At 50.2% G+C, this 187,465-nt stretch carries 187 protein-coding genes, 2 tRNA genes, 1 other RNA gene, 4 pseudogenes and 1 other annotated feature (1 of these 195 cut by a window edge); of the genes and pseudogenes, 95 read left to right on the top strand and 99 right to left on the bottom strand.

Going from position 1 to position 187,465, the window contains the following annotated elements:
* Positions 1-27, bottom strand: the beginning of a protein-coding gene (locus WC5_RS06490) for a YobH family protein (protein WP_001211004.1). The gene continues 213 nt to the left of window position 1, outside the view; the window shows 27 of its 240 coding nt (coding positions 1-27); it begins with the start codon at positions 25-27; its stop codon lies beyond the left edge, outside the window.
* A 157-nt stretch (positions 28-184) separates the two neighbouring features.
* Between WC5_RS06490 and mgrB the strand changes: the two genes are divergently transcribed.
* From mgrB to rlmA, 5 genes are all read left to right on the top strand, one after another.
* Positions 185-328, top strand: coding sequence for a PhoP/PhoQ regulatory lipoprotein MgrB (gene mgrB / locus WC5_RS0122490; protein ID WP_000714530.1), 144 nt, complete (start codon positions 185-187; stop codon positions 326-328).
* A 74-nt stretch (positions 329-402) separates the two neighbouring features.
* Positions 403-690, top strand: coding sequence for a YebO family protein (locus WC5_RS06485; RefSeq protein ID WP_001006854.1), 288 nt, complete (start codon positions 403-405; stop codon positions 688-690).
* Between the two features lie 666 nt (positions 691-1,356).
* Entirely contained in the window at positions 1,357-1,473 is a 117-nt protein-coding gene (locus WC5_RS0122500) for a DUF2627 domain-containing protein (protein ID WP_032141266.1), read from the top strand.
* 39 nt (positions 1,474-1,512) lie between these two features.
* Complete coding sequence (gene cspE, locus WC5_RS06480) at positions 1,513-1,722, top strand: transcription antiterminator/RNA stability regulator CspE (protein ID WP_001062678.1); 210 nt, start codon at positions 1,513-1,515, stop codon at positions 1,720-1,722.
* Positions 1,723-1,887: 165 nt separating this feature from the next.
* Positions 1,888-2,697: a 23S rRNA (guanine(745)-N(1))-methyltransferase gene (gene rlmA, locus WC5_RS06475; protein WP_000010101.1), complete on the top strand. Its 810-nt coding sequence runs from the start codon at positions 1,888-1,890 to the stop codon at positions 2,695-2,697.
* Here rlmA and mntP read toward each other — a convergent pair.
* The 5 genes from mntP to manX form a co-directional block, all read right to left on the bottom strand.
* Positions 2,694-3,260: a manganese efflux pump MntP gene (mntP, locus tag WC5_RS06470; RefSeq protein ID WP_001353153.1), complete on the bottom strand. Its 567-nt coding sequence runs from the start codon at positions 3,258-3,260 to the stop codon at positions 2,694-2,696. The two genes, rlmA and mntP, sit on opposite strands and share 4 nt — an antisense overlap.
* Before the next feature lie 416 nt (positions 3,261-3,676).
* Positions 3,677-4,135: a DUF986 family protein gene (locus tag WC5_RS06465; RefSeq protein WP_000156264.1), complete on the bottom strand. Its 459-nt coding sequence runs from the start codon at positions 4,133-4,135 to the stop codon at positions 3,677-3,679.
* Between the two features lie 54 nt (positions 4,136-4,189).
* Positions 4,190-5,041, bottom strand: coding sequence for a PTS mannose transporter subunit IID (gene manZ, locus WC5_RS06460; RefSeq protein WP_001516270.1), 852 nt, complete (start codon positions 5,039-5,041; stop codon positions 4,190-4,192).
* Between the two features lie 12 nt (positions 5,042-5,053).
* Complete coding sequence (gene manY, locus WC5_RS06455) at positions 5,054-5,854, bottom strand: PTS mannose transporter subunit IIC (protein WP_000406930.1); 801 nt, start codon at positions 5,852-5,854, stop codon at positions 5,054-5,056.
* A gap of 62 nt (positions 5,855-5,916) precedes the next feature.
* Positions 5,917-6,882, bottom strand: coding sequence for a PTS mannose transporter subunit IIAB (manX, locus tag WC5_RS06450; protein ID WP_000150529.1), 966 nt, complete (start codon positions 6,880-6,882; stop codon positions 5,917-5,919).
* Positions 6,883-7,198: 316 nt separating this feature from the next.
* Here manX and WC5_RS25895 point away from each other — a divergent pair, with 316 nt between their 5' ends.
* Together WC5_RS25895 and yoaE are read left to right on the top strand one after the other, a co-directional pair.
* Complete coding sequence (locus WC5_RS25895; RefSeq protein WP_272941839.1) at positions 7,199-7,357, top strand: protein YoaL; 159 nt, start codon at positions 7,199-7,201, stop codon at positions 7,355-7,357.
* A complete protein-coding gene (gene yoaE / locus WC5_RS06445; protein ID WP_000394977.1) occupies positions 7,345-8,901 on the top strand; it encodes a CNNM family cation transport protein YoaE in 1,557 nt (518 codons plus the stop codon). The genes WC5_RS25895 and yoaE overlap by 13 nt, the downstream gene beginning before the upstream one ends.
* Positions 8,902-8,904: 3 nt before the next feature.
* On the opposite strand, the gene pdeD is transcribed toward yoaE, so the two are convergent.
* From pdeD to pabB, 4 genes are all read right to left on the bottom strand, one after another.
* Positions 8,905-10,503, bottom strand: a complete 1,599-nt coding sequence (gene pdeD / locus WC5_RS06440; RefSeq protein ID WP_016231673.1) for a cyclic di-3',5'-guanosine monophosphate phosphodiesterase PdeD — start codon at positions 10,501-10,503, stop codon at positions 8,905-8,907.
* 129 nt (positions 10,504-10,632) lie between these two features.
* Entirely contained in the window at positions 10,633-11,997 is a 1,365-nt protein-coding gene (gene sdaA, locus WC5_RS06435; protein ID WP_000624293.1) for an L-serine ammonia-lyase, read from the bottom strand.
* Positions 11,998-12,180: 183 nt separating this feature from the next.
* Positions 12,181-12,759, bottom strand: a complete 579-nt coding sequence (locus tag WC5_RS06430; protein ID WP_000386575.1) for a CoA pyrophosphatase — start codon at positions 12,757-12,759, stop codon at positions 12,181-12,183.
* A gap of 3 nt (positions 12,760-12,762) precedes the next feature.
* Positions 12,763-14,124 (bottom strand): aminodeoxychorismate synthase component 1, encoded by a 1,362-nt coding sequence (gene pabB / locus WC5_RS06425; protein ID WP_000854959.1) that lies wholly within the window; start codon positions 14,122-14,124, stop codon positions 12,763-12,765.
* A gap of 73 nt (positions 14,125-14,197) precedes the next feature.
* Between pabB and WC5_RS06420 the strand changes: the two genes are divergently transcribed.
* Positions 14,198-14,377 (top strand): YoaH family protein, encoded by a 180-nt coding sequence (locus WC5_RS06420; protein WP_000457334.1) that lies wholly within the window; start codon positions 14,198-14,200, stop codon positions 14,375-14,377.
* A gap of 185 nt (positions 14,378-14,562) precedes the next feature.
* Here WC5_RS06420 and WC5_RS06415 read toward each other — a convergent pair whose 3' ends face one another.
* Positions 14,563-14,862, bottom strand: coding sequence for a DUF1889 family protein (locus WC5_RS06415; RefSeq protein WP_001111982.1), 300 nt, complete (start codon positions 14,860-14,862; stop codon positions 14,563-14,565).
* A gap of 441 nt (positions 14,863-15,303) precedes the next feature.
* Positions 15,304-15,648, bottom strand: coding sequence for a RidA family protein (locus WC5_RS06410; protein ID WP_024191110.1), 345 nt, complete (start codon positions 15,646-15,648; stop codon positions 15,304-15,306).
* Positions 15,649-15,779: 131 nt separating this feature from the next.
* Between WC5_RS06410 and yoaA the strand changes: the two genes are divergently transcribed.
* From yoaA to rnd, 5 genes are all read left to right on the top strand, one after another.
* Positions 15,780-17,690 carry a DNA repair helicase YoaA gene (yoaA, locus tag WC5_RS06405; protein ID WP_000128823.1) on the top strand — a complete coding sequence of 637 codons (1,911 nt, stop codon included), beginning with the start codon at positions 15,780-15,782 and terminating at the stop codon, positions 17,688-17,690.
* Between the two features lie 57 nt (positions 17,691-17,747).
* On the top strand, positions 17,748-18,443 hold the full coding sequence (gene tsaB / locus WC5_RS06400) for a tRNA (adenosine(37)-N6)-threonylcarbamoyltransferase complex dimerization subunit type 1 TsaB (protein ID WP_001220970.1): 696 nt from the start codon (positions 17,748-17,750) through the stop codon (positions 18,441-18,443).
* A gap of 39 nt (positions 18,444-18,482) precedes the next feature.
* Entirely contained in the window at positions 18,483-19,064 is a 582-nt protein-coding gene (yeaY, locus tag WC5_RS06395) for a Slp family lipoprotein YeaY (protein ID WP_000290576.1), read from the top strand.
* Between the two features lie 204 nt (positions 19,065-19,268).
* Positions 19,269-20,954 carry a long-chain-fatty-acid--CoA ligase FadD gene (fadD, locus tag WC5_RS06390; RefSeq protein WP_010349478.1) on the top strand — a complete coding sequence of 562 codons (1,686 nt, stop codon included), beginning with the start codon at positions 19,269-19,271 and terminating at the stop codon, positions 20,952-20,954.
* Between the two features lie 81 nt (positions 20,955-21,035).
* The gene (gene rnd / locus WC5_RS06385; RefSeq protein ID WP_016231675.1) at positions 21,036-22,151 is read left to right on the top strand and encodes a ribonuclease D; all 1,116 of its coding nucleotides are present in this window, start codon (positions 21,036-21,038) and stop codon (positions 22,149-22,151) included.
* Positions 22,152-22,205: 54 nt separating this feature from the next.
* Here rnd and yeaX read toward each other — a convergent pair whose 3' ends face one another.
* The 4 genes from yeaX to dmlA all read right to left on the bottom strand — a co-directional run bounded on the left by yeaX (position 22,206) and on the right by dmlA (position 27,329).
* Complete coding sequence (yeaX, locus tag WC5_RS06380) at positions 22,206-23,171, bottom strand: carnitine monooxygenase reductase subunit YeaX (RefSeq protein ID WP_001286992.1); 966 nt, start codon at positions 23,169-23,171, stop codon at positions 22,206-22,208.
* Positions 23,172-23,226: 55 nt separating this feature from the next.
* A complete protein-coding gene (yeaW, locus tag WC5_RS06375) occupies positions 23,227-24,351 on the bottom strand; it encodes a carnitine monooxygenase, oxygenase subunit YeaW (protein WP_016231676.1) in 1,125 nt (374 codons plus the stop codon).
* A 31-nt stretch (positions 24,352-24,382) separates the two neighbouring features.
* Positions 24,383-25,993, bottom strand: coding sequence for a BCCT family transporter YeaV (gene yeaV, locus WC5_RS06370; RefSeq protein WP_000987501.1), 1,611 nt, complete (start codon positions 25,991-25,993; stop codon positions 24,383-24,385).
* Between the two features lie 250 nt (positions 25,994-26,243).
* Positions 26,244-27,329: a multifunctional D-malate/3-isopropylmalate/tartarate dehydrogenase gene (dmlA, locus tag WC5_RS06365; protein WP_000978479.1), complete on the bottom strand. Its 1,086-nt coding sequence runs from the start codon at positions 27,327-27,329 to the stop codon at positions 26,244-26,246.
* A gap of 102 nt (positions 27,330-27,431) precedes the next feature.
* On the opposite strand from dmlA, the gene dmlR reads away from it, so the two are divergent.
* The 5 genes from dmlR to WC5_RS06340 all read left to right on the top strand — a co-directional run bounded on the left by dmlR (position 27,432) and on the right by WC5_RS06340 (position 30,232).
* Positions 27,432-28,349 carry a DNA-binding transcriptional regulator DmlR gene (dmlR, locus tag WC5_RS06360; protein WP_016158134.1) on the top strand — a complete coding sequence of 306 codons (918 nt, stop codon included), beginning with the start codon at positions 27,432-27,434 and terminating at the stop codon, positions 28,347-28,349.
* A gap of 132 nt (positions 28,350-28,481) precedes the next feature.
* Positions 28,482-29,120: a leucine efflux protein LeuE gene (gene leuE / locus WC5_RS06355; RefSeq protein WP_000457214.1), complete on the top strand. Its 639-nt coding sequence runs from the start codon at positions 28,482-28,484 to the stop codon at positions 29,118-29,120.
* Between the two features lie 170 nt (positions 29,121-29,290).
* The gene (gene yeaR, locus WC5_RS06350) at positions 29,291-29,650 is read left to right on the top strand and encodes a DUF1971 domain-containing protein YeaR (RefSeq protein ID WP_000939314.1); all 360 of its coding nucleotides are present in this window, start codon (positions 29,291-29,293) and stop codon (positions 29,648-29,650) included.
* Between the two features lie 3 nt (positions 29,651-29,653).
* Complete coding sequence (locus WC5_RS06345) at positions 29,654-29,836, top strand: DUF1869 domain-containing protein (RefSeq protein ID WP_000513737.1); 183 nt, start codon at positions 29,654-29,656, stop codon at positions 29,834-29,836.
* A 147-nt stretch (positions 29,837-29,983) separates the two neighbouring features.
* Positions 29,984-30,232: a GlsB/YeaQ/YmgE family stress response membrane protein gene (locus tag WC5_RS06340; RefSeq protein ID WP_000512152.1), complete on the top strand. Its 249-nt coding sequence runs from the start codon at positions 29,984-29,986 to the stop codon at positions 30,230-30,232.
* Between the two features lie 57 nt (positions 30,233-30,289).
* Here the strand turns inward: WC5_RS06340 and yoaJ are convergent, their stop codons facing one another.
* The 3 genes from yoaJ to WC5_RS06335 are packed head-to-tail and all read right to left on the bottom strand — an operon-like array spanning position 30,290 to position 31,523.
* Entirely contained in the window at positions 30,290-30,364 is a 75-nt protein-coding gene (gene yoaJ / locus WC5_RS24930) for a protein YoaJ (protein ID WP_001386836.1), read from the bottom strand.
* A gap of 2 nt (positions 30,365-30,366) precedes the next feature.
* On the bottom strand, positions 30,367-30,465 hold the full coding sequence (locus WC5_RS0122515) for a YoaK family small membrane protein (RefSeq protein ID WP_032159895.1): 99 nt from the start codon (positions 30,463-30,465) through the stop codon (positions 30,367-30,369).
* A 32-nt stretch (positions 30,466-30,497) separates the two neighbouring features.
* A complete protein-coding gene (locus tag WC5_RS06335; protein ID WP_010349484.1) occupies positions 30,498-31,523 on the bottom strand; it encodes a sensor domain-containing diguanylate cyclase in 1,026 nt (341 codons plus the stop codon).
* Positions 31,524-31,707: 184 nt separating this feature from the next.
* On the opposite strand from WC5_RS06335, the gene WC5_RS06330 reads away from it, so the two are divergent.
* On the top strand, positions 31,708-31,962 hold the full coding sequence (locus WC5_RS06330) for a putative hemolysin (RefSeq protein ID WP_000691925.1): 255 nt from the start codon (positions 31,708-31,710) through the stop codon (positions 31,960-31,962).
* Positions 31,963-31,983: 21 nt separating this feature from the next.
* Here the strand turns inward: WC5_RS06330 and WC5_RS06325 are convergent, their stop codons facing one another.
* Together WC5_RS06325 and nimT are read right to left on the bottom strand one after the other, a co-directional pair.
* Positions 31,984-32,331, bottom strand: coding sequence for a DUF488 domain-containing protein (locus tag WC5_RS06325; RefSeq protein WP_010349485.1), 348 nt, complete (start codon positions 32,329-32,331; stop codon positions 31,984-31,986).
* A 54-nt stretch (positions 32,332-32,385) separates the two neighbouring features.
* Positions 32,386-33,567 (bottom strand): 2-nitroimidazole transporter, encoded by a 1,182-nt coding sequence (gene nimT / locus WC5_RS06320; RefSeq protein WP_000621406.1) that lies wholly within the window; start codon positions 33,565-33,567, stop codon positions 32,386-32,388.
* 96 nt (positions 33,568-33,663) lie between these two features.
* Here nimT and WC5_RS06315 point away from each other — a divergent pair, with 96 nt between their 5' ends.
* Positions 33,664-34,458 carry an AraC family transcriptional regulator gene (locus WC5_RS06315; RefSeq protein ID WP_000972230.1) on the top strand — a complete coding sequence of 265 codons (795 nt, stop codon included), beginning with the start codon at positions 33,664-33,666 and terminating at the stop codon, positions 34,456-34,458.
* On the opposite strand, the gene WC5_RS06310 is transcribed toward WC5_RS06315, so the two are convergent.
* On the bottom strand, positions 34,442-34,888 hold the full coding sequence (locus tag WC5_RS06310) for a DUF441 domain-containing protein (protein WP_000460713.1): 447 nt from the start codon (positions 34,886-34,888) through the stop codon (positions 34,442-34,444). The two genes, WC5_RS06315 and WC5_RS06310, sit on opposite strands and share 17 nt — an antisense overlap.
* Before the next feature lie 169 nt (positions 34,889-35,057).
* Here WC5_RS06310 and yoaI point away from each other — a divergent pair, with 169 nt between their 5' ends.
* On the top strand, positions 35,058-35,162 hold the full coding sequence (gene yoaI, locus WC5_RS0122520) for a small membrane protein YoaI (RefSeq protein WP_000999631.1): 105 nt from the start codon (positions 35,058-35,060) through the stop codon (positions 35,160-35,162).
* Here yoaI and yeaK read toward each other — a convergent pair whose 3' ends face one another.
* The 5 genes and pseudogenes from yeaK to yeaG all read right to left on the bottom strand — a co-directional run bounded on the left by yeaK (position 35,163) and on the right by yeaG (position 42,345).
* Positions 35,163-35,666 (bottom strand): mischarged aminoacyl-tRNA deacylase, encoded by a 504-nt coding sequence (gene yeaK / locus WC5_RS06305; protein ID WP_000138049.1) that lies wholly within the window; start codon positions 35,664-35,666, stop codon positions 35,163-35,165.
* 42 nt (positions 35,667-35,708) lie between these two features.
* A pseudogene (dgcJ, locus tag WC5_RS06300) lies at positions 35,709-37,199 on the bottom strand (diguanylate cyclase DgcJ).
* A gap of 180 nt (positions 37,200-37,379) precedes the next feature.
* Entirely contained in the window at positions 37,380-38,723 is a 1,344-nt protein-coding gene (locus tag WC5_RS06290) for a sensor domain-containing diguanylate cyclase (RefSeq protein ID WP_016231679.1), read from the bottom strand.
* 280 nt (positions 38,724-39,003) lie between these two features.
* Positions 39,004-40,287, bottom strand: a complete 1,284-nt coding sequence (locus WC5_RS06285; protein ID WP_000219690.1) for a YeaH/YhbH family protein — start codon at positions 40,285-40,287, stop codon at positions 39,004-39,006.
* A gap of 123 nt (positions 40,288-40,410) precedes the next feature.
* Positions 40,411-42,345 (bottom strand): protein kinase YeaG, encoded by a 1,935-nt coding sequence (gene yeaG, locus WC5_RS06280; protein WP_001019882.1) that lies wholly within the window; start codon positions 42,343-42,345, stop codon positions 40,411-40,413.
* A gap of 435 nt (positions 42,346-42,780) precedes the next feature.
* Between yeaG and mipA the strand changes: the two genes are divergently transcribed.
* Positions 42,781-43,524 carry a scaffolding protein MipA gene (mipA, locus tag WC5_RS06275; RefSeq protein ID WP_016231680.1) on the top strand — a complete coding sequence of 248 codons (744 nt, stop codon included), beginning with the start codon at positions 42,781-42,783 and terminating at the stop codon, positions 43,522-43,524.
* 89 nt (positions 43,525-43,613) lie between these two features.
* On the top strand, positions 43,614-44,468 hold the full coding sequence (gene yeaE, locus WC5_RS06270; RefSeq protein WP_001186328.1) for a methylglyoxal reductase YeaE: 855 nt from the start codon (positions 43,614-43,616) through the stop codon (positions 44,466-44,468).
* A 50-nt stretch (positions 44,469-44,518) separates the two neighbouring features.
* On the opposite strand, the gene WC5_RS06265 is transcribed toward yeaE, so the two are convergent.
* Both WC5_RS06265 and gapA read right to left on the bottom strand, forming a co-directional pair.
* Positions 44,519-45,403 carry a D-hexose-6-phosphate mutarotase gene (locus WC5_RS06265; protein WP_010349492.1) on the bottom strand — a complete coding sequence of 295 codons (885 nt, stop codon included), beginning with the start codon at positions 45,401-45,403 and terminating at the stop codon, positions 44,519-44,521.
* 83 nt (positions 45,404-45,486) lie between these two features.
* Positions 45,487-46,482: a glyceraldehyde-3-phosphate dehydrogenase gene (gapA, locus tag WC5_RS06260; RefSeq protein ID WP_000153502.1), complete on the bottom strand. Its 996-nt coding sequence runs from the start codon at positions 46,480-46,482 to the stop codon at positions 45,487-45,489.
* A 341-nt stretch (positions 46,483-46,823) separates the two neighbouring features.
* On the opposite strand from gapA, the gene msrB reads away from it, so the two are divergent.
* Both msrB and WC5_RS06250 read left to right on the top strand, forming a co-directional pair.
* Positions 46,824-47,237, top strand: coding sequence for a peptide-methionine (R)-S-oxide reductase MsrB (msrB, locus tag WC5_RS06255; RefSeq protein WP_001284609.1), 414 nt, complete (start codon positions 46,824-46,826; stop codon positions 47,235-47,237).
* Positions 47,238-47,278: 41 nt separating this feature from the next.
* A complete protein-coding gene (locus tag WC5_RS06250; protein ID WP_010349494.1) occupies positions 47,279-47,551 on the top strand; it encodes a YeaC family protein in 273 nt (90 codons plus the stop codon).
* Positions 47,552-47,707: 156 nt separating this feature from the next.
* On the opposite strand, the gene pncA is transcribed toward WC5_RS06250, so the two are convergent.
* The 4 genes from pncA to sppA form a co-directional block, all read right to left on the bottom strand.
* Complete coding sequence (pncA, locus tag WC5_RS06245; protein WP_001120530.1) at positions 47,708-48,349, bottom strand: bifunctional nicotinamidase/pyrazinamidase; 642 nt, start codon at positions 48,347-48,349, stop codon at positions 47,708-47,710.
* 10 nt (positions 48,350-48,359) lie between these two features.
* The gene (gene ansA / locus WC5_RS06240) at positions 48,360-49,376 is read right to left on the bottom strand and encodes an asparaginase (RefSeq protein ID WP_001170166.1); all 1,017 of its coding nucleotides are present in this window, start codon (positions 49,374-49,376) and stop codon (positions 48,360-48,362) included.
* 131 nt (positions 49,377-49,507) lie between these two features.
* A complete protein-coding gene (locus tag WC5_RS06235; RefSeq protein WP_016231681.1) occupies positions 49,508-50,218 on the bottom strand; it encodes an SIMPL domain-containing protein in 711 nt (236 codons plus the stop codon).
* A 115-nt stretch (positions 50,219-50,333) separates the two neighbouring features.
* Positions 50,334-52,190, bottom strand: a complete 1,857-nt coding sequence (gene sppA, locus WC5_RS06230; RefSeq protein WP_001259801.1) for a signal peptide peptidase SppA — start codon at positions 52,188-52,190, stop codon at positions 50,334-50,336.
* A 161-nt stretch (positions 52,191-52,351) separates the two neighbouring features.
* Between sppA and WC5_RS06225 the strand changes: the two genes are divergently transcribed.
* From WC5_RS06225 to topB, 3 genes are all read left to right on the top strand, one after another.
* Positions 52,352-52,903, top strand: coding sequence for an NAD(P)H nitroreductase (locus WC5_RS06225; RefSeq protein ID WP_000339290.1), 552 nt, complete (start codon positions 52,352-52,354; stop codon positions 52,901-52,903).
* Between the two features lie 116 nt (positions 52,904-53,019).
* The gene (gene selD, locus WC5_RS06220) at positions 53,020-54,063 is read left to right on the top strand and encodes a selenide, water dikinase SelD (protein WP_001298241.1); all 1,044 of its coding nucleotides are present in this window, start codon (positions 53,020-53,022) and stop codon (positions 54,061-54,063) included.
* A gap of 4 nt (positions 54,064-54,067) precedes the next feature.
* Positions 54,068-56,023, top strand: a complete 1,956-nt coding sequence (gene topB, locus WC5_RS06215) for a DNA topoisomerase III (protein ID WP_001235827.1) — start codon at positions 54,068-54,070, stop codon at positions 56,021-56,023.
* Positions 56,024-56,095: 72 nt separating this feature from the next.
* Here topB and gdhA read toward each other — a convergent pair whose 3' ends face one another.
* Positions 56,096-57,439 carry an NADP-specific glutamate dehydrogenase gene (gene gdhA, locus WC5_RS06210; protein WP_000373052.1) on the bottom strand — a complete coding sequence of 448 codons (1,344 nt, stop codon included), beginning with the start codon at positions 57,437-57,439 and terminating at the stop codon, positions 56,096-56,098.
* Between the two features lie 323 nt (positions 57,440-57,762).
* Here gdhA and WC5_RS06205 point away from each other — a divergent pair, with 323 nt between their 5' ends.
* Positions 57,763-58,035 (top strand): YnjH family protein, encoded by a 273-nt coding sequence (locus WC5_RS06205; RefSeq protein WP_000085251.1) that lies wholly within the window; start codon positions 57,763-57,765, stop codon positions 58,033-58,035.
* Here WC5_RS06205 and nudG read toward each other — a convergent pair.
* Positions 57,995-58,408 (bottom strand): CTP pyrophosphohydrolase, encoded by a 414-nt coding sequence (gene nudG / locus WC5_RS06200; RefSeq protein ID WP_000781860.1) that lies wholly within the window; start codon positions 58,406-58,408, stop codon positions 57,995-57,997. The two genes, WC5_RS06205 and nudG, sit on opposite strands and share 41 nt — an antisense overlap.
* Before the next feature lie 86 nt (positions 58,409-58,494).
* Here nudG and WC5_RS06195 point away from each other — a divergent pair, with 86 nt between their 5' ends.
* The gene (locus tag WC5_RS06195) at positions 58,495-59,115 is read left to right on the top strand and encodes a CDP-alcohol phosphatidyltransferase family protein (RefSeq protein ID WP_010348804.1); all 621 of its coding nucleotides are present in this window, start codon (positions 58,495-58,497) and stop codon (positions 59,113-59,115) included.
* 8 nt (positions 59,116-59,123) lie between these two features.
* Here WC5_RS06195 and ynjE read toward each other — a convergent pair.
* The 9 genes and pseudogenes from ynjE to xthA all read right to left on the bottom strand — a co-directional run bounded on the left by ynjE (position 59,124) and on the right by xthA (position 67,471).
* Positions 59,124-60,431, bottom strand: a pseudogene (gene ynjE, locus WC5_RS0122535) (thiosulfate sulfurtransferase YnjE).
* Between the two features lie 66 nt (positions 60,432-60,497).
* Positions 60,498-61,151: an ATP-binding cassette domain-containing protein gene (locus tag WC5_RS06190; RefSeq protein ID WP_000882817.1), complete on the bottom strand. Its 654-nt coding sequence runs from the start codon at positions 61,149-61,151 to the stop codon at positions 60,498-60,500.
* Positions 61,151-62,686 carry an ABC transporter permease family protein gene (locus WC5_RS06185; RefSeq protein WP_000224950.1) on the bottom strand — a complete coding sequence of 512 codons (1,536 nt, stop codon included), beginning with the start codon at positions 62,684-62,686 and terminating at the stop codon, positions 61,151-61,153. The genes WC5_RS06190 and WC5_RS06185 overlap by 1 nt, the downstream gene beginning before the upstream one ends.
* On the bottom strand, positions 62,659-63,825 hold the full coding sequence (locus WC5_RS06180) for an ABC transporter substrate-binding protein (protein ID WP_001215386.1): 1,167 nt from the start codon (positions 63,823-63,825) through the stop codon (positions 62,659-62,661). Before WC5_RS06180 ends, WC5_RS06185 begins: the two co-directional genes overlap by 28 nt.
* 9 nt (positions 63,826-63,834) lie before the next feature.
* The gene (locus tag WC5_RS06175; RefSeq protein WP_000524094.1) at positions 63,835-64,383 is read right to left on the bottom strand and encodes a carboxymuconolactone decarboxylase family protein; all 549 of its coding nucleotides are present in this window, start codon (positions 64,381-64,383) and stop codon (positions 63,835-63,837) included.
* A complete protein-coding gene (locus WC5_RS06170; RefSeq protein WP_021550676.1) occupies positions 64,383-65,090 on the bottom strand; it encodes a TVP38/TMEM64 family protein in 708 nt (235 codons plus the stop codon). Before WC5_RS06170 ends, WC5_RS06175 begins: the two co-directional genes overlap by 1 nt.
* Before the next feature lie 15 nt (positions 65,091-65,105).
* Positions 65,106-65,783: a lipoprotein YdjY gene (gene ydjY, locus WC5_RS06165; protein ID WP_000939194.1), complete on the bottom strand. Its 678-nt coding sequence runs from the start codon at positions 65,781-65,783 to the stop codon at positions 65,106-65,108.
* 4 nt (positions 65,784-65,787) lie between these two features.
* Positions 65,788-66,498: a TVP38/TMEM64 family protein gene (locus WC5_RS06160; protein WP_010348798.1), complete on the bottom strand. Its 711-nt coding sequence runs from the start codon at positions 66,496-66,498 to the stop codon at positions 65,788-65,790.
* Positions 66,499-66,664: 166 nt separating this feature from the next.
* Positions 66,665-67,471: an exodeoxyribonuclease III gene (gene xthA / locus WC5_RS06155; RefSeq protein WP_000673948.1), complete on the bottom strand. Its 807-nt coding sequence runs from the start codon at positions 67,469-67,471 to the stop codon at positions 66,665-66,667.
* 444 nt (positions 67,472-67,915) lie between these two features.
* Here xthA and astC point away from each other — a divergent pair, with 444 nt between their 5' ends.
* From astC to ves, 7 genes are all read left to right on the top strand, one after another.
* Positions 67,916-69,136, top strand: a complete 1,221-nt coding sequence (astC, locus tag WC5_RS06150; protein ID WP_000080457.1) for a succinylornithine/acetylornithine transaminase — start codon at positions 67,916-67,918, stop codon at positions 69,134-69,136.
* Positions 69,133-70,167, top strand: a complete 1,035-nt coding sequence (astA, locus tag WC5_RS06145; protein ID WP_000989448.1) for an arginine N-succinyltransferase — start codon at positions 69,133-69,135, stop codon at positions 70,165-70,167. The genes astC and astA overlap by 4 nt, the downstream gene beginning before the upstream one ends.
* Positions 70,164-71,642 carry a succinylglutamate-semialdehyde dehydrogenase gene (gene astD / locus WC5_RS06140; RefSeq protein WP_000177337.1) on the top strand — a complete coding sequence of 493 codons (1,479 nt, stop codon included), beginning with the start codon at positions 70,164-70,166 and terminating at the stop codon, positions 71,640-71,642. Before astA ends, astD begins: the two co-directional genes overlap by 4 nt.
* Positions 71,639-72,982 (top strand): N-succinylarginine dihydrolase, encoded by a 1,344-nt coding sequence (gene astB / locus WC5_RS06135; RefSeq protein ID WP_000993903.1) that lies wholly within the window; start codon positions 71,639-71,641, stop codon positions 72,980-72,982. Before astD ends, astB begins: the two co-directional genes overlap by 4 nt.
* A complete protein-coding gene (astE, locus tag WC5_RS06130; RefSeq protein WP_000368468.1) occupies positions 72,975-73,943 on the top strand; it encodes a succinylglutamate desuccinylase in 969 nt (322 codons plus the stop codon). The genes astB and astE overlap by 8 nt, the downstream gene beginning before the upstream one ends.
* A 329-nt stretch (positions 73,944-74,272) precedes the next feature.
* Positions 74,273-74,758 (top strand): ATP-independent periplasmic protein-refolding chaperone Spy, encoded by a 486-nt coding sequence (spy, locus tag WC5_RS06125; protein ID WP_001228965.1) that lies wholly within the window; start codon positions 74,273-74,275, stop codon positions 74,756-74,758.
* A 202-nt stretch (positions 74,759-74,960) separates the two neighbouring features.
* Positions 74,961-75,536 (top strand): environmental stress-induced protein Ves, encoded by a 576-nt coding sequence (gene ves, locus WC5_RS06120; RefSeq protein WP_010348797.1) that lies wholly within the window; start codon positions 74,961-74,963, stop codon positions 75,534-75,536.
* Here ves and cho read toward each other — a convergent pair.
* Both cho and nadE read right to left on the bottom strand, forming a co-directional pair.
* Positions 75,496-76,383 (bottom strand): excinuclease Cho, encoded by an 888-nt coding sequence (gene cho, locus WC5_RS06115; protein WP_000252349.1) that lies wholly within the window; start codon positions 76,381-76,383, stop codon positions 75,496-75,498. The two genes, ves and cho, sit on opposite strands and share 41 nt — an antisense overlap.
* Positions 76,384-76,612: 229 nt before the next feature.
* Positions 76,613-77,440: an NAD(+) synthase gene (gene nadE / locus WC5_RS06110; protein WP_000175013.1), complete on the bottom strand. Its 828-nt coding sequence runs from the start codon at positions 77,438-77,440 to the stop codon at positions 76,613-76,615.
* Between the two features lie 200 nt (positions 77,441-77,640).
* On the opposite strand from nadE, the gene osmE reads away from it, so the two are divergent.
* From osmE to chbG, 7 genes are all read left to right on the top strand, one after another.
* Entirely contained in the window at positions 77,641-77,979 is a 339-nt protein-coding gene (gene osmE / locus WC5_RS06105; RefSeq protein WP_001039038.1) for an osmotically-inducible lipoprotein OsmE, read from the top strand.
* A gap of 300 nt (positions 77,980-78,279) precedes the next feature.
* Positions 78,280-78,600: a PTS N,N'-diacetylchitobiose transporter subunit IIB gene (gene chbB, locus WC5_RS06100; protein WP_000412169.1), complete on the top strand. Its 321-nt coding sequence runs from the start codon at positions 78,280-78,282 to the stop codon at positions 78,598-78,600.
* 81 nt (positions 78,601-78,681) lie between these two features.
* Positions 78,682-80,040, top strand: coding sequence for a PTS N,N'-diacetylchitobiose transporter subunit IIC (chbC, locus tag WC5_RS06095; RefSeq protein WP_000073031.1), 1,359 nt, complete (start codon positions 78,682-78,684; stop codon positions 80,038-80,040).
* A gap of 51 nt (positions 80,041-80,091) precedes the next feature.
* Entirely contained in the window at positions 80,092-80,442 is a 351-nt protein-coding gene (gene chbA / locus WC5_RS06090; protein WP_000968919.1) for a PTS N,N'-diacetylchitobiose transporter subunit IIA, read from the top strand.
* A 7-nt stretch (positions 80,443-80,449) separates the two neighbouring features.
* Complete coding sequence (gene chbR / locus WC5_RS06085) at positions 80,450-81,292, top strand: transcriptional regulator ChbR (RefSeq protein WP_000983663.1); 843 nt, start codon at positions 80,450-80,452, stop codon at positions 81,290-81,292.
* Positions 81,293-81,411: 119 nt separating this feature from the next.
* Positions 81,412-82,764, top strand: a complete 1,353-nt coding sequence (celF, locus tag WC5_RS06080) for a 6-phospho-beta-glucosidase (RefSeq protein ID WP_000078791.1) — start codon at positions 81,412-81,414, stop codon at positions 82,762-82,764.
* A 12-nt stretch (positions 82,765-82,776) separates the two neighbouring features.
* The gene (chbG, locus tag WC5_RS06075) at positions 82,777-83,535 is read left to right on the top strand and encodes a chitin disaccharide deacetylase (protein ID WP_000440423.1); all 759 of its coding nucleotides are present in this window, start codon (positions 82,777-82,779) and stop codon (positions 83,533-83,535) included.
* A gap of 46 nt (positions 83,536-83,581) precedes the next feature.
* On the opposite strand, the gene katE is transcribed toward chbG, so the two are convergent.
* Entirely contained in the window at positions 83,582-85,843 is a 2,262-nt protein-coding gene (gene katE, locus WC5_RS06070) for a catalase HPII (protein WP_000077896.1), read from the bottom strand.
* 182 nt (positions 85,844-86,025) lie between these two features.
* Between katE and cedA the strand changes: the two genes are divergently transcribed.
* The gene (gene cedA / locus WC5_RS06065) at positions 86,026-86,289 is read left to right on the top strand and encodes a cell division activator CedA (RefSeq protein WP_001241546.1); all 264 of its coding nucleotides are present in this window, start codon (positions 86,026-86,028) and stop codon (positions 86,287-86,289) included.
* 45 nt (positions 86,290-86,334) lie between these two features.
* Here cedA and tcyP read toward each other — a convergent pair whose 3' ends face one another.
* The 3 genes from tcyP to hxpB form a co-directional block, all read right to left on the bottom strand.
* Positions 86,335-87,726, bottom strand: a complete 1,392-nt coding sequence (tcyP, locus tag WC5_RS06060) for a cystine/sulfocysteine:cation symporter (RefSeq protein WP_001010733.1) — start codon at positions 87,724-87,726, stop codon at positions 86,335-86,337.
* A gap of 132 nt (positions 87,727-87,858) precedes the next feature.
* On the bottom strand, positions 87,859-88,449 hold the full coding sequence (locus WC5_RS06055; RefSeq protein ID WP_010349983.1) for a metal-dependent hydrolase: 591 nt from the start codon (positions 88,447-88,449) through the stop codon (positions 87,859-87,861).
* A gap of 162 nt (positions 88,450-88,611) precedes the next feature.
* Positions 88,612-89,280, bottom strand: coding sequence for a hexitol phosphatase HxpB (hxpB, locus tag WC5_RS06050; protein ID WP_000106839.1), 669 nt, complete (start codon positions 89,278-89,280; stop codon positions 88,612-88,614).
* A 146-nt stretch (positions 89,281-89,426) separates the two neighbouring features.
* Between hxpB and WC5_RS06045 the strand changes: the two genes are divergently transcribed.
* On the top strand, positions 89,427-89,963 hold the full coding sequence (locus tag WC5_RS06045) for a YniB family protein (protein ID WP_000222184.1): 537 nt from the start codon (positions 89,427-89,429) through the stop codon (positions 89,961-89,963).
* Between the two features lie 40 nt (positions 89,964-90,003).
* Here WC5_RS06045 and WC5_RS06040 read toward each other — a convergent pair whose 3' ends face one another.
* From WC5_RS06040 to pfkB, 3 genes are all read right to left on the bottom strand, one after another.
* A complete protein-coding gene (locus WC5_RS06040) occupies positions 90,004-90,864 on the bottom strand; it encodes a fructosamine kinase family protein (protein ID WP_000267675.1) in 861 nt (286 codons plus the stop codon).
* Positions 90,865-90,969: 105 nt separating this feature from the next.
* Positions 90,970-91,260 (bottom strand): type V toxin-antitoxin system endoribonuclease antitoxin GhoS, encoded by a 291-nt coding sequence (gene ghoS, locus WC5_RS06035; RefSeq protein WP_000896962.1) that lies wholly within the window; start codon positions 91,258-91,260, stop codon positions 90,970-90,972.
* Positions 91,261-91,357: 97 nt separating this feature from the next.
* Positions 91,358-92,290, bottom strand: a complete 933-nt coding sequence (gene pfkB / locus WC5_RS06030; RefSeq protein ID WP_000251750.1) for a 6-phosphofructokinase II — start codon at positions 92,288-92,290, stop codon at positions 91,358-91,360.
* Between the two features lie 283 nt (positions 92,291-92,573).
* Between pfkB and WC5_RS06025 the strand changes: the two genes are divergently transcribed.
* Entirely contained in the window at positions 92,574-93,332 is a 759-nt protein-coding gene (locus tag WC5_RS06025) for a DUF481 domain-containing protein (RefSeq protein ID WP_000771389.1), read from the top strand.
* Positions 93,333-93,391: 59 nt separating this feature from the next.
* On the opposite strand, the gene yniD is transcribed toward WC5_RS06025, so the two are convergent.
* Positions 93,392-93,499, bottom strand: a complete 108-nt coding sequence (gene yniD, locus WC5_RS06020; RefSeq protein WP_001142445.1) for a small membrane protein YniD — start codon at positions 93,497-93,499, stop codon at positions 93,392-93,394.
* 300 nt (positions 93,500-93,799) lie between these two features.
* Here yniD and thrS point away from each other — a divergent pair, with 300 nt between their 5' ends.
* The 14 genes from thrS (at position 93,800) to selO (ending at position 106,551) form a co-directional block, all read left to right on the top strand.
* Positions 93,800-95,728: a threonine--tRNA ligase gene (thrS, locus tag WC5_RS06015; RefSeq protein WP_001144207.1), complete on the top strand. Its 1,929-nt coding sequence runs from the start codon at positions 93,800-93,802 to the stop codon at positions 95,726-95,728.
* Positions 95,729-95,731: 3 nt separating this feature from the next.
* The gene (gene infC, locus WC5_RS0122540) at positions 95,732-96,274 is read left to right on the top strand and encodes a translation initiation factor IF-3 (protein ID WP_001700733.1); all 543 of its coding nucleotides are present in this window, start codon (positions 95,732-95,734) and stop codon (positions 96,272-96,274) included.
* A 92-nt stretch (positions 96,275-96,366) separates the two neighbouring features.
* On the top strand, positions 96,367-96,564 hold the full coding sequence (gene rpmI / locus WC5_RS06010; protein ID WP_001124225.1) for a 50S ribosomal protein L35: 198 nt from the start codon (positions 96,367-96,369) through the stop codon (positions 96,562-96,564).
* Positions 96,565-96,616: 52 nt separating this feature from the next.
* Positions 96,617-96,973: a 50S ribosomal protein L20 gene (gene rplT / locus WC5_RS06005; protein WP_000124850.1), complete on the top strand. Its 357-nt coding sequence runs from the start codon at positions 96,617-96,619 to the stop codon at positions 96,971-96,973.
* Positions 96,974-97,089: 116 nt separating this feature from the next.
* Positions 97,090-97,214 (top strand) — a sequence feature (Phe leader region).
* The gene (gene pheM, locus WC5_RS25570; RefSeq protein WP_001386830.1) at positions 97,096-97,140 is read left to right on the top strand and encodes a pheST operon leader peptide PheM; all 45 of its coding nucleotides are present in this window, start codon (positions 97,096-97,098) and stop codon (positions 97,138-97,140) included. (Overlaps the previous feature by 45 nt.)
* Before the next feature lie 208 nt (positions 97,215-97,422).
* Positions 97,423-98,406 carry a phenylalanine--tRNA ligase subunit alpha gene (gene pheS / locus WC5_RS06000; RefSeq protein WP_000018588.1) on the top strand — a complete coding sequence of 328 codons (984 nt, stop codon included), beginning with the start codon at positions 97,423-97,425 and terminating at the stop codon, positions 98,404-98,406.
* 14 nt (positions 98,407-98,420) lie between these two features.
* Positions 98,421-100,808 (top strand): phenylalanine--tRNA ligase subunit beta, encoded by a 2,388-nt coding sequence (gene pheT, locus WC5_RS05995; protein ID WP_000672371.1) that lies wholly within the window; start codon positions 98,421-98,423, stop codon positions 100,806-100,808.
* A 4-nt stretch (positions 100,809-100,812) separates the two neighbouring features.
* Positions 100,813-101,112 carry an integration host factor subunit alpha gene (gene ihfA, locus WC5_RS05990; protein ID WP_001229265.1) on the top strand — a complete coding sequence of 100 codons (300 nt, stop codon included), beginning with the start codon at positions 100,813-100,815 and terminating at the stop codon, positions 101,110-101,112.
* Positions 101,113-101,212: 100 nt separating this feature from the next.
* A complete protein-coding gene (gene btuC / locus WC5_RS05985) occupies positions 101,213-102,193 on the top strand; it encodes a vitamin B12 ABC transporter permease BtuC (RefSeq protein WP_000956543.1) in 981 nt (326 codons plus the stop codon).
* Between the two features lie 62 nt (positions 102,194-102,255).
* Positions 102,256-102,807, top strand: a complete 552-nt coding sequence (btuE, locus tag WC5_RS05980) for a bifunctional thioredoxin/glutathione peroxidase (RefSeq protein ID WP_001154179.1) — start codon at positions 102,256-102,258, stop codon at positions 102,805-102,807.
* A complete protein-coding gene (gene btuD / locus WC5_RS05975; protein WP_000029455.1) occupies positions 102,807-103,556 on the top strand; it encodes a vitamin B12 ABC transporter ATP-binding protein BtuD in 750 nt (249 codons plus the stop codon). The genes btuE and btuD overlap by 1 nt, the downstream gene beginning before the upstream one ends.
* A 77-nt stretch (positions 103,557-103,633) precedes the next feature.
* Positions 103,634-104,098, top strand: a complete 465-nt coding sequence (locus tag WC5_RS05970) for a C40 family peptidase (RefSeq protein ID WP_001209771.1) — start codon at positions 103,634-103,636, stop codon at positions 104,096-104,098.
* Positions 104,099-104,338: 240 nt separating this feature from the next.
* Complete coding sequence (locus WC5_RS05965) at positions 104,339-105,052, top strand: EAL domain-containing protein (protein WP_016158169.1); 714 nt, start codon at positions 104,339-104,341, stop codon at positions 105,050-105,052.
* Positions 105,053-105,114: 62 nt separating this feature from the next.
* Positions 105,115-106,551: a protein adenylyltransferase SelO gene (gene selO / locus WC5_RS05960; protein WP_016231685.1), complete on the top strand. Its 1,437-nt coding sequence runs from the start codon at positions 105,115-105,117 to the stop codon at positions 106,549-106,551.
* 3 nt (positions 106,552-106,554) lie between these two features.
* Here selO and hemP read toward each other — a convergent pair whose 3' ends face one another.
* The 3 genes from hemP to ppsR all read right to left on the bottom strand — a co-directional run bounded on the left by hemP (position 106,555) and on the right by ppsR (position 108,914).
* The gene (gene hemP, locus WC5_RS05955; RefSeq protein WP_010349995.1) at positions 106,555-106,746 is read right to left on the bottom strand and encodes a hemin uptake protein HemP; all 192 of its coding nucleotides are present in this window, start codon (positions 106,744-106,746) and stop codon (positions 106,555-106,557) included.
* Between the two features lie 131 nt (positions 106,747-106,877).
* Positions 106,878-107,924 carry a 3-deoxy-7-phosphoheptulonate synthase AroH gene (aroH, locus tag WC5_RS05950; protein ID WP_001082211.1) on the bottom strand — a complete coding sequence of 349 codons (1,047 nt, stop codon included), beginning with the start codon at positions 107,922-107,924 and terminating at the stop codon, positions 106,878-106,880.
* 156 nt (positions 107,925-108,080) lie between these two features.
* A complete protein-coding gene (ppsR, locus tag WC5_RS05945) occupies positions 108,081-108,914 on the bottom strand; it encodes a posphoenolpyruvate synthetase regulatory kinase/phosphorylase PpsR (RefSeq protein ID WP_000368056.1) in 834 nt (277 codons plus the stop codon).
* 331 nt (positions 108,915-109,245) lie between these two features.
* Between ppsR and ppsA the strand changes: the two genes are divergently transcribed.
* On the top strand, positions 109,246-111,624 hold the full coding sequence (ppsA, locus tag WC5_RS05940; protein ID WP_000069365.1) for a phosphoenolpyruvate synthase: 2,379 nt from the start codon (positions 109,246-109,248) through the stop codon (positions 111,622-111,624).
* Positions 111,625-111,679: 55 nt separating this feature from the next.
* Here the strand turns inward: ppsA and fadK are convergent, their stop codons facing one another.
* Genes fadK through WC5_RS05915 form a run of 5 tightly spaced genes read right to left on the bottom strand, consistent with a single transcriptional unit; the run spans position 111,680 to position 116,739 of the window.
* Positions 111,680-113,326: a medium-chain fatty-acid--CoA ligase gene (fadK, locus tag WC5_RS05935; RefSeq protein ID WP_000869239.1), complete on the bottom strand. Its 1,647-nt coding sequence runs from the start codon at positions 113,324-113,326 to the stop codon at positions 111,680-111,682.
* Between the two features lie 56 nt (positions 113,327-113,382).
* Complete coding sequence (locus tag WC5_RS05930; protein ID WP_000081089.1) at positions 113,383-113,676, bottom strand: ferredoxin family protein; 294 nt, start codon at positions 113,674-113,676, stop codon at positions 113,383-113,385.
* Positions 113,673-114,962, bottom strand: coding sequence for an FAD-dependent oxidoreductase (locus WC5_RS05925; RefSeq protein WP_001278488.1), 1,290 nt, complete (start codon positions 114,960-114,962; stop codon positions 113,673-113,675). Before WC5_RS05925 ends, WC5_RS05930 begins: the two co-directional genes overlap by 4 nt.
* Before the next feature lie 54 nt (positions 114,963-115,016).
* Positions 115,017-115,955, bottom strand: coding sequence for an electron transfer flavoprotein subunit alpha (locus WC5_RS05920; protein ID WP_000080673.1), 939 nt, complete (start codon positions 115,953-115,955; stop codon positions 115,017-115,019).
* A gap of 19 nt (positions 115,956-115,974) precedes the next feature.
* On the bottom strand, positions 115,975-116,739 hold the full coding sequence (locus WC5_RS05915; RefSeq protein ID WP_000692165.1) for an electron transfer flavoprotein: 765 nt from the start codon (positions 116,737-116,739) through the stop codon (positions 115,975-115,977).
* A gap of 315 nt (positions 116,740-117,054) precedes the next feature.
* Here WC5_RS05915 and WC5_RS05910 point away from each other — a divergent pair, with 315 nt between their 5' ends.
* On the top strand, positions 117,055-117,966 hold the full coding sequence (locus tag WC5_RS05910; protein WP_000284823.1) for an AraC family transcriptional regulator: 912 nt from the start codon (positions 117,055-117,057) through the stop codon (positions 117,964-117,966).
* A gap of 42 nt (positions 117,967-118,008) precedes the next feature.
* On the opposite strand, the pseudogene WC5_RS0122560 reads toward WC5_RS05910, so the two are convergent.
* The 9 genes and pseudogenes from WC5_RS0122560 to ydiK form a co-directional block, all read right to left on the bottom strand.
* Positions 118,009-119,159: pseudogene (locus tag WC5_RS0122560) on the bottom strand (acyl-CoA dehydrogenase).
* A 13-nt stretch (positions 119,160-119,172) separates the two neighbouring features.
* A complete protein-coding gene (locus WC5_RS05905) occupies positions 119,173-120,768 on the bottom strand; it encodes an acyl CoA:acetate/3-ketoacid CoA transferase (RefSeq protein ID WP_000805643.1) in 1,596 nt (531 codons plus the stop codon).
* A 146-nt stretch (positions 120,769-120,914) separates the two neighbouring features.
* Positions 120,915-121,673: a type I 3-dehydroquinate dehydratase gene (gene aroD / locus WC5_RS05900; RefSeq protein WP_000860205.1), complete on the bottom strand. Its 759-nt coding sequence runs from the start codon at positions 121,671-121,673 to the stop codon at positions 120,915-120,917.
* Between the two features lie 30 nt (positions 121,674-121,703).
* Entirely contained in the window at positions 121,704-122,570 is an 867-nt protein-coding gene (gene ydiB / locus WC5_RS05895; protein WP_000383454.1) for a quinate/shikimate dehydrogenase, read from the bottom strand.
* 11 nt (positions 122,571-122,581) lie between these two features.
* Positions 122,582-123,836 (bottom strand): annotated as a pseudogene (locus WC5_RS05890) (MFS transporter).
* Between the two features lie 226 nt (positions 123,837-124,062).
* Positions 124,063-125,277 (bottom strand): MFS transporter, encoded by a 1,215-nt coding sequence (locus tag WC5_RS05885; RefSeq protein ID WP_000841936.1) that lies wholly within the window; start codon positions 125,275-125,277, stop codon positions 124,063-124,065.
* 99 nt (positions 125,278-125,376) lie between these two features.
* Positions 125,377-125,733 carry a YdiL family protein gene (locus tag WC5_RS05880; RefSeq protein WP_010350004.1) on the bottom strand — a complete coding sequence of 119 codons (357 nt, stop codon included), beginning with the start codon at positions 125,731-125,733 and terminating at the stop codon, positions 125,377-125,379.
* Between the two features lie 135 nt (positions 125,734-125,868).
* Positions 125,869-125,976, bottom strand: an RNA gene (gene rprA, locus WC5_RS24240) — antisense sRNA RprA.
* Positions 125,977-126,161: 185 nt separating this feature from the next.
* Complete coding sequence (gene ydiK / locus WC5_RS05875) at positions 126,162-127,274, bottom strand: AI-2E family transporter YdiK (RefSeq protein WP_000248636.1); 1,113 nt, start codon at positions 127,272-127,274, stop codon at positions 126,162-126,164.
* 388 nt (positions 127,275-127,662) lie between these two features.
* Here ydiK and ydiJ point away from each other — a divergent pair, with 388 nt between their 5' ends.
* From ydiJ to ldtE, 10 genes are all read left to right on the top strand, one after another.
* A complete protein-coding gene (ydiJ, locus tag WC5_RS05870; protein WP_000613018.1) occupies positions 127,663-130,719 on the top strand; it encodes a D-2-hydroxyglutarate dehydrogenase YdiJ in 3,057 nt (1,018 codons plus the stop codon).
* Positions 130,716-131,126, top strand: a complete 411-nt coding sequence (gene menI, locus WC5_RS05865) for a 1,4-dihydroxy-2-naphthoyl-CoA hydrolase (protein WP_000637978.1) — start codon at positions 130,716-130,718, stop codon at positions 131,124-131,126. Before ydiJ ends, menI begins: the two co-directional genes overlap by 4 nt.
* A gap of 99 nt (positions 131,127-131,225) precedes the next feature.
* Positions 131,226-131,414 carry a YdiH family protein gene (locus tag WC5_RS05860; RefSeq protein ID WP_001296104.1) on the top strand — a complete coding sequence of 63 codons (189 nt, stop codon included), beginning with the start codon at positions 131,226-131,228 and terminating at the stop codon, positions 131,412-131,414.
* A 552-nt stretch (positions 131,415-131,966) separates the two neighbouring features.
* Positions 131,967-132,335 carry a Fe-S cluster assembly scaffold SufA gene (gene sufA / locus WC5_RS05855; RefSeq protein WP_000367151.1) on the top strand — a complete coding sequence of 123 codons (369 nt, stop codon included), beginning with the start codon at positions 131,967-131,969 and terminating at the stop codon, positions 132,333-132,335.
* An 8-nt stretch (positions 132,336-132,343) separates the two neighbouring features.
* On the top strand, positions 132,344-133,831 hold the full coding sequence (gene sufB, locus WC5_RS05850) for a Fe-S cluster assembly protein SufB (protein ID WP_010350013.1): 1,488 nt from the start codon (positions 132,344-132,346) through the stop codon (positions 133,829-133,831).
* A 9-nt stretch (positions 133,832-133,840) separates the two neighbouring features.
* Positions 133,841-134,587 carry a Fe-S cluster assembly ATPase SufC gene (sufC, locus tag WC5_RS05845; protein ID WP_000948880.1) on the top strand — a complete coding sequence of 249 codons (747 nt, stop codon included), beginning with the start codon at positions 133,841-133,843 and terminating at the stop codon, positions 134,585-134,587.
* Complete coding sequence (gene sufD, locus WC5_RS05840; protein WP_000908089.1) at positions 134,562-135,833, top strand: Fe-S cluster assembly protein SufD; 1,272 nt, start codon at positions 134,562-134,564, stop codon at positions 135,831-135,833. Before sufC ends, sufD begins: the two co-directional genes overlap by 26 nt.
* Positions 135,830-137,050 carry a cysteine desulfurase SufS gene (gene sufS, locus WC5_RS05835; RefSeq protein ID WP_016158184.1) on the top strand — a complete coding sequence of 407 codons (1,221 nt, stop codon included), beginning with the start codon at positions 135,830-135,832 and terminating at the stop codon, positions 137,048-137,050. Before sufD ends, sufS begins: the two co-directional genes overlap by 4 nt.
* A 12-nt stretch (positions 137,051-137,062) precedes the next feature.
* Positions 137,063-137,479, top strand: coding sequence for a cysteine desulfuration protein SufE (sufE, locus tag WC5_RS05830; protein WP_000279732.1), 417 nt, complete (start codon positions 137,063-137,065; stop codon positions 137,477-137,479).
* 148 nt (positions 137,480-137,627) lie between these two features.
* Entirely contained in the window at positions 137,628-138,629 is a 1,002-nt protein-coding gene (ldtE, locus tag WC5_RS05825; RefSeq protein ID WP_000817072.1) for a L,D-transpeptidase LdtE, read from the top strand.
* Between the two features lie 63 nt (positions 138,630-138,692).
* Here ldtE and lpp read toward each other — a convergent pair whose 3' ends face one another.
* The 3 genes from lpp to ynhH all read right to left on the bottom strand — a co-directional run bounded on the left by lpp (position 138,693) and on the right by ynhH (position 140,854).
* Positions 138,693-138,929, bottom strand: a complete 237-nt coding sequence (lpp, locus tag WC5_RS05820) for a murein lipoprotein Lpp (protein ID WP_000648420.1) — start codon at positions 138,927-138,929, stop codon at positions 138,693-138,695.
* A 310-nt stretch (positions 138,930-139,239) separates the two neighbouring features.
* The gene (gene pykF / locus WC5_RS05815; RefSeq protein WP_010346010.1) at positions 139,240-140,652 is read right to left on the bottom strand and encodes a pyruvate kinase PykF; all 1,413 of its coding nucleotides are present in this window, start codon (positions 140,650-140,652) and stop codon (positions 139,240-139,242) included.
* 7 nt (positions 140,653-140,659) lie between these two features.
* Positions 140,660-140,854 carry a protein YnhH gene (gene ynhH, locus WC5_RS25900; protein WP_242664678.1) on the bottom strand — a complete coding sequence of 65 codons (195 nt, stop codon included), beginning with the start codon at positions 140,852-140,854 and terminating at the stop codon, positions 140,660-140,662.
* Positions 140,855-141,208: 354 nt separating this feature from the next.
* Between ynhH and fumD the strand changes: the two genes are divergently transcribed.
* From fumD to ydhT, 7 genes are all read left to right on the top strand, one after another.
* Positions 141,209-141,418, top strand: a complete 210-nt coding sequence (gene fumD, locus WC5_RS05810) for a fumarate hydratase FumD (RefSeq protein ID WP_000528337.1) — start codon at positions 141,209-141,211, stop codon at positions 141,416-141,418.
* 456 nt (positions 141,419-141,874) lie between these two features.
* Complete coding sequence (locus WC5_RS05805; RefSeq protein WP_001070270.1) at positions 141,875-142,501, top strand: ferredoxin-like protein; 627 nt, start codon at positions 141,875-141,877, stop codon at positions 142,499-142,501.
* 20 nt (positions 142,502-142,521) lie between these two features.
* Complete coding sequence (locus WC5_RS05800) at positions 142,522-144,624, top strand: aldehyde ferredoxin oxidoreductase (protein ID WP_001273565.1); 2,103 nt, start codon at positions 142,522-142,524, stop codon at positions 144,622-144,624.
* A 12-nt stretch (positions 144,625-144,636) separates the two neighbouring features.
* A complete protein-coding gene (locus WC5_RS05795) occupies positions 144,637-145,287 on the top strand; it encodes a YdhW family putative oxidoreductase system protein (RefSeq protein WP_001016357.1) in 651 nt (216 codons plus the stop codon).
* 63 nt (positions 145,288-145,350) lie between these two features.
* Complete coding sequence (locus tag WC5_RS05790) at positions 145,351-146,019, top strand: 4Fe-4S dicluster domain-containing protein (protein ID WP_016158190.1); 669 nt, start codon at positions 145,351-145,353, stop codon at positions 146,017-146,019.
* Complete coding sequence (gene phsC, locus WC5_RS05785) at positions 146,016-146,801, top strand: thiosulfate reductase cytochrome B subunit (protein ID WP_001070018.1); 786 nt, start codon at positions 146,016-146,018, stop codon at positions 146,799-146,801. Before WC5_RS05790 ends, phsC begins: the two co-directional genes overlap by 4 nt.
* 3 nt (positions 146,802-146,804) lie before the next feature.
* Positions 146,805-147,617 carry a protein YdhT gene (ydhT, locus tag WC5_RS05780; RefSeq protein WP_024192231.1) on the top strand — a complete coding sequence of 271 codons (813 nt, stop codon included), beginning with the start codon at positions 146,805-146,807 and terminating at the stop codon, positions 147,615-147,617.
* 11 nt (positions 147,618-147,628) lie between these two features.
* On the opposite strand, the gene WC5_RS05775 is transcribed toward ydhT, so the two are convergent.
* From WC5_RS05775 to WC5_RS05760, 4 genes are all read right to left on the bottom strand, one after another.
* Positions 147,629-149,233, bottom strand: a complete 1,605-nt coding sequence (locus tag WC5_RS05775) for an FAD-NAD(P)-binding protein (RefSeq protein ID WP_000716875.1) — start codon at positions 149,231-149,233, stop codon at positions 147,629-147,631.
* Positions 149,234-149,358: 125 nt separating this feature from the next.
* Positions 149,359-149,664 carry a monooxygenase gene (locus WC5_RS05770; RefSeq protein ID WP_000212641.1) on the bottom strand — a complete coding sequence of 102 codons (306 nt, stop codon included), beginning with the start codon at positions 149,662-149,664 and terminating at the stop codon, positions 149,359-149,361.
* A 110-nt stretch (positions 149,665-149,774) separates the two neighbouring features.
* Positions 149,775-149,851: transfer RNA gene (locus WC5_RS05765), tRNA-Val, on the bottom strand.
* A gap of 4 nt (positions 149,852-149,855) precedes the next feature.
* Positions 149,856-149,932, bottom strand: a tRNA-Val gene (locus tag WC5_RS05760).
* Between the two features lie 307 nt (positions 149,933-150,239).
* On the opposite strand from WC5_RS05760, the gene WC5_RS05755 reads away from it, so the two are divergent.
* Positions 150,240-151,496 (top strand): AIDA repeat-containing protein, encoded by a 1,257-nt coding sequence (locus tag WC5_RS05755; protein ID WP_000534314.1) that lies wholly within the window; start codon positions 150,240-150,242, stop codon positions 151,494-151,496.
* A gap of 38 nt (positions 151,497-151,534) precedes the next feature.
* Here the strand turns inward: WC5_RS05755 and mdtK are convergent, their stop codons facing one another.
* A complete protein-coding gene (gene mdtK / locus WC5_RS05750; protein ID WP_001174972.1) occupies positions 151,535-152,908 on the bottom strand; it encodes a multidrug efflux MATE transporter MdtK in 1,374 nt (457 codons plus the stop codon).
* A 215-nt stretch (positions 152,909-153,123) separates the two neighbouring features.
* Here mdtK and WC5_RS05745 point away from each other — a divergent pair, with 215 nt between their 5' ends.
* Positions 153,124-153,750, top strand: coding sequence for a riboflavin synthase (locus tag WC5_RS05745; RefSeq protein ID WP_000493959.1), 627 nt, complete (start codon positions 153,124-153,126; stop codon positions 153,748-153,750).
* A gap of 48 nt (positions 153,751-153,798) precedes the next feature.
* Here WC5_RS05745 and cfa read toward each other — a convergent pair whose 3' ends face one another.
* Both cfa and punC read right to left on the bottom strand, forming a co-directional pair.
* Entirely contained in the window at positions 153,799-154,947 is a 1,149-nt protein-coding gene (gene cfa, locus WC5_RS05740) for a cyclopropane fatty acyl phospholipid synthase (RefSeq protein ID WP_000098915.1), read from the bottom strand.
* A 289-nt stretch (positions 154,948-155,236) separates the two neighbouring features.
* Positions 155,237-156,448, bottom strand: coding sequence for a purine nucleoside transporter PunC (gene punC / locus WC5_RS05735; protein ID WP_001182342.1), 1,212 nt, complete (start codon positions 156,446-156,448; stop codon positions 155,237-155,239).
* 112 nt (positions 156,449-156,560) lie between these two features.
* Between punC and punR the strand changes: the two genes are divergently transcribed.
* Positions 156,561-157,493, top strand: a complete 933-nt coding sequence (gene punR / locus WC5_RS05730) for a DNA-binding transcriptional activator PunR (RefSeq protein WP_000269488.1) — start codon at positions 156,561-156,563, stop codon at positions 157,491-157,493.
* Here punR and purR read toward each other — a convergent pair.
* Positions 157,490-158,515: an HTH-type transcriptional repressor PurR gene (purR, locus tag WC5_RS05725; protein WP_000190978.1), complete on the bottom strand. Its 1,026-nt coding sequence runs from the start codon at positions 158,513-158,515 to the stop codon at positions 157,490-157,492. The genes punR and purR overlap by 4 nt on opposite strands.
* 297 nt (positions 158,516-158,812) lie before the next feature.
* Between purR and cydH the strand changes: the two genes are divergently transcribed.
* Both cydH and WC5_RS05715 read left to right on the top strand, forming a co-directional pair.
* Complete coding sequence (cydH, locus tag WC5_RS05720; protein ID WP_000102278.1) at positions 158,813-158,902, top strand: cytochrome bd-I accessory subunit CydH; 90 nt, start codon at positions 158,813-158,815, stop codon at positions 158,900-158,902.
* Positions 158,903-159,067: 165 nt separating this feature from the next.
* On the top strand, positions 159,068-160,237 hold the full coding sequence (locus WC5_RS05715; protein ID WP_000701068.1) for an MFS transporter: 1,170 nt from the start codon (positions 159,068-159,070) through the stop codon (positions 160,235-160,237).
* 237 nt (positions 160,238-160,474) lie between these two features.
* Here WC5_RS05715 and sodB read toward each other — a convergent pair whose 3' ends face one another.
* Together sodB and mepH are read right to left on the bottom strand one after the other, a co-directional pair.
* Positions 160,475-161,056, bottom strand: coding sequence for a superoxide dismutase [Fe] (sodB, locus tag WC5_RS05710; protein WP_000007278.1), 582 nt, complete (start codon positions 161,054-161,056; stop codon positions 160,475-160,477).
* Positions 161,057-161,183: 127 nt separating this feature from the next.
* Positions 161,184-162,011: a peptidoglycan DD-endopeptidase MepH gene (gene mepH, locus WC5_RS05705; RefSeq protein ID WP_000101159.1), complete on the bottom strand. Its 828-nt coding sequence runs from the start codon at positions 162,009-162,011 to the stop codon at positions 161,184-161,186.
* A gap of 334 nt (positions 162,012-162,345) precedes the next feature.
* Between mepH and grxD the strand changes: the two genes are divergently transcribed.
* The gene (gene grxD / locus WC5_RS05700; protein WP_000108172.1) at positions 162,346-162,693 is read left to right on the top strand and encodes a monothiol glutaredoxin 4; all 348 of its coding nucleotides are present in this window, start codon (positions 162,346-162,348) and stop codon (positions 162,691-162,693) included.
* Positions 162,694-162,742: 49 nt separating this feature from the next.
* Here the strand turns inward: grxD and WC5_RS05695 are convergent, their stop codons facing one another.
* The 5 genes from WC5_RS05695 to WC5_RS05675 all read right to left on the bottom strand — a co-directional run bounded on the left by WC5_RS05695 (position 162,743) and on the right by WC5_RS05675 (position 170,421).
* A complete protein-coding gene (locus tag WC5_RS05695) occupies positions 162,743-167,356 on the bottom strand; it encodes an ATP-dependent helicase (RefSeq protein ID WP_016231689.1) in 4,614 nt (1,537 codons plus the stop codon).
* 92 nt (positions 167,357-167,448) lie between these two features.
* Positions 167,449-168,096, bottom strand: coding sequence for a ribonuclease T (gene rnt, locus WC5_RS05690; RefSeq protein ID WP_001282290.1), 648 nt, complete (start codon positions 168,094-168,096; stop codon positions 167,449-167,451).
* 102 nt (positions 168,097-168,198) lie between these two features.
* Positions 168,199-168,606, bottom strand: a complete 408-nt coding sequence (gene gloA / locus WC5_RS05685) for a lactoylglutathione lyase (protein WP_001237802.1) — start codon at positions 168,604-168,606, stop codon at positions 168,199-168,201.
* Between the two features lie 80 nt (positions 168,607-168,686).
* Positions 168,687-169,784 carry an N-ethylmaleimide reductase gene (gene nemA, locus WC5_RS05680; RefSeq protein WP_000093628.1) on the bottom strand — a complete coding sequence of 366 codons (1,098 nt, stop codon included), beginning with the start codon at positions 169,782-169,784 and terminating at the stop codon, positions 168,687-168,689.
* A 37-nt stretch (positions 169,785-169,821) separates the two neighbouring features.
* Entirely contained in the window at positions 169,822-170,421 is a 600-nt protein-coding gene (locus WC5_RS05675) for a TetR/AcrR family transcriptional regulator (protein ID WP_001032927.1), read from the bottom strand.
* Between the two features lie 102 nt (positions 170,422-170,523).
* Here WC5_RS05675 and WC5_RS05670 point away from each other — a divergent pair, with 102 nt between their 5' ends.
* The 3 genes from WC5_RS05670 to sodC all read left to right on the top strand — a co-directional run bounded on the left by WC5_RS05670 (position 170,524) and on the right by sodC (position 172,309).
* On the top strand, positions 170,524-170,763 hold the full coding sequence (locus WC5_RS05670; RefSeq protein ID WP_000840481.1) for a DUF1289 domain-containing protein: 240 nt from the start codon (positions 170,524-170,526) through the stop codon (positions 170,761-170,763).
* A 48-nt stretch (positions 170,764-170,811) separates the two neighbouring features.
* Complete coding sequence (locus tag WC5_RS05665) at positions 170,812-171,708, top strand: aldo/keto reductase (RefSeq protein ID WP_000250648.1); 897 nt, start codon at positions 170,812-170,814, stop codon at positions 171,706-171,708.
* A gap of 79 nt (positions 171,709-171,787) precedes the next feature.
* The gene (gene sodC, locus WC5_RS05660) at positions 171,788-172,309 is read left to right on the top strand and encodes a superoxide dismutase [Cu-Zn] SodC (protein WP_000819797.1); all 522 of its coding nucleotides are present in this window, start codon (positions 171,788-171,790) and stop codon (positions 172,307-172,309) included.
* Here the strand turns inward: sodC and WC5_RS05655 are convergent, their stop codons facing one another.
* The 3 genes from WC5_RS05655 to WC5_RS05645 are packed head-to-tail and all read right to left on the bottom strand — an operon-like array spanning position 172,310 to position 175,418.
* Positions 172,310-174,322, bottom strand: a complete 2,013-nt coding sequence (locus WC5_RS05655) for an FUSC family protein (RefSeq protein ID WP_016231690.1) — start codon at positions 174,320-174,322, stop codon at positions 172,310-172,312.
* Positions 174,322-175,179 (bottom strand): efflux RND transporter periplasmic adaptor subunit, encoded by an 858-nt coding sequence (locus WC5_RS05650; RefSeq protein ID WP_010350818.1) that lies wholly within the window; start codon positions 175,177-175,179, stop codon positions 174,322-174,324. The genes WC5_RS05655 and WC5_RS05650 overlap by 1 nt, the downstream gene beginning before the upstream one ends.
* Before the next feature lie 2 nt (positions 175,180-175,181).
* A complete protein-coding gene (locus WC5_RS05645) occupies positions 175,182-175,418 on the bottom strand; it encodes a DUF1656 domain-containing protein (protein WP_000671001.1) in 237 nt (78 codons plus the stop codon).
* A gap of 200 nt (positions 175,419-175,618) precedes the next feature.
* Here WC5_RS05645 and slyA point away from each other — a divergent pair, with 200 nt between their 5' ends.
* A complete protein-coding gene (slyA, locus tag WC5_RS05640) occupies positions 175,619-176,053 on the top strand; it encodes a transcriptional regulator SlyA (protein ID WP_016158207.1) in 435 nt (144 codons plus the stop codon).
* Between the two features lie 46 nt (positions 176,054-176,099).
* Here slyA and slyB read toward each other — a convergent pair whose 3' ends face one another.
* On the bottom strand, positions 176,100-176,567 hold the full coding sequence (gene slyB / locus WC5_RS05635) for an outer membrane lipoprotein SlyB (RefSeq protein WP_000597203.1): 468 nt from the start codon (positions 176,565-176,567) through the stop codon (positions 176,100-176,102).
* Positions 176,568-176,841: 274 nt separating this feature from the next.
* Here slyB and anmK point away from each other — a divergent pair, with 274 nt between their 5' ends.
* From anmK to pdxY, 5 genes are all read left to right on the top strand, one after another.
* The gene (anmK, locus tag WC5_RS05630) at positions 176,842-177,963 is read left to right on the top strand and encodes an anhydro-N-acetylmuramic acid kinase (RefSeq protein ID WP_000835036.1); all 1,122 of its coding nucleotides are present in this window, start codon (positions 176,842-176,844) and stop codon (positions 177,961-177,963) included.
* A gap of 90 nt (positions 177,964-178,053) precedes the next feature.
* Positions 178,054-178,377, top strand: a complete 324-nt coding sequence (mliC, locus tag WC5_RS05625) for a C-type lysozyme inhibitor (protein ID WP_000734947.1) — start codon at positions 178,054-178,056, stop codon at positions 178,375-178,377.
* Between the two features lie 58 nt (positions 178,378-178,435).
* On the top strand, positions 178,436-179,092 hold the full coding sequence (gene pdxH, locus WC5_RS05620; RefSeq protein ID WP_001282324.1) for a pyridoxamine 5'-phosphate oxidase: 657 nt from the start codon (positions 178,436-178,438) through the stop codon (positions 179,090-179,092).
* A 128-nt stretch (positions 179,093-179,220) separates the two neighbouring features.
* Positions 179,221-180,495 carry a tyrosine--tRNA ligase gene (tyrS, locus tag WC5_RS05615; RefSeq protein ID WP_001516333.1) on the top strand — a complete coding sequence of 425 codons (1,275 nt, stop codon included), beginning with the start codon at positions 179,221-179,223 and terminating at the stop codon, positions 180,493-180,495.
* A gap of 60 nt (positions 180,496-180,555) precedes the next feature.
* A complete protein-coding gene (gene pdxY, locus WC5_RS05610; RefSeq protein WP_000789757.1) occupies positions 180,556-181,416 on the top strand; it encodes a pyridoxal kinase PdxY in 861 nt (286 codons plus the stop codon).
* 38 nt (positions 181,417-181,454) lie between these two features.
* Here pdxY and gstA read toward each other — a convergent pair whose 3' ends face one another.
* The 6 genes from gstA to rsxD form a co-directional block, all read right to left on the bottom strand.
* Positions 181,455-182,060, bottom strand: a complete 606-nt coding sequence (gstA, locus tag WC5_RS05605) for a glutathione transferase GstA (RefSeq protein WP_000765735.1) — start codon at positions 182,058-182,060, stop codon at positions 181,455-181,457.
* Positions 182,061-182,165: 105 nt separating this feature from the next.
* On the bottom strand, positions 182,166-183,668 hold the full coding sequence (gene dtpA / locus WC5_RS05600; RefSeq protein WP_000100947.1) for a dipeptide/tripeptide permease DtpA: 1,503 nt from the start codon (positions 183,666-183,668) through the stop codon (positions 182,166-182,168).
* Between the two features lie 609 nt (positions 183,669-184,277).
* On the bottom strand, positions 184,278-184,913 hold the full coding sequence (nth, locus tag WC5_RS05595; RefSeq protein WP_001030339.1) for an endonuclease III: 636 nt from the start codon (positions 184,911-184,913) through the stop codon (positions 184,278-184,280).
* Positions 184,913-185,608: an electron transport complex subunit RsxE gene (gene rsxE, locus WC5_RS05590; protein WP_001289641.1), complete on the bottom strand. Its 696-nt coding sequence runs from the start codon at positions 185,606-185,608 to the stop codon at positions 184,913-184,915. Before rsxE ends, nth begins: the two co-directional genes overlap by 1 nt.
* Positions 185,609-185,611: 3 nt before the next feature.
* Positions 185,612-186,232: an electron transport complex subunit RsxG gene (gene rsxG / locus WC5_RS05585; protein ID WP_000920784.1), complete on the bottom strand. Its 621-nt coding sequence runs from the start codon at positions 186,230-186,232 to the stop codon at positions 185,612-185,614.
* Between the two features lie 3 nt (positions 186,233-186,235).
* Complete coding sequence (gene rsxD / locus WC5_RS05580; protein WP_000231897.1) at positions 186,236-187,294, bottom strand: electron transport complex subunit RsxD; 1,059 nt, start codon at positions 187,292-187,294, stop codon at positions 186,236-186,238.
* Positions 187,295-187,465: the final 171 nt, after the last annotated feature.

Consider the following 187,465-nt stretch of genomic DNA (forward strand, 5'->3'; position numbering starts at 1 on the left):
CATAATTGTGCGAATAATGAATCGCATTATGACCTCTTCTCTTTTTTGTTCGCCTAATCGTAGCGGTAATATGGGCTGAAGCAAGCGTATAGTTCCGAAAAAGCACGAATATCGACATGGTTAGGCGCTGTTTAACTAACGCATGATAGTTTAATGACATAAGGTAGTTTAAACGGAGACTGGAGTGAAAAAGTTTCGATGGGGCGTTCTGGTTGTCGCTGTGCTGGCTTGCTTGCTGCTATGGGCACAGGTATTCAATATGATGTGCGATCAGGATGTACAATTTTTCAACGGAATTTGTACCATCAATCAATTTATCCCATGGTGATATCATTTTTTCAACAGTAGATTTCCTTCCTGTGTAGCAGTGGTAGAATGGCGCCTCTACTTAGAGGTGGTGAAATGAACGAAGTTGTAAATTCAGGCGTGATGAACATTGCGTCTTTGGTTGTATCGGTGGTTGTTCTCGCTATTGGGCTCATCTTGTGGTTTTTCATCAACCGTGCCAGTTCACGGACTAACGAACAGATTGAACTTCTTGAGGCATTGCTGGATCAGCAAAAACGGCAAAATGCGCTGTTACGTCGTTTGTGCGAAGCAAGCGAACCTGAAAAAACGAATGCCAGTGCTGCTGAGAACCAAAAAGCGGCTGAAGATGACGATATCATCCGTCTGGTAGCTGAACGGTAATTCTTCCTCAAATTTGAGTAACCCAGGTGCAGACGGGTTACTCATCTTATCATTCATATATGCACTATAGTGGTGCAATTGATTCAAATTAATACTCTGGTCTGACTTCAATTATTTATCGTGTTATTTATTTCATAATATCGATATCAGAAAAAGATATTTACCTCACTAAGTCATTGGGATGTTTACATCGGAATAGTGATCAATCACGGTATTGTTTATTAGCGAAACGTTTCTCTTCTCACTTTTTAGTAATTCATCAATTTTTCTTATTTTAAAATAATAATATGCCTTAAGTATAGTTTCTTCATTGTGTTCGTGTTTGTTGTTAACTGACTGTTTTGTGAGGTGAATTTATATAATATTTTATTCGTTATATATCATAAAAAGTGATATCGCTCGCATTGCGTAATAAGTTGTAGTGCTGCTCTGGAAGAACTGAAGTTATTGAACTATGTTAGAAACTGCATCAGGTCAAGTATCTGTTTGTAATGGTATGGTTAAGTGCATCGATATATCGGCACGTATTCCGTTGCATAAATGTGCAAAAAAGTGGAAGGCGTATCGAGATTTGTGCGGCTGATCGAGACATGTTTAAAAATGGCTTGCCATAATTAACGTTGTATGTGATAACAGTTTCGGGTTAAACGAGGTACAGTTCTGTTTATGTGTGGCATTTTCAGTAAAGAAGTCCTGAGTAAACACGTTGTCGTTGAATACCGCTTCTCTGCCGAGCCTTATATTAGTGCCTCATGCAGTAATGTGTCAGTTTTATCTCTGTAATGCCTGCGGGCGAAGAAAACAATCTAAGGAATTTTTCAAATGGCAAAGATTAAAGGTCAGGTTAAGTGGTTCAACGAGTCTAAAGGTTTTGGCTTCATTACTCCGGCTGATGGCAGCAAAGATGTATTCGTACACTTTTCCGCTATTCAGGGTAATGGCTTCAAAACTCTGGCCGAAGGCCAGAACGTTGAGTTCGAAATTCAGGACGGCCAGAAAGGTCCGGCAGCTGTTAACGTAACAGCAATCTGATCGAAACCACTGATCTGAAGTGTAAACGCGCTTCAATCTCGCTATAAAGCCTCGTCCAAATGCGAGGCTTTTTACTTTGTTTTATTCACGCTCTTGCCTGCGGATATTTGCCTGACGCGCAATTCGCGTTACACTTGCGGCCTTTAGTATCCTGCCGGAGTTGTCATGTCGTTTTCCTGTCCACTTTGTCATCAGCCGCTATCGCTTGAAAAAAACAGCTATATCTGTCCCCAACGGCATCAATTCGATATGGCGAAAGAGGGATATGTTAATTTGCTGCCCGTTCAGCATAAACGATCCCGCGATCCGGGCGACAGTGCGGAAATGATGCAAGCGCGGCGCACATTTTTAGATGCCGGCCATTATCAGCCGCTTCGTGATGCGATAGTCGCTCAATTGTGTGTTTGTCTTGATGAGCACGCAACGGCAATACTGGATATTGGCTGTGGGGAAGGGTATTACACTCATGCTTTTGCCGAGGCATTGCCGGGTGTGACTACTTTTGGTCTGGATGTCTCTAAGGTTGCGATTAAAGCTGCGGCGAAACGTTATCAGCAGGTTACCTTTTGTGTCGCTTCCAGCCACCGTCTGCCGTTTTCTGATACCAGTATGGATGCCATTGTCCGTATCTACGCGCCGTGCAAAGCAGAAGAATTAGCGCGCGTGGTCAAACCGGGAGGATGGGTCATTACCGCTACCCCGGGACCACGGCATTTAATGGAGCTGAAGGGGCTGATTTACGACGAAGTACATCTACATGCGCCCCATACGGAACAACTGGAAGGTTTTACATTACAGCAGAGCGATGAATTGTGTTATCCGATGCGCCTGCGTGGAGATGAGGCCATTGCGTTGTTACAGATGACTCCGTTTGCCTGGCGCGCCAAGCCAGAAGTCTGGCAAACGCTGGCGGCAAAAGAAGAATTTGATTGCCAGACGGACTTTAATATTCACGTCTGGCAACGAACAAATTAGCCGTGGTAGTGCGTCCAGAGGATCTGGACGCCAATGCCAATAAGCACCAGCCCGCCAAGAATTTCCGCTTTTTTCCCAATAATTGAACCGATAAAGCGACCCACCATCATACCTAATGTTGACATGATCAAGGTGGCGCAGCCAATCGCCAGAGCAGTAGCAATAATATTAACTTGCAGGAAGGCCAGACCAACACCAACCGCCATGGCATCCAGACTGGTGGCAATTGCGGTAGTTACCAGCAACCAGAAACCGTGTCGACGGCGCGGCTCTTCATCTTCATCATCTGCGCCACGAAAACCCTCAATAATCATTCGCCCGCCGAGGAATATCAGCAGAACAAACGCAATCCAGTGGTTCCATTCAAGGACAAACCTGCTGGCTAACATGCCCATTCCCCAGCCGATCAGCGGCGTCAGGGTTTCGACAGCACCAAAAATAAGGCCGGTTCGCAGGGCTTCAGAAAATTTCGGTTTATGGAGGGTGGCACCTTTACCGATTGATGCAGCAAATGCATCCATCGACATACCAAACGCAAGAAGAACAGTAGCAGTGATATTCATGACAACGTCCTGACCGGGGTATCCATAAAACACATCACCGCCCCCAGCAAACATGCACACATGAACGACAAGAAGCGCCCATGCAGGCATAGCGATTGATGTGCATATGGTCTCGCCTGACTGAAGGTGTTCAGTCCGTACGTGCCACGTTTTGCAACGAGTATGTTGACACGTACATTTCCGGAGTCTGGAAATCGGCTACTCCCCAAATGAGGGCGCAACCTTAACATATTTTGAGAATATAAAACAACTGTTGGAATATATTATTTCATTGCATTATTGATAACGATTTTCATTTAGATTTATATATCAATAAAACGTTAAAATAAATAACAAATAAGGGAATGGATAATATAGCCGAAGCTATGTCTGGTTATTAAAAACACACTAAACATAGCTTCGGCTAAATCTATAACCTATTGAGTAGAAACGAGAAGTTTATAAATCTTTTCCAGATCGTCGATATTTCGAACGCGGATTAACAAACGGCGCTGTTCTAATTGCATAACCAGTACGCCATCTTCCGATAAGTTCATCGCTTTAATTCGGCGATATTCAATCCAGACATTGGCGAAGAAAAAACCTTGCTGTTTAAAAATGATTTTCGGAACCCGGATCCAGAAAATATAAAAGCCCATTAGCGCCAGTGTACTTAATAACCAAGTGGTTATTTGTGCGCCATGGTTGGTCACATTGTTATAGATAAGAATGACAATCAGCCCGACGAAGATAACGCTATCTATGCGACCGCGCCGGAGCAAAGGAATTGCCAGCAGGGTGGGGCCGTTGCGTCGGGGCATGATGAACTGATCGTATATCGCAAAGGCAAGTAGTGCGGCGATGAACAGAATCAGTACCAGATCCGTGATTGTCATTAATCCTCCAGATAAAAAAACGGGGCCAATAGGCCCCGGTAGTGTACAACAGTATTACAGTCCCAGCAGGCCGCAAGCGTAACCAGCGATACCGATGACGAAGAAGCCAACGATGATCCACAGAGGGTTAACTTTTTTGCGCAGCAGCCACATACAGGCGAAGGTCAGCAACAGCGGCACCAGGCCTGGCATTAACTGGTCAAGAATGGTCTGAACAGTGGTAACGTGCTCTTTACCCGTCTGGTCGGTGATGCGAGAGACAACCAGCGGGATGTTGACATGTGTCCACTTGTTAACCAATGCCCCCATGACAAACAGGCCGAGAATAGACGCCCCTTCCGTCAGTTTTTGCAGGAAGCCGCCACCCATATCTTTAACGATATCGATACCTTTGGAGTAACCATACGCTACGCCGTAGTAACGGGTTGCCAGACGTACCAGGTTAAACAGGATAAAGAACAGCAGCGGACCTAACAGGCTGCCGCTCATCGCGATCCCGGCACCCAGCGCCGCGAATACCGGACGTACCGTACCCCAGAATATTGGGTCGCCCACGCCTGCCAGCGGCCCCATCAGACCTACTTTGATACCGTTGATAGCACCGTCGTCGATCTCTGCGCCGTTAGCACGCTGTTCTTCCAGCGCCAGGGTTACGCCGAGGATTGGCGCCGCCACAAACGGTTGGGTGTTAAAGAATTCGAGGTGACGTTTAATCGCCTGTTTACGGGCATCGTTGTTCTCAGGGTAGAGGCGACGAATCGCCGGAACCATAGAGAAGCAGAAACCCAGTGCCTGCATACGTTCGAAGTTCCATGAACCCTGGAAAAGGTTAGAACGCAGGAAGACGCCACGAATATCACTCGGAGTGAGTTTTTTCTCGGTGGTAGTTTTAGTTGTATCAACCATTTCGCTCACCTGTTAGTCCAGTTCGTTATCGAGATCGTTGTTACCAGCAGCCTGAACAGGCGCACCGGCTACGCGGTTATATTTCGGGCTAAGTTGGATGTAGAGCACTGCCATAACAGTACCAATCACACCCAGAGCAACCAGGTTAAAGTTGGTGAATGCGGCGGTTACGAAGCCGAGGTAGAAGAACGGCATCAGGTAGCCTGCACGCATCATGTTGATAACCATTGCATAACCAACAACCACGATCATGCCACCGGCGATATTCAGACCATTAGTCACCACTTCCGGAATGGCGTTCAGCATGTTCTGAACTTCACTGGTGCCTACAGACAGCGCAACAATCACGGCTGGAATAGCCACACGCATCGCTTGCAGGAACAGAGAAGAAACGTGGATCCAGGAAATTGCCGTCAGGTTGCCATTATCAGCCGCCTTATCCGCAGCGTGCTGGAAAGCAACGGTGATGGTACGAACGATGATGGTCAGCACCTGGCCCGCAGCGGCCAGCGGGATTGCCAGCGCGATACCAGCACCGATGCTCTGATGACCGGCGATAACCAGAATGGTAGAAATGATGGAAGCCAGAGCGGCATCAGGCGCAACTGCGGCACCGATGTTCATCCAGCCAAGCGCGATCATTTCCAGAGTACCACCGATAATAATACCGGTTTTCATATCGCCAAGGACAATACCCACCAGGGTACAGGCGATTAGCGGACGGTGAAACTGAAATTCATCGAGGATTGATCCCATACCTGCGATACAGGCTACGATAAATACCAGCACAATTTGAAGAGTGGTAATCTCCATTGTACTTCTCCTGTTTACGTAAGACTTAAGTGTGAAAACTGAGTGATAATCAACACAATACGTTACTTATCGATTTTGCTGATCAGATCCATCATTTTCAGTTTCGGATCGGTGGAAACCTTACGGACTTCCAGCTCGATACCACGGGCATTCAGTTTTTTGAACGCTTCGATATCTTTTTCATCAACCGAAACCGCGTTATTCACCTGGGTTTTTCCCTGACGGAATGCCATGCCGCCAACGTTAACAGAGGTAATTTTCACGCCGCCTTCAACGAGGCGCTCAACATCTGTCGGGTTGGTGAATAACAGCATTACACGTTCGCCAGCATATTTCGGGTTGTTGTAGACGCGGATCATCTTGGCAACATCAACCACGTGTGCTGTTACGCCCGGAGGTGCAACCTGGGTGAGCAGTGTCTTACGAACGGTATCCGCAGCCACTTCATCACTAACAACGATAATACGGGAGACATTGGTTTCTTTAGTCCAGCGGGTAGCGACCTGACCGTGAATCAGACGATCGTCGATACGCGCAAGGCCAATAACCATGTAGTCATTTGGTCCCATTGGTTTTGCAGGAGCGGGAGCCGCTTTTGGTGCAGCGGCAGCGGGTGCGGCTTTTTCAACCGGTTTGGCTTTCAGTGCTTTCACGCCTTCACGGCCTGTTTCTACAGCCAGCGCCACCAGTTCATCAAAGCCTGGGTCATCATCACGGGCCATTAACGTCTCCACCAGCATTGGAATGTTAACGCCTGCGATCACTTCATAATGCTCTTTGTCGACGACAATACGGCTGGCAGCGTTGAACGGGCTGCCGCCCCATGTATCAACGAGAAACAGCACGCCTTTAGTGGTGTCGAGTTTTGCCAACTGAGCGTTGTACTTTTCGATCAGCGTCTCGGCATTTTCACCTGGAACGAAATCGATCCAGCCGACGTTTTCCTGCTCGCCTAACAGCATCTCTGCCGTTTTAAGCAACTGCTCTGCAGCCCAACCATGTGTGCCTATAACAATAGCAATGGTCACTTGCTACCTCCTTTATTATTGTTAACACCTCAACGTGCCAGATGTATTTTTTGAATCGTCGTCCACAATCGAATCGATTCAGATAAGGGTTACAACCAAAAACCCCTGCGTTTCGCGATTTATTTTAGATAGCGAAAAAAATATTTTATGTGATGAAGATCCGTAATTTAACTTTGGATTAGCAAAATTCCGAAAGGTAAAATATCCTCGTTACATTCGTTTGCAAAGGAAGGTAAATCTTTGCCAAATCAGAGTTCTCTCTGATATGTTTAACTCCCGTTTAACAATCAAGGAGTATGGGGCAGCAGCCCGCAGTATGGATCGTCACCGACGTCATTTCAGCATCAGGCCTTTCAGCGCCTGCCTTTCTGGCATTTTTTGCCGCACCTTTTGTTTGCATTTTGTCGTTACGCCTGCATTATTTCTGGCGCCGAATAGCTATTCCTTAAGCAGGAGCTTGTCATGGAATTCTTAATGGACCCCTCGATTTGGGCGGGGCTACTCACGCTTGTCGTTCTTGAAATCGTGCTGGGTATCGATAACCTGGTTTTTATCGCCATTCTTGCCGATAAACTGCCGCCAAAACAACGTGATAAAGCACGTTTGTTGGGGCTGTCGCTGGCGCTGATCATGCGTCTGGGACTGTTATCGCTGATTTCATGGATGGTCACCCTGACCAAACCGCTATTTACCGTGATGGATTTTTCCTTCTCCGGCCGCGATCTGATTATGTTGTTCGGGGGGATATTCTTGCTGTTTAAAGCGACAACGGAGCTGCATGAACGGCTGGAAAACCGCGATCATGATTCTGGTCATGGCAAAGGCTATGCCAGTTTCTGGGTGGTCGTAACACAGATTGTCATCCTCGATGCCGTCTTTTCGCTGGATGCGGTGATTACTGCAGTAGGGATGGTCAACCATCTGCCGGTGATGATGGCGGCGGTGGTGATTGCAATGGCGGTCATGTTGCTGGCGTCGAAGCCGCTGACGCGATTCGTTAACCAGCATCCAACGGTAGTGGTGCTCTGTCTGAGCTTCCTGTTAATGATTGGTCTGAGTCTGGTAGCAGAAGGTTTTGGTTTCCACATTCCGAAAGGTTACCTGTATGCCGCGATTGGCTTCTCGATCATTATCGAAGTATTTAACCAAATTGCGCGCCGTAACTTTATTCGTCACCAGTCGACTTTACCGCTGCGTGCACGTACTGCCGATGCCATCCTGCGTTTGATGGGCGGTAAACGTCAGGCGAATGTTCAGCATGATGCGGATAACCCGATGCCGATCCCCGTGCCGGAAGGTGCGTTTGCCGAAGAAGAGCGATACATGATTAACGGTGTACTGACTCTGGCGTCGCGCTCTCTGCGCGGAATTATGACGCCGCGCGGCGAAATCAGCTGGGTTGACGCTAACCTTAGTGTCGATGAAATCCGTGAGCAGTTGCTTTCTTCGCCACATAGCCTGTTCCCGGTATGTCGCGGTGAACTGGATGAAATCATCGGCATCGTGCGTGCGAAAGAACTGTTGGTGGCACTGGAAGAGGGCGTTGATGTAGCGGCGATTGCTTCGGCGTCTCCGGCGATTATCGTTCCGGAAACCCTCGATCCGATCAACCTGTTGGGCGTGCTGCGTCGTGCTCGCGGTAGTTTTGTTATCGTTACCAACGAGTTTGGTGTGGTGCAAGGTCTGGTTACGCCTCTGGATGTGCTGGAAGCCATTGCCGGTGAGTTCCCGGACGCTGATGAAACGCCGGAAATTATTACCGACGGCGACGGTTGGCTGGTAAAAGGTGGTACAGACCTCCACGCCTTACAGCAGGCGCTTGATGTTGAGCACCTTGCCGATGACGATGATATCGCGACGGTCGCAGGCCTGGTGATTTCTGCAAATGGTCACATCCCGCGTGCTGGCGATGTGATTAACGTAGGGCCGTTGCATATCACCATTGTTGAAGCTAACGATTATCGTGTTGATCTGGTTCGCATTGTTAAAGAGCAACTGGCGCACGACGAAGACGAATAATCATTAACGAAATCGCATAACGGGCGTGATATGTCCATTATGCCGGGCGGGCGGCGGTTGGCTGCCCGCCAGCCATTTTGGGAAATCACGCAGCGGCATTGGTTGCGCGTACAAATACCCTTGTAAAATATGCACCCCATGACGGCGTAAATATTTTGCCTGTTCTTGCGTTTCTACGCCCTCCGCCACCAGTTCAATATTCAGCCTTTGCCCCAACGCAATGATGATATCGGTTACCGTCGAGTTAACCGCGTCTGAACCAATTGCAGCGGTGAATGACTTATCAATTTTCAGGACGTCAGGGCGTAACGTTTCCAGCCAGGAAAACGAACTGTTGCCGGTGCCGAAATCATCAATCGCCAGTTTGACGTTTTTACGATGCAGTTCGCGGGCAATCCGATAATCAACATCCAGTAGGGCATCGCGCTCGGTTATTTCAAGGATAAGTTGCTGAATCGGGTGAGCACTGAACCAGTACTGATTAAGATCTTTCAACAGCACGCCACGGCGAAAATGGCTGGGAGCGACGTTGATCCCAATGTGAAACTGGCTGCTCATTGGAAAAACGTGGATTTGACGGATGGTTTCCATCATCACATAACGGGTAAGCGGCGCTATCAGGTGATGTTCTTCCGCAATAGGGATAAACACATCCGGCGAGATCCAACCCTGACGAGGGTTATTCCAGCGCAGCAATATCTCTACGCCAATACATTGCTGACTACGTGCGTTTAGTAAAGGTTGACAAAATAGCTCGAACTCATGTTGTGCAAGACCAAGATTAATTTCGCGCGAAAAACTCATTCTGTGTGCGGTTGCCAGCCATGCAACATAACCCACCAGTAAACTCAACAGTACAGCCAGCGGGAGCTGGCTGGGAAGATGGTGCAACGCCAGTTCCGTCGCACCAGGTCCACTGACGCTAATGGTAAAAGGAAAATTCTGCGATGAAACCTGGTAACGCTCATTGCCATTAAGCGGAGGTAAAGAATCAACCAGGCCGTCATCATAGAGTAAATGGCGATCGGCCACCGTCAGGCTGGCGTTTCTGATTTGCGGCAACTGCGGTTCCAGCAACATCGTCGTCAATAGCTCAATGTTGATCATCTCCAGAACGCCATCACCGCTATGTGATGGCGAGGGATACCACTGGATCAGCACTGGGCTACCTTTAATCAACACGCGATCGGTGGTAAGACGCAGAAGAGCCTGTGGGGCAGGCAAATCGGCCTGGATATCATGAACAGGGACATTTCGATAGCCAAAGATACTGGAGCAATAGAGCGTACCGTTTTGAACCAGGCCAATAGAACGCACGGTTTGCAGTTTGGCGGCCTGCTTGCGTAGAGGCAAATGAGTAACTGAGCACGGGAGGCCAATCAACGGAAGTAAAAGCTCGCGTCCTTCCTGAAGGGGTTGTAAGACTTTATCCAGCTCTTCAACAGCGTGATTGGCGAAGAGGATCACCCGCTGTTGATTTAAGTTACGCTGTGAAATAAACCGCACGCTTAGTGTCGCCACAAGCGTAAAGAGTGCGCAAATTGTACAAACAATCATTCGATTACGGCGATAGGTTTTAATGATCCGTTGTGCTTTTTGCATGCGGGCCGCCCTGTAAGCGCATGGCAACAAACGCCTGACGCAACAGTGGAAGTGTAGTGGGGAAATTTACAGCAGACGAGAAAGCGGGAGAAATTCGCCCATCCGTTGCAGATGGGCGAAAGAAAAGTATTAGTCACACTGGACTTTAATTGCCAGACCGCCGCGAGAGGTTTCACGGTATTTGGCGTTCATGTCTTTACCCGTTTCGTACATTGTCTCGATGACCTTATCCAGCGAGACGCGCGGTGCACTGGTGCGGCGTAAGGCCATGCGTGCGGCATTGATCGCTTTCACAGAGGCAATGGCGTTACGTTCAATGCACGGCACCTGAACCTGACCCGCAACCGGGTCACAAGTCAGACCAAGGTTGTGTTCCATGCCAATTTCCGCCGCCACGCAAACCTGTTCCGGGCTACCGCCCAACAGTTCTGCAAGACCCGCAGCAGCCATTGAACAGGCAACACCCACTTCGCCCTGACAACCTACTTCAGCACCGGAAATAGAGGCGTTCATTTTATACAAAGCGCCAATTGCCCCGGCCGCCATAAAATAGCGGGTATAGATGTCCGGGCTGACCGATTCAATAAAGTGGTCATAGTAAGCCAGCACTGCCGGAACGATGCCACACGCACCGTTGGTTGGTGCAGTTACCACGCGACCACCCGCAGCGTTTTCTTCGTTTACCGCCAGCGCAAACATATTTACCCAGTCGATGACATTCATCGGATCGTTAGACAGTTTATCGCTGGAAACCAGCATCCGGCGCAGGGCAGACGCACGGCGCGGAACACGCAGCGGGCCAGGCAATACGCCTTCGGTATTCATCCCGCGATCAATACATGCCTGCATGGTTTGCCAGACATGAGCAAAATATTCATCGATCTCTTTTTTGCTGTGCAGCGCCAGTTCGTTTTGCATTGCCAGGCCGGAAAGGGAATAGCCGGTTTCATTGCAGTACGCCAGCAGCTCGGTGGCGGATTTGAACGGATACGGCACGCTCACGTCGTTTGCGGCATCCTGACCAAAATGTTCTTCATCGACGATAAAGCCGCCGCCGATGGAATAATAAGTTTTGCTGTAGACGACTTCATCGCCGTTATAAGCGTGGATTTGCATACCGTTTTCATGCAACGGCAGGTTGCCGTTATGAAAACGCATTCCGTTGTCACGCGGAAAATCCACTTCATGCCGACCCTGCGCCAGCAGCAGGCGTTCGCGCTCTTCTACGTCGCGAATAAAACCGGGAATACTGTCGATATCCACGGTGGCAGGTTCGTTACCTGCAAGACCCATAATAATGGCGATATCGGTATGGTGGCCTTTACCCGTCAGCGACAGTGAACCATAAACGTCCACGGCAACGCGGGTAACGCTATCCAGTAAGCCTTTTTCGACCAGATCATCGACGAACTGTTTACCTGCCTTCATAGGCCCTACGGTATGGGAAGATGAGGGGCCAATCCCCACCTTAAACATGTCGAATAGACTAATCACGATAATACTCCTGACAAGGTGACTGGACTTCCAGTAACGAACTAATAACAACGCATAGTGTAAGAGGGAACGCGGCGACAGGCTTAACTATTCACATGAATTAAACTAATCAAAAACCGCGATTTAACTAATATTGCGATGATTGTCTCAAGTAGTGTTTTGTAGATGTAAAGATAAGTATAGTCAGGATTTCACACCAATTTGCAGCGCCAGCTCACGAATTATGCCTGCGGTCATTCCCCATACAAAATACTGTTCGTACCAGGAAAGCCATACCCGATGTGAATCACCACGGCGGTAGATATCTAAAGGGTGATAACGACCCAGATGTAATGCCTGGGCGAGCGGCATTTCAAACACTGCGGAAACTTCATCTTCACTGGCGCGATAAGGTAAATCAGGCGGGATAATGCCGACCACTGGCGTTACCTGGTAGCCAGTTACGCTATCGACAGGCGGCAGCACACCGATAACTTCTACGGCGGAAGGGGGAATAGCGACCTCTTCTTCAGCTTCGCGCAGCGCGGCGGCGATCACTGACACATCAGTATCATCTACAGCACCACCAGGAAACGCCACCTGTCCGGCGTGTTTGCGCAGATGAATCGAACGCTGTGTGAGCAATAACCCCGGCTGCGATCGGCGAACGATGGGGATTAACACAGCAGCCTGACGATGATTTAAGGTTTCCCGGTTTATTTGCGGGCGCAAAAGTTGAAAGCGCGATAAAAAATCATCAAGCGTCAGGCTACGGTAGTCCACGTTTTACTTCTCCAGTTGGCGTAATATCCTATTAACTTTATCAAAAGTTTCCTGATATTCCGCTTCTTCCTGACTATCGGCGACAATACCGCCGCCCGCAGAACAGTAAATTTGACCGTTAATGGCAGTCAGCGTGCGGATGGTGATGCTGGTATCCATATTGCCACAGAAGCTCAAATAGCCAATGCTTCCGCACCAGGCGTTGCGTCGCTGCGGTTCCAGTTCATCGATAATTTCCATTGCCCGTACTTTCGGTGCTCCGGTGATTGAGCCTCCGGGAAAAGCCGCGCGCAGCAGATCGCTGGCATGAAGTTGTTCAGGTAGTTGAGCCGTAATGGTGCTCACCAGGTGGTGCACAGCGGGAAAAGGTTCCACCACAAACAGTTCCGGCACTTTGACTGAACCTGGCACAGCAACGCGACCAATATCATTACGCATTAAATCAACAATCATCAGGTTTTCAGCGCGATCTTTTGGCGAGTTCGCCAGTTTTTCTGCCTGTTTGCTATCTTCCTGAGGATCGGGCAGACGCGGCAGTGTGCCTTTAATCGGACGGGTCTGGATCTCACCGTCATCACAAAGAATAAAACGCTCTGGCGAGAGGCTTAAAATTGTGCCTTGTTCCAGGCGCAGGAAGGCACTAAACGGCGCGTGATTGGCCTGATTAAGCTGAACGAATGCCTGCCATTCATCACCGCAATAGGTAGCCTGAAAACGCTGGGCGAGATTCACCTGGTAACAGTCGCCACTGTGCAGATACTCCTGCACCTGACGAAATTTTTCGCCATACTGTTCGCGGTTCATATTAGATTGCCAGGCAGAGGTTAGCGCAAAATCACCCTGCGGTGTGATTTGCTGGTTTTCCAGCCAGGCCAGACGGGCATTGACATCATCATGACTCAGCAAAGAAACAGCCTGGCGCTGGTGGTCGACAATCAGTGCCCAGTCGTAGATACCTACCGCCATATCAGGCAGGTCGATATCTCTCTGCGCCACTTCTGGCAGTGACTCAAAACGGCGACCCAAATCGTAACCAAATAAACCCAGCGCGCCACCCTGAAATGGCAAATCATCGTTATGCGACGGGTGAATGTTTGCACGCTCCAGCGCCTGCTGGAGTACTGTTAACGGATCGTCAGTGGTTGTTGTGCGGGTTTCTCCTTTACACAAAACAGTTTCACTGCCGTAAGTTGTTAAGGTGCAAATCGGGTCTGCCACCACAATATCAAAGCGGCTATACGGATGATCGGCATAGCCAGAGTGCAAAAGCATCGCCCACGGCAGGTGGTTTAAGCGGGCAAAATAAAATTCAGCGGCGTCCTGACGCCAGGGTAAAGTAATCACAGCGGGAGATAACGTCTTCATCAGTCCTGACTCTACTGGCTATGTGCCGGGTAGCATGAAATAATTAGCGCCAACAATTTAGCAGGAGTTAACAATGTTTGCAGGTTTACCTTCACTCACCCATGAACAGCAACAAAAAGCCGTTGAGCGTATTCAGGAACTGATGGCACAGGGGATGAGCAGCGGTCAGGCAATCGCACTGGTAGCCGAAGAGTTACGCGCCAACCATTCCGGCGAGCGGATCGTGGCGCGTTTTGAGGATGAAGATGAGTAATACAATGTTGGTTTCAACAGGGCGCATTATGACAAGCGAACCATTTGGCCCGTAGCGTTTGAACCAGAAAATTGTGGGGCTGTACTGGTTGAATGAATTAAGCAGTGTTTTTGATGGTTAGAAAAAAGGACGCTTTTCTGTGATAAAAAAGCGTCCTGGCTCATTTTTGTTGGTAGAGATTTAACTTATACCAGTGCTTTGAGCTCTTCCTGCATATAAGACGAGAAGTATTCTGGATTTTTAATCACCACGCGTTCACCAGACTCCATTTTTTTTGCCCATCCCACCATTTTTTCCGTGAATCCCGGATTCCAGCCTTCCTGTTCGGCTCGCGCAGTAATATCGGCGGCACTCGCGGGTACTCCCAGTTCTTTCAAATATTTAAATATTCCCTTCGCCGTACTTTCATTCATAGAGCTGGGGGTTGGTGTAGATATATCCATGGCACCAATAAAATCCAGGGCTTTATCTATTACAGCAGGCATATTCTTGTCCTTAAATTAACCACGTGATCGATAAGGCTATATATGACATTAAATTGCGCCTAATATCAAAAGGATTATAACGATATCTCATTAGTTAACCTGTTGACATTCAGGTATTTTAAAGGTAGCAGGTCATGGCGGGTTATCTAGTGATGTGCCGAAAATTAACAGCGAATCGTAGTGCCCCAGCCAGATTCTTCAGGCAAGGAAGGACAAGAAAGAAAAGCAGCGTAAGTTAATCGAGTGATTAACGTAATGGTTTGGTTTTTGCGATTAATATCATTTTTGTATAAATACAATAGGAATCATAAAAATAAATTATCAGCCGGGGTGCTACCCATCTAAAGTAAGATCTTAAGCACTGGCCGATTTGTTCATAATCGACCAGTTTTCCGATAAATTATCGTGTGATTTTTGCCTTGATATAATTATCTTCCGGAATTAGACCGCCGCAATAATTTTAATTTCAACTTTATACTTCGGGTTCATCAATCCCGCTTGTACCGTGCAGCGCACAGGTGCATGACCCGCGACAACCCAGGCGTCCCAGGCTTTATTCATTGCAGCGAAGTCGTTTTTATCGGCCAGGAAAATCGTGGCATCCAGAATACTCGACTTATTGCTGCCCTGTTTTGCCAGCACTGCGTCAATTTGCGCCAGCGTATTCGCGGTCTGCTCAAACGCATCGGCATCGAGGTTTTCCGGTACACCGGTGTAGTAGAGCGTGTTGTTGTGGATCACCACATCAGACCAGCGGGCTTCGGCGTCAATACGAACGATAGTCATCATTTTGTCCTCATCATCATTCCATTTTTGTGCTGCAAAGACTGCCACAATGTAAGGTCGCCGTCACCACTTCAGCTGGCGAAAAGCAACCTGGCCTGACATAATCCCTGTTCAAATCAACAGGGGGTAGTGTGACGGACGATTTTGCACCAGACGGTCAACTGGCGAAAGCGATACCTGGCTTTAAGCCGCGTGAACCACAGCGACAGATGGCGGTAGCCGTCGCTGGGGCGATAGAAAAAAGCCAGCCGCTGGTGGTGGAAGCGGGAACCGGTACGGGCAAAACCTACGCTTACCTGGCCCCTGCGCTGCGGGCGAAAAAGAAAGTCATTATCTCGACGGGCTCTAAAGCGTTGCAGGATCAGCTCTACAGCCGCGATTTGCCAACGGTGGCAAAGGCGTTGAAATACACGGGCAACATGGCATTGCTGAAAGGGCGCTCAAACTATCTCTGCCTCGAACGTCTCGAACAGCAGGCGCTGGCGGGTGGCGATCTGCCGGTACAAATTTTAAGCGATGTAATTCTGCTACGCTCCTGGTCCAATCAAACCGTCGATGGTGATATCAGCACCTGTGTCAGTGTCGCGGAAGATTCGCAGGCATGGCCGTTGGTCACCAGCACCAACGATAACTGCCTCGGCAGCGACTGCCCGATGTATAAAGATTGCTTTGTGGTCAAAGCACGCAAAAAAGCAATGGATGCCGATGTGGTGGTGGTAAACCATCATCTGTTTCTGGCGGATATGGTGGTAAAAGAAAGTGGTTTTGGCGAACTGATCCCGGAAGCAGACGTCATGATCTTCGACGAAGCCCACCAGTTGCCGGACATTGCCAGCCAGTACTTTGGTCAGTCACTCTCCAGTCGACAACTGCTCGATCTGGCAAAAGACATCACCATCGCCTATCGCACCGAATTAAAAGACACTCAACAGTTGCAAAAGTGCGCCGACCGCCTTGCCCAGAGCGCGCAGGATTTTCGTCTGCAACTCGGTGAGCCGGGTTATCGCGGCAATCTGCGCGAACTGTTAGCTAATCCGCAAATTCAGCGAGCGTTTTTACTGCTCGATGACACCCTTGAACTCTGTTACGACGTGGCGAAATTGTCGCTGGGGCGTTCCGCGTTGCTGGATGCGGCATTTGAGCGCGCCACGTTATATCGTACACGGCTGAAACGGCTAAAAGAGATCAACCAGCCGGGCTACAGTTACTGGTACGAATGTACTTCGCGCCATTTTACATTGGCGCTTACGCCTTTAAGCGTGGCGGATAAATTCAAAGAATTAATGGAGCAAAAGCCCGGTAGCTGGATCTTTACCTCGGCAACATTGTCGGTGAATGACGATCTGCATCATTTCACCTCTCGGCTTGGGATAGAACAGGCCGAGTCGTTGCTGTTACCCAGCCCGTTTGATTACAGCCGCCAGGCGTTACTCTGTGTGCCGCGTAACCTGCCGCAAACCAATCAACCGGGTTCCGCACGGCAACTGGCGGCAATGCTGCGACCGATCATCGAAGCCAACAATGGTCGTTGTTTTATGCTTTGTACCTCGCACGCCATGATGCGCGATCTGGCTGAGCAATTCCGCGCCACCATGACGCTTCCTGTGTTGTTACAGGGCGAAACCAGCAAAGGGCAACTGTTGCAGCAGTTTGTCAGCGCCGGTAACGCGCTTCTTGTGGCGACCAGCAGTTTCTGGGAAGGGGTGGACGTGCGCGGCGATACGCTGTCGCTGGTGATTATCGACAAGTTGCCGTTTACCTCGCCAGATGACCCGCTGTTAAAAGCGCGCATGGAAGATTGCCGTTTGCGTGGCGGCGACCCGTTCGATGAAGTGCAGCTACCGGATGCGGTGATTACTCTTAAACAGGGCGTAGGGCGACTGATTCGCGACGCAGACGATCGCGGTGTGCTGGTGATTTGCGACAATCGTCTGGTGATGCGCCCTTACGGTGCGACGTTCCTCGCCAGCCTCCCGCCCGCACCGCGTACCCGTGACATTGCCCGTGCGGTTCGTTTCCTTGCGATACCATCCTCCAGGTAATTTGTTATTGAGTATGGTATGATGCGCGCCTTTTTATTGATCTAAGCACGAAGACCCATGCGAATTCTGGCTATCGATACCGCGACAGAGGCCTGCTCTGTCGCCCTGTGGAACGACGGTACTGTCAACGCTCATTTTGAGCTTTGCCCTCGTGAACATACTCAACGAATCTTACCGATGGTGCAGGATATCCTGACCACCAGCGGAACCTCCCTGACTGACATTAATGCTCTGGCTTACGGACGTGGCCCCGGTAGCTTTACCGGCGTGCGTATTGGTATTGGCATTGCGCAAGGGCTGGCGCTTGGCGCGGAGCTGCCGATGATTGGCGTCTCCACGCTAATGACGATGGCGCAAGGGGCGTGGCGCAAAAACGGCGCAACCCGCGTGCTGGCAGCCATTGACGCGCGGATGGGCGAAGTTTACTGGGCTGAATATCAGCGTGATGAAAACGGTATCTGGCACGGTGAAGAAACCGAAGCCGTACTCAAACCAGAACTCGTTCATGAGCGGATGCAGCAGCTTTCCGGTGACTGGGTGACGGTGGGGACGGGCTGGCAAGCCTGGCCGGATCTTGGCAAAGAGAGCGGGCTGGTTCTGCGCGATGGTGAAGTGTTACTGCCCGCCGCAGAAGATATGCTGCCGATTGCCTGTCTGATGTTTGCCGAGGGTAAAACGGTGGCGGTGGAACATGCCGAGCCGGTTTATTTACGTAACAACGTCGCGTGGAAGAAACTTCCGGGCAAAGAATGAATCTTAAGAGTATGCCCTGAGAAAAAAAGGAGTCGCATCATGGCGGTTCAAAAGAATGTTATCAAAGGCATACTGGCAGGTACGTTTGCGCTAATGCTGAGCGGTTGTGTCACTGTGCCGGACGCCATTAAAGGCAGCAGTCCCACGCCGCAACAAGATTTAGTTCGGGTGATGAGCGCGCCGCAACTGTACGTTGGTCAGGAAGCGCGCTTTGGTGGCAAAGTGGTTGCGGTACAAAACCAGCAGGGGAAAACCCGTCTGGAAATTGCCACCGTACCGCTCGATAGCGGAGCCAGGCCGACGCTGGGAGAGCCTTCTCGCGGGCGCATTTATGCAGATGTGAATGGTTTTCTTGATCCGGTCGATTTCCGTGGACAACTGGTCACGGTAGTTGGGCCAATCACCGGTGCGGTTGACGGCAAAATCGGCAACACGCCCTATAAATTTATGGTGATGCAGGTAACGGGTTATAAACGTTGGCATTTAACCCAGCAGGTGATTATGCCGCCTCAGCCGATTGATCCGTGGTTTTATGGCGGTCGAGGCTGGCCCTATGGTTACGGCGGATGGGGCTGGTATAATCCTGGCCCCGCGAGAGTACAAACAGTTGTAACTGAATAATTGCTTGTTTTTAAAGAAAAAGAAACAGCGGCTGGTCCGCTGTTTCTGCATTCTTACGGTAAATATAAAAATAAATAGTGACGCGCTTCGCAACCTTTTCGTTGGGGAATTATCAAGCTGGTATGATGAGTTAATATTATGTTAACAGTATGTATATCACTTGGGGTTGCGATGACGACGAACACGCATTTTAGAGGTGAAGAATTGAAGAAGGTTTGGCTTAACCGTTATCCCGCCGATGTTCCGACGGAGATCAACCCTGACCGTTATCAATCTCTGGTGGATATGTTTGAGCAGTCGGTCGCGCGCTACGCCGATCAGCCAGCGTTTGTGAATATGGGGGAGGTGATGACCTTCCGCAAGCTGGAAGAGCGCAGTCGCGCATTTGCCGCTTATTTGCAACAAGGGCTGGGGCTGAAGAAGGGCGATCGCGTTGCGCTGATGATGCCTAACTTATTGCAATATCCGGTGGCGCTGTTTGGTATTCTGCGTGCCGGGATGATCGTCGTAAACGTTAACCCGTTGTATACCCCACGCGAACTTGAGCATCAGCTCAACGACAGCGGCGCATCGGCGATTGTCATCGTGTCTAACTTTGCCCATACCCTGGAAAAAGTGGTCGATAAAACCGCCGTCCAGCACGTTATTCTGACCCGTATGGGCGATCAGCTTTCCACGGCAAAAGGCACGGTAGTTAACTTCGTTGTTAAATACATCAAACGTCTGGTGCCGAAATACCATCTGCCAGATGCTATTTCATTTCGTAGCGCCCTGCATAACGGCTACCGGATGCAGTACGTCAAACCTGAACTGGTGCCGGAAGATTTAGCCTTCCTGCAATACACCGGCGGCACCACTGGTGTGGCGAAAGGCGCGATGCTGACTCACCGCAATATGCTGGCGAATCTGGAACAGGTTAACGCGACCTATGGGCCGCTACTGCATCCGGGTAAAGAGCTGGTGGTGACGGCGCTGCCGCTGTATCACATCTTTGCACTAACCATTAACTGCCTGCTGTTTATTGAGCTGGGCGGGCAGAACTTATTAATAACCAACCCACGCGATATTCCGGGGCTGGTGAAAGAGTTAGCGAAATATCCGTTTACCGCTATCACCGGCGTTAACACCTTGTTCAACGCGTTGCTGAACAATAAAGAGTTCCAGCAACTGGATTTCTCCAGTTTGCATTTGTCCGCAGGTGGCGGGATGCCCGTTCAGCAAGTGGTAGCAGAACGTTGGGTGAAACTGACCGGACAATATCTGCTGGAAGGTTATGGCTTAACCGAGTGTGCGCCACTGGTGAGCGTTAACCCGTATGATATTGATTATCACAGCGGTAGCATTGGATTACCGGTGCCATCGACGGAAGCCAAACTGGTGGATGATGATGATAACGAAGTACCACCGGGGCAACCAGGCGAACTTTGTGTCAGAGGTCCACAGGTGATGCTGGGCTACTGGCAGCGCCCGGATGCCACCGATGAAATCATCAAAAATGGTTGGTTACACACTGGCGATATCGCAGTGATGGATGAAGAAGGATTCCTGCGCATTGTCGATCGTAAAAAAGACATGATTCTGGTTTCCGGCTTTAACGTCTATCCCAACGAGATTGAAGATGTGGTCATGCAGCACCCAGGCGTACAGGAAGTGGCGGCTGTTGGCGTACCTTCTGGCTCCAGTGGTGAAGCGGTGAAAATCTTTGTGGTGAAAAAAGACGCGTCGCTCACTGAAGAGTCACTGGTGACCTTTTGCCGCCGTCAGCTCACGGGCTACAAAGTACCGAAGCTGGTGGAATTTCGTGATGAGTTACCGAAATCTAATGTTGGAAAAATTTTGCGACGAGAATTACGTGACGAAGCGCGCGGCAAAGTGGACAATAAAGCCTGAGCGTTAAGTCAGTCGTCAGACGCCGGTTAATCCGGCGTTTTTTTTGACGCCCACTAAAGAGAATACAATTTGAATTACCAAATGATTACCACGGACGATGCGCTGGCTTCTTTGTGTGAAGCCGTCCGTGCCTTTCCGGCGATAGCCCTGGATACTGAATTTGTACGTACGCGCACCTATTATCCGCAACTGGGGTTGATTCAACTTTTTGATGGCGAGCATCTGGCGCTAATCGATCCACTCGGGATCACCGACTGGTCACCGCTGAAAGCGATCCTGCGCGATCCGTCCATCACCAAATTTCTCCATGCGGGCAGTGAAGATCTGGAAGTGTTCCTCAATGTCTTTGGTGAATTACCACAACCCCTGATTGACACGCAAATCCTCGCCGCATTCTGCGGACGCCCGATGTCATGGGGGTTTGCCTCCATGGTAGAAGAGTATTCCGGTGTTACGCTGGACAAGAGTGAATCGCGCACCGACTGGCTCGCCAGACCGCTAACCGAACGTCAGTGCGAATACGCGGCGGCGGATGTCTGGTATCTGTTACCGATCACCGCAAAACTGATGGTTGAAACCGAAGCCTCTGGCTGGCTACCTGCGGCGCTGGATGAATGTCGCCTGATGCAAACGCGTCGTCAGGAGGTCGTTGCGCCGGAAGATGCCTGGCGTGATATCACCAATGCCTGGCAGCTACGTACACGTCAGTTGGCCTGTTTGCAACTGTTAGCCGACTGGCGACTGCGCAAGGCGCGGGAGCGAGATCTGGCGGTGAACTTTGTCGTGCGTGAAGAACATTTGTGGTCGGTAGCGCGTTATATGCCAGGGAGTCTGGGCGAACTGGACAGTCTGGGCTTATCCGGTAGTGAAATTCGCTTCCACGGTAAAACGCTGCTGGCGCTGGTAGAGAAAGCGCAGGCATTGCCGGAAGAGGCCTTACCGCAGCCAATGCTTAACCTGATGGATATGCCCGGTTATCGCAAAGCGTTTAAAGCGATTAAGTCGCTGATTACTGACGTGAGCGAAACGCACAAGATCAGCGTCGAATTGCTGGCATCGCGTCGGCAAATCAACCAACTGCTGAACTGGCACTGGAAATTAAAACCGCAGAACAATTTGCCTGAGCTGATTTCCGGCTGGCGTGGTGAGTTGATGGCGGAAGCATTACATAATTTATTGCAGGAATATCTGCAGTAAAACGTTCGTAAGCCGGACAAGGCGCAACCAGCGCCGCATCCGGCTTCGGATAAACTACAAATCCAACACCAGTCGTTTACCCTTCGCGCGCGAACAACAGATCAACATACTCTGCTGGCTGGCGCGCTCTTCATCGCTAAAATACTGGTCCCGATGATCGGCTTCACCTTCCAGAATTGCTGTTTCACAGGTTCCGCATACCCCTTCACGACATAAACATTCCACTTTTGCCGCTTTGTTATTTTCAATGACCTGCAAAATGGTCATCTCTTCTGGTACTACAAACTCTTTCCCGGAACGGGCGAGTACCAGCGTAAAGGCATCGCCGGTTTTGTCTTCAATAGCAAATTGTTCAAAGTGTAGCGTGTCGGAGGCGATACCCAGACGCGCTGCTTCACTTCTCACCGCGTCATTCAGAGCCTCGGGGCCACAGGTATAAATGTGTGTGCCTGGGGCGACATCCGCCAATAATCGCACTAATTCGAGTCGCGTTCCGATCGATGAGTGATGAAAATGAATCTTATCAGTCTGCGGATGTTGGTTTAATTCATCACGAAACGCGCAACTTTCTGGACTCCGCGAACAATAATGTAACTGCCAGTCGACGTCCGTGTGTTGCAACTCTGCCAGATGCGACAGGAAAGGGGTGATACCAATGCCGCCCGCGATAAACAGATGCTTTCGAGCCGAGGGAACCAGAGCAAACAGGTTATTGGGTGTCGAGATGGTCAATCGATCGCCCGCTTTTACCTGCTGATGCAAAAAGCGCGAACCGCCGCGCGAGTTTTCTTCCAGCCGAACGGCAATCTGATAACAAGAGGTGTCGAGCGGTGAACTTAGTAGTGAATAAGCATTGCTGTACTGGTTATCACCATCGCTCATCTGCACAATGATGTGACTTCCGCCGGTGAACGCAGGTAGCGGTTTGCCATCGGTTGTCACCAGCGTGAAGCATTTCACCTGTTCGGTAAGCGGTTCAACCTGGCTCACCTGTACTTCAAACATTTGATAGTCTGACATTGCTGTACTCCATCAAAAATCAGCCCGGCGGCGGAAAATACCGCCGCCGATGTCATTAGTCCTTAAACACCTGCGCCAGCAGATTATGGAAATGGGCGATACCGTGTTCGGAAATTCCGCTACCGCTACTGTCGGCCATGATGCGCCCCTGACCACGATAGCCACGCGATTTCAGCCCTTTCTGCACGCTTTCAACCAGCCGTAAATCTTCCGGGCGGAACACATCGCGATACCACTCAATCAGCGATTTTTGCTCGTCGGTTAGCTCTTCATTGGTGAAGTAGATATCGTAGTTTTGTAGGGTAGTTTCAGAATCCACCGGGAATTCATAAATGACTGTCATCATCCCTTTGATTGGCGTCACGTTCAGCATAGTGCACGGCCACAGCCAGAAACCGTGGAACGCAGCGTCTGTACCTTCTTCAAATTTAAAAGACTGCTCGGACGGTTTGGCGAAACCGTATTGCAGCGTCCAGTTGCCGTGCATGGTGTGCCAGTAACGATCAACCTGAACGGAGTCTGAGAAACTTGGATGCGCCGGACCACAGTGGTAGCATTCGAGATAGTTATCGACAATGTTCTTCCAGTTGGCAGGCGTACGGGTAGTAAAACGAGCCGCCAGTTTCAGGTCGTGGACTTCCGGGCAGGCTTCCAGCACTTTTGCCGCCAGGCCTGGTAGCTGATCTTCTACGCTGGTGGCGTTGGGATCCATGTTGATGAAGACGAATCCGGCATATTCTTCCAGACGCACCGGAACCAGTTGCGCTTTGTCGCTATCGAAATTGGCGACGTTTTCACAGTTACGCGCATGGGCCAGGTTGCCATCGAGTTTGAATGCCCAGGCGTGATACGGGCAGGTAATCACATTTTTCGCTTTCCCTTCACCGCTCAATAACTGATGACCACGGTGCGGGCAAACGTTATAGAACGCGCGCAAAACCTTATCACGACCGCGTACCAGCACGATGCTTTCGCCAATGATCTCACGCGTTACGTAATCATTGGCATTCGCCAGTTCGCTACTGTGAGCGACGCAAATCCAGCTTTTGGCAAAGACGTTCTCTTTTTCGTGTTCAAAGGCGTTCTGATCGGTATAAAAACGGGCAGGAATGGTCCACGCTTCTTGCGGGTTAGCGCAAAAATTTCCGGGTAGTACAAAGTCAGGGCTCGGATTGCTCATAGGGATACCTTTATCGTTAGGATGATGGCGCTCAGTTGTCGCCTTTGAATACGGTTCCCGCAGGGAGCACTGGCGTTTTTTCCGGGGCTTCAACCGGTGTCTGCGGGAGATAATGTTCAATTTGATGAGCCGGAATATCGGCGTAATCCTGTTTCAGCCAGCGAATAAATCCGCCCACTTTCACCAGTAAAATGGCGAGGAAGGGAAGGGCAGTGAGCACGACGGTAGTTTTCATGGTTTCCAGCGATGCGCCGGTGAACAGAATTGAAAGCGGGATCAGGGTGATTACCACGCACCAGAACAGACGCAGGCCACGGTCTGGATCATCACCTTCCTGAAGATTCCGCGTGCTGGTCGCTGCCATGGTGTAGGCCACAGCATCCATATGCGAGGCGAGGAAAATAATCATCACGCCCAGATAAGCGGCGAGGAACAATTTACCGGCTGGCAACGACATCAGAACTTGTTGAACGGCTGTTTCACCGCCCAACGTTTCCAGCACCTGCGGAACGTTGATTATCCCTTTGATAAACTGATGAATAGCAAAACTTTCCATCACGCCGAAGAAGAACCAGCAGCCGACGGTGCTACCGAGGATCAGCCCCCAGATAACTTCTTTGATCTTACGACCACGTGATACGCGGGTGACGAACATTGCCACGCCGGGGGTGTAAGAGATCCACCAGAGCCAGTAGAAAACGGTCCAGTTGCGGGTAAATGAGCCATCGCCAAGCGGATCGGTGAATAAGCTCATCTGTAAGAAGTTTTGTGTGGTCAGGCCGATGGCATTGATGATGCTGTTAGTAATAAATTCGGTTGGACCGACAATCAAAACCAGCAATGGCAGCAGGAATGCGCCCCAGCCGACCATTTTGCTCAGACGTTGTAAACCGTTGTTGATACCTATCCACGAACTAAGGCAAAAAATGCCGCCGGAAAGCAGGATCACAAATGCCTGCACGGTGAAGTTATCTGGCAAACCGGTCAGCGCGGAAAGCCCACGGGTAAAGGTTGCCGCCGTCACCACCAGAGAAATGGTCAGCGCGCCGACAGTGGCGATCAGAAACATCAAATCGACCAGTTTTCCCCATGGGCCTTGCGGGCGAACACCGGTAATGGCAGCAATAATGCCGGAAAGACTCAGACCTTTATTTTTCCGCACATGAAAGTGGTAAGCCATGATTAATGAGGCCAGCGTATAAGTTGCCCAGGCGCTGATGCCCCAGTGGAAAAAGGAGTAGGGAACGCTAAATTCCAGTGCCTGCTGTGAACGCGGCACGATATTTAAACCAGGCGTTTGATAATAATAGGCCCACTCCGCTACGCCCCAATAAAGCGTGGAGGAACCTAATCCGGCACAAATAAACATAAACAGCCAGGAGAGCGTACTGTATTCCGGCTTACCTTCGCCAAGACGAATATTGCCATATTTGCTGGTGGCTAAATAAATTACCAGCCCCATTGCCAGCAAAACTAATACCTGTACGGCGGAACCCAGCGTGCGGGTAACTAAACTGTATATTGCGTTGGCCGCGTCGGCCGACTGTTGCGGAAAAAGGCTTAATGTGGCTGCGATGAAAAGAATGGCCACCAGGCTGATGCTAATCAGTGGCAAATCTTTTTTCTTAACATTGCTCATCATGAGTCATCTCCTGGGCATAAAAGCCCGTCGCTGGCTTTTGCCAGTTGTAATTATTTGCAGGGTAATGAACTTTTTGTTGTGTTTAACAAATTGATTATTTGCATGTTACATAAATTAAACAATTAAGAATACGGAAAGCCATAAAACACGAAACGGAAACAATAAAAGGTGAAATGACGCAGGTTATTTACTGTAAAGAACGAATAAAAAAACCGCGTCAGTGACGCGGTTCAAATAAACTGGTTCGACCTTAACGCAAAATAATTTTGCAAATCGCGTCGGCAACCTGTGGCGTGGTGGCATTACCTTTCATATCGGGTGTTTTCGGCCCGTGAGCAATCACTTCTTCAATCGCTGCCAGAATGCCGTTGTGCGCTTGCTGGAAACGCTCATCGCCATTGCCAAGGAAATCCAGCATCATTGCCCCGGCCCAAATCGTCGCGATAGGGTTGGCAATATTTTTACCGTAGATATCCGGCGCAGAGCCGTGGACTGGCTCGAAGAGCGACGGGAAAGTGCGTTCCGGATTCAGGTTGGCGGATGGGGCAATGCCGATGGTGCCGGTGCAGGCCGGGCCAAGATCGGAAAGAATATCGCCAAATAAATTAGACGCTACCACCACATCAAAGCGTTCCGGTTGCATCACAAAGCGCGCACAGAGAATATCAATATGCTGCTTGTCCCAGCGGATTTCCGGGTAATTTTCTGCCATTGCTTCTACTCGCTCATCCCAGTACGGCATACTAATGGCTAAACCGTTAGATTTCGTGGCAGAAGTCAGGGTTTTGCGCGGGCGGCTTTGTGCCAGCTCAAAAGCATATTGCAAAATGCGATCGACGCCACGGCGGGTAAATACCGATTCCTGAATGACAACTTCATGTTCTGTTCCCTCGTTCAGTCGACCGCCCAGAGACGAGTATTCGCCTTCCGTATTTTCGCGCACCACGTAAAAATCGATGTCGCCAGGCTGTTTACCCGCCAGTGGGCAGGGAACGCCGGGAAAGAGGCGTACCGGGCGCAGGTTGACGTACTGATCAAACTCGCGGCGAAATTTCAGCAGCGATCCCCATAACGAAATATGATCCGGAACGGTGTCCGGCCAGCCGACGGCACCAAAGTAGATAGCGTCGAAACCGCTGAGTTGTTCATGCCAGTCGTCCGGCATCATTTTGCCGTGATGGCTGTAATACTCGCAGCTTGCCCACTCCATCTGCTCAAAACTTAAGGCAAAGCCCCAGCGTTCAGCAGCAGCCTGTAACACACGAATCCCTTCAGGAAGGACTTCTTTGCCAATCCCGTCTCCAGGGATCGCAGCAATACGCATCGTTTTCATCATTAGGTTCTCACTTCCTGATCAGCAAAATTGACAACTCCACCATCCTATAATTGACTGATCAGGAATTAATCCCCGCAACTGGTGAAACATAAAACACGAATCATGAATAATTTACCGCTGCTGAACGATTTGCGCGTCTTTATGCTGGTGGCTCGCCGGGCTGGTTTTGCCGCCGTGGCGGAAGAATTAGGCGTTTCACCGGCCTTCGTCAGCAAGCGCATCGCCTTGCTGGAGCAAACTCTGAACGTGGTGCTATTACACCGCACCACCCGTCGCGTCACCATTACCGAGGAAGGTGAGCGGATTTATGAATGGGCGCAGCGGATTTTGCAGGATGTCGGGCAGATGATGGATGAGCTTTCCGACGTGCGCCAGGTGCCGCAGGGAATGCTGCGTATTATCAGCAGTTTTGGTTTTGGACGGCAGGTGGTAGCTCCGGCACTGTCAGCACTGGCGAAGGCGTATCCGCAACTGGAGTTACGTTTTGATGTGGAAGACCGGTTGGTCGATTTGGTCAATGAAGGGGTCGATCTGGATATTCGTATTGGCGACGACATTGCACCTAACTTAATTGCCCGTAAACTGGCGACCAATTACCGTATTCTCTGCGCGTCGCCGGAGTTTATTGCGCGATATGGTGCACCGAAACATTTAACGGATCTTTCTGCGTTACCCTGCCTGGTCATAAAAGAGCGCGATCATCCGTTTGGTGTCTGGCAGTTGCGCAATAAAGAGGGGCACCATGCCATTAAAGTCACCGGACCGATGTCGTCTAATCATGGTGAAATTGTCCATCAGTGGTGTCTCGATGGACAAGGGATTGCGCTGCGCTCCTGGTGGGACGTTAGTGAAAATATTGCCAGTGGACATCTGGTACAGGTTTTACCTGAATATTATCAGCCAGCAAATGTCTGGGCTGTTTATGTCTCAAGGTTGGCGACATCCGCAAAAGTAAGGATTACGGTAGAGTTTTTGCGCCAGTATTTTGCAAATCATTACCCGAATTTTTCACTGGAATGAGCGCCATTTTTTACTCTATTCTCAGGTTATTGTCAGGTTAAAACCTGATTTTCTCCTTTCTAAGCCGTTGCGGATTGGTTAGCATATTCACCTTTAATCGCGCATGATCCAAAGAGAATTAAAGAGGTTAACGTGTTCGCAGAATATGGGGTTCTGAATTACTGGACCTATCTGGTTGGGGCCATTTTTATCGTGCTGGTGCCAGGGCCGAATACCCTGTTTGTGCTTAAAAATAGCGTTAGCAGTGGAGTGAAAGGCGGTTATCTTGCGGCCTGTGGTGTATTTATTGGCGATGCAGTATTGATGTTTCTGGCGTGGGCCGGTGTAGCAACCTTAATTAAGACCACACCGATATTATTCAATATTGTACGTTATCTTGGCGCGTTTTATTTGCTCTATCTGGGGAGTAAAATTCTTTACGCTACCCTGAAGGGTAAAAATAGCGAGGCCAAATCAGATGAACCTCAATATGGCGCTATTTTCAAGCGCGCGTTAATTTTGAGTCTGACCAATCCGAAAGCCATTTTGTTCTATGTGTCGTTTTTCGTACAGTTTATCGATGTTAATGCGCCACATACGGGGATTTCATTCTTTATTCTGGCGACAACTCTGGAACTGGTAAGCTTCTGTTATTTGAGCTTCCTGATTATTTCTGGTGCTTTTGTCACGCAGTACATTCGGACCAAAAAGAAACTGGCTAAAGTGGGCAACTCGCTGATTGGCCTGATGTTTGTGGGTTTTGCCGCACGACTGGCGACGCTGCAGTCCTGATGCTTTCAGCCCGCGATGCTGCGGGCTTCCCTCCTGAAATACATCTATATTTCGCCTGGATGACGTTAAAAAGTAACCAATAAATGGTATTTAAAATGCAAATTATCAGGCGTACCCTGAAACGGCTGGAATAAATGGTTTTCAGCATATTTACCGAAGGAGGGAAAAAAATGCTGCAAATCCCACAAAATTACATTCATACGCGCTCAACACCTTTCTGGAATAAACAAACTGCGCCTGCCGGAATATTCGAACGTCATCTTGATAAAGGAACGCGTCCGGGTGTTTATCCACGCCTGTCCGTTATGCATGGGGCGGTCAAATATCTCGGCTACGCCGATGAACACAGCGCAGAACCTGATCAGGTGATCCTCATCGAAGCAGGTCAATTCGCAGTGTTCCCGCCGGAAAAGTGGCACAATATTGAAGCCATGACTGACGATACTTATTTCAACATCGACTTCTTCGTTGCTCCTGAAGTCCTGATGGAAGGTGCAAAACAACGGAAAGTCATTCATAGCGGGAAATGAATTATGGGCAAAGCAACGTATACCGTAACCGTCACCAATAACAGTAATGGCGTTTCTGTCGATTACGAAACAGAGACGCCGATGACATTACTGGTGCCAGAAGTGGCGGCCGAAGTGATAAAAGATCTCGTCAATACCGTGCGTTCTTATGACACGGAAAATGAACATGATGTGTGTGGTTGGTAATTATTGCTAATGTAGATGGCGCTAATTCTGCGGCATCGTAAAAAAAATGCTCTGTGACACATATCACAATTCTTGCCTCTCTTATGTTGTGCTATGCTTTTTATCAGCGACTAACCCGCTAATGCAAAACAGATAAGTGAGGAAACAATGGGCATTCTGTCATGGATTATTTTTGGACTTATTGCCGGTATTCTGGCGAAGTGGATCATGCCTGGTAAAGATGGTGGTGGATTCTTTATGACCATCCTGCTGGGAATTATCGGTGCCGTAGTTGGTGGATGGATCAGTACACTGTTTGGTTTTGGCAAAGTCGATGGCTTCAACTTTGGTAGTTTTGTGGTTGCCGTGATTGGTGCGCTGGTCGTGCTGTTTATCTACAGAAAAGTCAAAAGTTAATACTGAAAAGCACAAAGGCTGCCTACAGGCAGCCTTTGCTATTTTTTCGACGCGGTATTACCACCATCCCAGCTCGGTGCCAAGAACGACAATAATCGCCACGCCCATCATAATAATCGTTGTTTTTTTCATCTTCATGTCCCTGGGGCCGCATAGCCGCCAATAAAAAACCACGCTAAAAATATGATTGCCGTAATAAAGATCACGACGGGAAAAACAATACCGATTCGCATGTTACCACCAAAGAAAAGGATGTGAATACGCCTCAGGAGTGCCTGTCTGAATGCGCGACAAAAGGGGGTTTCTGTTTGTGTTTTTTCTCCTGATACATCGCGATATCGGCAGCATGTAGGGCACTGTCTGCATCGGTGGTTTCAGGATCCACTTCTACTACGCCAAGACTGGCGCCAGGATAAAACAGATCAATATCACCCAGGTGATATTCTCCACGTATTTGCTGTTGGATACGCTCACGCAGTGACTGGATATCGGCATTTTCATTAGCCAGGGCAACGACCAAAAATTCATCGCCGCCGAGACGACCAATAATCTCGCCATTCTGATGTAGCCTGGTGAGGCGCTCGCCAACCTGAATAAGAAACAGATCGCCGCTATTGTGACCAAATCGGTCGTTGATTAATTTGAAGTTATCCAGGTCGATAAAAGCAATAATTGCCTTACGCTTCAGATGCCGAGCGAGGGAAAACAGCGTCGTCAGATTATCAAAAATCGCCCGCCGATTCGGTAGGCCGGTCAAAGAGTCGGTGTAAGATTGCGCAATCAGAGCGGCATTGGCTTCACGTAATTGCTCAACCAGCGCCTCTTTTTGAATATATTGTGCAATCAGTCCGGCGAATAGCTGCAAAACCTGCTCTGCGCGTTCACTCCACGGGCGCTTTTCACTGCTGGCGGCGCAAAGCGTGCCATAGAATGATCCATCCGGTAAGTGAATTGGTGTGCTCAGGAATGTGGTAATACCAAGATTGCGTGCCGCAATGCAGTCACCCCAACGGCCTGGAACTTCATCGCTGAAAAAACAGTTTTCATCAATGGCGCGTTTGCACAACGAGTAATCCCACGAGACGGTAAAATTCTCCGGGATGTGCATTTTCTGGCTGTTACGGGCAAACAGGATATGTTGCAGTCGCGCGTCAATATCCACCTTTGTCAAATAGGTCGATTCCATGTCGGTGACCATTTCCAGCATCTCCAGAAGTTGCCGAACCAGACTTTCCAGAGAATGTTCTGAGGCGAGTGACTGTGAGACGCGGGCAATAATCTGATCTGACACGAAAGAACTCCAGGATACGGCGGGTAAAATGCTGATTATTTAATCTTTGCAGGCATGATAAAACATCATCAAAGAAGATGAAACTAGCCGTAATATATTTTAAGTGAATGTAAAGGAAATAGTGCTGCAAAACAAAACGATACCGCGATACTCTAAGGCGTAGATAAACGTATGAGATCAACGAATGAAAATTATCAGTTTTACTCTGCCTTGCCTGTTAATTCTTGCGGGATGTTCAACCACTTCTCAACCCGACGCACCAAAACCGCCGCATGTTGGGATGGCGAATCCGGCGTCGGTCTACTGCCAACAGAAAGGCGGTACGCTCATTCCCGTGCAGACATCGCAAGGGGTCAGCAACAATTGCAAATTACCGGGCGGTGAAACGATTGATGAATGGGCATTATGGCGACGGGATCATCCGGCGGGTGAAAAATAACCGCCGGATGCCAGGCTAAAATCACAAGCTTCGCAGCCAGTCGGCCAGCACCAGCGCATGGTTTTGCGTGGTATTTTTTGCCGAGTAGAGCAGGGTCAGCGGCTGTTTTTGGGCGATTTCCGCCAGCCGTTTCCCTTCTGGCTCGTGTTGCGCCAGTTCTGCAATATATTGTTCGCGAAAGGTTTTAAAATCGATCACTTCGCCGTGAAAGGCTTTGCGCAGTTCCGTTGACGGCGTGATCTCTTTATCCCACTCATCAAGTGCTAAATCAGTTTTCTTGATACCACGCGGCCAGAGACGGTCGACCAGTACGCGATAACCATCGCTCTGTTCAGCCGGATCATAAACGCGTTTACACTGAATATTCATCGTGTTTGTTCTCCCTTTCACGCATGATTTGCATCGTCACTATAGCACCGGACATCAACGAATTTCTTTGTCTCTTCCGGCGCAAAGTCCAAAAATCGCCATCAGCAGTGAAAGAATTGCGACAACAATCAGTGGCGTGGACCAGTCACCGTTAGCATCGTGTATTTTGCCCATTAGCGGCGGCCCACAAGCTGCCAGCAGATACCCGACGGATTGTGCCATACCAGAAAGAGCAGCGGCCTGATGCGCAGAGCTTGCTCGCAGTCCGATAAACGTTAGTCCAAGTATCATTGTTGCCCCGGAACCAAAACCGAAAAGCAGAGTCCAGGTGACAGCGTGTGCTGGCATAAAGCAGAGCCCAACCGCACCCACTGCGCACATTAAGGCGACCAGAGCGGCAATACCGCGTTGATCTTTCACATGATGTAAGAAAAGTGGGATCAGCAAACCGGGAGCAGCAGTGGCTAATTGCAACAAACCATGCAGCGAACCTGCCTGTGCCTCGCTGTAGCCGTGACTGATGAGGATCGCCGGAAGCCAGCCGATAATCACGTAATAGACCAGTGAGTTGATCCCAAGAAACAATGTGACCTGCCAGGCAAGCGGCGAACGCCAGATACCCCGGGTATGTAAGGCGCGTGAGGTACTCAAATTCACATGTTGTTGATTACGCCATTGCGGCAGCCATATAAATAGAGCCAGCAGAGGAAAACACATCAGCATGAGCAACGCGCCCTGCCAGCCAAAACCGTTCAAAGCCAGCGGCACCACCAGAGCTGACCCCAGAGCCGCTGCAGCGCCCATCGTCAGGGAATATGCGCCGGTAAGTCTGGCGACGGAATGGGGAAAATCGCGTTTAATGAGACCTGGTAGCAAGACATTCCCTAATGCAATTCCACAGCCAATGATAATCGTACCGCCAAATAATAAGTAAGCCGAAGGAAGAGAGCGAATTGCTATGCCAGCACAAATCAAAAGTAATGCTGCCACCAGGCTGCGCTCTATACCAAAACGACGTGCCACCGACGCGGCAAGAGGAGATATCAGCGCAAAGGCTAATAAAGGTAAGGTCGTCAGTAACCCTGTTTGCGCCGTCGTCAGTGAGTAAGCGGAACGAATGGTATCCAGTAACGGTGCTACGCCGGTGAAGGTAACACGGAGTGTGGTGGCAATCATTAGAACGCCGGCTATCAGGACAATCCTGTTTTTGCCGCTTAATGAAGTTGAACGGATCATAGATATCTCATTGTTACAAGCGAGGCTCTACCTTACTGTTTTTATTGTTATGTTGAATCAAGCTAAAATGACAAATTATCGCTAAATTCGGACAAAATGATGCACAGGTTAAATCTCAATGGTTATGAACCCGATCTTCACCATGAAACGGCGGTCGCATTTTGTATTCATGCCGGAAAGGATGAATTGACCAGTCCTGTACATCAGCACCGCAAAGGGCAGCTGATACTGGCTCTGCGTGGAGCCATTACCTGTACGGTGGAAAATGCGCTGTGGATGGTGCCGCCACAATATGCAGTATGGATTCCCGGAGGTGTGGAGCATAGTAATCAGGTAACAGCGAATGCCGAGCTTTGTTTTTTATTTATTGAATCCAGTGCGGTGATAATGCCGACAAAATGTTGCACGCTGAAAATTGCGCCTTTATGTCGTGAATTAATTTTAACGCTGGCAAAAAGAACAGCAGCTCAACGTGCTGAACCAATGACGCGCAGATTAATTCAGGTGCTGTTTGATGAACTCCCTCAGCAACCGCAACAACAGTTGCAGTTACCCGTTTCTTCGCACCCCAAAATCCGCGTGATGGTGGATACAATGGCAAAAGAGCCCGTCGAATGGGGGACATTGGGGCAATGGGCAAATTTTTTTGCGATGAGTGAACGCAATCTCGCCAGGTTGATAGTTAAAGAGACGGGGTTGAGCTTTCGTCAGTGGCGTCATCAGTTGCAGCTCATTCTGGCACTTCAGAGGTTAGTGAACGGCGATAGTGTACAGAAAGTGGCGCATATGCTGGGGTATGATTCAACAACGGCTTTTATTACCATGTTTAAGAAAGGCCTGGGGCAAACGCCAGGCCGGTATATTGCGGGATTAACTACTGTTTCCCGATGATCAGAGAGACCAGACCTGCGGCAATAAGCGGACCGACCGGCACACCGCGAAACAGCGCCACGCCTAAAATCGTGCCCACCAGCAGCCCGGCAACCAGTTGCGGCTGACTGCCCATCAAGGTCACGCCGCGTCCGCCAAGCCAGGAGACAATCACTCCCACGGCAATTGCCACCAGCGATTTCCAGTTCAGAAACGAGTGAATAAGTGTCGATGGCGGCAGTGTCCCGCTGGCTACAGGAGCCATTACGCCGATAGTCAGAATGATTATCCCGATACTCAGTCCTTGTTTTTCGATCCACGGGAAAAAGGTGCTTAACGGTGTGACGCGGACAATGATTAACACCAGAATTGAAACGGCGACAGTGGTGTTGTGGCTGATAAAGCCCAGCGCAGCTAACCCGAGCAGGATCAGCAAAGTGACATCAAACATCGTGGTTTCCTTGCCAAAAAATAATAAGCCTGCCTACTTTACGCCTGCTGATGAGAGGAAGCAGAGAACAATTACGTGTTATGCATAAAAAATCAGGCAAATTGTCATCAAATTGCCATTTGTGTGCGCTAACAATAACGTGAAAACAGGTATCCCCTGGGGTAAGACCATGAACGATCAAATGTTCGTTGAGACACTGATTATCACGTCATCGTTTTTTGCCATTGCGGTTGTGCTGGTGCTATCTGTTCTGCTTATTGAACGAACCAGCTAGTTACGTAGTACGACGGAATTTGACCAGTTCGGGTTGTGCAATGCGTAAATAATCTGCGGTGTTCAGAATAACGGATTTATCCAGCATACCCGCGTTGAAGGCGATCTCATCGAATCGCTCAAAGAGTAGCGGGTCGGCAACCAGTTTGAGTTTTGGGTGGAAGCTGAATGGCGGGATAGCACCGAAGACACAGCCTGTCAGTTCATCGACTTCCGCCGGGCTGGCCAGCGAAGCACGTAACCCGCCGATGTGGCTGGCGAGTTGGCTAAGGTCAGCTTGTTGATCGGCAGCGAGGATCGCCAGAACATGCTGATTTACGCCATTACCTTTGACTTTACACACCAGTGCCTTAGCACCCTGACCTAAAGCGGTGCCACGAATTTCTGACACCGCTTCGCATTTACCCACCGCTTCGTGGGTAACGATGCGAAAGTTAGCGCCTTCTTGTGATAATAAAGCGATTAACCGCTGATGCGTCACGCTTCCTTTAGCCATTTCAGTCATTTCATGCTCCTGAGATTACAAGCAAACAACCACAGAAGATTATCATGAACGGCTGTTTTTGTTCTGCTTATTGACATATAAACGCTCATCGGAAGCTTTATATGCATCATGTAACGTATCGTTTTCTTTCATCGCGTAAATACCGGAAGAGAAGCCGATCTCTTTCTGCGGCGCGATATGTTGCAGACGTTTTTCGATACGTTCAGGCAGTTGTGCTGCAATTTGCGGCGTCGAATCGACCAGAATAATGCAAAATTCGTCTCCACCGAGACGGATGGCATAATCGCTTTTACGAATCGACTGTTTAATCGCCTGAGCTAATAACGTAATGGCTAAATCGCCCTCCTGATGACCGAGGGTGTCATTTATTTGCTTTAACTTGTCCATGTCAATCGCAATAAACATCACCGAAGAACCGGATTGCACCAGTTTCTGCAAACGCTGCTCAAGTTCAGGCGTTAATATTTTGCGATTATATAGCCCGGTCATCGCATCACTGATATTTTCGCGAGTCACGTTTTGGTACAGGCGGAAGTGCATCCGTACCATGTTGAGTAATATCAATGCTGTCAGCAGCCAGAATACAACGCTTTTCCATGATGATGTAATAAAGTAAAGAATATCAATGGATAACGAAACACGAATGCCGCCAGGCAAGTCATGGACGTAACTGACATACTGAAACAGATTATCTTCGCTCTGATTGATAATAATGTCGCGTCCCGAATCGGTATCGGTTAGCGTAACATTGAGAAAACGCCAGAGGAGAGGGCGGTCATGAGTGTAAAAAATATTGCGCAGATTGTTTTTACTAATATCCAGCAACACAATACCTTTTAATTGCCCGGCAACATAGACTGGCGTCAGCAAACTCATCACATTCTGTTTAGTACGCTGATCCTGGTAAATGCTCGATAATACGGTGCGACCGGTAAACACTTTTTCAATATCTTTACGATCAATACCAATGCTTCCTGACTGCAGGAAGGACCAGTTATTCATCGCGAAGTATTCAACATTGACCGGCTCGTAAAAATAGACATAGCGGTCATTGAGATCGAGATAATAGTGAAATTTCTCTTCGGCCATCCCAAGACCGGAACCGTAATCATCCTAGTGGCGGTTACCTTCCACCGCCTGATCAAATGCCGGTAATAGCGCCGCTGCTTCGACAATTGTGTCGCAGTCAGTGGATGCGGTCTGCAATGTTCCGTGTAAATCCGCATAAGTATGGGCAGTCAGGTTTAAGCCATGGGTATTGTTGGCAGACTCAAAAGCCTCACAGATGGCATGTCGCTGTTCTGGCGACACCTCAGACTGTTTCGCAGCAAGCGCGCGCATCACGTGTGCGGCAATGCTCTGATTTTGATACTTGTCATAGAGAAAGGAGGAGTCTGCTTTCTGGACGATATAGCGCAAATAAGCACTCATAGCCCTGTCGCTGGCGACAAGTTCAAAAATAAGGAAGGAAGATGTCAGCACAATGACACTTGCGGCGATAAAATGCCGGAGCATTCTATGGTGCAATTTCATGATAAATGGCACTCCTTCGGTTAGTGAAACGAGAAAACCAGATAAAGTTCGATTGCGGCCTGGTATAGGGGCGCTAATTATACTCATCTCTGCGCCGCTGGGGAGGGGAAATTTAGGGGTATTGGTAATAAATTGTATGCCAGAGCCATGCAAAAAGCATGGCTTTGAATAATTTTGCACTCAAATATAATGAATAATCACTTTGTTACCGCCATCGGTTTTCGCCTCACATAACGCTTTATCTGCTTCCGTCATGACAAGCGAGATATTACGCGTATCACCCGTGGAAAAAACACAGCCAATGCTGATGGTCATTTGTTCAGGGACATTATATCTATTACTAAATCCGGTCAGGAGCTCGACATTTTTACGCACCCGATCGGCGATAATTTTTGCCTGGGCGGTATTCAATTCGGTAAATAGCAAGCCAAACACTTCACCATCCAGACGTGCGAAGATGTCATCGGGGCGGATACTTTGCTGGATAATATCGACAATGGAAACCAGAACTTTATCGCCCACATGATGGCCCCATTGAGCATTTATACGTTTGAACTGGTTAATATCTACCAGCATAATACAAAAATCCTTCACAACAGTGCGAGAGAGTAATGACTCTACACTGTTGAAAAAGTGACGACGGTTATAAATATTGGTCAGTACATCATGAACCGCTAGTTTGCTGGAAAGTTGTAGTTCCTGAAATATATTATATATCAAGAAGGTGACAACAAACAGTTTACTCGAAACCTCAATGCCACGACTGATATACCAGATAGTATAATTATATTCATCCAGAGTCAGTAGTAACAAGTTACAGCAGAGCGATGCCAGACATAATAATGCAATTGACGGCCACAACTCGCTTGCTAATTGTGTACGCATGATAATAAAAAACAGTAAACACGCCCACAGACAAACCAAAATCTTGGTGTAGTTAATTCCCCAGCTCGCCGTATGACTATCCGGACAATAATCTACGACATACAAAGAGTAGTCAGGATTATAGCTGCTCAGGTTGTGTGCCAGAAAAGGGAAAAATATAAAAGGTATCAGCGCCAGCAACAAGATACAGGTTTTTTTCTTGTTGTTCGTCAGGATGCTATTTCGTCCATAACAGTAGAGAGCCAGTGCGGTTAAGCAAATGAAACTTAGCTGGCGAAATAGATATAATATGGAAATATCATTCGACTTCGTCTGAATAAGTGTGCTGTCATTGATAGGCTTATGAATAATGAAAATGGTTTCAGTTAAATAGAAAAGACCACTTAAAAAAGCAAGACTTAAAATGAGTGTTGGGAAAATATCACGCTTAATGAAATATTTCATTAGCATGAAAAGAAAGATGATGGAGTTGAGGGAAAATAAAGCCACAACAACCATCAGGTAATTCATCTGCGGGATGAGTTTTATATTGGTGTTTTCGTTATATAAAGTGGTGATGCAAAATAAAATTAATGTCAGTAATAAGCTGAAAATAAAAAAGCTTTGAGCTTTTAATTTTTGTGTACCCATAGAAACCATAAAAAGGAGAGCAATGTGAGTGCTGGATTTTATTGATGGCAGAGATATATAGTTTTGACCAGGATCAAATTTCCTTATCGATAAAAAAATAATTAAAGAATACCCCTGAAAAAAAACGTATTAACAGAATTATTTTTTCCGAATGATTTTTTTATGGAACTAAATTCTGTAAAGCTGATGCTGACATATTTAAAGAAATTGTAAACTAACGTATGTAATAAATGAATTAATTTACAGTGAGCTAAAAATCAGCCAGGCAATAATGACCCGGCTGATGGTTTTAGTCTTTAGTAGTTGCATTTTGTTTATGGAATAGCTCGCGGAACACCGGATAAATATCATCCTGATCGCGGATATGCTGCATCGCAAAGTTTTCGAAAGTAGATTGCAGATGCTCATATTCCCGCCACAATGTTTGATGAGCGCGGCGGGTAATTTCGATATAGCTGTAATAACGAACAACGGGCAACAATTTTTTCGCCAGAATTTCATGGCAAAGTGGAGAGTCATCAGCCCAGTTATCGCCGTCCGACGCTTGTGCAGCGTAGATATTCCACTGTGCCGGGTTATAACGCTCTTTCACTACCTCATCCATCAGTTTCAGGGCGCTGGAAACAATGGTGCCGCCAGTTTCCTGTGAGTAGAAAAACTCATGTTCATCAACTTCTTTTGCCTGGGTATGGTGGCGGATATAAACGACTTCGACGTTCTTGTATGTTCTGCTGAGAAACAGATACAGCAATATATAAAAACGTTTGGCCATATCTTTTGTGGATTGATCCATCGACCCGGAAACGTCCATCAGGCAAAACATCACCGCCTGACTGGAGGGATCGGGGCGTTTCTCATAATTCTTGTAACGTAAATCGAAGGTGTCGATGAACGGAACACGTTCAATTTTGGCGCGTAATTCGGCAATCTCTTTGCGCAGCCGTTCCTCTTCCAGCAATTGCGCAGGTTCACTGTTGCTGATGATGGCCAGATTTTCTTCCAGAGCATGAAGTTCCCGCCGCTTGCCTGCGGTCATCGCGGTACGTCGCGCCAGTGAGTTCTGCAATGAACGCACCACGCTGATATTGGCAGGAACGCCGTTAGCGGTGTAGCCTGCCCGATGCGTTTTATATTCGGTCAACTGGCGTTGCTGGTTTTGTTTCAGATTGGGTAAGGCTAAATCTTCAAACAGCAGGTCGAGATATTCGTCTTTCGAAATCTGGAAGACAAATTCATCCTGACCTTCACCGTCCTGGCTGGCCTGACCCTGACCACTGCCGGAGCCACCGCCGCCACCCTGGGGACGTTCAATTCGATCATTCTGTACAAAATGGTCATTGCCCGGATGAACGCGATGGCGCAGGCCGCCACGCCCCTGATGAAACATCGGTTCGCTAATATCTTCCGTTGGGATAGAAACGGACTCGCCGCTGTCGACGTCGGTCACCGAACGCTTATTGATGGCCTCGGAGATCGACTGTTTGATTTGCGCTTTATAACGGCGTAAAAAACGTTGGCGATTCACCATGCTTTTGTTTTTGCCGTTCAGACGCCGGTCAATAAACCAGGTCATATGCCCCCCGTACTGCATTTGCCAACTGTATGCTGCACCTGTATTGCCGGATGCGCTTCGCTTATCCGGCCTGCGGTTCGCTGTCGTTGTCGGCCCGGTAACATGTACACCGGGCCGTTGTTGTTAAGACGATTTACGTACGCGCAAATACCATTCGCACAGTAAACGCACCTGTTTACGGGTGTAGCCTTTTTCCATCATACGGTCGACAAAATCGTCGTGTTTCTTCTGCTCGTCGGTTGAGGTTTTGGCGTTAAACGAAATGACCGGCAACAACTCTTCGGTATTGGAGAACATTTTCTTCTCGATAACCGTGCGCAGTTTTTCGTAGCTGGTCCAGTTCGGATTGCGTCCGCTGTTATTCGCCCTGGCGCGCAGCACGAAGTTGACAATCTCGTTGCGGAAATCTTTCGGATTGCTGATCCCCGCCGGTTTTTCAATTTTCTCCAGCTCGGCGTTAAGAGATTCGCGGTCAAACAGCTGCCCGGTATCCGGGTCGCGATATTCCTGATCCTGGATCCAGAAATCCGCATAGGTGACATAACGGTCGAAAATGTTCTGCCCATATTCGGAATAGGATTCGAGATAAGCTGTCTGGATCTCTTTACCGATAAACTCGGCATATTTCGGGATCAGATAACCTTTCAGGAACTCCAGATAGCGTTCTGCCTGCTCTTGCGGGAACTGCTCGCGCTCAATCTGCTGTTCAAGAACGTAGAACAAGTGAACCGGGTTAGCCGCCACTTCCACGTGATCGAAGTTAAACACGCGGGAGAGGATCTTAAACGCGAAACGCGTTGACAGACCGTTCATCCCTTCATCGACGCCTGCGTAATCACGATATTCCTGATACGACTTGGCTTTCGGGTCGGTATCTTTCAGGCTTTCGCCATCGTAAACGCGCATCTTTGAATAAATGCTGGAGTTTTCTGGCTCTTTCAGACGCGAAAGAATGGAAAAACGTGACAGCGTTTCAAGCGTACCAGGCGCGCATGGGGCGTGAGTCAATTCACTGTGATTAAGCAGTTTCTCGTAGATTTTGATCTCTTCGGAAATGCGCAAGCAATACGGCACCTTCACGATGTAAACACGGTCGAGGAAGGCTTCGTTGTTTTTGTTATTACGGAAAGTGACCCATTCGGATTCGTTCGAGTGGGCGAGAATAATCCCGTTGAACGGCAGGGCGGAGATACCTTCCGTCCCGTTGTAGTTACCTTCCTGGGTGGCGGTCAACAGGGGATGCAGCACTTTTATCGGTGCTTTAAACATCTCGACAAATTCCATGATCCCCTGGTTTGCACGGCACAGCGCACCGGAATAACCATAGGCGTCCGGATCGTTCTGCGCGTAGTGTTCGAGTTTACGAATATCGACTTTCCCTACCAGCGCGGAGATGTCCTGGTTATTCTCATCGCCGGGTTCCGTTTTGGCGATGGCAATTTGTTGCAGAATAGACGGCCAGACCTTCACAACCCGGAATTTAGTGATGTCGCCACCAAACTCATGCAGACGTTTCGCAGCCCACGGCGACATGATGGTGCCGAGATAACGGCGAGGAATGCCATACTCTTTTTCCAGGATCTGCGCATCTTCCTGTGGATTGAACAGACAGAACGGATGATCGTTGACCGGGCTGCGTTCACCGTTGGCGCTCAATACATAAATAGGCACGAGCTGCATTAATGATTTCAGTCGCTCAGCAAGCGATGATTTACCCCCACCTACAGGCCCCAGCAGATACAGGATTTGTTTCTTCTCTTCCAGCCCCTGAGCCGCGTGTTTCAGATAAGAGACAATCTGTTCAATCGCGTCTTCCATGCCGTAAAACTCTTCAAACGCCGGATAACGTGCAATGACCCGGTTGGAAAAGAGTCGAGAAAGTCTGGGCTCCTGGGCCGTATCGACCATGACCGGCTCACCAATAGCCATCAATAGCCGCTCAGCCGCGTTGGCATAAGCACTGCGATCTTGCCGACAAGTGGTAAGAAACTCCTGCAGTGTGAACTCTTCGTCCTTGGCAGCTTCATATCGCTGGCGATAGTGATCGAATATATTCATGGTATGCCGTCCTTTCGTTTTTTAGCACAGGTTAAGAGCCGTTCATATGAATAGTAGAGGCTCCCGGAAGAGGTAAACTGAACGACGTCTCTTGCTAAAACACAGCAACTCTCATGCCATCTTACCGACTGCGAGAACAACGTGCCCGGTGATACACCTTCAAAATTAAGCGTAGATGGCAAATGGAAAACTTGCCTGCATGGCTTTCTGGATTTCAATGGCATATCAACAACTCATCCATAAAAATTGCATAATTAATGTAAAGAATATTGCCGCCAGTAACGCAAAATTCATTCAGGTGTAAGCCCGATGTCATCAGCGTCAGGAAAATTAAACAGTTACCTTTAGAAATGAAAATGTAAAAAGGTTGGGTTTCGATGTATTGACGGGTAAACTTTGTCGCCCGCTAAACATTTGTTTAAGGAATGATTAATTGTGACCAAACTCAAACTTCTGGCACTTGGAGTGCTTATCGCAACGTCTGCAGGCGTTGCGCACGCTGAAGGTTTTTCCCTGGGCGCAGGCGTAGGTGTCGTTGAACACCCCTATAAAGATTACGATACCGATGTTTACCCAGTACCGGTAATCAACTATGAAGGCGATAACTTCTGGTTCCGTGGCTTAGGTGGTGGTTACTACCTGTGGAATGACGCAACGGATAAACTTTCAATTACCGCTTACTGGTCGCCGCTTTACTTCAAAGCCAAAGACAGTGGCGATCACCAAATGCGCCACCTGGATGACCGTAAGAGCACCATGATGGCCGGTCTGTCCTACGCACACTTTACCCAGTACGGTTATCTGCGTACCACTTTGGCAGGCGACACACTGGATAACAGCAACGGTATCGTGTGGGATATGGCCTGGTTGTACCGTTACACCAACGGCGGCCTGACCGTGACTCCGGGTATCGGTGTGCAGTGGAACAGCGAAAACCATAACGAATACTATTATGGCGTATCGCACAAAGAATCCGCTCGCAGCGGTCTGCGTGGCTATAACCCGAATGACAGCTGGAGTCCTTACCTGGAGCTGAGTGCCAGCTACAACTTCCTCGGCGACTGGAGTGTTTACGGCACCGCACGCTACACCCGTCTGTCTGATGAAGTTACCGACAGCCCGATGGTGGATAAATCCTGGACTGGTCTGATTTCTACCGGGATCACCTACAAATTCTGATAATGCATCTTTCCAGGGCATTTTGTGCATAAAAACAGGGCGTGACGCCCTGTTTTGCATTACGGTGGAGCAAAAACCTGGAGGAAACAATGCAACAAAAAATGATTCCGTTTAGTGGCGATGTCTCACTGCCAGCCGTAGGGCAGGGAACATGGTATATGGGCGAAGACGTCAGCCAGCGCAAAACCGAAGTGGCTGCACTACGCGCGGGCATTGACCTCGGTTTAACCCTCATTGATACCGCCGAAATGTATGCCGATGGCGGTGCCGAGAAGGTGGTCGGTGAGGCATTAACCGGTCTGCGTGATAAAGTCTTTCTCGTCTCTAAAGTCTATCCGTGGAATGCCGGCGGACAAAAAGCGATTAACGCATGTGAAGCCAGTTTACGCCGACTCAATACGGATTATCTCGATCTTTACTTATTACACTGGTCTGGCAGTTTCGCTTTTGAAGAGACTGTTGCAGCGATGGAAAAACTGATCGCTCAGGGCAAAATCCGTCGCTGGGGTGTTTCTAATCTTGATTATTCTGACATGCAGGATCTCTGGCAGGTGCCGGGAGGAAATCAGTGTGCCACTAATCAGGTGCTTTATCATCTCGGCTCACGAGGGATTGAGTATGATCTACTCCCCTGGTGCCAGCAACAGCAGATGCCAGTGATGGCTTACAGTCCGTTAGCCCAGGCCGGGCGGTTGCGCAATGGGCTGCTAAAAAACGCGGTGGTCAATGAAATTGCGCAAGCTCACAATATCAGCGCGGCACAAGTATTGCTGGCGTGGGTAATCAGCCATCAGGGCGTGATGGCGATTCCAAAAGCGGCAACTATCGCGCATGTTCAACAAAATGCAGCAGTGCTTGAGGTTGTGCTTTCGTCAGAGGAATTAGCCATGCTGGATGAAGCGTATCCGGCACCAAAAGGTAAAACTGCGCTGGATATGGTGTGATGTTGGGAAATGCCGGATGCATCGCACCCGGCATATAAAACTAGCACAAATTAGCGTTTCGCAACGCGAATGGATTGTGCCAGATGTGAAGGTTGCTCTTTGGTCGTTTTTTGTGCCTCAGAGGCGTAAGCGGTTTCTACGCAGACAAAGGTTTTGTAACCATCATCTGGCATATCGCCCATGCTGACTGAAAGAGCCGGGCCTGGGTTCCAGCCGACGACGTTCAGATGATGCTGGTGACCAACGGTAATAATACGATTCAACGCTTCGTCATTAATCACACTGCAATCTTGCGGATTCAGATACACGCGATCGGTACGATCAGGGAAGGTCTGAACACCGTCGGTCAGTACATCTTCTTTCGCGTCATTCACTTTATCAATGAAGCGATCGCCCAGACCACTGACGCTTACCTTAGCAATATCACCCACGTTAAAGTAGGTATGCAGGGCAGAGGTGGTTTCAAATTCGCCGTGCGCTTCAAGATCGATTTCACAGGTTTCACCCACGCGGAAATGCGCTAACAGTGTAAAGTCGTGCGGCCAGTATTTTTTCGTCTCGTCGCTTTGCGTCAGTTCGAAAGTCAGTGTCACGCTATCGGCATCTTCACTATGCGATTTCAGCGTCCACGGCAGAATACGGGCAAAACCATGCGCAGGCAGACCTTGTTGTGCTGCCGGACCAAACCACGGCCAGCAAACTGGCACGCCACCGCGAATGGCGACGCCATTTTTGAACGGAGTGTTATTGCTCAACCACAGAACGTCTTCTTCACCCGCAGGCTTCCATGAGAGAAGGTGTGCGCCCTGTAATGCAAAAGAGGCTTTTACCTGGGGATGATCGACCACAATGAGGTCCAGTTCATCCAGTTTACGACGGGAGAGGACAGGGGAAATTTGTTCGATGACCGGAAGGGCGAAAATTTTCTTAATCATGACGCAGTCCTTTAACTTCATTTCATCAGGTAAAAAAAAGAGCGACCGAAGTCGCTCTTTTTAGATCACAAAGTCATCTCAACTTATTTGGAGATGTGAGCGATCAGATCCAGAACTTTGTTGGAGTAACCGGTTTCGTTGTCGTACCAGGATACCAGTTTCACGAAGTTGTCGTTCAGAGCGATACCAGCTTTAGCATCGAACACGGAAGTGCAAACTTCGCCGTTGAAATCGGTAGATACTACGTCATCTTCGGTGTAGCCCAGAACGCCTTTCATTTCGCCTTCAGCAGCAGCTTTAACGGCAGCTTTGATCTGCTCGTAAGTTGCAGCTTTTTCCAGACGAACGGTCAGGTCAACTACGGATACGTTCGGGGTCGGAACGCGGAACGCCATGCCAGTCAGTTTGCCATTCAGTTCTGGCAGTACTTTACCTACAGCTTTAGCAGCACCGGTAGAGGACGGGATGATGTTCTGGGAAGCGCCACGGCCGCCGCGCCAGTCTTTGTGAGACGGGCCATCAACGGTTTTCTGAGTAGCGGTAGTAGCGTGAACGGTGGTCATCAGACCTTCGATGATGCCGAAGTTATCGTTGATAACTTTAGCCAGCGGAGCCAGGCAGTTGGTGGTGCAGGAAGCGTTGGAAACGATGTCCTGGCCAGCATATTTGTCGAAGTTAGCGCCTTTAACGAACATCGGAGTGTTGTCTTTAGACGGACCAGTCATAACCACTTTTTTCGCACCAGCGGTGATGTGTTTACGAGCAGTTTCGTCAGTCAGGAACAGACCGGTTGCTTCAGCGACAACGTCAACACCAACTTCGTCCCATTTCAGGTTAGCCGGATCACGTTCAGCGGTAACACGGATTTTTTTACCGTTAACGATCAGATGACCGTCTTTCACTTCAACGGTGCCGTCGAAACGACCGTGAGTGGAGTCATATTTCAGCATGTATGCCATGTAATCAGCGTCTAACAGGTCGTTGATTGCAACGATCTCGATGTCAGAACGTTTCTGAGCAGCACGGAAAACAATGCGACCGATACGGCCAAAACCGTTGATACCTACTTTGATAGTCATATATTCCACCAGCTATTTGTTAGTGAATAAAAGGTTGTCTGTAAAATTACAAAAACCTTACGCAGCGTCAAGCGGAATCGTGTCAATCATTGCGACAAATCAATCCTGTGCCTAAGCATTACGCGACTGACTCGCCTCACTCTTCCTTTGGGCTTGAGACCACATGGGGTCGGCGCCCAGAATTTTAAAGGGCAATTACGATAAAAATGTGATTTTTATCACGTTTTAAGTGCTGCCATTTCGTTGAGATCAAGTTTAGAACAAAATTTTGCGAGTTGGTGTTAATGTTTTGTTAGAATAAGTCACGTAATGTGAGCGTGATTAAAGTGAGATGTGAGCAAATGGCTAACAAACCTTCGGCAGAAGAACTGAAAAAAAATTTGTCCGAGATGCAGTTTTACGTGACACAGAATCACGGGACGGAGCCGCCATTTACTGGACGTTTATTGCATAATAAGCGCGACGGCATTTACCACTGTTTGATCTGCGACGCCCCTCTGTTTCATTCTCAAACCAAGTATGATTCAGGCTGTGGCTGGCCCAGTTTTTATGAGCCGGTGAGTGAAGATTCAATCCGTTATATCAAAGACTTGTCACATGGAATGCAGCGGATAGAAATTCGTTGCGGAAACTGTGATGCTCATCTGGGCCATGTTTTTCCCGACGGTCCACAACCCACAGGCGAACGTTATTGTGTTAACTCGGCATCGTTGCGCTTTACTGATGACGAAAATGGCGAAGAAATCAACGGTTGAAAAAACGATTCAGCAACTTATTCCACAGGAGCGGGAAAATTATGAATCTTGATGAAATAATCAACAGCATGACGCCTGAGGTTTACCAGCGTTTATCGACAGCCGTTGAACTGGGTAAATGGCCAGATGGTGTTGCATTGACCGAAGAACAAAAAGAGAACTGTTTGCAACTGGTGATGCTGTGGCAAGCGCGAAACAATACCGATGCGCAGCATATGACTATCGATACGAACGGTCAGATGGTCATGAAGAGCAAACAACAGTTGAAAGAAGATTTTGGTATCACGGCAAAACCAATAGTCATGTTTAAGTGAATGAATTCTCCCCTTTGTAGAGCGTTTATGAAGGAAGGGGATAATCTTTACTGTCGCGTGTTGGTTGTTTGATTTAACAACCAACATGCCAGATGCACCGCTGACGCACTTTATCTGGCCTACAACGGCAGTACAGAATTGTAGGCCAGCGTAAAATTATCCCTGCGTCTCTTCCCAGTCCGCCAGCGTGTATAGCGTTGCCCCAGCGGCTGACATCTCCATAAACGCGTGCGCACTGTCCCGGGGCTGGATATTCACGCCACGACAACCATCGGTAATCACGTTCACGCTATAACCTGCCTGCAATGCGTCCAGCACGGTAAACTTCACGCAATAGTCGGTAGCCAGCCCCATAACGATCAATTCATTGATTTCATGTTCGCGCAACCAGTCATCAAGCGCGGTTTTCTGCCGACGTCCGTTATCAAAAAAAGCACTATAACTGTCAACTAAAGGGTTTTCGCCTTTATGGAACACAGCGGCGATCGCTTTTTGATTCAGTAACGGATGTAATTGTGCGCCTTCACTGTTCTGCACACAGTGTTCAGGCCAGAAAGTTTGCGGCAGGCCGTCGAGTTGCCCCTGCGTATAAGGCTCTACACCATGCTGGCTGGCAAAACTGCCATGGTTAGCCGGGTGCCAGTCCTGACTGGCAATAACCGCTTCTCCGCGCGACTGGCACCAGTCAATAAGGCGGTTAGCAACATCCACAGTGCTGTCACCTTCCGGTACGGCGAGCGCGCCACCAGCACAGAAATCATTTTGTAAATCGACCAGTAACAGGGCGCGATGGGGCATTGCAGTCTCCTTAATCATCCGGCGTCAGTTCGCCGCGCAGGTTTTGGCTCATGGCCTTACGAATGGTTTCGGTATCCAGTCCCTGGCTAAGCAGGTAGTGCAGTTTTGTTAATGTGGCTTCTACAGTCATATCCGCGCCGCCAATAACCCCGGCATGGGCGAGGGCGTTACCGGTAGCGTAACCCCCCATGTTCACTTTACCGGACATACATTGTGTCAGGTTGACCACCACAATACCGCGATCGCTGGCCTCTTGTAATTCTTGCAGGAAGGCTTTGTTTTGCGGCGCATTGCCCACGCCATATGAGCGCAAAATCAACGCCTTCACCGGTTGGCGGAGGAAATTGCGCACAACGCCAGCAGAAATCCCCGGATAAATTGTTACCACACCGATCGGTTGTGGGGTGATCGGATGAACGATCAGTTCACCTTCGCCGTGCGGTGCTGGGGGCGTATTTAAACGACGGATGTGAATACCGGCTTCCAGCAATGGAGGAAGATTTGGTGACGCAAAGGCATCAAAACCATCGGCATGGGCTTTGGTGGTGCGGTTACCGCGATACAGACGGTTATTAAAAAAGAGTGTTACTTCGTTGATCGGGTAATTCGCCGCAACATACAGCGCATTCAGCAAATTGATTTGTCCGTCAGAGCGTAATTCGGCTAAGGGAATTTGTGACCCTGTCACAATGACCGGTTTGCCGAGGTTCTCCAGCATGAACGACAGCGCAGAAGCGGTATAGGCCATCGTATCGGTGCCGTGCAGAATGACAAAACCATCATAGTCGTCATAGTGCGCTTTAATATCTTCAGCAATATGCTGCCAGTCTTCCGGCGTCATATCAGAAGAATCCATCAGCGGTGTATATTCATGAATAGTGAAATCTGGCATCTCCGGGCGATGGAACTCCGGCATCAGCGCCAGTTGGCGTTGCAAATGACCTGACACCGGAATATAACCCTGCTCGGAACGCTGCATCCCGATGGTCCCGCCCGTGTAGGCGACATAGATAGATTTCTTTTGCATGATATTGATATGAATGATGTAGAAAGAGCAAAAGTATATACGTGAGGCAGGGGGAGCGCACCTGGATACTCTGTGGATATGAGAAAAGTACGGCGGAACAGAGGAACTGGCGTCCCGCCGGATAAAAGTGGTTAATCCTGCAACGCATAGGTTACGGTCGTGACTACACGCACTGTTTTATTAATCGCCGTAGGATCATCTTCGTCACTGCCACTGGCGAAGATCTGGAATACGCCTTGTGATGCATCGCTAATGGAACCTACCTGGCTACCTGAGTCCGTTGCAAATTGTAATGCTGCGTTGCGTGCATCTTTGGTGGCGGCAGCAATCATCTCAGCGCGCAGTGCGCCAATACCATTAAAGCGATAGGCGACTTTGCTCTCGGCGATAGCGCCATCCGTAGCAACTTGCAGTTCATTTAATTTAGCGACAACTTTTTCGACAGCAGCAACGTTATGAGTTTTTATCGTAAAGGAGCCGTCGGCGTTATAGCGTGGCATTGTGGGATCATCTTTGAGATAAAAGGAATCCGTTCGTTTACTGGTCCACTGACCGAGGTTTATCTCTTTGTCGTTAATCCCCTGAGCGTTGAGTTCGGCAACAATTTTTTTCTGTGCGTCTTCCAGTTTTGGGAAAAGCTCGCCGGGAACATTACCTTTAAAGTTAATCGCAATTGTTAATTCTGCCGTATCTGCGCGAACTTCTTTTTCCGAAAGCCCCCGCACGTTTACATAGCGGTTGTTGGTCTTTAAATGTTTAACACCATCGCCGACGAAATAACCACAGGCGCTGATCCCCAGTCCGAGGACAATAGCGGCAATTAAAGAGGGTGCCTTATTCACTGATGACTCCTTATCAGATGCTAAATGAGCAAGGCAATGTAATGGAGGGTGGGAGTGAAAGACAGTCCGGTTCAGGAATGTGGCCGACAGCATATCGGCCACATATTTACAGAAATTAACGCACGTTGGCGCAGGTTAGGCAAAACGCATAACGGTTTTGCGGGTCGTTAAACGCTGCCAGCTTGTCGCTTTCGCTTTTCACGGTAGAGGCTACCGAAGCCAGTGGGGCAGGTAACATGGCCTGGAGCGCATCTGGCAACATCGCCCGAACAGAACCTGACATGTTGTCCATCACTTTGTCGAAGAAGGTCGGTTCATCGACGTAATATTCCAGATGCCACTGCTTCAGTTTTGCCAGTTCTGCCGCTTTTGCGACCGCATCATCGAAATCACCGAGGCTATCGACCAGACCGTTAGCTTTCGCATCCTGACCAGTCCAGACATGCCCCTGAGCGATTTTATCAATCTGTTCCGGCGTCGATTTGCGCGCATCGGCAACCAGCGTGATAAAGCGTTTGTAGCCATTCTCAATGCTTAACTGCATCATCTGCTGCGCTTCCGGCGGCAGTGCTTTAGTGATGGAAACATCCGCCAGCGGTGAAGTTGAGACGCCATCGGTATGAACACCAATCGAATCCAGACTGTTTTCGACGGTAGTGATCACGCCGAAAATACCAATAGAGCCGGTCAGGGTGCTGGGGTTAGCCACAATGTAATTAGCCGGAGTGGAGATCCAATAGCCGCCGGATGCCGCCATGCCGCCCATTGACACAACCACAGGTTTGCCCGCTGCTCTGGCTGCTGCCAGTTCAGAGCGGATCACCTCAGAGGCCGTAACGCTGCCGCCAGGGCTATTAACGCGCAGAACAATCGCTTTCACTTTTGGATCAAGACGAGCATCGCGGATTTGTGCCGCAGTGGTATCACCGCCTACATTCCCCTGAGTTTCCTCGCCATCCATAATTGCACCATTGGCAAACACTACACCGATGCCATCACCGCTATCTGCCGGAGTTTTCAGTGCGTAATCGTAATAGCTAATGGCGCGATAATTTTTATCCGACTTACTCCAGCCGAACTCTTTGGTCAGGGCTTTTTCGATTTCGGCACTTGACGCCAGCGCATCCACCAGTTTGTTATCCAGCGCATACTTCGCGGTATCGCCGCCAGTTTTGGTTAAACCATCAAGCAAACCTTGCGCCCCAGGGAATACCTGCTGGGCAGGGATCTGGCGGTTAGCGGCAACGGTATTAAGATAGTTTTGCCACAGCTCACCAATCCAGCGGCTGTCAGCTTCGCGGGCTGCCGGTGACATATCATCACGAATAAATGGTTCAACGGCAGATTTATACGTACCAACGCGGAACACATGAGTGGAAACTTTTAACTTATCCAACAACGATTTGTAGTACAGACCGTTGGTGGCAAGGCCATGTAGGTCGACCACACCTTGCGGGGAAAGCCAGATTTTATTGGCGAAACTGGCAAGATAATACTGCCCCTGACTGTAGTTCTCGCCAATGGCATAAACCGGTTTACCGCTGTCACGAAACTCTTTCAGAGCTTTGCCGATGTACTGCATGGAAGGCTGATCGCCGCCCGCGAAGTTTTTCAGATCCATCACGATACCGGTGATATTTCGGTCGTCCTTCGCCTGGCGAATAGTGTTGACGATATCAAACAGCGAGTTTTCCTGCAGACGATCGGAACTGGCACCAAGCAGCTGACGACTTAGCTTACTAAACCGCTGCGAACTGTCGGGCTTATCGACGATCACGCCAGAAATATCAAGCAGCAGTGCGCCACGACTGGCGGTTTCTTTCGAATCACCACCGCTGACCTGCATCCAGATCCCCACGCCAACCAGCACGAGAAAAATAAAGAATAGGTTAAGTACCATTTCACGGACGAAATTCAGCAGACGCCACGTCCATTTAAAAAATCCGGCAATAAATCGCCAAAGGGTTCGCATGTATTCTCCCAGACTAAAAGTTACACCTGTTGCAGGTGCAAGTGATGTGGTTATCGTAATGACCCAACCGGCACTTGTCAGCAGGAATCATGGACTGTGCTGTAACAAAATCCACTCTCGTGTTAATTTTGTGAATAAACATCATGACAGGAGTTAATCAAATGGATGCACTCGAACTATTGATCAACCGCCGTAGCGCCTCCCGTCTGGCTGAGCCAGCGCCAACGGGTGAGCAACTGCAAAATATCCTGCGCGCGGGTATGCGTGCGCCAGACCATAAATCCATGCAACCGTGGCATTTCTTTGTGATTGAAGGGGAAGGGCGTGAGCGTTTCAGCGCCGTTCTGGAACAGGGGGCGATTGCTGCCGGTAGCGATGAAAAAGCAATCGACAAAGCGCGTAATGCGCCGTTCCGGGCACCGCTCATCATAACAGTGGTGGCGAAATGCGAAGAAAATCATAAAGTCCCGCGCTGGGAGCAGGAAATGTCGGCGGGTTGCGCGGTTATGGCAATGCAAATGACAGCGGTTGCCCAGGGCTTTGGCGGCATCTGGCGCAGTGGCGTATTAACTGAAAGCCCGGTGGTGCGTGACGCATTCGGCTGTCGCGAGCAGGATAAAATTGTCGGATTTCTCTATCTCGGTACGCCACAACTGAAAGCGTCAACGTCGATAAACATTCCGGACCCGACACCGTTTGTGACTTATTTTTGATAAAAACGGCAAAACTGTGTGGATTGTGAGCAAAGGCGCAGTAATTCAGACACTCTCACTTATCACTTCACGGAATGAGGGTTACCATACCCGGATTGCATTGACAGGAGATGTCCATGAGCGAGAACTCGATTCGTTTGACCCAATACAGCCACGGAGCCGGTTGCGGCTGTAAAATTTCCCCAAAAGTGCTGGAAACTATCCTGCACAGCGAGCAGGCGAAGTTTGTTGATCCGAATTTGCTTGTGGGTAACGAAACCCGCGACGATGCGGCGGTGTACGATCTGGGCAATGGCACCAGCGTTATCAGCACCACCGACTTCTTTATGCCGATTGTTGATAATCCTTTCGATTTTGGTCGCATTGCGGCGACTAACGCCATCAGCGATATCTTCGCGATGGGCGGCAAACCGATTATGGCAATTGCGATCCTCGGCTGGCCGATTAACAAACTGTCCCCGGAAATTGCTCGCGAAGTCACCGAAGGTGGTCGCTACGCATGTCGTCAGGCGGGTATTGCGCTGGCTGGCGGTCACTCCATCGACGCGCCGGAACCGATTTTCGGTCTGGCGGTAACGGGGATCGTTCCAACTGAGCGGGTGAAGAAAAACAGTACCGCACAAGCCGGATGTAAACTGTTCCTGACGAAACCGCTGGGGATTGGCGTTCTTACCACTGCGGAGAAAAAATCACTCCTGAAACCGGAACATCAGGGACTGGCGACGGAAGTGATGTGCCGGATGAACATCGCAGGCGCGTCCTTTGCCAACATCGAAGGCGTAAAAGCGATGACTGACGTGACTGGTTTTGGTCTGCTGGGGCATTTGAGCGAAATGTGTCAGGGCGCAGGCGTACAGGCACGTGTCGACTATGACGCGATCCCGAAACTGCCGGGCGTGGAAGAGTACATTAAGCTGGGCGCAGTACCTGGCGGCACCGAACGCAACTTTGCCAGCTATGGTCATCTGATGGGTGAAATGCCGCGTGAAGTGCGCGATCTGCTGTGCGATCCGCAAACTTCCGGCGGTCTGCTGCTGGCGGTAATGCCAGAGGCTGAAAACGAAGTAAAAGCTACCGCTGCTGAATTTGGTATCGAACTGACGGCGATTGGCGAACTGGTGCCTGCGCGCGGCGGTCGTGCCATGGTTGAGATCCGTTAATTCAATGCGGTTATTTATTGCCGAAAAACCGAGTCTGGCGCGCGCTATTGCTGATGTCCTGCCCAAACCGCACCGTAAAGGCGATGGCTTTATCGAGTGCGGTAACGGTCAGGTGGTGACCTGGTGTATTGGTCACCTGCTTGAGCAGGCGCAGCCAGACGCCTACGACAGTCGCTATGCGCGCTGGAATCTTGCGGATTTGCCGATTGTCCCGGAAAAGTGGCAATTACAGCCACGCCCCTCCGTGACCAAACAACTTAATGTCATCAAACGCTTCCTGCATGAAGCCAGCGAAATCGTTCATGCCGGAGACCCGGATCGTGAAGGGCAATTGCTGGTGGATGAAGTGCTGGACTATCTGCAACTGGCACCGGAAAAGCGCCAGCAGGTGCAGCGTTGCTTGATCAACGATCTGAACCCGCAGGCGGTTGAACGGGCGATCGATCGTCTTCGTTCCAATAGCGAGTTTGTGCCGCTATGCGTTTCTGCGCTGGCGCGAGCGCGTGCCGACTGGCTGTACGGCATCAATATGACCCGCGCGTACACCATTCTCGGTCGCAATGCGGGTTATCAGGGCGTACTTTCCGTTGGACGCGTGCAGACGCCCGTGCTCGGGCTGGTGGTGCGCCGCGACGAAGAAATTGAAAACTTCGTGGCGAAAGATTTCTTTGAGGTCAAAGCGCATATTGTGACGCCTGCCGATGAGCGATTTACCGCTATCTGGCAACCGAGCGAAGCGTGTGAGCCGTACCAGGATGAAGAAGGGCGCTTGTTGCATCGTCCGCTGGCGGAGCATGTGGTCAACCGCATCAGCGGCCAACCGGCGATTGTCACCAGTTATAACGATAAACGGGAATCAGAATCCGCGCCGTTGCCGTTTTCGCTTTCGGCGTTGCAGATTGAAGCGGCAAAACGCTTTGGTCTGAGTGCGCAGAACGTACTTGATATCTGTCAGAAACTGTACGAAACGCACAAACTGATCACTTATCCACGTTCCGATTGTCGTTATTTGCCGGAAGAACATTTTGCCGGACGTCAGGCGGTGATGAATGCTATCAGCGTTCATGCGCCGGGCTTGTTACCGCAGCCGGTGGTTGATCCGAATTTACGCAACCGCTGCTGGGATGACAAAAAGGTCGATGCACACCACGCCATCATCCCAACCGCGCGGAGTTCTGCCATCAACCTGACGGAGAACGAAGCGAAGGTCTATAACCTGATTGCCCGTCAGTATTTGATGCAGTTCTGTCCGGATGCGGTGTTCCGCAAATGTGTTATCGAACTGGACATTGCCAAAGGAAAATTTGTCGCTAAAGCCCGTTTTCTTGCTGAAGCAGGCTGGCGCACGCTGTTAGGCAGCAAAGAGCGTGATGAAGAAAACGATGGCACGCCATTGCCGGTGGTAGCGAAAGGCGATGAGTTATTGTGTGAAAAAGGTGAAGTGGTAGAGCGGCAAACTCAGCCACCACGTCATTTCACCGATGCAACGCTACTTTCAGCGATGACCGGGATCGCGCGCTTTGTGCAGGACAAAGATCTGAAAAAGATCCTTCGTGCGACCGATGGCCTGGGGACGGAAGCAACTCGTGCCGGGATTATTGAACTGCTGTTCAAGCGTGGTTTCCTGACCAAAAAAGGGCGCTATATCCACTCCACCGACGCCGGAAAAGCGTTATTCCATTCGCTGCCAGAGATGGCGACGCGACCGGACATGACGGCACACTGGGAATCGGTGCTGACGCAAATCAGCGAAAAGCAGTGTCGCTACCAGGACTTTATGCAGCCGCTGGTGGGGACGCTTTACCAATTGATTGATCAGGCAAAACGTACGCCAGTGCGGCAGTTTCGCGGCATAGTGGCACCGGGTAGTGGAGAAGAGAAGAAAAAGGCTTCACCACGCAAGCGAGCGGTGAAAAAAAGCCCGCCATCAGAAGACGCGGGCAGTGGAGCGATAACATAAAGGTCTGATGTAGTAGATTTTTGTAGGCCGGATGCGGCGTTCACGCCGCATCCGGCACAAACGCCTGATGACTTAAATCACGCCTTGCGCCAGCATCGCATCCGCAACCTTCACAAAACCTGCAATATTCGCGCCCTGCACGTAGTTGGTTTGCTCACCTTCACCACCGTGTTCAACACAGGCGTGGTGGATATCCAGCATAATGTGGTGTAAACGCGCATCAACCTTCTCGGCTTTCCAGCCCAGACGCGCAGCGTTTTGCGCCATTTCCAGCCCCGATGTTGCTACACCGCCAGCATTAGCTGCTTTACCCGGTGCAAACAGTACGCCTGCCTGCTGGAACAGTTCAGTTGCTTCAATGGTCGTTGGCATATTTGCCCCTTCCGCCACCGCTTTAACACCATTGGCGATAAGCTGATGTGCGGCGTCAACATCCAGTTCGTTCTGGGTCGCGCATGGCAGGGCGATATCCACCGGCACAGACCACGGCTGTTGGCCTTCGAGATAGACCAGACCAAATTCTTTGGCGTAATCTGCCACGCGACCATCGCGGCTGGATTTGATTTCGATAAGACGCGCCAGTTTCTCTTTCGTGAATCCACTTTCATCAACCACGGTGCCGCTGGAGTCTGATGCTGTAACCACACGAGCACCAAATTCCATCGCTTTTTCGATAGCGTACTGGGCGACGTTGCCGGAGCCAGAAACGGAAACACGCATTCCTTCAAAACCCATACCGTGGCGTTTCAGCATCGCTTCCGTGAAATAAACCAGACCGTAACCGGTCGCTTCCGGGCGAATCAGACTGCCGCCAAAAGATAGCCCCTTGCCGGTGAAGACGCAGGCGGTATTGTTGGAGAGCTTTTTCATCATCCCCGCCATAAAGCCGACTTCACGCCCACCAACGCCGATATCGCCCGCCGGAACGTCGGTATCTGCACCCAGGTGACGGTACAGTTCGGTCATCAGCGCCTGGCAGAAACGCATCACTTCGCCTTCGCTTTTCCCTTTTGGATCGAAATCGCTGCCGCCTTTACCACCGCCCATCGGCAGGGTAGTCAGGGCATTTTTAAAGGTTTGCTCGAAGCCGAGGAATTTAAGAATGGAGAGGTTTACGGACGGATGGAAACGCATACCACCTTTATACGGACCGATGGCGGAGCTGAACTGGACACGCCAGGCGCGGTTAACCTGTACCTGATTGCGATCATCAACCCACACTACGCGAAACTGGATCACGCGCTCCGGTTCAACCAGGCGCTCCAGTAACGACATCTGGCGATATTTTGGATTTTGTTCAAGAAAAGGCCAGAGAGTGGTCATTACTTCACGAACGGCTTGCGCGAACTCGGTTTGATTCGGGTCGCGCTTTTGGACATGGTTGAGGAATGACTCCAGAGAATATGTCTGATCCATAGATATAAAACCCTTATATATTAATACGATTGTGCTTATGTTGTTTATGTCATGTGCTTTTGCAGTTTTCGACTATACCATCAAGAATGTGACGGTAAGCAAGAAAAAAATGACACCGGAAAGCAAATTAATAATGTATGGAAGTTATAAAAGTCACCTAATGTCAGGTGCGTTTTATCAGACCTGGAAAACCGGGCGCATTTTCAAGAGTGATCCGTCGGCTGGATAAGGCGTTCACGCCGCCTCCGGCAACCAGACGCTAAAGTTTTCCCGCCTGGTTACCGTTATCAGTACCAGAGGCAACGAAAAATAAGGAGTTTCCTGTGAGTCGAGCATTACTCGCCGTAGCGTTGGTATTTCCATTATTTGCGCTGGCTAACCCGCAATATCGTCCGGATGTGGAAGTGAATGTGCCGCCGGAGGTGTTTAGTTCTGGCGGGAAATCGGCGCAGCCCTGTAACCAGTGCTGCGTTTATCAGGATCAAAATTATTCGGAGGGCGCAGTGATTAAAGCGGAGGGGATACTGCTGCAATGTCAGAGGGATGACAAAACCATTAGCACCAATCCGCTGGTCTGGCGGCGCGTAAAGCCATAAACGCATGAAGTAGTGGAATATCAGCAGGAGCCAGCGGATATTGCAATGCTTCCTCTGGCAGACACCAGACCAGCGCCTGATGTTCGTGTGCCTGTAACGTACCGTGGAAGTCCGGTACGTGCCAGGCATGAAGATGGATAATCCGGCCAGACACTTCCCGCTGATGGCTGGCAACATATTCACCAACCGTTGCGTCAATGCCCAGTTCTTCGCGCAATTCCCGTACCAGCGCCTGTGGCTGACTTTCATCCGCCTCGACTTTGCCACCGGCAAACTCCCATAACCCCGCCTGATCGCTATGGGCGGGGCGTTGTGCGAGTAAAATTTTGCCATCCCGCTCGATAATGGCGGCAACAACTTCAATCATTTTCATAAATTACCCACGGTCGAATACAGGAAAAATGCCATAATATCCGCAGTGTTGCCCGATCAGAAGGGCTTTATATTTAAGGAGTGCCCGTGTTAGACCGACATCTTCATCCGCGAATTAAACCGTTGTTGCATCAGTGCGTGCGGGTTCTTGATAGACCCGGAATAACGCCAGATGGTTTAACGTTAGTGGGGTTTGCCATCGGTGTGCTGGCATTGCCGTTTCTGGCGCTGGGATGGTATCTGGCGGCGCTGATTGCCATTTTGCTCAACAGGTTGCTTGATGGTCTGGACGGCGCGCTGGCGAGGCGCAGAGGGTTAACTGACGCAGGCGGTTTTCTTGATATTTCTCTCGATTTCCTCTTTTACGCGCTGGTGCCGTTCGGGTTTATTCTCGCCGCACCAGAACAAAACGCGCTGGCGGGAGGCTGGCTGTTGTTTGCGTTTATCGGCACGGGCAGCAGTTTTCTCGCGTTTGCTGCGCTGGCGGCGAAGCACCAGATTGATAACCCCGGCTATGCACATAAATCTTTTTACTATCTGGGGGGATTAACCGAAGGCAGCGAGACGATTTTGCTGTTTGTCCTGAGTTGCCTCTTTCCGGCCTATTTCTCGTGGTTTGCGTGGATTTTTGGCGCGCTGTGTTGGATGACGACATTTACGCGAGTGTGGAGTGGGTATCTGACGCTGAAGTCGCTTCAGCGTCAGTAATTGCCGTGTTATTTGCTACTGTCCGGGGCGCGTTCACCGGTTGCTACCGGATTTTTCGGATCGCTGCTCCATTCATACCAGCCGCCGTCGTAAACGGAGACATTCTTCCAGCCCATTGCGCGCGCATACATAAAGGTTTCTGAGGCGCGCCAGCCGGTGCCGCAATAGAACGAGACTTGTTGATCTGGTTTGATATTCCATGCTTTCCACATAGCGGTAATATCATCGGCGCTACGCATGGTGCCATCCGGGTTATGGAAATCTTCCATATGCGTCGAGTCGCTACCAGCGTGTCCCCAACGTGCTCCGGCTATTTCACCTTTTGGCTTGATGTAGCTGTAACCGCTGGTCGTACCGATAAATTCTGGCCACGAACGAATGCTTACCAGTGAAGCATCCTGACGATGCAGTAGTCCACGTGCCTGCTCCATATCGAGCATCAGTTGCGGTTGCGCCGGGATCTTCACGCCGAAGTCAGGTTCCGGTTTTACTTTCGGTGGCGTACCGCGCTCAACGGGCAGCCCCGCATCAGACCACGTTTGCCAGCCGCCATCCAGCAGGCGCACATCTTTCACGCCTGCGTACAGCATAATCTGTGCCACGCGCGCTGCGGCGTAAACGTCTCACCCGTACAGAATGACCGTGGTGTCATGGCGAATGCCGTGCTTTGCCAGCATCGCTTTCAGTTGCTCATCAGAAACTTTGTTCCACAGCGGTTCGCTTTCAACTTCGTTGGTATCGATGTAGTCAGCGCCGGGAATATGGCTGATAAGGTAAAACTTTGGTGCGCCCCAGGCTGCTTCAATGACTTTCCAGTCACCGGCAGGTTTTGCCGTAACCTCTTTACCTTGTTGCAGGTCATGCAGCCATTGCGGGTAAACCAGTTGCTCAAAGTGCGGCAGTTTTTGCAGGCGGGAAGGTTCGCTTAGCGCGTCACTCAGGATGGAGATATGCGTAAAGCCTGCTTTTTGCAGACGCGTTTTGACGGCTTCGACGTCTTTGTCATTACCGTATAACGCCACCGGCACATCGGCTTTCAGGTTATGTTGCTTGATCCACTCGTTGAGCTGTTCGGCGCTCATTTTGTCGAGCCAGCTTGCAGAAAGGTTTAAGGCGGCAGGTTCATGACCGGAAGGGCCATTTAAAGTTTGTGGCCAGCCGTTATAAAACGCGCTGGGGCGAGTATCTATCGCTTTGCCATTTTGTTGTTGAAGCTGGTCAAAAGTAAGAGGCTTCGCCAGTTCTGCGGCCCACGAAGAAGCGCAAGCCAGCCCTAAAGCCATTGCCAGCGCGGTCATTTGAGAAACACGTTTCATCGAAAATCCCGACATTGTAGTTTTGAGTGCGCCATTCTGAACTGGCGCATGAGGAAAAACTTTGCGTTATCGCAGTTTGTTGTAATTTTCTGACCACTGCATCATATCCAGAACCAGGCCACCAGCGGGAACATCCTGTAAATCATGGGTTACCTGAACGACCGGGATCGCCAGGGCGCGAACTTCGCTAAACACCCACTGGCGAAAACTGTCGCGCAAAGCCACGTCAAGACGGCTGAATGGTTCATCGAGTAATAATGCTTTGGGTTGGGCGAGAAGGGCGCGTAGCAGAGCTACCCGTGCCCGCTGACCACCAGACAGAGTTGCCGGATCCTGATGGAAAGTATCACCAAGTCCCGCGCGCTCAAGCGCATCATTCACGGCATTGTGCCTTGCAACACCTTTGAGTGTCGCCGGTAGCGCCAGCAGTAAATTTTGCCCGACGCTGAACTGGTCAAATAACAGCGCATCCTGGAAAAGAATGCCAACCTGGCGCTGTGCAGTCGGCAGCATGTCGATCCGCTGCTCATTGAGCCATAGCTCACCTGTACAAGAAAACTGCCCGGACAGCGCGCCAATCATCCAGGAAAACAGCGTGGATTTACCACAGCCTGACGCCCCCATTAACGTGACAATGTCACCTTTGGTGGCCGTAAAGTTGACGTTCTTTAGTAAGCAGGTTCCTGGCAAACGTAGCGAAACATCTTTCACGCAGAGCATTAGCGGAGTCCTTGTCTGACATAACCTACCCATTTTGCAAGCAGGGCGGTCAGGGCAAAAATAATAAGCGGTAATAGCAGTTGCCATAAAGCCTGGGCGGCGAGGATACCGTTGCTGCCTCCGCTGCTTAACGCCACCGCTTCTGTGGTGAGCGTCGGAAAACGTCCCGCACCGAGCCACAGCGTCGGCATATATTGCGCAATACTCACTGAAAATCCGACAGCGAACGCAATTAGCGCGGGGCGTAGCATAAGCGGGAATTTCACATAACAGAATATTTTGGCTTGTGACCAGCCCAGCGTTTGTGCAATCAAAATTAATCGCGAGTCGATGCGCCGCCAGGCGGGGTGCAGGATAAACAGCATCCACGGCATCACCCACAGCAGATGCCCCCAGACCACCGCCGTCCAGCTACCATCCAGATTCAACCATAATGCCAGCGTGTACTGGCCTGCCACTAATGGCAGTGCCGGTAATAAAATGGGCATCCATAACCATAGCTGGCGACGCTTTGGCCCCCATTCCAGCCACAGCAGTAACAGGATCAACGCGATGAATGTCGCGACCAGAGCCATAGTCAGGCTATTGAGTAGCGCCTCAAGATTGATCGTCGATTGATCCGCGAGGATCGCCAGCAGAACCACACAGAGCACCCCCGTTAATGGTAATAACCTCGCCAGCGTATAGCCGGGCAGTAAAGCCGTGGCTGGTTTGCGAACGCCATCTTCGCGGGGAATGGTGTTCCTCCAGGCGCGCCATAACAGATAGCCCAGCAAAACACAGGTGGCGAGTAACGCCATCAGCAGCAGGCTGGCGAGCGCGCCTTTAATCTGTTGATCTGTATCGCCCTGAGTTAACCACTGCCAGCTAATTACTGCCAGCGTCGGTGGATTACCTGGCCCAAGGATAATTGCTACATCCACGACCGACAGCGTCCATGCGACAATCGCCAGCATCGCCATTGCCAGAGCAGGAGCGACGGAGGGCAACAGCAGCCAGTTCAGGCATTGCCAGCGGCTGTAGCCCAGTGAATCCATCACTATAACCTGCTGTAGCAGCCGTTTTTCACTTAGCACGGCTGACAAGATCCACAGCAGAAATGCGCTTTCTTTCAGCGCCAGAGTGAAACCCAGCCCAATACCTAATTTGTCCATTGGCGGAGTGAAATACGGGAAATAGTCGTAAAGCAGGCCGCCGTCAGCAAAGAGCAGAAGGGCGCTGGTGGCAAAAGCCACGTGGGGAATGGCGAGCAGCCACGGCAGACGGGCGCACAGATGCAGCCATTTTACGCCAGGCCACAGCGCGACAATCACCAGCAGGGCAATCAACAATGCCCCGACCGCCGCGATAGTCGTCGAAACCAGCGTCGCCAGTAATGCCTGTGGTAACTGCGGGTCGGCAAATAACGCCTGCCAGTGCGTCAGCGACAAGGCAGGCGCTATCAGCGTGAAAGCTGCCGGGATTAGTGGTGCGTAAATCACCGCCACCATCGCCCACAGCAGAAAGATTAATGCGTACCGTAACGGCGTAGCCATTCTTGTTCCAGCGCATTTACCCAGCCTGCATGTGGTTCCGCCAGTACCGGCGGCAGATTCTGCGGCATTCTTGATTGCAATGTTTCACGCTGCGTGTCAGGCAGTTTCTGTGGATCGAGAACCGAAGGATCGCCCCAGACAGCGGGATCCGCTTTACGCAGTTGCGCATCGGGTGAGAGCAGGAAGTTGGCGACAACCTTCGCCGCAGCACTGGCATTCGCATTGGCTGGAATGGTGACGAAATGGACGTTGCCAAGCATCCCCTCGCTAAAGCCGAAGCTGTAACTGCTTGCTGGCAAATCACCGCTGGCTATTTTTTGTTGTGCATGAGCGGGGTTAAAGGTTAGCGACAGGCGCAATGTACCGGCTTTCAGCAGAGCATCCATTCGTGCAGGCGAAGGCGGGAAATCCTTTCCTTCGCGCCACAAATACGGATGCAGTGCATCAAGATATTGCCACAAGGGCGCAGTGATACGGGCGAAAGTCGCATCGTTCGGCGCTGCTTTTAATGCGGCGGGGTCTGGCGTCAGCATAATCAGCAACTGTTCCAGAAACGCCGTGCCTGTGAAGTCCGGTGGGCGCGGATAAGTCACCGTGCCGGGATTGGCTTTGGCAAACTCCAGTAACGCTTGCGGTGTTTGTGGTGGCTGTGGCGTAACATCGCGGCGGGCGATAAACGTCAGTTGTGCGCCACCCCACGGCGATTCCGCGCCTTCGGTCGGCACAGAAAAATCTTCCCGTACCGGTAGTTGCGTATCGACGTAACGCCAGTTGGGTAGAGCCTCTGCCCAGCCGGTTTGTAATAAATTGGCCTCTTTTAAGGTGCGGAAGTTTTCACCATTTACCCACAGAAGATCCACCGAACCGCCTGTTTTGCGCCCGGCAGCGGCCTCCGTCTGAATGCGTTTTACTGCGTCTGCGGCATCCGCCAGGCGGACAATCTTCAGGTTTATATCGTAATGGGTTTTCATCTCGCCGCTAACCCAGTCGAGATAGCGGTTAATTGCCGTATCGCCGCCCCAGGCGTTAAACCAGACGGTTTGCCCTTTGGCGTCGTTTTTGATTTCCTGCCAGTCACTGGCATGTGTTGCCAAAGAAAACAGCGATAACAATCCCAGCAACCACACACAATGGCGCATCATCTCTCCTTAAGAACGTTTTTCAGGAAGTCGGCACAGCCCCTGAGCGGGAATGTCCATGGCAGAATTAAAACGGGCTGACAGATTTTGCAGGCCGATCAATGCTGTCAGCTCGGTGAGTGCCTGAGCGTCAAAATGGGCAGCCAGTCGGGTACGCAGGGCATCATCGACCGTTGGCGGCGTGACGCTCGCAGCTTCGGCGTATTCCAGCGCCAGCCGCTCCTCATCGCTGAACAGCGGGCTTTGCCGCCAGTCAGCTACCGCCAGCAGTTTGTCAGTGCTACCGGTACGCTCCGCGACTTTCATACTGGTGATATCCACACAAAACTCACACAGACACATTTGTGCAATGCGTGCGCTGACAAGCGATCGCACCACCGGATCGAGCGGTGAATGTTTGCGCTCCAGCCAGCCGACAAACATCGACACCAGATAAAAGATAAACGGAATTCGCCCCCACCAGCGAATTGGGCTTAGCACCTCGCCATAATGGCGACGATGCAGCCACGCCTGCGGACGTAAAATCAAAGGAATTTTGCTAAGCGGCGGTAAACCCATCAGGCATTCCTCTTCTGGCGTTCAAGCCATATTTTTTTCGCCATAAAAATCACCACGGTCAGGGCAAACAGGATAAACAGTCCGGTGACAAACCAGAATGTGCCGCCCGTTAACATGCTGCCCGCCCAGGAATAGACGATGGTTGCGGGTAGCTGACCAAGCCCGGTGGCGATAAAAAACGAGCGAAAACGTATTGAAGTCAATCCGGCAGCATAGCTGATAGGATCGAAAGGGACAAAAGGCAATAACCGACATACCAGGATGGTGTGTTTGCCGTAGCGGGTAAAAAAGCCGTCCATGCTGTTAAGCACGGTTTTACCGGTTAACTTTTCCACTACTTCGCGACCCATCACTCTGGCGATAAAAAAGCACAGCGCCGCACCCGCCATCGAACTGGTCCACGACAGCAAGCCGCCCCAGAATGCGCCAAACAGTGACGCATTGGCAAAGGTTATCAAAAACGCAGGCAGCGGCGCGGCAATGGCCTGTAAGATCATCAAGAAGAACGAGACCACAGCCGCCTGTGTGCCGTAAGACTGAATAAAGCGTTCTATACCCTGTTGATCCACGGCGGCAAACGCCGCAACGCTGCGATTGATAAACTCATGGACGCCGGGAAGCAGCGCCCATGCCAGCAGCACAGCGAACAACAGGATGATGATGGTGGCACGATAGTACCAGATTTTACGCGATTGCATTTTCATCATCCTTTATCCTGGTTGTTATTCGGCGATTTTAAAGGTAACCGTTGCCAGCGTGTTATCTGCCGGGAGAACCGACGCATTACCTTTGAATTGCACTTCACCGCGTTTTTCCACGGCCCCATAAGTGTATGTCGCATTGCTGACGATACCGACCGGGCAGCTATCGAGACACACCAGGCAGCCAGTTTTCTTCTCTTCTGCCGCCGCTAAATTACCGCCAAAGCGCATGTCCAGTTTCTTGCCATTGCTATCGACAATCACCTCATCGAAGGAATACGCTTTTGCCGCCCCTTGCCAGTTGACCGAAATATCCAGTTTGCTGCCCGCCACATGGGTCGTTTCTTTATTATCCATCGTCATGTTTTCGCCCGGCGTGCCACCGGCCTGTTTCAGGGCTTCATAAAATGCTTTCGGGGTCGCATAACCCATAAACAGCGATTTATGTCCGTTGGAGCCATCTTTAAACACAATGCCGTGGCGGGTATCGTCTGTCAGAAAACGACCATTAATTTGCACTAACATGGTGACCGTATGGTTATTGGCATCGACACGCAGTGGCTGGCTGGCGGAAAGCCCGTCGTATTCCACTTTTGCCACCGTATTTTCTTTTTGATCGCAGCCACTAAGCCCTGCGGTTGCCAGTAAACACAGTGCAGCCAGTCCTTTTTTCCATGACGCAGAATAATGTTGCAACATCGTTTTATCCTTCATTTTTGGGGTGAGTAAGTGGGCTGCGGCGTGAAGCAGACAGATCCACATGTTTGTGTCGGGCGTAGAGTCTGGCGAACTGAACGAGAATAAACAGCGCCAGTCCTGCCAGACAGAGTTTTAAAATAAAGCGCAGCGTAATGCCCTCACTGGCGAGATCGCTTGCCATTACGGTATAAATAACTATTCCGGGCAGAGTAGTTAATGCCGAAATAAGGGTATAAGGCCAGAAGGCGATGGCGGTTAATCCATAAGCATAATTTTGAATATTGTAAGGAAATAGCGGGATTAAGCGGGTCAAAATAAGAAAATCGATACCGTTACGCGTAATACCTTTTTCTATGGCCTGAAAAGTGTGGCTATGACCAACGTATTTCAGCAGTAAATCACGTCCCAGCCAGCGTGCCAAAAGGAAGGAGCATGACGAGGCCAGCGTGGCGGCAATTAATGAAAGAAACGTCCCTAAGAGCGGGCCAAAGACTATTCCTCCGGCGATCACCAGTATGCTACCCGGTAACAGAAAGAGAGTGGCGATGATGAATAACAGAATATAGAGGCTATAACTGAAAAATCCGCTCTGGCGAATAAGCGCCTGTAAGTGAGGTAAATCGGTGAGCAGATCGAATAAACCGAAAGCGTGGATAGCGTAAATGACCAGCGCAAAAATAAGACAGGCAAAAAGAAATTTACGCTCAGTGTTCATCGTGGAGTTTCCTATATCAAACTTGATAATAGAGAAGTGGTCAGACAACTAAAAACGCAGTGACGGTATAACAAAGGACGGCGGGCAACAAATCATTACTGACAGTTTGTTGATTTTTCTCAAGGTTAATTCTCCTGACCCAGAGTGAGCCAGGAGAACAGAGAAATTAGCGGCGGAAGGTCGCCCACACTGGGGCGTGATCGGACGGTTTTTCCATGCTGCGAATTTCATAGTCGATGCCGGTTTCTACGCAACATTCTGCCAGCGGCTGGCTGGCGAGAAGCAGGTCGATGCGCAGACCACGGTTATCGTCAAAACCTTTTGAGCGGTAATCAAACCACGAGAAACGATCTGCCGTTTCCGGGTTCGCATGGCGGAAAGTATCCACCAGACCCCAGCTAATCAGTCTCTCCATCCATTCGCGTTCTTCTGGCAGGAAAGAACATTTACCGGTACGCAGCCAGCGTTTGCGGTTCTCTTCGCCAATGCCGATATCGAGGTCTGTAGGGCTGATATTCATATCGCCCATAATCAGCACCGGATTCTCACGCTTGAGTTCGGTTTCCAGGTAGTTTTGCAGGTTCTGGTAAAACTGCGCTTTCGCCGGGAATTTAATCGGGTGGTCGCGGCTTTCACCCTGCGGAAAGTAGCCGTTGATCACGGTGACATTGCCCAGCGGCGAGGGAATTTCCGCCATAATAATTCGTCGTTGAGCCTCTTCGCCGTCGCCGGGGAAGCCGCGACGCACAGCAATCGGCGTCTCTTTGGTCAGCAGCGCCACGCCATAATGGCCTTTCTGCCCGTGATAAAAGACGTTGTAGCCAAGCTTTGCTACTTGTTCGAGCGGAAACATATCATCATGAACTTTTGTCTCCTGCAAACCAATCACATCCGGTTGGTGCTTCTCGACGATGGCTTCAAGCTGGTGTGGTCTGGCGCGCAGACCGTTGATATTAAAAGAGACAAATTTCATAGTCGCTGCCATTTATTCAGATAAAGAGTGCGTGGATGTTAGCAGAAATTCGCTGTGCTTACTGCCTGTTGTTAAGTGATTTGATCGATGGTTGTTAATGATGCCAACGATGGCGCAAAAAATGCCCGTTTTTGGTGCAGTTGCGTCAGCATGGCGCAGTAATTTCCAGTAAATTTCGTCAACGATCACAATTCCAGAATTATATTTTACTTCTGCATAACATTTCGTTTTTTATTCTTTTTATTCATCAGTATCGCAAACGTATTCACTTTATATGCACTTCAGGTGCATATCGCTGGGTTGTAACGCCTTGATTTCCAGTTAACTGCCGCCGTTTATGCACTTTTACCACTGGCTGGCACGAACCCTGCAATCTACATTTACAGCGTAAACATCACTTATTATTAACATATGAATAACCATTTATTTACTGTAGGGGTCGCTATGTCTCAGCTAATTACGCGTGAAAACTTTGATGAATGGATGATACCTGTTTACGCTCCGGCACCGTTTATTCCGGTACGTGGCGAAGGTTCGCGCTTGTGGGATCAGCAGGGGAAAGAGTATATCGACTTCGCGGGTGGCATTGCAGTGAACGCACTAGGTCATGCGCATCCGGAACTGCGGGAGACGCTGAACGAGCAGGCGAGTAAGTTCTGGCATACCGGTAATGGTTACACCAACGAGCCAGTATTACGGCTGGCGAAAAAGCTCATTGACGCGACGTTTGCCGATCGCGTGTTCTTCTGTAACTCCGGCGCGGAAGCCAACGAAGCGGCGTTGAAACTGGCGCGCAAATACGCTCACGACCGCTACGGTAGCCATAAGAGCGGCATCGTGGCGTTTAAAAATGCTTTCCACGGGCGCACGCTGTTTACCGTTAGTGCCGGCGGGCAGCCAGCCTATTCACAGGATTTCGCGCCACTGCCGCCGGATATCCGCCATGCCGCGTATAACGATATTAATTCTGCCAGTGCGCTGATTGACGACTCCACCTGCGCGGTGATTGTCGAGCCAGTACAGGGCGAAGGCGGCGTGGTGCCAGCCAGTAAGGCATTTTTGCAGGGATTGCGTGAGTTATGCGATCGCCACAATGCATTGCTGATTTTCGATGAGGTACAAACCGGCGTCGGGCGTACCGGTGAACTTTATGCCTATATGCACTACGGGGTGACGCCCGATCTGCTGACCACCGCTAAAGCTCTGGGCGGAGGTTTCCCGGTTGGTGCGCTGCTGGCAACCGAAGAGTGCGGTCGGGTGATGACCGTTGGCACTCACGGCACCACCTATGGTGGTAATCCGCTGGCCTCGGCGGTGGCGGGTAAAGTGCTTGATCTCATCAACACGCCAGAGATGCTTAATGGTGTCAAACAGCGTCACGACTGGTTTGTTGAGCGTCTTAATATCATTAATCATCGCTGCGGTTTGTTCAGTGAAATTCGCGGATTAGGTCTGTTGATTGGCTGTGTGCTGAATACAGATTACGCCGGGCAAGCGAAACAGATCTCTCAGGAGGCGGCGAAAGCAGGCGTGATGGTGCTGATTGCGGGTGGCAACGTGGTGCGTTTTGCGCCGGCGCTCAACGTCAGCGAAGAAGAGGTGACGACCGGACTGGATCGCTTTGCCGCTACTTGCGAACGCTTTGTTAGCCGGGGTTCATCATGATGGTCATCCGTCCCGTTGAGCGCACCGATGTCGCAGCCTTAATGCAGCTTGCAGGTAAAACGGGCGGCGGCCTGACGTCGCTCCCTGCCAATGAAGCCACGCTTTCGGCGCGTATCGACAGATCCATTAAAACCTGGCAGGGCGAATTACCCGAAAGCGAGCAGGGTTATGTGTTCGTGCTGGAAGAGAGCGAGACAGGCACCGTGGCGGGTATTTGCGCTATTGAGGTGGCTGTCGGGCTAAACGATCCCTGGTACAACTATCGCGTCGGTACGCTGGTTCACGCTTCGAAAGAGCTGAATGTCTATAACGCGCTACCGACGCTGTTTCTCAGTAATGATCACACCGGAAGCAGTGAGTTATGCACGCTGTTCCTCGACCCGGAGTGGCGCAAAGAGGGCAATGGCTATTTGCTGTCGAAATCGCGCTTTATGTTTATGGCGGCTTTTCGTGACAAGTTTAACGACAAAGTGGTCGCCGAAATGCGCGGGGTGATTGATGAGCACGGCTATTCGCCGTTCTGGCAAAGCCTCGGTAAACGCTTCTTTTCGATGGATTTTAGCCGCGCTGATTTTCTCTGCGGTACTGGTCAAAAGGCGTTTATCGCTGAACTGATGCCAAAACATCCGATCTATACGGACTTTTTATCCCAGGAAGCGCAGGACGTTATCGGCCAGGTGCATCCGCAAACAGCCCCCGCGCGTGCGGTGCTGGAAAAAGAAGGTTTTCGCTACCGTAACTATATCGACATCTTCGACGGTGGGCCGACGCTGGAGTGCGACATCGACCGTGTTCGCGCCATCCGCAAAAGTCGGCTGGTGGAAGTCGCGGAAGGGCAGCCAGCGCAGGGGGATTTCCCGGCCTGTCTGGTCGCCAATGAAAATTATCACCATTTCCGCGTGGTACTGGTGCGTGCCGATCCGGCAACCCAGCGTTTGATTTTAACCGCCGCACAACTGGACGCTCTCAAGTGCCACGCCGGGGAGCGCGTTCGTCTGGTGCGCCTGTGCGCAGAGGAGAAAACAACATGACTTTATGGATCAACGGCGACTGGGTGACGGGGCAGGGCGAACTTCGCGTGAAGCATAATCCGGTATCGGGCGACGTATTATGGCAAGGCAATGATGCCGATGCCGCTCAGGTGGCGCTGGCTTGTCGCGCTGCACGCGCCGCGTTTCCGCGTTGGGCGCGGCTCTCCTTTGGCGATCGTCAGGTAAGAGTTGAACGCTTTGCCGGACTGCTGGAAAGCAATAAAGCCGAATTAACGGCGATTATTGCCAGAGAAACAGGCAAACCGCGCTGGGAAGCGGCAACCGAAGTGACGGCAATGATTAATAAAATCGCTATTTCAATCAAGGCATATCACGTGCGCACGGGCGAGCAGCGCAGCGAAATGCCTGACGGTGCGGCGAGTTTGCGCCATCGCCCACACGGCGTGCTGGCGGTGTTTGGACCGTACAATTTCCCAGGGCATTTGCCGAACGGGCATATCGTTCCGGCGCTGCTGGCAGGCAACACAATTATCTTTAAACCCAGCGAACTGACACCGTGGAGCGGCGAGGCGGTAATGCGCTTATGGCAGCAGGCCGGCTTGCCGTCGGGTGTGCTGAACCTGGTGCAGGGGGGGCGCGAAACGGGTCAGGTGCTGAGTGCGCTGGAAGATCTCGACGGTTTGCTGTTTACCGGTAGCGCCAACACTGGCTACCAGCTGCATCGCCAGCTCTCCGGTCAGCCGGAAAAAATCCTCGCCCTCGAAATGGGTGGCAATAACCCGCTGATTATTGATGACGTGGCGGATATCGACGCCGCTGTCCACCTGACTATTCAGTCAGCATTTGTCACTGCCGGGCAACGCTGCACTTGCGCCCGCCGTTTAATGCTTAAACGCGGGGCGCAGGGCGATGCGTTCCTTGCTCGCCTGGTTGCCGTTAGCCAGCGGTTAACGCCGGGGAACTGGGATGACGAACCACAGCCGTTTATTGGCGGGCTGATTTCTGAACAGGCCGCGCAGCAGGTTGTTACCGCCTGGCAGGAACTGGAAGCGATGGGCGGGCGAACCCTGCTTGCGCCACGTTTGCTGCGCGCAGGAACATCATTGCTGACGCCGGGGATCATTGAAATGTCAGGCGTTGTCGGTGTGCCGGATGAAGAAGTGTTTGGGCCGCTATTGCGTATCTGGCGTTATGACACCTTTGATGAGGCGATTAAGATGGCGAATAACACTCGCTTTGGCCTCTCTTGCGGGCTGGTGTCACCGGAGCGGGAAAAGTTCGATCGACTGTTACTGGAAGCGCGTGCGGGGATCGTCAACTGGAACAAACCGCTTACCGGCGCTGCCAGTACTGCACCATTCGGCGGCGTTGGCGCTTCCGGCAACCATCGCCCCAGCGCCTGGTATGCCGCAGATTATTGTGCCTGGCCGATGGCTAGCCTGGAGTCAGACACGTTAACGTTGCCTGCGACGCTTAACCCCGGTCTGGATTTCTCCGATGAGGTGGTGCCATGAACGCCCGGGAAGTGAATTTCGACGGGTTGGTGGGGCTGACACATCATTACGCGGGCCTGTCGTTTGGTAATGAAGCCTCTACCCGTCACCGTTTTCAGGTCTCTAATCCGCGACTGGCGGCAAAACAGGGTTTACTGAAAATGAAAGCCCTTGCTGATGCGGGATTCCCGCAGGCGGTGATGCCGCCGCACGAGCGACCGTTTATCCCGGTTTTGCGTCAACTGGGATTCAACGGCAGCGATGAACACGTGCTGGAAAAGGTTGCCCGTCAGGCTCCGCACTGGCTTTCCAGCGTCAGTTCCGCTTCGCCAATGTGGGTAGCGAATGCAGCTACGGTAGCGCCATCCGCTGATACGCTGGATGGCAAAGTGCATCTGACCGTCGCCAACCTGAACAATAAATTTCACCGTTCGCTGGAAGCGCCCGTCACCGAATCGCTGTTAAAAGCGATTTTTAACGATGAAGAGAAGTTCACCGTTCATTCTGCTTTGCCGCAGGTGGCGATGCTGGGGGATGAGGGGGCGGCAAACCACAATCGGCTCGGTGGTAACTATGGCGATCCCGGTATTCAGCTTTTTGTGTACGGGCGAGAAGAGGGCAATGGCACGCGACCTTCCCGTTATCCGGCGCGGCAAACCCGTGAAGCCAGTGAGGCGGTCGCCAGGTTGAATCAGGTGAATCCACAGCAGGTGGTTTTTGCCCAGCAAAACCCGGACGTTATCGACCAGGGTGTTTTTCATAATGATGTCATTGCGGTGAGTAACCGCCAGGTGCTGTTTTGCCATCAGCAGGCGTTCGCCCGCCAGGCGCAATTACTGGCAAACCTGCGCGCGCGGGTGAACGGTTTTATGGCGATAGAAGTTCCGGCGGCACAGGTTTCCGTAGCGGATGCTGTCTCGACTTATCTGTTTAACAGCCAGTTACTGAGCCGTGATGATGGTTCGATGGTGTTGGTGCTGCCGCAGGAGTGTCGGGAACACGCTGGGGTATGGCGTTATCTCAATGAATTGCTTGCTGCCGATAACCCGATAAGCGAACTGAAAGTTTTTGATTTGCGCGAAAGCATGGCAAACGGCGGCGGCCCTGCGTGCCTGCGGTTACGCGTGGTGCTGACGGCAGAAGAATATCAGGCGGTAAATCCGGCAGTGATGATGAACGATACCTTGTTTAATACGCTCAATGGCTGGGTGGATCGCTACTATCGCGATCGTCTTACTGCCGCCGATCTTGCTGACCCGCAATTGCTGCGTGAAGGAAGGGAAGCTCTGGATGCACTGACTCGTTTACTGAATCTCGGTTCGGTTTACCCGTTTCAGCGGGAGGGAGGGGGTAATGGATAATTTTCTTGCCCTGACTTTAACGGGCAAAAAGCCAGCCATAACAGAGCGGGAAAACAACGGTGTCCGCTGGCGCTGGCTGGGCGACGGGCTGCTGGAACTGACGCCGTTAACGCCACCGCAGGGTGCGCTGGTGATTTCTGCGGGAATACACGGTAATGAAACCGCGCCGGTAGAAATGCTCGATGCTTTGCTTGGCGCGATTCTCCACGGCGAGATCCCTCTACGCTGGCGGCTGCTGGCGATCCTTGGAAATCCCCCGGCGCTGAAGCAAGGGACACGTTATTGCCATAGCGATATGAATCGAATGTTTGGCGGACGCTGGCAGCGATTTGCCGAAAGCGGCGAAACGTGCCGTGCGCGCGAACTGGAACAGTGTCTGGAAGATTTTTATGAACAGGGTAAAGAGTCTGTTCGCTGGCACCTTGATCTGCATACCGCGATTCGTGGTTCGTATCACCCACGGTTTGGTGTTTTACCGCAACGTAATATTCCCTGGGACGAAAACTTTCTGACATGGCTGGGTGCGGCAGGGCTGGAGGCATTGGTGTTTCACCAGGCGCCGGGGGGCACGTTTACCCATTGTAGTGCCGAACATTTCGGTGCACTGGCGTGTACGCTGGAACTTGGTAAAGCATTGCCATTTGGCAAAAACGATCTTCGCCAGTTTTCACCCACCGCCAGCGCGATTGCTGCGCTGTTATCTGGCGTGAGTGTCGGTACTGAGAGAACGTCGCCGCTACGCTATCGGGTCGTTTCGCAAATTACCCGCCACTCATCATCCTTCGAACTGCATATGGCAAGCGAGACGCTGAACTTCACGCCGTTTAAGAAAGGAACGTTGTTGGCGCAGGATGGTGAGGAACATTTTACTGTGACTCATGATGTTGAGTATGTGTTATTCCCTAATCCATTGGTGGCGACGGGATTACGTGCGGGATTAATGCTGGAAAAAATAACCTAATACTTGCCCGCAGAAATCATTCTGCGGGTATTTACTGGCTTTTTAATGAAATAATGCGGATTAATCCTGGTTATTTGCTTTATTTATCACCAGTCATCAGGTATATTTCTTCATAATCCCTGCAAAATCAGTGTGTTGTAATATTTCATCATCACTCTCCATCAAATTTTCTTTTTTTCTCCATAATTGGCGCAAAAGTGTTTTTTACACTTTCATTGTTTTACCGTTGCTCTGATTAATTGACGCTAAAGTCAGTAAAGTTAATCTCGTCAACACGGCACGTTACTTAAGAAAGCCGTAATAAATAACTGAAAGGAAGGATATAGAATATGCGTAAATTAACTGCACTGTTTGTTGCCTCTACCCTGGCTTTTGGCGCGGCTAACCTGGCCCATGCCGCCGATACCACTACCGCAGCACCGGCTGACGCGAAGCCGATGATGCACCATAAAGGTAAATTCGGTCCGCATCACGACATGATGTTTAAAGACCTGAACCTGACCGACGCGCAGAAACAGCAGATTCGCGAAATCATGAAAGGCCAGCGTGACCAGATGAAACGCCCGCCGCTGGAAGAACGCCGCGCAATGCATGACATTATTGCCAGCGATACCTTCGACAAAGCGAAAGCTGAAGCGCAGATCGCAAAAATGGAAGAACAGCGCAAAGCTAACATGCTGGCGCACCTGGAAACCCAGAACAAGATTTACAACATCCTGACGCCGGAGCAGAAAAAGCAATTTAATGCTAATTTTGAGAAGCGTCTGACAGAACGCCCTGCGGCAAAAGGTAAAATGCCTGCAACTGCTGAATAATCTTTCAGCCTGACAACTTAAGACCGCCGGTCTTGTCCACTACCTTGCAGCAATGCGGTGGACAGGATCGGCGGTTTTCTTTTCTGTTCTACAACTTTTGCAAAAAAAGCCTAATCACTACTAAGGTAAATCACCCGAGTTGCCGATAACAATCCACGGTTGCCTGAACGATAACAATGAAAAGAGTATGCCGGGAGCGAGTATGGAATACTTTGATATGCGTAAAATGTCGGTGAACCTGTGGCGAAACGCTGCCGGTGAAACTCGTGAAATCTGTAGCTTTCCTCCGGCAAAACGTGATTTTTACTGGCGTGCCAGCATTGCTTCCATTGCGGCAAATGGTGAGTTTTCGTTGTTTCCGGGAATGGAAAGGAGCGTGACGCTGCTGGAAGGCGGTGAGATGCTCCTTGAAAGCACTAACCGTTTTAGCCATACCTTAAAACCGCTACAGCCTTTTGCTTTCGCGGCGGATCAGGTGGTAAAAGCGAAACTGACTGAAGGTCAGATGTCAATGGATTTCAACATTATGACGCGCCTTGATGCCTGTAAAGCGAAAGTCAGAATTGCCGAACGCACGTTCACCACTTTTGGCTCACGCGGTGGGGTGGTGTTTGTGATTAGCGGAGCGTGGCAACTGGGCGACAAGCTGTTGACTACCGACCAGGGCGCGTGCTGGTACGATGGCAGGCACACCCTGCGGCTTTTGCAACCGCAAGGCAAACTGCTGTTCAGTGAAATTAACTGGCTGGCAGGCTATTCACCGGATCAGGTTCAGTGATTTCATAGTTGCCGGAAAGCAGCGGTTTACAGAGGATTTTATAACCGTCGTGATCAAACCCGGCGGGTGTACGGATTAACGTTGCAGCTTCTTCTAACGAATTAACCGCGCCCAGCCACAGCCAGTTATGAATAATATGATATTGGGTCATTTCCGGATGCTGTTCTTTCAGCGCCACCGCACCTCGCCACGGCCAACAAACAACCCGCAAACGCTCCAGAGACTGGCGCAAACGTAGCGCATGAGCGTCATGGCTCTCTTTACTGCAGCACGCCCCGGCGCAACGTTTTAGCGCCGAACGAAAACAAGCGCGCCCGCGACTTAACGGTTCCAGCCCGAGCAGGCCATAACAAAGTTTTTGTTCATCGGCGATGGTCTGTAATGCTTGTAAAGCCGCACGACGGTTGGCAAACAGGCCGAATAAGTTTGCTGCGGTAGAAAAATCCACGTCTTTGGCATACACCACATCGACACGCTTTTCATTCAGTTGCAGGGCACAGAGCTGGCGATTACGGCGCAAGCGTTTATTAAACAGTGGCTGTTGTTCTTTAATTAATCGCGCTTCAAGGAGTAGAGCGCCGATTTCACCTGCGGTGCAGATCCAACTAATTCGCCTTGATTGCCGCAGCATGGCGGCTTCATCCTGAGTGCGTAAATGAGAAAGCACCCGGCTGCGGATATTAACGCTTTTGCCAATATAGAGCGGCATGGTGTCACTTTCGCCATGAAACAGATAGACCCCTGGTCGGGTGGGTAAGTCATTAAGGAATGAACGTAAATGTTCGGGATATTCGTAGATTGCCGCCGCTTCAAATTCTGGCCGCAGGGAAGTTAAACGCCGTACCACTGTTGACTCCAAATGCTGGTTATCTATCCAGTGTAACAGGCGGGAAACGATTAAAAAAGAGGCGGGTCGATGACAAAAGTAACACCGCCTGATGCGCTACGCTTATCAGGCCTACTCGACTCCTACAATGTACTGAATTTGCAAAGTTTTGTAGGCCGAATAAGGCGTTCACGCCGCATCCGGCATGAACAACGCACTCTTTTTCGCACAAGCCATTATGTGCAAATGATTACTTTTTCCAGAAATCATCGAAAACCGTAATAGGCGGACGGCGTTTATGTTCGGTTTTCAGATACCAGTTTTCTATTGTTCTGGCGACCTGTTCGGGTACGGTTTTCCCTTCCAGATAGTCATCGATATTGTCATAGCTCACGCCGAGCGCCACCTCATCTGGCAGGGAAGGGCGGTCATCTTCCAGGTCGGCTGTTGGCGCCTTCTTATAGAGATGTTCCGGGCAACCTAATGCCGCCAGTAACTGTTTGCCCTGACGCTTGTTCAGACGGTATAGCGGGTTAATGTCAGTACCACCGTCACCGTATTTAGTGAAGAATCCGGTAATGGCTTCTGCCGCATGATCGGTGCCAACCACGACACCGTTGGTCATGCCTGCAATGCTGTATTGCGCTTTCATCCGCTCACGCGCTTTTTCATTGCCGCGAACGAAATCACTTAATTCAATACCCGCCTCGCGCAGCGCCTGTTCGCTGGCCAATACCGCGCCCTTGATATTCACGGTTAATACGCGATCCGGTTGAATAAAGGCAATAGCGTCCTGACAATCCTGTTCATCAGCCTGAACACCATAGGGCAGGCGCACGGCAATGAATTGCAGTGCCGCGTTGCCCGTTTCCTGACGTAGCTCGTTAATTGCCATTTGACACAGTTTCCCGGCAAGAGTGGAGTCCTGACCGCCGCTGATCCCGAGCACCAATGATTTAATGAACGGGTAGGTTTGCAAATAGCTTTTCAGAAAATCGATGCTGCGGCGAATTTCCTCTTCAGCATTAATCTGCGGTTTTGCGCCCAGCGCCTTTATTATTTGTTGTTGCAATGTCATTGAACCCCTCCAGACAGAAAAATAAAACTTCCTTAAAGCTAACCCGTTGCTACAGAAACGACAAGCGACAGCAGGTTGAATGGCGGTTAAAACGTCATACAGGAATCCTCTGAAAGCAGAGCCGTTTCGTTCACAGGCTTGAAAAAGCGCCCAATGTATTCCAGGCTTATCTAACACGCTGATAAACAAGAGGACGGAATATGAACAAGAATATGGCAGGAATTCTGGGTGCAGCGGCGGTATTAACCATGCTGGCAGGTTGTACGGCGTATGATCGTACCAAAGACCAGTTTGTACAGCCTGTGGTGAAAGACGTCAAAAAAGGCATGAGCCGGGCGCAGGTTGCACAAATTGCGGGTAAACCTTCGTCTGAAGTGAGCATGATCCATGCTCGTGGTACTTGCCAGACCTATATCCTGGGTCAACGTGATGGTAAAGCAGAAACCTATTTTGTCGCCTTAGATGATACCGGACATGTCATCAACTCCGGCTATCAGACCTGTGCCGAATACGACACCGATCCACAAGCAGCGAAGTAATTTCTTCGCCTGAAAGCTTGAGTTACAACGGAAACCGGCCATTGCGCCGGTTTTTTTTTGCCCCGTGTTCTTATTTATTGTCGCGAATTATTTAACCGAAATGTGAAGAAGGTCATAACAACAGGTCAAGGAGAGACAATTTGTATGGTCAAAGAAATACTATCGTTCAGGTCAATACCGTATACTCTTTTCAGCCACCAAAAAAAGTCATGTTGGTTTCGCAAGTTACCCAGAGCATGGAAGCAGGTGAAGGCTTGCGGAGTGTCTGGCTGACAGATAATCGTTGATGAGGGCAGTTTTATGGAAAAGAAACACATTTATCTGTTTTGTTCTGCGGGCATGTCTACCTCTTTACTGGTATCAAAAATGCGCGCACAGGCAGAAAAATATGAAGTTCCGGTCATTATTGAAGCATTTCCGGAAACACTGGCGGGTGAAAAAGGTCAGAATGCCGATGTCGTGTTATTAGGGCCGCAGATTGCTTATATGTTGCCCGAAATTCAGCGTTTGTTACCCAACAAACCTGTTGAAGTCATTGATTCACTGTTATATGGCAAAGTCGATGGTTTAGGCGTGCTTAAGGCTGCAGTTGCAGCAATTAAAAAAGCCGCAGCAAATTAATTTTTAAATTTTTCCGTCAAAGAGTTATTTCATAAATCTATACCGCAATACTTTAATTGCGGTTTTTAAGGGTATTTTTCTATGAGTAATGTTATTGCATCGCTTGAAAAGGTACTCCTCCCTTTTGCAGTCAAAATAGGAAAACAGCCACACGTTAATGCAATCAAAAACGGCTTTATTCGCTTAATGCCGTTAACCCTTGCGGGGGCCATGTTTGTATTAATCAATAACGTTTTTCTGAGCTTTGGGGAGGGGTCGTTTTTTTACTCCTTAGGTATTCGCCTCGATGCCTCAACCATTGAAACACTCAATGGCCTGAAAGGTATTGGTGGAAACGTATACAACGGAACATTAGGGATTATGTCTTTAATGGCGCCGTTTTTTATCGGTATGGCGCTGGCAGAAGAGCGTAAAGTCGATGCGCTCGCGGCAGGGTTGTTATCCGTTGCGGCATTTATGACCGTCACGCCTTATAGTGTCGGTGAAGCTTATGCGGTCGGCGCAAACTGGTTAGGTGGCGCGAATATCATTTCCGGGATTATTATCGGCCTGGTGGTGGCAGAAATGTTTACCTTTATTGTCCACCGCAACTGGGTGATTAAATTACCCGACAGTGTACCGACATCGGTCTCACGTTCTTTCTCAGCATTAATTCCCGGCTTTATTATTCTTTCTGTGATGGGAATTATTGCCTGGGCGCTGAATACCTGGGGCACTAACTTCCATCAGATTATTATGGATACCATCTCGACGCCGCTGGCATCGTTGGGTAGCGTGGTCGGCTGGGCGTATGTGATCTTTGTTCCGCTGCTGTGGTTCTTCGGTATTCACGGTGCGCTGGCGCTGACCGCGCTGGACAACGGCATTATGACGCCGTGGGCGCTGGAAAACATCGCCACCTATCAACAATATGGCTCCGTCGAAGCGGCGCTGGCAGCCGGTAAGACCTTCCATATCTGGGCCAAGCCGATGCTGGATTCCTTTATTTTCCTCGGGGGCAGCGGTGCGACCCTGGGGCTGATTCTGGCTATCTTTATCGCTTCTCGCCGTGCTGACTATCGTCAGGTGGCAAAACTGGCGCTGCCGTCGGGCATCTTCCAGATTAATGAACCGATTCTGTTTGGTCTGCCGATTATCATGAACCCGGTGATGTTTATCCCGTTTGTTCTGGTGCAACCTATTCTGGCGGCAATTACTCTGGCGGCGTACTACATGGGCATCATCCCACCGGTGACTAACATTGCACCGTGGACCATGCCAACCGGTCTGGGAGCCTTCTTTAATACTAACGGTAGCGTCGCCGCATTGCTGGTCGCACTCTTCAACCTTGGCATCGCAACGCTGATATATCTGCCATTTGTCGTGGTGGCAAACAAAGCGCAGAACGTGATTGATAAAGAAGAGAGCGAAGAAGATATTGCTAACGCCCTGAAATTTTAATCGACGCTGGCACGGGCAACTCGTGCCAGTAAGAATAGAGAGGAACGATGTATGATGGATCTCGATAATATTCCTGATACGCAAACGGAAGCTGAGGAACTGGAAGAAGTGGTGATGGGGCTTATCATCAACTCCGGACAAGCGCGCAGCCTGGCGTATGCGGCGCTGAAGCAGGCGAAGCAGGGCGATTTTGCAGCGGCAAAAGCCATGATGGATCAGTCGCGGATGGCCTTGAATGAAGCGCATCTGGTACAGACGAAACTGATTGAAGGCGACGCGGGCGAAGGCAAGATGAAAGTGAGTCTGGTGCTGGTTCACGCCCAGGATCATCTAATGACTTCCATGCTTGCACGTGAACTGATTACCGAATTAATTGAGCTTCATGAAAAACTGAAGGCATAAGGAGTCGATGATGCAGCCAGTGATTAATGCGCCGGAAATTGCCACTGCCCGTGAACAGCAGTTGTTTAATGGCAAAAATTTCCATGTATTTATCTACAATAAAACGGAAAGTATTACTGGATTGCATCAGCATGACTATTATGAATTTACCCTGGTTTTAACTGGTCGTTATTTCCAGGAGATTAACGGTAAGCGCGTGTTGCTGGAACGGGGCGATTTTGTTTTTATTCCGTTAGGATCACACCATCAAAGTTTTTATGAGTTTGGTGCCACGCGCATATTGAACGTTGGGATCAGTAAACGTTTTTTTGAACAGCATTATTTGCCGTTGTTGCCTTATTGCTTTGTTGCTTCACAGGTTTACCGAACAAATAATACTTTTCTTACCTATGTGGAAACGGTGATTTCTTCATTGAATTTCAGCGAAACCGGTCTGGAAGAATTTGTTGAGATAGTCACTTTTTATGTCATTAACCGTTTACGTCATTACCGCGAAGAACAGGTGATTGATGATGTGCCACAGTGGTTAAAAAGTACGGTTGAAAAGATGCATGATAAAGCGCAGTTCAGTGAGAATGCGCTGGAAAATATGGTGATGTTATCGGCTAAATCGCAGGAGTATTTGACGCGTGCGACTCAGCGATATTATGGCAAAACGCCGATGCAGATTATTAATGAAATCCGCATTAACTTTGCCAAAAAACAACTGGAAATGACTAACTATTCTGTGACTGATATTGCATTTGAAGCCGGTTATAGTAGCCCAAGCCTGTTTATTAAAACGTTTAAGAAACTAACATCTTTTACACCAAATAGTTATCGTAAGAAATTGACTGAATTTAATCAGTAGTTATTATCACTGATCATTAAATTTACATGTATGCCTTATTTATCCTGGGGAGACCGGGATATTCCTGACGTAGAGGCAGGTATGAATAATATTAGTATTTCCTGATGAAGGGAGAAATTATGAGCCAGAAATTAAAAGTCGTCACTATTGGTGGCGGGAGTAGTTATACCCCGGAACTGCTGGAAGGGTTTATTAAGCGTTATCACGAATTGCCGGTGACTGAATTATGGCTGGTGGATGTCGAAGGTGGTAAAGCAAAACTGGATATTATCTTTGATCTCTGCCAGCGAATGATCGATAACGCTGGTGTACCGATTAAACTTTATAAAACGCTTGATCGTCGTGAGGCGCTGAAAGGGGCAGATTTTGTCACTACCCAACTGCGCGTAGGTCAATTACCAGCACGCGAACTGGATGAACGTATTCCGTTAAGTCATGGTTATCTTGGCCAGGAAACTAATGGTGCGGGTGGACTGTTTAAAGGTCTGCGCACCATTCCGGTGATTTTTGACATCGTAAAAGATGTCGAAGAACTTTGTCCGAATGCGTGGGTGATCAACTTCACTAACCCGGCGGGAATGGTCACTGAAGCGGTCTATCGTCATACCGGATTTAAACGCTTTATCGGCGTGTGTAATATTCCGATTGGCATGAAAATGTTTATCGGCGATGTTTTAGCCTTGAATGAGAACGATGATTTATCTATCGATCTGTTCGGCCTGAACCACATGGTGTTTATTAAGGATGTTTTGGTAAATGGCAAATCACGTTTCGCCGAATTGCTTGATGGTGTGGCATCCGGGCAGTTAAAAGCATCTGGTGTTAAAAATATTTTCGATCTGCCGTTTAGCGAAGGTTTAATTCGGGCTCTGAACCTGTTGCCGTGTTCCTATTTGCTTTATTACTTCAAGCAAAAAGAGATGCTGGCGATTGAAATGGGTGAATACTACAAAGGCGGCGCGCGTGCGCAGGTGGTACAGAAAGTCGAGAAGCAACTCTTTGATCTGTATAAAAACCCGGATCTGAAAGTGAAACCGAAAGAGCTGGAGCAGCGCGGTGGGGCTTATTACTCTGATGCAGCGTGCGAAGTCATCAACGCTATCTACAACGACAAGCAAACGGAACATTACGTTAATATCCCGCATCATGGGCATATTGATAATATTCCGGCAGACTGGGCGGTAGAAATGACCTGCACGCTGGGGCGCGATGGCGCGACGCCACATCCGCGCATTACGCATTTCGATGACAAAGTGATGGGGCTGATTCACACCATCAAAGGCTTCGAGATTGCGGCCAGCAACGCAGCACTTAGCGGGGAATTTAACGATGTGTTACTGGCGCTAAACCTTAGCCCGTTGGTGCACTCCGATCGTGATGCTGAGCTGCTGGCACGCGAGATGATTCTGGCGCACGAGAAATGGCTGCCAAACTTTGCCGACTGCATAGCAGAACTTAAAAAAGCACATTAACCGGGGCTGATTATGGAACGCTTACTGATTGTTAATGCCGATGACTTTGGCCTAAGTAAAGGCCAGAACTACGGCATTATCGAGGCCTGCCGAAACGGTATTGTCACGTCGACGACGGCGCTGGTGAATGGTGAAGCTATCGACCATGCGGTGCAGTTGAGTCGCGATGAACCGAGTCTGGCAGTTGGAATGCACTTTGTTCTCACCCTGGGCAAGCCGCTGACTGCAATGCCGGGTTTAACCCGCGAAGGTGTGTTAGGGAAGTGGATCTGGCAACTGGCGGAAGAAGATGCTTTACCGCTGGAGGAAATTGCTCAGGAACTTGCCAGTCAGTATCTGCGTTTCATTGAGCTATTTGGGCGCAAACCAACGCACCTTGATAGCCATCATCATGTGCATATGTTCCCGCAGATTTTCCCGATTGTGGCGAAGTTTGCGGCTGAAGAGGGGATTGCGTTGCGCATCGACCGTCAGCCGCTATCTTATGATGGTGATTTACCGGCTAATCTGCGCAGCTCGCAGGGATTCAGTAGCGCGTTCTATGGTGAAGAGATTAGCGAGTCACTGTTTCTGCAAGTGCTGGATGATTCCAGTCATCGTGGTGAACGTTCGCTGGAAGTGATGTGCCATCCGGCGTTTGTCGATAATACAATTCGCCAGAGTGCTTATTGCTTTCCACGGTTAACGGAGCTGGAAGTGTTGACATCCGCATCGCTGAAGTATGCCATTGCCGAGCGAGGTTATCGGTTGGGTAGTTATCTTGATGTGTAAGGTAGTTTGTAAAGTCACTCCCCTGGGGGAGTGACTTTATTCATATTTACGCCGGAATTTTATCAATCTTAGGAATTCGTGACCATACGCGGTGCGCTGCCATTAGCGTTAACAGTTCATCCATAAAACTACCGTCTGCGCTGTCGGCTTCCACAATCCCTTCTTCACCCTGGTCATCAACCTTGATTGTCGCCTTAAACTTGCGCGCATCGCCCGCCAGCGCAATCGGTTTAAGGTGCTTATAGGCTTCCATCAGGTAATAGTTTGCATCGCCGTTGTCTGCGATATCGGCGATATTACCGCAAGGGACAATGACTGCATCGACCGTCAGCGATGGCGCCCCGGCAAAGGTTGCTGCTATCGGCAACACCGTACCGTCATCGGTAGTGACTTCGCCCATCCGTGAGTAAAGCAGTTTGGCATGAACGCCTTTGGCTTTCAGCGCCTTCAGAATTGCCAGAAGGTCTGCGGATTTCACTTCATCATTAAGCAAAATAGCTACCACACGGCCTTTCACATCACCGTCAGGAATGGCATACAAACTTAACGCAGGATCTTTTTTAAGCCCGTTTACGTCCAGTGGCGGGGTGATATTCAGTTGGTCGTCAGTCAGTTCGATACCGAGATTTTTTGCTACCGCCTGCGCCAGGTTAAGATCAATATGCGCTAACTGGTCAACGACGCGTTCACGAATATAAGGTCGTACAACTTTGCTTAACTCAAAGCTGAAACCATCGACTATATGGCGCTGCTCGAACGGCGTTTGACTTAGCCAGAACAGGCGCGGATGGGAATAATATTCGCCAAATGATGGGCTGCGTTCCCGCACTTTATTGCCTTCCACGCGCTCCTGATATGATTCAAAACCGCCGCGTTTTGGCCCCGGCGGCGTTTCGCGCGGCCAGTTATCGTTGATCGAGTTCGGTTCGTAATTCGCCGGGTTAGTGTCGATTCCCATCCGATGCATACCGTCACGCTGGAAATTGTGGTACGGGCAGGTAGGGCGATTAATCGGAATTTCATGAAAATTCGGCCCGCCAAGACGGCTGATTTGTGTATCGGTATAAGAGAACAAACGTCCCTGCAACAGCGGATCGTTGGTGAAATCCAGACCAGGGACAATATGACCAGGATGGAAAGCTGCCTGTTCGTTTTCGGCAAAGAAGTTATCCGGGTTACGGTTAAGCACCATTTTGCCGACGCGCTGAACGGGTACTAACTCTTCCGGGATGAGTTTCGTTGGGTCAAGCAGGTCGAAGTCGAATTTGAATTCATCTTCTTCGGGGATCAACTGGAAGCCCAGTTCGTATTCCGGGAAATCGCCTGCTTCAATGGCTTCCCACAGTTCGCGGCGGTGGAAGTCTGGATCACGTCCGGTGAGTTTCTGCGCTTCATCCCACACCAGTGAGGCTTTACCTGCCAGTGGTTTCCAGTGGAAACGTACAAAGGTCGCTTTACCTTCGGCGTTAATCAGGCGGAAGGTGTGAATGCCGAAGCCTTCCATGGTGCGGTAACTGCGTGGTATTCCGCGATCTGACATCGCCCACATCACGTTGTGGAGCGTTTCTGGTTGCAGGGATACATAATCCCAGAAGGTGTCGTGGGCGCTTTGCCCTTGCGGAATTGCCCAGTGCGGTTCCGGTTTTACCGCATGAACAAAATCGGGGAATTTATGCGCATCCTGAATAAAGAAGATTGGTGTGTTATTACCAACAAGGTCAAAAATACCCTCTTCGGTATAGAACTTGGTGGCAAAACCACGGATATCACGCACCGTATCTGCCGAACCTGCGCCACCCTGAACGGTAGAGAAACGCACGAACACCGGGGTGATTTTGTTCGGATCTGACAGGAAGTCGGCTTTGGTGATATCGCTTAAGTTTTTATACGGCTGGAAATAACCGTGAGCGGCTGACCCACGCGCGTGAACGATACGTTCCGGAATACGTTCATGGTCGAAGTGGGTGATTTTCTCGCGCAGAATAAAATCTTCCAGCAGCGTTGGACCACGGCTACCGGCACGCAGTGAGTTTTGATCGTCGGCGATGCGCACGCCCTGATTAGTGGTCAGCGCATAATTTTCACTGCCTTTGCGTACGTCTTCCAGAGATTTTAGTTTTTCGTTACGCGTATCAGGGGCTTTCAGACTCCCTGGGGCGGTAGGTTGTGCGCCTGGCGGTGTTGGTTCAGCCGCTGGACGATAAGATCCGTCTTCAGGTGCCAGTGAGTCCATTCCCGGTTTCGCTTCGCTGGAGTCGTGTAGTGGTGACTGGTGCTGATGTGGGTTCTTTTCGTTATGTTGCGACATTGAACTCGTCTCCTTAATTCATTACTGAAAGGGCCGCTGTTTTGGTCAAAAAAACCTCTAACTATAGACCATCAGGGTGATCCCGCTCTGGAAGTGGTGCCAGAGAAGGTATTCGGGAATATACGCAAAGCAGGACGGACGGGGGGTAAATCAGCTAAACTACAATTTTTCTGATTTTTAATATGCGTTTAGTGAAGCCAGTAATGAAGAAACCGCTACGTCAGCAAAACCGCCCGATTATTAGCTATGTTCCTCGCACGGAACCTGCGCCGCCAGAACATGCGATTAAGATGGATTCGTTTCGCGATGTCTGGATGCTGCGTGGCAAATATGTTGCGTTTGTTCTGACGGGGGAGTCATTCCTGCGCTCACCAGCATTTAGCGTGCCGGAGTCCGCCCAGCGTTGGGCTAACCAAGTGCGCCAGGAAAATGAGATCGAAGAATAAAAAAACGCCTGTCGAATGACAGGCGTTTTGCGTTATGAACCAGGATTAACGGTGTGCCAGTTCGGCGTCGTCTTCGCTGTCCAGAATGGACTTATCGGTTTGCTTCAGCCACTGGCTGGTCAGCGTACCTGCGGTCATTGAGCCGCTCACGTTCAATGCAGTTCGACCCATATCGATAAGCGGTTCAACGGAGATTAACAGAGCCACTAGCGTTACCGGCAGGCCCATCGCCGGCAGAACAATTAACGCGGCGAATGTTGCACCGCCACCAACACCTGCAACACCTGCTGAACTCACTGTGACGATACCGACGAGTGTTGCAATCCACATCGGGTCCAGCGGGTTAATGCCCACCGTTGGCGCAACCATCACCGCCAGCATTGCCGGATACAAACCGGCACAGCCGTTCTGACCAATGGTCGCCCCAAAAGAGGCGGCGAAACTGGCGATAGATTCAGGAACACCCAGACGACGCGTTTGTGCTTCAACGTTCAGTGGAATAGACGCTGCACTGGAGCGACTGGTGAAAGCAAACGTCAGCACCGGCCACACTTTACGGAAGTATTTCAGCGGACTCACGCCATTAATACCCAGCAGAATGCCATGCACCGCAAACATAATGATAAGACCCAGATAGGACGCGACAACGAAGCTACCCAGCTTAATGATGTCTTGCAGGTTGGAACCGGCAACCACTTTGGTCATCAGCGCAAGCACGCCGTAAGGGGTTAGTTGTATGACCAGGCGAACCAGTTTCATCACCCAGCTTTGCAGTGTGTCGATAGCTGTTAAAACGCGTTCACCTTTCGGCGCATCATCTTTCAGCAGTTTCAGCGCCGCGACGCCGAGGAATGCGGCAAAAATTACCACGCTGATAATTGATGTCGGATTCGCACCGGTCAGATCGGCAAACGGGTTTTTCGGGATAAAAGACAGAATGAGTTGCGGAACACTTAAATCCGCGACTTTACCGACATAGTTGCTTTCGATAGCGTTCAGACGGGCAGTCTCAGCGCCACCCTGAACCAGACCTTCAGCAGTCAGACCAAACAGGTTAGTCACCAGCACACCGACCAGCGCCGCAATCAGCGTGGTAAACAGCAGCGTACCGATGGTCAGAAAACTGATTTTTCCTAGCTGAGATGCGTTATGCAGGCGAGCAACCGCGCTCAGAATAGAGGCGAATACTAACGGCATAACGATCATTTGCAGTAGCTGAACATAGCCGTTACCGACAATGTTAAACCACTGTACAGAATCTTTAAGTACCTGGCTGTCAGAACCATAAATGGTATGCAGAGCAAGGCCAAAGACCACGCCCATCACCAGACCCACCAGTACTTTTTTTGCCAGACTCCACTGTTTGTGGCGGGCCTGAGCCAGCACAAACAGTAGAACAACGAACACCACGATGTTCGCAATTAATGGAAAGTTCATCCCCGTTCTCCTGATCTTATTATTTCTATCACTGTGTAACAGTCATAGTGTTGGCGCAAGATTAACAGAACTGTGAGCTGGCTCTTATATTCAAATGGAATTGCTTATTCCAGAAAGGTGATTTTTGCTTTTTTAGTATTCAACCTGGTGCTTAATAAGGCGATGAAACTGGATCTGCAAGGTATTGATCATTTGCGATGACCAACGAACCGCGCTGTTTTCAGGCAGAGAATGGGGCATCCACACCGACCAGACAAATAATGCCATGCAGAGAAAACGTTCCAGCTGATTGCCCTTTTGTGGCACCAGAATTGGCAGGCGAAAGCGCCAGCGACACGGCCAGAGCAGGGGAACACCAGCCGGTGTCAGCATATCGGCAATAATATGACTCAAATAACCCAGCACCATACCTTGCAGTGCATCAGCCGGAATAAACCAGCTTTCCGGCACTTTGAGGTAAAAGGTTGCCAGCAGGGCAAATACAGCCAGCAAACTGTGGGTAAATCCACGGTGTCCAAATGCGCGGGCAATGGGTTTTGATATCCACTTTAATCGCTGCCCAAGAAACGATTTTGGGTGGTCGATGTCCGGTAACAGACACGTTAAGATCGCGGAAGGGACAATATGCCACCAGTCACCCTGTGCCAGCACGGGCGTCAGCTCGGCATTTTTGGCAAATACCGCACAAGCAATAGAAAAGAGAAGGTGACCTTCCGCCGTCATGATAAAACTCACTAAACTGTCGATACGTACAGTATAGGATTTTTATACAGTGCGCGGAAGTGGTGACGGTGTAACTCTTTATCACAAAATGATGATAAATCCGCCAGTTGAATAAAAATTCAGATAAAAAGCCAGGGGCAGTTATGACACTGCCCGATTTTATTAGCCGAGGAGGTCGGTCGCGGTCAATTCGGTGAGAGATGAAAGTTTTACGTTCGCCAACACAAAACGTGGATCATTTTGCGCTTCGGGCGCGGGGACGACGATAGAACGCATACGTGCCGCTTTAGAGGCGATCATGCCATTTACAGAGTCTTCCAGCGCCACGCAGGCGAGAGGATCAACCCCCAGTTTTGCTGCACAGTCGAGATACACTTGTGGATGCGGCTTGCTGTAAGGCAGCTTTTCGGCGGAGGCGAGGGCATCGAAACTGTCACGTAAGTTAAACATGGTCAGCACTTTTTCCAGCATATGCAAAGGTGACGCGGAGGCCAGACCTACCAATAATCCTTGTTCTTTGCATAGCGCAACGGCCTCACGCACACCAGGCAGTAATGGTCGCGTCTCTTCAACCAGTGAAATGGCACGGGCAATAACCCGTTCAACTACCTCCTGACGACTCGGCCCATTCCACGGTTGCCGGGCATACCACAGATCAACCACCATATCGATGCGTAAACCTAAGGTGTCCGGTAGCTCGTTACGACGGGAGATATCTACCCCCAGGCTTGCCATCACATCCAGTTCGGCTCGATCCCATAAAGGTTCTGAGTCGATAAGTAATCCATCCATATCGAAAATTGCAGCAAGAATCTGACGCGGGGTTGACATTACAACCTCTCCTTTAGAGCATTATGTGTAAGGTATTAAGCAGTGCTTATGATTAAGCGCCTATCATATCGCCTTTAAAGAATGGGCGAAAACAGATATCTACAGGTAAACTAATTGAAACGACGCGTCTTAATCAAGGAGAACTCATGACGTATCAACAAGCTGGACGCATTGCTGTTTTGAAAAGGATTTTGGGTTGGGTGATTTTTATACCGACACTTGTTTCCACGTTAATTTCCTTGCTGAAGTTTATGAATGTTCGGCAAGAATCCCAGGAAGGTATCAATGCTGTAATGCTCGATTTTGCGCATGTCATGATCGATATGATGCAGGCGAATACGCCTTTTCTGAATCTGTTCTGGTACAACTCACCGACGCCCAATTTTAATGGTGGCGTGAACGTTATGTTTTGGGTGATTTTCATCCTGATATTTGTGGGTCTTGCGTTGCAAGACTCTGGTGCCCGTATGAGCCGCCAGGCGCGCTTTTTGCGCGAAGGTGTTGAGGATCAACTCATTCTGGAGAAGGCTAAAGGGGAAGAGGGGTTAACGCGTGAGCAGATTGAGTCACGCATTGTGGTGCCACACCATACTATTTTCTTACAGATTTTCTCACTCTATATCCTGCCGGTAATTTGTATTGCTGCGGGGTATGTGTTCTTTTCTTTGCTTGGATTTATTTAAGTAAAAGGCCGCATGGAGCGGCCATTATCATCAATCCACATCACGCAGCTAACAATCTATCCAGTGACTGCTGGGCAATAACCAAATGCTGGCCGCCAAACAACCTTGCACGGTTAAGTAACGTGTAGAGTTGGTAAATCGGCTGACGTTCGAGGAAATCTGCCGGTAGCGGTGAAACGGACTGATAGCCGTCATAGATTTGTGGCGGCTGTTCGGTATGCAGCGGTAACATCGCCAGATCGCACTCTCTGTCGCCCCAGTAACAGGCAGGGTCGAATATATACGGTCCCTCCGGGCCCAGAGCGCAGTTGCCGGACCATAAATCACCGTGTAACAGTGAAGGCTGTGGCTGATGTGAACTCAGACGCTGCTGAATATGCTCGACGATGGCGTCGATATTGCCGAAGGCGATCCCTTTTTCTGCCGCCAGTTCCAGTTGCCAGCCAATACGTTGTTCAGCAAAGAACGTTGACCAGCGACGTTGCCAGGTGTTGGGTTGTGGAGTAGTGGAAAGTGCGTTGTCAAAATCGAGGCCAAATTGCGGCTGGTCACTCCATTGATGCAGGTGCGCAATTTGCTGTCCTAAAATAAATGCGTTATGTGCATCCAACGGGCGAGGCGGGAGATAGTCCATCACCAAAAAACTGTAGTCGCGGTCAGCGCCAACAGCCCAGACTTTAGGCACGGTGACGGTTTTACTGCGCGACAGTAATTCCAGTTGGTCGGCTTCGGCGGTAAAACCGGAAAGCAGTTCCCTTTCATCACATTTGACGAAAAAGTCACGTCCTGCATAGCGTAAATGCCATGCGGCATGGACTTCTCCGCCAGGCAGTTCATTACGCAGTTCGATTTCGCCTTCACCTAACTGCTCGCTCAAAAGACGACTGATTGCCTGCCACATGATGTCTCTCCCATGTTGTCTGCCAGATCATAAGGTTAGCGCAGGAATGCGGTGCAAAAACACGAGCTAACGCACACCACAGACTGATTATTGCCCAAAAACCATTTATTTTCTGTTGCTATGCCAGTCCTCCCAGGTGGTGATTATGATCTCTGGGTCTTTGCCTGTGGCGCTTTGGGTGAGTGCGGCAACCAGCTCTCTTATTTCATCTTCACTTTGAGTACTGATAAGCCCAAAGGTGTTCGTTCCCAGCTCATGGATATTTCCGTCATCATCCGTCATGGTCAGTAAAAAACCGTCGCGTGTCAGAAAGTTATTTAACTCATTAATTTCAGTTAATGTGTCTTCATGCAACATGACAGTAATGACATAACGGACAAGATCGCCACCAGCCATAATTCACCTCTTTGTTATCACGTGATTTTTTAGCATAGTCGGAGAAACGCGTTGTCGACAGGTTTATGGTGATTCCCCCAATATTGGGGGAATATCTCTATGAATGGGAAAGGTAAGCGTAAATTTTTTGCGTATCATCATGGGAGCACAGGCGGGTTCCCTGATTGAGCGTGGCGGCGCTGCCCGCAGCGACCCCAAAACGGACCATCTCTGCAAGAGAGGCATTTTCCGCCAGTTTCAGCGTCATCGCGCCGACCATGCTGTCGCCTGCACCGACGGTACTCTGGCTTTTCACCGGTGGTGGCACGACCTGAATACAGTTTTCGCTGTCCACTCCCAGCGCGCCCTGCGGACCAAGGGAAACGACAACCCGCCTGGCCTTACCGCTATTAACGATTTCCTGCGCGGCTTTGCGCACATCATCAGGTTGGGTGAGTTCGCGGTTAACCAGTGCACTGAGCTCTTTCTGGTTAGGCTTAACCAGTTCAATATTGCCAATGGCCAGGGCTGCACTTAAAGCCTCGCCAGAACTGTCGACGATGCAGCGAATCCCTTGCCTTTGCGCAGCGGAAATAAGCTGAGTTAATTTTTCCAGCTTCACTCCTGGGGGCAGGCTTCCGCTGATGACCAGGATGGCTCCAGATTCAATTTCCAGAACTTGCTCTTCAAGTTGACGAAATTCATCGTCACTTAATGTCGCGCCAGGCATGACAAATCGGTACTGCTCACCTGTAGACTCCACATGTACGTGCAGATTCTGGCGGGTCCAGTCTTTTGCTTCGACGGTCGCAACCGGGACATTTTCATCAACCAGCAGTGAAACCAGATGTTCGCCAGTCGCTCCGCCAGCCGGGAAGATTGCCGTGGCGCTCCCACCAAGGTGAGCAATGGCGCGGGCGACGTTAATACCGCCGCCACCAGGCTCGAACACCGGGGCGGTACAACGCAGTTTTCCTTCGGGATAAATTTGCGGGGTAATTGTTGCGCTATCGAGAGAGGGCGCAAGTGTCAACGTATAGATACGTACCATCATTTCCTCCTATAGGCTGATTTCAGTCTGGCACTGAATCAGTGGAAAGTGAAGAAATTAACAATATGATTTATTGGATATTTATATGAAAATAATAAATGAAGATATAAATAAATATTTGTTTTCGTAATGTGCTTATTCAAAAAATGAAATAAGAAGTCGTTGCTAAGTTTTTCACTCCTTTTTATAATTTGTCACCTTTCCAGGGACGCTACTCTTTGATCCTTAAGAAAGTTTCCGGGACCGCGATGGTCTCTTTTTTTGTTGTACGGACTTTTAATAAATGAAGCTTTTGAAGACAGTTCCTGCCATCGTTATGCTGGCGGGGGGTATGTTTGCGTCTCTGAATGCAGCTGCCGATGATTCCGTTTTTACTGTCATGGACGATCCTGCCAGCGCCAAAAAACCTTTTGAAGGTAATCTGAATGCAGGCTACCTTGCACAATCAGGTAACACGAAAAGTTCTTCACTAACGGCTGATACCACTATGACCTGGTATGGGCATTCTACTGCCTGGTCGCTGTGGGGGAATGCCAGTAATACTTCTTCTAACGATGAGCGTTCTTCGGAAAAATATGCGGCGGGCGGGCGTAGCCGTTTTAATTTAACTGACTATGACTATTTATTTGGTCAGGCAAGCTGGCTGACAGACCGCTATAACGGTTATCGCGAACGCGATGTGCTGACTGCGGGTTATGGTCGCCAGTTTTTGAATGGCCCGGTACACAGCTTCCGCTTTGAATTCGGTCCGGGCGTGCGTTACGACAAATATACCGACAATGCCAGTAAAACCCAGCCGCTGGGTTATGCTTCCGGGGCTTACGCGTGGCAGTTGACCGACAACGCGAAAATTACCCAGGGCGTTTCCGTCTTTGGCGCGGAAGATACGACGCTGAACTCGGAAAGCGCGTTAAATGTGGCTATTAATGAACATTTCGGCCTGAAGGTGGCGTACAACGTTACATGGAACTCTGAACCGCCTGAATCGGCTCCAGAACATACCGATCGCCGAACAACGTTATCGCTGGGATATAAAATGTAATTACTGCCGGGCCGCGACGAGCGGTCTGGCTTTTTCGTTAGCTAATAGCATTTTACCATTCAACCCCAAATCATTGCCGCCCAACGCAGTAACAGCATTGCGCCACAAATAGCCAGCAACACCACCACCATCTTCCAGTGTTTTTTGTCAAAACGTTTTGTCGGCATGTGTTTTCCTGCGTATTTCGAGTGGTCAATATCCGAGTGTAACAAAATGGGCAGGCGTTGCCTGTATTGATTTATATCATTTCGATCATGATGATTGCCGCTTTGCCCGATAACAAATACCGTGTAAACTGCCAGACGGTATTATCAGAAAGTGGGTGTAGGTCTGGCATCGCTAATCAGCATGTTATGACATATTTCGCAGAGTGAAGCGGGAATCAGCCCAAACCTTTTTGGTAAATTTCATATGAATCTTTGTATGTGATCTTGCGTATGGGTCACCACTGCAAATAAGGATATAACATGCCTGTTATTACTCTTCCTGATGGCAGCCAACGCCATTACGACCACGCTGTCAGTCCCATGGATGTTGCGCTGGACATTGGTCCAGGTCTGGCGAAAGCCTGTATCGCAGGGCGCGTAAATGGTGAGCTGGTTGATGCTTGCGATCTGATTGAAAACGACGCACAACTGTCGATCATTACCGCAAAAGACGAAGAAGGTCTGGAGATCATTCGTCACTCCTGCGCGCACCTGTTAGGGCACGCGATTAAACAACTTTGGCCGCATACCAAAATGGCAATCGGCCCGGTTATTGACAACGGTTTCTATTACGACGTTGATCTTGACCGCACGTTAACCCAGGAAGATGTCGAAGCACTCGAGAAGCGGATGCATGAGCTTGCTGAGAAAAACTACGACGTCATTAAGAAGAAAGTAAGCTGGCACGAAGCGCGTGAAACGTTTGTTAAACGCGGCGAGAGCTATAAAGTCTCCATCCTGGACGAAAATATTGCCCATGATGACCAGCCAGGCCTCTATTTCCATGAAGAATATGTCGATATGTGCCGTGGTCCGCACGTACCGAATATGCGTTTCTGCCATCATTTCAAACTGATGAAAACGGCAGGCGCTTACTGGCGCGGCGACAGCAACAACAAAATGTTGCAGCGTATTTACGGTACTGCGTGGGCAGATAAAAAAGCCCTCAACGCTTACCTGCAGCGCCTGGAAGAAGCCGCTAAACGCGATCACCGTAAAATCGGCAAACAGCTTGACCTGTATCATATGCAGGAAGAAGCGCCGGGTATGGTATTCTGGCACAACGACGGCTGGACAATCTTTCGTGAACTGGAAGTATTCGTTCGTTCTAAACTGAAAGAGTACCAGTATCAGGAAGTAAAAGGTCCGTTCATGATGGACCGCGTCCTGTGGGAAAAAACCGGTCACTGGGACAACTACAAAGATGCAATGTTCACCACCTCTTCAGAGAACCGTGAATACTGCATTAAGCCGATGAACTGCCCGGGTCACGTACAAATTTTCAACCAGGGGCTGAAGTCGTATCGCGATCTGCCGCTGCGTATGGCCGAGTTCGGTAGCTGCCACCGTAACGAGCCGTCAGGTTCTCTGCATGGCCTGATGCGTGTACGTGGTTTTACCCAGGATGACGCGCATATCTTCTGTACTGAAGAACAAATTCGCGATGAAGTTAACGGATGTATCCGTTTAGTCTATGATATGTACAGCACTTTTGGCTTCGAAAAAATCGTGGTCAAACTTTCCACTCGTCCTGAAAAACGTATTGGCAGCGACGAAATGTGGGATCGTGCTGAGGCGGATCTGGCGGTTGCGCTGGAAGAAAACAACATCCCGTTTGAATATCAACTGGGTGAAGGCGCTTTCTACGGTCCGAAAATTGAATTTACCCTGTATGACTGCCTCGATCGTGCATGGCAGTGCGGTACAGTACAGCTGGACTTCTCCTTGCCGTCTCGTCTGAGCGCCTCTTATGTAGGCGAAGACAACGAGCGTAAGGTTCCGGTAATGATTCACCGCGCAATTCTGGGGTCAATGGAACGTTTCATTGGTATCCTGACCGAAGAGTTCGCTGGTTTCTTCCCGACCTGGCTTGCGCCAGTGCAGGTTGTTATCATGAATATTACCGATTCTCAGTCTGAATACGTTAACGAATTGACGCAAAAACTATCAAATGCGGGCATTCGTGTTAAAGCAGACTTGAGAAATGAGAAGATTGGCTTTAAAATCCGCGAGCACACTTTGCGTCGCGTCCCATATATGCTGGTCTGTGGTGATAAAGAGGTGGAATCAGGCAAAGTTGCCGTTCGCACCCGCCGTGGTAAAGACCTGGGAAGCATGGACGTAAATGAAGTGATCGAGAAGCTGCAACAAGAGATTCGCAGCCGCAGTCTTAAACAATTGGAGGAATAAGGTATTAAAGGCGGAAAACGAGTTCAAACGGCGCGCCCTAACCGTATCAATGGCGAAATTCGCGCCCAGGAAGTTCGCTTAACAGGTCTGGAAGGCGAGCAGCTTGGTATTGTGAGTCTGAGAGAAGCTCTGGAGAAAGCAGAAGAAGCCGGAGTAGACTTAGTCGAGATCAGCCCTAACGCCGAGCCGCCGGTTTGTCGTATCATGGATTACGGCAAATTCCTCTATGAAAAGAGCAAGTCTTCTAAGGAACAGAAGAAAAAGCAAAAAGTTATCCAGGTTAAGGAAATCAAATTCCGTCCTGGTACAGATGAAGGCGACTATCAGGTAAAACTCCGCAGCCTGATTCGCTTTCTGGAAGAGGGTGACAAAGCCAAAATCACACTGCGTTTCCGTGGTCGTGAGATGGCGCACCAGCAAATCGGTATGGAAGTGCTTAATCGCGTGAAAGACGATTTGCAAGAACTGGCAGTGGTCGAATCCTTCCCAACGAAGATCGAAGGCCGCCAGATGATCATGGTGCTCGCTCCTAAGAAGAAACAGTAAGGCCATCAAGTAATCATTCCTGTGGGCTTCGGCTCACAGGGTGATTCGCCTTTGTTTCTGTTTATCAACAATGCGAAGTGGAAGTTATTAAAATGCCAAAAATTAAGACCGTACGCGGTGCTGCTAAGCGCTTCAAAAAAACCGGTAAAGGTGGTTTTAAGCACAAGCACGCTAACCTGCGTCACATTCTGACCAAAAAAGCGACCAAACGTAAACGTCACCTGCGTCCGAAAGCCATGGTTTCCAAAGGCGATCTGGGTCTGGTAATCGCGTGCCTGCCGTACGCATAAGCCGTTAACGTTTTTAACTTTTTAATTAGAATATAGATACAGGAGAGCACATATGGCTCGCGTAAAACGTGGTGTTATTGCACGCGCACGTCACAAGAAAATTTTGAAACAAGCTAAAGGCTACTACGGTGCGCGTTCTCGCGTATACCGCGTTGCCTTCCAGGCTGTTATCAAAGCTGGTCAGTATGCTTACCGTGACCGTCGTCAACGTAAGCGTCAGTTCCGTCAACTGTGGATTGCGCGTATCAACGCAGCAGCACGTCAGAACGGTATTTCTTACAGCAAATTCATCAATGGCCTGAAAAAAGCCTCTGTTGAAATCGACCGTAAGATCCTGGCTGATATCGCAGTATTCGACAAAGTAGCGTTCACCGCTCTGGTTGAAAAAGCGAAAGCAGCTCTGGCATAAGCCAGTTGGAAGAGGGAGCTAGTCTCCCTCTTTTCGTTTCAACACTATCAGAACATTGACTTTTATCGCCGTAGCCTTTTCAATAAAGGTCTTTTGAAGAGTACCAAAAGGTAACGCAAGCAATGAATGCTGCTATTTTCCGCTTCTTTTTTTACTTTAGCACCTGACTCCAGGAGGCTAGCGCGTGAGAAGAGAAACGGAAAACAGCGCCTGAAAGCCTCCCAGTGGAGGCTTTTTTTGTATGCGCGTTTTGAGAAATAAAAAGCCTGTCTCATCAGGCGTAATTGTCGCAGCCAGTTTGGACACGGCCAGCGCGGAGAAACCGGAGCGTACTTAAGTACGTGAGGATTTCGAGCACTGCCCAGGACAAAATGGCAAGTAAAATAGTCTGATGGGATAGGCTCTAAGTCCAACGAACCAGTGTCACCACTGACACAATGAGGAAAACCATGTCACATCTCGCAGAACTGGTTGCCAGTGCGAAGGCGGCCATTAGCCAGGCGTCAGATGTTGCCGCGTTAGACAATGTGCGCGTCGAATATTTGGGTAAAAAAGGGCACTTAACCCTTCAGATGACGACCCTGCGTGAACTGCCACCAGAAGAACGCCCGGCAGCCGGTGCGGTTATCAACGAAGCGAAAGAGCAGGTGCAGCAGGCGTTGAATGCGCGTAAAGCTGAACTGGAAAGCGCGGCGCTGAATGCGCGTCTGGCGGCAGAAACTATTGATGTCTCCCTGCCTGGTCGCCGTATTGAAAACGGCGGTCTGCATCCGGTGACCCGTACCATCGACCGTATCGAAAGTTTCTTCGGTGAGCTTGGCTTTACCGTGGCGACCGGGCCGGAAATCGAAGATGATTATCATAACTTCGATGCTCTGAACATTCCTGGTCACCACCCGGCGCGCGCTGACCACGACACTTTCTGGTTTGATGCAACCCGCCTGCTACGTACTCAGACGTCTGGCGTACAGATCCGTACCATGAAAGCTCAGCAGCCGCCGATTCGTATCATCGCGCCTGGACGTGTTTATCGTAACGACTACGACCAGACCCACACGCCGATGTTCCATCAGATGGAAGGTCTGATTGTTGATACCAACATCAGCTTTACCAACCTGAAAGGCACGTTGCACGACTTCCTGCGTAACTTCTTTGAAGAAGATTTGCAAATTCGTTTCCGTCCTTCCTATTTCCCGTTCACCGAACCGTCTGCAGAAGTCGACGTCATGGGTAAAAACGGCAAATGGCTGGAAGTGCTGGGTTGTGGGATGGTGCATCCGAACGTGCTGCGTAACGTTGGTATCGACCCGGAAGTTTACTCTGGTTTCGCCTTCGGGATGGGAATGGAGCGTCTGACCATGTTGCGTTATGGCGTCACCGACCTGCGTTCATTCTTCGAAAACGATCTGCGTTTCCTCAAACAGTTTAAATAAGGCAGGAATAGATTATGAAATTCAGTGAACTGTGGTTACGCGAATGGGTGAACCCAGCGATTGATAGCGACGCGCTGGCGAATCAAATCACCATGGCGGGTCTGGAAGTTGACGGTGTAGAACCCGTTGCAGGTAGCTTCCACGGCGTGGTTGTCGGTGAAGTGGTTGAGTGTGCCCAGCATCCGAACGCGGACAAACTGCGTGTGACAAAAGTGAATGTCGGCGGCGATCGCCTGCTGGACATCGTCTGTGGTGCGCCAAACTGCCGTCAGGGCCTGCGTGTGGCGGTAGCTACCATTGGTGCTGTTTTGCCGGGTGATTTCAAAATTAAAGCGGCGAAACTGCGTGGCGAACCGTCTGAAGGGATGCTGTGCTCCTTTTCTGAGCTGGGAATTTCTGACGATCACAGTGGCATTATCGAACTGCCTGCGGATGCGCCGATTGGCACCGACATCCGCGAATACCTGAAACTCGATGACAACACCATCGAAATCAGCGTGACACCAAACCGTGCCGACTGCTTAGGTATCATTGGTGTTGCGCGTGACGTTGCCGTGCTGAATCAGCTGCCGCTGGTTGAACCGGAAATCGTTCCGGTTGGTGCGACCATCGACGACACGCTGCCGATTACAGTCGAAGCGCCGGAAGCCTGCCCGCGCTATCTTGGCCGTGTGGTAAAAGGCATTAACGTTAAAGCGCCAACTCCGCTGTGGATGAAAGAAAAACTGCGTCGTTGTGGGATCCGTTCTATCGATGCAGTTGTTGACGTCACCAACTATGTGCTGCTTGAACTGGGCCAACCGATGCACGCTTTCGATAAAGATCGTATTGAAGGCGGCATTGTGGTGCGGATGGCGAAAGAGGGTGAAACGCTGGTGCTGCTCGACGGTACTGAAGCGAAGCTGAATGCTGACACCCTGGTCATTGCCGACCACAACAAGGCGCTGGCGATGGGCGGCATCTTCGGTGGCGAACACTCTGGCGTAAATGAAGAAACGCAGAACGTCCTGCTGGAATGTGCTTTCTTCAGCCCGCTGTCTATCACCGGTCGTGCTCGTCGTCATGGTCTGCATACCGATGCGTCTCATCGTTACGAGCGTGGTGTTGATCCGGCACTGCAGCACAAAGCGATGGAACGTGCGACCCGTCTGCTGATTGACATCTGCGGCGGTGAAGCTGGCCCGATTATCGATATCACTAACGAAGCAACGCTGCCGAAGCGTGCGACCATCACTCTTCGTCGTAGCAAACTGGATCGCCTGATCGGCCATCATATTGCTGATGAACAGGTGACTGACATTCTGCGTCGTCTCGGCTGTGAAGTGACCGAAGGCAAGGACGAGTGGCAGGCTGTTGCGCCAAGCTGGCGTTTCGACATGGAGATTGAAGAAGATCTGGTCGAAGAAGTGGCACGTGTTTACGGCTACAACAACATCCCGGATGAGCCAGTACAGGCGAGCCTGATTATGGGCACTCATCGTGAAGCTGACCTGTCACTCAAGCGCGTGAAAACGCTGCTCAACGACAAAGGCTATCAAGAAGTGATCACTTACAGCTTCGTTGATCCGAAAGTTCAGCAGATGATCCATCCGGGCGTTGAAGCCTTACTGCTGCCAAGCCCGATTTCCGTTGAAATGTCGGCAATGCGTCTTTCTCTGTGGACTGGCCTGCTGGCAACCGTGGTGTACAACCAGAACCGTCAGCAAAACCGTGTGCGTATTTTCGAAAGCGGTCTGCGTTTCGTGCCGGATACTCAGGCACCGTTGGGCATTCGTCAGGATCTGATGTTAGCTGGTGTGATTTGCGGTAACCGCTACGAAGAGCACTGGAACCTGGCAAAAGAGACCGTTGATTTCTATGATTTGAAAGGCGATCTTGAATCCGTTCTCGACCTGACCGGTAAACTGGCTGACGTTGAGTTCCGTGCAGAAGCGAATCCGGCACTGCATCCGGGACAATCCGCAGCGATTTATCTGAAAGGTGAACGCATTGGTTTTGTTGGGGTTGTTCATCCTGAACTGGAACGTAAACTGGATCTTAACGGTCGCACTCTGGTGTTTGAACTGGAGTGGAACAAGCTCGCAGACCGCGTGGTGCCTCAGGCGCGCGAGATTTCTCGCTTCCCGGCGAACCGTCGTGACATCGCTGTTGTGGTCGCAGAAAACGTTCCTGCTGCGGATATTTTATCCGAATGTAAGAAAGTTGGCGTAAATCAGGTAGTTGGCGTAAACTTATTTGACGTGTACCGTGGTAAGGGTGTTGCGGAGGGGTATAAGAGCCTCGCCATTAGCCTGATCCTGCAAGATACCAGCCGTACACTTGAAGAAGAGGAGATTGCCGCTACCGTCGCCAAATGTGTAGAGGCATTAAAAGAGCGATTCCAGGCATCATTGAGGGATTGAACCTATGGCGCTTACAAAAGCTGAAATGTCAGAATATCTGTTTGATAAGCTTGGGCTTAGCAAGCGGGATGCCAAAGAACTGGTTGAACTGTTTTTCGAAGAGATCCGTCGCGCTCTGGAAAACGGCGAACAGGTGAAACTCTCTGGTTTTGGTAACTTCGATCTGCGTGATAAGAATCAACGCCCGGGACGTAACCCGAAAACGGGCGAAGATATTCCCATTACAGCACGGCGCGTGGTGACCTTCAGACCCGGACAGAAGTTAAAGAGCCGTGTCGAAAACGCTTCGCCCAAAGACGAGTAATCTGATCTAACTAAAAAGGCCGCTCTGCGGCCTTTTTTCTTTTCACTCCCGGCGAGTCACCGTAAAATCAACAGCATTACTCTGCAGCTGAACGGATACCATGCTGACACTTGCCCGCCAACAACAGCGACAAAATGTACGCTGGTTATTTAGCCTGTCAGTATTAATGCTGCTGGCGCTTCTTTTAAGCCTCTGTGCTGGTGAACAATGGATCTCGCCAACTGACTGGTTTACCCCCCGAGGCGAGCTTTTTGTCTGGCAAATACGTCTTCCACGTACGCTGGCTGTATTGCTGGTTGGTGCGGCGCTGGCGTTATCCGGCGCAGTAATGCAGGCGTTATTTGAAAACCCGCTTGCAGAACCCGGGTTACTCGGCGTTTCTAATGGCGCTGGTGTAGGCCTTATCGCTGCTGTATTGCTGGGGCACGGGCAATTACCTGAGTGGGCGCTGGGGCTTTGTGCCATTGCTGGTGCACTCATTATCACTTTAATTCTCCTGCGTTTTGCCCGCCGTCATCTTTCGACCAGCCGATTATTGCTGGCGGGAGTTGCATTAGGGATTATCTGTAGCGCATTAATGACGTGGGCCATCTACTTTTCCACATCGGTTGATTTGCGCCAGTTAATGTACTGGATGATGGGCGGCTTTGGCGGTGTTGACTGGCGGCAAAGCTGGCTGATGGTGGCGTTGATCCCGGTATTGTTGTGGATTTGCTGTCAGTCCAGACCGATGAATATGTTAGCTCTTGGCGAGGTCTCGGCGCGACAGCTGGGGCTGCCTCTTTGGTTCTGGCGCAATGTGCTGGTAGCAGCGACCGGCTGGATGGTCGGCGTCAGTGTGGCGCTTGCTGGTGCTATTGGATTTATTGGTCTGGTGATCCCGCATATTCTGCGGCTGTGCGGGTTAACCGATCACCGTGTTTTACTTCCTGGCTGTGCTCTGGCAGGCGCTACGGCATTGCTACTCGCCGATATCGTCGCTCGTCTGGCACTGGTTTCCGCCGAGCTGCCAATTGGTGTAGTCACCGCTACGTTGGGCGCACCGGTGTTTATCTGGCTATTGTTAAAAGCAGGACGTTAGCCGTAAAAAGAAGGTCTATGATTAAAAGCTAAGATTTTTACTGACCACATCCAGGAGACACGATGCAAGATTCCATTCTGACGACCGTAGTGAAGGATATCGACGGTGAAGTGACCACGCTGGAGAAATATGCCGGTAATGTACTGTTGATTGTCAATGTTGCCTCAAAGTGTGGCTTAACGCCGCAATATGAGCAGCTGGAGAATATTCAGAAAGCCTGGGCCGATCGTGGTTTTGTCGTGCTGGGATTTCCGTGCAACCAGTTTCTTGAGCAAGAGCCGGGCAGTGATGAAGAGATTAAAACTTACTGTACAACCACCTGGGGAGTGACGTTCCCGATGTTCAGTAAGATTGAGGTCAATGGTGAAGGTCGCCATCCGCTGTATCAAAAACTGATTGCCGCAGCGCCGACCGCAGTCGCGCCGGAAGAAAGCGGATTCTATGCGCGCATGGCCAGTAAGGGACGTGCGCCACTGTATCCTGATGATATTTTATGGAATTTTGAGAAATTCCTGGTAGGCAGGGACGGCAAGGTTATCCAGCGTTTTTCCCCGGATATGACGCCGGAAGATCCCATTGTAATGGAAAGTATTAAACTGGCGTTGGCAAAATAATGTCTATTGTGATGCAGTTGCAGGATGTAGCGGAATCAACCCGCCTGGGACCGCTTTCTGGTGAGGTTCGGGCAGGGGAGATCCTGCATCTGGTGGGGCCGAACGGCGCGGGTAAGAGTACCTTGCTGGCGCGAATGGCCGGAATGACCAGTGGTAAGGGAAGCATTCAGTTCGCGGGGCAACCACTGGAAGCATGGTCCGCAACAAAACTCGCGCTGCATCGCGCCTATCTTTCGCAACAACAAACACCGCCATTTGCTATGCCGGTCTGGCATTACCTGACCCTGCATCAGCATGATAAAACGCGTAGCGATCTGCTAAATGATGTCGCCGGGGCGCTGGCTCTTGATGACAAGCTCGGACGTAGCACCAATCAACTTTCCGGTGGTGAATGGCAACGCGTACGTCTTGCTGCGGTGGTGCTGCAAATCACGCCGCAAGCCAATCCTGTAGGGCAATTGCTGCTTCTCGATGAACCCATGAACAGCCTTGACGTTGCCCAACAAAGTGCGTTAGACAAAATTCTGAGCGCGCTGTGCCAGCAAGGACTGGCGATTGTGATGAGCAGTCACGATCTTAATCACACATTGCGTCACGCGCATCGTGCGTGGCTGCTAAAAGGCGGGAAATTGCTGGCCAGTGGGCGTCGGGAGGAAGTTCTGACACCGCCGAATCTGGCGCAGGCCTATGGGATGAATTTCCGCCGTCTGGACATTGAAGGTCACAGAATGCTGATTTCGACTGCCTGATAACAATAGCATCTTGAAAATCGGGTAATTTCGACGCTAAATTAATGCAAGAATAAAAAACAGAGGATTCGTACGGAATGCGTTTCTGCCTTATTTTAATCACAGCACTGTTTCTGGCCGGGTGTAGCCATCATAAAGCGCCGCCACCAAACGCCAGACTTTCTGATTCTATTACCGTGATTGCCGGTTTGAACGATCAACTACAAAGCTGGCATGGCACACCTTATCGTTATGGTGGTATGAGTCGTCGCGGGGTTGACTGCTCAGGCTTTGTGGTCGTAACGATGCGCGATCGTTTCGATTTGCAGTTGCCGCGTGAAACAAAGCAACAGGCCTCTATCGGTACTCAAATTGATAAAGACGAGTTGCTGCCAGGCGATCTGGTTTTCTTCAAAACCGGCTCTGGGCAAAATGGTTTACATGTGGGTATTTATGATACCAATAACCAATTTATTCACGCCTCTACCAGCAAAGGGGTGATGCGCTCTTCCCTTGATAATGTTTACTGGCAGAAAAATTTCTGGCAAGCGAGACGAATCTAGTATGTCGAAAAGGACGGTGATGTATCATCGTCCTTTTACTTCTGAATACCGTAGTATTTTTCAGACAAAAATTCCGTAAATGGAATATTCGTTTATAATTAGAATAATCTAAAAAAGGACCCATGAAAAAGTGGTTAACAAGGAACAAATGAAAGTTATCCTTTCTGTTTTTTTTATGTTTTATGGTCTCATCCTTTTTAGCCGGATTTGTAAAAATATTTCTGGAGAAGGGCGATTACCATGAAGATTTTACTGGATAATGTTTATCATTCTGATTGCTATTTCCTGCCGATAAGAGATAGCCGGCAAAATCTTGTTGGGGTTGAATTAATAACCCATTTCTCCAGTGAAGACGGTATGGTTCGCATCCCGACCACGCGGGTTATGGCGCAGCTTTCCGAGGAACAGCATTGGCAGCTATTTGCCGAGCAGCTAGAATTACTTAAATCATGTCAACATTTTTTTATTCAACACAAATTTTTCGCATGGATTAATTTGACGCCACAAGTAGCAAGATTATTATTAGGTGCTAATAATTACGCAGACCAACTATTAAAATTCCCTTTCATTGAATTGCGGATTAATGAAAATTATCCACAACTTAATGAAGGAAAAGACAATTGCAATCTCTTGCGCTTATCACAAATTTCTCCGTTGGTGTTGGGGAATTTAGGTGCGGGCAACAGCAACATGAAAGCAATATTTGATGGTCTTTTCACTCGAGTTATGTTGGATAAAGGCTTTGTTAAGCAACAAATAGCTAATACATCCTTCGCGCCATTTATTCGTGCTATTCATACGCAAATTTCGCCTTGTTGCAGCTATATCATTGCGGCAGGTATCGATACCTCAGAAATGTTGGCGCGAATCACACCGTATGGTTTTCATGCCCTACAAGGATGCTTATGGCCTGCTGTTCCCGTCAGTCAGGTAACAACGCTGGTTCAGCGATAACCCTTTTGTTTGCTGGTGTTTAAGATGAGGGTAACCGTCTACACTATCAGACAGGAGGATCTATGACCCTGTCTTTTATTACCCGCTGGCGCGATGAATTGCCAGCAACTTATACAGCACTTTCCCCCACGCCTTTAAATAATGCCCGGCTGATTTGGCATAATGCTGAACTGGCTAACACGCTGGGTATTCCATCGTCGCTGTTTGAACGTGGTGCTGGCGTCTGGGGGGGAGAAACATTACTGCCTGGCATGTCGCCACTGGCGCAGGTCTACAGCGGTCATCAGTTTGGCGTCTGGGCGGGCCAGTTGGGTGACGGGCGTGGCATTCTTCTCGGTGAGCAACAACTTGCCGATGGCACAACAATGGACTGGCATCTGAAAGGAGCGGGGCTGACGCCTTATTCGCGAATGGGCGATGGACGGGCGGTATTACGCTCTACGATTCGTGAAAGTCTCGCCAGTGAGGCGATGCATTATCTGGGCATTCCGACGACGCGCGCTTTAAGCATCGTTACCAGCGATACGCCAGTTTACCGGGAAACGGTAGAATCAGGCGCGATGCTAATGCGCGTGGCGCAAAGCCATCTGCGATTTGGTCACTTCGAACACTTTTACTATCGCCGCGAGCCGGAAAAGGTTCGCCAGTTGGCTGACTTCGCCATCCGTCATTACTGGTCACATCTTCAGGATGATGAGGATAAATACCGTCTCTGGTTTACCGATGTTGTCGCACGTACCGCGTCGTTAATTGCTCACTGGCAGACAGTCGGTTTTGCTCATGGTGTTATGAACACTGACAACATGTCGATTCTCGGAGTGACGCTCGATTATGGGCCGTTCGGCTTCCTCGATGATTACGAGCCTGGTTTTATCTGTAATCACTCTGACCATCAGGGGCGTTATAGTTTTGATAATCAGCCTGCCGTCGCGTTGTGGAATTTACAGCGTCTGGCACAGACATTGTCGCCATTTATTGCTGTGGATGCGCTCAATGCGGCGCTGGATAGCTATCAACAGGTTTTGTTGACACATTATGGGCAACGAATGCGGCAGAAACTGGGCTTTATGACGGAACAAAAAGAAGATAACGCGCTGCTGAATGAATTATTCAGTTTGATGGCGCGAGAGCGCAGCGACTATACCCGTACATTTCGCATCCTTAGCCTGGTTGAACAGCGCAGTCCGGCATCGCCACTGCGTGATGAGTTTATTGATCGTGCGGCATTTGATGACTGGTTTGCCCGTTATCGGGCGCGTTTGCAGCAAGATAACGTCACCGACAGCGAACGTCAGCAACTTATGCAAAGCGTCAATCCGGCGTTGGTGTTGCGCAACTGGCTGGCACAACGAGCCATTGAGGCGGCGGAACAGGGCGATATGACGGAATTACACCGCCTGCATGAGGCGTTGCGAAATCCTTTCAGCGACAGAGATGATGATTATGTCAGCCGTCCACCGGACTGGGGCAAACGGCTGGAAGTCAGCTGCTCAAGTTAAACGCTACTTTGTCAGTAGCAGTTTGCCAGCCTGGGTTTTACGGAGCAAATATTCTTGTCCGTCATGATCAATGATCAGTTTGCCATCCGGACCTAACAGTGTCTGGCTGGCAATGCGTCGAACAGGCTGCGGGGAAGAGGCCTTCTGACTTGCATCCGTTTTAGGCGTGAGTCTGCTGCTATCCGTATAGCTCATAAAAACTAATAATAATTGATATAACAATGATTCTTATTATCAATACAATCTTGCACCAGGGCAAGTAATAATTCATTGATAAGACAAGCTATTGAGCAGAAATGCCCATTCCAGACGGAACGGGCATGCATTCAGAAGCGGGTATCCACCGCAGAGGCGAGTTTTTCGACCAGGTGTTCGGTATCTTCCCAGCCTAAACACGGATCGGTAATTGACTGACCGTAAGTAAGCGGCTGACCACCGACGATTTTTTGCGTTCCTTCGCGCAGGAAACTTTCCGCCATAATTCCGGCAATCGCGGTAGAGCCATTGCGGATTTGCTGGCAAATATCCTCACAAACCTCTAACTGGCGACGATGCTGCTTCTGGCAATTGCCGTGGCTGAAATCCACTACCAGATGTTCAGGTAAATCAAACTCGTGCAGCGTATCGCAGGCGGCGGCGATATCATCGGCATGGTAATTCGGCTTTTTGCCGCCGCGCATAATAATGTGACCATACGGGTTGCCGCTGGTCTGATAGATGGTCATCTGACCGTTTTTGTCTGGTGAGAGGAACATATGGCTGGCGCGCGCCGCACGAATCGCGTCCACGGCAATACGCGTGTTGCCATCAGTACCATTTTTAAAGCCTACCGGGCATGAGAGCGCGGAAGCCATTTCGCGGTGGATCTGGCTTTCGGTAGTGCGTGCGCCAATCGCGCCCCAGCTAATTAAGTCAGCAATAAACTGACCGGTCACCATATCGAGAAACTCGGTCGCGGTGGGAACGCCCAGCTCATTTACCTGCAACAGTAACTTACGCGCCAGTTCGAGGCCGTGATTTACCCGATAGCTGCCGTTTAAATCCGGATCGGAAATTAATCCTTTCCAGCCGACAACGGTTCGTGGTTTTTCAAAATAGGTGCGCATTACGATTTCCAGCCGTGACTGGTACTGGTTGCGCAGCGCCTGCAGACGGGTGGCGTACTCCATTGCAGCGGTGAGATCGTGGATCGAGCAGGGGCCAATAATGACCAACAGTCGCTTGTCTTCACCATTCAGTATTTTTTCAATTCTGCGGCGGGAATCGGTGACATGGCTGGCGACGCCAGGCGTTACGGGATACCGTAGCGCGAGTTCGGCGGGCGTTACCAGACTCTCGATACGCGCAGTACGGAGTTCGTCAGTTCTGTTCATTACAAGTCTCAGAAATTTGTTGCTTCAACGGCAGGACTACCGGGAAGTGATGCGCATCACGATAAACCAATCCCTGCTGATTTCAAGTGCGAGGCAGGTTACGCCTCGCTCAATTGACGGCATAATAACAAAAAAGCGAACTCTTATACTAGTTTTCTAGTACATTCTCCGGCTAAGACCCATGATATCGAGGATCTTGGTGGCAATCTCTTCTACCGAATAATTGGTACTGTTGATCCACGGGATCTGATTTTTACGGTACAACGCTTCTACTTCCGCGACTTCCATCCGACACTGACGAAGCGAGGCATAGCGACTGTTTTCCCGACGCTCTTCGCGAATAGCCGCCAGACGCTCAGGGTCGATGGTTAGCCCGAACAGTTTATGCTGTAGCGGTTTAAGGGACGCGGGAAGCACCAGATTATCCATGTCATCGGCAATAAAGGGGTAGTTTGCCGCGCGGATACCAAACTGCATCGCCAGATACAGACTGGTGGGAGTTTTACCGCAACGAGAAACGCCGAGCAGGATCACCTGTGCCTGATCCAGATTTCGCAACGAAATGCCGTCATCATGAGCGAGGGTGTAATCAATCGCCGCAATGCGCGCATCATATTTATTAAGGTTGTTGGGATTCAGACCATGGGTTCGATGGGCAATCGGCGTCGGGTCCAGCTTCATTTCTTGTTGTAGCGGGGCAACCAGCGCCTGAACGATATCCTGACAAAAACCTTCACTTTGCAAGATGATGGCGCGAATTTCCGGTAACACGATGGAGTAGAAGACCAGCGGGCGCACACCTGTTTGCTGATAAATCGCGTCTATTTGGTCTTTCACCGCCCGCGCCCGGCTCTCATTTTCGACAAACGGCAGCGTAATGCTGCTGATAGTAACGGGAAATTGCGACATCACTGCGTGTCCTAATACCTCCGCAGTTATTGCCGTACCATCAGAAATATAAAAAACGTGGCGATCAACAGCATTATCCATTTTGTTCTTCCCGTGATGCAGACATAATTCTATGAAAGCATAAATTAAAAATGTACAGAAGCGTAGAACGTTATGCCTGGTTTATAAAATGAACCTTCAATTTTATTTTTTATGAAAACGGCATTTCATTTTCCGGTTTCGTTTATACCGATGGTTTATGTGGGAATTATCGAAGATAACAGATTTGCGCAACGCTGGGATCAGTCTTAAAAAGTAAAAAAATATATTTGCTTGAACGATTCACCGTTTTTTTCATCCGGTTAAATATGCAAAGATAAATGCGCAGAAATGTGTTTCTCAAACCGTTCATTTATCACAAAAGGATTGTTCGATGTCCAACAATGGCTCGTCACCGCTGGTGCTTTGGTATAACCAACTCGGCATGAATGATGTAGACAGGGTTGGGGGCAAAAATGCCTCCCTGGGTGAAATGATTACTAACCTTTCCGGAATGGGCGTTTCCGTTCCGAATGGTTTCGCCACCACCGCCGATGCGTTTAACCAGTTTCTGGATCAAAGCGGCGTAAACCAGCGCATTTATGAACTGCTGGATAAAACGGATATTGACGATGTTACTCAGCTTGCAAAAGCAGGCGCGCAAATCCGCCAGTGGATTATCGACACTCCCTTCCAGCCTGAGCTGGAAAACGCCATCCGCGAAGCCTATGCACAGCTTTCCGCCGATGACGAAAACGCCTCTTTTGCGGTGCGTTCCTCCGCCACCGCAGAAGACATGCCGGACGCCTCCTTCGCCGGTCAGCAGGAGACCTTCCTCAACGTTCAGGGTTTTGACGCCGTACTGGTGGCAGTGAAGCATGTCTTTGCTTCCCTGTTTAACGATCGCGCCATCTCTTATCGCGTTCACCAGGGGTATGATCACCGTGGCGTGGCGCTCTCAGCCGGTGTTCAGCGGATGGTGCGTTCCGACCTCGCGTCCTCTGGCGTGATGTTCTCCATTGATACCGAATCCGGTTTCGACCAGGTGGTGTTTATCACTTCCGCATGGGGTCTCGGTGAGATGGTTGTGCAGGGCGCGGTTAACCCGGATGAGTTTTACGTGCATAAACCGACGCTGGCGGCGAATCGCCCGGCTATCGTGCGCCGTACCATGGGGTCGAAAAAAATCCGCATGGTCTACGCGCCGACTCAGGAGCACGGCAAGCAGGTTAAAATTGAAGATGTGCCACAGGAACAACGTGACATCTTCTCGCTGACCAACGAAGAAGTGCAGGAACTGGCAAAACAGGCCGTACAAATTGAGAAACACTACGGCCGCCCGATGGACATTGAGTGGGCGAAAGATGGCCACACCGGCAAACTGTTTATTGTGCAGGCACGTCCGGAAACCGTGCGTTCACGCGGTCAGGTCATGGAACGTTATACGCTGCATTCACAGGGCAAGATTATCGCCGAAGGCCGCGCTATCGGTCATCGCATTGGCGCGGGGCCGGTGAAAGTCATCCATGACATTAGCGAAATGAACCGCATCGAACCTGGCGACGTGCTGGTCACTGACATGACCGACCCGGACTGGGAACCGATCATGAAGAAAGCCTCTGCCATCGTCACCAACCGTGGCGGACGTACCTGTCACGCGGCGATCATCGCCCGTGAACTGGGTATTCCGGCGGTGGTAGGGTGTGGCGATGCGACTGAACGGATGAAAGACGGTGAGAAGGTCACCGTTTCCTGCGCTGAAGGCGATACCGGTTACGTTTATGCTGAGTTGCTGGAATTTAGCGTGAAAAGCTCCAGCGTGGAAACCATGCCGGATCTACCGCTGAAAGTGATGATGAACGTCGGTAACCCGGATCGTGCGTTTGACTTTGCCTGTCTGCCAAATGAAGGCGTAGGTCTGGCGCGTCTGGAATTTATCATCAACCGCATGATTGGCGTTCACCCGCGCGCACTGCTTGAGTTTGACGACCAGGAACCGCAGTTGCAAAACGAAATCCGCGAGATGATGAAAGGTTTTGATTCTCCGCGTGAATTTTACGTTGGTCGTCTGACTGAAGGGATCGCGACGCTGGGCGCTGCGTTTTATCCGAAGCGCGTCATTGTCCGTCTCTCTGATTTTAAATCCAACGAATATGCAAACCTGGTCGGTGGCGAGCGTTACGAGCCGCATGAAGAGAACCCGATGCTGGGCTTCCGTGGCGCCGGTCGCTACGTTTCTGATAGCTTCCGCGACTGCTTCGCGCTGGAGTGTGAAGCGGTGAAACGTGTGCGCAACGACATGGGGTTAACCAACGTTGAGATCATGATCCCGTTCGTGCGTACCGTTGACCAGGCGAAAGCGGTGGTTGAAGAACTGGCGCGTCAGGGGCTGAAACGTGGTGAGAACGGGCTGAAGATCATCATGATGTGTGAAATTCCGTCCAACGCCTTGCTGGCAGAACAGTTCCTCGAATATTTCGACGGCTTCTCTATCGGCTCAAACGACATGACGCAGCTGGCTCTTGGCCTGGATCGTGACTCCGGCGTGGTGTCTGAACTGTTTGATGAGCGCAACGATGCCGTGAAAGCACTGTTGTCGATGGCGATCCGTGCCGCGAAGAAACAGGGCAAATACGTCGGGATTTGCGGTCAGGGGCCGTCTGACCACGAAGACTTTGCCGCATGGTTGATGGAAGAGGGGATCGATAGCCTGTCTCTGAACCCGGACACCGTGGTGCAAACCTGGTTAAGTCTGGCTGAACTGAAGAAATAAAATATAACCCCGGCGACAATATGTCGCTGGGGTTAGCTATTTGCGGAAACGGGTCTTATTCAGTAATTCCGCAATAACCCTCGGTTAATCGCTGAATAATATCTTTTCTGAGCAAAAATTTTTGTATTTTACCGGATGCAGTGCGGGGTAACTTTTCAGTTATCACAATATGTTCAGGGTATTTATATTTCGCTACCTGTTTACGACTAAAAAATGCCACCACATCTTCCAGCGATAATGAATGATGTGGCGATTTTAATACAATATAAGCACAAGAGCGTTCGCCTAAGCGTTCATCGGGCATCGCAACTACGCAGGCATCATGAATTTTGGGATGCTGCAACAATATATCCTCCACTTCACGGCTGCTAATATTTTCTCCGCCACGGACAATAATATCTTTCTTGCGTCCGGTTATTTTTATATAACCCGCCTCATCCATACAACAGAGATCGCCACTGTAATACCAGCCTTCATCATCCAGCGCACGGGCGGTTAATTCAGGTTCATCAAAATAACCCATAAACACATTGGGGCCGCGCGAGGCCTCTTCACCTTCACAACCGGCCGGTAAGGTCTTGCGTGCGTCATCGACGACTTTGATTTCCACGCCAGCGGCAGCGTAACCATCGGTATGCATAAAGCGCGACAACGGATCGTCGAGATTCACCACCGCGTGCGGCGAGCTTTCTGTGGAGCCATAAACACTTAACAATTTAATGCCGTGCTGCTGGCATTCTCGCGCCACTTTTTTGGGGATCGTGGTGCCACCGCAAAGAAAGAAACGCAGCGCAGAAAGATCTGCGGGCTGTTTTTCCAGTAAATTCAAAAGGTCATAGACAAACGGCGTTGCGCCGAGCATACAGGTGCAACGTTGTTGCTCAAGCAACGAGAGACAGGTTTCAGGGGTGAAAATATCTAACAAGACGCTCCGTGCGCCTACCAAAAACGGCGCCGTTACGCCATGCAGAAAACCTGTCGCATGACCCAGCGGTGCCGGCATCATAAAAACATCCAGCCAGGTCAGATTCAGCCGCGCACAATATGCCCGTTCGCTGGCGAGAATATTATTATGTGTCAGCATCACGCCCTTTGGCATACCTTCAGTTCCGGAGGTAAACAGCACCGCCGCTAATTCATCGCCGTGAACCGATATCGCCGTCATCAGCGGGGTATTATCGGTAATAATCTGGCTTAACGAGAGAGACGATGTGGCGGGAGCTAGTTTGTCCACGCCGACAATTTGTTGCAGATGTGGAAGCTGATTTTGCAGCGGCAGGATTAAATCTACCGGACGCGTTTGTTTAAACAACGTCGGGGCAAAAAACATTTTGGCCTGGCACTTATTGAGCACCCACACCAGTTCCGCTTCTCGCCAGGAAGGCAACAACGGCACGGAAACTGCGCCGGTTTTCAGGCAGGCGAGATAGATAACGGTAAATTCACACCAGCCGGGCAGTTGAAATGCGACGCGATCGCCGGCTTCAATACCGTTCGCCAGCATCCAGTTTGCCAGACAGCTCGCGGCCTGATCGAGCGCGCTATAGGTGTACGCTGCGCCATGATTATCGACCACGGCAATTTTGTCTGGCATCGCACGAGCGGTCTGCTGCCAGTAATCGGCCAGCGAAGCATCACCCCATAACCCTTGCTGCCGATAGGCTGCACGACGCTGCGCGTTAAACGTTAATGTCACTTTCATTTTGGACTCTCGAAACAAAACGTCAGGCCCGATGTGCGGGCCTGTGGGATGCGTGATTAACCGTAGCGGAAATCAATACCGAAAGTGCCAGCAGGGTATTGCCATTGTTCGAGGATAGTGTTGCCGCAAAGCACCCGACAGGTTCCGCATTCGAGACAACCGGCAGAATCAAAATGAATATTTCCCGCTTCATCCTGTTTATAAAGTCCTGCCGGGCAGGCTTTCATTAATTTACGAAATTCATTGATATCAGGGTTTGCCGCCAGAATGATGTGCGGATGTCCTTCATCAACATGGAATTTATTGACGCCTAATTTGACCTCAACATTAACCGTAGCATTCTGGCTCATAGCGCGGTTGCTCCCTTAATGCCATCTTTGAGCAAGTTGATCAGCCCGATTTTCTTCGCATGTCCCATGATCATCTTGCGCACCGGCTGGTTAGGTTTGCCGTCGATGGTGAACATATCGTTCATGATGTCGGCGACCATGCGCGGGTATTGGCTAAACAGGCGCGGGTTTTCCATCAGCGCCGGGATTTTGCGAAAATGCTGCATATCGCGCATGACGCAACTCTGTTCCAGCTCACGTTTGTATTGCGCCAGACTGCTGGTGGAGAAATCCGCGCGTTCTTTGGCGGCAATCACCGTTGTGGCTGCAGCCTGTGCCGACGCGATGGCTAAATCCATTCCGCGAACCGTAAAGCCCAGATTGAGGCAGAAACCGGCGGCGTCACCGACGATCATCACACCATCGTTAACCAGTTGCGGCACCATCGCCAGACCACCTTCCGGCACCATATGCGCGGAATATTCAAGCAGTTTGCCACCGCTAATTAGCCGGCGTATGGCGGGGTGCTGTTTAAAATCTTCCAGCATTTGCGGCACGCTTTTTTGCGCATGGGCGATATCACCCAATCCGCAGACCAGACCCAATGATACGGAGTCGTGATTGGTATAAAGGAATCCGCCGCCCATTAATCCGTCAGAAGGAGAACCGGCAAACAGCCAGGCGGCGCCTTCATTGTCGGTAACGTTAAAGCGATCGTTGATTTGTTCTGGCGTGAGGCCAATGACCTCTTTAACACCAACAGCGTAATGATGCGGATCGGAGGCGGGAACCATTCCCAGCGAACGACCAAGAATTGAGTTAACGCCATCAGCCAGAATCACCACATTCGCTTCGAGAATATCATCCCCGGCCTGGACGCCAGTGACCTTGTTTCCTTCGCGAACCAGCGCATCGACGCGCACGCCCGGGATAAACTGTGCACCTGCCTGTTCTGCTTGTTCCATCAGCCACGGATCGAGGCGGTTGCGCAATACGGTATAAGACGCTTGCTGCGGGGCATCCGGTTGCTCACGGTGAAAATCGAGGGTAACGGCGCTCTCTTCGGTTAAGAAGGAGATTTTCTCGCGTGTGACCTTGCGTTCAACCGGCGCAGATGCAGCAAAGCCGGGAATAATAGCCTCAAGCGTGTGGGCATAAAGACGCCCGCCAGTCATATTCTTGCATCCGGCGCTGTCACCGCGTTCTATCACCAGGACATCCAGTCCGGCTCGCGCCATCACCAGTGCGGCGACGCTACCGGCAACGCCCGCACCGACCACAATGGCATCAAATTTGTCATCCGACATGCGTTATGCTCCCTTCCCGCTGCGTTAACAGCGGGAGATGTGGTTGAAAAGGAATTAGCGATTCAAATGGTTAATCAGGGCAGGGACGACGTTGTAGATATCGCCCACCAGACCGTAGTCGGCATAGTTAAAGATTGGCGCGTTTTTATCTTTATTGATGGCGACAATCACTTTTGCGCCGTTGCCGCCGACCATATGCTGGATCTGCCCGGAAATCCCCAGCGTCAGGTAGAGATCGGATTTCAGCAACACGCCGGAGACGCCGATATAACGTTCACGTTCCATCCAGTTCTCGCCTTCGGCAATCGGGCGTGAGCAGCCGACTTCAGCATTCAGCGCCACCGCCAGTTCGTGAACCATTTTCAGATCATCCTGAGCCGCCAGACCACGCCCGACGCCGACCACGCGTTTCGCTTTACTCAGATCCACACTGCTTGCCGCTTTAGCGCGGCGTTCGCGACAGAGAATTTCATGACGCGGGGCAACGTAAGGCACCGTTTCAATCGGGCATTGATGAGAAGCATTGCTCGTGCACGGTTCCTGAACACCGGGTGCAAGGGTAATTATCGCCAGCGGGCTGGTGATTTTTTCCTGAGCGAACGCTAGCCCGCCATACATACGGTGTTCGGCGCAAATGTGACCATCGACAATATCCACCGCCGTGGCATCGTTCACCAGCGCCGCATTCAGTTGCACACTTAACCGTGCTGCCAGAGCTTTACCGCGTTTCGTCGCGGCCATCAGCAACATAGCGGGGTGTTTATCTTTAAGCAGGGCAGCAATGCTTTCAGCGTAATTTTCAGTGCGTTGCAGCGCAGCGTTTTGCTCAAGAACATAAATACATTTTGGGCCATAAGGCATAACCGCCTGCGCCTGGTCGGCATTTTGCACAATGGCATACACCTGTTGCCCCCATTGCTGCGCACCGCCAAACAGTTCAGCATAACGATCAGGGTTATCGCTAAAGACCCAGACGCTGTTTAATTGACTCATCGTTTCTTCTCCGTTGGCTTTAGTTCAGGGCTTTCTTCAGGTATTCCGCCAGCTTGGCAATCGCTTCCGGCGAATCGTTATCGAGAATGATGTGTTTACGTTCTGTTTGCGGCGGTACGAGAATGCCGGTCAGTTCAGCAAGTGGCGCGCTCTGGCTCCAGCCGATATCACTTGCCTGCCACTGGTTCACCGGTTTTTTGCCCGCACCGAGAATGGCTTTCATGGAGGGGATACGTGGAGCGTTGATATCAGACGTGACGCAAAGTACGGCGGGAAGCGAGAGTTCAATAACTTCAACTTCCTCTTCGAGAGTGCGTTCAACTACCAGTGTATCGCCCTGACGCGCAATGGCACTCACTGCATTAATCACCGGAAGTTGCAAGATTTCCCCTACCAGCAGACCGACCTGCTGGGCATAGAGATCGCCGGAACCTTCACCAAAGAGCAGTAAATCAAAGCCGATTTTTTCTGCTGCGGTTGCCAGCGCCTTTGCGGTATCGACGGGCAGCGCGTGTTCAAGTTGGGCATCCTGCACCATATACAGGCTGTGTGGCCCGCGTGATAACACGTCTTTGCGCACCTTCGAGTTCTGCAATAACGAACCGCCAACCGTCAGTGCGGCTATCTCATCATCATCTGTCGCGAGCTGGCTTGCGGCTTCAATAGCATTGAGATCGAACTGGCTGATTTTGGCGTCGGCATTGTCGAAATTAAGGGTGTATTCGGGAGTGACAACAATGTCCTGTTCTTCAGGCACCAGCTTAAAGCAGGTTATTATTTTCATGATTTCTCCTGTGGGTCGCATACGGAACCATCTCCGATGGAAGGTAAAAATGGCCTGAAAATAGTGTGCGATAGCAGTGCGGGGTTTTCGACGGAGCAAGCTGTTTTCCTTGCCAACAATCTTGCAAAAAAAATGCGATCGCTAAAACAAAAGTGCAGTTAGCAGCAATATTGTTATGCCATGACCGTACAATCTTGCATTCGGTTTAAATAATCTTGTTTAGCTCTCGCTAAACGCGGTTGTATAACCGCAATACACACCGTATTTTATTCGGCATATATTGCTTTTGCTTGCTCATGGAATAGGGAGGTTGTCATGTATCAACGCTGTTTTGATAATGCCAGCGAAACGCTGTTTGTCTCTGGAAAAACGCCACGGCTTTCACGTTTTGCATTTAGCGATGATCCTAAATGGGAGTCTGGACATCACGTTCATGACAATGAAACTGAGCTGATTTATGTCAAGAAAGGGGTGGCAAGGTTTACCATTGACTCCTCGTTATATGTAGCCCATGCCGATGACATTGTGGTGATAGAACGCGGCAGACTTCATGCGGTGGCTTCTGATGTCAACGATCCAGCAACGACCTGTACCTGTGCGCTGTACGGTTTTCAGTTTCAGGGGGCAGAGGAAAACCAGCTTCTGCAACCACATTCATGTCCGGTAATTGCCGCAGGGCAGGGAAAAGAGGTCATTAAAACCTTATTTAATGAGCTAAGCGTGATTTTGCCGCAAAGTAAAAATAGTCAGATATCTTCGTTATGGGACGCATTTGCCTATACATTAGCAATTCTTTACTACGAAAATTTTAAAAATGCGTATCGTTCGGAGCAGGGGTATATTAAAAAAGATGTTCTGATAAAAGATATTCTCTTTTACCTGAATAATAACTATCGCGAAAAAATCACCCTGGAACAGTTATCGAAAAAGTTTCGTGCCAGTGTCAGCTATATTTGTCATGAGTTTACTAAAGAATATCGAATTTCCCCTATTAATTATGTTATTCAACGGCGTATGACGGAAGCGAAATGGTCACTCACCAATACTGAATTATCACAGGCAGAGATCTCCTGGCGTGTGGGTTATGAAAATGTCGATCACTTCGCCAAACTGTTTTTGCGCCATGTCGGCTGTTCGCCCAGTGATTACCGCAGGCAATTTAAAAACTGTTTTGCGGAACAAGAAACCTTTTCTGAATTTCCTCAACCCGTAAGTCTTGCCGGATAAATCTGGCGGCGCAGTTTTGCAAGAAGCTGCGCCGCCTGCAGATTATTTGTTCTGATAATCTTTCAGGATCTGCCGACCTGCCACGTAAATCATAATTTCGTCTGTACCGCCGCCGATACGTTCACAGCGGACATCACGCCAGAAGCGGGAAACGCGCGCTTCATCGGTATAGCCCAGACCGCCCATGATTTGAATCGCATCATCAATAACTTCCATCGCGGTACGTGCGCAGTACAGTTTTGCCAGCGCCGCGCTGGTGCGCAGTGACTGATGCTGGTCAGCTTGCCATGCCACTTTCAGCACCATGTTGCGCATGTTGTCGATCTTAATCGCCATCAGCGCCAGTTTTTCCTGGATCATCTGGTTATGCCCAATCGGCTTACCAAAAGCGATACGCTGGTTGGCATAGCGGGCTGCATCTTCGAAGGCGCATTCGGCAAAGCCGGTGCTTCGTGCGGCGTTGATCAGGCGCTCCATCTCAAAGTTGTACATCACATTGAGGAAGCCCATTCCTTCTTCGCCCACCATGTCGCTCTCTTCAACCTCTACGTTGTCGAGATAAACTTCGCGGTGCTGAGCATATGCCAGCCGATTTTATGCAGTGGGTTGATCTTAATACCTGGCTTACTGGAGTCGACCCACCACAGGGTGAAGGCTTTTTTCGGATCTTTCGGTTGCGGATCGCGCGCCAGCACCAGCATGTACGGATACTCTTTCGCGCCGGTAATAAAGGTTTTCTGTCCGTTGATATAAACCTTGCCATTTTTACGCGTGTAAGTGGTGGTGGCGCTGTTGTTGTCTGAGCCAGCGCCCGGTTCCGTCAATGCCAGGGCATAGGCGGGATCACCCGTTTCCAGGGTGCTTTCTGCCGTTTTACGTAGCTGCTCTGCAGAACCGAAGCGGCGCATACTGTGAATACACTGACCGTTGGTAATCAAAAACGCTGGAGCACCGCATTTTGACACTTCCATCAGCGCCAGCATTTGGGTGACGTAATCCGCAGGGATACCGCCAAATTCTTCCGGCACGCCAAGCATGGAAATACCGTTATCCGCCAGCGCCCGCATAAACTCGCGCGGGTATGTACCGTTTTGATCACAGGTGCGGAAATACTCTTCCGGGAAGTTAGTCGTAATCAACTCGCGAATACTGGCCAGCAGCAGTTCTTGTTCTTCAGTTAAAGAAAAATCCATCGTTATACTCCTGTTAATGAGCCGCTTCAGGCAGGAAAAAACCCATCGCCGCATCGATAAATAATCTTTCGTCCATTAGTTTGAGTTCTGGCGAAATAACCGGGGTGAAATCCATTTTGTCGAGAATATCTTTTTGTAAATCGACACCGGGAGCTATTTCGATTAAATGCAGACCATCTTCTTTCAGCGTGAATACGGCGCGTTCAGTGATATAACGAACATCAAGTCCCCGTTCGAGAGCAATTTTTCCACTAAACGTGATTTCCGGTAGTTCACGGATAAATTTCTTCACCCGACCTTCCTGAACGATATTTAATTTACCGTCGGAAATTTCTGTTTTTAAACTTCCTGCGGTTAACGTGCCACAGAAAATAATTTTCTTCGAGGTGGCGCTGATATCAATAAATCCGCCGGTGCCCATGATTTTGCCATTGAATTTATGTACGCCGACGTTACCGTGCTGATCGACTTCGGCAAAACTCAAATAACAAACATCCAGACCACCGCCGTGGTAAAAATCGAACTGGGACGTCATATCCAGAATGGCGCGGGTATTCACGTTCGCGCCAAAGGCGATACCTTGCGAGGTAATACCGCCAATCGGCCCCGTTTCCACCGTTAGAATAAAGTCATCAGCACAACCTTCTTCCCGGGCGACCAGACCAATGCCATCGGCAATACCGACGCCGACATTACCGACCGCACCTTTGCGCATTTCAAATAATGCGCGCCGCGCGACCAGTTTGCGTTGATTAAGCGGCAGACTAAGTTTGGTACTGTCATCCAGGGTGAAGTCGCCAGAAATAAAACGGTTAACTGGTGCGCCGCCATACAACTGGGTTTGATCCGGATCGACAACGACAATATCTACCAGGTAGCCCGGAATACGCACCGCCTTCGGATGCAGCGTGGCTTTCTTAACCATTTTCTGCACCTGCATCATTACGATACCGCCGTTATTGTGCACCGCCTGAGCAATGACCAGCGCGTCGAGATACATCACTTCATCTTCAAAGGTGGCATAGCCTTCGCTGTCGCAGGTGGTGGCGCGAATAAAGGCGATATCCGGCGCAATCGCTTTGTAATAGAGATATTCTTTATTATCAAACTCGACCAGTTTAATCAGGTCTTCTTTGGTCACTTCATTAAGTTTGCCGCCTTGTTGACGAGGGTCGACGAATGTACCAATACCAATATCACTAATAATACCTGGCTGGTGAGCAGCGGCGGCGCGTAAGGTTTGTGTAAGTACGCCTTGTGGATAGTTATAAGCAATAATTTTATTATGTTCTGCGAGATCAGAAATACGCGGCGATTGTCCCCAGTGACCGCATAATGCCCATTTCACCAGGCCTTCTTGCGCCAGCGGACTAATACCACGGTCGGCGCGATCGCCAAGCCCCGTAGGGCTAATAATTGATAAATTACGTGGCGTTTGAGTCTGTTTATATTTATCAGCAAGAGCAGTAATTAATGTGGTGGCTTCCAGAATACCGCCGCCAGCGCCTAAGACACAAAGCGTTGCTTCGTCGGGAATATAATTCACCGCTTCCTGTGCCGACAGGACCGGCACTCGTCCATTAATACGAGGTGGTTTTACAGGTTTCATTATTTTTTCCTGATTCAGGTGTGAATTTCCCTGCGCCAGCCAGAAAAAATAGCGCGCAGGTATCCACGGAATATTTTTATTAAATACTCTTAAAACACTTGTTTTTATTTCGGCGGGTGAGGGTGTTCCCGCCGGAATGTTATTGATTATGCCTGATGCAAAATAGTTAATACTGTGCGCAAATCATTCACTGATATTTGCCCAGGGGCAGAGGCTTTTTTTACTGCGCCAAAGGTTGCCGCCGAACCGAAAACTTCACCCGCCAGACGGGAAATTACGCCAGTTTTTGCCATCGACATCGTAATGATTGGACGATCGGCATACTGTTCCTGCATCTCCAGGGTCGCGGCAAGTAACGTCAGCACATCGCTGGTGCTTTGTGGCATCAGCGCAATTTTGGGAATATCAGCGTCGAAGGACTGCATTTTGCGCAGACGGGCGATGATTTCTTCGGCCTCCGGTGTTTTATGAAAGTCATGGTTGGACATGACAACTTTCACATCATGCGCATGGGCGTAGGCGACGGTTTCTTTAACCTGATCATCGCCGGTAAATAACTCCAGATCGATCATATCGACCAGACCGCTGTCGATGGCTGCGCGATTGAGTGCAATATAAGCCTCGGTGGAAATCGCCTGCTCGCCGCCTTCTTTGGCACTGCGGAAGGTAAACAGCAGTGGTTTTTCCGGCATTACCTCGCGGATAGCTTTTGCCGCTGCCATGACCGACTCTACGCAGGAGAGGTCGGCAAAGTGGTCCACGCGCCACTCCAGAATATCAAAGTCTGCTTCACGATAGACGAGAGCTTCAGACTTCACGCTGGCGATATCTTTCGCCATCAGCGAGACGATGATTTTTGGTGCGCCCGTGCCAATGACGAGATCTTTTACAGTTACGGTTTTCATTTCTTACCCTTTCTGCACGCGGTCAGCCTGTCAGGCGCCGAACCCCATGACCTGTTTAACATATTCCAGAGGGAAATCTTTGCCAGTCCATAACGTGAACTGTTCAGCCCCTTGCCACAACAACATGCCGTATCCATCAATCGTTTTGCAACCCGCTTGTTGCGCCTGCTGCAATAACTTCGTCATATGCGGGTTATATACGCATTCAGTGACCAGAAGTCCTGGATGTAACAAGCTGATATCATTAACTAATGATTCATTCTCAAGAGGTTTCATACCCACTTTGGTGCCGTTGGTTAAAATGTCAGCAGAAGCCAGCGCCTCGGCAAAGGCCTGTTGATCGGCGAGATCCGTAACTGTGACGACGCAATCGGTGTTTTCGTTGACCCGTTGCGCGAAGGCGAGGGCTTTATCAAAAAACTCATCCCGACGGTTAAAGAGTTTAATTTCTTTTAACCCTTCAATCGCCCCCTGCGCGCCAATTGCCGTTGAGGCGCCACCGGCACCTAACAGCACCATCGTTTTGCCTTTGATATCAAAACCGCTCTCTTTAATGGCGCGAATATGGCCTGTGCCGTCGGTGTTATAACCGCGCAGGTAGCCGTTATCATTAACGATGGTATTGATGGCGCCCACCAGTTTCGCCGCAGGCGTTAATTCATCAACATATTCACACGCCAGTTGTTTGTTCGGCATCGACACACCGGTACCGCGCATTTTTAAGGCTTTTAATCCTTCAATCGCACCGGCAAAGCTATCGTTATCCACCTCAAAGGCCATATAGGTAAATGGTAATCCTGCTTTTTCTAAAGCTTTATTTTGCATTTCAGGCGATAAACTATGGCGGATAGGATAGGCCATCAGTCCAATCAATTCGTATTTAGCAGTAACATCCATAATTAACTCCTTTAACCTCTGTGCTTAATTGTGTTTAAAATAACGCTCACCTAACCGGATATCATTTTGGGGAATAATGAATACGCGGTAATAGCGAATGAAAACAATAATCGCGGTAATCAGAGCCAGCAGCGCGAAAGTAAAATCGAGAACGATGATATATTGCAGGCCGATATTTGACAGATAACCAGTAATCAGAGGAATAACAAAGTTTGCCAGGCCTCCCATCATCATATAAATACTGGTAACTTTGGCTTTGCTTTTGGGGAAAAACTCCGACATGACCGAAACGCCGAGTTGTAAAATGCCGCCAGCTGCTGAGAAACCGATAACAAAGGCTCCGGCATTACACACTAGCGGAGAAGGGTAGAGATAGATAATAGCAGCAGTTACCGTTGCCAGTGCAGAGTTAAATACGTTAGCCCAGATGGGGCGTACTATTTTTTTCAGTAGCGCGGCAAAAATAAAGACACAGACCAGCGAACCCATACTGTAATAAGAGATGGTTTTTAATGCCTCGGCTTCCGACATACCAGCAAATGCCATTGCATATTTGGGCATCCACACCACAATTACATAAAAGGTCGAGAATGCGGCGACACCGAACAGTACCGATGAAACACCTTCCAGCCAGACTAACGGTTTACTGTTCATTTGCGGTAATTCATTAGCAACGCTGGCGTCCACTAATTGGCTGGGGAATTTGCTTTTCAACAGCATCAGCGTGATCAGTACAAACAGGATGCCCGGAATAATCAGCCCATAGCCGTACCAGATGTTATTCAGCAGCATATAACTCACCAGCATTGGATAGAACATTTGCCCGAATGACACCATTGCTTTAACCAGTATTACCGCCGACCCGGAGGCTTTCGGAAAGCATTCCATTAACGCCGGGTAACCACCGGTATCCAGCGCCGAGTTAGCGATACCTACGCACACTGCCAGACAGTAAGCGAGAGTTAAATTCGGGCAAGCGGGAATACCAAAGAAGAACAACAGATACATGGCGACTGCCATTAATATTACCGCTCGCCGACCAAATTTGTCGGAGATCACACCGAAGAATAAAATACTGATCAGGCGACCCAGGCCAATACCAGAAATTAAATAAGCAATACCCGCGTTGTCAGTCGAAAATTTTTCTGCCAAAGATGACATGTTCTGTGCAAGTGTAATAACACTAATGCCGTGCAGGAAATAACTGAAGTAAATACAAAGAACAGCCAGGATAAATGGCGTGCTGAAAGCCTTATTTTGAGACATTTTCACAGCTCCTTGCTGAAAGATAATTTTGTTACCGTACGTATTGTTCTTCGACGGTTTTCATAATCACTATACTGAAGATGATTTTCCCTGGGTACATGGCATAAAGTTTATGTTTCCAGGTATATTGCATGAGATAGTTTGTTTTTGACCGTGATTTCCCCTAATTAGCGCAGAAAGATTAATTTATCCGTAAGATCTTGCATGTCCTGAAAAGAATATTGCATTACCCATCCGTAGCGACATTTTCTTTTAGCGATGGATGTTGTGTTTCCTTGTGGCTGCGTAAGCCAATAAACAGCGCCAGTAAAAATCCGACGGCAGCGATGGCGGTATCGAACCACATAATATCGGCAATACTTCTTTGTGATAGATGAGCCGTAATCAACGGAATGGTAAAGGTTGCAATACTTCCCGCACTGTAATAAATACCCGTAGCTTTACCTTTAGCGTAGGGAAAACGCTCAGCCATTAACGTCAGGCCAATTTGTACAACGCCTCCAGCAGAGGTAAAACCAATAACGAAAGCGAATGTTATTACCACATAAAATATGGGATACAGGCAAACGGTGAGCAGGGCAATAAATGAGATAAAAGTGTACAGCATCAACAATGTTGTCGGGTGAATCGCTTTACGAATGAGCGGTGCACTAATAAATACGCAAAGCAGCGATCCCACGGTGTAGATGCTGAGTAATTTGATCGACATTGTGTATGACATGCCAGCGACAAATTGCCCGTATTGTGCCAGCCACTGGCTGACCAGATAAAACGTTGCCATTGAGATATAGCCATATAAGGTATAACTGGCTAAATCGATTATTGAGCAGCGATGCCTCGCAGAAGTGGTTGTTTTATTTACTGCCGGTAAGCGACGACCCGGATGCGGTGGAAATGTACAGCGGCATAAAAATAGACCGTTAATAATCATAATGCCTGCGGCAATCATAAAAGACCAACCAAACCACAGTTCGGCCCACACTAACAGGCTGATGATTAGCGGCAATAAAAATTGCCCGCTGGAAACAAAGGCTTTAATTAAAATATTGGCTGTACCCGGCGAATGAGGAAAGGCTTCCATCAGGCTGGGATAAGTGCCTGCATCGAGAAAACTGTTTGCCATTCCGGCCAGAAAACCAAAAACATAAGCGATAATAATGTTATTGGTGTGCAGGATGCCAAAAAAGAAGGCGATATAGCAGCACATACCGAGAATGATAAACGGTCGTCGACCGAAGCGATCGGATAATAAGCCAGAAAGAAACAGGACGCTTAATCGGCCAATGCCTAATGATGAGATAACAATCGAGACACCTGCCGCATTGGTATGCCAAAGCGTCTCCAGCGAGGCCATATTCAGAGTCATCAAAATGACGCCCATACCATGTACCAGGTAATTGAAATACAACCCCAGCGCGGTAGGGAGATAGGGACTTTTCATAAGATCCACTTAGCAACTTTGCTTTAAAAAATGTGGCGATATTGCGTCAATATCCGGTCATTATTCTTGTAATAATGGCTATTGATTCCCGTTAAAATGTCAACAAAGACGCTCAAGGTTGTGCGCATATAACTCAGCGGCTACTGATTGATAAATCTTCCAGTCAATAAAATCGCCGTCAGGGTAGACACGTTGAAACGCGGTTAAATCAGGGAAGAAGCGCATGGTGTTATTGCCGATGCGGTTATTTATTTTCTCTATGATGGCGTGAAGATGTTTTTTTCTTTGCCGACGCATAGCCAGCAATTTTTCAACGACGCTATCAGGAATGGCGCATTTGCCATTTTCCCACTGACGCCAGCTTTCACTGTCACCGGTCTGGGCAATCCAGGTCGCGCATTCATCAATAGTCATGGCAAAAATATGGCGAAGTGCCTGGAGTTCATAAGCGTTCATCGTGTAATGGCTGCATGAAATAAACAATAAAATATAAATAACATTATCAGCCTGCTGACGGCTTGAAGAGAGTCACAGTATCTTGTGCAACATTATTGGAAAGAGCGAGGGGCGAGGTAGCGAAGCGGAAAAATGTTAAAAAAAAGCCCATCGTGGGAGATGGGCAAAGACTACACACAGCAATTCGTTGTTTCACTCAGGGGATTTCCATGCTTATAAATCAATATGTTGATTTATAACCGTGAGGTAATAGTAGGCATACGGACTTTTTGCGTCGATCAGATTCGTCTCATTAGTTTAAAAACTGTAAAGAATTTGCGACAGGTACTACCAGCTGAATGGCGGTAAGCAGGAAAATATGGGGAAGAGCAAGCAAATATCAATTAGCGGGGGTTAACAATCAGGCGGCAGAGCCGCCTGATGAGAAATTACTTGTTCGGTTTCTCGATTTCGCCAAGTTCTTCGAGAATTTCTTCCGGTTGGTCCGTCGGCGGTGGGACTTCTTCCACCCACGCGGCAAACAGACGCCAGGAAACGGCTAACAGAACCGGACCAATAAACAGACCGATCATCCCGAAAGCAATCAAACCACCAATAACGCCAGAGAGGATCAGGATCAGCGGTAAATCGGCACCCATGCGAATTAACATTGGGCGGATAACGTTATCCAGCGTGCCAACTACACCGCTCCACACTAACAATACCGTTCCCCAGGTGGTATCGCCGGTCCAGTAGAGCCAGATAATCGCCGGAATCAGTACCGGCAACGGGCCAAGCTGGACAAGGCAGGAGAGGATCATTAACACCGTTAGCAAAGTTGCATAAGGTACGCCGGATACGGCGAGGCCGATACCGCCAAGCACTGCCTGTACTAACGCCGTCACCACCACACCCAGCGCCACCGCGCGGATAGCCTGTGCCGCCAGCAGCACGGCGGCATCTCCGCGAACGCCTGCCAGACGGGTTGCAAAATGGCGAATGCCTTGTGCCACCTGTTCACCGCGCCAGTACAGCAGGGCACTGAAGAGAAGCATCAGCGCACAATGCACCATAAAGCGCCCGATATGCGCCGCCTGCCCAACAAACCAGGTGGTGGTGGTGCCAATATAAGGGCGGACTTTCGCCATGATCGCCGTACCCCCCATATCCAGCAAGTTGTGCCAGCCTGCATACAGCTTCGCGCCAATCACCGGAATGGTATTAAGCCACGCCAGATCGGGTAACGTCATGTCGCCGCTGGAAATGGCTTTAATTAGCGGGCCGCTGCCGTCGACGATACTGTTAACCAGCAAAGCAATAGGGATGATAAACACCATCACTAATAACAGCGTCATCACCAGAACGGCGAGAGAGCGGCGGCCAAACATGATCTTTTGCAAACGTAACAATACCGGCCAGGTGGCGATAACCACCGTACCGGCCCATGCAAAGCCGAGAATAAAGGGTTGAACAATCCACAGACATGCCACAATCATGATGGCTAAAAACAGCACCGAAAGCAGAATTTGTGCGACATCCCTGGGCTGACGAACATTTACCATAACTACTTTTCACCTTTTTTGTGCGTCAAATCGTCGACGCGACGTGAACACGCGAAACTCACCTGCATAATGATGAGCAATTTCAGCGGTTTTTAACAGGCCGATTCTGCCCTTAATTCTGATGGGCGTGTAAGAAAAAAATGTGGTACAACAATTCAGGCAACACGCAAACGGTTTACTCGTCGTATTTCAAGTTGCATGTGCTGCGGCTACGTTCGTTCACCCCAGTCACTTACTTTTGTAAGCTCCTGGCGTTCACTCGCTTGCCGCCTTCCCGCAACTCGAAATCCATAGAGTAAACACACATCACCTTTCAGTGCGCTATTGCAGCAGCCTGAAAGAACTGTGTATCGACCTACATCACAGACCGCAGGAAAGGGTCAATATAATGATTCCACAGATTTCCCAGGCACCCGGCGTCGTTCAACTGGTGCTTAATTTTTTGCAAGAGCTGGAGCAACAGGGGTTTACCGGCGATACGGCGACAAGTTATGCCGATCGTCTGACAATGTCGACCGACAACAGTATTTACCAACTTCTCCCCGATGCAGTGGTATTTCCGCGTTCGACCGCAGATGTGGCATTAATCGCTCGTCTGGCTGCGCAAGAACGCTATTCATCGCTGATCTTCACCCCGCGCGGTGGCGGCACCGGCACTAATGGTCAGGCGCTCAACCAGGGGATTATTGTTGATATGTCCCGTCATATGAATCGCATCATTGAAATTAACCCTGAAGAGGGCTGGGTGCGCGTTGAAGCGGGGGTAATTAAAGACCAACTGAATCAGTATCTGAAACCGTTTGGCTACTTTTTTGCGCCGGAACTTTCAACCAGTAACCGGGCAACGCTCGGCGGGATGATCAATACCGATGCTTCCGGTCAGGGCTCGCTGGTCTATGGCAAAACGTCAGATCACGTGCTCGGCGTGCGGGCGGTGTTGTTGGGGGGCGATATTCTCGATACGCAACCTTTACCCGTCGAACTGGCAGAAACGCTGGGTAAAACCAATACCGCTATCGGGCGTATCTATAAAACGGTTTATCAACGCTGCCGTCAGCAACGCCAGTTAATCATCGACAAATTCCCCAAACTTAACCGCTTTCTTACCGGTTACGATCTGCGTCATGTCTTTAACGATGAGATGACTGAGTTCGACCTGACGCGAATTCTGACGGGTTCAGAAGGGACGCTGGCCTTTATTACCGAAGCGCGACTGGATATTACTCGCTTGCCGAAAGTGCGCCGTCTGGTGAACGTCAAATATGACTCTTTTGACTCCGCGCTGCGTAACGCGCCGTTTATGGTTGAGGCGCGGGCGCTTTCGGTAGAGACGGTGGACTCAAAAGTGCTGAATCTGGCGCGGGAAGATATTGTCTGGCATTCCGTCAGCGAGTTGATTACTGACGTGCCCGAGAAAGAGATGCTCGGGCTGAACATTGTGGAATTTGCTGGTGATGATGAGGCGCTGATTGACGAGCGGGTAAATGCACTCTGTGCGCGGCTGGACGAACTTATCGCTAGTCAGCAAGCAGGCGTCATTGGCTGGCAGGTGTGCCGCGAGCTGGCAGGCGTTGAACGTATCTATGCGATGCGTAAAAAAGCCGTAGGCCTGCTTGGCAATGCAAAAGGCGCCGCCAAGCCCATTCCGTTTGCCGAAGATACCTGCGTACCGCCGGAACATCTGGCGGATTATATAGCCGAATTTCGCGCGCTGCTCGACAGCCACGGCTTAAGCTACGGTATGTTCGGTCACGTCGATGCGGGTGTTTTGCACGTTCGTCCGGCGCTGGATATGTGCGATCCGCAACAAGAAATTTTGATGAAGCAAATCTCTGATGACGTGGTGGCGTTGACTGCGAAATATGGTGGATTGTTGTGGGGCGAGCACGGTAAAGGTTTTCGCGCCGAATACAGCCCGGCGTTTTTCGGTGAGGAACTTTTCGCAGAACTGCGCAAAGTTAAAGCGGCATTTGACCCGCATAATCGACTAAACCCAGGGAAAATTTGTCCGCCAGAAGGTCTCGATGCACCGATGATGAAAGTGGACGCGGTGAAGCGCGGTACATTTGACCGGCAGATCCCCATCGCGGTACGTCAGCAGTGGCGCGGAGCAATGGAATGTAACGGCAACGGTTTATGCTTCAACTTTGATGCCCGCAGCCCCATGTGTCCGTCGATGAAGATCACCCAGAACCGGATTCATTCACCGAAAGGGCGCGCAACACTGGTGCGTGAATGGCTACGTTTGCTGGCTGACCGTGGTGTTGATCCTCTAAAACTGGAACAAGAACTGCCGGAATCGCGAGCCAGTTTGCGGACATTAATTGCCCGCACGCGCAATAGCTGGCACGCAAATAAAGGCGAATATGACTTCTCCCACGAAGTAAAAGAGGCGATGTCAGGCTGTCTGGCCTGTAAAGCCTGTTCGACCCAGTGCCCCATCAAAATTGACGTGCCGGAGTTCCGCTCTCGTTTCCTGCAACTCTATCACACCCGTTATTTACGCCCGCTGCGCGACCATCTTGTGGCGACGGTCGAAAGTTATGCGCCGCTGATGGCGCGAGCGCCGAAGACGTTTAACTTCTTCATTAACCAGCCGCTGGTGCGCAAACTGTCGAAAAAACATATCGGCATGGTCGACTTGCCGCTGCTGTCAGTTCCCTCGCTGCAACAACAAATGGTGGGGCATCGCTCGGCAAACATGACGCTGGAACAGCTTGAAGCTCTCAATGCTGAGCAGAAAGCGCGCACGGTGTTGGTGGTGCAAGACCCTTTCACCAGCTATTACGATGCGCAAGTGGTGGCAGATTTTGTCCGTCTGGTCGAAAAATTAGGTTTCCAGCCTGTGTTACTGCCATTCTCGCCGAATGGTAAAGCCCAGCACATCAAAGGATTCCTTAATCGTTTTGCGAAGACGGCGAAAAAGACGGCGGATTTCCTCAACCGTATGGCGAAGCTGGGAATGCCAATGGTGGGGGTCGATCCAGCTCTGGTTCTTTGTTATCGCGACGAATACAAACTCACTCTCGGCAAGGAACGCGGCGAGTTTAACGTTCTGCTGGCGAATGAATGGCTGGCAAGCGCACTTGAGTCACAGCCAGTGGCTGCGGTCAGCGGTGAACCATGGTATTTCTTTGGTCACTGTACCGAAGTCACCGCCTTGCCGGGGGCGCCAGCACAATGGGCCGCGATATTTGCCCGTTTTGGCGCGAAGCTGGAAAATGTCAGTGTGGGTTGTTGCGGTATGGCGGGGACTTACGGACATGAAGCGAAAAATCATAAAAACTCGCTCGGGATCTATGAGTTATCCTGGCATCAGGCGATGCAGCGTCTGCCGCGAAATCGCTGTCTGGCGACCGGATATTCCTGCCGTAGTCAGGTAAAACGGGTTGAAGGCACGGGGGTACGCCATCCTGTGCAGGCATTACTGGAGATTATTAAATGATATGGAAACGTAAAATTACACTCGAGGCGCTGAACGCCATGGGTGACGGAAACATGGTGGGGTTGCTGGATATTCGTTTTGAACATATTGGTGATGACACCCTGGAAGCGACAATGCCGGTAGACTCGCGGACAAAGCAGCCTTTCGGGCTGCTGCATGGTGGTGCGTCCGTGGTGCTGGCCGAAAGTATTGGTTCCGTTGCCGGTTATTTATGTACCGAAGGTGAGCAAAAAGTCGTTGGTCTGGAAATCAATGCTAACCATGTTCGCTCGGCACGAGAAGGGCGAGTTCGCGGCGTTTGCAAGCCGCTGCATCTTGGTTCACGTCATCAGGTCTGGCAGATTGAAATCTTCGACGAGAAAGGTCGTTTGTGCTGTTCATCACGATTGACGACCGCCATTTTGTGACGTTGTCACCAGAAAAGTGTGACGCATATTGCTTTTGGTCATTATCTGCACAGTAAACGGTGGTATACTGTGCAGGTCTTGTCTAAAAGCGAGGATGCTATGTCTACTCAACTTGATCCCACCCAACTGGCCATTGAATTTTTACGCCGTGACCAGAGCAATCTTTCACCTGCCCAATACCTCAAACGTCTGAAACAACTAGAACTTGAATTCGCTGATCTGCTTACTCTCTCTTCTGCTGAATTAAAAGAAGAAATCTACTTTGCCTGGCGTTTGGGCGTGCATTGATTCTGACTGAACGCAGTTAGTGTGCCCCATCGACCTGGATTAATTCCAGTCCAGGTCTGACGACTTTCTTCTGACTTCTCCCATTTTTACCCGCTTGATCTTGTTTAAAAAGAATACAAATCGCAGGTTGTGTTAAAACGCCGGCTTAGTCTTATGAGATTATTCTTATCGCCCCTTCAAGAGCTAAGCCACTGTGAGTGCCGGAGATAAGCGCCGGATGGGGTAGAAACCCTTAAGTCTGTGTTGAACAGACTTAAGGGTTTTCTTATTTCTGAACGAGCCACTTTTTTACCTATCTCTTAAATAGTCATTTTCAATACAACTTTTTCTTTTCCATCACAGTCTTAAATGTCCTCCGGTAATAATCATTAACTAACAATGAGATACCTAATTCTTAGCGTGCCTGTTAAGCCGCACATCAGGGTCTATGCTTATTAAATGCAGGCAAAAAGCATGTTTTACGGTAAAGCCCCTGTGTTTGCCGGGTTGAACTGATAATCATTATCACTAACATGCTGTTATACGCTGAAAGCGATGAAGTGAGGTAAATCGATGGACATGCATTCAGGAACCTTTAACCCAGAGGATTTCACCTGGCAAGGCTTAACGCTAACCCCCGCAGCGGCGGTACACATCCGTGAGCTAGTGGCGAAGCAACCAGGCATGGTCGGTGTGCGCTTAGGTGTGAAGCAAACGGGCTGCGCGGGCTTTGGCTATGTACTCGACAGTGTTAGCGAGCCGGACAAAGACGATCTGCTGTTTGAACACGACGGAGCGAAGCTGTTCGTCCCCCTACAAGCAATGCCGTTTATTGATGGCACGGAAGTTGATTTCGTTCGCGAAGGACTCAATCAGATATTCAAATTTCACAACCCGAAAGCCCAGAATGAATGTGGCTGTGGCGAAAGCTTTGGGGTATAGGCGGTACTATGTCTCGTAATACTGAAGCAACTGACGATGTCAAAACCTGGACCGGCGGCCCGCTGAATTATAAAGAAGGATTCTTCACCCAATTAGCGACTGATGAACTGGCTAAGGGCATAAACGAAGAGGTGGTGCGCGCAATCTCGGCGAAGCGTAATGAGCCGGAGTGGATGCTGGAGTTTCGTCTCAACGCCTATCGCGCATGGCTGGAGATGGAAGAACCGCACTGGCTGAAGGCGCACTACGACAAGCTGAATTATCAGGATTATAGCTATTACTCCGCGCCTTCATGTGGTAACTGCGATGACACCTGTATTTCTGAACCGGGCGCGGTGCAACAAACCGGCGCAAACGCCTTTTTAAGTAAAGAGGTTGAAGCGGCATTTGAGCAGTTGGGCGTACCGGTGCGGGAAGGCAAAGAGGTGGCGGTGGATGCCATTTTCGATTCTGTTTCGGTTGCCACCACTTATCGCGAAAAACTGGCGGAGCAGGGGATCATTTTCTGTTCCTTTGGTGAAGCAATTCACGAGCACCCGGAACTGGTGAAGAAATATCTCGGCACCGTGGTGCCGGGGAATGACAACTTCTTTGCCGCACTTAATGCGGCGGTAGCCTCTGACGGTACGTTTATTTATGTGCCTAAAGGCGTACGCTGTCCGATGGAGCTTTCCACCTATTTCCGCATTAACGCAGAAAAAACCGGGCAGTTTGAGCGCACCATTCTGGTAGCCGACGAAGACAGCTACGTCAGCTACATTGAAGGCTGCTCCGCACCAGTGCGTGATAGCTACCAGCTACACGCGGCGGTGGTGGAAGTCATCATCCATAAAAACGCCGAGGTGAAATATTCCACGGTGCAAAACTGGTTCCCTGGCGATAACAACACCGGCGGTATTCTCAACTTCGTCACCAAGCGTGCTCTGTGCGAAGGCGAAAACAGCAAAATGTCGTGGACACAATCGGAAACCGGTTCAGCGATTACCTGGAAATACCCAAGCTGCATTTTGCGCGGCGATAACTCCATCGGTGAGTTCTACTCGGTGGCGCTGACCAGCGGTCATCAGCAAGCTGATACCGGCACCAAGATGATCCACATCGGTAAGAACACCAAATCGACCATTATCTCGAAAGGGATCTCTGCCGGACATAGCCAGAACAGCTATCGCGGCCTGGTGAAAATCATGCCGACGGCAACTAATGCGCGCAACTTCACTCAGTGCGACTCAATGCTGATTGGCGCTAATTGCGGGGCGCATACCTTCCCGTATGTCGAATGTCGCAATAACAGCGCACAACTGGAGCACGAGGCAACGACATCGCGTATTGGTGAAGATCAGCTGTTTTACTGCCTGCAACGCGGGATCAGCGAAGAAGACGCTATCTCGATGATTGTTAACGGTTTCTGCAAAGACGTGTTCTCGGAACTGCCGCTGGAATTTGCCGTTGAAGCACAAAAACTCCTCGCCATCAGTCTTGAACACAGCGTCGGATAAGGAATAAACATGTTAAGTATTAAAGATTTACACGTCAGCGTGGAAGATAAAGCTATCCTGCGCGGATTAAGCCTCGACGTTCGTCCCGGCGAAGTTCACGCCATTATGGGACCAAACGGTTCGGGCAAAAGTACCTTATCGGCAACCCTTGCCGGGCGTGAAGATTATGAAGTGACGGGCGGCACGGTGGTGTTTAAGGGCAAAGATTTGCTAGAGCTGTCGCCGGAAGATCGTGCAGGCGAAGGGATCTTTATGGCTTTCCAGTATCCGGTGGAAATCCCTGGCGTCAGTAACCAGTTTTTCCTGCAAACGGCGCTCAATGCGGTGCGTAGTTATCGCGGTCAGGAAACGCTCGACCGCTTCGATTTTCAGGATTTGATGGAAGAGAAAATCGCCCTGTTGAAGATGCCGGAAGATTTATTAACCCGTTCGGTTAACGTTGGTTTTTCCGGTGGCGAGAAAAAGCGCAACGATATTTTGCAAATGGCAGTGCTGGAGCCGGAGTTATGCATTCTTGATGAGTCGGACTCCGGGCTGGATATCGATGCATTAAAAGTGGTTGCCGATGGCGTGAACTCGCTGCGTGACGGCAAGCGTTCATTCATCATTGTTACGCACTACCAACGCATTCTTGACTACATCAAGCCTGATTACGTCCACGTGCTGTATCAGGGGCGAATTGTGAAATCCGGCGATTTCACGTTGGTCAAACAACTGGAGGAGCAGGGTTATGGCTGGCTTAGTGAACAGCAGTAACGTGCTGCAACAGTGGCATCACTTGTTTGAGGCTGAAGGGGCAAAACGCTCCCCGCAAGCTCAGCAGCATTTACAACAATTGCTGCGTACCGGTCTGCCGACGCGTAAACATGAGCACTGGAAATATACGCCGCTGGAAGGGCTGACCAATAGCCAGTTTGTCAGCATTGCGGGGGATATATCTCAAGAGCAGCGTGATGCCTTAGCCTTAACGTTAGACGCCGTGCGGCTGGTGTTTGTCGATGGACGTTACATGCCAGCACTTAGCGATGCAACTGAAGGCAGCGGATATGACGTGAGCATAAACGACGAACGCCAGGGGCTGCCCGATGCCATTCAGCCAGAAGTGTTTCTGCATCTGACGGAAAGCCTGGCGCAAAGCGTTACGCATATTGCTGTGAAGCGCGGTCAACGGCCTGCAAAGCCATTGCTGTTAATGCATATTACCCAGGGCGTGGCAGGTGAAGAGGTGAACACAGCCCATTACCGCCATCATCTGGATCTGGCGGAAGGCGCGGAAGCGACAGTGATTGAACATTTTGTCAGCCTTAATGATGCCCGCCATTTTACCGGCGCGCGCTTTACTATCAACCTCGCAGCGAACGCCCACTTGCAGCATATCAAGCTGGCGTTTGAAAACCCGGTCAGCCACCACTTTGCCCATAACGATTTGCTGCTGGCAGACGATGCCACCGCATCTAGCCACAGTTTTCTGCTTGGTGGCGCTGTGTTACGGCACAACACCAGTACGCAACTTAATGGCGAAAACAGTACGCTGCGGATTAATAGCCTGGCGATGCCGGTGAAAAATGAAGTGTGCGATACCCGCACCTGGCTGGAACACAATAAAGGTTTTTGTAACAGCCGCCAGTTGCACAAAACTATCGTCAGCGACAAAGGGCGCGCGGTATTTAATGGTTTGATTAACGTCGCGCAGTATGCCATCAAGACTGACGGCCAGATGACCAATAATAATCTGCTGATGGGCAAGCTGGCGGAAGTGGATACCAAACCGCAACTGGAAATTTATGCCGATGATGTGAAATGCAGCCACGGCGCAACGGTCGGGCGTATTGATGATGAGCAAATGTTCTATCTGCGTTCTCGCGGGATCAATCAGCAGGATGCCCAGCAGATGATCATCTATGCCTTTGCCGCCGAACTGACGGAAGCCTTGCGCGATGATGGTCTTAAACAGCAGGTGCTGGCTCGAATCGGCCAACGGCTGCCGGGAGGTGCAAGATGACTTTTTCCGTTGAGAAGGTGCGTGCCGATTTTCCGGTGCTCTCGCGTGAGGTAAACGGTTTGCCGCTGGCTTATCTCGACAGCGCCGCCAGTGCGCAGAAACCGAGCCAGGTGATTGACGCCGAGGCTGAGTTTTATCGTCACGGCTACGCGGCGGTGCATCGCGGTATTCATACGTTAAGCGCCCAGGCGACCGAGAAAATGGAGAACGTGCGTAAGCGTGCATCGCTGTTTATCAATGCCCGTTCGGCGGAAGAGCTGGTGTTCGTCCGTGGCACTACGGAAGGGATCAATCTAGTCGCCAATAGCTGGGGCAACAGCAACGTGCGGGCGGGCGATAACATCATCATCAGTCAGATGGAACACCACGCTAACATTGTTCCCTGGCAGATGCTTTGCGCGCGCGTTGGCGCAGAGTTGCGGGTGATCCCGCTTAACCCAGACGGCACGCTGCAACTGGAGACACTGCCTAATCTGTTTGATGAGAAAACCCGCCTGCTGGCGATTACTCACGTGTCTAATGTGCTGGGGACGGAAAATCCGCTGCCGGAAATGATCACACTTGCGCACCAGCATGGCGCAAAAGTGCTGGTGGATGGCGCTCAGGCAGTGATGCATCATCCGGTGGATGTGCAGGCGCTGGACTGCGACTTCTACGTTTTTTCCGGGCATAAACTGTATGGCCCCACCGGCATTGGAATTCTTTATGTTAAAGAGGCCTTGTTGCAGGAGATGCCGCCGTGGGAAGGGGGCGGCTCTATGATTGCCACCGTCAGCCTTAGCGAAGGTACTACCTGGACCAAAGCGCCGTGGCGGTTTGAGGCCGGCACGCCCAATACGGGGGGGATTATTGGTCTTGGTGCGGCGCTGGAGTATGTGTCAGCTCTGGGGCTTAACAACATTGCTGAGTACGAACAGAATCTGATGCATTACGCGCTGTCACAACTGACAGCGGTGCCGGATCTTACTCTGTATGGGCCACCGGACAGACTTGGCGTTATCGCCTTTAATCTCGGTAAACATCATGCCTATGATGTTGGCAGTTTTCTTGATAACTACGGTATCGCTGTGCGTACCGGCCATCACTGCGCGATGCCGTTGATGGCGTTTTATAACGTTCCGGCTATGTGTCGGGCGTCGTTGGCTATGTATAACACCCATGAAGAAGTGGATCGTCTGGTGACAGGATTGCAACGCATTCATCGTCTGCTGGGATAACAGGGAGGCTCTATGGCTGTATTGCCGGATAAAGAAAAATTGCTGCGTAATTTTTTACGCTGCGCCAACTGGGAAGAGAAATATCTCTACATTATTGAACTGGGTCAGCGTCTGCCGGAATTACGCGATGAAGACAGAAACCCGCAAAATAGTATTCAGGGCTGTCAGAGTCAGGTATGGATTGTAATGCGCCAGAATGCGCAGGGAATTATTGAATTGCAGGGCGACAGCGATGCCGCCATTGTGAAAGGGCTTATTGCGGTTGTTTTTATTCTCTACGACCAGATGACGCCGCAGGATATTGTTAATTTTGACGTGCGCCCGTGGTTTGAAAAAATGGCGCTCGCTCAGCATCTCACCCCATCTCGTTCACAAGGTCTGGAAGCGATGATTCGTGCAATCCGCGCCAAAGCCGCTGCACTTAGCTAAACTAAAGGAACAGCTTTCATCCGGATGACTCACATTGCCGGATGGTCGATGTTTACTCTGACCAGCACAGGAGTGTTTCGGCTTCAGGTAAGCAAAAGCGCCATCCGACGTCTTAGCGTGAGTCTCCGGCAAATACAGGAGGTTTACAATGAAACGCGCGTCTCTGCTTACACTGACTCTTATCGGCGCTTTTAGCGCCATACACGCTGCCTGGGCGGTAGATTACCCGCTCCCACCAAGCGGAAGCCGACTGGTTGGGCAAAATCAAACGTATACGGTGCAAGAGGGGGATAAAAACCTTCAGGCCATCGCCCGACGTTTTGATACTGCGGCAATGTTGATTCTGGAAGCCAATAACACCATCGCCCCGGTGCCAAAACCAGGTACGACGATAACCATTCCTTCACAACTGTTATTACCTGATGCGCCGCGTCAGGGGATCATCGTTAACCTTGCCGAGCTGCGTCTTTATTATTATCCGCCAGGAGAAAATATCGTGCAGGTCTACCCGATAGGCATTGGCTTGCAGGGACTGGAAACGCCAGTGATGGATACGCGGGTTGGGCAGAAAATCCCTAACCCTACCTGGACACCGACCGCTGGTATTCGGCAGCGTTCGCTGGAGCGTGGCATAAAATTACCGCCAGTCGTTCCAGCAGGGCCTAATAACCCACTAGGACGCTACGCAATGCGCCTGGCGCACGGCAATGGCGAATATCTCATTCATGGCACCAGTGCGCCGGACAGCGTCGGTTTGCGCGTCAGTTCCGGCTGTATTCGTATGAACGCACCGGATATTAAAGCCTTGTTCTCCAGTGTGCGGACGGGGACGCCGGTGAAAGTGATCAATGAGCCGGTGAAATACTCTGTAGAACCGAACGGAATGCGTTATGTGGAAGTGCATCGACCACTATCGGCAGAGGAACAGCAGAACGTTCAGACGATGCCGTATAAACTGCCCATTGGTTTTACGCAATTCAAAGATAATCAGGCTGTTGATCAGAAGCTGGTGGATAAAGCCTTATATCGTCGGGCGGGATATCCGGTCGCGGTAGGCAATGGAACGACACATGCCAGCAACGCGCCCGCAGTTGAGTCAGCTCAAAATGGCGAACCTGAGCAGGGCAATATGTTACGCGCGACACAATAACAGTAATTAGCAGGCAAAAAAAATGGCGCACAATGTGCGCCATTTTTCACTTCACAGGTACTATTACTTGCGGTATTTAGTAGCCATGTTGTCCAGACGCTGGTTAGCACGAGCTGCGTCATCTTTAGCAGCCTGAACGTCGGAACGCATTGCGTTCACGTCGTTGCTCAGCTGGTCAACTTTAGCGTTCAGAGTCTGAACGTCAGAAGACAGCTGATCGATTTTAGCGTTGCTGGAGCAACCTGCCAGCAGAGTAGAACCCAGGATTACCGCGCCCAGTACCAGTTTAGTAGCTTTCATTATTAATACCCTCTAGATTGAGTTAATCTCCATGTAGCGTTACAAGTATTACACAAAGTTTTTTATGTTGAGAATATTTTTTTGATGGGAAGGCACTTATTTTTGATCGTTCGCTCAAAGAAACATCGAACGCTGGGTTTTAGATAAAAAAATTGAGAGAAAACAGGATGCTTCCATCGGATTCATCTTAGATAAAGTGAGATTATATAGTGAAATCCGATTTGATTTTTTATTGCTTCTGGTTATCGATTAAATAAAAAAAGCGCCCATCAGGGCGCTTGGATATACAAATTAATTCACAAAAGCAATATTACAGGACGTGAACAGATGCGGTGTTGGTAGTGCCGCTCGGTACAAGTGCACCGGAAACCATTACTACTACGTCACCTTTGTGCGCCAGACCGCTCTGCAGAGCCAGTTCTTTACCCAGACGGTAGAAATCATCAGTAGAAGTGATCTCTTTGACCAGCTGCGGCACAACGCCTTTGCTCAGTACCAGCTGATGTGCAGTTTTTTCGTTCGTGGTCAGCGCCAGGATGGTTGCATCCGGGAAGTATTTACGCACTGCACGAGCAGATTTACCGCCCTGGGTTGCTACAACGATCAGCGGAGCATCCAGTTTTTCAGCAGTTTCAACCGCACCACGGCAAACTGCTTCGGTAATGCGCAGTTTACGGTTGTCGTTGTTGAACTCGAGACGGCTGTTCATCACGCGGTCGGTACGTTCGCAAATGGTTGCCATGATAGAAACAGCTTCCAGTGGGTATTTACCTTTTGCGGATTCACCAGACAGCATTACTGCGTCAGTACCGTCGAGGATGGCGTTCGCGACGTCACCGGCTTCTGCGCGGGTCGGACGTGGGTTTTTGATCATGGAATCCAGCATCTGGGTCGCAGTGATAACGACTTTACGTGCGCGGATACATTTTTCGATCATCATCTTCTGGGCGAAGATAACTTCTTCAACCGGGATTTCTACACCCAGGTCGCCACGAGCAACCATGATGCCGTCAGAGGCTTCGAGGATTTCGTCGAAGTTGTTGAGGCCTTCCTGGTTTTCGATTTTGGAGATGATTTGGATGTTTTCGCCGCCGTGCGCTTTCAGGTGTTCACGGATTTCGATAACGTCAGAACGCTTACGGATAAAGGAAGCAGCAACAAAGTCTACGCCTTGTTCGCAACCAAAGATGAGATCCTGTTTGTCTTTTTCAGCCAGTGCCGGCAGGGCAATAGAAACGCCAGGCAGGTTCACACCTTTGTTTTCGCCCAGGTCACCGTTGTTCAGTACCTTACAGATAACTTTGTTACCTTCAATGGCGGTAACTTCCATACCGATCAGACCATCGTCAACCAGTACGGTGTTGCCGACGGACAGGTCAGAAGTGAAACCTTCATAAGTTACCGCAACCATTTCGCTGTTGCCGATAACAGATTTGTCAGTGGTGAAAGTAAAGGTCTGGCCTGCTTTCAGAGAAACGTCATTACCGCCTTCCAGTTTCATGGTGCGGATTTCCGGACCTTTGGTATCGAGCAGGATAGCGGCAGTTTTGCCGGTTTTGCTCATCACGTTGCGCAGATTCTGAATGCGCTGACCGTGTTCTGCATAGTCACCATGAGAGAAGTTCAGACGCATGACGTTCATGCCCGCGTCCAGCATTTTAGCTAACATCTCTTCAGATTCGGTTTTTGGTCCGATGGTGCAAACAATTTTGGTCTTTTTCATGACAGTCTTAGTCTTTAAGTTGAGAAGGATAGGAGAAACTTGCTTTCTGGGCGCACTGCCGGAAAGCGAATCCGGTATTACGAAAGTGATGGTGCCTCGCTCTAAGGATAGGTGACATCGAAAAAGCGTGCAGAGGAATGTGTGCTTGTGTCTCAGCCCAACGTGAGTGCCTGTTTTTGAGTCGTTGAGTTCTACAGTCCAAAGTGCTGAAACCATTCAAGAGTCAATTGGCGCGCATTATACGCTGAAATTAATCCAAAAGGAAAACAAAAACAGCGTTTCAAAAAATATACAAGTCTCCAGACAATAAATTGTTATCAAAGATTTAACGTTACAGGGAAAAGATTACGCAAAAACTTCGTTGTTTGCGCAACATCACGAGGTAAGGTCGCCAGCCTGGGGAGTAGTGAATGTTCATCAGGTGTATAAATACACCATCGCTCAATCACTACAGTCAAAATAGTTTATAACGTTATTTATATGATTTTGTTTGATTTTTGTTTAATTGATTAGATTGATATATGCTGATAGTTGGCATGATAAATAGGTACAAAGAATGGGAAATCGGACAAAAGATGACGAACTGTACCGCGAGATGTGCAGGGTAGTCGGTAAAGTTGTGCTGGAAATGCGCGATTTGGGGCAGGAACCAAAACATATTGTCATCGCTGGCGTATTACGCACGGCTTTAGCCAATAAACGTATTCAACGCAGCGAACTGGAAAAACAGGCGATGGAAACCGTCATTAACGCGCTGGTAAAATGACCATTCAGGATGAAGTGCAACACTTCATCCTGATATGTTTATTTCAATCGCAGCCACAGCTAATTTTCATAAATAGCAACTGATGAAATTATATGAGTTTCGATATGTATTAAAGTGCATAACGGGAATGTTATTTTTATTTTCTGGAATGAATATCACAAATAATTGTCACTTAAATGAAATTAATTTCAGATGATAATAAATATCAGTTCACTTTTAATTTCTCACTTTGTGAATTTAATTGATAATGATCAATGTTAAGCCCTCAGAATAATCACATTATTTTTTCTCCTAACCATAAAGGATTAGTTTATTGGCGTTAATTCTTTTCTCATGCACTATCAGGTTAGGGAAAATATCTGGTGTTGGGGACAGAGTCAGCAGCGTATTAGTTGAATGCTTAATATCAGGCTGTTGAATTGTCAGCACTGTGTTTGCGAAGAGGATGCGAAATAAATGAACCCGGTTGGTCGTCCACTATTAGATATTGGCTTAACGCGATTAGAATTCTTGCGTATATCAGGAAAGGGTCTTGCTGGTTTAACGATAGCCCCTGCGTTACTGTCACTTTTGGGTTGCAAGCAGGAAGATATTGATAGCGGTACGGTAGGGTTGATAAATACGCCCAAAGGCGTGCTGGTTACCCAGCGAGCGCGATGCACAGGCTGCCATCGCTGTGAAATCTCTTGTACTAACTTCAATGATGGCTCAGTGGGCACTTTTTTCTCCCGCATCAAAATTCATCGCAATTATTTCTTTGGCGACAATGGGATAGGATCAGGCGGTGGTCTGTATGGCGATCTGAACTATACCGCTGACACCTGTCGTCAATGCAAAGATCCGCAATGCATGAACGTATGCCCGATTGGCGCGATTACCTGGCAGCAGGAAGAAGGCTGTATTGTCGTCGATCATAAACGTTGTATTGGTTGTAGCGCCTGTACCACTGCATGTCCGTGGATGATGGCTACCGTAAATACCGAAAGTAAAAAATCCTCGAAATGTGTGTTATGTGGTGAATGTGCAAACGCCTGCCCAACAGGGGCGTTAAAAATTATCGAGTGGAAAGATATTACTGTGTGAATCTTGCAAAGGAAAAAATCATGGCTAACGGTTGGACAGGTAATATATTAAGAGTTAATCTCACGACAGGAAATATTACCCTCGAAGATTCCAGTAAGTTTAAAAGTTTTGTTGGTGGCATGGGATTCGGCTACAAAATTATGTATGACGAAGTACCGCCAGGCACTAAACCTTTCGATGAAGCAAATAAATTAGTCTTTGCTACCGGGCCATTAACTGGCTCTGGTGCTCCCTGTAGTTCTCGCGTAAATATCACTTCGCTTTCCACCTTTACCAAAGGGAATTTAGTTGTTGATGCCCATATGGGAGGCTTTTTTGCCGCGCAAATGAAATTCGCTGGATACGACGTTATTATTATCGAAGGGAAAGCGAAATCACCGGTTTGGCTGAATATTAAAGATGACAAAGTTACCCTCGAAAAAGCAGATTTCCTATGGGGTAAAGGGACGCGAGCCACGACGGAAGAGATTTGTCGCTTGACCAGCCCGGAAACCTGTGTGGCAGCTATTGGTCAGGCAGGTGAAAACCTTGTGCCGCTCTCTGGCATGTTGAATAGCCGTAATCACAGCGGCGGCGCGGGAACTGGCGCAATAATGGGTTCGAAAAACCTCAAAGCGATTGCAGTTGAAGGGACTAAAGGGGTCAACATTGCCGATCGTCAGGAGATGAAACGTCTCAATGACTACATGATGACCGAACTTATCGGTGCGAATAACAACCATGTGGTGCCAAGTACGCCGCAATCGTGGGCGGAGTACTCCGATCCCAAGTCTCGCTGGACGGCGCGTAAAGGTCTGTTCTGGGGAGCGGCGGAAGGTGGCCCGATTGAAACGGGCGAGATCCCGCCAGGCAATCAAAATACCGTGGGTTTTCGCACCTATAAATCCGTTTTTGACTTAGGTCCGGCAGCAGAGAAATACACGGTAAAAATGAGCGGCTGCCACTCTTGCCCGATTCGTTGTATGACCCAGATGAACATTCCTCGGGTCAAAGAGTTCGGCGTGCCCAGCACCGGCGGTAATACTTGTGTAGCAAACTTTGTCCATACCACCATCTTCCCGAACGGGCCGAAAGATTTTGAAGATAAAGACGATGGTCGCGTCATTGGCAATCTGGTTGGTCTGAATCTGTTCGATGACTACGGTCTGTGGTGTAACTACGGACAGCTACATCGAGATTTTACGTATTGCTACAGCAAAGGCGTGTTCAAACGCGTTCTGCCTGCTGATGAGTATGCGGAAATTCGCTGGGATCAGCTGGAAGCGGGCGACGTTAACTTCATTAAAGATTTTTACTACCGTCTGGCGCATCGCGTGGGTGAGTTGAGCCACCTGGCTGATGGCTCATATGCCATTGCGGAACGCTGGAATTTGGGCGAAGAGTATTGGGGCTACGCGAAAAATAAACTCTGGTCGCCGTTTGGCTATCCGGTTCATCATGCTAATGAAGCCTCGGCGCAAGTTGGTTCCATTGTTAACTGCATGTTCAACCGCGATTGCATGACGCACACCCACATTAACTTTATTGGCTCCGGTCTGCCGTTGAAATTGCAGCGTGAAGTGGCGAAAGAGCTTTTTGGCTCTGAAGATGCTTACGACGAAACCAAAAACTACACGCCGATCAATGACGCAAAAATTAAATATGCCAAATGGTCGCTGTTGCGGGTCTGTTTGCATAACGCCGTCACCCTGTGCAACTGGGTCTGGCCAATGACCGTTTCGCCGCTGAAGAGCCGTAATTACCGTGGTGACCTTGCTTTAGAAGCCAAATTCTTCAAAGCGATCACCGGTGAAGAGATGACCCAGGAAAAATTAGATTTAGCCGCTGAACGTATATTTACACTGCATCGCGCTTACACGGTAAAACTGATGCAAACCAAAGATATGCGTAACGAGCACGATCTTATTTGCTCCTGGGTATTCGACAAGGATCCGCAGATCCCGGTCTTTACTGAAGGAACTGACAAAATGGATCGCGACGATATGTACGCGTCTCTCACGATGTTCTACAAGGAAATGGGCTGGGATCCACAGCTCGGTTGCCCGACACGTGAAACGTTGCAACGTTTGGGGCTGGAAGATATTGCCACCGATCTGGCTGCACACAATCTGCTTCCAGCATAAGGAATGGGTGAGATGAACCATCAGGATGAGTTGCCGCTATCCGGAGTCAGCGACGTTGACGAGGCGAAGCGTCAATGGTTGCAGGGTATGCGTCACACCGGAGATACGGTCAGTGAAGACGTCGCAGAACCAGAACCGACAGAAGTTCTGGCAGAGTTTATCCGCCAGCATTCGGCTGCGGGTCAACTGGTGGCGCATGCCGTGTTTCTCTCGCCGCCATATTCGGTTGCTGAAGAGGATCTGTCTTTTTTGCTGGAAGGCATAAAACAGAACGGAGACTACGCGGATATCGCCTGTATCACGGGAACTCACGATGATTACTATTACTCAACGCAGGCCATGAGCGAAAACTACGCGGCGATGTCTTTGCAAGTTGTGGAGCAGGACATTTGTCGCGCCATTGCTCACGTCGTTCGCTTTGAGTGCCAGACGTACCCGCGACCCTACAAAGTCGCCATGCTGAGGCAAACGCCATATTACTTCCAGGAAGCGCAAATTGAAGCCGCGATCGCCGCGATGGATGTTGCCCCTGAATATGCCGATATACGCCAGGTGGAGTCATCGACGGCGGTGCTGTACCTGTTTAGCGAGCGGTATATGAGCTATGGCAAGGCTTATGGTTTATGCGAATGGCTTGAGGTTGAGCAGTTTCAGAATCCCTGAAATTTCAGGGAAATGTCATGGACAGGGTGGACAGTTGCAGCCACTGCATTAGGGGATAATCAGATGTCCTTCACTCGACGCAAATTTGTTCTGGGGATGGGAACAGTAATCTTTTTTACTGGCTCTGCGTCTTCTCTGTTAGCGAACACCAGGCAAGAAAAGGAAGTTCGGTATGCCATGATTCACGATGAGTCACGGTGCAATGGTTGTAATATTTGCGCCCGAGCATGTCGCAAGACCAATCACGTTCCGGCCCAGGGAAGCCGTTTATCGATAGCACACATTCCAGTTACCGATAACGACAACGAAACGCAATATCACTTTTTTCGCCAGTCATGCCAGCACTGTGAAGATGCTCCTTGCATCGACGTTTGCCCAACAGGGGCGTCGTGGCGTGATGAGCAGGGGATCGTACGGGTAGAAAAATCGCAGTGTATCGGCTGCAGTTATTGCATTGGCGCTTGCCCGTATCAGGTTCGTTACCTTAACCCTGTGACTAAAGTGGCGGATAAATGTGATTTCTGCGCCGAGTCCCGGCTGGCAAAAGGTTTTCCGCCCATTTGCGTCAGCGCCTGCCCGGAACACGCATTGATCTTTGGTCGCGAAGATAGCCCAGAAATTCAGGCGTGGTTACAGGGAAATAAATACTATCAATATCAGCTACCTGGTGCCGGGAAACCGCATTTGTATCGCCGGTTCGGTCAACATTTGATTAAGAAGGAAAATGTATGAACCCGTCGCAAAATGCTGAACAGTTTCAGATCCAGTTGGCGAACTATGTGCCACAGTTCACTCCGGAATTTTGGCCGGTGTGGTTGATCATTGCCGGAGTATTGCTGGTTGGGATGTGGTTGGTGCTGGGGCTGCATGCCTTGCTTCGTGCTCGTGGCGTGAAGAAATCAGTCACCGATTATGGTGAGAAGATTTATCTTTACAGCAAAGCGGTCAGATTATGGCACTGGTCGAATGCGTTACTCTTTGTATTGTTGCTGGCAAGTGGGCTGATAAATCACTTTGCGCTGGTGGGCGCAACTGCGGTTAAAAGTCTGGTTGCGGTGCATGAAGTTTGCGGATTTTTGTTACTCGCATGCTGGCTCGGCTTTGTGCTGATCAATGCCGTTGGGGGTAATGGTCACCACTATCGCATTCGTCGTCAGGGGTGGCTGGAGCGAGCGGCAAAACAAACGCGATTTTATTTGTTTGGCATTATGCAGGGGGAAGAACATCCTTTCCCGGCAACAACCCAGTCTAAATTTAATCCCTTACAGCAGGTCGCCTATGTTGGTGTCATGTATGGATTGCTGCCGTTGTTACTGGTGACGGGGCTGTTGTGTCTCTATCCGCAAGCCGTGGGAGATGTGTTTCCTGGCGTAAGATACTGGTTATTGCAGGCGCATTTTGCTCTGGCATTTATAAGCCTCTTTTTTATCTTCGGTCATCTTTATCTTTGCACCACGGGGCGTACGCCACACGAAACCTTTAAATGTATGATCGATGGCTATCACCGACATTAACGTATGATCATTACGCGAGAGAACCTGCGAGAGTGGCGTGTAGGAGCGGTAATGTACCGCTGGTTTTTGCGCCATTTTCCGCAGGACGGCAGCTATGCCGATGTTCACCATGCGCTGATCGACGAAGGGTATACGGACTGGGCAGATAGTCTGGTTGAGTATGCATGGAACAAATGGCTGACAGACGAAAACTTTGCCCGCCAGGAAGTTTCCTCTATGCAAAAGCAGGTCACAGAACCGGTGGAACCAACATTTTGCCGCCAGCTCTCCAGTGCCGAGGATAACGCACGCGTCGGGTGTTGCGACGATAACGCCAGAATAGTTACAGCAGGTTATGCGGCGCAAATTGCCAGCACGGGCTACAGCGTACGGATGGCTAGTGTGGGTTTTAACAGCCATATTGGCAGCTCAGGCGAGCGTGCCCGCGTGGCAGTGGCGGGTAACTCGACTCGAATCAGCAGTGCCGGAGAGGGTAGCCGTATTGCGAATGCCGGGATGCGAGTACGCGTCTGTACTCCCGGTGAAAGATGTCATGTTGCCAGTAATGGCGATCTGGTACAAATTGCCAGCTTTGGCGCAAACGCGAAAATTGCTAACAGCGGTGATAATGTTCACATCATTGCCAGCGGTGCTAACTCAACAGTAGTCAGTACGGGCGTGGTTGACTCGATTGTCCTCGGGCCAGGTGGCAGCGCCGCACTGGCATATCATGACGGCGAAAGAGTGCGCTTCGCCGTCGCCATTGAAGGTGAAAACAATATCCGTGCCGGAGTCCGCTATCGTCTCAATGAACAGCATCAGTTTGTTGAGTGCTGATAGCTTTATCTTTAATCAACCGAAAGACGCCGACGTGCACGGGATGCAGGTTTTACGATGGCCTGCGCCATAGCCTCGCCAATTTCTGCACAAGCCGTAAGTCCCTGGACGAAAGGCCGGTTGTGCATCAGCCAGGGTAAAGCACCGAACGCCACGCGACCACGAACTTCTTCAGGTTGCTGTAGCGTATAATCTTCACCAACATCAGGGATTTCCTCGCCTGTTTTCTGCAATTGTTCGCGTAGCCCAGGGAAAGGAATATCTTTCACTTTGAGTGGACGTTGACCTCGGGCATCAATAAAAACATCAAACGAGTAGCTGTTATCCGCTGTTTTCAGAATTGTGCGTGTTTCGTTGTTTTCCATCTCGTAGTCCTCACCGAGGGAGAGAATATGAATGATCCCCGCTTCGCGTAAGGCCAGTAATCGTCTTATAGATTCTGAAGGGATTGCCGCATAATTATCGATAAAGACTCTGGCAAGACCTTTACTGAATCGCTTATGGTCGTGTTCATTCAGATGCGGCACAATTTCCTGTACAGCTTCATGCAAACGCAGAATGACATAACGCCAGGGGACGGTATGTTTTTGCCGTTTATTTTGCTCGACTTCGGCTAAGTTTTCTTCCGCCCAGCCAAAAGGGTCATGCTGTTTACGCTCGGCAAACCAGGTTTGCGCAAAGGTATCGACATTGAGACGTTCTAACGCTATGCGTTGGCTCCAGCCTGGATCGACAGAATTAATTTCTTGCTGTATCAATTTGAATACCCGATCCAACAGGCCTTCCGCACCTTTTTCTATTTCTGTATTTAAGGCCTGTTCTGTGACGATGCGTAACGGTTCGTAGGGGATGGGACAATAGAAATCGGCTTCCGGTAAAATGCCCGTGCGCGACATCAACGTAATGTGCAGATTTTCACTGTTGCTATCACGTTGAAAGCTAACTCGTTGTTTATCTTCTTCAATAAACGAACCATGCTGAATGGCCACTGCCATTGCCGCATCCAGTCCGCTCAAGGATGTTCCCATAATACCCACGTTACAGGCATCGACCTTTGCTTCCATCAGGCCCGACCACGGGCTGGGAAAATACGTTCGGGTTGCTTCTTCTTCATCAGGCCAGACGTGACCGGTGGCTATTACCGCTAAATCAAACGTCTCTGTGGGTAAATCCTGATTTGTAGCAAGCATCACGCCAGCATTTGTAATTTGCAGATCGGTAACCTGGCATGATTCATAAACAGCCACTTCAAATTTTTGCTGTCGCGCCTGATCTACTAATCGTAAAAATCGATCGCGGAAATATTCTCCCAACAGAATTCGCGGTAAAAACTGACGGTCGTGCAAGGTTTCCTTTTTAACGCCGTAACGTTGAAGATGGCTGGCATCTTGCTTTTGTAACCATTCCAGATAAGTACAATAAATCGTTGGTATTTCAATGCTGGCAATATTTACCAGCATTAATTTAGAGTTTTCTTCGTCGTTGTACGGCATCCCGACACCAGCCTCGTCAGCCTGTTCGAAGATGGAAATAGAAAGTGGCGTTGGTTGCTGTAATAGCGAGAAGAGAGTGTAGATCCCTGTTGGCCCGGCACCCACAATGGCGATTTTTTTCATCATTACTTACCTGTATGTATTCTTTTGAATTTAGTGTTATCAGATAAGTTTGGTTGAAATCTTTAGAAAATGAGAAATTTCAGACAGGGATGAAAAGGGCGCCAACCGCCCTTCATGGAGACTTGTCAGGCGAGTTTTGCCTGATTGATTTTACTTAATGGTTCATTGACATCGAAAACTTTGGCGATAACTTCTGCAACGCCGAGGTTCTTCAGACGGGCAGTATGTTTATCCAGATAGGCAAGGGCACTTTTTTCATCAGTAAAAAGATAGATGCCACCAGCTTCGCGGTTCTTTTCACTTTCTGTCCACACTTTCCACAGAAAACCAGGTTCCTGATTAATCGACTCGGCAAGCGGTTTAAGCTGTTCGGCCATTTCATCGCCAAAGGGGCCATTAAATGCAAAGTGAATCTGTAACAAAGTCGCCATAGCGATTCTCCTTCTGATAACACATACAAAACAGTATAAATTTTTTAATGTGTTGGATACAGAGAAGAAACAAGGGAATACAAGGAGAGAGGAGACCAGACTAAAAAATCTGGTGCGTCCGAGTGGACTCGAACCACCGACCCCCACCATGTCAAGGTGGTGCTCTAACCAACTGAGCTACGGACGCAGGATGGTGCGTTCAATTGGACTCGAACCAACGACCCCCACCATGTCAAGGTGGTGCTCTAACCAACTGAGCTATGAACGCAACGTTGTAGGTGACAACGGGGACGAATATTAGCGGCAGAGTGGGAAGGTGGCAAGAGGCAAAGCGTAATTTTCTGCGGTATTTCGACCGTTTGCAGAGCTTTTAAGCAAATTGGCTATATTTTGTTGATTTGCAAGGGTGATTTTTGGTCAGAGTCATTTTCACATCTGACACAACCCACTATCTCACGCATCAGGATATAAACCGAGTCGTTTGCCAGCAAATCAATTCTATCGTGGATAAATCCTCCGTAGCCTTTACACTTAGGTAGCGATAAGGGCACACAGATGCAGCAAAGGAATAAATCATGGGATCTGATGCAAAAAACTTGATGAGCGGCGGGAAAGTGCAAATTGTTAAGACCGGCGAGGTCATTAGCGCGACTCAACTCACTGACGGTGAGTTGCTCGTTGAGACAGGCGGAAGAGCTGAAAACACCGTAGTGACAGATGCGGGCTGGCTGAAAGTGGAAACTGGTGGGATCGTCAGAGGCACACAATATGGCAACAATGGCACGTTATCAGTCGGTGACGGTGCAATTGCCACAGACATCGTTCAGTCCGACGGTGGAGCAATTAGCCTCTCAACGCTCGCTACTGTTAATGGCCGCCATCCCGAAGGAGAATTTAGCGTTGATCAGGGCTACGCCTGCGGTTTGTTACTGGAGAATGGCGGTAACCTGCGCGTACTGGAAGGCCATCGGGCAGAAAAAATTATTCTCGATCAGGCTGGTGGTTTATTGGTCAACGGGACGACTTCATCTGCAATAGTGGATGATGGCGGTGAATTGCTGGTTTACCCTGGTGGAGAAGCTTTCAACAGCGCAATTAACCAGGGCGGAGTCTTTATGCTGGCGGGGAAAGCCTGCGATACGACGCTTGCGGGCGGGGCCATGAATAACATAGGCGGAGAAGATATTCATACCCTCGTTGAGAACGAAGCCGTTTATCGCCTTGGGACAGACGGTCTACAGCTCTATAGCTCCGGTAAGACAAAGGATTTGGCGGTTAATGCCGGAGGCCGTGCTGAAATTCATGCTGGTACGCTGGAAAATGCACTGCTGAAAGGTGGCTCGATGATTGTCATGTCTCCCACCAGCGCGGACGATAAATTTGTCGTGGAAGAGGATTGTGCGCCAGTTGAACTGATGGGGAGCGTTGCCGTACAAGAAGGTAGCTCTTTGATTATTGGTTACGGTGCTGATTTACAACAGTCAACGGTTACGGTACAGCTGGGGGGCGTGATGATCCTCGATGGCAGTACGGTAAAAGGTGACAATGTCACTTTTCGTGTTGGTGAATTAAACCTTGATGGCGGAAAAGTTTGGCTGATCACGGCAGCAGCCACACATGTGCAACTGAAAGTGAAACGTCTGCACGGAGAGGGAACGATTTGCCTGCAAACCAGCGCGAAAGAAATTTCACCTGACTTCATCAATGTGAAAGGGGAAGTTAGTGGCAATATCCTCGTTGAGATAACGGATGCCAGTCGGCAACCAATTTGCGGTGCGCTTAAACTGCAACCTGACGAAGACAGGATTGGCGCAACGCTCCAGCCCGAATAAAAACTAAGGCGCAATCTGTGAAGGTTGCGCCTTGTTTTTTAGCGAGCTGCGCGTTGCAGAATGATGTCTGATGGCAGACGTTGCAGGAAACGCATACGCAGCATCATCATAATAGCGGCAGAAGTCAGGCCAATAATAAAGCCGATCCAGAAACCTGCTGGCCCCATTGGCTCAACCACCAGATCGGTCAGCGCCAGAATGTAGCCGCTCGGCAAGCCTAATACCCAGTACGCCGTAAAGGTAATATAAAAAATCGACCGCGTATCTTTATAACCACGCAAAATCCCACTGCCGATAACCTGTATGGAGTCAGAAATCTGATACACCGCCGCCAGCAACATCAAATGTGCCGCCAGCGTTACGACCTCAGGATTATCGTTATACAGCAGGGCAATCTGCTCCCGTAGTGAAACCGTGAAAATGGCCGTCAGGGTTGCCATACAGACACCCACCATAAGCCCGGTCCGTGCAGCGGTTTGTGCATCCAGCGTTGAGCCCTGACCCAGACGATAACCAACACGGATGGTTACCGCTGCGGCCAGCGACATTGGAAGAACGAACATCAACGAACTGAAGTTCAGTGCAATCTGGTGGCCTGCCACATCGATAATACCGAGTGGAGATACCAACAGCGCCACTACAGCAAACAGTGTCACTTCAAAGAACAACGCCAGCGCGATAGGTAGACCAAGCTGCACCAACCGTTTCAATGCGGCAGGATCGGGTTTAGCGGTGCCTTTTTCGTTGCGGATATCGCGCATGGAACGGGCATGTTTAATATAAGAAACCATGGCGAGGAACATCACCCAATACACAGCCGCCGTCGCTACACCACAACCGACGCCACCGAGTTCAGGCATTCCGAAATGACCATAAATAAAGATATAGTTAACCGGAATGTTCACCAGCAGGCCAATAAAACCCATCACCATCCCAGGTTTGGTTTTTGCCAGACCTTCACACTGGTTACGCGCGACCTGGAAGAACAGATAGCCCGGAGCACCCCACAGCAGTGCACGCAGGTAACCTACCGCTTTATCGGCGAGTGCCGGATCGATATTTTGCATGGAGCGGATGATATAACCCGCATTCCACAGAACCACCATAATGAGCACTGAGACAAAGCCGGCTAGCCAGAAACCTTGTCGTACCTGATGCGCTATGCGTTCACGGCGACCAGAACCATTCAATTGCGCAATCACTGGCGTCAACGCAAGCAGCAGTCCGTGACCGAAAAGAATAGCCGGGAGCCAGATAGATGTACCAATGGCGACCGCCGCCATGTCGGTGGCGCTATAGCCGCCCGCCATGACAGTATCGACAAAACCCATCGCTGTTTGGGCGATTTGCGCGAGAATCACCGGGATTGCTAATGCTAATAACAGACGCGCTTCACTGATATACTTCTGCACGTGAACACCTTTTATATTGTTGTTATATGAGAGACTAAAAAGCCGCCTGAATGGGCAGCAAAAAGAAGAAGCAGGGGAAATTCAGTCTATTGTAGCGAGGATTTATTAATTCTCCAGTGAAAAAATAACCATTCAGCCCCCTTTACTGGTAAGGGTGTTTCCCACCTGCTATTGTGCTGAACAGAATGCCTTAACTGATTTCAGGAGTTGTAAGTATGTTTACGGGGATAGTGCAGGGCACTGCAAAACTGGTGTCGATTGACGAGAAACCAAATTTTCGTACTCATGTGGTTGAGTTACCTGACTATATGCTGGATGGTCTGGAGACCGGTGCGTCTGTGGCACACAACGGTTGTTGCCTGACCGTGACGGAAATCAACGGTAACCATATCAGTTTTGATCTGATGAAAGAGACGTTACGCATTACTAATCTTGGCGATTTACAGGTTGGGGATTGGGTAAACGTTGAGCGTGCGGCTAAATTCAGTGATGAAATTGGCGGACATTTAATGTCGGGTCATATTATGACCACCGCTGAAGTGGCGAAAATATTAACCTCTGAAAATAATCGCCAGATCTGGTTTAAAGTGCAGGATAGTCAGTTGATGAAATATATCCTGTACAAAGGATTTATCGGGATCGACGGTATTAGCCTGACCGTGGGCGAAGTAACGTCAACACGTTTCTGCGTGCATTTAATTCCGGAAACGCTGGAACGTACCACTCTCGGTAAGAAAAAACTCGGAGCGCGCGTCAATATTGAAATCGATCCACAAACTCAGGCAGTGGTAGATACGGTAGAACGTGTGCTGGCGATGCGGGAAAAGGCGTTGAATCAATAACGGACTGAAATATGATATCGCCCCCAAACGGGGGCGATAGAATAACATTTAGCGTGCAACCCGAAGGCCGTTTTCGACTCCTCGAGAGAACACCACTTGCCAGAGCTGAATATCACGGGCGCGGAAAGCACCAGCGCAAGCATTCAGATAATAGGTAAACATCCGTTTAAAGCGTTCACTGTAATTATCCGCAATTTCCGGCCATGCGGCGAGGAATCGCTCATACCAGGCCATCAGCGTGGTATCGTAATCGGCGCCAAAGTTATGCCAGTCTTCCATCACAAAGTGTGGTTCGCTGGATTGAGCGATCTGGCGCACGGAGGGCAGGCAACCGTTCGGGAAAATATATTTATTAATCCACGGATCAACATTCAGATCGGTTTTTTTCGAGCCGATAGTATGTAACAGGAAAATACCTTCCGGTTTCAGATTGCGATCCACCACCTCAAAATAGGTGTTGTAATTTTTCGGCCCGACGTGTTCGAACATTCCCACTGAAACAATGCGGTCAAATTGATCGTTCAGATCACGGTAATCTTGCAGCAAAATGGTGACATCCAGACCTTCACAGCGATCCTGAGCCATTTTCTGCTGTTCAGCAGAAATGGTGACACCTACCACGCTTACGTCATAGTTAGACGCCATGTAGTGCGCCAGTCCGCCCCAGCCGCAGCCAATATCCAGTACACGCATCCCTGGCTTCAACTGCAATTTTTCGCAGATCATTTTAAGCTTCGCTTGTTGGGCAGATTCCAGATTATCGGCATCTTTCCAGTAAGCGCAGGAATATTGCATGAAGGGATCAAGCATACGGCTGAACAGGTCATTACCCAGATCGTAATGCTCTTTGCCAACTATCCAGGCACGTTTTTTACTCTGCAGATTGAAGAGACGAGCGCCTGCGATGCGCAGAGTGTCTTTGAAATGATGGGGGAGTTGGTTTTCGAGACCTGCGCGTAAGACTTTGCTAAAAAACATATCCAGTCGTTCACATTCCCACCAGCCATCCATATAACTTTCGCCTAACCCCAACGAACCTTCCTGTAGAACGCGCTTAAAAAAATCGGGGTTTTTAACACGAATATCCGCCGGGGCAGAACCGTTGATGGCTATACCGGCGCGGCTAAGTAATTCGTTGGCGATTCTGTACCAGTTGTCATCCGGTACGCTGACTTCTTCTATACACGATGAACTCATAGTTTCTCCATCACTGGTCGGTGATCAGAACCTTAAAACAGCGTAGACGCTTTTTGGGCTTTGTGAGAAATCTCGCAGAAAATCTGCGAGTCTATAATCCGACGTAGAACAGAGGGAAAGGAGGAACCCTTGCCGAAATGACCATCCATAGCAATCCGGGAACGCTCCTGTCCCCGTAAAAACATAATATTTATCGTAATCTTAACAACTGGAAATTAGTATAGGCCGCTAATTTCAATCATACAACAAAATTTTGTTAGCAGCCTAAGTATAAAGATGTCGATATAGATCAATGTGATTCGCTATGAGCGACTTCGGCATTGCCATGATTCTGGCAACCAGGTTCTTCACAACGTTGCATCATGTAACCCAGAGAAGCCAGTACCACGGTCGATAACATCACGCAGGTGGTGGTGAGCAGTGGTGTGCTAACGCTGATGAGCCAGGAAACCACAAGGCTTGCGAGGAAGCACAGTCCCAGTTGCAGTGTGTTCTGCAATGCTGCGGCGCGGCCGGTCGCATGTGGGAAGGGGCGCAGCGCCTGCGCGACAACAATCGGGTAGATTGCACCGTTGGCAATAGCCATCACACAGAATGGGATCAGAATTTCGACCAGCGAAACATGGCTAATGAAGCCAGCAGCCCAGGTCGCCACGACGCTGACAGCAAACAGCGCCAGCAGCCACGGTAATAATTGTTTGCCTTGCCATTTCTGCAGTGCTGCGCGACAGCCATAACCACCAATCAGAAACGCGATGGTTTGTGGTACATAACTTAAACCAATGACTGCCGGGCTGTAGCCCATCTCGCTAAGGATGAACGGTGAACCGGTCAGCCAGGCAAAGAAACTGGCTGAACAGGCCGCATAAATCAGCACGTTGCCGCGATAGGTTTTTGAACGCAGCAGATCGGTAAAGGTCAGTCCATCCTGACTGTCGTTACGTGCTTTAGTCGTAGGTTTAAGCCAGAAAATGGGCAGAATAAGCACCACGGTAATGGCAAATAAGGTCGCGAAAATCGCCTGCCAGGAAAAATGAACCAGCAGCCAGCTACCTAAAAGAGGAGCAAGGGCAGGAGAGAGTCCCACTAATGGCATGATAGTGGCGAAAATACGATTCACTTTTTGTGAAGGATAGTAATCCGTCACCAACGCCTGCCAGATAACTGCGGCGGCACAGACACCAACCGCTTGCACAAACCGTAATACCAGCAGAGTGATGGCGTTATCCACCCATAACATCCCCAGACTACCTAATGCAAAAATTGTCAGGCCGATTAATAACACCGGTTTACGACCATAACGGTCGGAGAGCGGCCCCCACAGAAGTTGGGCTGCGGCAAAACCGGCAAGGAACAGACTAAGGCTGGCACTGACAGCAGACGCAGGCGTTTGCAAATCGGCCTGAATGGCGGCGAAAGCGGGCAGATACATATCGGTTGCCAGAAAACCGAGTACGCTCAAACCCGCCAGCCAGACTAAAAATCTTTTCCCAGGTTGCATGTATATTCTCTAAATTTCTCAATTAAACACCGTCGCAAAGTGTAGGGAGTGAAATTCCTGTTGTGAAACGGTAATATTTGATGACTGGTTTCAAAAATTTTGCAGGCAAACTATGTGGTCTGAGTATTCTCTCGAAGTGGTTGATGCGGTAGCGCGTAATGGCAGTTTTAGTGCTGCGGCTCAGGAGTTGCATCGCGTTCCTTCAGCGGTCAGCTATACCGTGCGTCAGCTGGAAGAGTGGCTGGCGGTGCCACTTTTTGAACGGCGTCATCGTGATGTGGAACTGACCGCTGCCGGGGCGTGGTTTCTCAAAGAAGGGCGCTCTGTTGTCAAAAAAATGCAGATCACGCGCCAGCAATGTCAGCAGATTGCGAACGGCTGGCGTGGTCAGTTAGCTATTGCGGTGGATAATATCGTCAGGCCAGAACGTACACGGCAGATGATCGTTGATTTCTATCGCCATTTTGATGACGTTGAACTTCTGGTATTTCAGGAAGTATTCAACGGTGTCTGGGATGCGCTTTCTGACGGGCGCGTGGAACTGGCGATTGGCGCGACACGAGCGATTCCGGTGGGCGGTCGTTACGCCTTCCGTGATATGGGGATGTTGAGCTGGAGTTGTGTTGTTGCCCGCCATCATCCGCTTGTGTCAATGAATGGACCATTCAGCGATGATACGTTGCGCAACTGGCCGTCACTGGTGCGCGAAGACACCTCACGGACGCTACCCAAACGTATTACCTGGCTACTGGATAACCAAAAGCGCCTGGTTGTACCGGACTGGGAATCATCGGCAACGTGTATTTCGGCCGGGTTATGCATCGGTATGGTGCCGACACATTTCGCCAAACCGTGGCTTAATGAGGGGAAGTGGGTAGCACTAGAACTGGAAAATCCATTCCCTGATTCAGCATGTTGTCTGACCTGGCAGCAGAATGATATGTCGCCTGCTTTAACCTGGTTGCTTGAGTATCTCGGCGATAGTGAGACGCTGAATAAGGAGTGGCTGCGGGAGCCTGAAGAGACTCCCGCAACGGATGATTAACGACGATAGTCGCGGAACGGGCCATCAGCCACGGAGCGACGTTCAATCAACCGTGGATGAACTTCAATTGACTGCGGTTCTTCGCGTTTGTTGACGATACGATCCAACAGCATATTGAACGCCGTTTCACCCAGCGAATCTTTTGGCTGATGGATAGTGGTCAGTGCCGGGGTAAAGTAGCGAGCATTGCGCACGTTATCATAACCGATCAGCGAAACATCCTGCGGGACGCGCAGACCCATTTCATCAGCGGCACAGAGCGCGCCCATCGCCATAATATCGCCGCCACAGAAGACTGCGGTAGGTCTGTGCGGTTGCGACAGGATTTGCTGCATGGCGCGATAACCTGACTCAGGCTCAAAGTCACCTTGCACAATCCAGTTTTCCGGCACCTTGATCATGGCTTCTTCCATTGCTTTCATAAAGCCCGCCAGACGGCCTGCACCGGTGTTACGCTCCAGAGGACCAGGAATAACGCCGATTTCGCGGTGACCGCGTTCAATCAGATAGCGCCCGGCCATATAACCGCCTTCAAAAGCGTTATCGATAACCGCATCGGTAAAGTCTGCTTTTGCTTCACCCCAGTCCATCACCACCATCGGGATATGGCGATACTCTTCCAGCATCGCCAGCAACGGTTCCGGATACTCAGAACACATCACCAGCAGGCCATCGACGCGTTTTTGCGCCATCATCGACAGATAAGCCCGCTGTTTCTCAAGATTGTTCCACGCATTGCCCAGAATCAGCGTGTAGCCTTTCTGGAAGCAATTTTTTTCTACCGCTTCAATGATCTCGGCGAAATAGGCCGCTTCGCTGCTGGTCGCCAGCAAACCGATAGACTTGGTGTGGTTGACCTTCAGGCTACGCGCCACCGCGCTAGGGGAGTAGTGTAATTCTTTGATCGCTGCCCACACGGCATTGCGCGTTTCTTCAGCGACAAAACGTGTTTTGTTGATTACGTGTGACACAGTTGTAGTGGAAACGTTTGCTCGCTTCGCTACATCTTTTATTGTTGCCATTCCATTTCACTCCAGACCCTAACTTCAGCTCCTGCAAAATCGCAAGGTAAACGTTTGCCTTTACACACCTTACGCACAACAAAAGTGTTGCGGTACGCCGGGAAAATGACACAGAGCGTCAGGAAGGGGTCAATGGCCAGTACGCAAATAATGTAAGCGTGGAATTTTGGCCGATCTTGATGAAAAGGGGAAGTAGTAAAAACACTTATCATTATAAATGGCGGGAGATTTTTTCATCACAGTATGTAAAAATGCGTAATATCACTTTTTGTGGGGTAATAAAAAGGAGAAAACTTGATGAGCACCGACCTTAAATTTTCACTGGTAACAACCATTATCGTTCTTGGTTTGATCGTGGCCGTGGGTTTGACTGCCGCGCTGCACTGATTTCCCCTCGAGGGAGCGCGTTCTCCCTCACATCTCCTTCCTCTTTGTTAGCAAATTGGCAAAAGTGTTTTCTCTTTTTGTTATTTTCATTCTTTTGTGATTGATGTCATGCTTTCGCCACTTTGATGAACATCGCGTGATGACGCGAAGAGGTGGAGATTAGGCATGAAAATTAACTATCCGTTGCTGGCGCTGGCAATTGGCGCGTTTGGTATCGGGACAACGGAATTCTCGCCAATGGGCTTGTTGCCCGTTATTGCGCGTGGTGTGGATGTCTCGATTCCAGTTGCCGGAATGTTAATCAGCGCCTATGCGGTTGGCGTGATGGTTGGCGCGCCATTGATGACGCTTCTGCTTTCTCATCGTGCCCGCCGCAGTGCGCTGATTTTCCTGATGGCGATTTTCACCCTCGGTAACGTACTTTCTGCCATCGCACCGGATTATATGACGCTGATGCTTTCACGCATTTTAACCAGTCTGAATCACGGGGCGTTTTTTGGCCTGGGGTCTGTCGTGGCAGCAAGCGTGGTGCCAAAACATAAACAGGCCAGCGCAGTTGCCACTATGTTTATGGGCTTAACCCTGGCGAATATCGGTGGCGTTCCGGCGGCAACCTGGCTTGGGGAAACTATTGGCTGGCGTATGTCATTTCTGGCAACGGCGGGGCTGGGTGTGATTTCAATGGTGAGCCTGTTCTTCTCGTTACCAAAAGGTGGCGCAGGAGCGCGGCCTGAAGTGAAAAAAGAGCTGGCGGTACTGATGCGTCCGCAGGTGCTGTCTGCATTGCTGACGACGGTGCTGGGCGCTGGTGCAATGTTCACCCTCTACACCTATATTTCTCCGGTACTGCAAAGTATCACTCACGCAACGCCGGTGTTCGTGACGGCAATGCTGGTGCTGATTGGCGTTGGGTTCTCTATCGGTAACTATCTCGGCGGTAAACTGGCAGATCGTTCGGTCAATGGTACGCTGAAAGGCTTTTTGCTGCTGTTGATGGTGATTATGCTGGCGATCCCGTTCCTGGCACGAAATGAGTTTGGCGCGGCAATCAGCATGGTGGTGTGGGGCGCGGCAACCTTTGCGGTCGTACCGCCGTTGCAGATGCGTGTGATGCGTGTCGCCAGCGAAGCTCCGGGTTTGTCTTCATCAGTAAATATTGGTGCCTTTAACCTTGGAAATGCGCTGGGTGCCGCAGTCGGTGGTGCAGTGATTTCCGGTGGTCTGGGATACAGTTTTGTGCCGGTGATGGGGGCGATTGTCGCGGGACTGGCATTGTTGCTGGTGTTTATGTCAGCCAGAAAACAACCTGAAGCAGTTTGCGTTGCCAACAGCTAATAAAACAAAAACGCAGAAGGCTAACCTTCTGCGTTACAGTTTGCAGGCAAAGTGCGATTTATCTTGCCGGATGTGGTGTTAACGCCTCATCCGCGTTTGCATGAAAAGACGCGTTAAGCGTCGCATCAGGCATCGCTTATCGGATGCGGCGCAAGCACCTTATCCGACCTGGATTGATGAACCACGTAGGCCTGATAAGCGTAGCGCATCAGGCAATGCTGCATTTGCCATCAGTGATTATGCGGCGAGATTTTTCGCTACGAATTCCCAGTTTACCAGCGCCCAGAAGTGCTCCAGATAACCCGGACGTGCATTGCGATAGTCGATGTAATAAGCGTGTTCCCAGACATCAACGGTCAGCAGTGGAGTTGCATCGGTGGTCAGCGGAGTACCCGCGTTAGAGGTGGAAACGATAGCCAGTTTGCCATCGCTGTTTTTCACCAGCCAAGTCCAGCCAGAACCAAAGTTTTTGATCGCAGCATCAGTAAACTGAGCTTTGAAATCAGCAAAGCTGCCAAAAGAAGCGGCGATAGCTTCAGCCAGTTCACCAGTAGGTTCGCCACCCGCGTTCGGCGCCAGGCAGTTCCAGTAGAAAGTGTGGTTCCAGACCTGAGCGGCGTTATTGAATACACCACCTTCAGAGCTGCGAATAATCTCTTCCAGTGATTTACCTTCAAACGCAGTACCTTTGATCAGGTTGTTCAGGTTAGTGACATAAGTCTGATGATGTTTGCCGTAGTGATACTCGATAGTTTCCGCAGAAATGTGCGGTGCCAGAGCATCTTTAGCATATGGTAGTGCAGGTAATTCAAATGACATTGCTACTCTCCTTTATTATTAATTGGCATACGTACAATAGCCTTATTGTGCGTATGGATAGGGTAGCAAATTAAAAGGTGATACAAAAGATGAACTTACCCTGTTGCCGTAACAACAGGGTAAAGTTTTAGCGAAGTGTTTTTGGGGTCATCACCCGACGAGCACCAACATAGTGGCGTTGCCAGTAATCTTCACTTAACGAAGTGATTTTAATTTCCTGACCACTGCGTGGTGACTGAATAAATTTGCCGTTGCCGACATACACGCCAACGTGATCGGCGGTTCCGCGCCCCTGAGTGCGGAAGAAAACCAGGTCGCCGTTTTTCAGTTCGCTGCGATCGATCGGCGCGGCATCACGCAAGTGATACATTTCGTTAGCCGTACGTGGAATACGGATCTTCACCAGATCTTTATACGCATAATAAACCAGCCCGCTGCAATCAAAACCGGTACGCGGTGAGCTGCCGCCCCAGCGATATGGTTTGCCAATTTGCTGCATCAGCTTATTCATAGCCACTTTTGTGGCTTTCTGTACTTTGGCTTTATGCGCGTCGGCGATGGTTCCCTGTGTGGCATTTTTGACTTTCACGCAACGCGACTTATAGCCTTTACGTTTGGTGCACTTTTCCGTAAAGCTGGCTGACGCCGTTTTATTGACGGCTTGTTTGCTGCGAGTTTTGGCGTTTTTAGAAGCAGTAATGGAGGATTTTTTAACGGAAGAAGCAGTTTTATTTTTAGTAGTACTTTTACTGGCGGCTTTTTTCGCTGTTTTCTGGCTGGCTTTATTGGCCTTTTTGGTGGTTGCCGTGCTTTTCTTTTTATCTGCTTTTTTGGTGATGTGAGTGGTAGCAGAACTCTCCCTGGCTTGCTTTGAAGCATGTGCCATAGGCGTAAAAGGCAGGGTAGTAAAAAGTAAAGCACAGAGCGTGATCGAAATACGGTTTATCCGCGCCACTGAGCGTCCCTCTGTTAAGGCAGGTCTATCATGCCTGCGTCTGATTTACAAAACTTGATGATTCTAATGCATAGAAGAAGAGAAAGTTAATAGCTTTTATTGTTAAAAAATACGTTTCGTCGGCGAACGCAAAAAAATGCAGCAGGCAAAGCTAAAAATGGTTATAAAAACACCACGTTGTTGCGTGCCAGAGAAGAAAAGAATATTTGAAATGCAACATTTAGAGCAAAGGGATAAAATAGCAAAAGCGTGATGAAAATGTTATTTTCCGTTGCCGCACTGACCCGCTACAATGTCAGATTACTGCCGTAAAGAAGTTTGAGGAAGCAAGACAATGAGCACCACTATCGAAAAAATCCAACGCCAGATTGCTGAAAACCCGATCCTGCTGTACATGAAAGGTTCACCGAAACTGCCGAGCTGCGGTTTCTCTGCCCAGGCAGTCCAGGCGCTTGCCGCATGTGGCGAACGTTTTGCCTATGTTGATATCCTGCAGAATCCGGACATTCGTGCGGAACTGCCGAAATACGCTAACTGGCCGACTTTCCCGCAACTGTGGGTTGACGGCGAACTGGTAGGCGGCTGTGATATCGTGATCGAAATGTATCAGCGTGGCGAACTGCAGCAGCTGATCAAAGAAACTGCCGCTAAATACAAGTCTGAAGAGCCGGACGCGGAGTAATCCGTCCTGCAATACTGACGGATGCAAACAAGCATCCGTCAGTCCTTTTCTATCCCCAATCCAGCCCTTGTGGTGAACTTGAAAATCCCGCATCACGCAGCAGCGTAAACATCGGCGTTTGCCGGACGGGTTGATCATTTACTTCTGTCAGCGTAAAGCGCAGCCGTGGTTCGCGACGCAGCGCGGTGGTCAGCGCCTGTAAAACCTCTGGCGCGAGTAATTCCTCTTTTTCCTGCCAGACCAGCATTTTTTTGCCACCTTGCGCCAGATAGATCAACAATTTGCCGCCGGAAATGACCACCAGCGCACCCGCCCGACGCGTTGGCACCAGCGTTGCCGGATGTGCAGGCCAGGGCAGGATATTTCCCCACACATTAGCCGGATCGTTGGCAGAGAGCGCCACTGGCGTGAATTGCTGCGGTTGGCTGGCGGCGGCGAGATCGCGCAATCGGTCAATAGTCAGGCGATCAGCAAATTGCGCGCCGCCCAGACCTTCAACAAAACGACCACGCATAATTCGCCCCGAATCTTCCATGCTGCGACAAAGCGTTTGCATTGATGGAAACCCGCCAGGGATATTCTCGGCTATCACCGCCTGGCGACTGACGATGCCGTAGCGGTCGAGCATATTCTCCGCCAGCGCCAGCATTCTTTCAGTATCGTTCAGTGGCTCCACCTGTAATAACGACCAGCGCCCAGCCAGTTTCGGCGTGTTGTAAGATACCAGCGGCGAGATGGGCAACGTATAGGCAGGACGTCCACGCCGAGCCCGGTGGCTGCGGCGAGCTGAGGCGCGCGCGCTGGTACTGCTGCGGGCGAGGGCGCGTAACGGTGCCCAAATATCGCTGGTAATGACGCCCTGCCAGACCAGCTCCCATAACGCTTCTTGCAGGGGCGACGCATCTACCGGTTGACCGATTTTCTCGCCTACCCGTTGACCGATTTGTTGCGCAAACCAGGCACCACCATCAGCCAGAACCGCGATAATTGCTTGCTGAATCGCTGAACGTTTCGCGTGATCATTTTCTACTGGTGTTAACGATTCTGCGGCATATTCCTGCAAATGCAGAGCCACCAGACCGTCATCATCCCCCAGTCTTTTTTGCCCCGACCAGATAACTGCGCCGGTTGCCAGCAGTTCATCAAGCATTTCTGGCGAATAGTCGCGCACGCGGGCTGGCAGGATCTGGCTTTCCCAGAGTGAGGCGGGTAAACCAACACCGGCAAGTTGTTCGATAACCCGCATAACGCCATCCACACCCTCATAAACGCCTGTAGACGTTGTGGCAAAGAGCGCCGGGCTGCCATCGGTGGCGGGTAACACGCCCTGACGTTCCAGCAGCAATCGCGCATAGACTGTAGACGGAACTGGACGCGTCGCTTCTCTGGCAGCCTGCAGCGAGCGTAAGCGCAGACGACGGAAAACTTCGTCACTCACCCAGACGTCTTGTTGCAGATTCATCATCAACCCTTGCTCGCGCAGTTGCTGAAGTTGCTCTTCGACAATGGCAATACCGAGGCCAAAATCACGGGCAAGTTGTTCAGCCGTGACCAGGGCATGAGTCCGCAGATAGCGTAGAAAGAGATCGCGAAGCGGGGAATTTACGCGATGCAGGTAGATTTCCGGTAGTGAGTGTGGCAGCTGTACACCGAGGGCGTCCCGTAGCCTGGCGGCGTCATCCATGCAGGCCAGGTGCTTCTGACCTACAATCATTGCCAGGAAGATTCGTTTTTCCGCGAGAAGATTTTCCACATACGTCTCAATCTCTTCACCGCTGCCTGTATGCCGTTGTACCAGATCTTCAAACGTCATTGGCCCCAGTTCGCGTAGCAGGTCAAACAAACCTTCTTCACCTTTCGCTTTTCTGCCAGCCGCTAGTCGCTGTAACTCTTCTTCCACCTGGCGAATGACCTGCGGGTCGAGTAATTCACCCGGATCGACCTGACCGAGTAGATTGCGCAACAGCTCGCTGTCCAGCGACAGTACGGACGCCCGGCGCTCTGCCAGCGGGGCGTCGCTCTGGTACATAAACTCCGCGACATAGCCGAACAATAAACTGGCGGCGAAAGGCGAGGGCGTAGCGGTCGTTACATCGGAGATTTGTATTTCGCCACCGTTCAGGCGACGCATCAAACGTTCCAGCGCGGGAAGATCATAAACATCTTGCAGGCATTCGCGCAGGGTTTCGAGAATGACTGGAAAATCAGGATAACCCTGGGCGATTTCCAGCAACTGGCTGGCTCGTAGTCGTTGTTGCCACAGTGGCGTGCGATGCCCCGGCGTGCGACCAGGCATCAGCAATGCCCGCGCGGCGCATTCACGAAAACGGGCAGCAAAAAGCGCCGAGCTGCCCACCGCTTCACGGACAATTTGCAGCAACTTTTCCGGCTCAAACAAGAAAATGGCAGCATCAGGCAATTTGCCATCGGTGTCAGGAATGCGCGCAACAATACCGTCATCACTGGCAACGACTGAGGCGTCTGCGCCCCATAGCGCATGTATTCGCCCGGCAATCGCCAGCGCCCAGGGTTCATGCACGCGTCTTCCATAGGGAGAGTGCAAAATAATACGCCAGTCGCCAATTTCATCACGGCAGCGTTCGAGAACCAGGTGACGGCTTCCGGGGACAACGCCCGTTGCGTTTCGCTGCTCGTCAATCAGCCCCTTAATATTGGCGAGAGTATTTTCTTCCGCCAGCCACGGAGGGATATTCGCGGAAAAGAACGCGCCATCCGCCAGCAAATGGAGAAAATCGCCGATCATCTCGCCTAATTCAGCGGGACGTCCGCTACCTTCACCGCGCCAGAAGGGAAGTCTGGCGGAGCGTCCGGGCGCAGGCGTCACAATCACCTGATCGCGGGTGATTTGCTGGATCCGCCAGGAGGTAGCCCCGAGGGTGATAATGTCATTCACCCGCGATTCATACACCATCTCTTCATCCAGTTCTCCTACCCGACGAGATCCTGCCTGTTCTTCACCTGCCGGCAATAACACGCTGTACATGCCACGATCCGGAATGGTGCCACCGCTGGTCACCGCCAAAAGTTGGGCGCCAGGACGCGCAGTTAATATTCCACTTTCCCGATTCCAGATAAGTTTTGGGCGAAAAGTGGAAAAATCACCAGAAGGATAGCGCCCGGAAAGCATATCCAGCGTGGCGTCAAAAACGCGCCTCGGCAGATCTTTCCACGGTGCGGCACGGCGCACGCGGGCGTACCACTCATCAACCTGTAAGGCGTCCATCGCCGCAGCGGCAACAGTTTGCTGCGCCAGAACGTCGAGTGGATTATGCGGTGGTGTCAGGCTTTCCAGCTTGCCAGCGAACATACACTCCACAATAACTGCGGAATCGACTAAGTCACGCCGGGTACGGGGGAAAAAAAGCCCTTTGGAGATGCCTCCAACCTGGTGTCCGGCGCGCCCAATGCGTTGTAACCCGCTGGCGACAGAGAGCGGCGTCGCCACCTGAATCACCAGATCCACCGCGCCCATATCAATCCCCAGCTCAAGACTGGAAGTGGCGACCACGCAGCGTAATTCGCCCGATTTCAGCGCCTGCTCGGTTATCGTCCGTTGTTCTTTAGAGACGGAACCGTGATGCGAACGAGCAATAAAAACGTCGCCACTTTGCACGCGGTTAGAGGTTGCGCCGGAGGTAGACTCAAAATTTGCCGCATCAACGGCGATAGTCGGGGCACGCTGTAATCGTGCGGCGTAAAGCTCATTTAATCGTGCCGTCAGTTTTTCCGCCAGTCCGCGAGAATTGGTGAAAACAATGGTTGAGCGATGGCGCAACACTTCATCAAGAATGCCGGTTTCAATATATAGCCAGATTGATCCCTCTCTGCCTGCGTGGCCCTCTTCTCCGGTGCCGATGGCGACCGATGAGACATCATCCATATTGGCGACCGGTACGACAATCCGTATCTGCGGATGGCGCATTGCGGGAGGGTTGACTATCGTAACCGGGCGATCGCCACCCAGAAATTCCGCCACATCGCTGACCGAGCGCACGGTGGCGGAAAGACCAATTCGTTGTGCAGAGGTGTTTAGCAACGCATCGAGTCGCTCCAGGCTCAGTGCCAGATGTGCGCCACGTTTGCTGCCTGCCACGGCATGGACTTCATCAATAATCACCGTTTCGACGCCGCGCAACGTCTCGCGCGCGCGGGAGGTCAGCATCAGGTAGAGTGATTCGGGCGTGGTGATCAGAATATCCGGCGGATTACGGGTCAGTTTGCTGCGTTCCTGTGCGGGGGTATCGCCAGTGCGGATCCCCACGCGAAGATTGACTTCCGTTTCGCCACGCCGCCGCCGCTCATCCGCAATGCCCTGTAACGGGATCTGTAAATTGCGCTGAACGTCGGTGCCTAAGGCTTTAATCGGTGAAATATAGAGGATGCGCGAGGTTTTACGCTTATGCGCCTCGCTGGCGTTGTCTCCGCCTTCGCGGAAGAGTTGATCGAGGGCGTAGAGAAAAGCTGCCAGCGTTTTCCCGGAACCTGTCGGTGCAATCACCAGCGCATGTTCACCGCTTGCCGTCACGCTCCAGGCTTGTGACTGGACAGTGGTCGGCTGTTTAAAGGCGCGGAAAAACCAGTCGCGGGTCGCCGGTGAAAAAACGTCCGGCAGCGGCGATGAAGGATTTGGGTTATCTGCCATTAACGCTATTCCCCGTGAATATCATGCATGATGCGTGGAATAGCCTCACTATAGATGCCTGAATCATTGCATGTCATCAGGCATCGACTCGATTACACCTCTTCGGCAGCAGGCAGCGGCCAGCCTCCCAGACGTTTCCAGCGGTTGACGATTTCACAAAACAGCACGGCGGTGCGTTCGGTATCGTACAGCGCGGAGTGCGCCTGGGTGCTGTCGAAGTCCATGCCAGCGGTCTGGCAGGCTTTTGATAATACGGTTTGTCCGAGCGCCAGCCCGGCCAGTGCAGCAGTGTCAAAAGTGGCGAAAGGGTGGAACGGGTTACGTTTCAGTGAGGCGCGTTCTGCGGCGGCCATCATAAAGCTGTAGTCGAAATTGGCGTTGTGCGCCACCATAATGGCACGGTTACAGCCGCTCGCTTTGATGCCTTTACGGACAACTTTGAAAATCTCATGCAGCGCCTCGTATTCGCTGACCGCGCCACGATCGGGATCGTTCGGGTCAATGCCGTTGAAGGCGAGGGCTTCTGGTTGCAAATTAGCGCCGACAAACGGCTCGACGTGGAAATGTAATGTGGTGTCCGGCATCAGCCAGCCTTGTTCATCCATTTTCAGGGTGATGGCGGCAATCTCAAGCAGCGCATCGGTTTTGGCGTTAAATCCGGCTGTTTCAACATCGATCACAACAGGATAAAAACCACGAAAACGGTCGCACAGACCGGTAAGTTGAGCGTTATCGGACATCTGATTCTCTTAATACGGAAAAATTGCAGCGCGCATTATGACAAATATTACCCGCTGATGCAGTAAAGATGCGGGCGTGATGAATGCACGCCCGGCAGGAGATTAGTTGCCCAGACCGCGACCGGCGTCTTTCTCTTCGATCAATTCAATTTTATAACCGTCCGGATCTTCCACAAATGCGATAACCGTAGTGCCGCCTTTTACCGGGCCGGCTTCACGGGTCACGTTACCGCCGTTCTGACGGATTTTTTCGCACGCTTCAGCGGCGTTATCAACGCTAAGGGCGATATGACCATAAGCGGTGCCGAGTTCGTATTTATCCACGCCCCAGTTGTAGGTCAGTTCAATCACCGCTTCTTCGGTTTCCGGGCCGTAGCCAACAAACGCCAGTGAGTATTTGTATTCCGGGTTTTCGCTGGTACGCAGCAGTTTCATGCCCAGCACGTTGGTATAAAAATCGATGGAGCGTTGCAGATCGCCAACGCGCAGCATGGTGTGAAGAAGACGCATTTTTATATCCTCAAAATGGCTAACAGATTCAAAATGTTGTTTTAGTATAGCGGCGGCTTTGCGCCGCTCGCAATGTTGGATTACAGCGTAGGGTAATCGGTATAGCCTTCCGCGCCGCCACCGTAGAAACTTTCGGCACGCTGTGGGTTAAGCTCAGCTTTGCGCTGCAAGCGGGCGACCAGATCCGGGTTTGCAATCCAGTCACGACCAAATGCCACCGCATCAATTAACCCTTTGCCGATCAGCGTTTCTGCTTTTTCTACCGTATATGCACCAGCCCCGATAATTGGACCGTGGAAACGGGCGCGTACTTTTTCGCGGAAAGCCTCGGTATATGGTTTGCCGCCTGCCCAGTCTGGTTCTGACATATGCAGATAAGCAATGCCGCGTTTGCCCAGTTGTTCAATCAGATACAGCGCATCGGCTTCTTCATTCGGGCCGTTATCGGTATTCTGGAAAGTACCGATTGGCGAAACGCGAATGCCAATGCGATCGGCACCCCATTCTTTTATTCCGGCATCAACGACTTCCAGTACCAGGCGTGCGCGATTTTCCACGCTACCGCCGTACTGATCGGTACGATGGTTTGAAGAAGGCGACAGGAACTGATGCAGTAAATACCCGTGAGCGGAGTGAAGCTCCACCAGATCAAAACCGGCTTCACGGGCGTTAGCGATGGCCTGGCGGAAATCATTGACGATACCCGGAATCTCTTCCAGTTCCAGTGCACGCGGCATAGATGTCTCGACGCGGATCGCCTGACCATTTTCATCGCGCAGAGAAGTACGGGTTCCCGCACTAAGTGCCGAAGGTGCTACCGGAGCCTGGCCGCCAGGTTGCAGGCTGGCGTGAGAAATGCGCCCCGTATGCCAAAGCTGTACGGCGATATGACCATTTTCAGCATGAACACCAGCGGTGATTTTTTTCCATGCTGCGATTTGCTCTGGGTTATGAATGCCAGGTGCGCCCGCATACCCTTTTGCCTGAGCGGAAACTTGAGTGGCTTCGCTAATAATCAAACCGGCACTGGCACGTTGGCGATAGTATTCCGCCATCAACGGAGTAGGGATATCACCCGGTTCAATGCTGCGCAGACGCGTCAGAGGGGCCATAAAAATACGGTTTGCCACCGTGATCGCGCCCACTTTTAGTGGAGAATACAGTTTTTCAGATGACATAAAGGCTCCCGGTCGTCTGATGATGAAAAAATGCCTGCTAAACGGCAGGCGTCGCAATAATGGTTTTTACATGTGTCAGCGCGTTTTCCAGTGGCCCGGAACTGCGCGAAATTTTGGCCTGCAGATTTGCGCCCAGCCACAGCGCGTAGAGTACTTGCGCCTGTTGCAGCGGTTCGCCACAAAAGGTTAAACAGTGGCTGGCACGGCCATTTTCCAGTGCCTGGGCGAGCAGGGTGATTACCTGGCGTGCACCTTTATCCATTGCGTTACGCATATCTTCTGACAGGTCACACACTTCGGCAGAGAGCTTTACTGTCAGGCATCCGCTGATAGTTCCATGCTGGCAAAACTGATTAAGCGTCTGCTGGTAATAAGCCAGAATGCGGTCGCGGTAGTTACCTTCACCGGAATGCAGTAACTCCGTCAGTCGCAGGTGATATGCCGCGTAATGACGCTCAAGCATGGCAACGCCAAACGCTTCTTTAGAGCGAAAGTAGTGATAGAACGACCCTTTCGGCACTTCAGCGGTTTTTAGTAATTCGCTTAGCCCCATCCCGGTGAATCCACGTTGCAGGCAAAGTTGCTCACCCGTAGCCAGGAGGTGTTCGCGAGTATCATGTTCGGTGTGTTTGTTCATGCGTTCGAGTGTAGTAGACCAGTCGGTCTAGTGCAAGCAAAGTTGCTACTTTGGGCATTAACAGCTTCAATAGTGGTAATAATCTCATCTCAGGAGGGCGAAATGGCGGAGCAATTAGAGTTCTTTCCCGTCCAGAGCCCGTGCCGGGGAATTTGCCAGTCTGATGAACGCGGATTTTGTCGCGGCTGTTTTCGTAGCCGGGATGAGCGTTTTAACTGGAATAAAATGAGTGATGGCGAAAAACAAGAGGTGCTGCGCCTTTGTCGGCAACGACTTATGCGTAAATTACGTGCAAATAAGCCAGCGTCATCAGACGAACCGGAGCAACCATCACTCTTTTGAGCATAATCTTGCGTATACTCCTCTCATATCTGATAAGAGGAAGCGATTATGGTTCAGCGTATTACTATTGCGCCGCAAGGCCCGGAGTTTTCACGTTTCGTGATGGGCTACTGGCGACTGATGGACTGGAATATGTCCGCTCGCCAGTTAGTCAGTTTTATTGAAGAGCATCTGGATCTCGGCGTGACTACCGTGGACCACGCTGATATTTATGGCGGTTATCAGTGCGAAGCGGCGTTTGGCGAGGCGTTGAAACTGGCACCTCATTTGCGTGAACGAATGGAAATTGTCAGCAAATGCGGTATCGCGACGACCGCGCGTGAAGAAAACGTCATTGGTCATTACATCACTGACCGCGATCACATCATTAAGAGCGCCGAACAGTCGCTAATTAATCTTGCAACCGATCATCTGGATCTGCTGCTAATCCATCGCCCCGACCCGCTAATGGATGCCGATGAAGTGGCTGATGCGTTTAAACATCTGCATCAGAGCGGAAAAGTACGCCATTTTGGCGTATCCAACTTCACGCCTGCGCAATTTGCGCTGTTGCAATCGCGTCTGCCGTTTACCCTTGCCACTAATCAGGTGGAAATATCCCCGGTGCATCAGCCGTTACTGCTGGATGGCACGCTTGATCAACTGCAACAACTGCGTATTCGCCCGATGGCCTGGTCTTGTCTTGGCGGTGGTCGTCTGTTTAATGATGATTATTTCAGGCCGCTACGTGATGAACTTGCTGTGGTGGCGGAAGAATTAAACGCGGGCTCTATCGAGCAGGTGGTTTATGCCTGGATATTGCGTCTGCCATCGCAGCCGCTGCCGATTATCGGCTCCGGTAAAATTGAGCGTGTGCGGGCTGCTGTCGAAGCGGAAGCATTGAAAATGACCCGCCAACAATGGTTCCGTATCCGTAAAGCGGCACTGGGTTACGACGTACCGTAAACACTTTTAGGAATAGCCGCCGTTCAAATATGTGTCACTGGTTTACACTTAACGGGTATGCACATTGAACGGAGGTCCTATGAAACGTTTTAGTCTGGCCATTCTGGCGCTGGTTGTTGCAACCGGCGCACAAGCTGCCAGTGAAAAAGTCGAGATGAACCTCGTCACGTCGCAAGGGGTTGGGCAGTCAATCGGTAGTGTAACGATTACTGAAACCGATAAAGGTCTGGAGTTTTCACCCGATCTGAAAGCATTACCACCCGGTGAGCATGGCTTCCATATTCATGCCAAAGGAAGCTGCCAGCCAGCAACGAAAGATGGCAAAGCCAGTGCGGCAGAATCCGCAGGCGGGCATCTTGATCCACAAAATACCGGTAAGCATGAAGGGCCAGAAGGTGCAGGACACTTAGGCGATCTGCCTGCACTGGTAGTTAACAATGACGGTAAAGCAACCGATGCCGTCATTGCGCCTCGTCTGAAATCACTTGATGAAATCAAAGATAAGGCGCTGATGATCCACGTTGGCGGCGATAATATGTCCGATCAACCAAAACCGCTGGGCGGTGGCGGTGAACGCTATGCCTGTGGTGTTATTAAGTAATTAAGAGGTCAGCGTACCTTGCGGCGGCGCTTGCTCAAGTTGCGAAAGCGAGCAGTACAGACGCCAGACAATCGCCGCCAGCTCACGGGCAGCGGGTTGATGATGGTGGGCAAGGCTATCGCATATCCGCTGTAATTCTTCAAGTGTGGCCGCCAGTGATTTTTGCTGAACGCCACGCTCACTCATTACTCCCCGCAACAGCAAAATACAGTTATCCCGCACTCGCGATAACGGATCGGAACGCGACTCCCAGTCCCGCAATTGCCAGACAACATGTGAACAGTTCAGCAGCACCACGCCCCAGCGTAATAACCAACGGCGAGCCAGTGCATCCTGGCTGTTGCTCAACTGACTAACGTGGTGATAAGTAAGCGATTCAAATTCGCTTTCACTCAGGGTTGGATGGCGGCTTAGTTGGTCGACAAAATCCCGGCGCAGCGCGCGAATATGTCGGCGGCTTTTACGAGCATCCGATCCTGGACGCAGAATGGCGAACGCTAACCACGCCAACGCCACGCCAACAATTTTCGCCAGATTATCGTTAAGAAAGTCAGCAAAATCATACACCGGTGGATTAGTGACAGCGATGAACGAACCCATAAATACAATCAGTTGTCCCCACAGCGCGGCAAATTTGGGCATCTGTAATTTGAGAAGTTGCATCGTTGCCAGTAGCGGGAAGAGAAACAGCAAAAATTGCCACAGATCGCTAATCTGAACCATCAGACCAAACTTAACCACAAAGCTAAATAGCGAAAGTAATACCAGCGTGCGCATAAGTAGCGACAGTGACTTAAACGGTGCCGCGACGGCGGAGTAGAGTACGCAGCTAATTGCTGCCAGTGTTAATGCATTGGCACCGGCATCCCATTGCGAGGCAATACTCCATGCGCCAATTATCATCAACGTACAAAATGTGCGCAGTCCACTCCACATTGCTTCGGCGTTATCGGTATGACGTGCCAGGCCGGCTGTTCGTGGGAGTCTGGCTCGATCATCTGTACCGCTTTCCAGACGATGTAGTTCCTGACTACTTTGCAGATAAAGGCGGCAAAAATAGCGTAGTCGCTGCCAGAAGGCGACGTGCCGATAGTCGGCGGCGTTGGTTGGGCGCAGTGGGGCAATGATACGTGCGACGGTGTAAAAATCAGTTTGCGAACTGGCAAGCGCCGTCAGCAACTGTTCGAGAATTTCACGAGTGGCGGCGGGCGTTGATGACCAGTTGAGCAACATACGTCGCAGGCTGGAGATGACGCTGGTCATGCGTAATTGCTGGTGGAGTAGTGCATTCAGGCGTGCATTTTGCTGGCGGAAACGATAGTGACTCCAGAACGCCTGAATGCGCAGCAAATTCATGGTTAATATTTGATCAATGATTCCTTCATGTGCTGTGCGAATGGCATCGGTTGTTTCAGGCTGCCAGAGCAAGCTGGCATGTTCCAGTAAACGGGCATGCATGTTTTTTAACGCGGTTAAAAGCGCGGTGGCGTCGGAACTACTCGGCAGGATCATCATCATCATGCCGCCGCAAAGAATACCGACGATGACTTCGCAAACGCGCGCCTGAGCGATATCCCATAACTGGCTTGCTTCCGTGATATTGACCATCGGAAAGGCGATAATGGCCGCAGTGTAGCCCGCCAGTTGGAAGGCATACGCCACGTTATTCGTGAAGTGCGCGCAAGCCCAGGTACAAAAACCAAGCCACGCCGACATGATCAATAGAAAAAACCACGGCTCGTTAAGCGTATGCCCGGCAAGAATCAGTGCCGCAATGGCTCCCAGCAAACTGCCAGCGATGCGTCCGAGGCTTTTGCTGATGACACCACCAACGGTGGGGAAGCTTACCACCGCAGCCGAGGTCATCGCCCAGTAGGGTTCATCGAGATTTAAATAATAGGCAACCGTCAGCGCCAGGCACATGGCAATGGTATTGCGTAACGCATAACGCCATTGCGCCAGCGTGGCCCTGAACCAGGGCAAATTGCGCAAGAACCATGGCGATGTGCTCATTATTGACCTACGGCGATGCTACAGGTGGTGCCCGACACCAGCGTGACATCGCTGGGGACTTTATCCAGAGCAAAGCGGACGGGAACACGTTGGGCGAGACGTACCCAGGGGACGTTAGGTTTCACATCAGGAATCAGGCTGGAATCACTTTCAACGCTCTGATCATAAATCGCCCGACCGATACTGGAAACGTGACCCTGTAACGTTTTGTTGTCGCTATAGAGCGTAATTTGTGCTGGTGCACCGTCGTGGATATGGCGCAATTTGGTTTCTTCAAAATAACCAATGACGTAAAACGAATGGCTATCCACCAGGGCAAACAGGGGTTTTCCGGTGTCGGCGTAGTCGCCGATGCGGGTAGTGAGATTAGTTACCCATCCACTCACCGGAGCGCGAATTTCCGTTTGCGCCAGTTGCCATTGTGCCTGTTTAAGCGTCGCCTGTGCGGCATCAACACTGGCCTGCATCGCTTTAACATTGAGGTTAGCGGTATCCAGCTCTTCGGCAGAGATAAAGTTTTGTGAGAGATGACGGCGACGGTTAGCTTCGTTATTGGCTTTGGCGAGGTCAGATTGCGCTTTCGTTAACTGTGCCTGGGCGTTCAGTTCGGCTATCTGAAAGGGCGTTTTATCGATGGTGAGCAAAATATCACCAGCATTAACCAACTGGTTGTCTTTTATATTCATCGCAACAATACGTCCAGACACCTGTGGCGTGATAGAAACCTGTTCTGCACGTATTTTTCCATCGCGTGTCCACGGTGACTGCATGTAATAGTTCCATAGCCACCATCCGGCAAGAATCGCAACAACCGCTACAATAATTGTTGAGAAATACTTAATTGTTTTAATTGACATAGTTACCACGCAATCAGTATTGCCAGAGCAAGGCAAACGCAAATCGCAAACAGCGATAAATCCATTAACAAGGGATGCCAGATGTCACCGGCGTAGATCCAGCCGCGAAGCAGGCGGTGTATGACAAGCCAGAGGACAAATCCAAGCGCGAACGCTTTGAAAAACGGAGGAAAATAGACGGACGCACCGAACACCAGATCTTGTAAGGGCAATCCCGTTGCATTAAGCATAAACTTCACAAAATAGATTCCTTTACGACCGAATATATTGCGTTAGATTAATAAATATTCTTTAAGTGCGAAAAAGTTACGCGCAATTTCTGAAAAGCATGTCTGACGGTAAGCAAATGCAGCAATACATTTGTTTTAGCAATACAATTGCTGCACACTATTCTAAAAGCTGTATAATATCTTAGCAAGCTAATTATAAGGAGATGAAATTGGAATCGCCACTAGGTTCTGATCTGGCACGGTTGGTGCGCATATGGCGTGCTCTGATAGACCATCGCCTGAAACCGCTGGAGTTAACGCAAACCCATTGGGTAACGTTGCACAATATTCATCAGTTACCTCCAGACCAGTCGCAAATTCAACTGGCAAAAGCGATCGGCATTGAGCAGCCTTCACTGGTTCGTACGCTGGACCAACTGGAAGAAAAAGGGTTAATTTCGCGTCAAACTTGCGCCAGCGATCGTCGGGCTAAACGTATTAAACTGACGGAAAAAGCGGAGCCGCTGATTAGCGAAATGGAAGCGGTTATTAACAAAACCCGGGCGGAAATATTGCATGGAATTTCCGCAGAGGAAGTAGAACAGTTGATTAAACTCATTGCAAAACTTGAGCATAATATCACTGAGTTACAGGCCAAAGGGTGAAATGAAAGGGGCGTGTGGTCAGTGACCTGACCACACGTCAACTTGTTTAGCGCGGGGAAACCGTCACCTGGCTACCGTTGCTGGCCAGAATAACACGTTGTCCCGGAGAGAAGTGGGTATTGCCCTGTTTCTGTACCACCATAATGGTGTTGCCATCATCTTTACGAATTTCCAACTCCACACCCTGAGTTTTGTTCATTGCGCTCTGCACGCCCTGACCAGCTACGCCACCTGCGATAGCGCCTGCCGCAGTTGCCAGAGAACGCCCTGTTCCGCCACCAACGGTATTCCCAAGGAAGCCACCGAGAACCGCACCGCCAATTGCGCCGATAACGTTGGAATCATCACCGCCCTGAATTTGTACCTGTCGTACATTAACGATTGTGCCATAGCTGACATTCTGCACTTGCTTCGCTTCAGAGGCGGTATAGACATCGCCAGAAAGGGTATCGTTATTAACACAACCGACAAGAGACAGACCTACCATTGATACAACCAGTACGCGCTTAATCATTGAAAAATCTCCTGATTACCATGAAACGCCTCACAAGCATCCCTCATGGCCAAAGTAAATGGCATTGGTATAACTATGATTACATGTTCCACTAAAACATGATGGAATCATAATTAGAATACGGTTAACCAAGTATAAACAAAACATTCATAGTAATTATTGATATGAATATAATGTTTTCCTGGTAATGGTAAAAATCGGCGCTCATGCATGGAATTCGTGAGAGGTTTGTGTTTGAGTGGAGCGCAAACGACAGGTTGAAAAAGGATGAACTATGAAATCAGGCCGCTTTATTGGCGTAATGTCAGGCACTAGTCTGGATGGTGTCGATGTTGTACTGGCGACTATCGATGAACACAGGGTGGCGCAGTTGGCAAGTTTGAGCTGGCCGATTCCCCCATCACTTAAACAAGCAGTACTGGATATTTGTCAGGGGCAGCAGCTTACGCTTTCTCAGTTCGGTCAACTGGATACTCAACTTGGTCGCTTGTTTGCCGATGCCGTTAACGCACTGCTCAAGCAAGAAAATTTGCAGCCAAAAGATATCGTCGCCATCGGGTGTCACGGACAGACTGTCTGGCACGAACCTACTGGCGTTGCACCGCATACTCTACAGATTGGTGATAACAATCAAATTGTGGTGCGCACTGGAATTACTGTCGTTGGTGATTTTCGCCGTCGCGATATTGCCTTAGGTGGGCAGGGGGCGCCGCTGGTGCCAGCGTTTCATCACGCATTACTGGCTCATCCGACGGAGCGGCGAATGGTTCTCAACATTGGTGGTATCGCCAATTTGTCGTTGTTGATTCCAGGGCAGCCGGTGGGGGGGTACGATACCGGGCCGGGTAACATGTTGATGGATGCGTGGATCTGGCGTCAGGCCGGTAAACCTTACGATAAAGATGCTGAGTGGGCGCGGGCGGGTAAAGTCATTTTGCCGCTGTTGCAGAATATGCTTAGTGATGCGTATTTTTCCCAATCCGCGCCAAAAAGCACCGGGCGCGAATACTTTAACTATGGCTGGCTGGAGCGCCATCTGCGTCAATTCCCGGGTGTTGATGCGCGCGATGTCCAGGCAACGCTGGCGGAACTTACCGCCGTGACCATTTCTGAACAGGTATTATTGAGTGGCGGCTGCGATCGTTTGATGGTCTGTGGTGGCGGAAGCCGTAATCCATTGGTGATGACGCGACTTGCTGCTTTGCTGCCAGGAACCGAAGTGACCACCACTGACGCCGTTGGCATTAGTGGTGATGACATGGAAGCATTGGCCTTCGCGTGGCTTGCCTGGCGGACGCTGGCGGGACTGCCAGGCAACCTGCCTTCGGTCACCGGCGCAAGCGAGGCGACGGTGCTGGGCGCAATTTTCCCTGCAAACCCGCGATATCAGAGTTAACTGAATTTTTCCTACTGCGTCTGCCGTTACACTTGGAAGTTGAGGAGAGCGTTTTGCTCTCCGGACCAGGAAAGTCTTCGGGATGTGTTTATGAAAAAACTGTTACTGATCTGTTTGCCGGTGCTTCTCACTGGCTGTGGCGCGTTTAATCAACTGGTTGAACGTATGCAAACTGATACGCTGGAATACCAGTGTGATGAAAAACCGTTGACGGTAAAACTGAATAATCCGCGTCAGGAAGTCAGTTTTGTCTACGACAATCAATTAATTCACCTTAAACAGGGCATTTCAGCCTCTGGCGCACGTTATACCGATGGCATTTATGTTTTCTGGTCAAAAGGTGATGAGGCAACGGTCTATAAGCGTGACCGCATCGTCTTGAATAACTGTCAGTTACAAAATCCGCAGCGTTGAGATTTTTCCAGGGGCGGCGCACAATAGCGTCACCCACTGACAATCCGTAAAGAAAACCATGTCTGATAACGACGAATTGCAGCAAATCGCGCATCTGCGCCGTGAATACACCAAAGGCGGTTTACGCCGCCGCGATCTTCCCGCCGATCCTTTAACCCTTTTTGAACGCTGGCTCTCCCAGGCCTGTGAAGCCAAACTGGTTGACCCCACTGCGATGGTCGTCGCAACCGTTGATGAACATGGTCAGCCTTATCAGCGCATCGTGTTACTCAAACATTACGACGAAAAAGGGATGGTGTTTTACACCAATCTCGGCAGTCGCAAAGCGCATCAAATCGAAAATAACCCGCGCGTTAGCCTGCTTTTCCCGTGGCATACTCTTGAACGCCAGGTGATGGTGACCGGTAAAGCGGAGCGTCTTTCGACTCTCGAAGTGATGAAATATTTTCATAGTCGTCCGCGCGATAGCCAGATTGGCGCGTGGGTATCTAAGCAGTCCAGCCGTATTTCCGCGCGAGGGATCCTTGAGAGCAAATTCCTTGAGCTGAAGCAGAAGTTTCAGCAGGGCGACGTCCCGTTACCGAGTTTCTGGGGCGGTTTCCGCGTAAGTCTTGAGCAGGTTGAGTTCTGGCAGGGCGGTGAGCATCGTCTGCATGACCGCTTTTTGTACCAGCGTGAAAATGAGGCGTGGAAAATCGATCGTCTCGCACCCTGAAAAGATGTAAAAATCTTGCTTTAATCGCTGGCACTCCTGATTCCGGCACTTTATTCTATGTCTCTTTCGCATCTGGCGAAAAGTCGTGTACCGGCAAAGGTGCAGTCGTTATATACATGGAGATTTTGATGGCAAGCAGTAACTTGATTAAACAATTGCAAGAGCGGGGGCTGGTGGCCCAGGTGACGGACGAAGAAGCGTTAGCAGAGCGACTGGCGCAAGGCCCGATCGCGCTCTATTGCGGCTTCGATCCTACCGCTGACAGCTTGCATTTGGGGCATCTTGTTCCATTGTTATGCCTGAAACGCTTCCAGCAGGCGGGCCACAAGCCGGTTGCGCTGGTAGGCGGCGCGACAGGTCTGATTGGCGACCCGAGCTTCAAAGCTGCCGAGCGTAAGCTGAACACCGAAGAAACTGTTCAGGAGTGGGTGGACAAAATCCGCAAGCAGGTTGCCCCGTTCCTCGATTTCGACTGTGGAGAAAATTCTGCTATCGCCGCGAACAACTATGACTGGTTCGGCAATATGAATGTGCTGACCTTCCTGCGCGATATCGGTAAGCACTTCTCCGTTAACCAGATGATCAACAAAGAAGCGGTTAAGCAGCGTCTCAACCGTGAAGATCAGGGTATTTCGTTCACCGAGTTTTCTTACAACCTGTTGCAGGGCTATGACTTTGCCTGTCTGAATAAACAGTATGGTGTTACGTTGCAGATTGGCGGTTCTGACCAGTGGGGTAACATCACCTCTGGTATCGATCTGACCCGTCGCCTGCATCAGAATCAGGTGTTTGGCCTGACCGTTCCGCTGATCACCAAGGCTGACGGCACCAAATTTGGTAAAACTGAAGGCGGCGCAGTATGGCTGGATCCGAAGAAGACCAGTCCGTACAAGTTCTACCAGTTCTGGATCAACACCGCTGATGCCGACGTTTACCGCTTCCTGAAGTTCTTCACCTTCATGAGCATTGAAGAGATCAATGCCCTCGAAGAAGAAGATAAAAACAGCGGTAAAGCACCGCGCGCCCAGTATGTGCTGGCGGAGCAGGTGACGCGTCTGGTTCACGGTGAAGAAGGTTTGCAAGCCGCGAAACGTATTACCGAATGTCTGTTCAGCGGTTCCTTGAGTGCGCTTAGCGAAGCGGACTTTGAACAGCTGGCGCAGGACGGCGTACCGATGGTTGAGATGGAAAAAGGCGCTGATCTGATGCAGGCGCTGGTCGATTCTGAACTGCAACCATCCCGTGGTCAGGCGCGTAAAACTATCGCATCCAATGCCATCACCATTAACGGTGAAAAACAGTCCGATCCTGAATACTTCTTTAAAGAAGAAGATCGCCTGTTTGGTCGTTATACCTTACTGCGTCGCGGCAAAAAGAATTACTGTCTGATTTGCTGGAAATAATGCACTAAGTGGAAAGGGGGAGTGAGAAATCACTCCCCTGATTTTTATACAGGGAACACAATGAAAAATATTCTCGCTATCCAGTCTCACGTTGTTTATGGTCATGCGGGTAACAGTGCGGCAGAGTTTCCGATGCGCCGCCTGGGCGCGAATGTCTGGCCGCTGAATACCGTTCAATTTTCTAATCACACTCAATACGGCAAATGGACTGGCTGTGTGATGCCGCCCAGCCATTTAACCGAAATTGTTCAGGGCATTGCCGCCATTGATAAATTACACACCTGTGATGCCGTACTCAGTGGTTATCTGGGATCGGCGGAGCAGGGCGAACATATCCTCGGTATTGTCCGTCAGGTAAAAGCGGCGAATCCACAAGCGAAATATTTTTGCGATCCAGTAATGGGGCATCCGGAAAAAGGCTGTATCGTTGCGCCGGGCGTGGCGGAGTTTCATGTCCGTCACGGTATGCCAGCCAGCGATATCATCGCGCCGAATCTGGTCGAGCTGGAAATTCTTTGTGAACATCCAGTACATAACGTCGAAGAGGCCGTTAAAGCTGCGCGTGAGCTTATTGCGCAAGGGCCACAAATCGTGTTGGTTAAACACCTGGCGCGTGCGGGCTACAGCACAGATCGTTTTGAAATGCTGCTGGTTACTGCCGATGAAGCCTGGCATATCAGCCGTCCGCTGGTCGATTTCGGTACGCGCCAGCCGGTAGGCGTTGGTGATGTGACGAGCGGTTTACTGCTGGTGAAATTGTTGCAGGGGGCAACGCTGCAAGAGGCGCTGGAACACGTGACGGCCGCAGTATACGAAATTATGGTGACCACCAAAGCAATGCAGGAATATGAGCTGCAGGTGGTTGCCGCGCAAGATCGTATAGCCAAACCGGAACACTATTTCAGCGCAACGAAGCTCTGAAATACCTCGGCCCACAGCTTCCTGTGGGCCGATGACGATTACTGCAATCCTTCCGCCGTTAACGCAGCTTTCACCGCAGGTCTTTCAGCCATACGCTGCATAAAGGCTGCAATGTGCTCTAAACCCTCCAGATTCAGTTTCACCGCATATGCCCAGCGCAGAACCGTAAACAGATAGGCATCAGCGATGGTGAAACGTTGCCCGCAGATCCAATGTTCATCTTTCAGCGCGTCGTTAACATACTGTAGCTTTTTCTCCAGTTGTGCACGGGCAGCCTGTTTATACTCTTCCGGGGTATCCGGGCGGAACAGTGGTGTGAACCCTTTATGCAATTCGGTGGCGATATAGTTCAGCCATTCGATGGTTTTATAGCGAGAAATACTGTTTACCGATGCCAGCAACTGGCGGTCGGGAACACTGTCGGCAAGATACTGCATAATTGCTACGCCTTCCGTCAGCAAAGTACCATCGTCCAGCAGCAACGCAGGAACCTGTCCCTTAGGGTTAATGGCAAAGTAATCATCACCGTTCTCGAGACGTTTTTTCATCAAATCCACACTGACGAGCGTAAAGTCCTTTCCGCTCTCACGCAGGGTGATATGGGAAGCAAGAGAGCAGGCGCCCGGTTTGTAGAACAGTTTCATCGGTAACTCCTTTTGGCTGTGGTTTAAAGTATGGTAGTGCGTTGCTGAACAAAAAAAAAGCCGCTAACGAAAAGTTAGCGGCTTGTAAAAGAGTTTCCCTGAAATTTACGCTACGGCAGCTTTCGCCGCTTTGTCTGCAGCATCGTCCTGGGTCATGCGATGCAGTTTCGGCGCGGTCAGCAGCATCAGCACAGCAATAACGGCAGTGGCGACCCCAATCTGCAAGAACACGCGACCATACACTTCCAGCGACATCAGCGGATCGGTTACGTTATCCGGAACAGCCATCATACCCGCAACATAACCACCAATCAGGTTTGCACCGGCAGTGGTCAGGAACCAGCTACCCATAATGAACCCCATCAGACGCTGCGGAACGAGCTGTGCAACCATCGCCAGACCCAGACCAGAGATCATCAGTTCACCGATACTCTGCAGGCCGTAGCTAGCTACCAGCCAGCTTACAGAAACGATACCTGCGTCAGACGCGAATTTCGCACCCAGCGGCAGGATCAGGAACGCACCAGAGCACATCACCATACCGATTGCAAACTTGGTCGGCATCGGCAGGGTATCGCCCATCTTGTTATAGATAGCGGCCAGAATCGGGCTACCAATGATGATCCAGAACGGGTTCAGCGCCTGATACTGCTCTGGCTCAACGGCCAGACCCAGAATAGTGTGTTCAACGTTACGAATCGCAAAGAAGTTCAGAGACGTCGGCATCTGGCTGTACAGCACGAAGAAGATGATTGCTTCAAGCATCAGGATGAAGGCAACGATCATTTTACGACGCGCAGCACCTTTCATGGCAAACGCTTCTTTACCGAAGATAACCACGATACCCAGAGCAACAACGCCCAGCGCCATACGTGCAACTTCCTGGTTGTGCAGCAGCCAGGTTGCAACTGCGATCAGGGCCACAACACCAATAATGGTCAGCAGCAGGTTACGGTAGTTGACTGGTTCAAAGTCAGGTTTTGAGCCGTACTGCTTAACCCAGCGTTGGCAGAAGGCGAAGTTAACGATAGTGATTAACAGACCTACTACGCTAAGGGCGAACGCGACGCTCCAGCCATATTTGGCAGCCAGCCATGGGGTTGCAATCATAGAGAAGAAAGAACCGATGTTGACGGACATGTAGTACATGGTAAATGCACCGTCCAGACGCGGGTCGTTTTTCTCATAGCAAGTAGAGAGCAGCGAAGACGGGTTGGCTTTAAACAGGCCGTTACCTACGGCAATGGCCGCCATACCCATATAGACGATACCGGCGTCGTGACCAGACCATGCAACCAGCGCATAACCAATGGCCAGTACAATAGCACCAAGCATAATAACGCGTTTAGTACCCAGTACCTTGTCACCTAACCAGCCGCCGATAGCGACCAGACCATAAACCAGGGCGCTAAAGGAAGAGAAAAGGGTGATTGAATCCGCTTCAGACATACCCAGTTGTTTAACCAGGTAGACAGCCATAATTCCTTGTAGGCCGTAATAACCAAAACGTTCCCATAACTCAATCGAGAAGATGAGATAGAACGCCTTCGGTTGTTTGAAAGCGTTCAAACTAACGCTTTCTGTTGGTTTTTGGTTTGCAGTGGACACTTTTACCTCTTTTTTTACATCCCATATTAACGGGGGTGCTTTCTCGCGTGATGTCTAAAAAACATACGCGCAATTGTTATAGTGGGAGGGGAAACGGCAGGTAATGTTCACTATCTTGCACTTTCAGACAAGTCTTTTGTAATAATCTGTTACATATAACTGGCGTGGGGAATTCATCGGCTCCGCGAAATGTTATCCAGCGTTAAATTTTTCAAAAAACGTAACGGCAGATTTTTTCACTACTGAGATAGGGTAATAATTCCAGTTTGGCGATATGTTCTGCTATAAGGTGTTTTATGTAGTGGGATAGTCCATTATCTGAAAAATAGCCAGTGTAATGTTTTGTAGGTTTCAGGACGGATTGAATCAATGCTTTGTCAAATTTAACTTTTAAAATGCATTGTTTTTACATTTCAGCATCAGTGTGATCTTGATCACGAATGGATAGAAAATTTCGCTATTAAAAAAACAATTAACCTGCATTTTTGGTTATTCACAAACGGATTGCCTGATGATGCCGCAGCGAGGCGGCATCATTAACGTTAGAAGGATGTTTTTGAAGAAGATAAGGAAAGGTAATGGATGGGTAGACGACGCTACCCATTTGTGTCAGATGTCAACTTTCTCTTTGTATTCACAAAGATCTTCAATAATGCAGGAGCCACAGCGGGGCTTGCGGGCGATGCAGGTATAACGTCCGTGAAGAATTAACCAGTGGTGGCAATCGACTTTAAATTCTGCTGGCACCACTTTCAGCAATTTTTCCTCGACCTGCTCGACATTTTTTCCTGGCGCAAATTGGGTACGGTTGCAGACTCGGAAAATGTGGGTATCTACAGCGATGGTCGGCCAGCCGAAAGCGGTATTCAACACCACATTAGCTGTTTTACGTCCTACGCCGGGCAAAGCTTCAAGCGCCGCGCGATCTTCCGGAACTTCGCCATTATGCTGTTCCAGTAAGATACGGCAGGTCTTTATGATATTTTCCGCTTTGCTGTTATAAAGCCCAATAGTTTTGATATAGGTTTTCACCCCTTCGACGCCCAGTTCGAGCATTGCTGCAGGTGTATTAGCCACCGGGTAGAGCTTCGCCGTCGCCTTATTAACGCTGACATCGGTGGCCTGGGCGGAAAGCAGTACGGCGATCAGCAATTCAAAAGGCGAACTGAAATTAAGCTCGGTTGTGGGGTGAGGATTGTTCTCACGCAGGCGTGTGAGGATCTCCAGGCGTTTTGCTTTGTTCATCAGACATTCCCTGTTTCACCGTTCGGCAAGTCGCGTTCGGCGACGGCTTCAGCGCGGCGCTTTTTCATTTTTTCGTCAATCAGATATTTCACTGCCAGCATCAGTCCCAGACCAATAAATGCGCCTGGTGGTAACATTGCCAGCAGGAAAGGGGAATCAGTGTGGAAGATCTCCACCCGCAATACTTTTGCCCAGTTACCCAACAGCGCATCAGCACCGTCAAACAACGTTCCATTGCCGATGATTTCGCGCAGTGAACCCAGCACGAACATTGCGCAGGTTGCGCCCATCCCTATCGAAAAACCATCAAGAGCCGAAAGCGCCGGACCTTTTTTGGCGGCGAAGGCTTCAGCACGACCCACAACGATACAGTTAGTGACAATCAGCGGAATAAAAATCCCTAACGACTGATACAGGCCGAAGGCGTAGGCGTTGATCAGCATCTGTACGGCGCTGACAACCGAGGCGATGATCATCACGTAGATCGGGATACGGATCTCAGCTGGCGTCCAGTGACGCAGTGTCGAGATAGTCAGGTTGGTAAGCGTCAGCACCAGCGTCGTCGCAAGCCCTAAACCCAGTGCGTTGGTGGCAGTGGACGTGACCGCCAGCAGCGGGCAGAGGCCAAGCAACTGAACCAGTGCGGAGTTGTTCTTCCATAACCCCTGAACAATAACGTCTTTAATTTCGCTCACGGTTTATTCTCCACAGGCAGGAAGTTGAGAAAGTTGTGCCGGTAACGTCTGAGCGTACAATCCGGCGCGTTTTACCGCATTCACCACCGCGCGAGGCGTAATCGTCGCGCCAGTAAACTGGTCGAAATCACCACCATCTTTCTTCACCGCCCAGTGTGCGTCGTCAGCACCGCTGATTTTTTTACCTGCAAAATGGGTGATCCAGTCTGAAAGGCGCAGTTCGATTTTATCGCCAAGCCCTGGCGTTTCGTGGTGCTCTGTCACGCGCGTGCCAAGTACCGTGCCGTTAAAATCGGCTCCCACCAGTAGCTGAATCGCACCGGAATAGCCATCCGGCGCGGTCGCCTCCAGAACGGCGGCTACCGGCTTGTCATCCTGTTTAGCGATGTAAACCCGATGCTCACCTTTACCTAACTCTGGTGCCGTCACCAGGTAGCAACTCTGCGCCAGCGCATTGTTATAGCGTTCGGCTGGCAGCACCTGATCAAATAACGCCTTTTGTTGCAGGCTGGCCTGTTCGGCAATCGTCGTTTTGGTCATCTGGTTGATGGCCGCCGTTAAACCTGTTGAACCCGCAGCAAACAGCGCCAGTGTAATACCGTGTTTTCGGATAGTTTTCAGCATGGTTTATCCTTTGCGATGGCCGTAGACGCGCGGACGCGTGTAGTAATCGATCAGAGGAACCGTGATGTTCGCCAGCAAGACAGCAAAAGCCACGCCGTCAGGATAGCCGCCGAAACTGCGGATCAACCAGACTAATAAGCCCGCCAGCGCACCGAAAATCAGACGACCACGATTGGTCGTAGAAGCGGTCACCGGATCGGTCAGAATAAAGAATGCGCCGAGCATGGTCGCGCCAGAAAGCAGATGAATTTGCGGTGATGCCAGTGTTTCTGGTGAAAACAACCAGCCCAATGTTGCGCATAACGCCAGCGTTACTAAGAAGCTGACCGGAATATGCCAGCGAATCGCTTTCTGCCATAGCAACCACACGCCGCCAACCAGCCAGGCGAGGTTTACCCATTGCCAGCCAGCACCCGCCAGAATACCGCTGTAGATCGGATACTGCATAATCTGCTCAACCGAATGACCGGCGCGGACAGAAGTTTTGAACGTATCCAGTGGCGTTGCCTGGCTAATGCCATCAATACCTAAGCGTAGCGTGTTCATATCACCGCCGCTGGCAGTATGACCGCTGAAGATAACCTGTATGGCGTCGATGAAGCCAGGAATGTTGACCGCAATTTCATGCGGTGGCAGCCAGCTGGTCATCTGCACCGGGAAGGAGATCAGTAAGACCACATAGCCAATCATCGCCGGGTTAAACGGGTTTTGCCCCAGACCGCCGTATAACTGTTTAGCGATGATCACCGCAAACACCGTACCCAGCACGACCATCCACCACGGTGCGAGGGGCGGAATACTTACGGCGAGTAACAGCCCTGTTAAAAGCGCCGAATTATCTTTCAAGGTTGTGGAAACAGGCTGTTTGCGCAGTTTAAGTACAAGAGCTTCGGCTAACAGTGCACTGATCGACGCCAGGAGGATCTGAACGAGAGTACCCCAGCCAAAAAACCAAAGTTGCGCAGCGATTCCGGGAACGGCTGCGATCAGTACCAGCAACATAATGCGCGATGTCTGGCGCTGGTTATGGGTATAAGGGGAGCTAGCTATTCTGAATACCATTTAGTCCTCGTTTACAACCTTTTGCTGGGCGGCTTTTTTGGCCTGAACGCGGGCTATAGCCGCAGCAACTGCCGCTTTGCGCGGATCGACCTGTTCTTCTGGTTCTGCGTTTGCCTGTTGTTGTTCCAGTTTGCGTGCTTTGGCGCGGGCAATAGCGGCTTCAACGGCGGC

Source organism: Escherichia sp. KTE114, assembly GCF_000407765.1.
Lineage (GTDB): Bacteria > Pseudomonadota > Gammaproteobacteria > Enterobacterales > Enterobacteriaceae > Escherichia > Escherichia ruysiae.

Excerpts from the sequence above, each read along its gene's own strand:
- yeaW (WP_016231676.1), bottom strand. The coding sequence starts at position 24,351 with ATGAGCAATCCGAGCCCTGACTTTGTACTACCCGGAAATTTTTGCGCT.
- WC5_RS05655 (WP_016231690.1), bottom strand. The coding sequence starts at position 174,322 with ATGAGCACATCGCCATGGTTCTTGCGCAATTTGCCCTGGTTCAGGGCC.
- chbA (WP_000968919.1), top strand. The coding sequence starts at position 80,092 with ATGATGGATCTCGATAATATTCCTGATACGCAAACGGAAGCTGAGGAA.
- menI (WP_000637978.1), top strand. The coding sequence starts at position 130,716 with ATGATATGGAAACGTAAAATTACACTCGAGGCGCTGAACGCCATGGGT.
- selD (WP_001298241.1), top strand. The coding sequence starts at position 53,020 with ATGAGCGAGAACTCGATTCGTTTGACCCAATACAGCCACGGAGCCGGT.
- ghoS (WP_000896962.1), bottom strand. The coding sequence starts at position 91,260 with ATGGCTGGTGGCGATCTTGTCCGTTATGTCATTACTGTCATGTTGCAT.
- punC (WP_001182342.1), bottom strand. The coding sequence starts at position 156,448 with ATGCAACCTGGGAAAAGATTTTTAGTCTGGCTGGCGGGTTTGAGCGTA.
- sodC (WP_000819797.1), top strand. The coding sequence starts at position 171,788 with ATGAAACGTTTTAGTCTGGCCATTCTGGCGCTGGTTGTTGCAACCGGC.
- yeaG (WP_001019882.1), bottom strand. The coding sequence starts at position 42,345 with ATGAATATATTCGATCACTATCGCCAGCGATATGAAGCTGCCAAGGAC.
- pabB (WP_000854959.1), bottom strand. The coding sequence starts at position 14,124 with ATGAAGACGTTATCTCCCGCTGTGATTACTTTACCCTGGCGTCAGGAC.
- WC5_RS05860 (WP_001296104.1), top strand. The coding sequence starts at position 131,226 with ATGTCTACTCAACTTGATCCCACCCAACTGGCCATTGAATTTTTACGC.
- WC5_RS06420 (WP_000457334.1), top strand. The coding sequence starts at position 14,198 with ATGTTTGCAGGTTTACCTTCACTCACCCATGAACAGCAACAAAAAGCC.
- yeaR (WP_000939314.1), top strand. The coding sequence starts at position 29,291 with ATGCTGCAAATCCCACAAAATTACATTCATACGCGCTCAACACCTTTC.
- yeaK (WP_000138049.1), bottom strand. The coding sequence starts at position 35,666 with ATGACTGAAATGGCTAAAGGAAGCGTGACGCATCAGCGGTTAATCGCT.
- WC5_RS06325 (WP_010349485.1), bottom strand. The coding sequence starts at position 32,331 with ATGAATATTCAGTGTAAACGCGTTTATGATCCGGCTGAACAGAGCGAT.
- ppsR (WP_000368056.1), bottom strand. The coding sequence starts at position 108,914 with ATGGATAATGCTGTTGATCGCCACGTTTTTTATATTTCTGATGGTACG.
- dmlR (WP_016158134.1), top strand. The coding sequence starts at position 27,432 with ATGAATAATTTACCGCTGCTGAACGATTTGCGCGTCTTTATGCTGGTG.
- cedA (WP_001241546.1), top strand. The coding sequence starts at position 86,026 with ATGCGTTTAGTGAAGCCAGTAATGAAGAAACCGCTACGTCAGCAAAAC.
- ppsA (WP_000069365.1), top strand. The coding sequence starts at position 109,246 with ATGTCCAACAATGGCTCGTCACCGCTGGTGCTTTGGTATAACCAACTC.
- WC5_RS06250 (WP_010349494.1), top strand. The coding sequence starts at position 47,279 with ATGAATCTTGATGAAATAATCAACAGCATGACGCCTGAGGTTTACCAG.
- nemA (WP_000093628.1), bottom strand. The coding sequence starts at position 169,784 with ATGTCATCTGAAAAACTGTATTCTCCACTAAAAGTGGGCGCGATCACG.
- osmE (WP_001039038.1), top strand. The coding sequence starts at position 77,641 with ATGAACAAGAATATGGCAGGAATTCTGGGTGCAGCGGCGGTATTAACC.
- WC5_RS06025 (WP_000771389.1), top strand. The coding sequence starts at position 92,574 with ATGAAGCTTTTGAAGACAGTTCCTGCCATCGTTATGCTGGCGGGGGGT.
- WC5_RS05670 (WP_000840481.1), top strand. The coding sequence starts at position 170,524 with ATGGCGGAGCAATTAGAGTTCTTTCCCGTCCAGAGCCCGTGCCGGGGA.
- WC5_RS06180 (WP_001215386.1), bottom strand. The coding sequence starts at position 63,825 with ATGCGCCATTGTGTGTGGTTGCTGGGATTGTTATCGCTGTTTTCTTTG.
- mntP (WP_001353153.1), bottom strand. The coding sequence starts at position 3,260 with ATGAATATCACTGCTACTGTTCTTCTTGCGTTTGGTATGTCGATGGAT.
- purR (WP_000190978.1), bottom strand. The coding sequence starts at position 158,515 with ATGGCAACAATAAAAGATGTAGCGAAGCGAGCAAACGTTTCCACTACA.
- WC5_RS05665 (WP_000250648.1), top strand. The coding sequence starts at position 170,812 with ATGGTTCAGCGTATTACTATTGCGCCGCAAGGCCCGGAGTTTTCACGT.
- cspE (WP_001062678.1), top strand. The coding sequence starts at position 1,513 with ATGGCAAAGATTAAAGGTCAGGTTAAGTGGTTCAACGAGTCTAAAGGT.
- pncA (WP_001120530.1), bottom strand. The coding sequence starts at position 48,349 with ATGCCCCATCGCGCCCTGTTACTGGTCGATTTACAAAATGATTTCTGT.
- astB (WP_000993903.1), top strand. The coding sequence starts at position 71,639 with ATGAACGCCCGGGAAGTGAATTTCGACGGGTTGGTGGGGCTGACACAT.
- rpmI (WP_001124225.1), top strand. The coding sequence starts at position 96,367 with ATGCCAAAAATTAAGACCGTACGCGGTGCTGCTAAGCGCTTCAAAAAA.
- tyrS (WP_001516333.1), top strand. The coding sequence starts at position 179,221 with ATGGCAAGCAGTAACTTGATTAAACAATTGCAAGAGCGGGGGCTGGTG.
- tcyP (WP_001010733.1), bottom strand. The coding sequence starts at position 87,726 with ATGAACTTTCCATTAATTGCGAACATCGTGGTGTTCGTTGTTCTACTG.
- aroH (WP_001082211.1), bottom strand. The coding sequence starts at position 107,924 with ATGAACAGAACTGACGAACTCCGTACTGCGCGTATCGAGAGTCTGGTA.
- selO (WP_016231685.1), top strand. The coding sequence starts at position 105,115 with ATGACCCTGTCTTTTATTACCCGCTGGCGCGATGAATTGCCAGCAACT.
- nudG (WP_000781860.1), bottom strand. The coding sequence starts at position 58,408 with ATGAAAATGATTGAAGTTGTTGCCGCCATTATCGAGCGGGATGGCAAA.
- rsxG (WP_000920784.1), bottom strand. The coding sequence starts at position 186,232 with ATGCTGAAAACTATCCGAAAACACGGTATTACACTGGCGCTGTTTGCT.
- xthA (WP_000673948.1), bottom strand. The coding sequence starts at position 67,471 with ATGAAATTTGTCTCTTTTAATATCAACGGTCTGCGCGCCAGACCACAC.
- nimT (WP_000621406.1), bottom strand. The coding sequence starts at position 33,567 with ATGATCCGTTCAACTTCATTAAGCGGCAAAAACAGGATTGTCCTGATA.
- manY (WP_000406930.1), bottom strand. The coding sequence starts at position 5,854 with ATGGAGATTACCACTCTTCAAATTGTGCTGGTATTTATCGTAGCCTGT.
- WC5_RS06285 (WP_000219690.1), bottom strand. The coding sequence starts at position 40,287 with ATGACCTGGTTTATTGACCGGCGTCTGAACGGCAAAAACAAAAGCATG.
- WC5_RS05925 (WP_001278488.1), bottom strand. The coding sequence starts at position 114,962 with ATGTCGGATGACAAATTTGATGCCATTGTGGTCGGTGCGGGCGTTGCC.
- WC5_RS06345 (WP_000513737.1), top strand. The coding sequence starts at position 29,654 with ATGGGCAAAGCAACGTATACCGTAACCGTCACCAATAACAGTAATGGC.
- gstA (WP_000765735.1), bottom strand. The coding sequence starts at position 182,060 with ATGAAACTGTTCTACAAACCGGGCGCCTGCTCTCTTGCTTCCCATATC.
- WC5_RS06055 (WP_010349983.1), bottom strand. The coding sequence starts at position 88,449 with ATGACGGCGGAAGGTCACCTTCTCTTTTCTATTGCTTGTGCGGTATTT.
- WC5_RS05965 (WP_016158169.1), top strand. The coding sequence starts at position 104,339 with ATGAAGATTTTACTGGATAATGTTTATCATTCTGATTGCTATTTCCTG.
- WC5_RS06170 (WP_021550676.1), bottom strand. The coding sequence starts at position 65,090 with ATGATGAAAATGCAATCGCGTAAAATCTGGTACTATCGTGCCACCATC.
- yeaE (WP_001186328.1), top strand. The coding sequence starts at position 43,614 with ATGCAACAAAAAATGATTCCGTTTAGTGGCGATGTCTCACTGCCAGCC.
- sufS (WP_016158184.1), top strand. The coding sequence starts at position 135,830 with ATGACTTTTTCCGTTGAGAAGGTGCGTGCCGATTTTCCGGTGCTCTCG.
- WC5_RS05805 (WP_001070270.1), top strand. The coding sequence starts at position 141,875 with ATGAACCCGGTTGGTCGTCCACTATTAGATATTGGCTTAACGCGATTA.
- ydjY (WP_000939194.1), bottom strand. The coding sequence starts at position 65,783 with ATGTTGCAACATTATTCTGCGTCATGGAAAAAAGGACTGGCTGCACTG.
- cydH (WP_000102278.1), top strand. The coding sequence starts at position 158,813 with ATGAGCACCGACCTTAAATTTTCACTGGTAACAACCATTATCGTTCTT.
- WC5_RS05675 (WP_001032927.1), bottom strand. The coding sequence starts at position 170,421 with ATGAACAAACACACCGAACATGATACTCGCGAACACCTCCTGGCTACG.
- ydhT (WP_024192231.1), top strand. The coding sequence starts at position 146,805 with ATGATCATTACGCGAGAGAACCTGCGAGAGTGGCGTGTAGGAGCGGTA.
- WC5_RS05915 (WP_000692165.1), bottom strand. The coding sequence starts at position 116,739 with ATGAAAATAATAACCTGCTTTAAGCTGGTGCCTGAAGAACAGGACATT.
- katE (WP_000077896.1), bottom strand. The coding sequence starts at position 85,843 with ATGTCGCAACATAACGAAAAGAACCCACATCAGCACCAGTCACCACTA.
- btuC (WP_000956543.1), top strand. The coding sequence starts at position 101,213 with ATGCTGACACTTGCCCGCCAACAACAGCGACAAAATGTACGCTGGTTA.
- ihfA (WP_001229265.1), top strand. The coding sequence starts at position 100,813 with ATGGCGCTTACAAAAGCTGAAATGTCAGAATATCTGTTTGATAAGCTT.
- dmlA (WP_000978479.1), bottom strand. The coding sequence starts at position 27,329 with ATGATGAAAACGATGCGTATTGCTGCGATCCCTGGAGACGGGATTGGC.
- rnt (WP_001282290.1), bottom strand. The coding sequence starts at position 168,096 with ATGTCCGATAACGCTCAACTTACCGGTCTGTGCGACCGTTTTCGTGGT.
- celF (WP_000078791.1), top strand. The coding sequence starts at position 81,412 with ATGAGCCAGAAATTAAAAGTCGTCACTATTGGTGGCGGGAGTAGTTAT.
- WC5_RS05715 (WP_000701068.1), top strand. The coding sequence starts at position 159,068 with ATGAAAATTAACTATCCGTTGCTGGCGCTGGCAATTGGCGCGTTTGGT.
- chbC (WP_000073031.1), top strand. The coding sequence starts at position 78,682 with ATGAGTAATGTTATTGCATCGCTTGAAAAGGTACTCCTCCCTTTTGCA.
- WC5_RS05920 (WP_000080673.1), bottom strand. The coding sequence starts at position 115,955 with ATGAGTCAATTAAACAGCGTCTGGGTCTTTAGCGATAACCCTGATCGT.
- WC5_RS05880 (WP_010350004.1), bottom strand. The coding sequence starts at position 125,733 with ATGAACGCTTATGAACTCCAGGCACTTCGCCATATTTTTGCCATGACT.
- WC5_RS05775 (WP_000716875.1), bottom strand. The coding sequence starts at position 149,233 with ATGAAAAAAATCGCCATTGTGGGTGCCGGGCCAACAGGGATCTACACT.
- chbB (WP_000412169.1), top strand. The coding sequence starts at position 78,280 with ATGGAAAAGAAACACATTTATCTGTTTTGTTCTGCGGGCATGTCTACC.
- yeaX (WP_001286992.1), bottom strand. The coding sequence starts at position 23,171 with ATGTCAGACTATCAAATGTTTGAAGTACAGGTGAGCCAGGTTGAACCG.
- sufA (WP_000367151.1), top strand. The coding sequence starts at position 131,967 with ATGGACATGCATTCAGGAACCTTTAACCCAGAGGATTTCACCTGGCAA.
- sodB (WP_000007278.1), bottom strand. The coding sequence starts at position 161,056 with ATGTCATTTGAATTACCTGCACTACCATATGCTAAAGATGCTCTGGCA.
- topB (WP_001235827.1), top strand. The coding sequence starts at position 54,068 with ATGCGGTTATTTATTGCCGAAAAACCGAGTCTGGCGCGCGCTATTGCT.
- ydiJ (WP_000613018.1), top strand. The coding sequence starts at position 127,663 with ATGATTCCACAGATTTCCCAGGCACCCGGCGTCGTTCAACTGGTGCTT.
- WC5_RS06340 (WP_000512152.1), top strand. The coding sequence starts at position 29,984 with ATGGGCATTCTGTCATGGATTATTTTTGGACTTATTGCCGGTATTCTG.
- spy (WP_001228965.1), top strand. The coding sequence starts at position 74,273 with ATGCGTAAATTAACTGCACTGTTTGTTGCCTCTACCCTGGCTTTTGGC.
- ldtE (WP_000817072.1), top strand. The coding sequence starts at position 137,628 with ATGAAACGCGCGTCTCTGCTTACACTGACTCTTATCGGCGCTTTTAGC.
- WC5_RS06175 (WP_000524094.1), bottom strand. The coding sequence starts at position 64,383 with ATGGGTTTACCGCCGCTTAGCAAAATTCCTTTGATTTTACGTCCGCAG.
- ves (WP_010348797.1), top strand. The coding sequence starts at position 74,961 with ATGGAATACTTTGATATGCGTAAAATGTCGGTGAACCTGTGGCGAAAC.
- sppA (WP_001259801.1), bottom strand. The coding sequence starts at position 52,190 with ATGCGAACCCTTTGGCGATTTATTGCCGGATTTTTTAAATGGACGTGG.
- astC (WP_000080457.1), top strand. The coding sequence starts at position 67,916 with ATGTCTCAGCTAATTACGCGTGAAAACTTTGATGAATGGATGATACCT.
- WC5_RS06040 (WP_000267675.1), bottom strand. The coding sequence starts at position 90,864 with ATGTGGCAGGCAATCAGTCGTCTTTTGAGCGAGCAGTTAGGTGAAGGC.
- yoaE (WP_000394977.1), top strand. The coding sequence starts at position 7,345 with ATGGAATTCTTAATGGACCCCTCGATTTGGGCGGGGCTACTCACGCTT.
- WC5_RS05650 (WP_010350818.1), bottom strand. The coding sequence starts at position 175,179 with ATGTCAATTAAAACAATTAAGTATTTCTCAACAATTATTGTAGCGGTT.
- mliC (WP_000734947.1), top strand. The coding sequence starts at position 178,054 with ATGAAAAAACTGTTACTGATCTGTTTGCCGGTGCTTCTCACTGGCTGT.
- gapA (WP_000153502.1), bottom strand. The coding sequence starts at position 46,482 with ATGACTATCAAAGTAGGTATCAACGGTTTTGGCCGTATCGGTCGCATT.
- chbR (WP_000983663.1), top strand. The coding sequence starts at position 80,450 with ATGATGCAGCCAGTGATTAATGCGCCGGAAATTGCCACTGCCCGTGAA.
- aroD (WP_000860205.1), bottom strand. The coding sequence starts at position 121,673 with ATGAAAACCGTAACTGTAAAAGATCTCGTCATTGGCACGGGCGCACCA.
- phsC (WP_001070018.1), top strand. The coding sequence starts at position 146,016 with ATGAACCCGTCGCAAAATGCTGAACAGTTTCAGATCCAGTTGGCGAAC.
- hemP (WP_010349995.1), bottom strand. The coding sequence starts at position 106,746 with ATGAGCTATACGGATAGCAGCAGACTCACGCCTAAAACGGATGCAAGT.
- WC5_RS0122500 (WP_032141266.1), top strand. The coding sequence starts at position 1,357 with ATGTGTGGCATTTTCAGTAAAGAAGTCCTGAGTAAACACGTTGTCGTT.
- ydiK (WP_000248636.1), bottom strand. The coding sequence starts at position 127,274 with ATGGTAAATGTTCGTCAGCCCAGGGATGTCGCACAAATTCTGCTTTCG.
- lpp (WP_000648420.1), bottom strand. The coding sequence starts at position 138,929 with ATGAAAGCTACTAAACTGGTACTGGGCGCGGTAATCCTGGGTTCTACT.
- WC5_RS06045 (WP_000222184.1), top strand. The coding sequence starts at position 89,427 with ATGACGTATCAACAAGCTGGACGCATTGCTGTTTTGAAAAGGATTTTG.
- WC5_RS06185 (WP_000224950.1), bottom strand. The coding sequence starts at position 62,686 with ATGGCTACGCCGTTACGGTACGCATTAATCTTTCTGCTGTGGGCGATG.
- rlmA (WP_000010101.1), top strand. The coding sequence starts at position 1,888 with ATGTCGTTTTCCTGTCCACTTTGTCATCAGCCGCTATCGCTTGAAAAA.
- ansA (WP_001170166.1), bottom strand. The coding sequence starts at position 49,376 with ATGCAAAAGAAATCTATCTATGTCGCCTACACGGGCGGGACCATCGGG.
- msrB (WP_001284609.1), top strand. The coding sequence starts at position 46,824 with ATGGCTAACAAACCTTCGGCAGAAGAACTGAAAAAAAATTTGTCCGAG.
- WC5_RS06330 (WP_000691925.1), top strand. The coding sequence starts at position 31,708 with ATGAAAATTATCAGTTTTACTCTGCCTTGCCTGTTAATTCTTGCGGGA.
- sufC (WP_000948880.1), top strand. The coding sequence starts at position 133,841 with ATGTTAAGTATTAAAGATTTACACGTCAGCGTGGAAGATAAAGCTATC.
- pykF (WP_010346010.1), bottom strand. The coding sequence starts at position 140,652 with ATGAAAAAGACCAAAATTGTTTGCACCATCGGACCAAAAACCGAATCT.
- gloA (WP_001237802.1), bottom strand. The coding sequence starts at position 168,606 with ATGCGTCTTCTTCACACCATGCTGCGCGTTGGCGATCTGCAACGCTCC.
- yniD (WP_001142445.1), bottom strand. The coding sequence starts at position 93,499 with ATGCCGACAAAACGTTTTGACAAAAAACACTGGAAGATGGTGGTGGTG.
- sufD (WP_000908089.1), top strand. The coding sequence starts at position 134,562 with ATGGCTGGCTTAGTGAACAGCAGTAACGTGCTGCAACAGTGGCATCAC.
- rplT (WP_000124850.1), top strand. The coding sequence starts at position 96,617 with ATGGCTCGCGTAAAACGTGGTGTTATTGCACGCGCACGTCACAAGAAA.
- WC5_RS05930 (WP_000081089.1), bottom strand. The coding sequence starts at position 113,676 with ATGAGCCAGAATGCTACGGTTAATGTTGAGGTCAAATTAGGCGTCAAT.
- pdxH (WP_001282324.1), top strand. The coding sequence starts at position 178,436 with ATGTCTGATAACGACGAATTGCAGCAAATCGCGCATCTGCGCCGTGAA.
- pdeD (WP_016231673.1), bottom strand. The coding sequence starts at position 10,503 with ATGCAAAAAGCACAACGGATCATTAAAACCTATCGCCGTAATCGAATG.
- WC5_RS06315 (WP_000972230.1), top strand. The coding sequence starts at position 33,664 with ATGATGCACAGGTTAAATCTCAATGGTTATGAACCCGATCTTCACCAT.
- astE (WP_000368468.1), top strand. The coding sequence starts at position 72,975 with ATGGATAATTTTCTTGCCCTGACTTTAACGGGCAAAAAGCCAGCCATA.
- WC5_RS06225 (WP_000339290.1), top strand. The coding sequence starts at position 52,352 with ATGGATGCACTCGAACTATTGATCAACCGCCGTAGCGCCTCCCGTCTG.
- rnd (WP_016231675.1), top strand. The coding sequence starts at position 21,036 with ATGATTACCACGGACGATGCGCTGGCTTCTTTGTGTGAAGCCGTCCGT.
- thrS (WP_001144207.1), top strand. The coding sequence starts at position 93,800 with ATGCCTGTTATTACTCTTCCTGATGGCAGCCAACGCCATTACGACCAC.
- WC5_RS05885 (WP_000841936.1), bottom strand. The coding sequence starts at position 125,277 with ATGAAAAGTCCCTATCTCCCTACCGCGCTGGGGTTGTATTTCAATTAC.
- WC5_RS06190 (WP_000882817.1), bottom strand. The coding sequence starts at position 61,151 with ATGCTCTGCGTGAAAGATGTTTCGCTACGTTTGCCAGGAACCTGCTTA.
- slyB (WP_000597203.1), bottom strand. The coding sequence starts at position 176,567 with ATGATTAAGCGCGTACTGGTTGTATCAATGGTAGGTCTGTCTCTTGTC.
- yeaY (WP_000290576.1), top strand. The coding sequence starts at position 18,483 with ATGGCGGTTCAAAAGAATGTTATCAAAGGCATACTGGCAGGTACGTTT.
- WC5_RS06485 (WP_001006854.1), top strand. The coding sequence starts at position 403 with ATGAACGAAGTTGTAAATTCAGGCGTGATGAACATTGCGTCTTTGGTT.
- WC5_RS06310 (WP_000460713.1), bottom strand. The coding sequence starts at position 34,888 with ATGTTTGATGTCACTTTGCTGATCCTGCTCGGGTTAGCTGCGCTGGGC.
- sufB (WP_010350013.1), top strand. The coding sequence starts at position 132,344 with ATGTCTCGTAATACTGAAGCAACTGACGATGTCAAAACCTGGACCGGC.
- btuE (WP_001154179.1), top strand. The coding sequence starts at position 102,256 with ATGCAAGATTCCATTCTGACGACCGTAGTGAAGGATATCGACGGTGAA.
- ydiB (WP_000383454.1), bottom strand. The coding sequence starts at position 122,570 with ATGGATGTTACTGCTAAATACGAATTGATTGGACTGATGGCCTATCCT.
- pfkB (WP_000251750.1), bottom strand. The coding sequence starts at position 92,290 with ATGGTACGTATCTATACGTTGACACTTGCGCCCTCTCTCGATAGCGCA.
- WC5_RS05770 (WP_000212641.1), bottom strand. The coding sequence starts at position 149,664 with ATGGCGACTTTGTTACAGATTCACTTTGCATTTAATGGCCCCTTTGGC.
- WC5_RS25895 (WP_272941839.1), top strand. The coding sequence starts at position 7,199 with ATGGATCGTCACCGACGTCATTTCAGCATCAGGCCTTTCAGCGCCTGC.
- hxpB (WP_000106839.1), bottom strand. The coding sequence starts at position 89,280 with ATGTCAACCCCGCGTCAGATTCTTGCTGCAATTTTCGATATGGATGGA.
- chbG (WP_000440423.1), top strand. The coding sequence starts at position 82,777 with ATGGAACGCTTACTGATTGTTAATGCCGATGACTTTGGCCTAAGTAAA.
- anmK (WP_000835036.1), top strand. The coding sequence starts at position 176,842 with ATGAAATCAGGCCGCTTTATTGGCGTAATGTCAGGCACTAGTCTGGAT.
- pheS (WP_000018588.1), top strand. The coding sequence starts at position 97,423 with ATGTCACATCTCGCAGAACTGGTTGCCAGTGCGAAGGCGGCCATTAGC.
- WC5_RS06290 (WP_016231679.1), bottom strand. The coding sequence starts at position 38,723 with ATGGTTTCTATGGGTACACAAAAATTAAAAGCTCAAAGCTTTTTTATT.
- punR (WP_000269488.1), top strand. The coding sequence starts at position 156,561 with ATGTGGTCTGAGTATTCTCTCGAAGTGGTTGATGCGGTAGCGCGTAAT.
- WC5_RS05800 (WP_001273565.1), top strand. The coding sequence starts at position 142,522 with ATGGCTAACGGTTGGACAGGTAATATATTAAGAGTTAATCTCACGACA.
- WC5_RS06160 (WP_010348798.1), bottom strand. The coding sequence starts at position 66,498 with ATGAACACTGAGCGTAAATTTCTTTTTGCCTGTCTTATTTTTGCGCTG.
- WC5_RS05905 (WP_000805643.1), bottom strand. The coding sequence starts at position 120,768 with ATGAAACCTGTAAAACCACCTCGTATTAATGGACGAGTGCCGGTCCTG.
- WC5_RS05970 (WP_001209771.1), top strand. The coding sequence starts at position 103,634 with ATGCGTTTCTGCCTTATTTTAATCACAGCACTGTTTCTGGCCGGGTGT.
- WC5_RS06265 (WP_010349492.1), bottom strand. The coding sequence starts at position 45,403 with ATGATTAAGAAAATTTTCGCCCTTCCGGTCATCGAACAAATTTCCCCT.
- pheT (WP_000672371.1), top strand. The coding sequence starts at position 98,421 with ATGAAATTCAGTGAACTGTGGTTACGCGAATGGGTGAACCCAGCGATT.
- WC5_RS05745 (WP_000493959.1), top strand. The coding sequence starts at position 153,124 with ATGTTTACGGGGATAGTGCAGGGCACTGCAAAACTGGTGTCGATTGAC.
- WC5_RS05910 (WP_000284823.1), top strand. The coding sequence starts at position 117,055 with ATGTATCAACGCTGTTTTGATAATGCCAGCGAAACGCTGTTTGTCTCT.
- yeaV (WP_000987501.1), bottom strand. The coding sequence starts at position 25,993 with ATGATGAGCAATGTTAAGAAAAAAGATTTGCCACTGATTAGCATCAGC.
- rsxD (WP_000231897.1), bottom strand. The coding sequence starts at position 187,294 with ATGGTATTCAGAATAGCTAGCTCCCCTTATACCCATAACCAGCGCCAG.
- WC5_RS05695 (WP_016231689.1), bottom strand. The coding sequence starts at position 167,356 with ATGGCAGATAACCCAAATCCTTCATCGCCGCTGCCGGACGTTTTTTCA.
- WC5_RS06415 (WP_001111982.1), bottom strand. The coding sequence starts at position 14,862 with ATGCCTGCTGTAATAGATAAAGCCCTGGATTTTATTGGTGCCATGGAT.
- WC5_RS0122515 (WP_032159895.1), bottom strand. The coding sequence starts at position 30,465 with ATGCGAATCGGTATTGTTTTTCCCGTCGTGATCTTTATTACGGCAATC.
- tsaB (WP_001220970.1), top strand. The coding sequence starts at position 17,748 with ATGCGAATTCTGGCTATCGATACCGCGACAGAGGCCTGCTCTGTCGCC.
- nadE (WP_000175013.1), bottom strand. The coding sequence starts at position 77,440 with ATGACATTGCAACAACAAATAATAAAGGCGCTGGGCGCAAAACCGCAG.
- manZ (WP_001516270.1), bottom strand. The coding sequence starts at position 5,041 with ATGGTTGATACAACTAAAACTACCACCGAGAAAAAACTCACTCCGAGT.
- btuD (WP_000029455.1), top strand. The coding sequence starts at position 102,807 with ATGTCTATTGTGATGCAGTTGCAGGATGTAGCGGAATCAACCCGCCTG.
- WC5_RS05755 (WP_000534314.1), top strand. The coding sequence starts at position 150,240 with ATGGGATCTGATGCAAAAAACTTGATGAGCGGCGGGAAAGTGCAAATT.
- astD (WP_000177337.1), top strand. The coding sequence starts at position 70,164 with ATGACTTTATGGATCAACGGCGACTGGGTGACGGGGCAGGGCGAACTT.
- WC5_RS06465 (WP_000156264.1), bottom strand. The coding sequence starts at position 4,135 with ATGACAATCACGGATCTGGTACTGATTCTGTTCATCGCCGCACTACTT.
- sufE (WP_000279732.1), top strand. The coding sequence starts at position 137,063 with ATGGCTGTATTGCCGGATAAAGAAAAATTGCTGCGTAATTTTTTACGC.
- fadK (WP_000869239.1), bottom strand. The coding sequence starts at position 113,326 with ATGAAAGTGACATTAACGTTTAACGCGCAGCGTCGTGCAGCCTATCGG.
- cfa (WP_000098915.1), bottom strand. The coding sequence starts at position 154,947 with ATGAGTTCATCGTGTATAGAAGAAGTCAGCGTACCGGATGACAACTGG.
- gdhA (WP_000373052.1), bottom strand. The coding sequence starts at position 57,439 with ATGGATCAGACATATTCTCTGGAGTCATTCCTCAACCATGTCCAAAAG.
- WC5_RS06410 (WP_024191110.1), bottom strand. The coding sequence starts at position 15,648 with ATGACTATCGTTCGTATTGACGCCGAAGCCCGCTGGTCTGATGTGGTG.
- yoaI (WP_000999631.1), top strand. The coding sequence starts at position 35,058 with ATGAACGATCAAATGTTCGTTGAGACACTGATTATCACGTCATCGTTT.
- fumD (WP_000528337.1), top strand. The coding sequence starts at position 141,209 with ATGGGAAATCGGACAAAAGATGACGAACTGTACCGCGAGATGTGCAGG.
- nth (WP_001030339.1), bottom strand. The coding sequence starts at position 184,913 with ATGAACAAAGCAAAACGCCTGGAGATCCTCACACGCCTGCGTGAGAAC.
- WC5_RS05790 (WP_016158190.1), top strand. The coding sequence starts at position 145,351 with ATGTCCTTCACTCGACGCAAATTTGTTCTGGGGATGGGAACAGTAATC.
- grxD (WP_000108172.1), top strand. The coding sequence starts at position 162,346 with ATGAGCACCACTATCGAAAAAATCCAACGCCAGATTGCTGAAAACCCG.
- pdxY (WP_000789757.1), top strand. The coding sequence starts at position 180,556 with ATGAAAAATATTCTCGCTATCCAGTCTCACGTTGTTTATGGTCATGCG.
- WC5_RS05795 (WP_001016357.1), top strand. The coding sequence starts at position 144,637 with ATGAACCATCAGGATGAGTTGCCGCTATCCGGAGTCAGCGACGTTGAC.
- astA (WP_000989448.1), top strand. The coding sequence starts at position 69,133 with ATGATGGTCATCCGTCCCGTTGAGCGCACCGATGTCGCAGCCTTAATG.